The 172,006-nt window shown below is 72.6% G+C and carries 167 protein-coding genes and 3 pseudogenes (1 of these 170 cut by a window edge); 73 read left to right on the top strand and 97 right to left on the bottom strand.

What is annotated here, in order from left to right; all coding sequences use genetic code 11:
• Window positions 1-8: 8 nt before the first annotated feature.
• The 12 genes and pseudogenes from AC0HI0_RS47965 to AC0HI0_RS47910 form a co-directional block, all read right to left on the bottom strand.
• Window positions 9-1,604 (bottom strand): acyl-CoA carboxylase subunit beta, encoded by a 1,596-nt coding sequence (locus tag AC0HI0_RS47965; protein ID WP_480930121.1) that lies wholly within the window; start codon window positions 1,602-1,604, stop codon window positions 9-11.
• Window positions 1,601-2,743, bottom strand: a complete 1,143-nt coding sequence (locus AC0HI0_RS47960) for an acyl-CoA dehydrogenase family protein (RefSeq protein WP_480930120.1) — start codon at window positions 2,741-2,743, stop codon at window positions 1,601-1,603. Before AC0HI0_RS47960 ends, AC0HI0_RS47965 begins: the two co-directional genes overlap by 4 nt.
• Window positions 2,740-4,238, bottom strand: a pseudogene (locus tag AC0HI0_RS47955) (acyclic terpene utilization AtuA family protein). Before AC0HI0_RS47955 ends, AC0HI0_RS47960 begins: the two are co-directional and overlap by 4 nt.
• Window positions 4,239-4,294: 56 nt before the next feature.
• Window positions 4,295-5,044, bottom strand: a complete 750-nt coding sequence (locus tag AC0HI0_RS47950; protein WP_480930119.1) for a TIGR03084 family metal-binding protein — start codon at window positions 5,042-5,044, stop codon at window positions 4,295-4,297.
• Window positions 5,041-5,643: a TetR/AcrR family transcriptional regulator gene (locus tag AC0HI0_RS47945; protein ID WP_480930118.1), complete on the bottom strand. Its 603-nt coding sequence runs from the start codon at window positions 5,641-5,643 to the stop codon at window positions 5,041-5,043. The genes AC0HI0_RS47950 and AC0HI0_RS47945 overlap by 4 nt, the downstream gene beginning before the upstream one ends.
• A gap of 144 nt (window positions 5,644-5,787) precedes the next feature.
• A complete protein-coding gene (locus tag AC0HI0_RS47940) occupies window positions 5,788-6,114 on the bottom strand; it encodes a hypothetical protein (RefSeq protein ID WP_480930117.1) in 327 nt (108 codons plus the stop codon).
• A 120-nt stretch (window positions 6,115-6,234) separates the two neighbouring features.
• Window positions 6,235-6,636 carry a nuclear transport factor 2 family protein gene (locus AC0HI0_RS47935; RefSeq protein ID WP_480930116.1) on the bottom strand — a complete coding sequence of 134 codons (402 nt, stop codon included), beginning with the start codon at window positions 6,634-6,636 and terminating at the stop codon, window positions 6,235-6,237.
• Window positions 6,637-7,640: 1,004 nt separating this feature from the next.
• On the bottom strand, window positions 7,641-8,318 hold the full coding sequence (locus tag AC0HI0_RS47930; RefSeq protein ID WP_480930115.1) for a TetR/AcrR family transcriptional regulator: 678 nt from the start codon (window positions 8,316-8,318) through the stop codon (window positions 7,641-7,643).
• A complete protein-coding gene (locus tag AC0HI0_RS47925) occupies window positions 8,296-8,670 on the bottom strand; it encodes a thiol-disulfide oxidoreductase DCC family protein (protein ID WP_480930114.1) in 375 nt (124 codons plus the stop codon). The genes AC0HI0_RS47930 and AC0HI0_RS47925 overlap by 23 nt, the downstream gene beginning before the upstream one ends.
• On the bottom strand, window positions 8,667-9,065 hold the full coding sequence (locus AC0HI0_RS47920) for a hypothetical protein (RefSeq protein WP_480930113.1): 399 nt from the start codon (window positions 9,063-9,065) through the stop codon (window positions 8,667-8,669). Before AC0HI0_RS47920 ends, AC0HI0_RS47925 begins: the two co-directional genes overlap by 4 nt.
• A 102-nt stretch (window positions 9,066-9,167) precedes the next feature.
• A complete protein-coding gene (locus AC0HI0_RS47915) occupies window positions 9,168-9,818 on the bottom strand; it encodes an NAD-dependent epimerase/dehydratase family protein (protein ID WP_480930112.1) in 651 nt (216 codons plus the stop codon).
• A 46-nt stretch (window positions 9,819-9,864) separates the two neighbouring features.
• The gene (locus tag AC0HI0_RS47910) at window positions 9,865-11,772 is read right to left on the bottom strand and encodes an intein-containing Rv2578c family radical SAM protein (RefSeq protein ID WP_480930111.1); all 1,908 of its coding nucleotides are present in this window, start codon (window positions 11,770-11,772) and stop codon (window positions 9,865-9,867) included.
• A gap of 46 nt (window positions 11,773-11,818) precedes the next feature.
• Here AC0HI0_RS47910 and pnuC point away from each other — a divergent pair, with 46 nt between their 5' ends.
• A complete protein-coding gene (pnuC, locus tag AC0HI0_RS47905; protein WP_480930110.1) occupies window positions 11,819-12,457 on the top strand; it encodes a nicotinamide riboside transporter PnuC in 639 nt (212 codons plus the stop codon).
• Window positions 12,454-13,530 carry an AAA family ATPase gene (locus AC0HI0_RS47900; protein ID WP_480930109.1) on the top strand — a complete coding sequence of 359 codons (1,077 nt, stop codon included), beginning with the start codon at window positions 12,454-12,456 and terminating at the stop codon, window positions 13,528-13,530. Before pnuC ends, AC0HI0_RS47900 begins: the two co-directional genes overlap by 4 nt.
• Before the next feature lie 3 nt (window positions 13,531-13,533).
• Here the strand turns inward: AC0HI0_RS47900 and AC0HI0_RS47895 are convergent, their stop codons facing one another.
• Window positions 13,534-14,160, bottom strand: coding sequence for a nitroreductase family protein (locus AC0HI0_RS47895; RefSeq protein WP_480934553.1), 627 nt, complete (start codon window positions 14,158-14,160; stop codon window positions 13,534-13,536).
• Window positions 14,161-14,490: 330 nt separating this feature from the next.
• On the opposite strand from AC0HI0_RS47895, the gene AC0HI0_RS47890 reads away from it, so the two are divergent.
• Window positions 14,491-15,084, top strand: a complete 594-nt coding sequence (locus AC0HI0_RS47890) for a hypothetical protein (protein ID WP_480930108.1) — start codon at window positions 14,491-14,493, stop codon at window positions 15,082-15,084.
• Window positions 15,085-15,151: 67 nt separating this feature from the next.
• A complete protein-coding gene (locus tag AC0HI0_RS47885) occupies window positions 15,152-16,573 on the top strand; it encodes a YibE/F family protein (protein ID WP_480930107.1) in 1,422 nt (473 codons plus the stop codon).
• A gap of 27 nt (window positions 16,574-16,600) precedes the next feature.
• On the opposite strand, the gene AC0HI0_RS47880 is transcribed toward AC0HI0_RS47885, so the two are convergent.
• Window positions 16,601-16,963 carry a DUF1304 domain-containing protein gene (locus tag AC0HI0_RS47880; protein ID WP_480930106.1) on the bottom strand — a complete coding sequence of 121 codons (363 nt, stop codon included), beginning with the start codon at window positions 16,961-16,963 and terminating at the stop codon, window positions 16,601-16,603.
• A 113-nt stretch (window positions 16,964-17,076) separates the two neighbouring features.
• Between AC0HI0_RS47880 and AC0HI0_RS47875 the strand changes: the two genes are divergently transcribed.
• Both AC0HI0_RS47875 and AC0HI0_RS47870 read left to right on the top strand, forming a co-directional pair.
• Window positions 17,077-17,940 (top strand): spermidine synthase, encoded by an 864-nt coding sequence (locus tag AC0HI0_RS47875; protein ID WP_480930105.1) that lies wholly within the window; start codon window positions 17,077-17,079, stop codon window positions 17,938-17,940.
• 154 nt (window positions 17,941-18,094) lie between these two features.
• Window positions 18,095-18,616: a hypothetical protein gene (locus AC0HI0_RS47870; protein WP_480930104.1), complete on the top strand. Its 522-nt coding sequence runs from the start codon at window positions 18,095-18,097 to the stop codon at window positions 18,614-18,616.
• 8 nt (window positions 18,617-18,624) lie between these two features.
• Here the strand turns inward: AC0HI0_RS47870 and AC0HI0_RS47865 are convergent, their stop codons facing one another.
• The 3 genes from AC0HI0_RS47865 to AC0HI0_RS47855 are packed head-to-tail and all read right to left on the bottom strand — an operon-like array spanning window position 18,625 to window position 21,214.
• Window positions 18,625-19,251: a hypothetical protein gene (locus tag AC0HI0_RS47865; protein ID WP_480930103.1), complete on the bottom strand. Its 627-nt coding sequence runs from the start codon at window positions 19,249-19,251 to the stop codon at window positions 18,625-18,627.
• Window positions 19,248-20,510 (bottom strand): histidine--tRNA ligase, encoded by a 1,263-nt coding sequence (gene hisS, locus AC0HI0_RS47860; protein ID WP_480930102.1) that lies wholly within the window; start codon window positions 20,508-20,510, stop codon window positions 19,248-19,250. The genes AC0HI0_RS47865 and hisS overlap by 4 nt, the downstream gene beginning before the upstream one ends.
• A 5-nt stretch (window positions 20,511-20,515) precedes the next feature.
• Window positions 20,516-21,214 carry an MBL fold metallo-hydrolase gene (locus tag AC0HI0_RS47855; RefSeq protein ID WP_480930101.1) on the bottom strand — a complete coding sequence of 233 codons (699 nt, stop codon included), beginning with the start codon at window positions 21,212-21,214 and terminating at the stop codon, window positions 20,516-20,518.
• 144 nt (window positions 21,215-21,358) lie between these two features.
• Here AC0HI0_RS47855 and AC0HI0_RS47850 point away from each other — a divergent pair, with 144 nt between their 5' ends.
• Window positions 21,359-22,219 (top strand): peptidylprolyl isomerase, encoded by an 861-nt coding sequence (locus AC0HI0_RS47850; protein WP_480930100.1) that lies wholly within the window; start codon window positions 21,359-21,361, stop codon window positions 22,217-22,219.
• 262 nt (window positions 22,220-22,481) lie between these two features.
• Here the strand turns inward: AC0HI0_RS47850 and AC0HI0_RS47845 are convergent, their stop codons facing one another.
• The 9 genes from AC0HI0_RS47845 to ruvC form a co-directional block, all read right to left on the bottom strand.
• Window positions 22,482-23,258, bottom strand: a complete 777-nt coding sequence (locus AC0HI0_RS47845) for a class I SAM-dependent methyltransferase (RefSeq protein WP_480930099.1) — start codon at window positions 23,256-23,258, stop codon at window positions 22,482-22,484.
• 33 nt (window positions 23,259-23,291) lie between these two features.
• On the bottom strand, window positions 23,292-25,592 hold the full coding sequence (locus tag AC0HI0_RS47840) for a RelA/SpoT family protein (protein WP_480930098.1): 2,301 nt from the start codon (window positions 25,590-25,592) through the stop codon (window positions 23,292-23,294).
• A gap of 165 nt (window positions 25,593-25,757) precedes the next feature.
• On the bottom strand, window positions 25,758-26,276 hold the full coding sequence (locus tag AC0HI0_RS47835; RefSeq protein ID WP_480930097.1) for an adenine phosphoribosyltransferase: 519 nt from the start codon (window positions 26,274-26,276) through the stop codon (window positions 25,758-25,760).
• On the bottom strand, window positions 26,273-27,451 hold the full coding sequence (gene secF / locus AC0HI0_RS47830) for a protein translocase subunit SecF (RefSeq protein WP_480930096.1): 1,179 nt from the start codon (window positions 27,449-27,451) through the stop codon (window positions 26,273-26,275). The genes AC0HI0_RS47835 and secF overlap by 4 nt, the downstream gene beginning before the upstream one ends.
• Window positions 27,452-27,455: 4 nt before the next feature.
• Window positions 27,456-29,291: a protein translocase subunit SecD gene (gene secD, locus AC0HI0_RS47825; RefSeq protein WP_480930095.1), complete on the bottom strand. Its 1,836-nt coding sequence runs from the start codon at window positions 29,289-29,291 to the stop codon at window positions 27,456-27,458.
• Window positions 29,292-29,619: 328 nt separating this feature from the next.
• Window positions 29,620-29,997 carry a preprotein translocase subunit YajC gene (gene yajC / locus AC0HI0_RS47820; RefSeq protein WP_480934552.1) on the bottom strand — a complete coding sequence of 126 codons (378 nt, stop codon included), beginning with the start codon at window positions 29,995-29,997 and terminating at the stop codon, window positions 29,620-29,622.
• Between the two features lie 116 nt (window positions 29,998-30,113).
• The gene (gene ruvB / locus AC0HI0_RS47815) at window positions 30,114-31,190 is read right to left on the bottom strand and encodes a Holliday junction branch migration DNA helicase RuvB (RefSeq protein ID WP_480930094.1); all 1,077 of its coding nucleotides are present in this window, start codon (window positions 31,188-31,190) and stop codon (window positions 30,114-30,116) included.
• Window positions 31,187-31,777 (bottom strand): Holliday junction branch migration protein RuvA, encoded by a 591-nt coding sequence (gene ruvA / locus AC0HI0_RS47810; protein ID WP_480930093.1) that lies wholly within the window; start codon window positions 31,775-31,777, stop codon window positions 31,187-31,189. Before ruvA ends, ruvB begins: the two co-directional genes overlap by 4 nt.
• Complete coding sequence (ruvC, locus tag AC0HI0_RS47805) at window positions 31,774-32,379, bottom strand: crossover junction endodeoxyribonuclease RuvC (RefSeq protein WP_480930092.1); 606 nt, start codon at window positions 32,377-32,379, stop codon at window positions 31,774-31,776. Before ruvC ends, ruvA begins: the two co-directional genes overlap by 4 nt.
• A 182-nt stretch (window positions 32,380-32,561) precedes the next feature.
• Between ruvC and AC0HI0_RS47800 the strand changes: the two genes are divergently transcribed.
• The 3 genes from AC0HI0_RS47800 (at window position 32,562) to AC0HI0_RS47790 (ending at window position 35,305) form a co-directional block, all read left to right on the top strand.
• Window positions 32,562-34,085, top strand: coding sequence for a diguanylate cyclase domain-containing protein (locus AC0HI0_RS47800; RefSeq protein ID WP_480930091.1), 1,524 nt, complete (start codon window positions 32,562-32,564; stop codon window positions 34,083-34,085).
• On the top strand, window positions 34,082-34,528 hold the full coding sequence (locus AC0HI0_RS47795; protein ID WP_480930090.1) for a cupin domain-containing protein: 447 nt from the start codon (window positions 34,082-34,084) through the stop codon (window positions 34,526-34,528). The genes AC0HI0_RS47800 and AC0HI0_RS47795 overlap by 4 nt, the downstream gene beginning before the upstream one ends.
• Window positions 34,529-34,639: 111 nt before the next feature.
• Complete coding sequence (locus tag AC0HI0_RS47790; RefSeq protein ID WP_480930089.1) at window positions 34,640-35,305, top strand: transposase; 666 nt, start codon at window positions 34,640-34,642, stop codon at window positions 35,303-35,305.
• A 35-nt stretch (window positions 35,306-35,340) separates the two neighbouring features.
• Here the strand turns inward: AC0HI0_RS47790 and AC0HI0_RS47785 are convergent, their stop codons facing one another.
• From AC0HI0_RS47785 to AC0HI0_RS47770, 4 genes are all read right to left on the bottom strand, one after another.
• Entirely contained in the window at window positions 35,341-35,616 is a 276-nt protein-coding gene (locus tag AC0HI0_RS47785) for a hypothetical protein (RefSeq protein ID WP_480930088.1), read from the bottom strand.
• A gap of 78 nt (window positions 35,617-35,694) precedes the next feature.
• The gene (locus AC0HI0_RS47780) at window positions 35,695-35,922 is read right to left on the bottom strand and encodes a copper chaperone PCu(A)C (RefSeq protein ID WP_480930087.1); all 228 of its coding nucleotides are present in this window, start codon (window positions 35,920-35,922) and stop codon (window positions 35,695-35,697) included.
• A gap of 66 nt (window positions 35,923-35,988) precedes the next feature.
• Window positions 35,989-36,993 (bottom strand): glucose-6-phosphate dehydrogenase (coenzyme-F420), encoded by a 1,005-nt coding sequence (fgd, locus tag AC0HI0_RS47775; protein WP_480930086.1) that lies wholly within the window; start codon window positions 36,991-36,993, stop codon window positions 35,989-35,991.
• Window positions 36,994-37,123: 130 nt separating this feature from the next.
• Window positions 37,124-37,630 carry a DinB family protein gene (locus AC0HI0_RS47770; protein WP_480930085.1) on the bottom strand — a complete coding sequence of 169 codons (507 nt, stop codon included), beginning with the start codon at window positions 37,628-37,630 and terminating at the stop codon, window positions 37,124-37,126.
• A 115-nt stretch (window positions 37,631-37,745) separates the two neighbouring features.
• On the opposite strand from AC0HI0_RS47770, the gene AC0HI0_RS47765 reads away from it, so the two are divergent.
• The 5 genes from AC0HI0_RS47765 to AC0HI0_RS47745 all read left to right on the top strand — a co-directional run bounded on the left by AC0HI0_RS47765 (window position 37,746) and on the right by AC0HI0_RS47745 (window position 42,022).
• Window positions 37,746-38,798, top strand: coding sequence for an ATP-dependent DNA ligase (locus AC0HI0_RS47765; protein WP_480930084.1), 1,053 nt, complete (start codon window positions 37,746-37,748; stop codon window positions 38,796-38,798).
• The gene (gene ligD, locus AC0HI0_RS47760) at window positions 38,795-39,763 is read left to right on the top strand and encodes a non-homologous end-joining DNA ligase (RefSeq protein ID WP_480930083.1); all 969 of its coding nucleotides are present in this window, start codon (window positions 38,795-38,797) and stop codon (window positions 39,761-39,763) included. Before AC0HI0_RS47765 ends, ligD begins: the two co-directional genes overlap by 4 nt.
• 48 nt (window positions 39,764-39,811) lie before the next feature.
• Complete coding sequence (locus tag AC0HI0_RS47755; protein WP_480930082.1) at window positions 39,812-40,576, top strand: NAD(P)H-binding protein; 765 nt, start codon at window positions 39,812-39,814, stop codon at window positions 40,574-40,576.
• A gap of 82 nt (window positions 40,577-40,658) precedes the next feature.
• Window positions 40,659-41,630, top strand: a complete 972-nt coding sequence (locus AC0HI0_RS47750) for a helix-turn-helix transcriptional regulator (protein ID WP_480930081.1) — start codon at window positions 40,659-40,661, stop codon at window positions 41,628-41,630.
• A 2-nt stretch (window positions 41,631-41,632) separates the two neighbouring features.
• The gene (locus tag AC0HI0_RS47745) at window positions 41,633-42,022 is read left to right on the top strand and encodes a DUF5313 family protein (protein WP_480930080.1); all 390 of its coding nucleotides are present in this window, start codon (window positions 41,633-41,635) and stop codon (window positions 42,020-42,022) included.
• Between the two features lie 889 nt (window positions 42,023-42,911).
• On the opposite strand, the gene AC0HI0_RS47740 is transcribed toward AC0HI0_RS47745, so the two are convergent.
• From AC0HI0_RS47740 to AC0HI0_RS47725, 4 genes are all read right to left on the bottom strand, one after another.
• Window positions 42,912-43,157 carry a hypothetical protein gene (locus tag AC0HI0_RS47740; protein ID WP_480930079.1) on the bottom strand — a complete coding sequence of 82 codons (246 nt, stop codon included), beginning with the start codon at window positions 43,155-43,157 and terminating at the stop codon, window positions 42,912-42,914.
• A gap of 133 nt (window positions 43,158-43,290) precedes the next feature.
• Window positions 43,291-43,911 carry a uracil-DNA glycosylase gene (locus AC0HI0_RS47735; protein ID WP_480930078.1) on the bottom strand — a complete coding sequence of 207 codons (621 nt, stop codon included), beginning with the start codon at window positions 43,909-43,911 and terminating at the stop codon, window positions 43,291-43,293.
• A gap of 440 nt (window positions 43,912-44,351) precedes the next feature.
• Window positions 44,352-45,101, bottom strand: a complete 750-nt coding sequence (locus tag AC0HI0_RS47730) for a DUF427 domain-containing protein (protein WP_480930077.1) — start codon at window positions 45,099-45,101, stop codon at window positions 44,352-44,354.
• A gap of 66 nt (window positions 45,102-45,167) precedes the next feature.
• The gene (locus AC0HI0_RS47725) at window positions 45,168-45,518 is read right to left on the bottom strand and encodes a VOC family protein (protein ID WP_480930076.1); all 351 of its coding nucleotides are present in this window, start codon (window positions 45,516-45,518) and stop codon (window positions 45,168-45,170) included.
• 103 nt (window positions 45,519-45,621) lie between these two features.
• Between AC0HI0_RS47725 and AC0HI0_RS47720 the strand changes: the two genes are divergently transcribed.
• The gene (locus tag AC0HI0_RS47720) at window positions 45,622-46,458 is read left to right on the top strand and encodes a helix-turn-helix domain-containing protein (RefSeq protein ID WP_480930075.1); all 837 of its coding nucleotides are present in this window, start codon (window positions 45,622-45,624) and stop codon (window positions 46,456-46,458) included.
• A gap of 46 nt (window positions 46,459-46,504) precedes the next feature.
• On the opposite strand, the gene AC0HI0_RS47715 is transcribed toward AC0HI0_RS47720, so the two are convergent.
• On the bottom strand, window positions 46,505-47,620 hold the full coding sequence (locus AC0HI0_RS47715; RefSeq protein ID WP_480930074.1) for a DUF418 domain-containing protein: 1,116 nt from the start codon (window positions 47,618-47,620) through the stop codon (window positions 46,505-46,507).
• Between the two features lie 133 nt (window positions 47,621-47,753).
• Window positions 47,754-49,163 carry an MFS transporter gene (locus tag AC0HI0_RS47710; protein WP_480930073.1) on the bottom strand — a complete coding sequence of 470 codons (1,410 nt, stop codon included), beginning with the start codon at window positions 49,161-49,163 and terminating at the stop codon, window positions 47,754-47,756.
• Window positions 49,164-49,249: 86 nt separating this feature from the next.
• Here AC0HI0_RS47710 and AC0HI0_RS47705 point away from each other — a divergent pair, with 86 nt between their 5' ends.
• Window positions 49,250-49,585, top strand: coding sequence for an ArsR/SmtB family transcription factor (locus AC0HI0_RS47705; protein ID WP_480930072.1), 336 nt, complete (start codon window positions 49,250-49,252; stop codon window positions 49,583-49,585).
• 523 nt (window positions 49,586-50,108) lie between these two features.
• Here the strand turns inward: AC0HI0_RS47705 and AC0HI0_RS47700 are convergent.
• From AC0HI0_RS47700 to AC0HI0_RS47665, 8 genes are all read right to left on the bottom strand, one after another.
• On the bottom strand, window positions 50,109-51,185 hold the full coding sequence (locus AC0HI0_RS47700; RefSeq protein WP_480930071.1) for a DUF6923 family protein: 1,077 nt from the start codon (window positions 51,183-51,185) through the stop codon (window positions 50,109-50,111).
• Window positions 51,182-51,940 carry a bestrophin-like domain gene (locus AC0HI0_RS47695; RefSeq protein WP_480930070.1) on the bottom strand — a complete coding sequence of 253 codons (759 nt, stop codon included), beginning with the start codon at window positions 51,938-51,940 and terminating at the stop codon, window positions 51,182-51,184. Before AC0HI0_RS47695 ends, AC0HI0_RS47700 begins: the two co-directional genes overlap by 4 nt.
• A gap of 345 nt (window positions 51,941-52,285) precedes the next feature.
• Window positions 52,286-53,380, bottom strand: a complete 1,095-nt coding sequence (locus AC0HI0_RS47690) for a hypothetical protein (RefSeq protein WP_480930069.1) — start codon at window positions 53,378-53,380, stop codon at window positions 52,286-52,288.
• Window positions 53,377-53,697, bottom strand: a complete 321-nt coding sequence (locus AC0HI0_RS47685; protein ID WP_480930068.1) for a cupredoxin domain-containing protein — start codon at window positions 53,695-53,697, stop codon at window positions 53,377-53,379. Before AC0HI0_RS47685 ends, AC0HI0_RS47690 begins: the two co-directional genes overlap by 4 nt.
• Window positions 53,694-54,470 carry a hypothetical protein gene (locus AC0HI0_RS47680; RefSeq protein WP_480930067.1) on the bottom strand — a complete coding sequence of 259 codons (777 nt, stop codon included), beginning with the start codon at window positions 54,468-54,470 and terminating at the stop codon, window positions 53,694-53,696. The genes AC0HI0_RS47685 and AC0HI0_RS47680 overlap by 4 nt, the downstream gene beginning before the upstream one ends.
• Entirely contained in the window at window positions 54,467-55,489 is a 1,023-nt protein-coding gene (locus tag AC0HI0_RS47675) for a hypothetical protein (protein ID WP_480930066.1), read from the bottom strand. Before AC0HI0_RS47675 ends, AC0HI0_RS47680 begins: the two co-directional genes overlap by 4 nt.
• An 83-nt stretch (window positions 55,490-55,572) precedes the next feature.
• Window positions 55,573-56,208 carry a response regulator transcription factor gene (locus tag AC0HI0_RS47670; protein ID WP_480930065.1) on the bottom strand — a complete coding sequence of 212 codons (636 nt, stop codon included), beginning with the start codon at window positions 56,206-56,208 and terminating at the stop codon, window positions 55,573-55,575.
• The gene (locus tag AC0HI0_RS47665; RefSeq protein WP_480930064.1) at window positions 56,196-57,734 is read right to left on the bottom strand and encodes a sensor histidine kinase; all 1,539 of its coding nucleotides are present in this window, start codon (window positions 57,732-57,734) and stop codon (window positions 56,196-56,198) included. The genes AC0HI0_RS47670 and AC0HI0_RS47665 overlap by 13 nt, the downstream gene beginning before the upstream one ends.
• A gap of 177 nt (window positions 57,735-57,911) precedes the next feature.
• Between AC0HI0_RS47665 and AC0HI0_RS47660 the strand changes: the two genes are divergently transcribed.
• A complete protein-coding gene (locus AC0HI0_RS47660; RefSeq protein ID WP_480930063.1) occupies window positions 57,912-58,841 on the top strand; it encodes an AraC-like ligand-binding domain-containing protein in 930 nt (309 codons plus the stop codon).
• Between the two features lie 217 nt (window positions 58,842-59,058).
• On the opposite strand, the gene AC0HI0_RS47655 is transcribed toward AC0HI0_RS47660, so the two are convergent.
• Window positions 59,059-59,733, bottom strand: a complete 675-nt coding sequence (locus AC0HI0_RS47655; RefSeq protein WP_480930062.1) for a TetR/AcrR family transcriptional regulator — start codon at window positions 59,731-59,733, stop codon at window positions 59,059-59,061.
• A 138-nt stretch (window positions 59,734-59,871) separates the two neighbouring features.
• Here AC0HI0_RS47655 and AC0HI0_RS47650 point away from each other — a divergent pair, with 138 nt between their 5' ends.
• Window positions 59,872-60,426, top strand: coding sequence for a hypothetical protein (locus tag AC0HI0_RS47650; protein WP_480930061.1), 555 nt, complete (start codon window positions 59,872-59,874; stop codon window positions 60,424-60,426).
• Between the two features lie 45 nt (window positions 60,427-60,471).
• Here AC0HI0_RS47650 and AC0HI0_RS47645 read toward each other — a convergent pair whose 3' ends face one another.
• The 4 genes and pseudogenes from AC0HI0_RS47645 to AC0HI0_RS47630 all read right to left on the bottom strand — a co-directional run bounded on the left by AC0HI0_RS47645 (window position 60,472) and on the right by AC0HI0_RS47630 (window position 66,854).
• A complete protein-coding gene (locus AC0HI0_RS47645; RefSeq protein ID WP_480930060.1) occupies window positions 60,472-63,825 on the bottom strand; it encodes a fibronectin type III domain-containing protein in 3,354 nt (1,117 codons plus the stop codon).
• A 531-nt stretch (window positions 63,826-64,356) separates the two neighbouring features.
• The gene (locus AC0HI0_RS47640) at window positions 64,357-64,632 is read right to left on the bottom strand and encodes a proprotein convertase P-domain-containing protein (protein ID WP_480934551.1); all 276 of its coding nucleotides are present in this window, start codon (window positions 64,630-64,632) and stop codon (window positions 64,357-64,359) included.
• A gap of 90 nt (window positions 64,633-64,722) precedes the next feature.
• Window positions 64,723-65,526: pseudogene (locus AC0HI0_RS47635) on the bottom strand (S1 family peptidase); the annotation flags it as partial.
• 173 nt (window positions 65,527-65,699) lie between these two features.
• Entirely contained in the window at window positions 65,700-66,854 is a 1,155-nt protein-coding gene (locus tag AC0HI0_RS47630) for a hypothetical protein (RefSeq protein WP_480930059.1), read from the bottom strand.
• Between the two features lie 87 nt (window positions 66,855-66,941).
• Between AC0HI0_RS47630 and AC0HI0_RS47625 the strand changes: the two genes are divergently transcribed.
• The 7 genes from AC0HI0_RS47625 to AC0HI0_RS47595 all read left to right on the top strand — a co-directional run bounded on the left by AC0HI0_RS47625 (window position 66,942) and on the right by AC0HI0_RS47595 (window position 73,786).
• On the top strand, window positions 66,942-67,508 hold the full coding sequence (locus tag AC0HI0_RS47625; RefSeq protein WP_480930058.1) for a TetR/AcrR family transcriptional regulator: 567 nt from the start codon (window positions 66,942-66,944) through the stop codon (window positions 67,506-67,508).
• A gap of 203 nt (window positions 67,509-67,711) precedes the next feature.
• Window positions 67,712-68,968: a DUF1800 domain-containing protein gene (locus AC0HI0_RS47620; RefSeq protein ID WP_480930057.1), complete on the top strand. Its 1,257-nt coding sequence runs from the start codon at window positions 67,712-67,714 to the stop codon at window positions 68,966-68,968.
• On the top strand, window positions 68,968-70,215 hold the full coding sequence (locus AC0HI0_RS47615) for a DUF1501 domain-containing protein (protein WP_480930056.1): 1,248 nt from the start codon (window positions 68,968-68,970) through the stop codon (window positions 70,213-70,215). The genes AC0HI0_RS47620 and AC0HI0_RS47615 overlap by 1 nt, the downstream gene beginning before the upstream one ends.
• Before the next feature lie 88 nt (window positions 70,216-70,303).
• Entirely contained in the window at window positions 70,304-70,687 is a 384-nt protein-coding gene (locus tag AC0HI0_RS47610; protein WP_480930055.1) for a GntR family transcriptional regulator, read from the top strand.
• A 23-nt stretch (window positions 70,688-70,710) separates the two neighbouring features.
• Entirely contained in the window at window positions 70,711-71,535 is an 825-nt protein-coding gene (locus AC0HI0_RS47605) for an ATP-binding cassette domain-containing protein (RefSeq protein WP_480930054.1), read from the top strand.
• Complete coding sequence (locus AC0HI0_RS47600) at window positions 71,532-72,506, top strand: hypothetical protein (protein WP_480930053.1); 975 nt, start codon at window positions 71,532-71,534, stop codon at window positions 72,504-72,506. Before AC0HI0_RS47605 ends, AC0HI0_RS47600 begins: the two co-directional genes overlap by 4 nt.
• A gap of 137 nt (window positions 72,507-72,643) precedes the next feature.
• Window positions 72,644-73,786: a glycosyltransferase 87 family protein gene (locus tag AC0HI0_RS47595; RefSeq protein WP_480930052.1), complete on the top strand. Its 1,143-nt coding sequence runs from the start codon at window positions 72,644-72,646 to the stop codon at window positions 73,784-73,786.
• Window positions 73,787-73,804: 18 nt separating this feature from the next.
• Here the strand turns inward: AC0HI0_RS47595 and AC0HI0_RS47590 are convergent, their stop codons facing one another.
• Window positions 73,805-74,485 (bottom strand): TetR/AcrR family transcriptional regulator, encoded by a 681-nt coding sequence (locus tag AC0HI0_RS47590; protein WP_480930051.1) that lies wholly within the window; start codon window positions 74,483-74,485, stop codon window positions 73,805-73,807.
• A gap of 64 nt (window positions 74,486-74,549) precedes the next feature.
• Between AC0HI0_RS47590 and AC0HI0_RS47585 the strand changes: the two genes are divergently transcribed.
• The 3 genes from AC0HI0_RS47585 to AC0HI0_RS47575 are packed head-to-tail and all read left to right on the top strand — an operon-like array spanning window position 74,550 to window position 76,892.
• On the top strand, window positions 74,550-75,482 hold the full coding sequence (locus AC0HI0_RS47585; protein ID WP_480930050.1) for an ATP-binding cassette domain-containing protein: 933 nt from the start codon (window positions 74,550-74,552) through the stop codon (window positions 75,480-75,482).
• A complete protein-coding gene (locus AC0HI0_RS47580; RefSeq protein ID WP_480930049.1) occupies window positions 75,472-76,221 on the top strand; it encodes an ABC transporter permease in 750 nt (249 codons plus the stop codon). The genes AC0HI0_RS47585 and AC0HI0_RS47580 overlap by 11 nt, the downstream gene beginning before the upstream one ends.
• A gap of 56 nt (window positions 76,222-76,277) precedes the next feature.
• Window positions 76,278-76,892 carry a pentapeptide repeat-containing protein gene (locus AC0HI0_RS47575; protein ID WP_480930048.1) on the top strand — a complete coding sequence of 205 codons (615 nt, stop codon included), beginning with the start codon at window positions 76,278-76,280 and terminating at the stop codon, window positions 76,890-76,892.
• Window positions 76,893-76,931: 39 nt separating this feature from the next.
• On the opposite strand, the gene AC0HI0_RS47570 is transcribed toward AC0HI0_RS47575, so the two are convergent.
• Window positions 76,932-77,441: an EF-hand domain-containing protein gene (locus AC0HI0_RS47570; RefSeq protein ID WP_480930047.1), complete on the bottom strand. Its 510-nt coding sequence runs from the start codon at window positions 77,439-77,441 to the stop codon at window positions 76,932-76,934.
• Window positions 77,442-77,615: 174 nt separating this feature from the next.
• On the opposite strand from AC0HI0_RS47570, the gene AC0HI0_RS47565 reads away from it, so the two are divergent.
• A complete protein-coding gene (locus tag AC0HI0_RS47565; RefSeq protein WP_480930046.1) occupies window positions 77,616-79,286 on the top strand; it encodes an FAD-dependent oxidoreductase in 1,671 nt (556 codons plus the stop codon).
• Between the two features lie 199 nt (window positions 79,287-79,485).
• Here the strand turns inward: AC0HI0_RS47565 and AC0HI0_RS47560 are convergent, their stop codons facing one another.
• The 7 genes from AC0HI0_RS47560 to AC0HI0_RS47530 form a co-directional block, all read right to left on the bottom strand.
• Window positions 79,486-80,790, bottom strand: coding sequence for an ABC transporter permease (locus AC0HI0_RS47560; RefSeq protein ID WP_480930045.1), 1,305 nt, complete (start codon window positions 80,788-80,790; stop codon window positions 79,486-79,488).
• A complete protein-coding gene (locus AC0HI0_RS47555; RefSeq protein ID WP_480930044.1) occupies window positions 80,790-81,488 on the bottom strand; it encodes an ABC transporter ATP-binding protein in 699 nt (232 codons plus the stop codon). The genes AC0HI0_RS47560 and AC0HI0_RS47555 overlap by 1 nt, the downstream gene beginning before the upstream one ends.
• Window positions 81,485-82,366, bottom strand: coding sequence for an efflux RND transporter periplasmic adaptor subunit (locus tag AC0HI0_RS47550; protein ID WP_480930043.1), 882 nt, complete (start codon window positions 82,364-82,366; stop codon window positions 81,485-81,487). The genes AC0HI0_RS47555 and AC0HI0_RS47550 overlap by 4 nt, the downstream gene beginning before the upstream one ends.
• Window positions 82,367-83,972: 1,606 nt before the next feature.
• On the bottom strand, window positions 83,973-84,740 hold the full coding sequence (locus AC0HI0_RS47545) for a nucleotidyltransferase domain-containing protein (protein ID WP_480930042.1): 768 nt from the start codon (window positions 84,738-84,740) through the stop codon (window positions 83,973-83,975).
• The gene (locus AC0HI0_RS47540; protein WP_480930041.1) at window positions 84,737-85,387 is read right to left on the bottom strand and encodes a nucleotidyltransferase domain-containing protein; all 651 of its coding nucleotides are present in this window, start codon (window positions 85,385-85,387) and stop codon (window positions 84,737-84,739) included. Before AC0HI0_RS47540 ends, AC0HI0_RS47545 begins: the two co-directional genes overlap by 4 nt.
• Window positions 85,388-85,478: 91 nt before the next feature.
• The gene (locus tag AC0HI0_RS47535; RefSeq protein ID WP_480930040.1) at window positions 85,479-85,892 is read right to left on the bottom strand and encodes a VOC family protein; all 414 of its coding nucleotides are present in this window, start codon (window positions 85,890-85,892) and stop codon (window positions 85,479-85,481) included.
• A gap of 62 nt (window positions 85,893-85,954) precedes the next feature.
• Window positions 85,955-86,749 (bottom strand): hypothetical protein, encoded by a 795-nt coding sequence (locus AC0HI0_RS47530; protein ID WP_480930039.1) that lies wholly within the window; start codon window positions 86,747-86,749, stop codon window positions 85,955-85,957.
• Window positions 86,750-87,124: 375 nt separating this feature from the next.
• Between AC0HI0_RS47530 and AC0HI0_RS47525 the strand changes: the two genes are divergently transcribed.
• The 5 genes from AC0HI0_RS47525 (at window position 87,125) to AC0HI0_RS47505 (ending at window position 92,373) form a co-directional block, all read left to right on the top strand.
• Window positions 87,125-88,951, top strand: a complete 1,827-nt coding sequence (locus AC0HI0_RS47525) for a hypothetical protein (protein WP_480930038.1) — start codon at window positions 87,125-87,127, stop codon at window positions 88,949-88,951.
• The gene (locus AC0HI0_RS47520) at window positions 88,951-90,600 is read left to right on the top strand and encodes a hypothetical protein (RefSeq protein ID WP_480930037.1); all 1,650 of its coding nucleotides are present in this window, start codon (window positions 88,951-88,953) and stop codon (window positions 90,598-90,600) included. Before AC0HI0_RS47525 ends, AC0HI0_RS47520 begins: the two co-directional genes overlap by 1 nt.
• A 14-nt stretch (window positions 90,601-90,614) precedes the next feature.
• The gene (locus tag AC0HI0_RS47515; RefSeq protein ID WP_480930036.1) at window positions 90,615-90,806 is read left to right on the top strand and encodes a hypothetical protein; all 192 of its coding nucleotides are present in this window, start codon (window positions 90,615-90,617) and stop codon (window positions 90,804-90,806) included.
• 48 nt (window positions 90,807-90,854) lie between these two features.
• A complete protein-coding gene (locus AC0HI0_RS47510) occupies window positions 90,855-91,070 on the top strand; it encodes a hypothetical protein (protein WP_480930035.1) in 216 nt (71 codons plus the stop codon).
• Between the two features lie 61 nt (window positions 91,071-91,131).
• Window positions 91,132-92,373 carry a YeeE/YedE family protein gene (locus AC0HI0_RS47505; protein WP_480930034.1) on the top strand — a complete coding sequence of 414 codons (1,242 nt, stop codon included), beginning with the start codon at window positions 91,132-91,134 and terminating at the stop codon, window positions 92,371-92,373.
• A 4-nt stretch (window positions 92,374-92,377) separates the two neighbouring features.
• Here AC0HI0_RS47505 and AC0HI0_RS47500 read toward each other — a convergent pair whose 3' ends face one another.
• Window positions 92,378-93,169, bottom strand: coding sequence for an ATP-grasp domain-containing protein (locus AC0HI0_RS47500; protein WP_480930033.1), 792 nt, complete (start codon window positions 93,167-93,169; stop codon window positions 92,378-92,380).
• A 305-nt stretch (window positions 93,170-93,474) separates the two neighbouring features.
• Here AC0HI0_RS47500 and AC0HI0_RS47495 point away from each other — a divergent pair, with 305 nt between their 5' ends.
• Window positions 93,475-94,377 carry an NAD-dependent epimerase/dehydratase family protein gene (locus AC0HI0_RS47495; protein WP_480930032.1) on the top strand — a complete coding sequence of 301 codons (903 nt, stop codon included), beginning with the start codon at window positions 93,475-93,477 and terminating at the stop codon, window positions 94,375-94,377.
• Window positions 94,378-94,693: 316 nt separating this feature from the next.
• Here the strand turns inward: AC0HI0_RS47495 and AC0HI0_RS47490 are convergent, their stop codons facing one another.
• Complete coding sequence (locus AC0HI0_RS47490; protein ID WP_480930031.1) at window positions 94,694-95,128, bottom strand: cupin domain-containing protein; 435 nt, start codon at window positions 95,126-95,128, stop codon at window positions 94,694-94,696.
• A gap of 754 nt (window positions 95,129-95,882) precedes the next feature.
• Between AC0HI0_RS47490 and AC0HI0_RS47485 the strand changes: the two genes are divergently transcribed.
• The 4 genes from AC0HI0_RS47485 (at window position 95,883) to AC0HI0_RS47470 (ending at window position 100,424) form a co-directional block, all read left to right on the top strand.
• Complete coding sequence (locus tag AC0HI0_RS47485) at window positions 95,883-96,812, top strand: LysR family transcriptional regulator (RefSeq protein WP_480930030.1); 930 nt, start codon at window positions 95,883-95,885, stop codon at window positions 96,810-96,812.
• Between the two features lie 850 nt (window positions 96,813-97,662).
• Window positions 97,663-98,313: a response regulator transcription factor gene (locus AC0HI0_RS47480; RefSeq protein WP_480930029.1), complete on the top strand. Its 651-nt coding sequence runs from the start codon at window positions 97,663-97,665 to the stop codon at window positions 98,311-98,313.
• 21 nt (window positions 98,314-98,334) lie between these two features.
• Entirely contained in the window at window positions 98,335-99,210 is an 876-nt protein-coding gene (locus tag AC0HI0_RS47475) for a DMT family transporter (RefSeq protein WP_480930028.1), read from the top strand.
• Window positions 99,207-100,424, top strand: a complete 1,218-nt coding sequence (locus tag AC0HI0_RS47470; protein WP_480930027.1) for a cation:proton antiporter — start codon at window positions 99,207-99,209, stop codon at window positions 100,422-100,424. Before AC0HI0_RS47475 ends, AC0HI0_RS47470 begins: the two co-directional genes overlap by 4 nt.
• Here AC0HI0_RS47470 and AC0HI0_RS47465 read toward each other — a convergent pair.
• The 6 genes from AC0HI0_RS47465 to AC0HI0_RS47440 are packed head-to-tail and all read right to left on the bottom strand — an operon-like array spanning window position 100,402 to window position 105,292.
• On the bottom strand, window positions 100,402-100,863 hold the full coding sequence (locus AC0HI0_RS47465; protein ID WP_480930026.1) for an aminoacyl-tRNA deacylase: 462 nt from the start codon (window positions 100,861-100,863) through the stop codon (window positions 100,402-100,404). The genes AC0HI0_RS47470 and AC0HI0_RS47465 overlap by 23 nt on opposite strands.
• Window positions 100,860-101,330, bottom strand: coding sequence for a MaoC/PaaZ C-terminal domain-containing protein (locus AC0HI0_RS47460; protein ID WP_480930025.1), 471 nt, complete (start codon window positions 101,328-101,330; stop codon window positions 100,860-100,862). Before AC0HI0_RS47460 ends, AC0HI0_RS47465 begins: the two co-directional genes overlap by 4 nt.
• A 1-nt stretch (window position 101,331) precedes the next feature.
• Window positions 101,332-102,276 (bottom strand): amidohydrolase family protein, encoded by a 945-nt coding sequence (locus AC0HI0_RS47455; RefSeq protein WP_480930024.1) that lies wholly within the window; start codon window positions 102,274-102,276, stop codon window positions 101,332-101,334.
• A gap of 9 nt (window positions 102,277-102,285) precedes the next feature.
• Window positions 102,286-103,653, bottom strand: coding sequence for a TrpB-like pyridoxal phosphate-dependent enzyme (locus AC0HI0_RS47450; protein ID WP_480930023.1), 1,368 nt, complete (start codon window positions 103,651-103,653; stop codon window positions 102,286-102,288).
• A gap of 13 nt (window positions 103,654-103,666) precedes the next feature.
• The gene (locus AC0HI0_RS47445) at window positions 103,667-105,013 is read right to left on the bottom strand and encodes an NAD(P)/FAD-dependent oxidoreductase (RefSeq protein ID WP_480930022.1); all 1,347 of its coding nucleotides are present in this window, start codon (window positions 105,011-105,013) and stop codon (window positions 103,667-103,669) included.
• A 12-nt stretch (window positions 105,014-105,025) separates the two neighbouring features.
• Entirely contained in the window at window positions 105,026-105,292 is a 267-nt protein-coding gene (locus AC0HI0_RS47440; RefSeq protein ID WP_480930021.1) for a phosphopantetheine-binding protein, read from the bottom strand.
• Window positions 105,293-105,485: 193 nt separating this feature from the next.
• Between AC0HI0_RS47440 and AC0HI0_RS47435 the strand changes: the two genes are divergently transcribed.
• On the top strand, window positions 105,486-106,610 hold the full coding sequence (locus AC0HI0_RS47435; protein WP_480930020.1) for an acyl-CoA dehydrogenase family protein: 1,125 nt from the start codon (window positions 105,486-105,488) through the stop codon (window positions 106,608-106,610).
• Window positions 106,607-108,055 (top strand): amino acid adenylation domain-containing protein, encoded by a 1,449-nt coding sequence (locus tag AC0HI0_RS47430; protein WP_480930019.1) that lies wholly within the window; start codon window positions 106,607-106,609, stop codon window positions 108,053-108,055. Before AC0HI0_RS47435 ends, AC0HI0_RS47430 begins: the two co-directional genes overlap by 4 nt.
• Here the strand turns inward: AC0HI0_RS47430 and AC0HI0_RS47425 are convergent.
• Window positions 108,036-108,902 (bottom strand): NmrA/HSCARG family protein, encoded by an 867-nt coding sequence (locus AC0HI0_RS47425; RefSeq protein ID WP_480930018.1) that lies wholly within the window; start codon window positions 108,900-108,902, stop codon window positions 108,036-108,038. The genes AC0HI0_RS47430 and AC0HI0_RS47425 overlap by 20 nt on opposite strands.
• A 90-nt stretch (window positions 108,903-108,992) precedes the next feature.
• Here AC0HI0_RS47425 and AC0HI0_RS47420 point away from each other — a divergent pair, with 90 nt between their 5' ends.
• Window positions 108,993-109,538 carry a TetR/AcrR family transcriptional regulator gene (locus AC0HI0_RS47420; protein ID WP_480930017.1) on the top strand — a complete coding sequence of 182 codons (546 nt, stop codon included), beginning with the start codon at window positions 108,993-108,995 and terminating at the stop codon, window positions 109,536-109,538.
• 19 nt (window positions 109,539-109,557) lie between these two features.
• Here the strand turns inward: AC0HI0_RS47420 and AC0HI0_RS47415 are convergent.
• The 5 genes and pseudogenes from AC0HI0_RS47415 to AC0HI0_RS47395 all read right to left on the bottom strand — a co-directional run.
• Window positions 109,558-109,897 (bottom strand): annotated as a pseudogene (locus tag AC0HI0_RS47415) (transposase); the annotation flags it as partial.
• A 159-nt stretch (window positions 109,898-110,056) separates the two neighbouring features.
• Complete coding sequence (locus AC0HI0_RS47410; RefSeq protein ID WP_480930016.1) at window positions 110,057-112,543, bottom strand: polynucleotide kinase-phosphatase; 2,487 nt, start codon at window positions 112,541-112,543, stop codon at window positions 110,057-110,059.
• Window positions 112,543-113,895: a 3' terminal RNA ribose 2'-O-methyltransferase Hen1 gene (locus AC0HI0_RS47405; protein ID WP_480930015.1), complete on the bottom strand. Its 1,353-nt coding sequence runs from the start codon at window positions 113,893-113,895 to the stop codon at window positions 112,543-112,545. The genes AC0HI0_RS47410 and AC0HI0_RS47405 overlap by 1 nt, the downstream gene beginning before the upstream one ends.
• A 145-nt stretch (window positions 113,896-114,040) precedes the next feature.
• Window positions 114,041-114,520, bottom strand: coding sequence for a GAF domain-containing protein (locus AC0HI0_RS47400; RefSeq protein ID WP_480930014.1), 480 nt, complete (start codon window positions 114,518-114,520; stop codon window positions 114,041-114,043).
• Window positions 114,521-114,706: 186 nt separating this feature from the next.
• On the bottom strand, window positions 114,707-116,413 hold the full coding sequence (locus AC0HI0_RS47395) for an alpha-glucosidase (RefSeq protein ID WP_480930013.1): 1,707 nt from the start codon (window positions 116,411-116,413) through the stop codon (window positions 114,707-114,709).
• Between the two features lie 214 nt (window positions 116,414-116,627).
• On the opposite strand from AC0HI0_RS47395, the gene AC0HI0_RS47390 reads away from it, so the two are divergent.
• Window positions 116,628-117,197 carry a snapalysin family zinc-dependent metalloprotease gene (locus AC0HI0_RS47390; protein WP_480930012.1) on the top strand — a complete coding sequence of 190 codons (570 nt, stop codon included), beginning with the start codon at window positions 116,628-116,630 and terminating at the stop codon, window positions 117,195-117,197.
• A gap of 85 nt (window positions 117,198-117,282) precedes the next feature.
• Here the strand turns inward: AC0HI0_RS47390 and def are convergent, their stop codons facing one another.
• Together def and AC0HI0_RS47380 are read right to left on the bottom strand one after the other, a co-directional pair.
• Window positions 117,283-117,792 carry a peptide deformylase gene (gene def, locus AC0HI0_RS47385; protein WP_480930011.1) on the bottom strand — a complete coding sequence of 170 codons (510 nt, stop codon included), beginning with the start codon at window positions 117,790-117,792 and terminating at the stop codon, window positions 117,283-117,285.
• Entirely contained in the window at window positions 117,789-118,304 is a 516-nt protein-coding gene (locus tag AC0HI0_RS47380; RefSeq protein ID WP_480930010.1) for a helix-turn-helix domain-containing protein, read from the bottom strand. The genes def and AC0HI0_RS47380 overlap by 4 nt, the downstream gene beginning before the upstream one ends.
• Window positions 118,305-118,398: 94 nt before the next feature.
• On the opposite strand from AC0HI0_RS47380, the gene AC0HI0_RS47375 reads away from it, so the two are divergent.
• From AC0HI0_RS47375 to AC0HI0_RS47355, 5 genes are all read left to right on the top strand, one after another.
• A complete protein-coding gene (locus AC0HI0_RS47375) occupies window positions 118,399-119,697 on the top strand; it encodes a sensor histidine kinase (RefSeq protein ID WP_480930009.1) in 1,299 nt (432 codons plus the stop codon).
• Window positions 119,694-120,365: a response regulator gene (locus tag AC0HI0_RS47370; protein ID WP_480930008.1), complete on the top strand. Its 672-nt coding sequence runs from the start codon at window positions 119,694-119,696 to the stop codon at window positions 120,363-120,365. Before AC0HI0_RS47375 ends, AC0HI0_RS47370 begins: the two co-directional genes overlap by 4 nt.
• Before the next feature lie 105 nt (window positions 120,366-120,470).
• Entirely contained in the window at window positions 120,471-121,352 is an 882-nt protein-coding gene (locus AC0HI0_RS47365; RefSeq protein WP_480930007.1) for an ABC transporter ATP-binding protein, read from the top strand.
• Entirely contained in the window at window positions 121,353-122,456 is a 1,104-nt protein-coding gene (locus AC0HI0_RS47360) for an ABC transporter permease (protein WP_480930006.1), read from the top strand. It begins immediately after the preceding gene.
• Between the two features lie 76 nt (window positions 122,457-122,532).
• A complete protein-coding gene (locus AC0HI0_RS47355) occupies window positions 122,533-123,939 on the top strand; it encodes a M1 family metallopeptidase (protein ID WP_480930005.1) in 1,407 nt (468 codons plus the stop codon).
• Between the two features lie 60 nt (window positions 123,940-123,999).
• Here AC0HI0_RS47355 and AC0HI0_RS47350 read toward each other — a convergent pair whose 3' ends face one another.
• From AC0HI0_RS47350 to AC0HI0_RS47340, 3 genes are read right to left on the bottom strand one after another with little or no spacing between them, the layout of a single operon-like run.
• The gene (locus AC0HI0_RS47350) at window positions 124,000-124,932 is read right to left on the bottom strand and encodes a LysR family transcriptional regulator (RefSeq protein WP_480930004.1); all 933 of its coding nucleotides are present in this window, start codon (window positions 124,930-124,932) and stop codon (window positions 124,000-124,002) included.
• Window positions 124,933-124,947: 15 nt separating this feature from the next.
• Window positions 124,948-126,249 (bottom strand): purine-cytosine permease family protein, encoded by a 1,302-nt coding sequence (locus AC0HI0_RS47345; protein ID WP_480930003.1) that lies wholly within the window; start codon window positions 126,247-126,249, stop codon window positions 124,948-124,950.
• Window positions 126,250-126,252: 3 nt separating this feature from the next.
• Window positions 126,253-126,873, bottom strand: a complete 621-nt coding sequence (locus AC0HI0_RS47340) for a tRNA-dependent cyclodipeptide synthase (protein ID WP_480930002.1) — start codon at window positions 126,871-126,873, stop codon at window positions 126,253-126,255.
• 317 nt (window positions 126,874-127,190) lie between these two features.
• Between AC0HI0_RS47340 and AC0HI0_RS47335 the strand changes: the two genes are divergently transcribed.
• The 8 genes from AC0HI0_RS47335 to AC0HI0_RS47300 all read left to right on the top strand — a co-directional run bounded on the left by AC0HI0_RS47335 (window position 127,191) and on the right by AC0HI0_RS47300 (window position 133,635).
• The gene (locus AC0HI0_RS47335) at window positions 127,191-128,129 is read left to right on the top strand and encodes a LysR family transcriptional regulator (RefSeq protein WP_480930001.1); all 939 of its coding nucleotides are present in this window, start codon (window positions 127,191-127,193) and stop codon (window positions 128,127-128,129) included.
• A gap of 80 nt (window positions 128,130-128,209) precedes the next feature.
• The gene (locus AC0HI0_RS47330) at window positions 128,210-128,560 is read left to right on the top strand and encodes a rhodanese-like domain-containing protein (protein WP_480930000.1); all 351 of its coding nucleotides are present in this window, start codon (window positions 128,210-128,212) and stop codon (window positions 128,558-128,560) included.
• Between the two features lie 67 nt (window positions 128,561-128,627).
• Window positions 128,628-129,083, top strand: coding sequence for a thioredoxin family protein (locus AC0HI0_RS47325; protein WP_480929999.1), 456 nt, complete (start codon window positions 128,628-128,630; stop codon window positions 129,081-129,083).
• 77 nt (window positions 129,084-129,160) lie between these two features.
• Window positions 129,161-130,312 carry an MFS transporter gene (locus AC0HI0_RS47320; RefSeq protein WP_480929998.1) on the top strand — a complete coding sequence of 384 codons (1,152 nt, stop codon included), beginning with the start codon at window positions 129,161-129,163 and terminating at the stop codon, window positions 130,310-130,312.
• 25 nt (window positions 130,313-130,337) lie between these two features.
• Entirely contained in the window at window positions 130,338-130,841 is a 504-nt protein-coding gene (locus tag AC0HI0_RS47315; RefSeq protein WP_480929997.1) for a DUF2199 domain-containing protein, read from the top strand.
• Window positions 130,842-131,032: 191 nt separating this feature from the next.
• Window positions 131,033-131,830: an IclR family transcriptional regulator gene (locus AC0HI0_RS47310; RefSeq protein WP_480929996.1), complete on the top strand. Its 798-nt coding sequence runs from the start codon at window positions 131,033-131,035 to the stop codon at window positions 131,828-131,830.
• 1 nt (window position 131,831) lies between these two features.
• Entirely contained in the window at window positions 131,832-133,196 is a 1,365-nt protein-coding gene (locus AC0HI0_RS47305; protein ID WP_480929995.1) for a DEAD/DEAH box helicase family protein, read from the top strand.
• Window positions 133,197-133,293: 97 nt separating this feature from the next.
• Complete coding sequence (locus tag AC0HI0_RS47300; protein ID WP_480929994.1) at window positions 133,294-133,635, top strand: DoxX family protein; 342 nt, start codon at window positions 133,294-133,296, stop codon at window positions 133,633-133,635.
• Here the strand turns inward: AC0HI0_RS47300 and AC0HI0_RS47295 are convergent.
• Window positions 133,593-134,399 carry an alpha/beta fold hydrolase gene (locus AC0HI0_RS47295; protein WP_480929993.1) on the bottom strand — a complete coding sequence of 269 codons (807 nt, stop codon included), beginning with the start codon at window positions 134,397-134,399 and terminating at the stop codon, window positions 133,593-133,595. The two genes, AC0HI0_RS47300 and AC0HI0_RS47295, sit on opposite strands and share 43 nt — an antisense overlap.
• A 228-nt stretch (window positions 134,400-134,627) precedes the next feature.
• On the opposite strand from AC0HI0_RS47295, the gene AC0HI0_RS47290 reads away from it, so the two are divergent.
• Window positions 134,628-137,096: a collagenase gene (locus AC0HI0_RS47290; protein WP_480929992.1), complete on the top strand. Its 2,469-nt coding sequence runs from the start codon at window positions 134,628-134,630 to the stop codon at window positions 137,094-137,096.
• A 7-nt stretch (window positions 137,097-137,103) separates the two neighbouring features.
• On the opposite strand, the gene AC0HI0_RS47285 is transcribed toward AC0HI0_RS47290, so the two are convergent.
• Window positions 137,104-138,057 carry a LysR family transcriptional regulator gene (locus AC0HI0_RS47285; protein ID WP_480929991.1) on the bottom strand — a complete coding sequence of 318 codons (954 nt, stop codon included), beginning with the start codon at window positions 138,055-138,057 and terminating at the stop codon, window positions 137,104-137,106.
• Between the two features lie 128 nt (window positions 138,058-138,185).
• On the opposite strand from AC0HI0_RS47285, the gene AC0HI0_RS47280 reads away from it, so the two are divergent.
• Entirely contained in the window at window positions 138,186-139,592 is a 1,407-nt protein-coding gene (locus tag AC0HI0_RS47280) for an aminopeptidase P family protein (protein WP_480929990.1), read from the top strand.
• A gap of 124 nt (window positions 139,593-139,716) precedes the next feature.
• Here AC0HI0_RS47280 and AC0HI0_RS47275 read toward each other — a convergent pair whose 3' ends face one another.
• Entirely contained in the window at window positions 139,717-140,280 is a 564-nt protein-coding gene (locus tag AC0HI0_RS47275; RefSeq protein WP_480929989.1) for a snapalysin family zinc-dependent metalloprotease, read from the bottom strand.
• Between the two features lie 292 nt (window positions 140,281-140,572).
• On the opposite strand from AC0HI0_RS47275, the gene AC0HI0_RS47270 reads away from it, so the two are divergent.
• Both AC0HI0_RS47270 and AC0HI0_RS47265 read left to right on the top strand, forming a co-directional pair.
• Entirely contained in the window at window positions 140,573-141,463 is an 891-nt protein-coding gene (locus AC0HI0_RS47270) for a hypothetical protein (protein ID WP_480929988.1), read from the top strand.
• A gap of 19 nt (window positions 141,464-141,482) precedes the next feature.
• Window positions 141,483-141,839 carry a DUF6086 family protein gene (locus AC0HI0_RS47265; protein WP_480929987.1) on the top strand — a complete coding sequence of 119 codons (357 nt, stop codon included), beginning with the start codon at window positions 141,483-141,485 and terminating at the stop codon, window positions 141,837-141,839.
• Here the strand turns inward: AC0HI0_RS47265 and AC0HI0_RS47260 are convergent.
• From AC0HI0_RS47260 to leuA, 4 genes are all read right to left on the bottom strand, one after another.
• Complete coding sequence (locus AC0HI0_RS47260) at window positions 141,836-142,348, bottom strand: hypothetical protein (RefSeq protein ID WP_480929986.1); 513 nt, start codon at window positions 142,346-142,348, stop codon at window positions 141,836-141,838. The two genes, AC0HI0_RS47265 and AC0HI0_RS47260, sit on opposite strands and share 4 nt — an antisense overlap.
• 151 nt (window positions 142,349-142,499) lie before the next feature.
• Window positions 142,500-143,429 carry a hypothetical protein gene (locus AC0HI0_RS47255; protein WP_480929985.1) on the bottom strand — a complete coding sequence of 310 codons (930 nt, stop codon included), beginning with the start codon at window positions 143,427-143,429 and terminating at the stop codon, window positions 142,500-142,502.
• 192 nt (window positions 143,430-143,621) lie between these two features.
• Window positions 143,622-144,407 carry an ABC transporter ATP-binding protein gene (locus tag AC0HI0_RS47250; RefSeq protein WP_480929984.1) on the bottom strand — a complete coding sequence of 262 codons (786 nt, stop codon included), beginning with the start codon at window positions 144,405-144,407 and terminating at the stop codon, window positions 143,622-143,624.
• Window positions 144,404-146,146, bottom strand: coding sequence for a 2-isopropylmalate synthase (gene leuA / locus AC0HI0_RS47245; RefSeq protein WP_480929983.1), 1,743 nt, complete (start codon window positions 146,144-146,146; stop codon window positions 144,404-144,406). Before leuA ends, AC0HI0_RS47250 begins: the two co-directional genes overlap by 4 nt.
• Window positions 146,147-146,334: 188 nt before the next feature.
• On the opposite strand from leuA, the gene AC0HI0_RS47240 reads away from it, so the two are divergent.
• Window positions 146,335-147,018 (top strand): FadR/GntR family transcriptional regulator, encoded by a 684-nt coding sequence (locus tag AC0HI0_RS47240; RefSeq protein WP_480929982.1) that lies wholly within the window; start codon window positions 146,335-146,337, stop codon window positions 147,016-147,018.
• 49 nt (window positions 147,019-147,067) lie between these two features.
• The gene (locus tag AC0HI0_RS47235; protein WP_480929981.1) at window positions 147,068-148,615 is read left to right on the top strand and encodes a nucleotidyl transferase AbiEii/AbiGii toxin family protein; all 1,548 of its coding nucleotides are present in this window, start codon (window positions 147,068-147,070) and stop codon (window positions 148,613-148,615) included.
• A gap of 19 nt (window positions 148,616-148,634) precedes the next feature.
• Here the strand turns inward: AC0HI0_RS47235 and AC0HI0_RS47230 are convergent, their stop codons facing one another.
• Entirely contained in the window at window positions 148,635-149,792 is a 1,158-nt protein-coding gene (locus AC0HI0_RS47230) for an acyltransferase family protein (protein WP_480929980.1), read from the bottom strand.
• 154 nt (window positions 149,793-149,946) lie between these two features.
• Here AC0HI0_RS47230 and AC0HI0_RS47225 point away from each other — a divergent pair, with 154 nt between their 5' ends.
• Genes AC0HI0_RS47225 through AC0HI0_RS47215 form a run of 3 tightly spaced genes read left to right on the top strand, consistent with a single transcriptional unit; the run spans window position 149,947 to window position 152,626 of the window.
• Window positions 149,947-150,963, top strand: a complete 1,017-nt coding sequence (locus tag AC0HI0_RS47225; protein ID WP_480929979.1) for a glycosyltransferase family 2 protein — start codon at window positions 149,947-149,949, stop codon at window positions 150,961-150,963.
• Window positions 150,960-151,370, top strand: a complete 411-nt coding sequence (locus tag AC0HI0_RS47220) for a GtrA family protein (protein WP_480929978.1) — start codon at window positions 150,960-150,962, stop codon at window positions 151,368-151,370. Before AC0HI0_RS47225 ends, AC0HI0_RS47220 begins: the two co-directional genes overlap by 4 nt.
• The gene (locus AC0HI0_RS47215; protein WP_480929977.1) at window positions 151,370-152,626 is read left to right on the top strand and encodes a mannosyltransferase family protein; all 1,257 of its coding nucleotides are present in this window, start codon (window positions 151,370-151,372) and stop codon (window positions 152,624-152,626) included. Before AC0HI0_RS47220 ends, AC0HI0_RS47215 begins: the two co-directional genes overlap by 1 nt.
• 16 nt (window positions 152,627-152,642) lie before the next feature.
• On the opposite strand, the gene AC0HI0_RS47210 is transcribed toward AC0HI0_RS47215, so the two are convergent.
• Together AC0HI0_RS47210 and AC0HI0_RS47205 are read right to left on the bottom strand one after the other, a co-directional pair.
• The gene (locus AC0HI0_RS47210; protein ID WP_480929976.1) at window positions 152,643-152,987 is read right to left on the bottom strand and encodes a MerR family transcriptional regulator; all 345 of its coding nucleotides are present in this window, start codon (window positions 152,985-152,987) and stop codon (window positions 152,643-152,645) included.
• A gap of 16 nt (window positions 152,988-153,003) precedes the next feature.
• A complete protein-coding gene (locus AC0HI0_RS47205; RefSeq protein ID WP_480929975.1) occupies window positions 153,004-153,759 on the bottom strand; it encodes an SDR family NAD(P)-dependent oxidoreductase in 756 nt (251 codons plus the stop codon).
• A 77-nt stretch (window positions 153,760-153,836) separates the two neighbouring features.
• Here AC0HI0_RS47205 and AC0HI0_RS47200 point away from each other — a divergent pair, with 77 nt between their 5' ends.
• Window positions 153,837-154,268 carry a hypothetical protein gene (locus tag AC0HI0_RS47200; RefSeq protein ID WP_480929974.1) on the top strand — a complete coding sequence of 144 codons (432 nt, stop codon included), beginning with the start codon at window positions 153,837-153,839 and terminating at the stop codon, window positions 154,266-154,268.
• Between the two features lie 523 nt (window positions 154,269-154,791).
• Here AC0HI0_RS47200 and AC0HI0_RS47195 read toward each other — a convergent pair.
• The 7 genes from AC0HI0_RS47195 to AC0HI0_RS47165 form a co-directional block, all read right to left on the bottom strand.
• Window positions 154,792-155,382, bottom strand: a complete 591-nt coding sequence (locus AC0HI0_RS47195) for a hypothetical protein (RefSeq protein ID WP_480929973.1) — start codon at window positions 155,380-155,382, stop codon at window positions 154,792-154,794.
• A 30-nt stretch (window positions 155,383-155,412) separates the two neighbouring features.
• Entirely contained in the window at window positions 155,413-156,066 is a 654-nt protein-coding gene (locus AC0HI0_RS47190; protein ID WP_480929972.1) for a response regulator, read from the bottom strand.
• 21 nt (window positions 156,067-156,087) lie between these two features.
• A complete protein-coding gene (locus AC0HI0_RS47185; protein WP_480929971.1) occupies window positions 156,088-157,578 on the bottom strand; it encodes a sensor histidine kinase in 1,491 nt (496 codons plus the stop codon).
• 8 nt (window positions 157,579-157,586) lie between these two features.
• Entirely contained in the window at window positions 157,587-158,219 is a 633-nt protein-coding gene (locus AC0HI0_RS47180; protein WP_480929970.1) for a phosphatase PAP2 family protein, read from the bottom strand.
• A 137-nt stretch (window positions 158,220-158,356) separates the two neighbouring features.
• Window positions 158,357-159,046 (bottom strand): hypothetical protein, encoded by a 690-nt coding sequence (locus tag AC0HI0_RS47175; protein ID WP_480929969.1) that lies wholly within the window; start codon window positions 159,044-159,046, stop codon window positions 158,357-158,359.
• Between the two features lie 85 nt (window positions 159,047-159,131).
• Window positions 159,132-160,460, bottom strand: a complete 1,329-nt coding sequence (locus tag AC0HI0_RS47170) for an MFS transporter (RefSeq protein ID WP_480929968.1) — start codon at window positions 160,458-160,460, stop codon at window positions 159,132-159,134.
• Between the two features lie 133 nt (window positions 160,461-160,593).
• A complete protein-coding gene (locus AC0HI0_RS47165; protein WP_480929967.1) occupies window positions 160,594-163,518 on the bottom strand; it encodes a M36 family metallopeptidase in 2,925 nt (974 codons plus the stop codon).
• Window positions 163,519-163,756: 238 nt separating this feature from the next.
• Between AC0HI0_RS47165 and AC0HI0_RS47160 the strand changes: the two genes are divergently transcribed.
• Both AC0HI0_RS47160 and AC0HI0_RS47155 read left to right on the top strand, forming a co-directional pair.
• Window positions 163,757-164,650 (top strand): helix-turn-helix domain-containing protein, encoded by an 894-nt coding sequence (locus tag AC0HI0_RS47160; protein ID WP_480929966.1) that lies wholly within the window; start codon window positions 163,757-163,759, stop codon window positions 164,648-164,650.
• A gap of 177 nt (window positions 164,651-164,827) precedes the next feature.
• Window positions 164,828-166,732 (top strand): S8 family peptidase, encoded by a 1,905-nt coding sequence (locus tag AC0HI0_RS47155; RefSeq protein ID WP_480929965.1) that lies wholly within the window; start codon window positions 164,828-164,830, stop codon window positions 166,730-166,732.
• A gap of 59 nt (window positions 166,733-166,791) precedes the next feature.
• Here the strand turns inward: AC0HI0_RS47155 and AC0HI0_RS47150 are convergent, their stop codons facing one another.
• The gene (locus AC0HI0_RS47150; RefSeq protein ID WP_480929964.1) at window positions 166,792-167,325 is read right to left on the bottom strand and encodes a hypothetical protein; all 534 of its coding nucleotides are present in this window, start codon (window positions 167,323-167,325) and stop codon (window positions 166,792-166,794) included.
• A 217-nt stretch (window positions 167,326-167,542) separates the two neighbouring features.
• On the opposite strand from AC0HI0_RS47150, the gene AC0HI0_RS47145 reads away from it, so the two are divergent.
• The 4 genes from AC0HI0_RS47145 (at window position 167,543) to AC0HI0_RS47130 (ending at window position 170,288) form a co-directional block, all read left to right on the top strand.
• The gene (locus AC0HI0_RS47145; RefSeq protein WP_480929963.1) at window positions 167,543-167,866 is read left to right on the top strand and encodes a helix-turn-helix transcriptional regulator; all 324 of its coding nucleotides are present in this window, start codon (window positions 167,543-167,545) and stop codon (window positions 167,864-167,866) included.
• 1 nt (window position 167,867) lies between these two features.
• The gene (locus tag AC0HI0_RS47140) at window positions 167,868-168,857 is read left to right on the top strand and encodes a hypothetical protein (RefSeq protein WP_480929962.1); all 990 of its coding nucleotides are present in this window, start codon (window positions 167,868-167,870) and stop codon (window positions 168,855-168,857) included.
• Window positions 168,841-169,071 (top strand): hypothetical protein, encoded by a 231-nt coding sequence (locus AC0HI0_RS47135; protein ID WP_480929961.1) that lies wholly within the window; start codon window positions 168,841-168,843, stop codon window positions 169,069-169,071. The genes AC0HI0_RS47140 and AC0HI0_RS47135 overlap by 17 nt, the downstream gene beginning before the upstream one ends.
• 194 nt (window positions 169,072-169,265) lie before the next feature.
• Window positions 169,266-170,288, top strand: coding sequence for a hypothetical protein (locus AC0HI0_RS47130; RefSeq protein WP_480929960.1), 1,023 nt, complete (start codon window positions 169,266-169,268; stop codon window positions 170,286-170,288).
• On the opposite strand, the gene AC0HI0_RS47125 is transcribed toward AC0HI0_RS47130, so the two are convergent.
• Together AC0HI0_RS47125 and AC0HI0_RS47120 are read right to left on the bottom strand one after the other, a co-directional pair.
• Entirely contained in the window at window positions 170,289-170,717 is a 429-nt protein-coding gene (locus tag AC0HI0_RS47125) for a hypothetical protein (protein WP_480929959.1), read from the bottom strand.
• 101 nt (window positions 170,718-170,818) lie between these two features.
• Window positions 170,819-172,006, bottom strand: the 3' end of a protein-coding gene (locus AC0HI0_RS47120) for a S8 family serine peptidase (protein ID WP_480929958.1). Its footprint extends 2,271 nt past the window's final position; the window shows 1,188 of its 3,459 coding nt (coding positions 2,272-3,459); its start codon lies off the right edge, out of view — the gene reads right to left on this strand; it ends in the stop codon at window positions 170,819-170,821.

Here is a 172,006-nt window from a genome sequence, read left to right as displayed (position 1 = left end):
GGCTTTCCTCACATCCGGAAGACGCCGTAGCCCTCGGCGCCCTTGATCTGTCCACTGTGGATCGCCGACAGGCACAGGCCCAGCACGGTGCGGGTGTCGCGCGGGTCGATCACGCCGTCGTCGTAGAGCCGGCCGGACAGGAACGCGGCCAGGGACTGCTGCTCGATCTGCCCCTCGACCATCTTGCGCATGGCCGCGTCGTGCTCCTCGGCGTATTCCTGGCCCTTCGCGGCGGCGGCCTGCCGTGCCACGATCGAGAGCACACCGGCCAGCTGGGCCGGTCCCATCACGGCGGACTTGGCGTTGGGCCAGGTGAACAGGAAACGGGGGTCGTAGGCACGACCGCACATGCCGTAGTTGCCCGCGCCGTAGGACGCGCCCATGACCACGGTCAGGTGCGGCACCTTGCTGTTGGACACCGCGTTGATCATCATCGCGCCGTGCTTGATGATCCCGCCCTGCTCGTACCGCGCGCCGACCATGTAGCCCGTGGTGTTCTGGAGGAACAGCAGCGGGGTGTCCTTCGCGTTGGCGAGCTGGATGAACTGGGTGGCCTTCCGGGCCTCCTCGCTGAACAGCACGCCGCGCGCGTTGGCCAGCACGCCGACCGGGTAGCCGTGCAGGTCCGCCCAGCCGGTGACCAGGCTGGTCCCGTAGTCGGGTTTGAACTCGTCGAACCGCGAGCCGTCCACGATCCGGGCGAGGACTTCCCTCGGGTCGAACGGGATCCGCTGGTCGGTGGGCACCAGGCCGAGCAGCTCCTCCTCGTCGTGCAGCGGCTCCCGCACGGGTTTGGCTGCGGGTCCCAGCTTGCGCCAGCCCAGCCGGGCGACGATCCGCCGGGTGAGCCGGATCGCGTCGACCTCGTCGGTGGCCACGTAGTCCGCCAGGCCCGAGACCGAGCCGTGCATCCGCGCCCCGCCCAGGGATTCGTCGTCGGACTCCTCGCCGGTAGCCATCTTCACCAGCGGCGGGCCGCCCAGGAACACCTTGGAGCGCCCGTCGATCATCACCACGTGGTCCGACATGCCGGGCACGTACGCGCCGCCGGCCGTGGCGTTGCCGAACACCGTGCTGATCGTGGGGATCCCCGCGGCGGACAGCCGGGTCAGGTCGCGGAACGCCCGGCCGCCGGGGATGAAGATCTCGCTCTGGCTGGGCAGGTCCGCGCCGCCGGACTCGACCAGTCCGATCAGCGGCAGCCGGTTCTGCAGGGCGATGTCGTTGGCGCGGAAGGTCTTGCGCAGCGTCCACGGGTTGGACGCGCCGCCGCGCACGGTCGGGTCGTTGGCCACGATCACGCACTCGACACCTTCGACCACGCCGATCCCGGTGACCACGCTCGCGCCGACCGGGTAGTCGGTGCCCCACGCGGCCAGCGGCGACAGCTCCAGGAACGGGCTGTCCTGGTCCACCAGCAGCTCGATCCGCTCGCGGGCCAGCAGCTTGCCGCGCTCGTGGTGCCGCGCGGTGTACTTCGGCCCGCCGCCGGCCAGCGCCTTGGCCTGCTCGGCCTCCAGCTCCGCCAGCCTGCCCAGCAGCGCTTCCCGGTTCGCGCGGTACTCGGCGGTCCGGCTGTCCAGCGCGGTGCGCAACGTGGTCATGCGGTATACCCCAATCGCTTGGCGGCCAGCTCCACCATCACCTCGGTGGCCCCGCCGCCGATGCCCAGGACGCGGGCGTCGCGGTAGTGCCGCTCGACTTCGCTGTCGCACATGTAGCCCGCGCCGCCGTGCAGCTGGACGGCCGCGTCCACCACGAAGGAACACGCCTCCACGGCGAAGTTCTTGGCGAAGCACACCTGCGCCACGCACTCCTCGCCGGCCGCGATCCGCACCGCGACGTCCCGGGTGTAGACGCGGGCGAGGTCGACCCGTTGCGCCATCTCGACCAGCTTGTGCCGCACCACCTGGCGGCCCATCAGCGGCCGGCCGAACGTCTCGCGCCGCCGCGCGTGGGCGGTGGCCAGGTCGAGGCAGCGCTGCGCGGTGGCGTACGCCTGGACGGCCAGCGAGATCCGCTCGACCTGGAACTGGCGCATGATCAAGGCGAACCCGGAGTTCTCCTCGCCGACCAGGTTCGCCACCGGCACCTCGACGTCCACGAAGGACAGTTCGGCGGTGTCCGAGCAGTGCCAGCCCATCTTCGCCAACCTGCGGTCCACGCCGAACCCTGGCGTGCCCTTCTCCACCACCAGCAGGCTCACGCCCTGGTGGCCGGGGCCGCCCGTGCGCACCGCCGTGGTGACGAAGTCCGCGCGGTCGCCGGAGGTGATGAACGTCTTGCCGCCGTTGACGACGTAGTGGTCGCCCTCGCGACGGGCGGTGGTGCGCAACGCGGCCACGTCCGAACCGCCGCCGGGCTCGGTCACCGCCAGCGCGCCGATCAGCTCACCGGCCAGCGTCGGCCGGACGAACCGGTCGATCAGGCCCGCATCGCCCGCGTCCACGATGTGCGGCAACGCGATGCCGTGCGTGAGCAGCCCGGCGACCAGGCCGGACGACCCGCCCGCCTGGATCAGCTCCTCGGTCGCCACCACGGTGTCCAGCAGGTCGCCCGCGCCGCCGACGCGCTCCGGGAAACCGATGCCCAGCAAGCCGATCGCCGCCGCCGCCCGGTGCAGCTCGCGCGGCAGCCCGCCGGCCCGCTCCCAATCCGCGAGGTGCGGCACGACCTCCCGCTGCACGAACCCGCGCACCGAGGCGCGCAGGTCCCGGCGCTCCGGTGTCTCGAACACGTTCACAGCAGCTCCTCCGGGATGTCGACGTGCCGCGCGCGCAGCCACTCGCCCAACGCCTTGGCCTGCGGGTCGAACCGGGTGGACGAGGCCACCCCGTCGCCCAGCAGGCCGTGCAGCACGAAGTTCAGCGCCCGCAGGTTCGGCAGCTCGTAGCGGACCACCTCGCCCGCCTCGGGGAGCAGCTCCTTGAGCCGCGACGCGGTCAGCTCGCCGACCAGCCACGCGTACTGGGCGTCGGTGCGCACCCAGACACCCAGGTTCGCGTCGCCGCCCTTGTCGCCGGACCGCGCGCCCACGATCGTGCCCAGCGGGACCCTCATCCCACGACCACCTCCCCGCCAGGAAGAACAGCCTGGTGCACAACGGAATCCCGTGGCACGTACGCGGCCTTGAACACCCCGAAGGGCGCGCCGTCACCGGGTGGCGAGGTGACGTGGAACCCCGGGTAGGAGCCCAGCGCCAACTCGATCCCGGCCCGCGAGAACGCCTTGGCGCGCTGCGGATCCGTCGTCTTCACCGTGACGTGCAGCAGCGCGGACGCGGCCTCTTCGGTGTCCGCGTCGACGTGCTCGGTGCGGGCCAGCGTCCAGGTCAGGCCGTCCGGCCCCAGCGCGGATTCCAACTGGTCGCGCACCAGCGCCGCCTTCGCCTCGACGTCGAGTCCACAAAGGACGAACGTGGTGGAGTTGCGGAAGCCGCCCAGGTAGTTCAGGCACACCTTGAGCGCGTCCGGCGGCGCACTGCCCCGGACACCGGAGATCCGCACGCCGCGCTCGTGCGGGTCCAGCCGGATCGTGTCGAAGTGGCTGACCACGTCCGGGCCGGGGTAGGCGGGCGCACCGATCTCGTAGAGCAGCTGGGCGGTGACCGTGTCGACGGTGACCGCACCGCCCGTGCCGTCGTGCTTGGTGATCACCGACGAGCCGTCCGCGTGCACCTCGGCGATCGGGAAACCCGGCCGGGCCGCGTCGATCCCGGTGAAGAACGAGAAGTTGCCGCCGGTCGCCTGGGTGCCGCACTCCAGCACGTGCCCGGCGACGGTCGCACCGGCCAGCGCGTCCCAGTCCTCGCGCGACCAGCCGAAGTGCGCAGCGGCAGGCCCAACGACCAGCGACGCGTCGGTGACCCGCCCGGTGACCACGACGTCCGCGCCCGCCCCCAGGCACCGCGCGATGCCCCACGCACCGAGATAAGCGTTGGCGGTCAACGCATCCGGGAACCGCGACCGCACGTCGTCCCCCGTCACGTACGCGACCCGCGCGCCGAGCCCGAGCCGTTCGATCGCCGCCGCCAGCCCCGCCGGGTTGAGCCCGCCCGCGTTCGAGACGATCTTGACGCCCTTGTCCAGCGCCAGTCCCAAGCAGTCCTCGACCTGGCGCAGGAACGTCCGGGCGTAGCCGAGATCCGCGTCCTTCACCCGGTCGCGGCCGAGGATGAGCATGGTCAGCTCGGCCAGGTAGTCGCCGGTCAGGACGTCGAGGTCGCCGCCTTCGAGCATCTCCCGCACAGCCGAGAACCGGTCGCCGTAGAACCCGGACGAGTTCCCGATCCGGATCACGACGCCACCTTCCCCCGGCCGGCACCGGGCGGCCCGGCGAACGCCTGCGCGATCGGCAACCACGCCCGCGCGACCTCACCGACCGCCGTGACCGCGAGGTCGTCGCGGTGCCGGCGTTGCGTGGCGAGCAGGCAGAAGTCCAGCGCCGGCCCGGTGACCCGGTCCGGCGCGTCCTGCGGCCCCCACGTCCAGCTCTCGCCGCCGGGGCCGGTCAACTCGACCCGCACCGGGTCCTGCGGCGCGGGCAACCCGTTGACCAGGAACGCGTACCCGAACGCGCGCACCGCGATGTGCGCCACGTGCTTGAGCCGCGCGGTCGGCTCGCGGACCACGCCGAGCGCGTCGGCGACGTCCTGACCGTGCGCCCACGTCTCCATCAACCGCGCGGTGGCCATGGACGCCGGACTCATCGGCGGCCCGAACCACGGCACTCTCCCGCCGGCGGGCACCGCCGACAGCGCCTCCTGCAGCGCCGCCCGCGACGCGCGCCACTCGGCGAGCGTCACCGGTTCCGCCGCCCCCTGGTCCACCAGGTCCGGCGTCGCCGCCTTGAGCCGCGCGGAGAAGGCGTCCGGGTCGGTCGCGGCGAGCACCGCGATCCGGTCGGTCCACCGCAGGTGGCTGATCTGGTGCGCGATCGTCCAGCCGGCGGCCGGGGTCGGGGTGGACCAGTCGTCGAGCGGAGCGACCAGGTCGTCCAGCACGGCGCTCTCCGCGCGCAGGTCGTCCAGGATCTCGGTGATCACAGCGAAGCCTCCAACATCCGCGCCCAGTGCCGCACGATCCGCTTGCGCCGCTTCCCGTCGTCGGTGAGCTGGTTGGCCAGAGCCAGGCCGCGCACCAGGTCGAGGGTGATCTGCACGGCCTCGCGGACGCCCGGCTTCTTCTCGTCGGCGTCCAGCAGTTGCACCGCGAGCCGGTGGGTTTCCCGGCCCAGGCGGACTTCCAGCGGCACCACGACGGTCTTGAGGTCGGCGTCGGTGCGCGCGGCCACCCACAACTCCAGGGCGGCGGTGAACAGGTCGCTGGCGTAGAAGTCGGCGATCAACTCGACCACCGCCGTGATCCGGCCGGACGCCGACGCCGACGCGACGAGCGCGGCCCGTTCCTTAAGGTGCAACACGCTTTCCGCGCCCAAGTACTCGACCGCGGCCGCGACGAGTTCGCCGCGCGTGCGGAAGTGGTGCAGCTGCGCGCCGCGCGACACACCCGCGCGCTCGGCCACCACCGTGGTGGTCGTGCCGGACCACCCGAACTCCACCAGGCACTCGACCGTCGCCTCCATGAGCTTGCGCCGGGTGCCCGCACTGCGGTCGGCCTGCCGCTGCCTGGTCTCCGTGGCCATGCGGCCGAGTGTTCCGCCCGACTAACAAACAGTCAAGACTGATTGTTAGTCGGCACGCGAGCCCGTGCCGCTTCCGATCGCACCTGCCCCACGTACGCCGAGGGGCGGGCTCCCATCGGGAACCCGCCCTCGACCTGCCTCGACCTATCCCCAGTTGCTCGGGTCGCCGCCCCAATCACCCCAGTCTTCGGGGTTCGCGCCCCAGTCGCCCCAGTCGGCCGGGTCACTGCCCCAGTCGCCCCAGTAAGCCGGGGGGATCAAGTCGATCCGGCTGTCGACGCGCCCCTCGCCGCGTCCGGCGTCCAGCCCGTGGCCGGCAGTCGCAGCAGCAGCCGTGGCCGTGGCCGTGGCCGTGGCCGTGGCCTGATCGTCACCGGAGGCGATCGGGTCGGCTTGCGCCGCCCCGGCCGAGAACGCGCCCGCCGCCAAGGCCGCGGCCGCGACGAGCACCCCTCGTCGGATGAAGGACATGCGCACCCCTGTTCGTGTTCGTGGAGGAGTCCAAAAGATCTCCGCCGACGTTAGGGCCGGATGGCCGTCACGATCAGGTGGCAGGCGGCCACGATCAGGGATAACCCGCAGCCACGACGATCACCAGCCGCCCTGGACCATGGTCTGGAACAGCCACTCGCCGTCCTTCTTCACCAGCAGGTCGCCGTACCGCGCGACTTGCGAGTACTCCCCCACCGTGATGGTCGCGTCGGTGATCACGAACACCAGGTTCGCGTTGATGAAGACGGGCGTCCGCACGGACTCCATCTGCACGTCGCCGTCACCGAGCTGCGCGGCCATGTCACCGAGGAACCGCGCCCGGTCCCACGACTCGGCCGACCCGTCGGTCACCGCGTTGACCGGGAACAGCGCCATCCCGGCCATCGCCTCGACGTCCTTAGCCACCGCCAGCGCGTCCCACCGCGCGAACCACTCCAACACACTCGAAACGTCTTCGTCGGTCGCCACGAACCCAGCATCACTACCCGGCACAGCACTCATGCCGTACATTGTACCGTACGCCGTACGGAGTTGGCCAGCGCAACCCGTTTCCGCAGCTCAGCGGCACTGGAACCGAGTTTCGGCGACGCAGACGACACAGACGACACAGACGATCGTGCGGCTTGCGCCCCACCCGCCCGAGCCAAGCCGTGCCCGGCAACGCGCTTGCCGCGCCGCACCGCGTCACGCGGTCCGGCGCGGTGCGGCGGGTTGCGGTGCGGCGGGTTGCGGTGCGGTGCGACGGGCGAGGCAGGAACGGCAGGAAAGGCGGGCGCGATGCTGATGTCGCGTTGTGCTGACCGGTGAGGCGTGCCAGCGCGCCAGGCGCTGGCCCAGCTCGTTCCAGCGCTGCTCGCACCAGCGCGCCTGGAGGCCACCGAGCCTGATGCGGACGCGTCCGATGCCTACACATCTAGCGTCGACGCGCCCGACACCAGCACACCCTCCGCCGGGCTTGACGCGCGTCGGACCTTCCACGCGTGCCTCGTCTCCGGGACGCGCCGACGGACTGGCAAGCCCGGCCAAGCTGACAGCGGGCCGGACTGCCGGGCCGGGGCTACGCAGCGGCGACTTGTGCCGGAGCGCCTTCCCGGAGCGCGGTGCCGGCATGGCCGATCCGGTCCGGACAGGGCACGGTCCGGGCAGGGCCAGGCTGGGCCAGGCTGGGGTCCGGGCCGCTGGAGCGTTGTCGCAGAGGAGGCCACGGTGGCGGGGTGCGGCAGGGGCCACGGTGGCGGGCCTGGCGACGGGGTCCAGCGGAGGGCTGGCGACGGGGTCCGGTGGCGGTGAGGGCTGGAGGTGGCGGAGGACTGAGGTGGCGGGGTGGGCTTGGCGGTGGGTCTGGCGGTGGGTCTGGCGGGGCGTGGGTTGTTGGCGGGGGGCGCGGTTGGGAGGTGTGGGTAGGGGTTGGGGTTCGCGGGATTCCACATGTTTCACCCGAGTAACGGGAACAGTGTTTCCGTACGTTTCTGACGAGTAGTCGCCCGGTTGGGGGACGAGAACGGTCAGCGGGTTTTGGCCAACGTCCCCAGACCGATGTCTCGGAACAGTTGGGCCGCCTCCCTGGTGACCGAGCGCAGGCCCGGCACGCGGGAGAGTTGGAGCAGCTTACCGATCATCGGTGCGCTGCGCCGGACCAGCACGTCCGTGTTGCGCTGCCCTTCGGACTTGTCGTGGACCCAGAACAGCACCACGCCCATCTGGAACAGCCACAGGAGTTCCGGCAGGTCTTCGCGCAGCTGCGGGTCGACCTTGACCCCGTCCAACAGCCTCCGGTGGATCGCGATGCCGCCGTCGCGCGCGTTGCCCGACTCCGTCGAGAACGGGCTGAGAGGGCTGTCGGGGTCGGCCGCGTTCTTGAAGAACTGGCTCGCGAACCCGTGATAGGGGGACGACACCTCCAGCCACGCGACCAGCACGCCGGTCAGCTTGGTGGTGAAGTCGTCCCCCGACGCCAGGATCTCCGCGCACGCCGCGCGGTGCGCGGTGACCATCCGGTCGTAGAAGCCCTGGATCAGGTGCTCCTTGGACGGGAAGTAGTAGTAGGCGTTGCCCACCGACACCCCCGCGTCCGCCGCGATCGCCCGCATGGTCGTGCGGTCGTAGCCGTTCTCCAGGAAGAGCCTCATGGCGCTCTCCACGATCGCGGCCCTGGTCTGCTCACTCTTGGCAGGCTTGGTCACAGTCCTCGTCCTTGCTCATCGCACGCAGCCGGTCGGCCAGCTTGGTCGCCGCGCGCAGGAACCGCTGATGACCTTGCCCGGTCAGCCGGTTCGCCATCGGTCGCCACGCCCGCAGCGCCCACAAGCACACCAGCCACGCCCGGTCGCCCCGGTACACCTCCCCCCGATCGCCGACGACGGTGATCACGTTCAGGGTCTCCGCGTGGTCGAGTTCCGGGAACCGCTGCCGGGCCTGCTCGGACCCGGCCGGCACGAAGTCCAGTCGCACGAGCTTCGGCTGGGCGGCGAGCCACCCCGTCGCCCGGCGGCAGAACGGGCAGTCGGCGTCGAACAGGACGGTCAGGGCGTTCACGCGAGCTTGGTGTAGCCGTCGGGGCCGACCGGCGGCAGGTCCTGTGCCCGGTGCAGGCTGCGCCGGCGCATCCGGCTGAGCACGAAGACGTTGCCCAGGTGCAGCACGCCGAGCACCACGAGCACGGTGCCGACCTTGGCCGACAGGGTCTCGAAGACGTCCTTGACCTCGACGATGTAGTCGCTGCTGCGCAGGTAGGTGGCCACGAAGCCGAAGTTGACCAGGTAGAACCCGACCACCAGGAGGTGGTTGACGGTCCGCGCCAGCTCCTCGTTGCCCTGGAAGACGTCGACCAGGAAGATCTTGCCGTTGCGGCTGAGCGTGCGGCCCACCCAGATCGTCAGCGCGATGCTGAGCACCAGGTAGAGCACGTAGGTGATGACCAGGCCGTTCATCGTCCACCCCTTTTTTGAACGCGTTCAACTCGTTGGCGTGAGCGTACGCCGAGCTTTTGAACGTGTTCAGGAGTTGGCCCGGATGTGTCCCGGACCACAACCTCAGAGGGCGTTGATGTCGGGCACTTCCACCCGGCGGACGGGTGCGCCGGTCCGCGCCACGGCGAGCATCGCCCGGCCCAGCTGCTCGGTGGTCGTGGTCCACTTCGGCAGCACGCGGCGCAACAGCGGGTACGCGGGAGACAGGGCCGCGTACACCCACCGGTACCAGCCGACCTTCGGCCGCACGCCGTGCAGCGGCTGGATGTAGCCGGGCCGGAACGCGTAGCCGTGGAACGGCAGCGCGATCACGTCGTCCTCCACCCTCGCCTTCACCCGCGCCCACTCCCGCTTGGAATCACGGTCCGTGCCCGCGCCGGAGACGTAGACGAACGTCAGGTCCGGGCTCACCTCGGCCAGCACCCGCGCGGCGGCCAACGTGTAGTCGTAGGTGATCCGCCGGTAGTCGTCGGCGGACATGCCGACCGACGACACCCCCAGGCAGAAGAAGCACGCGTCGTAGCCGGTGAGCAGCTCGGCCACGGGCGTGAAGTCGGTGAAGTCGGCGTGCTCCAGCTCGCGCAGCTTCACGTCCCGCCGACCGGTGCCGCGCCGGCCCACCGCCAGCACCTCGGTCACGTCCGGCGCGAGCAGGCTCTCCCGCAGCACGCCCTGCCCCACCATGCCGGTCGCGCCGAACACGATCACCTTCACCCGGCGCAGCCTAGCCCCGACCCGGAGTCACGGCAGGGGCCGGCCGTCACAGCAGGGTCAGCTGCTCCTGGTCCACCCCGCGCGGGTGCGGTGCGGTCGAGGGCAGGCTGCCCTCGGGCCACACGCCGTCGTCGTCGCCGGGCACGCCCACCGCGTCCCGCCCGCCCTTCGCGTCCAGCCCGTGCCGGCGCAGCAACGGCCGGATGCGGGCGGCCAGCCACCGCCGGTACCGCGCGTCGACGTAGGACCCGCGCCCGTAGAGGGTGCGGTAGCCGTCGGCGAGGTCCGGCCGCTCCCGCACCAGCCACCGCGCGAACCACTCCCGCGCGCCCGGCCGCAGGTGCAGCGGCAGCACGGTCACGCCGGACGCGCCCGCCGCCGCGATCTCGCCGAGCAACGCGTCCAGCTCGTCCACGCCGTCGGTCAGGCCGGGCAGCACGGGCGCGACGAACACCCCGCACGGCAGACCGGCGTCGCGCACCTTGCGCACCAGCTCCAGCCGCGCCTGCGGGCTCGGCGTGCCCGGTTCGAGACCGGCTTGCAGGTCGCGGTCGAGCAGCGCGATCGACACGCCGATGCCGACCGGCACCCGCTTCGCGGCCTCCTCCAGCAGCGGGATGTCCCGCGACAGCACGGTTCCCTTGGTCAGGATGGAGAACGGCGTGCCGGAGTCGGCCAGCGCCCGGATGATCCCGGGCATCAGCCGGTACCGGCCCTCGGCCCGCTGGTACGGGTCGGTGTTGGTGCCCATGGCCACGTGCTCGCGCCGCCACCGGCGCGACCTCAGCTGCCCGGTGAGGACTTCCACGGCGTTGACCTTCACCACGACCTGGGTGTCGAAGTCGTGCCCGGCGTCGAGGTCGAGGTAGGTGTGGGTGTTGCGGGCGAAGCAGTTGTGGCTGACCAGGCCGTTGGCGACGAAATCGCCGGTGCCGGTGGTGATGTCGTACAGGGTCCGCGTCACGCCCAGCGCTTCGACGGCCACCACGGCGAGCCGGGCCTGGCGCGGGACCTCCACGCCCTCCACGGCGTTCCCGCGCGCCACCACCGGCCCGACCAGGTGCAGGAACCGCAGCCGTTCGGCCAGGCCGCCGGTGATCCGCACGCCGCGCACCTCCACGACGTGGCCGATCTTCAAGCGGGTCAAGGCGAGCACGGCCGAGTCGAACACCGCGCTGTCCGAACTGGACAGCACGAGGTCGCCGCCGGTGGCCGTGCCGCGCGAGTCGAACAGGCCCGCGAGGAAGCCCTTGGACCAGTCGTCGCCGGGCGTGGTCGGCCACTCGACGAACTCGCTCTCGCGCGGGATCCGGCCGGCCGCGTAGTCCCGCGCCCGCGCCAGCACGTCCGGGTCGCCGGGCAGGCCGCCGCGCACCAGGCCCCACAGGTAGCCGCAGCGGTACTCGTCGTTCACCGTCGGCGGCGCGACGAACCGGCCGGTGCCGACCAGCCGCGCGCCCTTGGCGAGGAACGGCCGCTCCTCGAAGTCGTCGCAGCGGCCCGGGGTGAGGTGCCGCCAGCCGTCCTCGGCGAGGAACCGGTGGTCGCCGCTGGCCACGATCCGCGTGCCGTCCTCCAGGGTGAGCCGGTAGGCGGGTTTGGCGGTGGTCCAGAGCGCCTGCACGCGGGTCCGGACGTAGCGGCCCCCGAACGTGCCGAAGACCTCTTGGCCCACCGACAGGTCGGCGATCGGCTTGGTGCGGCCGTCGGCCAGCAGGATCGGCGTGTCGCCGGCCAGGCAGTAGGTGCAGCCGTGCGTGCAGCCCCGGTACGGGTTGACCGTCCACCCGAACGGCAGCCGGTCGCCCGTGACCTTGTTGAGCACCGATTTGGCGCGCACCTCGTGGAACACGACGTCGGCGAAGTCCGGGGTTCGTACGCTGCGAACCAGTCCCGGCAACCCCGGCAGAGCCTGCTGCCGGTCCGCCCCGTCCTTCTGCCCGTCCCATCGCATAGCCTCATTCGAACACGCGTTCGAACAGCCGTCAAACGGAGTACCCGTGTCACTACTAGACGTCATCCTCTGGCCCTTCAACACCCCGGCGGTCACCGTCGGGGGCGTCGCCACCAGCTGGGGCGAGGTGGCGGGTTTCGTCACGGGCGCGCTGTGCGTGTGGCTGGTGGCCAGGCAGAACGCCTGGAACTGGGCGATCGGGATCCTCAACAACATCGCCTTCCTGGTGCTGTTCGCGGCCGGCGGGCTGTACGCGGACTCGGGACTCCAGATCGTCTACATCGCACTGGCCCTGTACGGGTGGTGGGCGTGGCTGCGCGGCGGTGTGGCGCGCACCCCGCTGCCGGTCAGCCGCACGACACCGGCCCAGTGGGGGTGGCTGACCGCCGCCGGGGTCGTCGGGACGGTGCTGATCGCGTGGGTGCTCATGACGTTCACCACCTCGACGGTGCCGTGGGCGGACGCGGTGACCACCGTGCTGTCCCTGCTCGCGACGTGGGGCCAGACGCGCAAGAAGGTCGAGTGCTGGTGGCTGTGGATCGCGGCGGACGTGATCTACGTTCCGTTGTACGCCTACAAGGACCTGTGGCTCACCGCCGTGCTCTACCTCGGTTTCATCGCGCTGTGCGTGCTGGGCCTGCGGAATTGGACCCGTGCGCTGCGCCGGGACCTGGTGGCGGCATGACGGAGTTCACACACTCGTTGGTGCTGGGCAAGTTCTACCCGCCGCACGCCGGGCACCACCACCTGATCCGGGCGGCGTGCGCGCGCAGTGCCCAGGTCACCGTGGCGGTGCTGGCGTCTTCGGTCGAGTCGATCCCCGTGGCGGCACGGGTGGCGTGGCTGCGCGCCGAGCACGCCGGCACACCGGGGCTGGTGGTGCTCGGCGACCTGGACGACCACCCGATGGACTTCCACAGCGACCCGGTGTGGGAGCTGCACATGGGTGTGGCGCGGGCGGTGCTGGCGCGCCGGGCGATCGCGGACGGCGATCCCGCGTCGGCTCCGGTCGACGCGGTGTTCTCCAGCGAGCACTACGGTGACGAAATGGCGAAACGCCTTGGTGCGCGGCACGTCCTGGTCGACCTGGACCGCACCGCGCACCCGGTGTCGGGCACCGCCGTGCGGGCCGACCCGGCGGCGTGCTGGCACCACCTCGCACCCGCGACCCGGACCGGGTTGTGCGCCCGGGTCGTGGTGGTCGGGGCCGAGAGCACCGGTACGACGACGCTGTCGCGGGAACTCGCGGCGCACCTCGGCACACCCTGGGTACCCGAGTACGGCCGGATCCACACCGAGCGGAAGCTGGCCGCCGCGAAGGCGTTCGACCCGGACGCCGACCTCGACCGTCTGGTGTGGACGGTCGGCGACTTCCAGGACGTCGCGGCGCGGCAGCGGGAGCTGATCGACGCGGCGGCCGTCGAAGCACCGGTCGTGGTGTGCGACAACGACCCCTGGGCGGCGACCGTGTGGGGCCACCGGTACCTGGGCGCGCCGCCGGACGTCGCGCCGGACCCGGTGCGGCCCGCGCTGTACCTGCTCACCGGCCACGACGGGGTGCCCTTCGAGCAGGACGGGTGGCGCGACGGCGAGCACCTGCGCCCGTGGATGACCGACCTGTTCCGGGCCGGTCTGGCCGCGCGGGGCGTGCCGTGGCTGGAGGTCACCGGTTCGCGCGCCGACCGGGTGCGCCTGGCCACCGCCGCCGTCGCGGAGGCGGTGGCCGGGCACTTCACGTTCGCCGAGCCGCTGAGGTGAGGCTCAGACCGTGACCACGACCTGGTCCAGCGTCTTGCGGACCAGGTTGGGCACCACGCAGTCGTCGGCCGGGTAGCCGACCGGGATGACCGCGAACGCCTTCTCGTTGCGCGGGCGGCCCAGCACCTCGCCGAGGAACTTCATCGGCGAGGGCGTGTGGGTCAGCGCGGCGAGACCGGCCAGGTGCAGCGCGGTGAGCAGCATCCCGACCGCGATGCCGACCGACTCGTCCACGTAGTAGTGCTTGCGGCTGCTGCCGTCGGGCTCCAGGTAGAACCGCTGCTGGAACACGACGAGGAGTTCCGGCGCGTCGGTGAGGTGGGGTTTCACGTCGTCGGTGCCCAGCGGGCGCAGCGCGTCCAGCCACTCCTCGCCGAGCCGGCCGTTGTAGGAGATGCGCTCCTCGTGCTCGGCGGCGGCCCGGATGGCCTTGCGCACCTCGGGGTCCACCACGCGGACGAACGTCCACGGCTGCTGGTGGGCGCCGCTGGGCGCGGTCGAGGCGACGGCGATCGCGTCCAGCACGACCTGGGTGGGCACGGGGTCCGGGGAGAACATGCGGACGGTGCGCCGCTCGTCCATCCGCGCGCGCAGCTCGGCGGCCGTGCGCAGCGACTGCTCGGTCGGCATCCGCGCGGGCCGGTAGGGCACCGGGTCGAAGTCCTGGCCGTGGTTGGGAGTCCAGTTCGTCACCCCAGGGACTGTGGCACCGCGACCCCACCCGGTTGAAGACCCCGACCCGAAATTCGCACCGAAGTGTCCGGATAACGGACGTCGGGCGGTGCGGCCGGGCGTGACCGACCTGTGACCGAACGCCCGCAACCACCCCCGCACCCCGGGCATCTTGTTATCCAGGAGTGGCCAACGGGCCCTCCCACAGGGGGAGATCGGCGAGCCTTGAGTCCATTGTGGACTCTATTCGGGCTGCGGCGATTTCGTTTTGCCACCGGGGAGAAATTCATGAAGTCGTTCAAGGCGGCAGCCACGGCGGGCGCGCTGGGGATCGCGCTGGCCGCGTGCACCACGAGCCCGCCTGCGGCCGAACAGCCGCCGGCGTCCACCGCGGCCTCTGCCGCGGCCGCCGCCACCGGCACGGCGACGCGGTCCCCCGGCGCGGAGCCCGCCGCCGTGCCGGTCGACGTGACCCGGCAGCCGGCGGACGGCACGCCCACGCTGGACCCGGGCGGTTTCGGGGCGATCCGGCTGGGCATGGCCGAGCAGCAGCTCATCGACACCGGCCTGGTCTACGCGGAGCGCGGACCGGCGAGCGACGGCGCCTGCACGCTCTACCGGCTCAAGTCCGGCGACGGCTGGGTCTGGTACGAGAAGGAGGGCCAGGGCGTCTCCTCGATCGGCCTGGAGCGCAACGTGCGCACTCCCGAAGGCATCACCCTCGGGGCGACCTCCGCCGAACTCCAGGCGGCGTACCCGAACTTCGTCGACGGCGTCAACTGGGACAACGTCGACCTCGGCGGCGGCAACCGGTACGGGTTCACCGGCAGCCCGGTGGCCACGATCATGGTGGTCCGCTGGGAGCAGGTCTGCCACACCTGAGTTCCGGGAGCGCGCCCTCCCGCCGGGGGCGCGCTCCGACGCGAGGTGGGCCCGGTGATCGGGCAGGATGTGCGCCGTGCACGCCAAGGACCAGACCACCGCCCACGGGCACGGCCACGGCCGGCACGCCGACCCCGCCTCCGCACCGGTCCGCAGACTCCTGCTGGTCCTGCTGCTCCCGCTGGTGCTGGCCACGGTGGTGGGCGCGCTGGTGATCTACCCGTTCGGCCACGACCAGCCCACCGGCGCGGCCACCGGGATCACCCAGGTGCCGGTGCGCGGCGACGTCACGGCCGTGGCGCGCGGCGGGTGCGGGCCGGACGCCGACCAGCCCGGCGCGTCCGGGTGCGTGCTGGTGACGGTGCGGATGTCCGACGGCGACGCGGCCGGGCGCGACGTGCGGATCCCGGTGCCCGACCAGGCCACCTCGCCGACGTTCGCGGTGGGCGACGCGGTGGTGCTGTCCTACGGCGGCGGCGATCCCGGGTCGAGCCAGTCCTACCAGCTCGTGGACTTCCAGCGCGGGGTGCCGCTGCTGCTGCTGGCCGTGCTGTTCGTCGCGGCCGTGCTGCTGCTGGGCCGCCGGCAGGGCCTGGCCGCCCTCGGCGCGCTGGCGCTGAGCTTCGTGGTGCTGGCGCTGTTCGTGCTGCCCTCGATCCTGGCCGGCGAGGACCCGCTCGCCGTGGCGGTGGTCGGGGCCGGGCTGATCATGTTCGTGGTGCTGTACCTGACCCACGGGGTCTCCGCGCGGACGTCCACGGCCGTGCTGGGCACGCTGGTCAGCCTCGCCCTGATCGGCGTGCTGGGCGCGGCGTTCTCCGCGTTCGGCAAGCTGACCGGGCTCGACGAGGACACCGCGAACCTGGTGTCGCTGCTCGGGCACGGCATCGACACCAGGGGGCTGCTGCTCGCGGGCGCGATCATCGGCGCGCTGGGCGTGCTGGACGACGTGACGGTGACCCAGACCAGCTCGGTGTGGGAACTGCGCCGGGCGAACCCGTCGCTGGGGTTCCGCGAGCTGTACGCGGCCGGGTCGCGGATCGGTCGCGACCACCTCTCGTCCGTGGTGAACACGCTGGTCATGGCGTACGCGGGCACCGCGCTGCCGCTGCTGCTGGCGTTCTCGCTGTCCGGCCGGAACCTGGGCGAGATCCTGACCGCGCAACAGGTCGCGCAGGAGGTCGTGCGGACCCTGGTCGGCAGCATCGGCCTGGTCGCGGCGGTGCCGATCACGACGGCGCTGGCGGCGTTCGTCGCGGTCCGCGAGACCCGGCCCGCGCCGGAACCCGAACCCGAGCCCGAGGTCGAGCCCGACGACGTCGAGGACGAGTACGACGACTGGGACGAACCGGGGTGGGACGAACCGGCGGAGCCGGCGTGGGACGAACCGGCGGAGCCGGCGTGGCGGACCCGGATGACCGGCGACCTGCGCACCGGGTACGACCCGGCCAAGGGCCCGTGGCGACGCCCCGGCGGGACTCCGCGCTGACCGGAAGGCTCCCGGTCGGCTCGCCGGTCAGCTCGCCAGGAAGACCGCGAGCAGGGCCAACGCGGCCGGCACCGACTGCACGAACAGGATCCGGCGGCTGACCGTGGCCGCGCCGTACAGGCCCGCCACGATCACGCAGATCAGGAAGAACACCGCGAACGCGTACCCGGTGTCGCCGCCCGCCACCAGGGCGAACACCAGACCGGCGGCCAGGAAGCCGTTGTACAGGCCCTGGTTGCCCGCCAGGGTCGCGGATTCGGCCGCGAACTCCTCGGTGGTGCCGAAGGCGGCCCGGCCGCGCGGGGTGTTCCACAGGAACATCTCCAGCACCAGGATGTACAGGTGGACGGCCGCGACCAGCGCGGTCAGCACGTTCGCGACGGTCTGCACGGCGGTACCGTACCGACCCGGCGCGGACCGCGCCCGGGCCCCACCGCCCGCGCGGTGCGCCGGTCGGCCGACCGGCGGCGGCGCACGCGGGCGCTACCGGGATAATCGACCGGGTGGGACGCACCCGGAGAGCCGACGAGACCATCACCAGGGAGGTCGACTCGGGTATCGCGGAACTCGTCCCCGACCCGGACGTCCCGCGCGCGTGGACGCTGCGCCTGAACGGCACCCCGCAGTCGCACGTGGACCTGGACGACCCCGGCCACCTGGAGTTCGAGTACCTGCGGCGGCTCGGCCACGTGGCCGACCTGATCGCACCCGACGACGCCCCCGTCCGCGCCCTGCACCTGGGCGGCGGGGGCCTGTCGCTGCCCCGCTACATCGCCGCCACCCGGCCGAACTCGACGCAGCAGGTCGTGGAGATCGACGCGGCGCTGATCGACCTGGTGCGCGGCCTGCTGCCGCTGGACAAGGGGTGGCGCGTCAAGATCCGCAACGGCGACGCGCGGGCGGTGCTGGCCAAGGCCCCGCCGGACACGTTCGACCTGGTGGTGACGGACGTGTTCGCGGGCGCGCGGACGCCGGCGCACCTGACGTCGGTCGAGTTCGTGGAGCTGGCCGCGCGGACGTTGCGCGGCGGCGGGGTCTACGCGGCCAACATCGGCGACGGCGGCGGGCTCGCGTTCGCCAAGGCCCAGGCGGCGACCGTGCGCGAGGTGTTCCGGCACGTGTGCGTGATGGCGGAGCCGGCGGTGTTCCGCGGCCGGCGGTTCGGCAACTTCGTGCTGCTGGGCTCGCACCTCGAACTGCCGATCGCCGACCTGGTCCGGCGCACCGCCGGGGACCCGTTCCCGGGCCGCGTGGAGCACGACGAGTCGCTGGTGCGCTTCATCGGCGGCACCCCGCCGACCACGGACGCCACCGCCACCCAGTCGCCGTCGCCGCCCAAGGGCACCTGGGGCCTGCCGAACGACTGACGGCATCCCGTCAACGCGTGCCGCGACCACCGCACATCACCCGGCTGTGCACGGCTCCCACCTGTGTGGGTGACCACGCCAGGGTGATGCCGGCGGACACCATGGACCCGGGACGCCACGGGGAGGGGCCTCAGGGCGGTGTCCTGGAGGGCTCATGCGCACCGCCACGCTCGTTCTGGCCGTCTTGGCCACGACCACGGCGGCACCGGCCGCAGCGACCTCGGGAGCGGTGCCGCGCGCGGCGTTCGGCTGCGACTTCACCGGGACCGCGAGGTTCGACCCGGGCCTGCGGCTCGCCCCGCAGCAGGCCGCGCTGTCGATCCGCGCCACCGGCACCCCGTGCGGCGAACCGGACGGGGTGATCGGCTCGGCCACGTTCTCCGGGCGGGTGTCCGGCCGGCTGACCTGCACCCGCCCGGACGGCACGCCCGCCGGCACCGGCACGGTCACCTGGCGGCTGCGCGACGGCCGCGCGGACGCCGGCACCGTCGCCTACGCGCTGTCCGGCGCGTTCACCGGCGGCGCGGCGCTCGACGGGACCGTGGTCGCCGGGCGCGGGGTCGGCCGGGCGTTCCACGTCGACCTCGGGGCGCGGATCCCGGAGTTCCGGATCGCCTGCGCCACCGCCGTCGGGCTCACCGAGGCGACCCTGGTCGGGCGGTTCGGCGTGACCTGAGCGGGCGGTCAGTCCAGGGTCGAGACGAAGCGGGACACCGCGTCGGGGTTGAGCTTCTGCGCCAGCCGGCCCGCCGGGGCCAGCGAACCCAGCTGGTAGAGCGGCCGGTCGGCGGCGGCCAGGCCGCGCGCCTCGGAGCGCAGCTGCGCCACCAGCAGGTCGGAGAACACCAGGCCCAGCGCGTCGCCGCGCCCGGCCAGCACGTCGGCCAGCTTGCGCAGCCCGAACACGCCCTGCTCCCGGCCGCCCGTGCCCGCGTAGATGGCCAGCGCCAGGTTGATCGCCTTGCCGCCGCCGCGCACGAACAACCCGACCGTGCGGCTGCCGCGCATGTCGGTCACCAGCAGGTCGACCTGGTCGGCGGTGTGCAGGTCGACCGAGCGGGTGCCGAAGGCGCGCACGGACAGCACGTGGCCTTCCAGCCACACCCTCCGCCGCGCCTCCGACCACGCCAGCAGCAGCAGCGGCACGGCGAACACGGCCGCCGTGACCAGGCCGGCGGTCTGCCCGGCGAGCAGTCCCAGCAACCCGCCGAACGCGCCGGCGACCAGCAGCGCGCCGATCGCCACCGTCCGGGCGCGCTTGCGCACCGCGGCCGGGTCCAGCAGGTCGAGTGGGATCCGCTCCTCGCTCACCGGCCCAACGCCTCCGTCACCGAGATCACCACGTCCACCAGCGGCACCTCGCGCTGGTCGCCCGAGGCCAACTCCTTGAGCTGCACGACGCCCGCCTCGATGTCCCGGTCGCCCAGCACCAGCGCGAACCGCGCGCCGGAGCGGTCGGCGCCCTTCATCGCGCCCTTGAGGCCCTTGCCGCCGTACGCCAGGTCGAAGCGCACACCCACCGCGCGCAGCGACGCGGACAACGCCACCAGCCGGGCCTTCGCGGCCTCGCCCAGCGGCACGCCGTAGACGTCGCACCGGGTCAGGTCGCCCGGCTGCACCCCCTCAACCTGGCACGCCAGCAGCGAGCGGTCCACGCCCAGGCCGAAACCGACCCCGGACAGCGGCGGGCCGCCCAGCTGCTCCATCAGGCCGTCGTAGCGCCCGCCGCCGCCGATGGCGGACTGCGCGCCCAGGCCGTCGTGCACGAACTCGAAGCACGTCTTGGTGTAGTAGTCCAGGCCGCGCACCATCCGCGGGTTCTCCACGAACTTCACGCCCAGGTCCACGAGGTGGCCCTTGACCGCCTCGTAGTGCTCGCGCGAGGCGTCGGACAGGTGGTCGCGCATCAGCGGCGCGTCCTGCACCAGTGCCCGCACCTCGGGCCGCTTGTCGTCCAGCACCCGCAGCGGGTTGATCTCCGCGCGGCGGCGCGTGTCGGCGTCCAGCGGCAGCGCCGCCAGGAACGCCTGGAGCAGCTCCCGGTAGGCGGGCCGGTCCGAGGAGTCGCCCAGCGAGGTCAGCTCCAGCCGGTAGCCGGCCAGGCCCATCCGCCGGAACGCCTCGTCCGCGATGGCGATCACCTCGGCGTCCAGCGCCGGGTCGTCCACCCCGATCGCCTCGACGCCGACCTGGTGGAACTGCCGGTAGCGGCCGGCCTGCGGCTGCTCGGCGCGGAAGAACTGCCCCGCGTAGACGAGCTTCACCGGTAGCTGGCCCTTGTCCAGGTTGTGCTCGATGACGGCCCGCATCACCCCCGCCGTGCCCTCGGGGCGCAGCGTGATCGACCGGTCGCCCCGGTCGGTGAAGGTGTACATCTCCTTGGTCACCACGTCGGTGGACTCGCCGACGCCGCGCGCGAACAGCGCGGTGTCCTCGAAGACGGGCAGCTCGATGTACCCGTAGCCGGCGCGGCGCGCCGAGTCGACCAGGGTGTCGCGGACCGCGACGAAACCGGCGGAGGTGGGCGGGAAGTAGTCGGGAACGCCCTTGGGGGCGGAGAACGCGGTCACGGTGATTACAGTCCTCGGTGCGGTGCGGCGGGCGCGTCGTCGCCCAGTTCCAGCAGGAACGGGTTGCTCGCGCGCTCACGGCCAATGGTCGTCGTGGGCCCGTGGCCGGGCAGTACCACCGTGTCGTCCTGGAGCGTCAGCACCTTCGTGCGCAGTGACGCGAGCATGGACCGGTGGTCGCCGCCCGGCAGGTCGGTGCGTCCGATGGAGCCGGCGAAGAGGGTGTCGCCGGACAGCACGAGCCGTCCGCCCTCCTCGGTGCCGGCGCGGAACATCACCGACCCGCCGGTATGGCCCGGTGTGTGGTCGACGGTCAGCCGCAGCCCCGCCAGGTCGAGTTCGGCGCCGTCGGCCAGCTCCCGCACCTCGCGCGGCTCGCGCATCTCCAGGTCGCCGCCGAAGAACGCGCGCGACTCGGCGCTGATGCCCTTGAGCGGGTCGGAGAGCAGCGCGCGGTCTGCGGGGTGGATCCACGCGGGCACGTCGTTGCCGTCGCAGACCGGCGCGACGGAGAAGGTGTGGTCGAAGTGCCCGTGCGTGAGCAGGACGGCGACCGGTGACAGGCGGTGTTCGCGCAGCGCCTTGGTCAGCGGCTCGGTCGCGTCCTGGCCGGGGTCGACCACCACGCACGGCCCGCCGGCCTCGGTCGCGATCAGGAAGCAGTTGGCCTGGAGGGCGCCGGTGGGGAACCCGATCACCAGCACGCGGACACCTCTCGACGGCAACGGAACGGCAACGGATGCCTGTGGACCTCCTCACCAGCCTATCCGCCTGACACCAGCTATATACGAGCCCCCTAGACTGCTGACCGATCGTCGCCGGTCGACGCGAGAACAGGGAGGTTGCAGGTGCCGACCAACGTGCAGCGCCGCGAGCAGGCCAAGCGGAAGCTGGAGCGCCAGCTCGTCCGTCGGGCGGAGCGCGCGAAGCGGCGCCGCGTCCTCACGGTGGGACTGACCGTCGTGGCCGTCGTCGCGGTCGCGGGCGGGGTGTACTGGGTGACCACCGCGGACTTCGGCGGCAGCACCGACACCGCCTCCAGCTCCACCTCCGCCGCCCCGATCCAGATCCCGACCGAGGTCAAGGCCCTGCCCAAGCGGCCGACCCCGCTCGCGGACCCGGTGAGCTGCGAGTACCCCGCGTCCAAGGAGCCCTCGGCCAAGGAGGGCACGAAGGCCCCCGAGGCGGCCGGCATCTCCTCCACCGGCACCGTGACCGCCACCGTCAAGGCGAACATCGGCGACCTGAAGCTGACCCTGGACCGCTCGCTGGCCCCGTGCACGGTGAACTCGTTCATCAGCCTGGCCAAGCAGGGCTACTACAACGGCGTCGGCTGCCACCGCATCGGCACCCAGGGCCTGCAGATGCTCCAGTGCGGCGACCCGTCGGGCAGCGGCAGCGGCGGCCCCGGCTACTCCTTCGACGACGAGACCTGGCCGGAGCTGACCTACGGGCGCGGCTACCTGGCGATGGCCAACGCGGGCAAGGACAAGGAGACCGGCAAGGGCTCCAACGGCAGCCAGTTCTTCATCGTCTACGGCGACGCGCAGCTCTCGCCGGACTACACGGTGTTCGGCAGCCTGGACGAGGACGGCCTCAAGCTGATCGACGACGTCGCCCGTGCCGGCCACGACGGCTCGTTCGACCCGTCGCCCGGTGGCGGCAAGCCGAACAAGGAAGTGAAGTTCGAGACGGTCACCGTCGCCTGAGGCGACAATCGGACGACCGTCGCCTGAGGCGACAATCGGACACCTGTCGCCTGAGGCGACAATCGGACGACCGTCGCCTGAGGCGACAATCGGACGCGGAGGGGCCCGGCACTCGGGAGAGGAGTGCCGGGCCCCTTCGTCTTCCCCGCCGGGATGTGTGAGGCACCCGGCAGCCGGATCGTGACACCCCCGACTAACGTTTCGCTGACGCCTCCCGCAGTCCTGCGGCGAGCGTCGCGGGCGAACTTCGTCGTGGACGGGCTCAGGTGCGGACGGCCACCAGCGCGTAGGTCTCGTGACGCGCGCGGACGGTGCCCCCGAGACCGTCGATCGCCACCCGGAGGGCGTCCAGCAGCGGGGCGAGGCGGGTGGGGCCCAGGCGCTGGTGGTCGCTGACCGTCGCCGCCACCCCGGCCCACTCGTCGCCGGTGAGCGTGCGCTCCCACGGGTAGCTGCGCAGTTCCACCGGCGAGAACAGCCCGCCGGCCGCGAAGGGGTCCGGGCCGGCGGCGTGCGTCCGGGGGCCGCCCGGCAGCCGCCACACGCGGGCGACCTCCGGCGCGTGCTCGCGGTAGACCGGTTCGAACGCGGCGCTGACGGCCTCGTCCAGCGCCGTCGAGGTCCAGAACCGGGCGATCGTCCCACCCGGGCGCAGCACCTCGGCGACCTTGGCGACCCCGCGCGCGGGGTCGATCCAGTGCCACGCCTCGCCGCAGGTCACGAGGTCGAAGGTGCGCCCGGCGGCGTCCCACGCCTCGAAGTCCGCGACCTCCACCGCCAGGCCGTGCCCGCGCGCCACCCCGGCCATCCGCGGGTCCGGCTCGACGCCGAGCACGGACAGGCCACGCCGGGCGAGGGCCGCGGCGGCCTTGCCGGTGCCGCACCCGACGTCGAGCACCGCCGCCGGGCGCAGGCCGGTCAGGTCGTCCACCAGCGCGTCCGGGTAGTCCGGTCGGTAGCGGTCGTACTGCTCCGCCACCGAGCCGAACGACCCCGCCCGTGCGCGGTCCAGGTACAGGTCTTCCACCGGGTTCGACACCCGGAGGACTTTAACGACGTCGGCGTTCGCCCGTCAGGACGCAGACGTCACCCGGTAGACGTCGTAAACACCTTCGACACTCCGAACCGCCTTCAGCACGTGACCGAGGTGCTTCGGGTCGCCCATCTCGAACGAGAACCGGCTGACCGCGACCCGGTCGCGGGACGTGGTGACCGACGCGGACAGGATGTTGACCTTCTCGTCGGCCAGCACCTTGGTCACGTCCGACAGCAGCCGGTGCCGGTCCAGCGCCTCGACCTGGATCGCCACCAGGAACACCGAGGACGCCGACGGGGCCCACTCGACGTCGAGCAGCCGCTCGGGCGTCTTGAGCAGCTCGTCGGCGTTCGTGCAGTCCGTGCGGTGCACCGAGACGCCGCCACCGCGGGTGACGAACCCGAGGATGTCGTCACCCGGCACGGGCGTGCAGCACCGGGCCAGCTTCACCCAGACGTCCGCTGCGTCCTTGACGATCACGCCCGCGTCGCCGGTGACCCGCCGCCGCGTCACCGTGGACGGCGTGGACCGCTCGGCCAGCTCCTCCTCGGCGTGGTCCACCCCGCCGAGCTGGGCGACCAGCCGCTGCACGACGTGCCGGGCGGAGGTGTGCCCCTCCCCCACCGCCGCGTACAGCGCGGAGACGTCCGGGTAGTGCAGCTCCTTGGACAGCGCGCCCATCGAGTCCGCCGACACCAGGCGTTGCAGCGGGAGACCGACCCGCCGCACCTCCTTGGCGATGGCGTCCTTGCCGACCTCGATGGCCTCTTCCTTGCGCTCCTTCGCGAACCACTGCTTGATCTTCGCCTTGGCCCTCGGCGAGGCCGCGAACGACAGCCAGTCGCGCGACGGCCCCGCGCCCTCCGCCTTGGAGGTGAAGATCTCGATGACCTCGCCGTTCTCCAGCTTGCGTTCCAGCGCGACCAGCCGGCCGTTCACCCGCGCGCCGATGCAGCGGTGCCCCACCTCGGTGTGCACGGCGTAGGCGAAGTCGACCGGCGTGGACCCGGTCGGCAGCGTCACCACGTCGCCCTTGGGCGTGAAGACGAAGATCTCCCGCGCGGCGAGGTCGAACCGCAGCGACTCCAGGAACTCGCCGGGGTCGGCGGCCTCGCGCTGCCAGTCGAGCAGCTGGCGCATCCACGCCATCTCGTCGACCTCGACGCCCTTGCCGCTGTGCGTGCCCCGGGTCTCCTTGTACCGCCAGTGCGCCGCGATGCCGTACTCGGCCGTGCGGTGCATGTCGTAGGTGCGGATCTGCACCTCCAGCGGCTTGCCGTCCGGGCCGATCACGGTGGTGTGCAGCGACTGGTAGACGCCGAACCGGGGCTGGGCGATGTAGTCCTTGAACCGGCCGGGCATCGGCTGCCACAGCGCGTGCACCACGCCCATCGCGGCGTAGCAGTCGCGGACCTCGTCCACCTGGATCCGCACGCCCACCAGGTCGTGGATGTCGTCGAAGTCGCGGCCCCGGACGATCATCTTCTGGTGGATCGAGTAGTAGTGCTTGGGGCGGCCCTCGACCTTGGCGGTGATCCGCGCGCCCTCCAGCTGGGCGTGCAGCTCGTTGATCACGCCGCTGAGGTAGGTGTCGCGCGAGGGCGCGCGGTTCGCGACCAGGCGCACGATCTCGTCGTACTTCTTCGGCTGGAGGATGGCGAACGCCAGGTCCTCCAGCTCCCACTTGACCGTCGCCATGCCCAGCCGGTGCGCGAGCGGCGCCAGCACCTCCAGCGTCTCGCGGGCCTTGCGGGCCTGCTTCTCCGGCGGCAGGAAGCGCATGGTGCGCATGTTGTGCAGCCGGTCGGCCAGCTTGATGACCAGCACCCGGGGGTCCTTGGCCATCGCGATGACCATCTTGCGGATGGTCTCCGCCTCGGCCGCCGCGCCCAGCTTGACCTTGTCCAGCTTGGTGACGCCGTCGACCAGCAGGGCGACCTCGTTGCCGAAGTCGACGCGCAGCTGGTCCAGCGAGTAGTCGGTGTCCTCCACGGTGTCGTGCAGGAGGGCGGCCACCAGGGTCGTGGTGTCCATGCCCAGCTCGGCCAGGATCGTCGCGACGGCGAGCGGGTGCGTGATGTAGGGGTCGCCCGACTTGCGCCGCTGGGGGCGGTGCTTCTCCTCGGCCACGTCGTAGGCGTGCTGGAGGAGGGCCAGGTCGGCCTTGGGGTGCAGGTCCCGGTGGACCGCGGCGAGGGGCTCCAGAACCTGCTTCACCGGGGCGGCACGTTGGGCGGTGATCCGGCGGGCGAGACGTGCGCGCACGCGCCTGGTGGCCGACGGGGGCCGTGCGGGCACGGGCGGCGTCGTCGCGGCGGGTTCGGTGTCCTGGCTCAACCACGCTCCTCGGGGCTAGGAACCGAGGATAGCTCCGTCACGCGGCCAGTCTCGTCCGCTGTCCGATGAGCGGCGAACTTCACACGACGAACAGCAGGTCGGCGTTCGGCCGGACAGGTCGTTCCCCCGATCGGTGTGGTGCCGGGACGGGCCCGGCACCACCGGTCAGACGGAGAGCAGGGCGTCGACCGAGCGGCCCGCGAGCCGGTCCCGGCCGCCCAGCGCCCGGATCTCCAGGACCACCGAGACCCCGGTGACCACGCCGCCGGCCCGCTCCACCAGGGAGCACGCCGCTGCGGCGGTGCCGCCGGTGGCCAGCACGTCGTCCACCACCACGACCTGCTGACCAGGCACGATGGCGTCGGCGGGCAGTTCCAGGGTGGCCGTGCCGTACTCCAGGTCGTAGGAGACCCGGTGCGCGACGGCGGGCAGCTTGCCCGGCTTGCGCAGCGGCACCACGCCGTAGCGCCAGCCGTAGCCCAGGGCCGCGCCGAGCAGGAAGCCCCGGGACTCGACGGCGGCCACGACCTGCGTGTCCGGGTGGATCTTGTCCTGCAGGGCGTCCACCACGGCGCGCAGCGCGTCGGGGTCGGCGAAGACGGGCGTGAGGTCCCGGAACACGACCCCCGGTCGGGGGAAGTCCGGGACCTCACGCATCAGCCCGAGGGCTCGGTCCAGCTTCAACGGTGCTTCTTGCCGGTCGGGCGGCGACGGGCGTCGGCGGCCTTGCCGGTGCGGTTGGGCACGCCGGCCGCCGCGGTCAGGGCCTTCTCCCGGCGCAGCTCGGCCTGCAACGTCTCGTCGTCCGCGGACTCCACGACGTCACCGCCGGTCACGACCTCGCCCGACGCCTTGCGGGCCAGGTTGTCGCGGCGCTGCCGCACCCGGGCGGCCTGCGCCTTGTAGCGCGGGTCGCGCATCTTGAGGTCCACGGCCACCGGGGTGGCGATGTAGATCGACGACAGCGCGCCGATCGCCATACCGGTGAGCTGCACCAGCGCGAGGTCCTTCAGGGTGCCGACGCCGAGCAGGCCGACGCCGATCGCCAGCAGGCCCAGCACGGGCAGCAGCGCGATCAGCGAGGTGTTGATGGACCGCATCAGGGTCTGGTTCACCGCGAGGTTGGACGCCTCGCCGTAGGTCCGCCTGGTCAGGCCGAGCAGTCCTCTGGTGTTCTCCTTGACCTTGTCGAACACCACGACTGTGTCGTAGAGCGAGAAGCCGAGGATGGTGAGCAGGCCGATCACCGTGGCGGGCGAGACCTCGAAGCCGACCAGCGAGTAGATGCCGGCCGTGATGACCACGTCGTGGATCACCGCGACGAGCGCGGCCACGGCCATCGACCACTCGAAGTACAGCGCCAGGAAGATCGCCACCGCGACGAAGAACACCGCGAGCGCGATCAGCGCCTTCGTGGTGATCTCACCGCCCCAGGAGGCGGAGACGGCGCTGTCGCTGATCGACTCCAGGCCGCCGGTGGGCTTGAGGTCCTTGTTCAGGCCGTCCTTGACGGTGGTGACCTTCGCCGCGTCCAGCGTCTCCGAGCGGATCTGGATGGTCGCGGACGCGCCGGTGCCCACCACCTGCACGGAGGTCGGCTCCTCGCCGAGCGCCTTGCTGAAGCTGTCCTTGACCGCTTCCTGGCTGATGGTGCCCGACGCCGAGTTCGCCGGCATCTGGATCCGGGTGCCACCGGTGAAGTCGATGCCCAGGTTGAAGCCCCGGAACACGATCGACCCGATGCAGACCAGCAGGATCAGGCCGAACAGCACGTACCAGCGCTTGCGCTTGCCGACGATGTCGAACGCGCCGTTACCGACGTACAGCCGGGTGAAGATGCTGCGCTTTGACTGCGACATCGGCTCAGACCTCCTTCACGGCGGCGCTCTTGCCGGCCGCGTTGGCGGCCCGGTCGTCGGCACCCGCCTGCACGGCCCCGCCGAGACCGGACAGCTTCGGGCTGGACAGGGACTTCGACTTGGAGACCAGCGCGACCAGCGGGTGCGTGACCAGGAAGACCACGACCAGGTCGAGCACGGTCGACATGCCGAGGGTGAACGCGAAGCCCTTCACCTGGCCGACCGCGATGACGTACAGAATCGCGGAGGCCAGGAAGCTGACCGCGTCCGCCGAAAGAATCGTACGACGGGACCGCACCCACGCGCGTGGTACGGCCGAGCGGAACGACCGGCCTTCGCGCACTTCGTCCTTCAGTCGTTCGAAGAACACGACGAACGAGTCGGCGGTGATGCCGATCGCGACGATGAAGCCGGCGATGCCCGCCAGGTCGAGGGTGAACCCGATCCAGCGGCCCAGCAGCACCAGCACCGCGTAGACCACCGCGCCGGAGAGCACCAGCGACAGGATGGTCAGCACGCCGAGCAGGCGGTAGTAGATGAGGCAGTAGACGAACACCAGCGCGAGGCCGATGCCGCCCGCGATCAGGCCGGCTTCCAGGGAGGCCAGGCCGAGCGTCGCGGACACCGTCTCCGCCTCGGACGCCTCGAACGACAGCGGCAGCGAGCCGTACTTGAGCACGTTCGCCAGGCCGTCGGCTTCCTTCTGGGAGAACTTGCCGGAGATCTGGGTGTTGCCGCCGATGATCGGCTCGTTGATGTTCGGCGCGGACACCACCTGGCTGTCGAGCACCACGGCGACCTGCTGGGACACGTTCGCCGAGGTGAACTTGCCCCACTTGTCACCGCCCTCGCTCTTGAAGGTCAGGTTGACGATGAAGCCGGCCCCCTGCGGGTCGGTGCCCGAGGTGGCGTTGCTGATGTCCTCACCGGTCAGCCGCGAGTACAGGCTGAAGTCGGTGTCCTTGACGCTGCCGTCCTTGGGCGGGTTGACCGGCGCGAGGACGTACTTGAACTCGCTCTTCTGGTCGCAGGTCAGCAGCGGCAGCGACGGGTCGTCGTTGCCCAGCAGCGGGTCCTTCGCGGGGCAGGTGAACGCGGTCAGCGCCTGCTGGACGGTCTGCGCGTCCAGCGTGGTCAGCGCCGGGTCCTGGCGGCACGTGCGCGACTCGTTGATCGCCTCTTCGGTCTTCTCCGAGTACTCGCCGTTGAACACCTTGCGGCAGTCGACCTCGGGCTTGGCCGGCGCGGACGTCGTCGTGGCGGGCGGCGTCGTGGTCGCGGGCGGCGCGGTCGTCGTCGGCTGGCCCTCCAGCGCCGGGGCCGGGCGGCCCTGGGCGGTGGTGGTCGGCGCGGACGCCGTCTCCGAACCGGCGGGCGGCGCGCTCCCGGTCGTCGTCGGCGCGACCGAGCCCGAGGGGGCCGGCGTACCGGACGTCGACGGCGGGGCGGCCTGCGCGTTGGGCAGCGGCGAGCCGACGACCTTGCGGAAGTTCAGCTTCGCGGTCTGCCCCAGGCGCTTGGCGCCTTCGCTGTCCGCACCGGGCACCGTGATGACCAGGTTGGTGCCGTCGCGCACGACCTCCGCACCGGAGACGCCGAGACCGTTGACCCGGGTCTCGATCAGCTCCCGGGCCTGGTTCAGTGCCTGGTCCGTCGGCGTCTGGCCGTCCGGAGCGCGTGCGGTCAACGTGACCCGCGTGCCACCCTGGAGGTCGATGCCGAGCTTGGGAGTCGCTTTGCCGTTCCCGGTGAAGAACACCAAGGAGTACAGCGCGACCACGATGAGGACAAACGCGCCCAAGTACTTCGCGGGGCGGATTTGCCCGGCCGGAGGTGCCACGGTCCGTCCGTCTCCTAGAACTCCGAAGATGATGTCGAACGCCGCCGCGACCGTGGTTGCGGATCAGGGCAGCGCTTGCCCGCCCGGCACTGCCCTGCCGGGTCGATTGCGCAGCGTACCCCGCACCGTGTGAGTTGTCTGTCACCGGATCTCCTCCGGCTGCGGACCTCCCCGGACAATCCCCCGACCGGCCATAAGGCGTTAACCGGACCAATCGCATCGGCCGTTCGGCGTTCACACTTGACCAGTGGATTCGCCGCCGGGAATCGGCACGACGGGGAAAGGATTGTGCCGCGCCGGCGGCACAACCCATTCGCTTTCCGCGCGGCTACTTCTTGCTGTCCTGCTGAACCGGCGCGGCGGTCTTGACCGGCTCGTCCACGACGACCGCGGAGGTGTCGGCGACGTCGTCCACGACCTCGTCGGCCTCGTCCTCGTCCGGGTCGGTGTCCACGACGACCTTCTCCCGGATCGCCTGGCGCAGCCAGGTCGTGACGACGCCCTCCGAGATCTCCAGTTCGATCTTGGTGTCGTCGAGGGACCCGTCGGACTCCACGACGGTCCCGTAGAGCCCGGACGTGGTCATGACCAGGTCCCCCGGCTCCAGGGAGTTCAACAGCGCCTGCTGCTCCGCGACCGCCCTCTTCTGCTTGCGCGCGCTGAGGAACAGCGGCACGGCGAGCAGCACGAGCAGCAGCGGGAACATCAAGGAAGACAGGTTGCCCATCATTCTCCGTTCAACCGGCGCGGCGGGACAGGTCTGCCCGGAACGTCCGGATTTCTGGGATGCCGCCGCCGATTGTGCCAGGTCAGCAATCCCGATCAGTCGCCGGCGTCGTCGAACAGCGTGCGGGTGGCCTCACCAGGAGCCTTCGCCGGGGGCTCCAGCCCCAGGTGCAGCCACGCCGTGGCGGTCGCGACCCGGCCACGCGGCGTACGTGCCAACATACCCGCGCGGACGAGGTAGGGCTCGCAGACCTCCTCGACCGTGGTCGGCTCCTCGCCGACCGCGACGGCCAGCGTGGACACCCCCACCGGCCCGCCGCCGAACGACCGGACCAGCGCGCCGAGCACGGCCCGGTCCAGCCGGTCCAGGCCGAGTTCGTCCACGTCGTAGACGGCCAGCGCGTCGCGCGCCACGTCCCGGGTCACCGCGCCGTCCGCGCGCACCTCGGCGAAGTCCCGCACCCGGCGCAGCAGCCGGTTGGCGATCCGGGGCGTGCCGCGCGAGCGGCCGGCGATCTCCCGGCCGCCGTCCTCGCGCAGGTCGACGCCCAGGATCTTGGCCGAGCGCCGGATGATCAGCTCCAGCTCGTCGGCGCTGTAGAACTCCATGTGCCCGGTGAAGCCGAACCGGTCGCGCAGCGGCCCGGTCAGCGCGCCGGACCTGGTCGTCGCCCCGACCAGGGTGAACGGCGCGATGTCCAGCGGGATGCTGGTCGCGCCGGGGCCCTTGCCGACCACCACGTCGACCCGGAAGTCCTCCATCGCCAGGTACAGCATCTCCTCGGCGGGCCGGGCCATCCGGTGGATCTCGTCGATGAACAGCACGTCGCCCTCGACCAGGTTGGACAGCATCGCGGCGAGGTCGCCGGCGCGTTCCAGGGCCGGGCCGGAGGTGATCCGCAGCGACGCGCCCAGCTCCGCCGCGATGATCATGGCGAGGCTGGTCTTGCCCAGGCCGGGCGGCCCGGACAGCAGCACGTGGTCCGGTGGCGCGCCACGCCGCATCGCCCCCTGGAGCACCAGCTCCAACTGCTCGCGCACCTTGGGCTGGCCGACGAACTCGTGCAGGTCACGGGGCCGCAGGGTGGACTCGACGTCGCGCTCGGCGGGGTCGCGCAGCGGGTCGAGCGCGCCCTCGGCCTCGAACCCGGGCTCGAACTCCTCGAAGTTCATCGCTTGCGCCCCAGCGCGGCCAGCGCCCGGCGCAGCACCTCGGACGTGCCCAGCGCGCCGTCCTCGGCGAGCACCGCGTCCACCGCCTGCTCGGCCTGCTTGGCCGGGAAGCCCAGGCCGAGCAGCGCCTCGGCGACGTGCGTGCGCACCAGGCCCGCGCCGGAGGCGGCGGCGGGCGCGGTCTGGAGCTGCCCGACCTTGTCGCGCAGCTCGATGATCAGCCGTTCCGCACCCTTGCGGCCGATGCCGGGCACCTGGGTGAGCACGGTGATGTTGCCCTCGGCCAGCGCGGCGCGCAGCTTGTCCGGCTCCAGCACCGCCAGGGTGGCCAGGGCCAGCCGGGGCCCGATCCCGGACACCGTCTGGAGCAGGCCGAACAGCTCGCGGGCCTCGGCGTCGGCGAACCCGAACAGGGTCAGCGAGTCCTCCCGGACCACCAGCGCGGTGGCGAGCTGGACCTCCTCGCCCCGGCGCAGCGTGGCCAGCGTGGTGGGCGTGGCCTGCACCGCGAAGCCGACGCCGCCGACCTCCACGACCACGTGGTCCAGTCCGATCGACAGCACCTGCCCGCGCAGCGACGAGATCACTTGGCCTTCCCTCCGGTCTTGGCGTCGGTCGGCCCGGCGGAGAGCCGGGCACCTGCCTGGGCAAGTCTCGCGCGGTGCGCGCGGGCCAGCTCGGCCGCCCTGGCCTGGGCCTCCTCCAGCCGGGCGCGCATGGGGGCGCGCCACAGGTGGCAGATGGCCAGCGCGAGGGCGTCGGCGGCGTCCGCCGGGCGCGGCGCCTGCTTGAGCCCCAGCAGTTTGGTGACCATGGTGGTGACCTGGGCCTTGTCCGCGCGGCCGGAGCCGGTCACCGCGGCCTTGACCTCGCTCGGCGTGTGGAAGACCACCGGCAGGCCGCGCCGCGCGGCGGACAGCGCCACGATGCCGCCCGCCTGCGCGGTGCCCATCGCGGTGCGCACGTTGTGCTGGCTGAACACCCGCTCCACGGCGACGGCCTGCGGCCGGTAGCGGTCCAGCCACTCCTCCACGGCGTCGGAGAGCTGGAGCAGCCGCACCGCGAGGTCCGCGTCCGCCGGGGTGCGCACGACGTCCACCGCGACCGGCCGCACGGTGCGGCCGGGGCCGCCGTCGACCACGCCGAACCCGCACCGGGTCAGGCCGGGGTCGACTCCGAACACGCGCACGCCGGCTCCCTCGCCACGACCGTCACGAACACCAGTTCGAACCGTACCGGGTGGGTGGCGGCGGACCCGGCCCGACACGCTTTCGGTGACCAACGGACACCCCCAGGTCGACACAGCGTCACCAAGTCACTACAGTGGCTCGGTCCACTGATCGACTCCAGTCGCGGCATAGGCGGGGTGCCATGACCCTGAGACGGTTCAGCCTCATCGCGGCTGCCGTCTGCGCGTTGCTGGTCGTGGTGGTGGCCCTGGTGGTGTCCGGCGTGCTGGACCGCCGGACCGCGATCGCGGTGGACAAGTTCACCCAGCTCGCCGGGGCTTCGGCGGCGATGGTCTGCTACTGGCGCGCGGGGCTGCGCAGGCAGGGCACGGCCCGGCGGTGGCGGCTGTGGATGGCCGCCTCGATGGCGAGCCTGGTGGTCGGGCTGTGCGCGTGGACGTGGGGCCGGGTGTTCCTCGGCGTCCCGCTGCCCTCGACCACGGTCGCCCCGCTCGGGTTCATCCTGGTGCCGGTGCTGGCCCTGTTCGCGGTGCTGGTGCTCGGCCACGGCGGCGCGGGGTCGCTGCCCAACCACCGCAGCCGGGTGGTGATCGTGCTGGACGGGCTGATCGTGGTCGGCTCGCTGTTCGTGCTCACCTGGGTGTCGCTGCTGGAGTCGATGGTGCGGGCGTGGGCCACCTCCGGTCCGGGCTTCGCGACCGTCGTGGCGCACCCCGCCGCGTACCTGGTGATGCTGGTCGTGCTGCTGGTCTCGTCGTGGTCGCACCGGGCCGTGCGGCAGTTGCCGATGCTGTTCGTGGCGCTGGCGGGGCTGGGCCAGTCGGCGTCCGGCTGGGTGTTCGCGTTCCTGGTCAGCAAGGGCGCGACGGACATCCCGGTGGCCGCCGACATCGGGTTCATGGTGTGCCCGGCGCTGTACTTCCTGTCGTCCATCGCGCCCGCCGGCTCCGGGCGCGAGCGCGCCCCGGCGGGCCGGCTGCGCGCGGGCGAGATGCTGCACATCCTGGTGCCCTACCTGCCGATGCTGATCACCGGCCTGTTCATCGTGGTGGGCACGGCGACCGGGGTGCGGCTCAACCCGTTCGAGATCTACGTGGGCCTGGGCGTGGTGCTGCTGGTGATCGCGCGGCAGCTGTTCACGCTGATCGACAACGTGCGGCTGCTGGAGCAGCTGCGGGACAGCCGGGAGCGGCTGCGGCACCAGGCTTACCACGACCCGTTGACCGGGGTGGCCAACCGCGTGCTGTTCCGGGAGCGCCTCGACGCGGCGTTGGAGAACCACGAGCCGCTGGTGGTGCTGTTCATCGACGTGGACGGGTTCAAGGACGTCAACGACAACTACGGCCACGCCGAGGGCGACGCGGTGCTGCGGATCGTCGCCGAACGCCTCCAGCACTGCGTGCGCGCGCAGGACACGGTGGCCCGGCTGGGCGGCGACGAGTTCGGCATCCTGGTGGACGACTACCCGTCGCCGCCGGAGGAGATCGGCCGCCGGGTGCTGGACGCGATGTCCTCGCCGCTGCGGACGTCGGGCGGGGTGCACCACATCAGGGCCAGCATCGGCATCTCGCACCGCGCGGCGCACGACCCGGCGCTCACCTCGGACGACCTGCTGGGCAGCGCGGACGCGGCGATGTACACGGCGAAACGGCTGGGCAAGGGGATGGTCGTGGTGCACGGATCGGTGGAGGCGGAGCTGTCGTGACCCCGGACGAAGCGGTCGACCTGCTCGGGCTGGTGGAGTTACCCGTCGAGGGCGGGCACTGGGCCCAGACCTGGCGCTCGCCCGAGGTGTCGGCGATCTACTACCTGTTACGCGCGCCGGAGTTCTCCGGGCTGCACCGGTTGGCGCATTTGGAGATCTACGCCTACCACGCGGGCGCGCCGCTGCGGATGCTGCTGCTGCACCCGGACGGCCGGGTCGAGGAGCCCGTGCTGGGCGTCGACCTCGCGGCGGGCCAGCGCCCGCAGGTGGTGGTGCGGGCGGGTGTGTGGCAGGCGAGCGCGCCGGACGGCGAGTGGTCGAAGGTGAGCACGATCGTGGTGCCGCCCTACACCGACGACGTGGTGGAGTTCGCGAAGGCCGACGACCTGGTGCCCCGCTACCCGTCGCACGAGCGGCAGATCCGCCGGTTCTCCCGCTTCTGATTGCCTGTTGCCGAACCGAGGCTCTGGGGAACCGCCTCCGCCAACGCAGGGAACTCCCGGCAGATCGGGTGTTGTCCAGGCATCCGTGCCATCAGGGGTTCCGTTGTCGTCGTGCACCACCGCTCCGAGGGCGCCGGTTCGGGGTCGTGCTGCCGCTTATCGGCCACCCACCGCCCGTACCAACGCACCAGCCGCCACCCGTCGGACACCACCGCCAAGCGGTGGGAACTGACCGACCGGCTGCTTCCGGCCCCTCCGTGGTCGGCCAGGCGCGGCGGCCGGCCGGAGGCCCACTGCCGCCGCCAGGTCGTGGACGCGGGCCTCCACGTGCTCGACAACGGCGTCAAGTGGCGGGCGCCGCCAGCCGACTTCCCGCCCCGGTCGACCGTCTACCGCCGCTTCGCCGTCGACACCCTCGGCCTCCTCCTCGCCGTTCCCATCACACCGGCCTCACGGCAGGACCGCGTCGCGGCCGTCCACCTGCCGCGCCCACACCACCAGCCCCGCCCCCGCCCGCGCCGGGCCGGGCCGCCTACACCGGAACCTTCACCACCACCGCCCGAGAGCAACACGGCGTCATCGTCGAGATCGTCCAACGCCACGACACCGCAACAGGACTCACCGTCCTCCCACGGCGGTGGGTGGTCGGGCCAACCCCGGCCTGGATCACCCGACACCGCCGCTGCGCCCGCGACCACGAACGCCACCCGATCCACCACACCCGCATCCATTCACCGGGCAGCGATCCGGTTGATGAGCCCGCACCTCACCCGATGAGTTCGGCAACAGGCTCCGAGCCACCGCCCCGGCGCTCACCGCTCCGGGGCAATGTCGGAGAGAGCGATGACGAAGGCATCGGGGTCCTCGTCCTCGTCGAAGTGGTGGCTCGCCACCGCCCAGGCGTTGACCAGGCGCACGCGCGGCGCGGCGGGGTCGGCCGGGTCCCAGGCGACCAGGACCACGTCTTGATGGGTGTCCAGGTTCTCGACCGCGTCGATCCAGGCGTCCGCGGCGGGGCCGCGCTCGTCGCCCCGGGTCGGCGTGGTCTTCCCGGCGCGGGGCGTGGCCGCGCCGGCGTCGCCGGGCACGAAGGTCCCGATGTCCAGCGGGGTCGCCGGGCACGAGGGCGAACCGCCCCTGGGCGGGGATGGCGAACTTGTCGATCTTCACCATCTTCCGGCTCTCGGCGTCGTGACGGCCCGGTAGATCGTGACCCGCCGGCAGTCGGGGCTCTTGATCCGGGTGACGGTGAGGTCGCCGGTCCCGGTGTCGGCCAGGGTGACGTACCCGGCGGCGGTCAGGGCGTTGGGCAGCCACCGGACCCAGGCGGTCGCGCGTCGGCTCGACGTCGGTGGAGAGGGCGTCTTCATCTCGACGTCCGTTCGCGGGGTCACCCCTCGACCCCGCCCGGCCGAGCGCCAGGCGAGGTCGAGCGGGACGCAGCGTGACCGACCGCCGGTTCAGCCGAGCTTGCGCAGCAGCGGGACGACGTCCTCGGAGAACTGGGCGAGGAACCGCTCCTGGTCGTGGCCGGGCCCGTGGAAGACCAGGTGGTTGAGACCGGCGTCGAGATAAGGCTTGATCTGCGCGACCGCGTCCTCCGGGTCGGAGGCGACGATCCAGCGCTTGGCGACCTGCTCGATCGGCAGCTCGTCGGCCAGCCGCTCCATCTCCTCCGCGCTGTCCACGGAGTGCTTCTGCTCCGGGGTGAGCGACAGCGGGGCCCAGAACCGGGTGTTGGCCAGCGCCGCCTCCGGGTCGCGGTCGTAGGAGAGCTTGACCTCGATCATCCGGTCGATCCCGGCCGGGTCGCGGTCGGCGGCCTCGGCCCCGGCGGCGACGGCGGGCAGCAGCTGGTCGGTGTACAGCTCCATGCCCTTGCCGGACGTGCAGATGAAGCCGTCGCCCGCGCGGCCCGCGTACTTCGCCACGGTCGGCCCGCCGGCCGCGACGTAGATCGGCACCGGGTGCTCGGGGCGGTCGTAGACCTTGGCGTTGACCAGCTTGTAGTACTCGCCGTCGAAGTTGACGTTGTCGCTGGTCCAGAGTTCCCGGATGAGCCGGACGGCTTCCCGCAGCCGGGCGAAGCGCTCCTTGAACTCGGGCCACTCGCGGCCGGACACGGCGATCTCGTTGAGCGCCTCGCCGGTGCCGACGCCGAGCATGATCCGGCCCGGGTGGAGCAGGGCCATGGTGGCGAACGCCTGCGCGATCACCGCCGGGTTGTAGCGGAAGGTCGGTGTGAGCACGCTGGTGCCGATCTGCACCCGGCTGGTCCGCTCCCCCACCGCGGCCATCCAGGTCAGCGCGAACGGCGCGTGCCCGCCCTCGTGCCGCCAGGGCAGGAAGTGGTCGGACACGGTCACGCTGTCCAGGCCGACTTCCTCGGCGCGCACCGCGTACTCCACGAGGTCCCGCGGCCCGAACTGCTCCGCGGACGCCTTGTAGCCGATCTTCAGCCCCATTGCCGCTCCTTCGTGGCTCATCCCGTTCGCACTCTACGAGACCACGCGGGTTCGCAGCGTGGGGGAAAGCTCACGATCATCCGGACGCGGAACCCGGAATACGGTGGTGAGCCTCCCCCGTCCGCGACGGTCAGCCCATCGTCTTCTGGCCGTCGAGGGTCTCCCGGATGATGTCGGCGTGGCCCGCGTGCTGGGCGGTCTCGCCGATCAGGTGCAGCAGCACGGTGCGGACCGTCCACTCGGCACCCGGCTCGTACCAGGGCGCGACCGGCAGCGGGTGCGCGGTGTCCAGGTCGAGGCCGGCCACGATCTCCCCGGTCCGGCGGGCGGTCTCCGCGTACTCGGCGAGCAGGCCCTCCAGGGTCTCGCCCTCGACCATCCGGAACCCGTTCTCCCAGTCCGCCTGCTCGCTCTCCATCAGCTCCGCGCCGCCCACGGCGAACCGCATCCACCCCTCCTCGACGGTCCGCACGTGCTTGATCAGGCCGCCGATCGACAGCGCGCTGGCGGTGGGGGTCGCCGACGCCTGCTCGTCGGTCATGCCCTGCGCGGTGAAGCGCAGGAAGTCGCGGCGCGTCGCCAGGGTGGCCAGCAGGTCGGCCTGCTCGGTGGTCAGCGGCGCGGTGGCGTGGGTCATGACTGGTGCCTTCTCTCTGAGGTCGTTGAGCTGAACTCTAGGACCCATTGCGGACAACTGCCGCCCTTGATTCGGCACCCGGGTGAAAAACCCGTTCCCGGCTTACGCTCCCCCGGTGGACCTGCCCGTGATGCCGCCCGTGCGCCCGATGCTGGCCAAGGCCGTGCGCGAGGTGCCGCGCGAGCCGGGGCTGGTCTACGAACCGAAGTGGGACGGCTTCCGGTGCGTGGTGTTCCGCGACGGCGACGAGCTGGAACTCGGCTCCCGCAACGACCGGCCGCTCACCCGGTACTTCCCCGAGGTCGCCGAGCTGCTCGCGGCGGGTCTGCCGCCGCGCTGCGTGGTGGACGGCGAGGTCGTCATCGTCACCCCGGACGGGCTGAGCTTCGACCTGCTGCAACTGCGCCTGCACCCGGCCGCGTCCCGGGTGCGCAAGCTGGCCGCCGAGACGCCCGCGTCGTTCGTCGCGTTCGACCTGCTCGCGCTGGGCGACCGGGACCTGACCGGGCTGCCGTTCGGGGAGCGCCGCGCGCTGCTGGCCGGGGCGTTGACCAGCACGCCCGGCCTGTACCTGACGCCCGCGACCGACGACCCGGACGTCGCGCACGACTGGTTCACCAGGTTCGAGGGCGCGGGGTTCGACGGCGTGGTCGCCAAGCGCACCGACCTGCCCTACGAGCAGGACCGCCGGGTGATGTGGAAGGTCAAGCACGAGCGGACGGCCGACTGCGTGGTCGCGGGCTACCGCGTGCACAAGGACGGCGAGGGCGTCGGTTCCCTGGTCCTGGGCCTGTACGACGACGACGGCGCGCTGCACCACGTGGGCGTGGCCAGCAGTTTCACCGCGGCCCGGCGGCGGGAGCTGGTGGCCGAGCTGGCCCCGTACCGGGAGGGCGCGCTGGAGGACCACCCGTGGGGGGAGTGGGCGCGGATGGACGCCGCCACGCCCGGCGCGCAGAGCCGGTGGGCCCCGGAGAAGACGCTGTCCTGGGAGCCGCTGCGGCCCGAGCTGGTCGCCGAGGTGCGCTACGAGCACGTGCAGGGCACGCGGTTCCGGCACACCGCCAGGCTGGTCCGGTTCCGCCCCGACCGCACGCCCCGGTCGTGCACCTACCGCCAGCTCGACGAGGTGCCGCCCGCCGAGCTGGCCGAGGTGTTCGGCCGGTGACCGAGGTCGAGGGCGTGCCGATCACCAGCCCGGACAAGGTGTTCTTCGCGCAGCGCGGGGAGACGAAGCTGGACCTGGCGCGGTACTACGCGGCCGTCGCGGAGCCCCTGATGCGCACCGTGCGCGACCGGCCGCTGCTCCTGGAGCGCTACCCGGAGGGCGCGGGCGGGAAGTCGTTCTTCCAGAAACGGGTGCCCAGGTCGAGGCCCGACTGGCTGCGCACGACCACGGTGGCCACCCCGAACGGCACCACCGCCGAGGCGCTGGTGGCCGCCGACATCCGGCACGTGCTGTGGGCGGTGAACCTCGGGTGCCTGGGCTTCCACGTGTGGCCGGTGCGCGCCGGCGCGCCGGACGTCGCCGACGAACTGCGCGTCGACCTCGACCCGTCGCCCGGCACCGGCTTCCCCGAGGTGCGGGACGCGGCCGTGCGAACGCGGGAGCTGCTGGCGGAGCTGGGGATCCGTTCGTACGTCAAGACCACCGGCTCGCGCGGCCTGCACGTCTACGTCGCGCTGCGCCCGCTGTGGGACGGCTACCAGGTGCGCGCGGCGGCCGTCGCGCTGGCCCGCGAGCTGGAGCGGCGGCACCCGGCGACGATGACCGCGCAGTGGTGGAAGGAGGAGCGCGGCGCACGGGTCTTCGTCGACTACAACCAGAACGCCCCGCACAAGACGGTGTTCGGCGCGTGGTGCGCCCGGCCCCGGGTCGGGGCGCAGGTGTCGACGCCGGTCACCTGGGACGAGCTGGCGGCGGTCGACCCCGAGGCGCTGACCATCGCGACGGTCCCCGGCCGGCCCGACCCGTGGCAGGACATGACCGGGCACCCGCAGTCCATCGAGCCGCTGCTGGAGATGTCCCGGCGGGACCTGGCGGGCGGGCTGATGGACGCCCCGTGGCCGCCGGTGTACCCGAAGATGCCGAACGAACCGCCGAGGGTGGCCCCGAGCCGGGCCAAGCGGTAGCACCGATTTCTCCAATCGCCCGGGTCGGGTGCGGGGGAGGCTGGCCGCATGTTCCTGATCACCGGCGCGACCGGAACCACCGGCGGACTGGTCCGCTCGCTCCTGCTGGAGCGCGGCGCGGACGTCCGCGGCATGACCCGCAACCCGACCCGCCCCGACGACGTGCACGGCGACTACGACGACCCCGCGTCGCTGGCCGAGGCGTTGACCGGGGTCGAGGCGGCCTACCTGGTGCCCGCCGCGCAGAACGCCGCGCACGACGCGGACTTCGTCGCGGCGGCGCGCGCGGCGGGCGTGCGCCGGATCGTGCGGCTGTCCGCGATCGGCACCGGGGAGGAGTGGGAGGGCGAGGTGATCGCCCCGTGGCACCTGGCCGGCGAGCGGGCCGTGCGGGAGAGCGGCCTGGAGTGGACGGTGCTGCGGCCCTCGTCGTTCGCCACCAACCTGACCCGCGAGCCGGTGCACAACCTGACCGGCGACGTGCCGCAGGCCGTGATCGACCCGCGCGACGTCGCGGAGGTGGCGGTCGCGGCGCTGACGTCCTCGGCGCACCACGGCCGGCTCTACACGCTCACCGGCCCGGCCGCGCTCAGCGTGCCCGAGCAGGTCGCGATCCTCGGCGAGGCCCGTGGCCGCGCGGTCGAGGTGGTCGACGTGGACCCGGCCGCCGTCGACCCGGGGTGGCGCAGCGGCGTGCTGTGGTCGCGGTCGGGCCGCAACGCCGTGGTGACCGACGACGTCGCCCGCGTGCTGGGCCGCCCGGCCACGCCCTTCGCCCAGTGGGCGCGCGAGGTCGGCGGGGCCGCGGCGTGACGGCCGCCGGGCCGCCCGCACCGTCGGGCGGCCCGGCGGAGTAGGACAGTTCCCGTCCTACTCGTGCGGCATCATCGACGGCATGAACGACACCCCGGGCCGGCTGCTGGCGCTGCTGTCCCTGCTCCAGACCCCGCGCGAGTGGCCGGGCAGCGAGCTGTCCCGGCGGCTGGAGGTCAGCCCCAGGACCATCCGGCGGGACATCGGGCGGCTGCGCGACCTCGGCTACCCGGTGCACGCCACCATGGGCGCGGAGGGCGGGTACCGGCTGGCCGCCGGTGCCGCCATGCCGCCGCTCCTGCTGGACGACGAGGAGGCCGTGGCGATCGCGGTCGGCCTGCGCACCGCCGCGCGCCAGGCCGTGACCGGCATCGAGGAGGCGTCCGTCCGGGCGCTGGCCAAGCTCGAACAGGTGCTGCCGACCCGCCTGCGCCACCGGGTCGGCGCACTCGGCGCGGCGACCGTCCCGGTCTCGCTCGGCGGCCACCCCGCCACCACCGTCGACCCGGCGCACCTCACCACCCTGGCCTCCGCGATCGCCAACCGGGAACGCCTGCGCTTCCACTACCGGTCGGTCTCCGACGTGGCGAGCCGCCGGCACGTCGAGCCGCGCCACCTGATGCCGGTCGGCCGCCGCTGGTACCTGCTGGCCTTCGACGTCGACCGGGACGACTGGCGGATCTTCCGGGTGGACCGGATGCGGCGGCTGCACCCCACCGCCGCCCGCGCGCCGCACCGCGACCTGCCCGCCGCCGACGTGGCGACCTACGTGCGCGAGCGGATGCTCAGCCTCGCGCCGACCTACCGCGCGGTGGTCACCGTCGCACTCCCGATCGACCAGGTGCGCGACCGGCTCGGCGACGACCCGGGTGACCTGACGGCGCTCGACGAGGCCCGGACGCACGTCCGCAGCCACACCGACACGCTGGAGTACCTGGCGTTCCAGCTCGTGCAACTGGGCTGCGAGTTCGAGGTGCACGGCCCACCGGAGCTGGTGGCGCACTTCGCGGAGCTGCGCGGGCGGATCGACCGCGCGGTGCGTGCCAAGCTGTAGCCATGACCCTGCGCGGCAAGAGGCCCAACCCGGCTCAGTGGGTGTGGTACGCCCTGGGCGGACGCCTGCCGCACCGGTGCGACGAGTGGGTGCTGCACGACGTGACCTGCCGGACGTGGGCGGTGCGGCACTTCGTGCGCGGGTTCGTGCAGATGTCGCCGATCCTCCTGCTGCTCCTGCTGCCCGGCCCGCTGCTGATCCGGGTGCTGTCGATCGTGCTCGGGCTGCTCGTCGGCTACTTCTACTCGATGTCGTACATGTGGCAGACGACCGAGGAACGCCTGGTCAAGCAGGGTTATCCGCGTGGCCTGGGCGAGGAGACCCGACGCCGTGCGCACGCCGACGAGGACGCCCGCGCCCGCGCCGCGTACGAACAGCTCTACCGCGACTGACGGCGTCGGCGTGGCGCGGGGAGATCGCGGCACGCACTCTTTCCGAGCTGTCGTGGCCCGGTTCGGGGGAAGCCCCGCGTTCGCAGGGAGGACGCCGGCACCAGCCGCAACCGGCACGCGGTCGCGGGAGCACCCCTGCATGCGCGGGGAGGACCCACCGCAAGTGCGTTGTTTGCGTTCTGCGCGTGGAACACCCCCGCGCACGTAGGGAGAACGTGCCCACGTGCGACCTCGGTTGGAAGCTGCCGGAGCACCCTCGCGTGCGCGGGGAAGGCTTGGTGATGGCCCAGTGGACGAGCGCGGGCGGAAGAACACCCCCGTGTGCACGGAGACGACACCCCACTGGCCCAGAACCTCCGCCTTCAGACGAGAACACTCCCGCGTGCGCGGGGAGAACAGCTGATCACGGCCGGTTACCCGTGCCAGCCGGGAACACCCCTGCGTGTGCAGGAAAGACTGCGAGCCGGGCCGGGCCTCCCCGACTGCGCGGAAACGCCCCGCGTGCGCGGGAGGAGCTGCGAACCGAGCCGCCAAGACCTGGACGCAACGGAACACCCCCGCGTGGGCGGGAGGACCGGCGCACAGCGATCTAACGCCAAGTACTCCGGGGAACAACCCCGCGTGCGCGGGAGGACCGCTGGGTGGTTGAGCCCGGCGGCACGTACACCGGAACACCCTGCGTGTGTGGGGAGGACGTTTCTTTACCCACGGGTTCACATCGCCGCATTCCCGTTCTCATTCGGTTCACGCAGCTACCGAAACCCCGGCAGGCGGCCCGATTCCTCCGCCCCACCACGAGCACCGAGCCATCACCCACCCGCCCGCGCAGCAACCGTAACCCCCGGGAGACGCACACCGACGAACACCCTCGTGCCACCGACGAACAGCCCTACCGCGACCCCGCACCCCCTCCCCCGCCGGTCGCGAGATGGTCGAGCAAGGCACGCCCGCCGGCGGTCAGCCGCGCAGGGCCCGAGCCGCACGCGATCAGGCCGGCGGCCACCAGGCGCGCGCCGACGAACTGGTCGCAGCAACCCACGCCGTCGACCAGGAGCGTGCCGGCGGTGTAAGCGCACCGGCCGGCGTCGACCGCGCGGAGAACAGACCGGTCACGGTGGGTAAGGGTGGTGGTCATGGCACGGGCTCCTTCCGGGTGTCCTACTACCCGTTCGACGAAGGAGCCCAGCCGGTTTCGACACCGCCCCACCATTTCCCCCGCTGAACCGGTTCCGCGCCCGATCGGGTGACGACCCGGCCGTCCGCCCGGATTACTTGATGGCGTCCGCCGCCTGCCGGAACGCGCCCACCAGCTGCGGCCAGCGGGTCGCCCGGTCGCGGTTGATGGACTGCGGCGACGGGTGCGGCGCGTTGAACACCTTCAGCCCGTACCCGCGCCCGGACAGGCTCCAGCCGGTGCCGGCGGGCGTGCCGAGGACCACGACCACCTTCAGCTCCTTGAGCAGCCCCAGCAGCTCGACCAGGTAGGGCACGGCCGCGCGCAGGTCGGCCGGGGTCGGCGCGTGACCGGTCAGGTACCACGGGACGACGTTCCAGTTCAGGCACGACTCGCGGGACAGCCCCGCCTCCTTGAGCGCGGTGAACCCGTTGACGGCGGTCTGGTCGTCGTTGTCCAGCGAGATCAGGCCGGAGCCCGTCCTGGACGCCGCCGAGGCCGGTCCGGGCGACTCCAGCAGGAGCAGGACCTTCGCCTTCACACCGCCGCTGGCCGGGTCGAACAGCGGCACGTCCACCTTCCGGTCGGCCGCGATCTTGCGGGCGAACTCGGTCAGCGGCTTCATGTGCGGAGCCTGGAGGAGCGTCATCTTGCGGGCGACGATCCGGGGGTCGCGGTGGCCTTTGGGCGACGCCGGGAACACGTTGGAGGGCACCAGGCGACTTTCCACCGCAACGACGACTGGCGACCATCCGCCGTCCGGGCGGAACACCGTCGCGCAGCGTTCCCGAACGCCCGTCCCGGCACCGGCCCGCCACTTCCGTCGTGGCCGGGCCGGCACCGCTTCACGTCGACTCACCGTCGGTCGTCACGACCTCGGTCCGACCCGTCACGCACGGCGCGAGCGGGCGGTGCGCCAGGCCACCGTCGCGACGACCTCGCCCGAGCCGCTGGGCACCAGGTCGCTCCGGCCGGGTGGACCCGCCGTCCCCCGAACACCAGGAACGCGGCGAGGAACACGGCACCCGCACCCGGCGAGCGCGGCCACCGTCAACAGCACCCACCGGAGCGCCACCGTGGCCCACCATCTCTCACGAGGTGTGCCGACAAGATCGCCGACCGGCCCGAACCGGGCACCGCATTAACTCGATCGGGCTAGCTGAACTGGGTCCGAGGTCGCTCCTCGCGCACGCCGTCCACGAAGATGTCGACCTTCTCGTTGTAGAACGACACCAACCCGGCCACTGCGCGGCTCTCCGGCAACGGCGTGCGGTAGCCCCACACGACGTTCTCGTGCACCTCGTCCCCCACCACGACCGACCAGTACTCCGCCGTGCCCTTGTACGGGCAGCCCGTCCGCAGTTCCGTGGGCCGCAGCAGGTCCATCCGCACGTCGGTCATCGGCAGGTAGTACCGCGCCGGCAGCCCGGTCTCGAACAGGATGACCGGCCGCCGCGACTCCGCGACCGGCACACCGCCGACCTCCACCCGCACGTGCCGGCTGCTCGGCAGCGCGTCGACCCGCTTGTACGGGTCGCGCGGGTGGACGTAGACGGGCTCGTCCTCCTCGAACCACTCGTCCATCGCGTCCCACTCCAGCCGCACCAGGCCGCGCAACGGCTCCAGCGGCGATTCCGGGTAGGTCAGCGCCGCGCCGGCGGCCACCACGTCACCGATCTTCACGTCGTGCACCTGGCCCGACCCCCGGCTGGGCGAGCGCTCCACCCCGCCCGTCGCCACGAGTGCCGCCCGCACGTCCTCGGCGGGGAAGTAGTACGTCGGGTAGTACGGCTTCTCCCACACCAGCGCGGGCCGCACCGTGTCCACCACCAGCGCGCCCGCCAGGTAGGCCCGCACCCGCTTGGCACCGTTCTCGACCCGCACCCGTCCGCGTTCCGCAGTCATGCCGACGACGGTACGCCGCTGCGGGCCCGTGTCGCGTCAAGTCCTCTGTGGACGGTGGACGCGGGTTCAGCCGGCCGTGCTGACGCAGAACAGGTGGCCCTCCGGGTCGGCGAGCACGAGCCACTCCCCCTCGCCGGGCTGGAAGTCCGGCTTGGTGGCCCCGAGCGCGATCAGCCGTTCGACGGCGTTCGCCAGGTTCTCGACGGTGAAGTCCAGGTGGGCGTGCTTGCGGTCGTCCGGCCACTCGGGACCCCGGTAGCCGGCCACCCGCTGGAAGCCGAGCTGGACCTGGCCGCCGTCGCCGAGCAGGACGAAGTCCGGGTCCTGGTGGGTGATCGGCCAGTCGGTGGCGGCGCGGTAGAACCCGGCGAGCCGGGCGGGGTCGGCGCTGTCGAGCATGACGGTGACCATGCGCATGACGTTGTCCTCTCTCGGTTTTTCCGAACGCACCCAGCCTGATCCGTCCGGGTGGTGCCGGTATTGGACTTTTTTGTCGTACCCCGCGCGTACCGTCCGTTCCGTGCGCACCACCGTGGAGCTGTTCGCCGACGCCGACTTCTCGGTCAGCGCCGTGACGTGCCGCGACGACCACGTCCGCTGGTCCGCGCCGGAGGAGGTCCGGGCGCACCGGGTCGTGCTGGTGCGCCGAGGGGCGTTCCGCCGGCGGTCGCCGGGCGGGGCCGCCGAACCGGGCGTGACGGCGGGGTACGTGACGGTGCCGGGCGAGGAGGAGCAGTTCGCGCACCCGGCCGGCGGGGACGTGTGCACGGCGGTGTGGATCTCCCCGGCCGCCTGGCGCTCGGTGGCGGGCGAAGAGGGGGCGCGGTCGGTCCTGTACGTGGACGCCGCCGTCGACCTGACCCATCGCCGGCTGCTCAACGCCGGCGCGGGGCGGGCCGGCGACGTGTCGTTCGCCGTCGCCGAGGAGCTGGTGGGGCTGGTCGCCTCCGCCGTCCGGGGCCCGCGCCCCGACCCGCCGCCCTCCCCCGCCGACCGGAGGCTCGTCGCGCACGCGCGGGCCGCCGTCGAAGCCGACCATCCCGCCGCGTCCGGCCTGGTGCCGTTGGCCGCGTCGCTCGGCGTCTCCCCGTACCGGCTCAGCCGCGCGTTCAGCCGTGCCACCGGGGTCCCGCTCACCCGCTTCCGCAACCGCTTGCGCGTCGGCCGCGCCCTGGACCGCCTGGAGCAGGGCGCGAGCGACCTCGCGGGCCTGGCCGCCGACCTCGGCTTCGCCGACCAGGCCCACCTCACCCGCACCGTCCGCCGGCACACCGGCCACACCCCCGCCGCGATCCGCCGCCTCCTGGCACCGCCCGCCGGCGGCCACGACCCCGCAGGCCGCCGGGCCGAGCCGTGACCGGCCCGGCGGACGTCCGCGGGATCGGCGCGGCGTCAGGACGCGCTCACACCGCGGCCGAACGGCGCTGCGGCGCGCGGTAGGCCCAGTTCCACAGGGTCTCGACCGGGCCGCGGCTGTGCCGGGCCATCCACCAGGACGCCCCGAGCATCAGCAGGCCCGACACCAGCACCCACATCACGACCGTGAACCACACCCCGAAGTGCCCGAACCGCCCGGCCAGGTCCAACCCCCACCGGTAGCACAGCACCGACGCGATCAGGTTCTGCCCGATGTAGCACGACAACGCCGACCGGCCCACCGCCGTGAGGCCGCGCCGCAGCACCCCCGGCTCGGCGCGCATCCGGTGCACCAGCGCGGTGATCCCGCCCAGCAGGCCGAACGCCACCAGCGGCGCGCACAGGTACCGGTCGACCGCGAACCACTCGCCCCCGAGCACCGTGGTGAGCACGTTCAGCGGCAGCCCGACGCCCAGGCCCCAGCCCATCAGGCGGCGCTGGATCCGTTGTCCTCGAACGGAATCCTCCAGCGCGCCGGCCCGCAGCAGCAGTGCGCCGGCCAGGAACAGCACGGTGCTCAGCGGAAGCACGAACACCGCCTCCGCCCGCAACGCCAGGGCCTGGTCCAGCCGCGACCACACGTGCGCCGGCCAACTGGACGTGTCGATCGACAGGCCGCCGACGACCGACGCGTTCCCGGTGGACAGCCCCAGCGTCACGAACCCGACGAACAGCACGTGCACCAGCCCCGCGCCGATCAGCCACCCCCACACCACCCGCGTCCCGCGCCCGACGACGAACGCCGCCACGACCGACACCAGCGCGTAGAACATCAGCACGTCGAACTCGAAGATCAGCACGAAGTGCAGCGCACCCTCGACCATCAGCAGCGCCGACCGCCACAGGTACCACCCGGGCCACCGCCGGCCGCGCTTGACGGCCGACCGGTGCTGCACCGCCAACCCGATCCCGAACAGGATGGACAGCAGTGCCAGGAACTTCCCGTTGCTGACCATCCGCAGCAGCGCCTCACCGAGCCCCGACGCGCCGTCGAGGAACCCCGCGGGCCCCGCCGGGTCGGTGAAGATCCAGATGTTGGTGCCGAGCGTCCCCAGGATCGCCACGCCGCGCAGGACGTCCAGAGCCGTGATCCGACCAGTCATGTGTTGCCTCCCCGACCGGGAAACCTAGGGCCGGGCGGGGGTCCGGCGAGTCGGCCGGTGGACGGGGCGGGCCTCCACCCTTCGGAGGACCCCGATCGGACGTGCCGGACGACGCCGGCCGGCACACCCGGTGTCACACCAGCGCGGGAGCCGGCTCCGCCACGCGCGCCTTGCGCGGCAGCGCGAACACCGCCGCGAGCCCGACCACCATGCCCGCGGCGGTCAGCAGCACGGCCACCGACCCGCCGTCCGCGATCGCCGCGCGGGCCCCGGCTCCCTCGGGCACCCCGGCGTTGGCGATGGCGATCAGCACCGCGAGCCCGACCGCGTTGCCCAGGTTCAGCGCGGTCGAGGCCAGGCCCGACGCGACACCCTGCTCGTGCGCGGCGATCCCGGTCGAGGCGGCGATCCACATGCCGGTCCACACGATGCCCTGCCCGACGCCCGACACGACCAGGCCCGGGACGGCGGCGAGGAAGGTGCGCTCGGCGTCGAACCCGAACGCCAGCGCGGCCGTGCCCGCGATGCCGATCGCGAACCCGGTGATCAGCGTGGCCCGGGTGCCCAGCCGGGTGGCCAGCCGCTCGCCGATCTGGGTGCCGGACGCGATCGCCAGCGACGGCACCAGGAACGCCAGCCCCGCCTCCAGCGCGGAGAACCGGTGGACGTTCTGCAGCAGCACGGTCAGGAAGTACGGCAGCGCGCCGAAGGTGCCCATGAAGATCGCGGTCACCGTCACGGCCACGACGAGGCTGCGGTTGCGCAGCAGCCGGGGTGGCATCAGCGGGTCCGCGCTGCGCTTCTCGATCACCGCGAACGCGGCCAGCAGCACCACCGCCAGCACCGCCGCGACCAGGACGGTCGGCGTGGTCCAGCCGACTTCGGGCCCCTGCACCAGGACGAACACCAGCAGCGTCGCCCCGCCGGTCACGGTCAGCGCGCCGGGCAGGTCGAACCGCCGCCGCACGCCGCCGCGCTCGTCGGCGGGGATGACCGCCAGCGCGGCCAGTGCGACCGCGCCGGCCAGCGGCACGTTCACGAAGAACACCGCGGGCCAGCCGAAGCTCTCGGTCAGCACGCCGCCGAGCAGCGCGCCGACGGTCAGCCCGCTGGCACCCGCGCCGCCCCACACGGCGAGCGCGCGGTTGCGCCGGGGGCCTTCCTCGAACAGGTTGTTCAGCAGTGCCAACGTGGACGGCAGCAGCAACGCGCCGCCCAGGCCCTGCACGGCCCGCGCGGCGATGATCACCGCCGGGCTCGTCGCCAGGCCGCCGGCCAGCGACGAGACCGCGTAGACGGTCAGCGCCAGCACGAACACCCGACGCCGGCCGAGCAGGTCGGCGGCCCGCCCGCCGAGCAGCAGGAAACCGCCCGCCAGCACCACGTAGGCGCTGACCACCCACTGCTGGGTCTGGCTGGTGAAGCCGAGTTCCGCGCCGATTTCGGGCAGCGCGACGAACACGATGTTGAGGTCGAGCGCGAAGATCAACTGAGCCAGGGCGAGCAGCGCGAGGCTGAGGCCCGGTTTCCGGTGGTCGGCCACGAGGACGTCCTTACGATTCGATAGTACGACTATCTACGTACGATCGGATCGTACGATAACTCTCGTACTGACGTACACTGGGTTGTGTGATCGGCCACCACCCCGACCGGGATCAGATCAAGCTGGAGAACGTGCTGACGGCGCTCGGCAACCCGATGCGCCTGGCCGTGGTCCGCGTGCTCGCGGGCGGCGGCGAGCACCCGTGCGGAACGGTGCTGAGCAAGGAGATCTCCAAGTCCACGCTCACCCACCACTGGCGGGTGCTGCGCGACGCGGGCGTGATCTGGCAGCGCCCGTCCGGCCGCGCCCACCTGCTGTCGCTGCGCCGCGAAGACCTGGACGACCGCTTCCCCGGCCTGCTCGACGCGGTCCTGCTCGGCGTGCGCGAGGACCCCGGGACGATCGACCAGTACGCACCCTGACCGGCCGGTCGCGGCCGGCGCCTGTCCTCAAAGCGGTGTGGGGTGGCGGGACCTGCCCGAACGGCACGGGTCGTGGAAGACGGTCTGCACCAGGTTCTGGCGGTGGTCCCGGGGCGGCACCCTGTCCGCGCTCGTGGCCGGGGTGCGGGTGGTCGCCGAGGCGGTCGACGGACTCGACCGCGTGGTGTCGGTCGAGTCGAGCACCGTGCGGGCGCACCGGCACGCCGCCGGCGCCCGCCGTACGACCGCGACCGCAGCCCACACAGGGGGCGGTCGGACCGTGCGGCGCCATCCGCGCGGAACTGCAGCGGCGGCGCATCCCGGCCACCATCCCCGAACGCCGCGACCAGCAGGCCCACCGGCCTTCGACCGTGACGCCCACAAGCCGCGCAACGTCGTGGAACGCTGCTTCAACCGGATCACACAGTTCCGCGCCGTCGCCACCCGCTACGACAAGACCGCCACTTCGTGCCAGGCCATGATCAACCTCGCCACCCCCCACCATCTGGCTATGAAGCCCGGCCTAGCGGCGGCGGGCGTGCTGGCGGGCCAGGGCTCCCGCGCCGAGGATCAGGATCACCGCCACCAGGCTCCAGCGGCGCTGGTCGCGGACCTCCCGGTTGATCGAGGTGACCTCTTCGGCGCGCGGCTCGGCCACCCGGATCCGCGACCTCGACGGGACCGGTGTGGTGGTCGGCTCGGTCGTCGTGGTGGTCGGCTCGTCCGGCGGCGGGGTGGTCGGCACGGGCAGGACGGGCGCACCGGGCAGCGGCGGCACCACCGGGACCTCCGGCACACCCGGCGGGCGCGGCGGGATCGGCGGCTCCGGGGTGGGTTGCGGCGGGGTCGGCTCGGGCGGTTCGACGACCGGTGGCACGGACAAGCAGCCTGCGGCGTCGATCGTGCGCACGGCGGGCCGCGTCACGATCTCCGACACCGCACCGGAACCGTCCAGCGCGACCCGGTACAGCGTGCTGCGGCCGTCCTCGCGGTTGTTCGTCGCGTACAGCGCGCCGTCGCGCCCGAACACGACCGCTCCGTACGCGTCGCCACCCGGTAATCGCCCCGCGCCGGGCACCTTGCGCACCTTGCCCGACAACGGGTCGAGCGTCACCACGTACGCGTGGCCGTGCGAGGACGCCGCCACGCCGTAGAGCAGGCCGTCCGCCGGGTTGAGGTCGAAGTCGTCCACGCCGAGCGCCTCCGGCGAGGGCCACAGCCAGGTGTCGTGCACGACTTGCAGGTACTGCCCGCTGTTCGGGTCCACGTCCACCGAGAACAGCTGCGCGCCGACCCGCACCACCAGCCGCTCGCCGACGACCGCGCCGGCGGTCGCGCGGCCGAGCAGGTGCGACGGGCGCGAGGGCACGTCCAGCCGGCGGCCCGCGCGGTCCAGCGCGACCACCCGGCCGTCGTCGTCCAGCCCGTAGACGCGGTCCTGCGGCGCGGAGTAGCCGATCGCGTTGAGCCGCACGTCCAGCGTGCCCAGCGACCGCGCGCCGCCGGCGGGCAGGTCGACCAGGTACACCGTCGACGGCCCGTGGTGGCCCGCCTCGACCTGGATGGTCGAGCAGACGGCCGACGCCAGCGCGTCGATCATCCGAACCGCTCGACGGCCAGTTTGAACGCGTCCGGGGCGAGTTCCGCGCCACCGCCGTAGGGGTTCTGGAGCTGGTAGGTCGCGTACAGCAACAAGGTGATGGTGGCCGCGAGGGTCGCGACGATGAGCACGTGCGTGCGCATCAGCGGGCCGCCGAACAGCAGCGGCAGGCCGATCGACAGCACCGAACCCATCACCAGCACGAACCACACCACGGCGCTGACCCCGCCACCGGCCGCGTCCAGCCGTTCCTGCCGGGCCTGGAACACGTCCCACAGCTGGGCGGCGGCCTCCTTCTTGCGGTCGATCAGCCACTCGTCGGCGGCGGGCGCGTCGGCCACCACCCGGCGGATCCGGTCGAGCTGGTTCCAGCCCTCGGACTCGAAGTCCTCGCCCGCCGCGAGGTGCGGCCACTCGTCGTTGATCACCGTGGTCGCGTAGGCGCGGGACAGCTGCCGCACCTCGTCGCCGGTCTCCGGGGACAGCGCGTCGGCCGCCCAGGTGGCCGCGACGAGCCCGTCCGCCTCCCGGTACGCCGACGCCCCGGCCGCGCCGACGGCGTCGAACAGCGAGATCAGGACGAACGCCACCAGGACCGCGTGCAGGCCGCCCACGATCGTGAACACCTGGCCCGCGGCCTCGTTGTTGGCCGAACGCCCTTCGTCGGGGCCGTACTTGCGGATGAGGTAGGCGATCAGCGCCGCCACCACGGCCGCGCCACCGACCCACAGCAGACCTGTGGTGTACACGTTCATCGCGGCCCTCTCATCCACCTGGAATGAATTCCACAGATCCGCGAATTCATCGCTTCCGAAAGGTAGTGATCGGGCCGTTCCGGCAACAAGGCCGTTCATCCGTGTGCCGGGAAAACCCAAGCGGTCAGGTGAAACGAGACCACCGGCGGCGGATGCGCGGGCGCGTTGGTCCGCGCGAGTGCGGGTTCGCGCCCCTCGTCGGACCAACCGGTTGCGCCGACCGTGTCCGCCCGGTGGCGACGCTCCGTCGTGCCAACGATGTCATCCCGGCGGCAGATCCCGCCCTACCACAGCAGGTCTGGAATGTGGACTCGGAAAACCACGGTATATTCCGAATTCCGCCGACTACCCGGCGAACAGCAGCGCGAGCCCGCCGGACGTGTAGCCGACCATCAGCACCAGCAGCGGGACCTGGCCGGTGAGGTGCCGGGCCTTGGGCAGCAGCCGCAAAGCCCGGTCGTGCGCGGCGACGACGGCCAGCAGGTGCCCGGTGAGCACCGCGCCGAGTTGGACCGACGCGACGACGACCGGCGCGGCCGGCGATTCGTCCGGCACGAAGCCATCGACACCCGCCGACAACGCGATGGCGCGCTGCCCCTCCACCACGAGCAGCGAGTAGTAGTGCGCCACCACGTACCCCGCGACGATCGGGATCAGCGAGTGCGCCAGTTCGCCGCCGGTCCGCCGGGCAGCCGCCAGGTAGGTCCCCGCGACCAGGCCGACCGCCAGCACGAGCCCGAGCCAGTCCGGCAGCACCGAGAGCCGGGCCCACGTCGGCGTCGCGCCGATGCTGTCGAACGCCGTGGACCCCAGGCACACCGCCACCACCGCGACCAGCCCCGGCCGGACGGGCGTCGCGACCAGCGCCCGGAACGGGTTGCCGCGCAACGGGGACAGCCGCCCCAGCAGGGTCGAGTACACCTCGAAACCGTCCGCCCGCTCGAACCACGTCGACCCGAACACGACCCCGCCCGCGACGTTCACCGCGGCGTAGGCGATCAGGAACCACGGCAGCGCGGGCGGTTCGACCAGTTCGACCCAGGTGAACGCGAGCAGCGTCGCCGCCGCCGGCCAGTGCCCCAGCCGCTGCGGGTAGGCGCGGCCCAGCGTGACGCGGGCGGCCAGGCGCACCGGGTTCACCGCCCGCCACACCGGCCCGAACAGCATCGACGCCACCGCGAGCCCCACCCAGAACAGCACGAACACCAGGTGCGGCCAGGCGTTCCCGGGCACGAACGGCAACGCCGCGAGGATCAGCACCCGCACCGGCCACCACTCGCGCGCCGCGCGGTCGGGCCGGGGCGTGAACCTCGGTGTCGTCCACAGCAGGCCCAGCGCGAGGAACGAGGCCAGCAGCGCCACCGCCGCGCCCTGGAGCACGAGGTCCAAGGGCAGCGGCAGGTCGTGCCGTTCGCCGACGCCGTGCGCCAGGAACGTCACCGCACCACCAGTTGCGCCAACAGCGTGTCCGGGTGGGCTTCGACGTCGAACGTGCCGGTCCGGTTCGCGACGAACTTCAGCACGGCGGGCTTGTCCCGCGCCGCCGGGGCGAGCACGTCGAACCCGTGCACGTGCACGTCGACCGGCTTGTCGCTGGTCACCGTCAGCTCGACCGACCGGCCCTCGGCCACCTCGACGCGCTGCGGCGACGCCTGGTCGACCGACAGGGCGAGCACCAGCGGGCCGCTCGGCGCGGCGGGCGCGGACGAGCACGCCGTCACCGCCAGCAGCACCGCGCACAGCAGAACTCGGATCACCGGGCCATGTCCTTCCTCATGAACGCGAGACCGCCGGCGGCCAGGCCGAGCCCGCCGCCGAGGGTGAGGGCCACCAGCAGCCGGTCGACGTCGGCCGGACCGGCGAACGGCAACCGGGAGAACCGGAAGCTGTCGAAGTCCGGGATCCCGGCGACGACGAGCATCGCGCCGACCACGGCCGCGACGAACGCGGTGGCGGGCGAGCGGCGGACCGCGGCCACCACCGCGACCACCGCGAGCGGCCACGCCACCAGGCCGACGCCACTGGCCCCGGCCATCAGGGGCACGAACGGCTCGCCGGTCACCGCGAGCGTCGACCCGACCGCGTGCAGGACGTGCGCGGCGGTCACCACAACCACTCCACCGGCCAGCAAAGCCTTGGCGTGCTTGAGGAAGTAGCCGCCGACCGCGAGCAGCGCGACGGCCGCCGACCACCACAGCGGGTTCGGTCCGGGCGTGACGTCCACCCGGCCGCGCACCACGGACGTGCCCAGCGGCACCTCCCACGTGGTCGCCTTGGTGCGTTCGTCGCGGTACCGCAGCACTTCTCCGGGCCGCACGGTCCGCTCGCCCACCGCGAGCGGTACCGGACCGTCGTTGCGGATCTCCAGCTGCGTGCCGTGGTTGACCATCCGGGCGGTCACGCCGGGCAGCGGCGGGTCGACCGCGATCACCGAGCTGAGGTCGTCCTGCGGGGTGAGGCCGCCCGCGTGGGCGTGCGCCGGGGTCGCCGCGACCAGCAGGAAAACCAGTGCCGCCAGCAGGATCCTCATCGCCGGGCGGGCACCAGCACGACCGCGAGCAGCAGCCCGTGCAGGGCCGCGACCAGTGGCGCGCCGGTCCACATCTCGGTGACCGACGGCATCCGGCCCGCGCCGATCCCCGCCGCGGCGAAGAAGAACACCCACGTGACCAGCGGTGCGGCGAACGCGAAGACCCGGTACTCGCGCAGCCGCTCCTCGGACGGGCGCAACCGCCACAGCAGGAGGTCGATCACGACGCCGGACAGCAGGAACGCGGCGGCCGTGCCGAGGTTCTCGTAGTTCGCGACCGCCGTGCTCAGCAGCATCACCACGACCTGGAGGACGGTCGCCGTGCCCACCGGCAGCCGGAACCGCCGCGCGGCCAGCAGCAGCGGGGTGATCAGGACCAGGTTGGTGATGGTGATCGAGGCCGCCAACCGGTCGGTCTCCGGCGGTCCGCCGTCCGCCTTGTCGAAGCTGAACGCGTACAGCACGCCGTCGGGCCCGTAGAGGGTGGCGTCGGCGTAGGAGACGAACAGCAGGACCAGCGCGGTGGTGAAGGACAGCGCGAGCGCGGCCGGCAGGAACCGGACGAGCGAGGGCGCGGTCACCTCCCGGTCCGCCCACAGCGTGCGCAGCGGCGTGGTCAAGATGACGATCATCGACGTGATCAGGCCGAGGTGCGTGGGGCTGTACAGGATGTCGATGCCCCGCTCGATCCCGATGAACGTGTGCCACAGGTAGTCGCCGGCCCCGCACACGGCGAACACCGGCAGCGCGAACACCGCCGGCCCGTACCCCTCGGGCACCGCCGCGAGCCCGCGCCGGCCGGCCTGGACGTTGCGCCACACCAACCACAGGATCCACGCGCCGGTCGCGGCGAACCCCGAGTAGAACACCGCGTGCCACGGCGTGAAGAACGTCTCCAGCTCGGGCACGTTGGAGTGCGCCCAGGCGTCGAGGAACAAGCCCAGCGAGAACCACGTGCCGAGCAGCACGGTCACCAGATCCGTGCGGTACGAAGCCCTGATCCGCCCCTGTCGCAGCATGGCACCGAGGTTCCCGCGCCGGCGCGCGGCGCGGGAACCGTGCCACCACCCGCCCGTGGTGCGGCTACCCGCACCTTCGGCGGTCAGCCGTTGAGGTAGCGCAGGACGGCCAGCACGCGGCGGTGGTCGTGCGGGCTCGCCGACAGGTCGAGCTTGGTGAAGATGGCGGTGCAGTGCTTCTCCACGGTCCGCTCGGCGATGAACAGCCGCGCCGCGATGGCCTGGTTCGTGCGGCCCTCGGCCATCAGCGCCAGCACCGCCCGCTCCCGCTCGGTGAGCCGGTCGTGGCCGCCGCGCCGGCCGAGCAGCCGGCCGACCACCGCCGGGTCGAACGCCGAGCCGCCCGAGCCGACCCGCCGGATCGCGGCGGCGAACTCGGCCAGGTCCGACACCCGGTCCTTGAGCAGGTAGCCGACGCCGTCCGCGCCCCCGTCCAGCAGTTCGGCCGCGTAGCTGACCCGGACGTGCTGGGACAGCACAAGAACACCGGTCCCGGGGTGCTCGCGGCGCAGCGCGAGGGCCGCGCGCAGCCCCTCGTCGGTGTGCGTCGGCGGCATCCTGATGTCGACGACGGCCACGTCGGGGTGGTGCCGCCGGACCGCGCCGAGCAGCCCGTCCGCGTCCTCCACGGCCGCCACGACGTCGAACCCGGCTTCCGCCAGCAGTCGCGCCAACCCCTCGCGTAAGAGGGTCGAGTCCTCCGCGATCACGACCCGCACGGCAGCACCACCCGCACGCTCGTGCCCGTTCCCGTGCCGCTGACCACCTTCATCGTCCCCCCGGTCGCCTCGACGCGGTCGGTCAGACCGCGCAGACCCGAGCCGGCGCGCACGTCCGCGCCGCCCCGGCCGTCATCGTCCACCCGGACCACCAGCCCGCCGCCGCCGGCGGTGGTGACGACCACCTTCGTGCGCGCCGCGCCGGCGTGCTTGGCCACGTTCGCCAGGGCTTCGGCGACCACGTAGTACGCGGTGGTCTCCACCTGTGGCGGCAACGGCTCCCCGATGTCCACCACGAGTTCGACGCCCGGTCCGGCCAGCGCGGCCAGCTCCCGCACCGCGCCGCCCAGGCCGCGTTCGGTCAGCACCGGCGGGTGGATGCCGTCGCACAGCGCGCGCACCTCGTCGATCGTCGCGAGCACCGCGGATTTCGCCTCCGCCACCAGGGTCCGCCCGCGATCGGCGGGCAGCGCCTCGGCGAGCCCCAGCGTCATCGCCGCCGACAGCAGCCGTTGCTGCACCCCGTCGTGCAGGTCGCGTTCCAGCCGGCGGCGCTCGGCTTCGCCCGCCCGCAGCAGGTTCCCGCGCGACTCGGCCAGCTGGCGCAGCCGCGCGCGCAGCTCGGCGGCCAGCCGCTCGTTCTCCAGGGCCAGCGCGACCGCCGCGCACGCCGCGTCCACGAGTTCCAGGTCCAGGCCGGGGTCGTGCAGCAGCACCGCGACCCGCGCCGACCCCCGGTCCACGCGGGTCTGCACGCAGGTCGCGTCCGCCTCGACCGGCACGCCGGACGCGTCCACGTACCGCTCCTGCGCCGGCGCCCAGTACCCGACCCGCAGGCCGGGGTCGTGCAGCGTCGCCGCGAGCGCGTCGCGCACCCCGGCGCGCGGCCGGTCGACGTTGAGGCGCACCACCAGGTCGGCGAGCCCGCCCCGGTCCACCCGCCGGCGCACCAGCCCGGCGAGGTAGGCGAACGGGATGCCGACCAGCGCGAGCATCAGCGCCACGATCGGCTCGGACAGCCCGGCCTCGGCCATCGGCTTCCACGCCGCGTAGGCGATCACGGCCACCACGGACGCGCCCAGCATCGAGGTCAGCGTCCGGCGCTGGGCCACGCTGCTGCACCGCCAGCGGTGCAGTTGCAGTCCCAGCATGACGAGCCCGACCAGCACGGTCAGCGGGGTCTCCGCGTCGAGCAGGCCGCGCGACCACGGGTCGTCCGCCCCGTCCGAGGCGACGGTGAGCACGACCGCCAGCAGGTACGCCGACGCCACCGCCGCCCGGCGCGGCGCGGTCTTGAGCCGCCCGGTCGGGAACGCCGTCACCAGGTGCCCGAGCACGGCGGGCCAGGAGGTCGCCAGCACGTGGTAGAGCAGGGTCGAGTCGTCCGCGAGCAGGTCCAGGGACCAGCCGACGCCCACCACGACCATCAGCACGCCGATCCGGTTGCGCGGCTGCGCCCGGCGGCTGATCACCCCGGCGACCACGTAGACCGCGCTCACCGCGAGGATCGCGGACGTGAGGAGCATGGGCCCAAGGTAGCCGGGCCGGCGGGACCGGCGGCGGGGCGAAGTTGCCGGCAGGTGACGCGTTGACAGTCGGGGCGTTAACAGTCGGAGGTTGACGGCCCGCGCAGGGGTTCGGTAACGATGGTCGGGCGGCGCGCGCCCGTGGGGAGGGGCGCGCCTGGCGGGGGTGACGACGCGTTGATCGAAGCCGAGTTCCACACCGAGGACCTGCCGGAGGCCGAGCGGTTCGCGTTCTGGCGGAGGATCGCCGAACACGCGCTGGGGCCGTCCGTGCTGCGCACCGACCACGCGGCCGACTTCCGCGCCGACGTGCACTGCCTGGACCTGGGCGCGGTCCGCCTGGCGCAGGTGAGCGTGCCGTCGTTGCGCACCGAGCGGACCGCGCGGCTGATCCGGCGCTACGACCCGGAGCGGTACTACCTGGTGCTCAACCTGGGCGGCGTGTTCGGGGTCGAGCAGAACGGCCGGGAGGCCGCGCTGGCACCGGGCGAGATGACCTTGTACGACTCGTCGCGCCCGTTCCGGGGCTGGGCGGCCGACCGGGCGGGGCCGGGCGGCAAACTGCTGGTGCAGATCCCGAAGGCGTTGCTGGCGCTGACCCCGGACCAGGTCGAACCGGCGCTGGCGACCCGGTTGTCCGGCCGCGACGGGCTGGGCGGCCTGCTGGCGGGGGCGATCCGGGAACTCGCGGCCGGCGGCGACGAGGAGCACGCGACCCGGATGGCGGGCATCTCGCTGGACCTGCTGGCCGCCCTGCTGGCCCGGCGCCTGGGCCCGCTGCACAACGACGCGCTGGTGACCAAGGTCCGGACGTTCATCGACGGGCACCTGGCCGACCCGGCGCTGTGCCCCACCGCCGTGGCCGCCGCCCACCACATCTCGACCCGGCACCTGCACCGCCTGTTCGCGGACCAGGACCTCGGCGTGGCCGCCTGGATCCGCAACCGGAGGCTGGAGCGCAGCCGCCACGACCTGACCGCCCGCAGCGAACCGGTGCACGTCGTGGCCGCCCGGTGGGGCTTCACCGACGCCGCCCACTTCAGCCGCCTGTTCCGCAGCACCTACGGCATGACCCCGACGGCCTACCGCCACGCCCGCACGACGTGACCGGCGGTGCGGAACACCGCAGCCTCCCCCACCGCCCCGCTCCCCCGCCGATGACCGGGACCGGCGCGATCGGCAGCAGCGCGGTCCGGTGCTCCGCCGGGTAGTGGCGAACGACCTGGAGTTCGTGCTCCTCGGCACCGATCCGTGATCGTCCGACCGCGGGTTCGCGTCGCCGGTCGGGCAAACGCCACGCTCGGCCGCCCCTCGCGCGTCGGCGTCACACGCCCAGCAGGGCCGCCAGGGAGTCGAGCTGGTGGGCGAAGTGGGCTTCGTAGTCGGTCAGGCTGCCCACGTACTGGCCGTGCAGTTCGAAGCTGATCACCCCGAACAGCGCGGAGAACGCCAGGAATCCGCGCGCCAGCAGGTCGTCGCCGATCGACAGCCCGAGGAACTCGCGCAGCACGGCGAAGTCGCCGCCCAGCGGTCCGGGCAGCGCGACCGGCGGGCGGTCCCGCTGGATGTCCGCCAGCAACGCCATCAGCAGCATCGACACCCTGGTCCCCGGTCCGCCGGTGCGCTCGACGGGCGCGTGGTAGCCGGGCACCGGGCTGCCGTAGATGAGCGCGTACTCCGACGGCCGGGCCACCGACCACGTGCGGGCCGCGACGCCGATCGCGCGCCACCGCCCGGCCAGGTCGTCGCGCGGGCACGCGGCCTCGGCCGCCTCGACCGCGTCGCCCAGCGAGTTGTAGGCGTCGATGATCAGCATGGTCAGCAGCTCGTCCCGGCTGGGCACGTACCGGTACACCGCCGACGACACGATCCCCAGCTCACGGGCGATGGCCCGCAGCGACAGCGCCGCGCTGCCCGCCTCGGCGAGCTGCTCGCGGGCGATCCGCTTGATGTCCTCGATCGCCTGCGCCCGCGCGCGCTGCCTGGGTGTGGCCGTCATGGCGTCGATGATGGCCGACCGAGAGAGCAGGTGCAACAAATGAGAGCACCGCTCTTGACACGACCTGCTCGCCTCACCCACCATTCCCACCGTCGAGAGCACCGCTCTCTAAAACGACTAGCGCTCACGGAGGCACCGATGACCAGGCTCAGGGCCGTCGCGTTCGGACTCGCCGGGGTCTTCTTCCTGCTCTACCCGACCCTGCGGCCGTACTCGGACGAGACGACCGTCGCGGGCCTCACGGCCATGGGGACGACCGCGTGGATCACCGCCCACCTCTTCGCCGTGGCCGGTTTCACCCTGGTCGCCATCGCCCTCCCGGTCCGCCGGGCGGCGCTGGTCACCGCCCTCGGCGCGGGGCTGACGCTGCCCTACTACGGCGCGGAGGTCTTCGGGCTGCACGCCATCGGCCTGCGGGCCGCCCAACACCCGGACCCGGCGCTGCTGGAGATGGTCGACGCGGTCCGCTACCAACCGGCCGCCATCACGATGTTCGGCCTCGGCCTGCTGCTGCTCGCCGCCGGCGCGATCCTGGCCGCCGTCGAGCTGAAGGCGCTCGCCGTCCCGTACGCGGTGGCGTTCGCGCTGTTCCTGCCGCAGTTCTTCACCCCGCCCCCGGTCCGCGTCGCGCACGGCGTGCTGATGCTGGTGGGCTGCGCCCTGGTCGGCTGGAAGCTGTGGCGCACCAGGTGAGCACGGGCGGCCCCGTCGTGATCGGATCACGACGGGGCCGTCCGGCTAGCGGCCTGCCTTCGAGGTCAGCTTCACCTCGATGGTGTTGCCGGGGCCGGCGGTCAGGGCGCTGACCAGGCCGTTGAGCGGACCGCACCCCTGGAGCGCGGGCAGGGTGTAGGTGCCGGTGAGCGTGCCGCCGGCGAGCGGGTCGAAGCCGGGCTTCGACTCCAGCGGGACCGACGCCGGCGTCGTGGTCCGGCAGTTCGGGCCGGTGCCGACCGGGATGCCCAGCACGGTCACCCTCGGCAGCCGCACGGTGAGCCGCGAGGTGGACTTGAGCACCCCGCCGGCGAGCGTGCCGGTGGTCTTGCCCGCCGCCGCGAACTGGATCTTCGCGACCACCGGGACGAACCCGAAGATCTTGAACCGGGCCTCGGTCGGGTCGAGCACCAGGTCCGCCTCGAACGACCCGTCCGCCAGGTTCAGCGCCGCGTCGATGCCGCCGGCCAGCGGCACGTTCCCGTTGGCCGCCTTGATCTTCGTGCCGCCGGCCAGGGTGTAGCCGTACCTGACGACCGGACCGGCCCCCGGCTTCGTCCGCACCTTCAGCGCCGCGCTCGCCGCCGACCGGTTGCCCGCCGCGTCGACGGCGACCACGGTGAACGCGTACTCGGTGCCCGCCGCGAGCCCGGTGACGTTGGTCGAGGTGCCGCTCACGGTCACGGTCTTGGTCGAGCCGTTGTAGACGTCGTACCCGGTCACGCCGCGGTTGTCGGTCGACGCGTCCCACGCCAGCGCCACGCTGTTCTCGGTCTGGCCGGACGAACGCAGGTTGCCGGGCACCGTGGGCGCCTGGATGTCGGTCTCGGGCTTGGTGCGCGCCTTGAGCGCCGCGCTCGGGTCGGACGCGTTCCCGGCGGAGTCCTTGGCCACCACCGTGAACGAGTACTCCGTGTCGGCCGCGAGGCCGTCGACGGTCGCCGAAGTCCCCGTGACCGACTTCGCCAACGTCGAACCCCGGTACACGTCATAGCCCGTCACGCCCACGTTGTCGGTGGACGCGTCCCACGCCAACGCCACGCCGGTCTCGCCGACGGCGGTGGAGCGCAGGTTCGCCGGAGCGGTCGGGGCCTGCGTGTCCGGCGCGGCCTCGGTGCGACCGGTGACGGCGGCGCTGGGCGCGGAACGGTTGCCCGCCGCGTCCTTCGCCACCACCGTGAACGAGTACTCGGTGCCGGCCGCGAGACCGTCGACGGTCGCCGAAGTCCCCGTGACCGACTTCGCCAACGTCGAACCCCGGTACACGTCATAGCCGGTCACGCCGACGTTGTCGGCGGAGGCCGTCCAGGACAGCGAAACGCTGGACTGGGTGGCCCCGCCCACGGTCACACCGGTCGGCGCGGTCGGCCCCTGCGTGTCGGGCGCGGTCCGCGTGCGGCCGGTGACGGCGGCGCTGGCTGCGGAACGGTTGCCCGCCGCGTCCTTTGCCACGACGGTGAACGAGTACTCGGTATCGGCCGCCAAGCCGTCCACAGTGGACGAAGTGCCCGCCACGGACTTGACCACGTTCGCACCCTGGAGCACGTCGTAACCGGTGACGCCCACATTGTCCGAGGACGCCGTCCACGACAGGCCGATGCTGTCCTGCGACGCCCCGGTGACGGTCACACCGGTCGGCGCGGAGGGGGCCTGCGTGTCCGGCGCGGCGAGCGTGCGGACGGTGAGGGCGTTGCTCGGATCGGACGTGTTGCCCGCAGCGTCCTTGGCGCGCACGGAGAACGTGTACTCGGTGTCGGCGGTCAGACCGTCGACGGTGGTGGACGTGCCGGTGACGGACTTGACCACCGTCGAGCCCCGGAGCACGTCGTAGCCCGTGACGCCCACGTTGTCCGAGGACGCGCCCCACTCCAGCGGGACGCTGGTCAGCGTCGCGCCGGACGAGGTGAGCGGGCCGGGAGCCGTCGGCTTCTGGGTGTCGGGGGCCTTCCTGGTGCGCGCGGTCACGGCGTCGCTCGCCGCCGAGCGGTTGCCGGCGGCATCCTTCGCCACGACGGTGAACGAGTACTCCGTGTCGGCCGCCAATCCATCCACAGTGGACGAATTTCCCTCCACGGACTTGACCACGTTCGCACCCTGGAGCACGTCGTAACCGGTGACGCCCACGTCGTCCGAGGACGCCGTCCACGACAGCGCGACGCTGGTCTGCGTGGTCTCACCGACCGTGAGCCCGGCGGGCTTCGCGGGCGGCCGGGTGTCCGCCCGGCCGGTGACGGTGAAGGTGTGCAGGACGTTGCGCTGCACCGGGTCGACCATCGTGCAGTCGGCGACGAACGTGCCCAGGCCGGTCGGCGTGCCGTCCGCCTTGAGCGGGGTCATGGTCAGCACCAGGTCGTGCACGGACAGCGTGGCCGTGCCGGGCTGGTCGAATGCCGGCGCAGGCGCGGAGCCGGACGCGGTGATCACCAGGTCGCCCGAGGCCGGGATCGGCTGGTTCGCCACGTTCGTCGGCACGGCCACCGCGAGGTGCCCCTGCGGCGAACGCACCAGCGAGGTGGCCATCGCGGTGCCCTGGATAGTCTCCGCGCCGACCAGCCGCAACCCCTGGGTGGCCGTGGGGCCCGCGTTGGCCACCGCCGTGATGTCGATCCTCGGCGTGAACCCGCCCTGCTCCACCGACCCCGGGAGCGGGGCGGTGGCGATGTCGACGGTGACGTTCTGGTTGCCGATCAACGGGAACGGGCAGTTGTAGACCTGTTTGAGCGGCGGGGTCGCGCCGGACCCGATGACCGCTTCCGGCGTCACCGGCGAGCCGGTGACCTGATAGGTCCGCAGCGCGGTGGGCTGACCGGGCGTCGGCGTGCAGTCGGAGGTGAAGGTGCCCAGACCGGTGGGCGTGCCGTCGGCCTTGAGCGGGGTCATCTCCAGCTCCAGGTCGGTCACCGCGAGGGTGGCCGTGCCGGGCTGGTCGAAGCGGAGTCCGGGCGCGCTGCCGGACGCGGTGAGCACCAGGTCCCCCGAGGCCGGGATCGGCTGGTCCGCCACGGTGGTGCCCACCCGCACGGTCAGGTCGCCCTGCGCGCCGGGCGCGTCGACCGTCGAGGTGGCCCGCGCGACGCCCCGGATGGTCTCCGCGCCGGCCAGCCGCAGCCCCCGGGTGGCGTTCGGACCGGCGTTGGCGACGGCGGTGATCTCGATGACCGGGGTGGACTGGCCGGTCGCGACCGAGGCCGGCTGGCCGTCCCGGGTCTTGATGTCCACCGCGACGTCCTGGTTGCCGATCAACGGGAAGGTGCAGTTGTAGGTCTGGTGCAGCTCGCCCTGGGCGGCGGTGCCGGTGCCCGTGCCGACGGCGAGGCCGGCGACGACCGCCGCCGCGGTCGCCACCACGCCGAACCGGGTCGGTTTCCTGTGTCTCACGGATGGTCCTCCTTGGCGCCGAGGCACGCCGTAAACGAGGGGCAGGGTGTGTCCAACGCGATACGGACGCGTTTCGAAACGTCAATGAACCACGCACCGAAACAACCCCGCAAGACTTCCCGCAACACCGGCGAGAAGTTGTCACCCCGGACCGATTTCCACCCGCCGGAATTGGCACGTCTGCGCTGGTCACAGTCATAAGATCAGCGGCTACGCACGACCTGCACACCGATAGGGCACGATCCTCCGCTCAGCCTGTTCGACAAAACCCGGTTAGCACTTGGCGCGCATTCCGGAAATTGTTTTTGGCATCCGCCTGACAAATTTCTCCGGTTGCCGGCGGGCCGGGCGGGAGGGCGCGCGGGTCTGAACGCCGAGGAGCGGCGGACCCTGCGACGCGAACGGCCACCGGCCGCTGGAGGTGGGCACAGCGGCGGGCGGCTCGACGCGGGACTTGCTGGTGACGCGTTGACGGGGCCCACCCTCGCAGCGGGCCCCGTCACGTGCCCGACGGGAAGATCCTCGGCGGGCTTAGAAGGTGAGCTTCCAGAGGTCGATGTAGCCGGTGTCCTGCGCGTACACGTCCTGCGCCTTGAGCCGCCACGTGCCGTTGGCGACCTCGGACGAGGCGTCCACCGTGTACGTCGTGCTGATGTTCGGCGTGCTGGTGCTGCTGGAGTTCTTCAGGCGGTAGGTCGAGCCGTCCGGCGCGACCAGGTCGAGCACGACGTCACCGCTGTAGGAGTGCTTGACGTCGACGGTGACCTTCAGCGTCGACGGGGCGTTGCCGGTGACACCGCTGACCACCACGTCGCTGTACACGGCCGCGCCGGCGTCCGGGATGTCGACGTTGTTCGCGTTCTCGAACGTCTTGCCGGGCGGGTTGGGGTTGCCGCCGAGGTTGTCCGCCGCCGTCTTGATGGCCGCCGCGAACGTGCTCACCTCGGTGTAGACGCCCGGGTTGTTGGCCCGCGCGCACCCGTTGCCGTGGCTGACGATGCCGACCTGGATCCACGCGCCCGCGCCGTCCCGGCGGAACATCGGGCCGCCGGAGTCGCCCTGGCAGGTGTCGATGCCGCCGCGGGCCAGGTCGCCCGCGCAGATCTCGGCGGCGGGCTTGAGGTTGCGGTAGTACGGGTCGGCGTTCTTGCAGGTGTTGTCGTCGATGAAGTCGACCTGGGCCTTCATCAGGTAGCGCGACTGCGCGCCGCCTTCACGGGTGGCGCCCCAGCCCGCGACGGTGAACACCCCGGAGTTGTAGGTGCTCGTGGTGGCGATGGGCAGCAGCGCCGCGCCGGCGATGGGACTGGCGAGCTTGATCAACGCCCAGTCGCCGCCGGTCGACGTCGGGTAGGTGGGCGACCGGTGGACGTACGTGGAGGTCCGCTTGACCGCCGACGTGTCCTGGAGGTCCGCCACGCCGTACGTCGCGGTGATGCTCGTGTTGTTGCCGGTGCTGTTGACGCAGTGGGCCGCGGTCAGCACCAGCTGCTCGGTGTACATCGCGCCACCGCAGCCCATGGACAGTCTGACCATCCACGGGAACTCGCCCTTGGCGGCCTGCGTGCCGCCGACGACCTGCGGGGTGACGCCGCCGGGATCCGGCGGTTGCGGAGCGGAGTGGGCTTGGCCGCCGAACGCGGCCAGGGTCGCGGCGATGCCCGCGGCCAGGGCAAGCGCCTTTCGCGCTGTGTAACGCACAGTCGTTCCTTCCCGCGCCCGGCCGGGTCGAGCGGTGCAGGGTGGCCGGACGTCGAGTCACAGGGATGGTGCGCCGGCCTCGCGCCGGCGGCTCATGATGCGCAGCCGCAAGCCTCGCTCACAATCCGACGAACGACGGGAGTTTTTCCGGCGTTCGCCAGTTTTCCCCGCTGTTACTGAATGGTTGAACCACTCACGGCCGGATCCTCCGCGCCCAGGAAGAAGATCCCCTTGTAGCCGGGGGTCTCGAACCCGGCGCTCGGGTTGCGCCGGAGCGAGGACGATTCGACCGACATCGTGCCGCTGCGGTCGTTGCTCACGAAGAACACCGCGCCGCCGCCCTCGTTCGCCCGGTTGTCCTCGACCACCGAGCCCGCGATGCGGACGGTGAACCGGTTGCCGTCGACGTAGACCGCGCCGCCGCTGCCGCCGCCGGGCGTGCCCGCGCGGGCCGGGTTCGCGCCCCGGCCGACCGCCGAGTTGCCGCTCAACACGCTGTTGAGGATCACCCACGACACGCCGATGCTGCTCAGCGCCCCGCCGTTGGCGCACATGCCGCCGCTGAACGTGCTGCCGGTGACGTACACGGGCCGGCCGCCGTGCTGGCTGAGCACGCGCATGGCCGCACCGCCGAGGTCGGGGCCCGTTTGGTCGCACCGGTTGCCCTGGAAGCGGGAGTCGACCACCTTGACCCGGCCGCCGCGCACGAACACCGCGCCACCGCCGCCGCCCTCGACGGTGTCGCCGGTCGCGTCGCCGTCGACCAGGGTGAGGTTCTGGATGCTCAGCCGGGGGTGGTCCTGGTCCTGGCAGTGCGACGTGGTGATGCCCAGCGCCGCGTCGCAGGTGTTCTGGTAGAGGATCCGGCGCTGCCCGCCGCCGCTGAGCGTGACCAGGCCGCCGCCGTCGATCACCACCTCGCGCGGGCCGTCGTTGCGGACCTTGGCGGTCGCGGCCATCGTGATGGTGACCGGTTCGGGGCCGCAGTCGAACGTGATCACGCCGCCCGCCGCGACCGCCGCCACCACGGCCTGGGAGGTGCAGCCGGCCGGCGTGCCGGTGCCGACGACGGTGGTGGGCGCGCCGACGTCCTCGGGCCCGGCCTCCTCCGGCACGACCGCCGTGCCGCCGGGGTTGCCGGCGGGCGTGGGCTTCGGGCGCGTGGTGGTCGTGGTCGTCGTCGTGGTGGTCGTGGTCGTGGCGGTGGTCGTCGTAGTGGTCGTGACGGTGGGGACGGTCGTGGACGGGGCCGCCGCCGGGGACGACGTGCCGCAGGCGGCGAGAACGACGGTCAGCACGGCCACCCAGGGCACCCAGCGACGGGACATGCGGGCACCCTAGGCATCCGGTCGGGCGTGACGCGACCATCGATTCCGCAACTTGACATGCAAAAGTGTGAGTGGTTGATTAGTCTCATGCCGACCACGGAACGCCGCCTGTCCACCGCCGACGAACGGCGCGAGACCGTGCTGCGGACCGCGCTCGGCACGTTCGGGGCCAAGGGCTACTACGGCACCACGACGGCCGAGGTCGCGAAGGCGGCGGGCATCTCCCAGGCGTACGTCTACCGGCTGTTCCCGGACAAGGAGGCGCTGTTCCTGGCCGTGGTGGAGCGGTGCTTCACCCGGATCCGGGAGAGCCTGGGCGACGGCGTCGCGCAGGCGGAGGGCAGCGCGCCCGAGACCGTGCTGCACGCCATGGGCGACGTGTACGCCCGGCTGATCGCCGAGGAGAACGCGCTGCTGCTGGTGCAGATGCACGCCCAGTGCGCGGCGATCTCCGAGCCGGCCGTGCGCGGGCTGCTGCAACGCGGGTACGCCAGGACGGTGGAGTACGTGCGCGGCGTGTCCGGCGCGAGCGAGGCGCAGGTCCAGGAGTTCTTCGCGCGGGGGATGCTGTGCCACCTGGTGGTGGCGGTCGACGCGGGCGACGTGGACGCCCCGTGGGCGCGCACCCTCTCCGCCGGCATCCGCCACTACTGACCGGCCCGCCGGTCCCCCGCCACCGGGGCGCTGCCCCGAACGGCCGATCACCCGATCGACCGTTGGGTCGAGCATAAGAGTGAGTGATCGACCAGTCCTGATTTCCCGGGCTCGGCGCGGCGGACGGCCGCCGTCCCTGAGCTTGCGCTGAAGGAAACCCGGAAGTGGTGGCGACGGCGGGTGCGGCCCAACATGCTGCGCCCATGTCGGAACTCGACGAGCGCGCCTCGGTGCGCCGCCTGCACGACCGGTTCGGGTTCGGCCCGCGCCCCGGCGACCTGGACCGGGGCTTCACCGAGACGCTGGACCGGCTGCTCACGCCCGCGCCCGCCGCCACGCCCGCGCTCGCGCTGGACCCGCCCGTCGTGGCCAAGGGCGACAAGCAGGCGAAGAAGGACGCCAACCAGCGCCGCGCGGCCGACGAGAAGGCGCTGACGTCGTGGTGGCTGGCGCGGATGATCGCGACCGACACCGCGGTGGAGCGGCTGACCTGGTTCTGGCACGGGCACTTCGCGACCAGCGAGCAGAAGGTGCGCAGCCCGTGGCACATGCTGGCGCAGAACGAGTCGTTCCGGCGGCTCGGCCTGGGCGGGTTCCCCGCGCTGGCGAAGGCGATGGCGGTCGACCCGGCGATGCTGCTGTGGCTGGACGGCAACGACAACCGGGCCGGGGCGCCCAACGAGAACCTGGCCCGCGAGTACCTGGAGCTGTTCACCCTCGGCATCGGCCACTACACCGAGCAGGACGTGCGCGAGGCCGCCCGCGTGCTGACCGGGTGGACCGTCCGGCGGGACGCGGCGCGGGCCGAACTCGTCGCGAAGCGCCACGACGACAAGCCGAAGACCGTCCTCGGCGTCACCGCCGACTTCACCGTCGAGTCCTTTGTGGACAACGTGGTGGCGAAGCCGGAGTCCGCGCGGTTCGTGGTGGGCCGGCTGTGGTTCCGGCTGGTGTCGGCCACGCCGCCGGCCGCCGACGTCCTGGACCGCCTGGTGGCCGCCCACGGCGGGGGCACCGGGTCGGTGCTGCGGGCGATCGCGGCCGAGCCGGCGTTCCGCGATCGGGCCGCGACCCTGGTCAAGCAGCCCGTCGAGTGGGCCGCGGGGTTGATGCGGGCGCTGGGCGTGCGCTGGGAGTCGTTGGACGACAAGGCGGTCAGGCAGCTCGGCAACGGGTTGCGCGGCATGGGCCAGGTGCCGTTGCGGCCGCCGAGCGTCGGCGGGTGGCCGGCCGGCGGCGCGTGGCTGACCACGGCGGCGGGCGTGGCCCGGCTGAAGGTCGCGCAGCTGATCGCGGCGAAGGCCGACCTGACGTCGGTGACCGGCGCGGACGCCGTGCGCGACCGGCTCGGCGTGGACGCGTGGTCCGACCGCACCCGCGACGCGCTGGGCCGCGTCGACAAACCCGAGCACCTGGCCGCCGTGGCCGCGTGCGCCCCCGAATACGTGGTGAGCAGGTAATGGAGAAGCTGACCCGACGCCGGTTCCTGACGTTCTCCGGGGTGGCCGCCGCCGGCGCGCTCGCCGTGGGCGCGACGCGCGTCGACTGGGACCACCTGATGACCGCGGCGGCCGAGGACCCGCTGGACCCGGACGCGGCCGTGCTCGTCGTCGTCACGCTCTACGGCGGCAACGACGGGCTGAACACGGTCGTCCCGGCCGCCGACCGCGCGTACCAGGACGCCCGGCCGGACCTCGCCTACCGGCCCGAGGACGTGCTGGACCTCGGCGACGGACTGGGCCTCAACCCCGGGCTCAAGGGCCTGAAGTCGTTGTGGGACGAGCGAGGTCTGGCTGTCGTGCGCGGTGTCGGCTACCCGACGCCGGACCACAGCCACTTCCGGTCGATGGCGATCTGGCAGACCGCGTCACCGCGCACCTCGGTGCCCACGGGGTGGCTGGGGCGGTGGCTGGACGCGAGCGGCGCGGACCCGTTGCGGGCGCTGTCGGTGGAACCCGTGCTGCCGCCCATGCTGGCGGGCGCGCGGACGGCGGCGGCGTCGTTCCCGGTGGGCGGGTTGGCGTTGCCGGACGGGCGGCTCGGCGCGGCCTTCGCCGCGCTGGGCACGCCGCAGGACGGCGAAGAAGCTTGGCAGGCAAGGGCTTCGCGATCCATCGCGGACCTGCACGGGGCCGTCCGGATCCTCGGCGGCGCGGCGCACGACCCGTCGGCCGAGGACGACCCGGACGACCGGCGCGACAAGGGGGCGTCGGCCGGCGGGAGTTCGCAGTTGGCCGCGCAGCTGGACGTCGTGGCGAACCTGGTCGAGGCGGAGGTGCCGACCCGGGTCTACTCGGTGTCGCTGGGCGGGTTCGACACGCACGCCGACGAGCGCGACACCCAGCAGCGGCTGCTGGGCGAGCTGGACGGCGCGCTGACGCCGTTCGTGCGGCGGATGAAGCGGACCGACCGGGGGCGGCGGGTCGTCGTGCTGGTGTACTCGGAGTTCGGCCGGCGGGTGCGCGCGAACGCGAGCGACGGCACCGACCACGGGACGGCGGGACCGGTGTTCCTGCTGGGCGACAAGGTGAACGGCGGGTTCTACGGGGAGCAGCCGAGCCTGACCGACCTGGACGACGGCGACCTGAAGCAGACCACCGACTTCCGCGACGTGTACGCCGCCGTGCTGGCCGACGTGCTCGGCACCGACCCCGGCCGCGTGCTCGACGACCACCGGGGCCGCGTCACCGGACTCCTCCGCGCCTGACCCGCGTGCCCGCCTGCGGGCGGTGTTTGACAGCGGGCGGCGGTGTGCGCAACAGTGGTTTCACTAATCAGTTAGTGAAGGGGTTGAGGTGATCGAGTTCCGGATCGAACGGCGGTCCGGGGTGGCCACGTACCTCCAGCTCGTCCACCAGGTCAAGCGGGCGTTGCGGCTGGGGCTGCTCGGCCCCGGCGACCGGCTGCCCACCGCGCGAGAGGTGGTCGAGCAGACCGCGATCAACCCCAACACCGTGTTGAAGGCGTACCGCGAACTGGAGCGCGAGGGCCTGGTCGAACCACGACCGGGTCTGGGCACGTTCGTGCGCCGGTCGCTGGTCACGCCGGGTGTGGCCGAGGACTCGCCGCTGCGCGGCGAGCTGCTGGAGTGGATGGACCGGGCGCGGGAGTACGGCATGGGCCGGGAGGACGTCGAGGCGTTGTTCCGCTCGGTGCTGGACCGGCGCTTTCCGACGTAGTTCGGCGATTGTCGATGGGGGACATGGTGAGCGTTGCCGTGCGGGCGCGCGGGCTGGGCCTGCGGTACCGGCGAGGACAGGCGTTGCGGGACTGCTCGTTCGACTTGGCGGCGGGCCGGGTGACCGCGCTGGTCGGCGCGAACGGCGCGGGCAAGTCGACGCTGCTCAAGCTGGCCGCCGGGCTGCTGCGGCCGACCTCGGGCGAGGTCGAGGTGGTCGGCGAGGTGGCGTTCGTCGCCCAGGAGAAGCCGCTGTACCGCTCGTTCACCGTCGGCGAGATGCTGCGGTTCGGGCGGGCCGCCAACCCCGGCTGGGACACCGCGCACGCGGACCGGCTGGTCGAGGAGGCGAAGCTGGTCCGCACGGACAAGGTCGGCAGCCTGTCCGGCGGGCTGCGGGCGCGGCTCGCGCTGATCCTCGCGCTGGCCCGCCGGCCGGAGGTGCTGCTGCTGGACGAGCCACTGTCCGAAATGGACCCGGTGGCCCGCCAGGAGTCCTTGCGCACCATCATGGTCGCGGTGGCCGAGACCTCGACGACCGTGGTGCTGTCGTCGCACGTGATGAGCGAACTCGAAGGCGTCTGCGATCACCTGCTGCTGCTCGACAAGGGCCGCCTGCGGCTCGCCGGGGACGTGGAGACCCTGCTGGCGGACCACCGGGTCGTGGTCGCGCCGCGTGACCACGACCTCGGCGCGCACCGGGTGATCGAGTCCCGCGCGGGCGAGCGGCAGGTCAACGCCCTGGTGCGGCTGGAGGGCGAGCTGGACCTGCCCGCCGAGCAGGTCGCGACGCCCAGCCTGGACGAGCTGGTCGTCGCCTACCTGCGCGACCGGAAGGCGGCGGCGTGATCTGGCTCGCCTGGCGCCAGCAGCGCCTCGCCCTGCTCGCCCTCGGCGGGTACGCGCTGGTCGTGATCGGGGTGATGGTCTACCAGCGGTTCTCCCTCCCGTGGGACCTCACCGAGGAGGAGCTGCGGATCTGCTCCCAGTCCCTCACGCCGCCCTGCGTGCTGTCCGAACCGGGCTGGAGCGCGGTCACGTCGGTCCACCAGAACGCGCAGAACATGCGGTTCGGCATGATCGGGTTCGCCGCGCTCGCGGGCGTGTTCCTGGGCGCGCCGGCGCTGGCCCGCGAGTGGGAGCAGCACACGCACCTGCTGGCGCTGAGCCAGTCGACCAGCCCGCGCCGGTGGTTCGCCGCGAAGGTCCTCGTGGTCGCGGTGCCGGCGGTGGTCGGCGCGGCGCTGATCGGCGGCACCTACCTGTGGTGGGTGTCCGGGCTGGACTACCTGCACGCGGCGCAGGACCGGTTCCAGGTGCGGCAGTTCGAGGTGCAGCCCCTGGCGATGGCGTCCTACGCGCTGTTCGCGGCGGCGCTCGGGCTCGTCGTGGGGCTCGCGGTCCGCCGCACGGTGCCCGCGATGGCGCTGACCCTCGCGGTCTGGGCGGGCGTGCTGTACTCGGTGCGCTGGTACGCCCGGCCGCACTACATGCCGCCGGTGCTGTCCACCACGCCGTTGACCAACGCCGGCAGCAGCGCGGCCGAGCGCGGGCGGTGGAGCATCGCCCAGGGGTTCTCCGACGGGGCGGGCCGCTTCATCGACTCGGACGCCGCGTACTCCATCAGCCAGGGGTGCCGCACGGCCGGTGACACGTACGGCCAGTGCATGGCGGAGCGCGGCCTGCGTACCCGGGCGTTCCTGGTCCACCCCGCCGACCGGTTCTGGTGGTTCCAGGGCATCGAGGCGACCTTGTTCACGGCGCTGTCGGCGGCGCTGGTGCTGGGCGCGCTGTGGTGGCTGCGCAAGCGCTTCCGCTGATCCCGCCGGTCGTGCTCCGCCGATCCTGACCGGTCGGCGGCGCGTCGCCTGATCCGCTCCGGCCCGGCCGGAGCGGATCGCGCGCGGCTTCCGCACGCCCATCTTCCACTAAGCAACTAGTGAAATAGGTAATGCCGATGCCGCAACGCACTCCGACCGTGCCGACCGCCACCCGCACGGCCCCGACGACCCGCTGGGCGGTGGCGGCGGGGCCGTGCGGGTGGCTCGCCCTGCACGTCGTGCAGGCGTGCCTCTGGCCGGGGCAACGCTGGTACATGTACGACCTGGACATCTACCGACAAGGCGGGCAGGCGCTGCTCGACGGGACTTCGCTCTACACCGCGGAGTTCAACGGCCAGCCGTTCACCAACACCCCGTTCGGCGCACTGCTGTTCGCCGGTTTCACCCTCGTCCCGCTGGAGGCCGCGCGGCCGGTGATGGCGGCGCTCACGCTGGCCGCGCTCGCCGTCGCGGTCGTGTGCGCGGCCCGGCTGACCGGGCGGGCGCTGCCGGTCGCGGCGGTCGCGGCGGCGGTGGCGCTGTGGTTGGAGCCGGTGCAGGCGAGCTTGGCCTACGGACAGGTCAACGTCGTGCTGATGGCGTTGGTGCTGCTGGATTTCGCCCGACCCGGGCGGCTGCGGGGCGTCGGCATCGGACTGGCGGCGGCGGTCAAGCTCACGCCCGGCCTGTTCGTGGTCTACCTGCTGGTGACCCGGCGGTTCCGGGCGGCGGCGGTCGCGGCGGGCACGACGGCGGCCACCGTCGGCATCGGTTTCGCGGTCGCGCCGCGGGAGTCGGCCGAGTACTGGGGCGGGGTGTTCCTCCAGTCGTCGCGGATCGGCGAGGACGTGTTCTACGTCGGGAACCAGTCGCTGCACGCGTTGTTCGGGCGGGCCGGCCAGGACGTGCTGTGGCTGCCGGCGGCGGCCCTGGTCGTGGTGGCCGGGCTGCGGATCGCGGCCCGGCTGCACCGCGACGGCGACGAGCTGGGCGGGGTGCTCACGTGCGCGCTGACCGCGCTGCTGGTGTCCCCCGTTTCCTGGCACCACCACTGGGTGTGGTGCGCGCCGCTGCTGGTGCGGCTGTGGCCGGGGATCGCGGCCGTCCTCGTCCCGCTGGCCGCGTGGCCGCTGCCCGGCTCGCCGCAGTTCCCCCTGCCCCAAGGGCTCCTGTGGATCGGCGGGCCGTTCCAGGACTTCTACGCGTGGCTGGGCGTGCTCGCGCTCGGGCTGGTGTGGTGGACGAAGAACCCGGTCCGCCCCGGTGCGGCGGCCGGTTAGCGCCGAGGTGCCACCGCCTCAGTCCTGTTGCCGCACCAGGCGTTCCACGCCGTCCATCAGCCGGGCCAGGCCGAACGTGAAGTCGTAGTCGGGTTCCGCGCCGCCCGGACCGAACGTGCCCGCGTCCACGACCCGGCGCAGCGCGGGGTAGCGCTCGGCGTCCACGGTCCGGTCCAGCGTCACCCCGTACGCCCGTTCGGCCTCGGTGGACACGTCGGCCGCGAACCGCGCCTGCCCCACCACGAACCCGGTGCACAGCAGCAGCACGGACATCCGGTCGCCGGCCGACAGCGGGGTCTCCTCCAGCACGCGCAGGCCGTGGTCCATCCACGCGAGCTGGTTGGGCGTGCTCGGCGGCGTGGACGCCTGGACCTGGATCGCCCACGGGTGCCGGCGCAGCACGGCGAGGTGCTCGCGGCACCACCGCTCCATGCCCGCGCGCCACCCGTCGAACGGCTCGGCGAGGCACGCGGGGGGCTCGGCGAGGGTGTCGACCACCAGCAGGAGCAGTTCGTCCTTGCCGCGCACGTGCCGGTAGAGGGACATGGTGGTGAAGCCGAGGCGTTCGGCGACGCGGGCCATGGACACGGCGGCCAGCCCGTCCGCGTCGGCCAGCTCGATCGCGGCCCGCACGATGCGTCGGACGCTCAGCCCCTGCCGGGGCTCTTTGTCCAGCCGCTCCCACACCGAGTCGTCCATGTCCTCGCATCCGTGCTCGTCGCAGGCTTGCAGTCTAAGCGTGTGTATGACATACACTTGGTTTATGACATACACAGTCGAGGCGGTGGGCCTGCGCCGGTCGTTCCGCGAGCGGGCCGTGCTCAAGGGGCTCGACCTGGCCGTCCGGCGCGGCGAGGTGTTCGCGCTGCTCGGCCCGAACGGCGCGGGCAAGACCACCGCCGTGCGGGTGCTGGCCACCCTGCTCAAGCCCGACGGCGGCACCGCGCGGGTGGCCGGGCACGACGTCGTCGCCCAGCCGCGACGGGTGCGCGCCGCGATCAGCCTGACCGGCCAGTACGCCGCCGTGGACGAGCTGCTGACCGGCCGGGAGAACCTGGCGATGATGGCCCGGCTGCGCCGGCTCGACCGCCGCGCCGCCCGGCTCCGGGCGGCCGAACTGCTGGAGCGGTTCGACCTCGCCGACGCGGCCGACCGGCGGACCGCGACCTACTCGGGCGGGATGCGCCGCCGGCTCGACCTGGCCGCGAGCCTGGTGGCGACACCCGAGGTGCTGTTCCTGGACGAGCCGACCACCGGCCTGGACCCGCGCAGCCGGCGCGAGGTCTGGGCGGCCGTCGCCGACCTGGCCCGATCCGGCGTGACGGTCCTGCTCACCACCCAGTACCTGGAGGAGGCGGACCGGCTGGCCGACCGGATCGCCGTGCTGCACGGCGGCGAGGTCGTCGCCGAGGGCAGCGCCGCCGAGCTGAAGGACCGGGCGGGCACCGGCGCGGTCGAGCTGTTCCTGCCCGACCGGCACGCCCTCGCGGGCGCGCGCGCCGCGCTCGACGGCGTGCCGGACGTCGACAAGCTCAGCCTGCGGGTGCCCGGCGACGGCAGCGCCCGGCACGTGCGCGAGGTGCTCGACCTGCTGGACCGGCGCGGGGTCGCCGTCGACCGGCTGGAGCTGCACCGGCCGACCCTGGACGAGGTGTTCCTGTCCCTGACCGGCCCGGAGGTGCGCGGTGCTGCGTGATTCGGCGACGTTCATCGGGCGGGGGCTGCGGCACAGCGCGCGCAGCGTGGACGCCCTGCTGGTCGCGGTGATCCTGCCGGTCGTGATCCTGCTGCTGTTCGTCTACGTCTTCGGCGGCGCGATCGCGGTCGGCACCCAGTACGTCGACTACGTGGTGCCCGGGATCATCCTGCTGTGCGCGGGCTACGGCGCGGCCGGCACGGCGGTGGGCGTGAACACGGACATGACCACGGGCGTGATCGACCGGTTCCGGTCGCTGCCGATCTCCGGGTCGGCCGTCCTGGTCGGACACGTGGTGGCCAGCGTGGCGCGCAACGCCGTGTCGACGTCGCTGGTGCTGGCGGTGGCGCTGCTGATCGGGTTCCGGCCGACCGGCGGGCCGCTCGCCTGGCTGGGCGTGACGGGCGTGCTGCTGCTGTTCATGGTGGGCGTGTCGTGGCTCGCGGCGTGCTTCGGGCTGCTCGCGCGCACCCCGGAGGCGGCCGGGGCGTTCTCCTTCGTGGTGATGTTCCTGCCCTACCTGAGCAGCGCGTTCGTGCCGACCGACACGATGCCGGCGGCGCTGCGCGGCATCGCCGGGCACCAGCCGGTGACGCCGGTCATCGAGACGTTGCGCGGCTTGATGATGAGCGGCCCGGTCGGCGGTTCCGGCGTGGCGGCGGTGCTGTGGTGCACGGCGTTCACGGTGGTGGGCGTCGTCGGCACGGCACTGCTGTTCCGCCGCCGCACCGCGCCCTGACGGCCGCGCGGTGTGCCGGGCGCTTCCGGGACGCGCGCCTGCGGGATAGTTCCGGGGTGGCCGAACGCAGACGGGACATCCCGACACCGCGGACCGACCGGACCGTGCGCGACCGGGACTGGACGGTCACCGAGATCGCCGGCGAGCGGTACGAGCGGACCGAGTTCATCGACGTCGACCTGGTGGACCTGGACAACCGGGGGTCGACGTTCACCGACTGCGTGTTCCGGGGCGTCGAGTTCAACACCTCGACGCACACCGGGGCCGCGTTCCTGAACTGCGCGTTCGTCCGCTGCGAGTTCTTCGACGCCACGTTCACCGACTGCAAGCTGGTCGGCAGCGCGTTCGACGGCGGCTCCTACGACCTGCTCAAGGTGGTCGGCGGCGACTGGTCGTTCACCGGGATGGCGGGGCTGGACCTGCGGCGGGCGTCGTTCGGCGGGGTGCGGATGCACGACGTGGACCTGACCGGCGCGCGCTGCCAGGGCGCGGTGTTCGGCGGGGTCGACCTGACCGACGCGTGGCTGCACGGCGCGGACTTCACCAAGGCCGACCTGCGCGGGTCGGACCTGTCCGGCATCGACCCGACCTCCGTCACGCTCGCCGGCGCGCGCATCGAACCGGAGCAGGCCATCACCATCGCCGTGGCCCTGGGCCTGCGCATCGGCTGACCGCCGCGACCGCCCGGACGCCGCCCGGTCGGTGCGGCGTCAGCGGCCGTACAGACCGGACGGCGCGTCGTCGGCGAAGAACCCCGACACCAGGCGGCTCACCGTCGCCACCGGCAGCAGCTTGCCGTCGGGCTTGAGCGCCTCCCGGATCACCGGCGCGTCACCGGGGTGCGCCCCCATCACCACGATGATCTCCGCGACGTGCTCGATGTCCACCACGCCGTCCACCGCCGCGCCGCACTCCCGCACCGCCACCGCGTCCGCCGCCCCGATCCGGCAGGCCAGGTCGGTGCTGTCCAGCGCGTCGAGGAACCGGGCCCGCGTCACCTGCCCGTCGTCACCGCAGTGCGCCAGCAGGAACAGCCACAGCATCTCGTAGGCCGCCCGGATCCGCTCCGCCCCGATCGACCCCGGCGGCACCCGGAACCGCCGCACCAACCGTTCCGCCAACCCGGCGAAATCCCGCTGCCGGACCACCCCGTCGCCGTTCGCGTCGAACATGTCGAAACGCCTGGCGTGTTTTTCGCGCAACCGCACCACATCGTTCATGACCGGTCCTTCCCCCTACAGGGACAGGGGCGTCCTGCGGCACCACAGATACATGGTCCCCACCACGGGTGGGGTACTCGTGACCTGTTGGGGTGAACCTCAGGACGTCCGCGAGCGGATCCGACGCCGGCCACTACCGTCGAAGCCCTTGGCTTCACCCCCATGGAGGCGTGAGTGGCGGAATCCCTGTTGCGCGTCATCGAACCGGTCGGTTCCGCGCGCGGCTACGCGATCAAGGACTTCCTGGCCCGCAACCAAGTCCCGTTCGACACCCACGCGGTCGGCTCGGCCGGGTCCGTCGTGGTCGAGTTGACCGGCGGGGACGTGCTGTTCGAGCCCAGCCTGATCGAACTGGCCACCGCGCTCGGCCTCACCGACGCGGCCGGCGACGACGACTGCGACCTGGTCGTGGTCGGCGGCGGACCGGCCGGGCTGGCCGCGGCGGTCTACTCGGCGTGCGAGGGCCTGCGGGTGGTGATCGTCGAGGACGACGCGCCCGGCGGCCAGGCCGGGTCCACCTCCCGGATCGAGAACTACCTGGGCTTCCCGGCCGGACTGTCCGGCGGCGACCTCGCGCAGCGGGCGCTGGCGCAGGCGCGCCGGTTCGGCGTGCGGTGGATGTCCGCGCGGCGGGCGGTCGCGCTGCGCCGCGACGGCGACCGGTGGGCCGTGGACAGCGACGACGGGTCGACCGCGCGCGGCACGGCCGTGCTGGTGGCGACCGGGATGCGCTGGCGGCCGCTGGACGTGCCCGGCGCGGAGGAACTGCGCGACATCGGCGTGTACTACGGGGCTTCCACGCCCGTCGCGGTGCAGACGGCGGGGTCGGCCGCGTTCGTGCTGGGCGCGGGCAACTCCGCCGGGCAGGCGGCGCTCTACCTGGCCGAGCACGGGGTGCGGGTGGCGCTGCTGGTGCGCGGGCCGACGTTGGACGGCAGCCCCATGTCCCGCTACCTGGTGCGGCGCATCGAGGAGTCGGACCTGGTGGACGTCCGGGTGCACACCGAGGTGGCGGCGGTGACCGGCACCGGGAAGATGAGCGGGATCGTGCTGCGGGACAGCAGGACCGGCGAGACCACCACCGAGGACGCGACCGCGTTGTACGTGCTGATCGGGATGACGCCGTGCACCGAGTGGCTCGCCGAGCAGTCCACAGTGGACACCCGTGGGTACCTGGTGACCGGGACCGACCTGCTGCGCATCGACGGGGCGTGGTCGGCCGACCGGGACCCGCTGCTCACCGAGACGTCCCTGCCGGGCGTGTTCGCGGCCGGCGACGTGCGGTCCGGGACGGTCAAGCGGATCGGCTCCGCGATCGGCCAGGGCGCCGTCGCCAGCCAAGCCGTCCTGGAGTACCTGCGGGACGCGGCCGTGCGGCGGATTCCCGAGCAGGGCGGGGTTTCCTCGTTCGACCTGCTCGACAGCGACCGCGACGGGCGGATCGGCGCGGCCGACCTGGCCGCGTTCGGCGAGCGGCTGGTGACCGCGTTCGACGAGCCGCCGGACACCGAGCGGGCCCGCCGGGTGCACGACGCGTGCGGCGAGTTCTGGACCGTGCTGTCCCGCTTCGGCGCGAACGGCGTCGACCGCGCGGCGTTCACCGGGGCTTTGGACGAACTCGCCGCGTTGAACGCGTTCGCGCCACTGGCCGACGCCGTGCTCGGCCTGTCCGACACCGACGCGGACGGATCGCTGACCCTGCACGAGTTCCAGCGCCTGCTGGGCGCGCTCGGCACCCCGGCCGACGCCGCGGCGGCCACCTTCGGCCTCCTCGACCACGACCGGACCGGCCAGCTGGACACCACCCGCCTCGCGGCCGGCGGCCTCCTCCTCGGCCAGGTCTGACCCCACACCCCCGTCCAGAACCGCGCGGCCGCCCCCGATCCACCGGGGACGGCCGCGCGACACCCAGGACGAGACGAGCGCAGAACCAGACGAACGCGGAACGAGACGCGCACCGAACCAGGCACACGCCGACTCAGACGCACACCGAACGCAGACCGCACACCGGCCCAGACAGCTGTCGACCCGGGAACGCGTCGGCTCAGGCGCGCATGACGGTCGCGATCGGGATGCGCGCCGCCCGGATCGCCGGCACCAGACCACCCAGCACACCGGCCACCAGACCCGCCAACACCCCGGCGACCCCGGCCTGCCAGGGGAAGTCGACGCCCTGCAACGACGGGTACCGCGAACCGAACATCCCGCCGGCCACCCGCAACCCGACCACGCCCACCCCGATCGCCGCCGCGGCCGTGAGCAGGCCGGTCAACAACGTCTCGGCCAGCACGATGCCCGCCAACAACAACCGGGGCGTCCCGACCGCGCGGCGCAGCGCGAACTCCTCGATCCGCTCCCCCACCGTGGCCAGGCCGACGTTGAGGATGCCCGCGATGCCGATCAGCAGCACCAGCGCCGCCATGCCCAGGAAGATCCACCGCATCACGGTGAGCTGGTCGGACATCCGCTCCAGCGTGTTCACCGTGTTGACGTTGATCTGCTCCGGCTTCATGCCGCCCGCCACCAGCCGCGCGCGCAGCGTGTGCTCCACGTCGGAAGCCGTCGGCGACAACATGATCTGCAGGCCGGGACCCATCCGCCCGTCGCTCATGTCCTTGGCCGCCAACCAGTTGCCGAGTTCGTCGGTGCGCACGTAGGCCGCCGGCCCGAACCCGCCGTCGTCCACCACCCCGAGGAAGCGCGGCGTCGCGTTCACCGCCGCACCGGTCACCCGCATCTCCGACGGCACCCGGAACCGCTCGAACGCCTCGGCCGCCTTCTTGTTCAGCACCAGGCGCGGCGCGAACGACGGCTCGCCGCCGAAGTCCAGCCACTGCCCCGAGATCTGCCGGAACGGCCGGAACACCCGCACGTCACCGGACAACCCGGTCAACTGCATCTCGATCGCCTGGCCGGACGGCGCGCCCTTGTTCGGGTCCGGGAGTTCGTGGCAGCCGTTCGCGTCGCACGCCATGCTCGGCCCGCCGCGCCCCGGCTGGTCGATCGGGCCGCCGCCCTCGTTGATCGGCCGGACCCCCGGCTCGCCGATGATGGCCTGCACGTTGGTCAGCGCGACCGCGTCGGACCGCCCGGTCACCGTGTCCAGCGCGATCTCCACGGCGTTGTTCTCCGCACCCACGTACATCTGGCGGGTGCCGTCCTTGCCCTGGTACAGCTCGACGTCCGCGAGCATCGCGCGGTTGGCGATCTCCGAACCGGCCTGCACCGCCACCACCGCCAGCACACCCATGAACAGGCTGACCATGGACAGGAACGTGCGCAGCTTGCGGGCCCGGATCCCCTGCCCGCCGATGATCAGCGACGACCGCAGCCGCCCGGACAGGCGCATCACACGACCACCCGCTCCGCGGTCGGGTGCAGCAGGCCCTCGGACAGCGTGAAAACCCGGCCCATCTTCGCGGCGTGGTCGCGGTCGTGGGTGACCAGCACCAGCCCGCAGCCCTGGTCGGTGGCCGAACGCAGCACCTCGACCACGAGGTTGCCGGTCTCGGTGTCCAGCGCGCCGGTCGGCTCGTCGGCCAGCAGGATCCGCGGCTCGCGCACCAGCGCCCGCGCGATCGCCACCCGCTGCTGCTCGCCACCGGACAACCGAGGCGGCTTGTGCTTGGCCAGGTGCGCGATACCGACCCGGTCCAGCGCCGCCAGCACCTTCGCCCGACGCTTGCGGCGCGGCAGCCAGCCCTGGCCGTTCACCAGCGCCATCGCCACGTTCTGCGCGGCCGTCAAGTGCTTGAGCAGGAAGAACCGCTGGAACACGAACCCGAACTCCGCGCTGCGCAGCGCGGCGGCCTTGCGCTCCGGCACGCGGGTGATGTCCCGCTCCCCCAACAGGTACTCGCCGGAGTCCGGCCGGTCGAACAGCCCGAGCACGCTGAGCAGCGTGCTCTTGCCGGAACCGGACCGCCCCAGGATAGCCACGCTGTCTCCACTGTGGACGGTCAGGTCCACGCCGTCCAGGATGGTCCGGGGTTCCTCCTGGCCCTTCAACGTCTTGCGGACCCCGGTGAGCCGGATCAGCGGCGTCACCTGGAACCGACCTCGGGCCGCCCGGCGTCCTGCGGGCCGCGCGGCAGGTCGGGACCGGGCACGGCCAGCGTCTCCTCGCCGGTCAGCCCGTCCTTGATCTCCACCACCTTGCCGTCGGTGAGCCCGAGCACGACGTCCTTGGTCTGCCGCGAGCCGTCCGGCCCGAGCACGTCGACCTTCCCCTTGCCCTGCCCACCCGCGACCGCCTCGACCGGCACGACCAGCGCGTTCCGCGCACTGGCCGTGACGACCTCCAGGGTCGCCGACGCGCCGTTGATCAGCTTCACGTCGTCGGGTGCCGTGCACACCAGCCGCAGCCCCGTCGGGTCGGAGGACCCCCGGGGCTGGTCGGGTTGCTGCGGCACTCCCCGGCCGGGCGTCTGCTTGTCGTCCTTCGCCGGTTCGTCCTGCTGCGGCGGCGGCGCGGCCGGCACCGTGCCCGCGGGCAGTGCGGCGATCGTGCCGAGCAGCGTGCAGTCGAACGGCCCCGGGCCGTTCTTGATCTGGGCGCGGACCGTGCCGGTCACCGCGTCGGAGATCTGGTAAGCCTGCTCGCCGCCGATGTCGGCGACGATCCCGTAGCCCGCGTACTTGGCGGACGCGACCGGCATCCCGACCGTGACGGTGGAGCGGTCGTCCACCAGCCGGCCACCGAACGTCGAGCCCGCCGGCACCTCGACGTGGTTGGGCGTGCCGTCCACCCAGACCGTCGCCACCCGGGTCGGCTTGGTGGGGGTGCTCTTGGCCTCGGCCACCTCCAGGTAGCGAACCTGCCCACCGACCGGCGCGACCAGCCCGAACACCGGGTTCATGGCCACCTTGCCGGTGAGGCTGACCTTGTTGCTGAGGTCCTGGCGCGAAGGTTTCGCGGTGGTCATGGTGGTACCCCGAGGAGCCATTTCGGGGTTGACCGCCTCCCCACCGCCGGAAGAACACCCTTGAGCGGCCAAAACCACCAGGGCCGTGCCGAGAACACGCCCCAACCCAACAGCAGACACCGGTTTCCCCCTGCCCAAGCCAACACGCCGGTTCGGCCAACCTACCGACATGACGCCCCGCACCCTCACCGGGTTGCATTCACCACCCGACATCCCCAACCCGATCCCCCCGTGCACCCCCAATCACCACCCATCAATCGCCACCATCAGCCGAACACGCCAAGCGTCACTGCATGTAGTGAACAACCCTCAGACCAGGCACTATCCGGCCACACTGTTCGTTGCCGGAGAAAAACACGGCGCGGCGGCCCGGCGGCCACCCGTCCCAAGACACACACGCTCCCAGCCCCACCACAGACCCAGCCCAACCCAGTTACGAACACAGACCACAGAACGCGATACGGAAACCAACCCCACCAAAACCAGCCCCAGGAGCCGACCCCAAACCACCCCACAGACCAGACCACCCCACAGACCGGACGCCCTCGCGTCGGGCAGGCTCGCGTCGGGCAGGCTCGCGTCGGACGGGCTCGCGTCGGACGGGCTCGCGTCGGGCAGGCTCGCGTCGGACGGGCTCGCGTCGGACGGGCTCGCGTCGGACGGGCTCGGAAGCCACTCAGCCCTGCCCTGCCCGCAGCCTGGTCCCCAGCCCACAGCCGCCCCCGCCCCAAGCCCCGTCCCCAGGCCGCCCCAGCCAAAGTTGCCCCAGCCAGAGTCAGCCCGCAGCCCCGCCGCGTGCCTCGCCCGCATGCCGGGCAATACAAACGCGGCCACGGTCACGCGGCTCGGGAGGGGCATGCGGGTCCGGGCACGGCTGAGCACGCGGGACTGAGCATGCGGTCATGCTCAGCCGAGGAGTAGGCAACGCGGGTCGCCCCCGACCGGGCCTCACGAGCCAGCGGTGGACCCGGCGGCAGCAGTGGCCCCGGCGGCTGTGTCAAAGCGGGCGGCGATGGCCGGGTCGCGGCGGGCATGTGCCGGTGGCCAAGCGGCCAGGGCGAGAGCTGATCGGCGGTCAGGGCGGGAGCTGATCGCCTGCGAGTGCCGGTTGTCGAGTGGTCGTGGCCGGTTGTCGAGTGGTCGTGGTGGGTGCGGATCGCCTGCGGGTGCCGATGGCCTCGTGGTCAGGCGAATCAGCCAGGTGACTAGGACTGTCGGACCCAGCCCAACGATCGCCGACCCCAGGCGGGAAGCGCCGATCCCCTGAGGCAGGGAGCACCGAACCCAGGCAGGCGGGCGCAGGCTGGCACACACCGAGGCGACGCGAGCGGGTTGGTCGGGCCGGCCTGCCTGGGCCGGGTCGGACCCGCTGGCCTGGATCGGGCGTGGCCGACCCTGGATCTGACCGGATCGGGTCAGATCAGGACCGAGGCGGGGGCGAGCCGAGGGCCGAGGTCGGGGGCCTCGGCCTGGTGCCCGGGTCGGATCGGGCCGGGCCGGGCCGGGCCGGGCCGGGACCGGATCAGACCCAGGCCAGGACCGGGTCAGGTCCAGGCCGGGGCCGAGCCGGACGACGGCAGGGGTCAGATCAGAGGGCGGGGTCGGATCAGGTGGGTGGGGTGTTGCGGAGGTCCAACAGGAGGGCGTTCAGGGACTGATGGGCCGTGGGGGTCGCCGGGAGGTGGCTGGCGGCTCGGGCTTCCTCCAGGAGCGCGTGCCACTTCACGACGTCGGCTTCGAGATCGGCACGGCTCGGGGCGGCAACGGTGGTGGGGACGTGGGAGTGTTCGGCTTCCGCCTTGGCGGCCACCAGGTCGGGCAGGTACGCGGGGGCCTCGTGAGTCGCCAGCAGCGCGGGGAGGTTGGCCTCCACCTCACCCGTCTTCATCAGGTGAACACCGGTCAACAACACGCGGAACGTGTACAGCAGCGGCTTCAGCTCCCCCGTGCCCTCGAACAGCCGCCACTGGTTGCGGGCGAAACCCTCGTAGTGGTGGGCGTGGCGCGTGGTAACGCACGAACCCGCCAACGAACGCAGGCGCTGATGGGCCTCGGTCGTGTGGACCACCAACGGGGACGTCACCTGCTCCAGCACGTCGCCGTTGGGCCGCAGCAGCAGCCTGAAGAACTTCAGCACGTCGTGCGTCACCAGGTCCAGCTCCACGCCGTCCCTGGTCCACATCCGCGTCAACGTCTCCGGTCCGGGCTCCAGGCCCACGACCTCGGCCACCGGCAGCACGTGCGCGCCCCGCAGGTCCACGTCCGAATCACGTGACGGGAACCCGTACAGGTGCGCCCCGGACACCGCCGCGAACACCAACGGCTTGGGCTGGGCCGCGACCACCTCCGCCAAGTCCGGCACCTCGTAGCTCACGTCCCCAACCCCCTCTCCCGCACCGACACCAACCACTCCTCGACCGCCCGCTGGTCCGGCTCGGCCGGCAGCGGCCCGTCGGCCTCCGTGATCGACTCGCGCAGGCTCTCCACCCACGCCCGCACCTCGCCCCACCCGACCTCGCCGCGACGAACCGCCAGCAGCCGCTCCCGGTGCGGGGCCATGTCGAGCGACAACGTCCCGGTGCGCACCAGGTCGCGGCACACCAGCAGCAGCCGCACCACGTGCATGACCGCCTTCCACTTCACCTCACCGGTCGCGGCACGCCGGGACTCGATGCGCGACAGGTGCGCCACAGCGGCCCGCAGGTAGCTCTCCGCGGCACGTCGGGAGAGGAACGCGGGCAGCAGGCCGCACAGCTCCGCCCCGATCTCCGTGCGCACCTCGACCCGGGGCGACACGAGCACTTCCAGCACGGTCGGGTTCGCTTTCAACGCCAACGCGCAGAACCGCTCGACCTCCCAGTTCAGCTCCTCGGGACGGGGCCCTTCACGGCTCGCGGGCGGCTTGTCGAAGCGCCAGAACTCCGGGGTGGGCACGACGAACACACCCCGTCTGTCCACATCGGACGACGGGGTGGCCAGGCCGTACACCTGTGAACCGACGACCACCGACAACACCAGCACGTCGGTCAGTCTGGTGGACGCACCCGGCGGAGCAGTAGCGATTTTCCGCCGGGCCGCGCCACGCGCCGCGGCCCGGCGCGGCGCTCACCGGCTACCCGCGGTCGCCCTGGATGTTGACCATCCACGAGATGCCGAACCGGTCGACGCACGCGCCGAACTCGTCTCCCCACATCTGCTTCTCCAGCGGCACGGTGATCTGACCGCCGTCGGCCAGTTGCGCCCAGTAGCCGCGCAGCTCGTCGCCGTCGTCGCCGCTGAGGCTGACGGTGATGTTGTCGCCCGGGTTGTGCGGCATCCCCGGCGGCGTGTCGGCGCCCATCAGCGTGTAGCCGCTGGGCGTCTCCAGCTGCCCGTGCATGATCTTGTCGCCCTCGGGCGCGTCGGGCGGGCCGAACTCGCCGAAGGTGCTCAGGTTCAGCGTGCCGCCGAAGACGCCTTTGTAGAACTCCATCGCCTCGCGCGCGTTGCCCGCGAAGCTGATGTACGGGTTGAGTCGTGAGGCCACCGGGTCCTCCTTGGGGTCGAGGCCCCCATCCTCGCAAGACATCCTGCCCACCGCGACCGCACTCACGGGTGGTCCGCCAGGTCCGCGGACACCTCCGCCGCGGACCGCCCGGTCGACCGCGCGAAGCGGGCGATGGCCAGGCGGGCCAGGCGGGTCGCCTCGGCGGCCAGCGCGCGCCGGGTGGCTTCGCCGGTGTCGCCGTCCAGCACGGACGCGGCGAGGCGGGCCAGTTCCTCGGCCCGGCGCGCGATGCGCACGTCGCCGTCCTCGCCGGTGAGCGGGAACCGGTGGGACGGCGGGAGGTCCGCCCGTTCGCCCAGGGCTCTGCGGTAGACGGCGCGTTCGAGGACGTCGAGCGACCGGCCGGGTCGGGCGGGCCACAGTTCGACCTCGGCGACGGGATCGAGCAGCAGGGCCAGGCGGGCCCGGACGGCGGTGCCCAGCGTCGTGTCGGCCTGTCCGATGTACACGGCCTCGCCGTCGGGGCCGTAGAGCGCGTAGCACCCGGCTTCGGCGTCGCCCCACCGCTTGCCGTCCTCGTCGCGCGCGGACAGGCCACGGTCGAGCAGGGAGCGGGTGGGGCGGGGGCTCAGGACGGCGTGCTGCCACTTGCGCCGCCACCGGGCGACCTCGTCGTCGTGCCGGCGGGTGTCGCCGCCGTCGCGGTGGCGCAGCAGGGCGCGGACGAACGCCTGGACGAAGTCCGCTTTGGGCATCCGCTTCCCGTTGAGCACCTCGCTGACGGTCGCGGGCGGCAGGGCGTGCTCGGCGGCCAGCTCCCGGATCCGGTTGTAGCTGGGTTTGCCGCATTCGACGTGCAGCGTTCGCAGGCTCTCCGCGAACTCGTGGACGGACACTCCGCTTCCTTTCCCGGGGTCGATCGGTACACCGGCACAACTGGTCCGGCGGCCGAAAAGATTCGAATGTCCCGGACGGGTTCGCCGACGGTCGGGTCCGGATCGTTCGGATCCATTCGGGAACGTTCGACGGGGCGAACGTCCGATGACCCTGTGTGAGCGACAGATACCTTCTCCGAGCTGCGGAGTTAACTTCCCGTTGCGGTTTTCGCCGCAATAGCGCAGCAACGCCGTGCTCCGTTCAGGGGAATCTGCCCACCGCCTATCGGCGTCTCACCCACTGGTCGCGGTTTGACACCCCACAGGGCCGTCGCCACCATTCCGACCATTCGCCGCGCCCATTTACCAATCTATTCCAGGCAACGAGGGGTGTGCATGTTGTCCAACTCGCCGCGAAGGCGAAAAATCCTGATCAGCGCCGTGGCCGCGGTGCTCGCCGTCGGCGCGGTCACCTACACCGGGGGGTCCACGAGCGCCTACGCGGACGTCCAGACCACCACCGACTCGAAGACCGCGTCGGACGGCAAGCAGTACTGGGTGAAGAACCACCTCGTCCCCGGCGCCGCCGCCGCGTCGGACCAGCGCAAGAAGTGGCTGCTGGTGTGGGCGGGCGACGAGAACATCGCCGACACCCTGGTCAAGGACGTCAAGAACCTGCCCGGCTCGCTGGGCGGCGGGCTCGGCAAGATCGTGAACGCCTTGCCGGGTCCCGATTTCCTGGCGGTCATCGACGCCACCGAGGGTTCGCCGAGCTACGGCAAGGTGGTCAACACGGCCACCGTCGGGCCGCTGGTGGAGAACGAGCCGCACCACATGCAGTACGTGTGGCACAAGGGTGACACGGTCTACGCGGGTGCCCTGTTCGCCGCCGCGACCTACGCATTCGACGTGAGCGCGTTGCCCGAGTTGAAGTTGAAGGGCATCAGCCTGCCGACGAACACGCTCGGCGGTTCGGTGCCGGACGCGTACTGGACCTTGAAGGACGGCACCGCGTACGGCACGTACATGGGCGGCCCGGTGGCGCCCGGTCCGTTCGTGTACGCGAACGGGCAGTCCGTGGTGAGCAACGGTTTCGCGGGCAGTCCGGGCGCGCTGGTCCGGTTCGACCGCACCGGCAAGGTGCTGTCGCAGACGTCGGCGGCGACGCCGCAGGGCGACAACGCCAAGCTGTGCGCGAACCTGCCGCAGCTGTCCGCGCCGACGTGCGCCAACCCGCACGGCATCCAGGCCCGCGAGGATCTCGACACGTTGGTCACCAGCGACTACGCCGAGCCGCGCAACATCATCCTGGACCCGGTGAAGCAGCCGTCGCCGTACCTGCGCCGGCCGACCGTGCGGACGTGGGACATCACCGACCGGGACAACCCGAAGCTGCGGGCGGTGTCCTACCTCCAGGACGGTCCGCGCGCGGACCCGGCGGACCCGCTGCACGCGGAGAGCCGGGCGGTCATGGAGACCACGGTGACCAACCTGCCGGGCCACAAGGGCGCGTTCGCGCAGACCATGCAGGGCGGCGCGGTGCACTACACGCCGGACATCACGGCGGCCGAGCCGCACTGGTACGAGGTGTTCGACGACGGCTCGGCGAACAAGTCGATCTACGCCGGCAACGACAGCAACGGCGGTGGCTCGAACGGCGGGTGGATCCAGACCAGCCCGGACGACAAGTACCTGTACCGCGCGATTTCGGGGCGCGGCAAGGGCGCGCTGGGTCCGAACGACCCGGGCACGACCGGTGGCGTGTACGTGCTGGACATCCAGAAGCTGCTCGCGGCGGGTACGGACGTCAAGTGCCGCATCGACACCCTGGCCGAGGCGCAGAACGGCGGCGCGGAGGCGGACTGCCCGACGGTGGCGGGCGCGGCCCCGATCAACCCCGGCCAGCCGGCGGCGGGCCCGCACTGGGGCGCGTACGACAACTTCGTGCTCGGCTCGGACGGCCGGTACGAGGAAACCACGTCCCCGCAACGGATCGCGGTGTCGAACTACTTCGTCGCCCGGTCCGGTCTCGACGGCGACCACAAGGTGAACGTGCTCAAGCTGGGCAAGGACGGCAAGCTCACCCTGGACAGCGCGTTCAAGGACGAGTTCAGCGGTCAGGTCGGGGTGAACTTCAACCGCAAGGACTGGCCGCACGGCCCGTTCGGCAACGCGAAGCCGCACTCCGAGCTGTTCGTCGTCGCCGACGCCGACGTGAAGTGATGGACCACCCCCACGGCGGTCTCGACGCGGTCGGGGCCTCTCCCTGGGCGGCGGCCCTGCGGCTGGTCCTGTTGCTGGCCACGGCGTACGTCGCCGGGGTCGGTGTGGTCCGGCCGCAGGTATCGGTGCTGCCCAAGCACGCGGTGCGGTCGACGGCGGCCGCAGCGGCGGTGTCGGGCGTGCTCGCGGTGGTGTCGGTGGCGGCGTTGGGCGTCGACGTCGTCGGCGCGACGGCGCACGTCGTGCTGGTCGCGGCGGTGCCGGCCCTGCTGGGCAGGCCGGGGCTCGCCCGGGGCGCGGCGGCGCTCCTGGTGCTGCTGCTGGTGATCGAGACCGCCGCCGGGGGTTCCGGTGTCGACTTCGTGGTCGACACCGTGTACGTGGCCGGGGCGGCCACGTGGTTCGGGCTGGCGGTCGTCGGCGTGCGGGACCGGCGCTGGACGCTGACCTTGGGCGTCGCGCTCGCGATGGCGGGCGCGGTCCGGCTGGTCACGTCCGGCGTGGCGTTCGACCGGCGGGTGCACGAGACCGCGCTCGGCCTCGTGCTGGTCGCCGCCGTCGTGCTGCCGCTGGTGGTCACCGCGCTGGGCGACCGCCGGGCCGGGATCGCCGGCGTGGTGCTGGCGTTCGCGGCGTGGAGCAGCCTCGCGGCGATCCCGCCCCCGACCGGGCTGCCGGTGCCCGGTGTGCCGGTGCTGGTCGAGATCACCCTCGCCGGGCAGCGGGTTCCGGTGCTGGTGACGCCGAACCGGCCGGGCCGCAACCTGGTGCACCTCCCGGCCGGTGCGGGGCCGGTCCGGGTCGGCGCGGACCCGGCGCTGCCCCGGGCCGGTGCGGAGGGCACCTGGGCCGAGGTCGACCTGCCCGCAGGGCGCGGCGAGATCGTGCTCGCGTCGGGCGACGACACGGCACGGGTCGAGGTCGACACCGGTGACCGGCCCGGACCGCTGGTCGACGCCGAGTGCGTGAGCGCCGCACTCGGCGGCCTGGTCGCGGGCCGGCGGGACGTGCTCGCGTCCTGCCCCGCCGATCAACTGTCCACAGAGGACGAAGACGCGCTGCGCAAGCTCGTCGGGTACCTGAAGCAGCGCGGCGCCGAGGGCGTCGTGCTGGCCGTGGACCAGACACCGCGCAGCGTCTCGGCCGCCCGGACCGTGCACGAGGAAGCGGCCCGGAACGGTCTGCGCATCGACACCGAACCCAAGGCGGACAACGCTTTGCTGACCGTCTCGGGATGGGAGGCGGCACACGCCGCGCTCACCTCGGCGGGCGCGCAACAGGCCGAACGCCCGGTCTACGCGCACGGCCTGTACCTCGCGCCGTGGCTGCTGACCACCCCGCTGGTCACCGCCGTGACGACGGTGTCCGTGCCGCTGCGGTTCGACCCGCGCGAACCGCTGCCGGTCGGCTACGCGGTGGCCGTGGGCAACGGTTTCGGCGGCGCGAACCCCACCCCCGCCGGGTTCCGGGCGTGGCTGGGCGACCGCAGCACCCCGGACGCCGTCCGGGTCTTCGCCGCCGCACAGGTGACGGCGATGCCGATGGGACCGGGCGAGGCGCACGCGCCCGGAATGCCGATGAGCGAGGAACTGGCCGGCCAGTGGGTGCCGAAGGCGACCGTGGTCCCGGTCAGCGAACCGCTCGACTGAACCGAGGAGATGACGTGAAACGACTGTCCGCACTGGTTTTCACGGTGGTGGCGCTGAGCCTGACCGCGACCGGCGTGGCGAGCGCCGACGCGCTGCCGATCTGGGCGCTGCCCGGCATCGACGTGGGCAGCCTGCTCGGGCCGACCACGGGCGTGCCCGGCGGGCTCGCGCCGGTGTTCGACCTGCTCAAGCTGATCGGCGGCTAGCCGCACCCGCAACCACCGCCGAACCACCACCACGGAAAGGGAAGCACCATGCAGAAGATCACCCGCGCGCTGGTCGCGGCCACGATGGCCGGACTCGTGCTCACCGGGGCGGCGAGCCCCGCGCTGGCGAACCCGGCCGTCGTCGACGAGCCGGACACCAGCGGCCTGAACAACATCTGGACGTTCACCCCGGTGCTCGGCATCCCCGTGCTGGGCGTCGTGCAGTCCGTGGTGAAGGCCCCCAACGGGATCATCCCGAACTGAACCGGGTGGCCGGGTCGCCACTTCGCCGGCGGCCCGGCTCCCCCCTGCCCAAGGAGCAGCCGTGAACAGGTTCCTCTCCTCCCCCACCTCGTGCGCCGCGCCGACACCGCGACCCGAGGAGCCGGTGCGGGTCGTGCCGCTGGCCGTCGCCGGCGTGCTCGCGGTCGGCTTGACCTGGTACGTGTGGTCGGCGCACGGCGGGAAGTCCGGCGCGCTGCTGGCGCTGGGCCTCGGGCTGGGCGCGGCGCTGTTCCACTCCCGCTTCGGTTTCACCTCCGCCTGGCGGCAGCTCGTCGCGGTCGGCAACGGGCAGGGCGTGCTGGCGCACAGCCTCCTGCTGGGCACCGCCGCGACGCTGGTCGCGCTGATCGTGTCCACGAACTCGGGGCTGTTCGGCTCGGTGCCCAAGGCGACCGCCGGTCCGCTCGGCCTGGCGCTGCTGGTCGGCGCGGTGCTGTTCGCGGTCGGGATGCAGCTGGGCGGCGCGTGCGCGTCCGGCACGCTGTTCGCGGTCGGCTCCGGGCAGTCCACGATTTTGTTGACGCTGGGCGGTTTCATCGCCGGGTCGGTGCTCTACACGTGGGCGTTCCCGTTGTTCGACGGGTGGCCCGCGGTGCCCGGCGTGCTGCTGGCCGACCACGTCGGCTGGTTCGGCTCATGGCTGGTGACGATCGCCGCGCTGGCCGGGATCGTGGCGCTGACCCGGGTCGTGCAGGCCCGCCGCAACCCGCCACCGGCCGACGTGGTGCCGACCGCGCAAGGCGTCGCACGGGTGTGGCGCGGCACGTGGCCGCTGCTGGTCGGCGCGGTCGTGCTCGGGGTGCTGGCGGGCGGGGTCTTCCTGGTGTCCGGCGGCACTTGGGGCGTCACGTTCGCGTTCGCCCTGTGGGGCGCGAAGTTGTTGCAGCTGGTCGGCTTCCACCCGGAGACCTGGGAGTTCTGGCAGGCCCAGGCCAACGCGAAGGCGCTCGGCGCGCCGATCTGGGCGGACCGGACCAGCCTGACCAACATCGGCATCATGATCGGCGCGGCGGTCGCGGCGTCGGCGGCGGGCGCGTGGAAGATCCACAGCGAGATCCCGTGGCGCACAGCCCTGGCCGCCGTGCTCGGCGGGGTGCTGATGGGGGTCGGCGCGCGGCTCGCGGGCGGCTGCAACATCGGCGCGTACCTGGGCGGGATCTCGGTCGGCAGCCTGCACGGCTGGCTGTGGGGCGTGTTCGCGCTCGGCGGCACGTGGCTGGGCCTCAAGGCGCGCCCGCTGTTCGGGCTGGCGAACCCGCAGCCGAGCGACAGCGTGTGCTGACCGGCTACGCCAGGCACGCCCGCACGGCGACCCGGTAGATGTCGGCGGCCAGCGCCCGGTGCCGTTCGCCGGCCCGGCTGAAGTGCTCCAGGATCACCCCGCTGTTGACCTCCAGCACCTTCGGCCGGCCGGCGACCACGGCCACGTCGACGCTCGCGAACCGCAGACCCAGCGCCCGCATGGCCGCCGGCGCCAACGGCGTCAGCGCGGCGACCGCCGCCGGGTCGACGTCCAACTCCGGGCGGGCACCGAAGTGCAGGTTGTGCCGCCACTCCCCCGGCGCGGTCGCCTTGCGGTACACCAGCAGCATCTCCCCGTCGAGCACGACCACCCGGAACTCGTCCTCGATCTCCAGGTACGGCGACACCGCGATCGCGCGGTACCTGCCCTCCAGGTAGGCCAGCGCCGCGCGGGCCTCGGTCTCGTCCACCACCCGCAGCACGTCCACGCCGCTGCTCTCCCGGTGCGGCTTGAGCACGGCGGGCAGCCCGACCAGCTCACGGGTCAGCGCGACCGGGTCGGGCAGGTCCCGGAACCGCAGCAGGTGGTGCGGCACGGACGGCACGCCGGCGTCGTCGAGCAGCGCGCAGGTCGCCACCTTGTCCGTCGCGATCTGCGCCGCCGCCGCGTCGTTGAGCGGGAACACCTGGCCGATCACCATAACCCGCCGGTCGGCGGTGACCAGCTCGGCCAGCCAGTGGTCGCAGTGCCAGCGCACCTCGGCCCCGGCGGCCGCGCCGGCCTGCTCGATCTGGGCGACGAAGTGCCGCCGCCCCATGTCCTGAAAACGCGCCACGCCGCACAGCCAAGCACGGCCCCGTCGACCGCGCCGGGAGGCCCCCGGGTTCCGTCGTGCCGGGGGTTGGCGGGGCGTGGGGCTTGGGCTGCGCCATTTCCGGCTGGGCGGTGGCAGAGGTAGGCGGCACCACGCGCCGCAGCGGCGGATCGAGCGGTTGCCGGGCGGACTCGTGCGCGAACCGGGCCGCACCCGGAGCGCCCGCGCGCGTGTCGCCTTGGCGTCCATGGGGTCTGGTGGAGGGGAACCAGGCGCAGTGGACCGGGTGGGTTACAAAGTGCCGTGAACGGGGCATGATCACCGCCATGCGAATCCTCGTGGTGGGTGCGAGCGGCCTGGTCGGGCAACACGTGGTGGGCGAACTCCGCCGGTGTGGGCACGAGGCCACGACCGTCGCCCGCACCCGCCGTGAGGGCGTCGACCACGTGCTGGACATGACCACGGCCGGCGTCGAGGAGTTGCGCCCGTTGCTCGCCGGGCATGACGGGGTGGTGTTCGCGGCGGGCGTGGACGACCGGCAGACCCCGCGCCGACCCGCGTACCCGACGTTCCACCGGGGAAACGTGGCCCCGGTGGAGAAGCTGTTCACCGCCGCGCGCGAAGAAGGGCTGAGCCGGGGCGTGGTGCTCGGCTCGTACTACACGCACTTCCACCGCGAGCACCCCGAGTGGCGGCTCCCGGAGCTGCACCCGTACCTGCGCAGCAGGGTGGAGCAGGCGCGGACCGCGCGCGCCGCCGCCGGGTTCCCGGTGGCCGTGCTGGAACTGCCGTTCGTGTTCGGCCGCGCCGGTGACCGCCTGCCCAACTGGGCCGGCCCGCTGGGCCGGTGGGCGAGGTCGGGGTGGCCGATGTTCGCGCCGCCCGGTGGCAGCGCCGCGACCTCCGCCGCCCGCGTGGCCGAGGCGGCGGTGACGGCGCTGGTCGACGCGTCCGGTGCGGACATCCCGGTGGCCGACGAGAACATGACGTGGCACGGGATGTTCTCGCGGATCGCCGCCACCGCCGGCCGACCACGCCGGGTCCGCCGCCTGCACCCGGCGGTGCTGCGGGGCGCGCTGCGGGCGACGAGCGCCGTGCACCGGTTGTCCGGCAAGGAGTCCGGTTTGGACATCGCGCACGTGGACCGGTTGCTGCTGAGCGAATTGTTCGTCGGTGTCGGGCGGCCCGGTATACTCGACCCCGCGATCCGGGAGACATTCAGCCGCTGACCGGCCAACGCCGACTCTCGCACGTTCCAACCACACCTCAACCCGCGCCCTCTCAACCCGCGCCCCTTCGACCTCCGCCCTCTCGACCTCCATCCTCTATCCGCCGCACCCACCCCACACGCCCGACATCCGGGCCCGCACACCCGCATCCGCCCCACACGCCGAGATCCGCACCCCGCCCCACATCGGCACACACTCCCCAATCAGGGGACGCACACGTCGCACAATGGTGTATTCGGACCAAAAAACGTACGGAAACACTGTTCCCGATACTCGGTGAAGCATGAGGTCACCCCGACCACCCAGCCACTCTGGCTCAACCCGTGAAATGCACGTCGTACCGCTCCTGCCACGGCAACAGGCTCTCGAACACGTCAGTGCCCGCCGCGATCCGCCCCAAGTGCCGGAAGTACCCGAACCGCTCCGCCCCCGGCGTCATCACGACCAGCACGTCGGCGGCACTCCCGCTCGCAGCCCCGAACGCGTGCGGCGTGTGCGGCGGAACCACCAGCAACCCACCCGCGGCCACCGACGTCCGCCGCTGGTCGACCACGAACTCCAGCACGCCGCCCAGGACGTAGAACGCCTCCGTCGCCAGCGCGTGGAAGTGCTCCCTCGCCCCGACCGCGCCGACGTCCAGCGTCAGCCGGTTGACGCTCACCGCACCGCCGGTGTCCGGCCCGTCGGCAAGCAACTCGAACCTGCTCCCGCCGGCCAACCGGACCACCTCGGCACCCTCGTTGTGGAACACCGTGCTCCCCTTTCTACGACGTGACCCGAACCAGCGCGCGGCCTTGAGCTGAGCCGCGCGCCTGAGCCGAACCGCGCGCCGAGCGCGCGCGATCCGGCACATCTGTGGACCCGAACCCATCCGTGGACCAAGCGCGGTCCGCGAACCTGACCCAGTCGTGCTCGGACGTGCTCCGATCCGCCGTCGTCCGCCTCCGATCCCGGCCCGTCGGCGAACCCGGCCATCCGTGAAAACGCCCGGTCCGCGAACCTCCGCCATTCGCGAATTTCGGCCATCCGCAAACCTCCGCCATCCGTGAACCGGGCCGGGTCCGTGTGCCCCGTTCGTGCGCCTCGTTCGTGTGCCCTGTTGGCGGGCCTCGTTGGCGAGCCCCGTTGGCAGGCCCCGGCCTACCTGTGGTCCCGGCTCGGTCCGTGCCATCGGATCGGTCCGTAACTCGACCGATCCGTGACTCGGCTGGCCGCTGGGCTCGACCGATCTGGGGTTCGACCGATCCGTGGACTTGATCGATCTGCGGACTTAACTGATCCGGAGGCTCGGCCGAGCGGTGGGCAGGCTTGGCGACGCGCGGGCGTGGCGACGGGCGGGGCGGAGTTGGCAGGCGGGGTGGGCGGGGCAATGGGCGAGGGGGTGATGGGTGGGCGAGGCGGACGGGGTGGTGGGCGGACGGGGTGGTGGGCTCGATCGGTCGGTGGGTCTGACTGGTTCTTGATCTCGGCTGATCCGTGAGTTGAGTCAAGCGCGGGAACATCGGGTGAACCAGGGGCAGTTGCAGATAGCAGCTATCACCGGATGTGATGAATCGGGGGACCCGGTGGAACTGCGGCAGCTGCGGTACTTCGTGACGGTCGCCGAGGAGCGGGGGTTCGCGAAGGCGGCCGATCGGCTCGGGATCGTGCAGAGCGCGGTGAGTCAGCAAGTCCAACGGCTGGAGCGCGGGTTGGGGGTGTCGCTGTTCACCCGGACCACGCGCATCACGCGGCTCACGCCCGCCGGCGAGCGGCTGCTGCCCGAGGCGCGCGCCGTCCTGGCGGCGGCCGACCGGACTCGGCGGGTGGCGGCCGACATCGTCGCCGGGACGACCGGGGTGCTGCGGCTGGGCACGCTCAACGACCCGCGTGTCTACGACCTGTTGGCCACGCTTTCCGCACCGGGGGTCGACGTCCGGGTCACCCAGGTCGCGCCGGGCGAGCGCTTGGCGGCCGTCCGCTCCGGACAGTTGGACGCGGCGATCGTCCGCGCTGCCACCCCGACCAGGGATCTGGTCACGCTCCCGCTGTGGACGGATCCGCTGTACGTCGCGTTGCCCGCCGACTACCCGCCGGCGACCGGAGATCAACACCGAGTGCCCGCCGACGAACTGCCCGTGGTGGAGCCGGCGTGTTTGACCGGGTTGCCGTTGCGGCTGGCTCCGGCGGATCGCAATCCGCCGTTTCACCGGTTGATCACCACGGCGCTGCCCGCCGACCAGGTGCTCGGGCCGCCATTCACGTCGCTGCAACGGACCTTGACCGAACTGGGGCGCTCGACACCTTCGTGGACGGTGTTCTACCGGGTCTCGGCACTCCCCGACGCACCGAACGTCGTCTACCGGCGGTTGTCCCATCCGACGCTCACGACGTCGTTGGTCGTATTTCGTCGTTCATGGAACAACAACCCGCTGCTGCACGCGTTCGGTGGATGAAACCGGCGGCACTCCGAAGTCGCGAGGAGGCCGGCCGGCGGCCGAACCAGGCGTGAATCGGTCGCACTTTTCCAGGATATTGTGGTGATTCATGTCCGGCCCGCGCACTGCTGTCGCGGTGCGTCGCCGGCATCACTCCGACGGCCGATCAACGACCACAATCGGGCTATTCCACTCGACCTCGACGTAACCGCAAAATTGCGGATCACGCACACCAGTCCCGGTCACGCGGACGGTGGTAGGCACGGGACCGTCGGGAGCACCGGAAAACATGGGACCTTCGCCCCTTCGGCACAGCGCGCTCGGCGTACGGTGGAGCGGGGCGGTGACGGCCGCCCCGGCGACGGCCCAGGTCGGGCGTTCGTCGGGACGGCGGCGGCCGGTTCCGCCGGCCGGTTCGCCGGAGTGCCCGGAAACACTTTGCGTCGCGGTCCGGCGGCCTATTCACGTCGACCGTTCGGCTCAATCTCACCGGGCAGGTTGTGTTGATCGTGCGAAACGTGAACTATTGATCGGGCATGGGGGATTCGGTCCATGGTGGACAATCACTGGGGCACTGGGGGAGGCATGGTCGACGGAAGTAAGCCCGCCGCATTACCCGTCGCACGTCGGACGCGTCCGACGACGCCGGGACGTGGGTCGCCACGGCCGTGGACGGCGCGGGAGAACGATTATCGCTGAACGGCAACCGAACATCGAACCATCGTGCACCGGACAACCGCGCGGCACCGGGGGCTGAGCGCGGCCGGCGGCCGAAGCCGTTCGGACGGCGGTCGAACGCATTCTCCCGCCGCTCGCCCGATCCGCCGACGGCCGCGCCGCACGCACACCAGGCTTGGGGGCCGGTTCTGTGAAGAACGCACTCATCGGCAAACTCACGCGGATCATCCTGGCGGAGCGGAGAACGCTTTTCCGGATCGGGATGCGCAAAATCCTGGACGAGGCTTCCGGCATCGAGGTCACGCACCAGGTGGACACGTTCGAAAGCCTCGCCCGGCACACCCGGGAACTGCCCGACGTCGTGGTGATCGGATGTCTGGCCGACGTACCCCGCGCGCCGCTGGCGGCGCGCAAGTTCCTCGACCGCCGGCCGTCGGCGAGCGTCCTCGTGGTGGACGACAACGCCGTCCTGCCGGACACGCCTCGGGTGGGCGTGCTGCCGCTGACGTCCGGGCCGGACGAATTCCTCAGCGCCATCCGGATGCTGGCGGCGGGTTACGCGTTCTACGCCGGGCCCGCGCCGCGCGCCGCCGAGCGGGGCGACCCGCCGCTGGAGCGGATCACCCGCCGGGAGACCGACGTGCTGCGCCTGCTGGTCGGCGGTCGGACGAACTCGGAGATGGCGCGGCACCTGTCGCTGACCGAGAGCACCGTCAAGTTCCACGTGCAGAACCTGCTGCGCAAACTCCGGCTGCCCAACCGCGCGAGCGCGGTCGCCTACGCCTACGAAACCGGGCTGATCAACGTGGGTGAACTGTCCGAAACCGCACGGAGGCCGTGAACCTTGCTCAACCTGACCAACGTGCAACGTGGTGCGTTAGGCGCCGCGACCGCCATGTTCTTGGTGGGGACGCTGACCGGCGTGTCCCCCGCGCTGCACAACTACCCCGTGTACGGCGGGCAGGCCGTGCGCTACCTGTTCGGTGCGCTGCTGCTGCTCGCCGTGGCGCAGGCGTCCGGTAAGGGCTTGATCCGGCTGACGCGGCGCGAGGTCGGCTACCTCTCGGCGCTCGCGCTGACCGGGCTGACCGCGTTCAACGTGCTGATCGTGGAGAGCACGCGGTTCGCCGACCCGGCGACGGTGGGCACGGTGGTGGCCGCCGTGCCGATCGTGCTGGCGCTGCTCGGCCCGGCCATGGAACGCCGCAAGCCCGCGCCCCGGGTGCTGCTGGCCTCCGTGGTGGTGGTCGTCGGGGTTGCGGTGACCAGCGGGTTCGGCGGCGGGTCGCCGCTCGGGCTGCTGCTCGCGTTCGGCGCGCTGGCCTGCGAGGCCGGGTTCTCGCTGCTGGCGCTGCCGGTGCTGGGCCGGCTCGGCGCGATCCGGGTGTCGGCGTACTCGGCGGCGCTGGCCGTGCCGCAACTGGTCGTGGTGGGGCTGGTCGTGGACGGGCCGGAGCTGGTGCGCGTGCCGACCGCGACCGAGGCGCTCGCGCTGGGCTACCTGGCCGTGGTGATCACGGTGTTCGCGTTCCTCTGCTGGTACACGTCGCTGCCCCGGCTCGGTGCGGACAAGGCGGGGCTGTTCTCCGGTTTCCTGCCGGTCGGCGCGGTGGTGTCCACGGTGGTGCTGGGCACCGGCCAGCCCCGGTTGGCCGACCTGGTGGGCGCGTGCCTGGTGCTGGTGGGGTTGGCGATCGGGCTGCGGCCCGCGCGCAGCCGGGAACCGGTGCCGGTGTGACCTCGCACCAGGTGGTCGGCCTGCTGGTGGCGCTGGCCGTGATCGTCGCGCTGGCGAAGGTGATGGGCTGGCTGGCGACGCGGCTCGCGCAGCCCGCGGTGGTGGGCGAGATCCTGGCCGGGGTGCTGGTCGGGCCGACGCTGTTCGGCGGGGTGGTCGCGGACCTGGTGTTCCCGGCCGACATCCGGCCGATGCTCAGCTCGCTGGCCAACATCGGGCTGGTGCTGTTCATGTTCCTGGTGGGCCTGGAGTTCAACCGGGACCTGCTGCGCGACCGGCTCGGGGCGATCACCGTGCTGTCGCTGGGTTCCATGCTGACGCCGTTCGTGCTGGGCGTGCTGCTGGCCACGGTGCTGCGGCCCGACGACGACCGCGTGGCGTTCGTGCTCTACCTGGGCACGGCGATGGCGGTGACCGCGTTCCCGGTGCTGGCGCGGATGATCGGCGACTGGCGGATGAGCGGGTCGAAGGTCGGGGTGCTCGCGCTGGGCAGCGCCGCGCTGGGCGACCTGCTGGCGTGGTCGTTGCTGGCGGTGGCGATCGCGACGCTCGGCGCGGGCACGTCCGACCAGTGGCGGCTGCTGCTGGTGCTGCCGCTGGTCCTGGTGAGCTTCCTGGTGGTCCGGCCGCTGCTGGCGCGGATCGCGGACTCTCGGCGGGACATGTTCGCGGTGGTGCTGATCGGGTTGCTGGGGTGGAGCGCGCTGACCGAGTGGATGGGGCTGCACTTCATCTTCGGCGCGTTCCTGTTCGGCTTGGTCATGCCGCACGGGACGGATCTGCGGGCGGGCGTGACGTTGCGCATCGAGCAGGTCGGCAAGGTGCTGCTGCTGCCGGTCTACTTCGTGGTGGCCGGGCTCAACGTCGACCTGTCGCGCACCACGTGGTCCGGGTTCGCCGACTTCGGGCTGATCCTGCTGGTCGCGGTCGGCGGCAAGTTCGTCGGCGCGGTGGCGGCGGCCCGGCTGTGCCGGCTGGACTGGCGGGAGTCGGCGACGCTGGGCACGCTGCTCAACACCCGAGGTCTGACCGAGCTGGTGATCCTGAGCATCGGCCTGCAACTGGGCCTGCTGGACCGGGACCTGTACTCGCAGCTGGTGCTGATGGCGGTGCTCACCACGATGATGACCGGGCCGCTGGTGAAGCTGCTGCACCGGGACCGGCGGGCGGTGCCCGCCCCGGTGCCGGAGGTCAGCTCGCCACGTCCGCGATGACCGGCTTGACCAGTTCGACCAGGCTGGCCGAGTCGACCTCGATGGTCTCGTCGTCGCGGCCGCTGCCGCAGTACACCTTGCCCATGTCCGGCACCGAGGTGTGGAACACGACGGTGCGCTCGGCGACCTCGGTCAGCGGGCTGATGCCGCCGGGCGCCATGCCCAGTTCGGCCAGGTCGGCCTCGCCGGCGCGGCGCAGCTTGGACCGCGAGACGCCCGCCGCCTTGGCGATCTTGCCGTAGCCGGCGGGCATCAGCATCGGCAGGGACACCAGGACGAACCGGTCCTCGGTGCGGAAGGCCAGCGTCTTGAGCAGCCGCTCGGCGGGCAGGCTCAATTCGCGCTCGATGTCCTCGTACGTCCGGATGGGCGCGTGCGTGAAAGACGAAAAAGACACGCCCGCGGCTTCCAGTATTTGCGCGGGAGTAGGTCCGCTCATGCGCCGAGCATATCGGGGTGGACGTCGTCCCGACCGGCGGGGTCGTATTCGCGTTTCCGCATCAATCCGTGGAACACGAACCGCATCACCGGCCGCCCGGATTCGTCGGCCAACTCGCCGCGCTGGCGCACGATCCCGCAGTCCGCGCGGGACAGCGACGGGGTCGCGCCCAGCACGGTGGCCCGGCCGACCAGCAGGTCACCGGGCCGGACCGGGCGCAGCCAGCGCAGCTCGTCGACGCCCGGCGACACCTCGGCGGCCGATCCGCTGATCACCGAATCGACGTAGAGCCGCATGAACACGGCGGCCACGTGCCACCCGCTGGCGATCATCGGTTCGGCCGCCCGGCCCAGGTGCACCGGTTGCGGGTCGTACTGCCGGGCGAATGACCGGATCTCCGTCGCGGAAATCCGGTGGGCACCCAATTCGTGCACGTCGCCGACCTGGAAATCCTCGAAATAGCGCACGCTACCTCCTCGCGGCGGCGCGCAGCCGGGGGAACAGCGCCGCGCCCGCACCGCCGATCTCCGGCCGGTGCGCGGCCACCTCGCGGCGGGTCTGCCCGACCACGGCGTCGCCCATGAACGGGAAGTCGGTGCCGAACAGCACGTGCCCCGGCGCGGCCACCGCGTCCACGCACGCCAGCGCGGCGCGCGCGGAGGACTGCGCGGTCTCGTAGTAGAGCCGGTTCAGCTCCTCGCCCACCGAGCCGTCCTGGCCGGGCAGCACCCAGGTGCGGGCCAGTTCCAGCCGGCCCACCAGGAACGGGATGGTGCCGCCGCCGTGCGCGAGGACGAACCGGATCCGGGGGAAGCGCCGCAGCGCGCCCCGGAACAGCAGGTTGGCCACCGCGCGGGTGGTGTCCATGACGAAGTCGACCAGCGGCGGCGGCACGGCGGCGGCGAAGTCCGGCGCGCCCGTGCAGGAGCACCGGTAGCCGGGGTTCGGGTGCACGAACACGACCGCGTCGCGCCGGTCGAGTTCGGCGAGCAGCGGGTCCAGGCCGGGATCGCCGAGGATCGCGCCGTCGGCCAGGGAGGCGGGCAGCACGACCCCGTCCGCGCCGAGCACGTCGTAGGCGTGCCCGATCTCGGCCAGCGCCGCGTCGAGGTCGGGCAGCGGCAGGGTGGCCAGCAGGCCGAGCCGCTCCGGGTGCTCGCGCACCAGTTCGGCGGTCCACTCGTTGGTCTGGCGCACCAGGTGCGCGGCGTCCGGGAGCACCAGCGCGGCGTCGGGCACGAGCACCGACAGCACGACGGCGGCCAGGTCGTGCGCGGCCATCACCCGGAACGTGTCGGCGGGGTCCCAGCGGGGCACCGGCACGCCCGGCGCCATGTGGGTCACGCCGCGGGCGGCCAGCGCGTCGGCCAGCCGCCCGTGGTACGCGTGGTGGTGCACGTCGATCCAGTCCACTGCGGACACCTAGACCGCCTGGGCCGGGATCGCCGGCAGGTCCGCCAGGGCCGCGTCGATCTGCTCCTGCGGCAGGTCGTAGTCCTCCAACCGGCCCGCCAGGAACGAGTCGAACGCGCCCATGTCGAAGTGGCCGTGGCCGGAGAACCCGAACAGGATCGTGCGGGCCTGCCCGGCTTCCTTGGCGGCCAGCGCCTCGGCGACCGCGCCGCGCAGCGCGTGCGAGGACTCGGGGGCCATCACGAAGCCCTCGGAGCGGGCGAACCGGACCGCCTCGGTGAAGACCTCGTTCTGGTTGTAGGCGCGGGCTTCCACGTAGCCCTGGTCGTGCAGCAGGCACAGGGTTGGCGCGTCGCCGTGGAAGCGCAGGCCGCCCGCGTGGATGGGCGGCGGGATGAAGCCGTGGCCCATGGTCTTCATGTGCAGCAGCGGCCCCAGGCCCGCGGTGTCCGGGTAGTCGTAGGCGTAGCGGCCCCTGGTCAAGGTCGGGCACGCGGCGGGTTCGGCGGCGATGAACCGGGTCCCGGTGCGCGTCCCGTCGAGCGTGTCGGCCAGGAACGGGAAGGTCAGGCCGGAGTAGTTCGAGCCGCCGCCGACGCAGCCGACCACGACGTCCGGGTAGTCGCCCGCGATCTCCAGCTGGCGCTTGGCCTCCAGGCCGATCACGGTCTGGTGCAGCACCACGTGGTTCATCGCCGAGCCGAGCGCGAACTTGGTGTCGTCGTGGGCCAGCGCGTCCTCCACGGCCTCGCTGATCGCGATGCCGAGGCTGCCCGGCGAGTCCGGGTGGTCGGCGAGGATCTTGCGGCCGGCCTGGGTGCGCGTGCTGGGCGAGGCGAACACCTCGCCGCCCCAGGTCTCCATCAGCGAGCGCCGGTGCGGTTTCTGCTCGAACGACGCCTTCACCATGTACACGGTGACCTCGACGCCGAACAGGCTGCCCGCGAAGGACAGCGCCGAGCCCCACTGGCCCGCGCCGGTCTCCGTGGTGACCCGCTTGACGCCTTGCCGGGCGTTGTAGAACACCTGCGGGATGGCGGTGTTGGGCTTGTGCGACCCGGCGGGCGAGACCGCCTCGTACTTGAAGTAGATCTTGGCGGGGGTGTCCAGCGCCTTCTCCAGCCGGTCCGCCCGGTACAGCGGGGAGGGCCGCCAGATCTTGAGGACGTCGCGGACCTCCTCGGGGATGTCGATCCAGCGCTGCGGGCTGAACTCCTGCGCGATGACCTCGTCGGGCAGCAGCGGCTGGAGGTCGGCCGCGGTGATCGGCTCGCGGGTCACCGGGTGCAGCGGCGGCAGCAGCGGCTTGGGCAGGTCGGGCAGGATGTTGTACCACTGGGTGGGCAGCTCGTCCTCGGACAGCAAGTACTTCTTCACGTCACTCGTCTCCTCAGAACATCGGTGCCGCGCTCGGCGCGCGCAGCGTGCCCAGGTGCGGGTGCCACAGGTGGTCCGGGTTCTCCTCGACCTCGCGGGTGATGTCGCGCATCCGGGTCAGCGCGGCCGGTTCGCCGTCGCCGTCCCACACGTCGCCCTGGAGCATCCGCAGCACGTCCAGCCGGTAGCGCGGGTCCGCGACGAAGGCGGTGAACAGGATGTTGAGGCGGTAGTAGATCGAGATGAACTCGTACCAGTTGCTCACCGCGCGGCGCAGCTTGGTCTCGTAGCGGTCGAAGGAGGACTTGCCGAAGTCCCCGCGCTCGGCGGCTTCGAGGATGTCGTAGGAGGCGATGCGCGCGCTGTTCATGGCGACGCTGACACCGCTGGAGAAGATCGGGTCCACGAACCGGGCCGCGTCGCCGACCATCAGCCAGCCGTCGCCGCAGACCTGCCGCATGGCGTAGCTGTAGTCGCCCTCGGGCTTGAACGGGCGGACCCGCTCGGCCTTGCGCAGCGCCTCGGCCAGTTCCGGCCGGCTCTCCATGGCCTCCTCGAAGAACGCGCCCCACTGCTGCTTGGCGGCGGTGAAGTGCTTCTTCTGGGTCACCACGCCGACGCTGGTGATGGTGTCGGTGATGGGGATCTGCCAGACCCACGTGTCGGTGATCGGCAGGAAGTGGATGAAGATGAAGTCGGCCTGCTTCTTGTCCACCGCGAGCGCGGAGCGGTCCAGCCCGTCGAACCAGGTGTGGATGGCGTACTGGTTGAACACCGGGTCGGGCACCTTGAGCTTGAGCTGGCGGCCGAGCAGGGTGCTGCGCCCGCTGGCGTCGACCACCAGCCGCACCCGCACGCCGATCTCGCGCCGGCCCAGGGTGAACACGATCTTCTTGACGTCCTCCTCCAGCTCGACCCGCTGGACGCGCACGCCCTCGTAGACCTTCGCGCCCAGGGACTCGCTGTGCTGCAGCAGCAGCAGGTCGAACTGGCCGCGGTCGACGTGGTATGTGTAGTCCTGGTCGACGTTGCGCTGGTCGCGCTCGCGGAACTCGACCTCGGCGGCCTTGAACCCGTGCGAGAGCTTGAACCCCAGGTTCGAGATGTCGTTGCTGGTGGCGGAGGTCCAGGCCGCGCCGTACTTGCGCGGGAACCCGCCTTCGTCCACTTTGGCCAGTGCGCCGATGTCGGCCAGCACCGGGGTGGTCGCCGGGATCAGCGACTCCCCCACGTGCGGCCGGGGGAACAGCTCGCCCTCCAGCAGCACGACGGACATGCCCGCCTTGGCCAGGTAGGAGGCGATGGTGGAACCGGCGGGGCCGCCGCCGATGATGCCGATGTCGAAGTCAACGTCTGACACAGTGCCCCCAGCTCAGACTTTCCGGACGTCGTGGTCGAGTTCGAGCACCAGCCGCGTGATGCTGTCCAGATCTCGGAAGTTGCGGCCGACCATGCGTTCGGCGGGCACGTCGACCCCGAGCCGCTCGCCGATGAACACGACCAGGGCGGTCGTGGACAGGCTGTTGAGGATGCCCCATTCCAGCAGCGGGGTGTCCGGGAGGATCTCCACCCCGGCGGAGTCCAGCACCTTCTCCCGGATGAACTCCGTCAGCGTGCCCAGGACCTCAGCGTGTTCCATGCACATCTCCGTATCCGTGCCGCACCACCGGATGTGGTTCGGATGCTATGAGGCGTGGAAAACCACTGTCTTCCATCGGAATGGCGGGCGGGAGCCGGCCGTTCGGCGGAGGGCGGACCTGTCCGTGCGGCCAGGTTCGGGCCGGTATTCCAGGGGAGGACAACCCGGCGCGGGCTGCTTACTGTTCGGTCGCGTGGACTTCGGATGGCACCCGGCCGCGCAGGCCGACTTCGACCGCGTCCGCGCGGAGACCGCCGGCTGGCCGGACGAGCGGTCGGCGGGCCTGACCAGGAAGCGGTGGCGGCGGTGCGGTGACGCCGGGCTGCTCGGCTACAGCGTGCCCGCCGACCTCGGCGGCTCCGGGCGCGGGTTCCTCGACACCGCCCGCGCCATGGAGGCGTTCGGGCTGGGCTGCCCGGACATGGGGTTGGTGTTCGCGGCGCTGGCCCACCTGTTCGCGTGCGCCATGCCGATCGCCGAGCACGGCGGCGAGCGGGTGCGCGAACGCGTGCTGCCGCTGCTGGCCTCGGGCGAGTGGGTGGGGGCCAACGCGATCACCGAGCACGACGCCGGTTCGGACGTCACGGCGCTGGTCGCGACCGCCCGCGCGGACGGCGACCACTACGTGCTCGACGGCGTGAAGTCGTTCGTCAGCAACGCCCCCGAGGCCGACGTGTTCGTGGTGTACGCGTCGACCGACCCGGAGTTCGGCCACCTGGGGGTGACCGGGTTCGTGGTGGAGCGGGACACCCCCGGCCTGTCGGTGGAGCCGTTCGGCAAGCAGGTGCTCGACACCTGCCCGGTCGGCGAGGTCCGGTTCGAGGGGTGCCGGGTCCCCGCCCACCACGTGCTGGGCGTGCCGGGGCAGGGCGCGGCGATCTTCCAGTCGTCCATGCGGTGGGAGCGGACCTGCCTGTTCGCCGCCTACCTGGGGCAGGCCGGGCGGCTGCTGGAGCGGTGCGTGGCGCACGCCCGCGAGCGCCACCAGTTCGGGCGGGCGATCGGCCGGAACCAGGCCGTGTCGCACGCGATCGCGCGCCTGCACGGCCGGTTGGAGGCGGCGCGGCTGCTGCTGTGGCGGGCGTGCTGGCGGCTGGACCGGGGCGAGCGGGCCGCGCTGGACGTGGCCGGCGCGAAGCTCGCGGTCAGCGAGGTCGCGGTGGACGTCGCGGCGTTCGCGGTGCGGGTGCTGGGCGGCGCCGGGGTGCGGGCCGGGTCCGGGGTCGGGCACGAGCTGCTCGACGCCCTGGCCGCCACCACGTTCTCCGGCACCTCGGAGATGCAGCTGGAGCAGGTGGCCAAGGAGCTGGGGCTGTGAGACTGCTGCACGACCTGGTCCGCGCGCACGCGACGAGCACCGGCAACGCCGTCTCGGCGGCCGACGGCGCGCTGAGCTATCGGGAACTCGACGCCGAGGCCGACCGGCTCGGCCACCTGCTGTCCACAATGGACGTGGTGGCGGGTGACCGGGTGGCGTTGTGGCTGCCCAAGTCCACCGTCGCGGTGGTCGCGATGCAGGCGGTGTTGCGGCTGGGCGCGGCGTACGTGCCGGTCGACCCGCTGAGCCCGGTCGACCGGGCGGTGCAGGTGATCAAGGACTGCGCGCCCCGGGTCGTGATCACCACGCCGGAGGGCGCGGAGTCGTTGGGCGGCGAGTTCACCACCCTGTGCGTGACGCTCGGCGGCGGGCCGGTGGACCCGCTGCCCCGGGTGCCGACGTCGCCGGACGACCTGGCGTACATCCTCTACACCTCGGGCTCCACCGGGGTGCCCAAGGGCGTGCGGATCTCGCACCGCAACGCGATGGCGTTCGTGGAGTGGGCGGCGGCCGAGCTGACGGCCGGGCCGGCGGACCGGTTCGCCAACCACGCGCCGCTGCACTTCGACCTGTCGGTGCTGGACCTGTACGTCGCGTTCCTGGCGGGCGCGCCGGTCCACCTGGTGCCGCAGGAGACCGCGTACGCACCCCGCCTGCTGGTGGAACTGCTCTGCGCACAGCGCATCACCGTCTGGTACTCGGTGCCGTCGGTGCTGATCCTGATGGCCAGGGACGGCGGGCTGCTCGCCGCCGACCTGCCCGACCTGCGCGCGGTGCTGTTCGCCGGCGAGCCCTACCCGGTCGACCACCTGCGCGCGCTGCGCACCCGCTTCCCGGCGGTCCGGCTGCTCAACCTGTACGGGCCGACCGAGACGAACGTGTGCACGTTCTACGAGGTGGCCGACGTCCCGGACGACTGGACGCACCCGGCCCCGATCGGCCGGGCCTGCTCGGGCGACCGGGCGTGGGTCGTCCGGGACGACGGAACCCCGGCGGCACCGGGGGAAGAGGGCGAACTGGTGGTCGACGGGCCGACCGTGATGCTGGGCTACCACGGCGCGCCGCCGCACGACGGCCCGTACCGCACCGGGGACCGGGTGGTGCTGCGCGACGGCGACCTCCACTACCTGGGCCGCCGGGACAACATGGTGAAGATCCGCGGGAACCGGGTGGAACTCGGCGACGTGGAGGCGGCGCTCCAGTCCCACCCGCTGGTCAGCGAGGTGGCGGTGGCCGTGGTCGGGAGCGGGGTGGACGCCCGGCTCACCGCGTACGTGGTGCCCTTGGCGGGCCGCGCGTTCGGCCTGCTGGACGCCAAGCGCCGGTGCGCGGAGTTGTTGCCCCGCCACATGATCGTGGACCGGCTGGAGGTGGTCGCGGCCCTGCCGCGCACCGCCAACGGCAAGGTCGACCGGCGCGCGCTGACTAGCCCCGGTACGCCTTGAGCAGGGCGGTGCCCTCGTTGGCCAGCCACGTGGGCAGGTCCCACAGGCCGGGGTGCAGCGCCCGCAGCGCCGGGATGTCGGCCTGCCACCCGGCGAACGACCCGGCCGCGGCGAGGTCGTCCGGGTCCACCCGCAGGCCGGCCAGGGCCTGCGCGGGCAGCGGGTCGGTGTCGATCTCCTCGCCGAGCGCGGCGCCCAGCGCGGCGACGAGGTCGCCCCTCGTGACCTCGTCGCCGGCGATCTCCAGCGCCCGCCCCGCGTAGCGCTCCGGGTCGCCGAACGCGAGCCCGGCGAACGCCCCGATGTCGTGCACCGCGATGAGCTGCACGGTGGCCTTCGGCGGGATCATCCGGACCAGCGCGTGCTCGCCGCGCACGCCGAACCCCGGCGCGGCGTGGTTCTCCATGAACATCACCGGCCGCAGCACGGTCGTGGTCAGGTCGAGGCCGCGCAGGTGCTGCTCGATCCGCCACTTGGTGTTCCAGTGCGAGATCCCGGTGGCCCGTTCCGCTCCCCCGACCGAGGTGTAGACCAGGTGCGCCACCCCGGCCGCCACGGCGGCGTCGGCGACGTTGACCCCCATCTCGACCTCCGGGACGTCCGGGGTGGTCGCGGCGGGCTGCACGCTGAACACCCCGTGCGCGCCCGCGACGGCCCGGTCCAGCGAGTCCCGGTCCCGCATGTCCCCCACGACCAGTTCCGCGCCGGCCGCCGCGAGGTCCCGCGCCTTCGGCACGGCCGGGTCCCGCACGAGCGCCCGGACGTGCCACCCGTCGGCCAGCAGCCGGCGGGCCGTCGCGCCCCCTTGTTGCCCGACCGCTCCCGTGACGAGCACTGCTTGCGCCATCGTCGTGTCCCCTCGGCTAGGCTCCCGGATGCGGAGCACTGCTCCGAAAGATACGGAGCACTGCTCCGCTTTGTCAACGGAGGTGTTCCCGTGCCCGACCGGCCCCGCGCCGACGCCCGCCGCAACCACGACCAGATCGTCGCCGTGGCCGCCGAGGCGTTCGCCGAACACGGCACCGAAGCGTCGCTGCGGGACATCGCCCGCCGCGCCGGGATCGGGATCGGCACCCTCTACCGGCACTTCCCGACCCGCGAAGCCCTGCTGGAAGCCCTGCTGCGGCAGCGGTTCGACCTGCTGCGCGCCAAGGCCGAGGCACTGGCCGACACGCCGCCCGCCGACGCGCTCGACCAGTGGCTGGCCGAGTTCGTGGCCCGCTCCACCACCTACCGGGGCCTGCCGGAGTCGGTGCTGGCCGCCCTGCGCGACGAGGAGTCCGACCTGCACGCGGCGTGCGCGGCGATGCGGGCCGCCGCGACCGGGCTGATCGAGCGGGCGCAGGAGGCGGGCGCGGTCGCGCCGGACGTGACGGCGGAGGAGGTGCTCATCCTGGCCTCCGGCGTGGCGTGGGGCAGCGAGCGCACCACCATCCCGGCCACCCGGCTGCTCGGCCTCACCGTGCACGGCCTGCGGCCCTGACCCGGGCTCACCGGGCAAGGGCCACGCCGGCGCGGGCGGCCGGATGGCCGGAGGTCTTGAAGCCGGTGGCGTCGCCGATCTCCGGCAGGATGCGGGCGGCGGTCCTGATGCCGATGCCGGGGATCGGGGTCAGGACCCCGGCGAGAGGGTGCGCATCGCGTATCCGCTCGACCTCGGTGGCGACCTGTTTGCGTTGCAGCAGAACGGTCTTCAGGCTGTCGGCCAGGCGGGGCGGCACGGTGTCGGCCGCCGTGGTGCCGGGGGTGGACGCCGGTGGGCAGGCCGCGGATGCGGTTGGCGATCCGGGTGGCCTCACCGGCCAGATCGTCGTTGAACCCGACCGACACGTCGGCCCGGGCGTCGAGCCGACGTGGGCCGACCGACCGCAGCCCGAGATCTCCGGCGTCTCCTCGCCCGAGGTGTCCTGCCAGGCACCGGCCGACGAACCCCGCGCGCCTGCCGGTGCGGCACGCGGACCCGCCGGCCGGCCAGCGAAGGCGGCCGGTGGGTCGACGGCACTACAGGCGCGGGTCCACCGGCTCGGATTCCAGCGCCAGGACGGCGAACACGCACTCGTGCACGCGCCACAGCGGCTCGCCGCGCGCGGCCCGTTCCAGCGCTTCCAGGCCCAGGGCGTACTCGCGGACCGCCAGCGACCGCTTCGCGCCCAGGGCGCGCTTGCGCAGGCGGGCCAGGTTGTCCGGCTCGGTGTAGTCCGGGCCGTAGATGATCCGCAGGTACTCCCGGCCGCGGACCTTGATGCCGGGCTGCACCAGGCCGCGCCCACCCTTGGTCAGGTTGGCCAGCGGCTTGACCACCATGCCCTCGCCACCGGCCGCGGTGAGTTCCTCCCACCACCGCACGGCTTCGGCCACCTGCGCCTCGTCGGTCGTGTCGACCACCCGGTGGCGGGTGCGCGTGAAGATCTCGCCGGGCAGGTCGCCCAGCGTTTCCAGGTGCCACAGGTGGTCGCGGTCGTGGAAGGTCGCGCCGCGCGCCGCCAGGAGCTGGAACGGGGCCAGGCGGACCCCCTCCAGCCCCTTCGTGGGCCAGATGTACCGCTCGTACGCCGCCCGGTAGCCGGCCGCGTTCGCCAGGCGGGAACCGGTGCGCGCCACCAGGTCCGCCACGTCCACGCCACGGGCCGCCGTCGCCGCCAGCACGTCCGAGGCGGCCGAGAGCGCGCCGACCGCCGCCGCGCCCACCGAGGCGTACTGGTCCTTGATCAGACCGGCCGCCTTGGCGTTCCACGGCAGCAGCTCGGCGTCCAGGAGCAGCCAGTCGGTGTCGAACCGGCCCCACAGGTCCGCCTCGGTCACCGCCGCGCGCACCCCGGCCAGGAACTCGTCGGCCAGGTCGCCGTCGAAGAACGGGCGGCCGGTGCGGGTGTGGATCACGCCGGAGTCCTTGCGCACCAGGACGACCGCGCGGGAGCCCATGTGCTTCTCCTGGCAGATCACCTCGCGCACGCCGGCGTCGCGGTACTCGGCGAACGCCTCCTCCGGGTGCTCCAGGACGTCCGGGCGCCGCGACGTCGCGGTGGGCGCCATGGTCGGCGGCAGGTACAGCAGGTCGTTCGGGTCGACCGCGAAGCGGCTCATCACCTCCAACGCCGACGCGGCCTGCTCCGGGCGCACGGTGACCCGACCGCGGTGGGTCGTCTCGACCGTGCGGCGGCCCGTCACGTCCGACAGCGCCAGGACGTCGGGCGCGCGCTCGGGTCCCGGCGCGACCAGCGGCCGGACCGGCTCGTACCAGACCTGGTGCGCGGGCACGGAGACCACCTCGCGCTCCGGGTAGCGCAGCGCGGTCAGCCGCCCGCCGAACACCACACCGGTGTCCAGGCACATGGTGTTGTTGACCCACTCGACCTCCGGGGTCGGCGTGTGCCCGTAGAGCACGGTCGCGCGGCCCCGGTACTCGTCCGCCCACGGGTAGCGGACCGGCAGGCCGTACTCGTCGGTCTCGCCGGTCGTGTCGCCGTAGAGCGCGAAGCCGCGCACCCGGCCCGACGCGCGGCCGTGGTAGCGCTCCGGCAGCCCGGCGTGCGCCAGCACCAGCGCGCCGCCGTCGAGGACGTAGTGCGACACCAGGCCGTCGCAGAACCGCTCGACGGTCGCGCGGAACTCCTCGGACTCCCGCGCCAGCTGGGCCAACGACTCCGCGAGGCCGTGCTTGACCTGGACGTTGCGGCCGCGCAGGGCGCGCACCAGCTTCTGCTCGTGGTTGCCGCACACGACGTGCGCGTGCCCCGCGTCGACCATGCCCATCACCAGGCGCAGCACGCCGGGCGTGTCCGGGCCCCGGTCCACCAGGTCGCCGACGAACGCCGCGCGCCGGCCGGCGGGCGGCACCGCGTCGACCGGCCGGCCCGCCTCGTCGCGCACCAGGTCGTAGCCCAGCTCGGCCAGCAGGTCCTCCAGCTCGGCGCGGCAGCCGTGCACGTCGCCGATCACGTCGAACGGTCCGGTCTGCTCGCGCAGGTCGTTGAGCAGCCGCTCCGGCACGATCACCGCACCGTCCACATCGGACTGGGTGCGCAGCACGTGCACCTTGCGGAAGCCCTCCTTGCCGAGGGACTTCACCGACTTGCGCAGCGCCTCGCGGTGCCGGCGCACGACGTGCGCGCCGAAGTCGCGGTCGGGGCGCTCGGCGTTGCGCGCCAGGCACACCGCTTCCGGCGTGTCCAGCACGATCGCGACCGGCAGCACGTCGTGCGCGCGGGCCAGCTCGACCAGGTGCGCGCGGTCGGCGCGCTGCACGTTCGTCGCGTCGATCACGGTGGTGCGCCCGGCGTCGAGCCGCTTGCCCGCCACGTAGTGCAGCACGTCGAACGCCGCGCCGGACGCCGACTGGTCGTTCTCGTCGTCGGAGACCAGGCCGCGGAAGTAGTCGCTGGACAGCACCTGGGTCGGCTTGAAGTGCTTGCGCGCGAAGGTGGACTTGCCCGAGCCGGAGGCGCCGACCAGCACGACCAGGCACAGGTCGGGGATCTTGAGTTCCATCAGTCCTGCTCCCCCAGGGTGAAGACCGCGAGCTGGGTCGGCGCGCCGAGGTCGGCGTCCTCGGGGCCCACGGGCAGGTAGCGCACGGTGTAGCCGCGCCGAGCGGCGATCCCGTCGCCCCACGCGCGGAACTGCGCGCGGGTCCACTCGAAGCGGTGGTCCGAGTGCCGCAACTGCCCGGCGGGCAAGGTCTCGAACAGCGCGTTGTACTCGACGTTGGGCGTGGTGACCAGGACCGTGCGTGGCCGGGCCACGACGAACACCGAGTTCTCCAGCGCGGGCAGCCGGGACGGGTCGAGGTGCTCCACGACCTCCATCAGCACGGCCGCGTCGTACCCGGCCAGCTCCGGGTCGGCGTAGGTGAGCGACGACTGGCGCAGCGTCAGCCGTTCCCGCTGCCGGTCGCCCATCCGCTCCAGGCCGAGCTTGCGCGCGGCGACCCGCAACGCCTGCGCCGAGACGTCCACGCCGTGGATCTCGGTGAACGACGGGTCGGCGAGCAGCGCGCGCAGCAGCGCCCCGCCGCCGCAGCCGAGGTCGAGCACGCGCCGCGCGCCCGCTTCCTTCAGCTGCGCCACCAGGGTTTCCCGGCGTTGCACGGCGAGCGAGACGCGCGGTTCGGTGAGCGCGTTGTCCAGCTCCTCGGGCTCGACCCCTTCGACGTCGGCCAGCCGGGACAGCGCGGACTGCACCAGCGGACGGCGGCGCATCAGGTATCGGGTGGTGATCAACTCGCGCTCGGGGTGCGTGCCGAGCCAGCCCTCGCCCGCCCGCAGCAGCTTGTCCACCTCGTCCTCGGACACGTAGTAGTGCTTGCTGCCGTCGAGCACGGGCAGCAGCACGTAGAGGTGCTTGAGGGCGTCGGACAGCGTCAGCGTGCCGGTGAGGGTGACGTCGGCGTAGCGCGAGTCCTCCTCGTCGTCCAGCGGGATCGGGGTGATGGTCGCGGTCCAGCCCAGCGGCGTGAACAGCTTGTCCACCAGGCGGTGCGGCAGGACGGGCAGGCGCACGGAGAGCGGGATCGGGGTGGCGGCCAGCTCGGCGCGGCTCTGGCTGCGGCCGTTCATCGCGGTGCGGAAGACCGTGCCCAGCGCGACGGTGAACAGCGAGCCGGCCACGTACGGCCGGTCGTTGACGTACTGCGTGAGGGTGCTGCCGGGACCTCGCACCAGCCCGACGGGGTCGACCTCCAGCAGGAGCGCGACGGTGCACTCCCGCTCGTCCGCGCGGGGGTAGAACACGTGCGCGGGACCGGCGGAGGTGGAGAACGACTGCGCCCGGTCGGGATGCTTGTGCAGCAGGTGGCCGAGGTCGGTCGCCGGGCGGTGGGTGGTGGTCAGCGTCAACAGCACCCGTCCAGTGTGGACGAGGAGGTGCCGCGAAAGCTCGTGATTAAGCACTCCCGCGCGCCCCGGCGAAGGGCACCCGCCGGCGGTGGTGCGCCGGACCGTGCGCGGCGGGTGACGGCGTGCTCGCGCCCGGCGCTCGGGCGAGGGGTCAGAACTTCGGACCGCGTGCCGGGATGCCCTCCGGGAAGCGCTCCATCGCGTGCGCGGCGGAGACCGCCAGCGCCTCCAGCGCGGCGATCTCGCGCGCGGTCGCGTGCCGGTGGGTCGCCCAGTACGCGCCGATCGCGCCGATCGGGTCGGGGCTCAGGATCGGCACGACCACCAGGCTGCGCACGAACGTGGGCCGGTAGGCGGCCTGCGGGATGCGGTCGTCCACCCGGATGTCGCCGATCGCCACGGTCCGCCGGTTGATCATCGCCCAGCCGCTGATGCACGTCGACGCCGCGAACCGCTGCCCCTTCCACAGGGGGCTCATCGAGTCCTCGTCGGCGTAGTAGCACTGGTCGCCGTCCAGCAGCACGAACGTCGCGCCGTCCGCGTTCGCCGAACGGCGGGCGGAGGTGCGCACGATCCGGTGCACGTCCTCCAGGGTGGGGGCATGTTCGAGCAGTAACGCGGCATCGTCCATGTGGCCTACGGTAGCCCCACGACCACGCCGGATCCACTACCCCGAAACGGTGACGGCCACCCGCGCGGGATCACCGGCCGACCGCCCGCCCGACCGGTGCCCACGGCGCACCGACGCCGATCACGGCCACTGTCACGCCCGGCGCGCGCGGTCCGGCGGTCGACGCGGGCGGAGGGTTCGGCCGGACTACCCGGCACTGTCCACAGTGAACACGTGGGCCGCCCACGGGGTGAGGTGGACCGTGCCGTCCAGCCGTGCCGGCTCGACGTTGGACAGCACCGGATCCGTTGCGGGCCAGTCGATCGGGACCGTCTGGTCGGCGTCGCCGAGGTTCGCCACGACCAGCAGCCGGACGCCGTCCAGCGACCGCTCGTAGGCGTACACCGCGGGGTGGCCGGGCAGCAGCATCCGGAAATCGCCCAGCGCCACCACGGGAAGCTCGTGCCGCAGCGCGATCAGCCGCCGGTAGTGGTGGAACACCGACGCCGGATCGTCGTACTGCGCCTCGGCGTTGAGCCAGGTGTGGTTGGGGTTCACCGGCAGCCACGGCTCCCCCGCGCCGAACCCGGCGTTCGGGCCGCCGTCCCACTGCACGGGGGTGCGGGCGTTGTCCCGGCCCATCGCGCGGATCCCGCGCATCACCTCCGCCGGGTCCGCGCCCGCCGCGACGGCTTCCCGGTAGTGGTTGAGCGATTCCACGTCGCGCAGGTCGGCCGGGCCGGCGAACGGCGCGTTCGTCATGCCCAGCTCCTCGCCCTGGTAGACGTACGGGGTGCCGCGGTGCAGGTGCAGCACGGTGCCCAGCGCCGTCGCCGACTCGCGCCACCAGCGGCCGTCGTCGCCGAACCGGGACACCACCCGGGGCTGGTCGTGGTTGTTCCAGTACAGGCTGTTCCAGCCCACCTCGCCCAGCGCGGCCTGCCAGCGGCCCAGGCACGCCTTGAGGGCGCGCAGGTCCAGCGGCCGGGGGTCGAACTTGCCGCCCGGCCCGTGGTCCAGCGAGACGTGCTCGAACTGGAACACCATGTCCACCTCGCGGCGCGCCGGGTCGGTGAACCGCCGGGCCTGGTCGGTGGTCACGCCGGGCATCTCGCCGACGGTCAGCGACCGGCCGGGCCGGCCCTCGAACACCTCGCGGTGCATCTCGCGCAGGAACTCGTGGACGCGCGGGCGCGTGCCGTAGTGCGGGAAGCCGTCGCCGAGGCCGCCGGTCCCGGTCGGCGCGCCGTCGGGCAGGTCGGGGTCCTTGGCGATCAGGTTGATCACGTCCATCCGGAAGCCGTCCACGCCCCGGTCCAGCCACCAGCGCATCATCGCGTGGACGGCCTGCCGGACTTCCGGGTTCTCCCAGTTCAGGTCGGGCTGCTTGCGGTCGAACAGGTGCAGGTAGTACTCGCCGGACGGCTCGTCCAGGGTCCAGGTCGGACCGGAGAAGAACGACTCCCAGTTCGTCGGCTCCGCGCCCGGCCCGCCCGCCGCGAACCCCTCGCGCGGGGGCCGCCACCAGTACCAATCGCGCTTGGGGCTGTCCGGGGACGACCGCGACTCGGCGAACCACGGGTGCTCGTCGGAGGTGTGGTTCACCACCAGGTCCATGACCAGCTTCATGCCGCGCTCGTGCACCGCGGCCAACAGCCGGTCGAAGTCCTCCATCGTGCCGAACACCGGGTCGATCGCCTGGTAGTCGGAGATGTCGTAGCCGTTGTCGGCCTGCGGCGAGGCGTAGACCGGCGACAGCCACAGCACGTCGACGCCGAGCCGGCGGAGGTGGTCGAGCCGGGACGCCACCCCGGCCAGGTCGCCGATCCCGTCACCGTCCGCGTCCGCGAAGCTGCGCGGGTAGACCTGGTACACGACGGCCGAGGTCCACCACGGCACCGGTTCGAAGGTCATGGACGTCCTCTGTGGATGGTCGTTTGACAGTACTGGGCCACCGACAGCCCAACACGTTACGACAACCGGAGCAGGACCACCTCCGGTACCGCGCCGGGCACCGGTAAACCCTACGTACGGGTCTGTTCATAATCCGCTACGCCTGGTTACTTGGGCGAGGGGAGCCACCCCCTGTCAACGGCTCCCTGCTGTTCCCTGCTCAAAGGAGATCACCATGCTCGTGCGAAAGGTCGCGCGTGCCGCCGTACTGGCGTTGGGCGCGCTGCTGCCGCTGGTGGCGGTCACCGCCCCCAGCGCCACGGCGGCGGAGTCCCAGGCGCTGGTGCGCACCCTGTACTACGACACCAGCCAGGCCCAGGAGTTCGTGGCCGACTGGGACAAGGCAGCGGAGAACTGGAACAAGTCCGTCGCCAACGTCAAGCTGGCCAAGAAGGGCCCCGGCACGCCGACCAACATCCGCATCTACGCGGACAACGGCTGGCCCCGGGCGATGCCGACCTCGCTCGGCAACGGCACGGTGTACATGGGCCGCCAGGCCGTCCAGCAGGGCCACTACCGGCCCCGCATCACCACCCACGAGATCGGGCACATCCTCGGTCTGCCCGACCGCCGGACCGGCCTGTGCACGGACCTGATGTCGGGTTCGAGCGCGCCGGCGACCTGCAAGAACGACCTGCCCAACGCCGCCGAGAAGGCCGAGGTCGACCGCAACTTCCGCGGTTCCCTGGCCAAGGCGGACCTCCGGGCGGCGAGCTACACCGGCACGGAGTGCTACGTGTACTGAGCCCGGCGGAGCCCCCGGGTTCCGGCACGACCCCCGGGGCGGCGGTTCCGCCGCCCCGGGGCGCTCCAGTCCACTGTGGACGCCCTCACCGGACGTCCGGGTGGTACCAGGCGGAGTTCGCGACGTCCCGGTCGGCCCGCCGGCGGGTCTTGCCGCCCAGGCGCTGCACGTAGACCGTGCCGTCGAGGTGGTCCACCTCGTGCTGGAAGCACCGCGCCAGGTAGCCGGACGCGGTCACCACGCGCTCGACGCCGTTCTCGTCCAGGCCGGAGCACCGGACGTTCAAGGCGCGCGGCGTCCGGTAGGCCAGGCCCGGCGCGGACAGGCAGCCCTCCTCGCCGTCCTGAAGGCCGCCCGCCAGCCGTTCGAGCACCGGGTTGACCAGGCAGCCCCGGGCGTCCGGCCCGCAGTCGTAGACGAACACCCGCAGGTCGACGCCGACCTGGTTGGCCGCGAGGCCCGCGCCGGGCGCGTCGGCCATGGTCTCGAACAGGTCCGCGACCAGCCGCCGCAGCTCGTCGTCGAACCGCCGCACGGGCCGGGTCGGCGCGTGCAGCACCGGCCGGCCGAACGGGACGATCGGCCGGACCGTCACGGCTCCAGCTCCCCGGGCGCGGCCAGCGGGTACATCCGGGTGGTCAGCGCCACCGGCGCGGACCCGGCGGGCCGGGCCGACGGGTCCTGCTCGCGGTCGAAGTAGGGCGCGACCAGGTCGAGGATGGCCGCGCCGAGCGCGTCCACCTCGTCCGGCGTCAAGTGCACGGTGTACCCGGCCGCCGACTGCCGCCGCCACCGCTGCGGGTAGCGGTGGCGCAGTTCGCGCCACCGGGCGTAGCGCAGGTCGTCGCGCTCGTCCAGCGCGTCGGCGGGCAGCTGCGCCAGCCGCCACGGCTTCTCCCGGCCGGTGTGCCCGGCCACCTCCTCCACCAGCCCGAACAGCGCGAGCCGGCGCAGGTGGAACGACGTCGCCCCGCTGTTCGTGCCGAGTTCGGCGGCGGCCCGGGTCGCGGTCAGCGGCCCGGCCGCCAGCAGGTCCAGCAGAGCCAGCCGCAACGGGTGGCTGCGGGCGCGCGCCCGGTCCAGCGCGACGTCCTCGTCGGTGCCCATGACCGCAAACTACCCTTTGCAAAGTCGGCTGTGCAAACTCCGCTCTGCGCACCCGGCCAGCCTCCGACCTCGGCCGCAAGCTACGTTCTGGGGCATGACTCCCCGTCCCGACGACCCGCCGCACCCGGCCGGGGACCTCGACTGGAGCCAGTGGCGACGACCGCGCCCCACCCCCGCCCGGGAGCGCCACGACTGGTGGCTCGCGCTCGCCGTGGCCGCCGGCTCGGCGGTGATGACCGTGCTGATCAGCAGCATGGGCGCGAACATCTGGGGCGGCGGCCCGACGCTGGTCGAGCAGTTCGCCTGGGGTGTGGCGGTCAGCGCGCCGCTCGCGCTGCGCCGGCGGTACCCGCTGGTCGTGCCGGTGGTGGTCGGCGTGGTGTTCATCGCGGGCCAGGTCCGGCACATCGGCGACAACCTGGTCCCGTCGATCGCGCTGTTCATCGCCCTCTACAGCGCGGGCGCGTGGGCGCGGGACCGGACCGCCGCGCGGCGGGTGCGGGTCGCCGTCGTCGCGGCGATGTTCGCGTGGCTGGGGTTCGGGCTGGTGCGGTTCACGATCGAGCCCGCGCCGCCGTTCGAGGGCGCGGCCGGGCCGCTCGACCCGGTGCTGGCGTCGATCCTGTACGGGATCGCGTTCAACCTGATCTACTTCCTGGCCGCCTACTTCTTCGGCGACGTGGCGTGGTTGTCCGCGCGCCGGCGGGCGGAGCTGGCGCACTGGGGCGAGCAGCTTCGGCTGTCGCAGGAGCAGAACACCCGGGGCGCGCTCGTCGCCGAACGCGTGCGCATCGCCCGTGACCTGCACGACGTGGTGGCGCACCACGTGTCGGTGATGGGCGTGCAGGCGGGCGCGGCCCGGCGGGTGCTCGACCGCGACCCGGAGCTGGCGCGGTCGGCGTTGCAGACCGTCGAGGAGACCGCCCGCACGGCGATCGGCGAGCTGCGCGGGCTGCTGGGCGTGCTGCGGGCCGAGCCGGACGAGGAGCCCGACCAGGCGGGCGGCGAGACGTCCTCGCCGGGGCTGGAGCAGCTGCCCGAGCTGGCCGCGATGGCCCGTTCCACGGGGCTCGACGTCGACCACGGCGTGTTCGGCGACCCGCGCCCGGTGCCGGAGGCGGTGGCGCTGTCGGCGTACCGGATCGTGCAGGAGTCGTTGACCAACGTGGTGAAGCACGCGAGCGCGCGCCGCGCGGACGTGCGGGTGCGGTTCCTGGAGACGTCGCTGGAGGTCGAGGTGGCCGACGACGGCCACGGCCGGTCCGGCGCCCCGGGACGGGGCGGGTTCGGGCTGGTCGGGATGCGGGAGCGGGTCGCCGTGCACGGCGGTCAGCTGGAGGCCGGGCCCCGGCGGGGCGGCGGCTACCGGGTGCGCGCGTGGTTCCCGGCGTGAGCGGCGCGCTGCGCGTGGTGCTCGCCGACGACCAGGACCTGGTCCGGGCGGGCTTCCGGGTGATCCTGGGCACCGAGGACGGCATCGAGGTGGTCGGCGAGGCGCGCGACGGCCTGGAGGCGGTGGCCGTGGTCGAGCGGCTGCGGCCGGACGTCGTGCTGATGGACGTGCAGATGCCCGGGGTGGACGGCCTGGAGGCGACCCGCCGCATCCTCGGCCCGGCCGGAGCCGAGCACCCGATCAAGGTGGTCATCCTGACCACGTTCGACCGGGAGGACTACCTGTTCGAGGCGCTGCGGGCGGGCGCGAGCGGGTTCCTGCTGAAGAACTCGTCGCCGGAGGACCTGGTCGAGTCGGTGCGGATCGTCGCGCGCGGCGACGCCCTGCTCTCGCCCGAGGTGACCCGCCGGGTGATCGCCCGCTTCTCCGCGCCGGGCCCGCCGACGCCCGCCGCGCGGCCGTCCGAGCTGACCGGGCGCGAGTTCGAGGTGCTGGTGCACCTGGCGCGCGGGGCGAGCAACGCGGAGATCGCCGCGGCGCTGTTCCTGGGTGAGACGACGGTGAAGACGCACGTGTCGCGGATCTTGGCGAAACTGGGCCTGCGCGACCGCACGCACGCCGTCGTGTTCGCCTACGAGCACGGCATCGTCGCGCCCGGCCACGGCTGATCGCGGCGGCCCGCGCGCGGGGGCCGAGGTCATCCTCGCGGAGGACCCCGGAGGTCGATCGCGCGCCGGACGTGCCGGTTCGCGGTGGTGCATAGCGTTGCGGGCATGTTGACAGTGACGTCGATCGGGCGCAGTTTCGGCGATCACCGGGTCCTCGACGGCGTGTCCTTCGAGGTGCGGCCCGGTCGGATGACCGGGTTCCTGGGGGCGAACGGGTCCGGCAAGACCACCACCATGCGGATCGTGCTGGGCGTGCTGGCCGCGCAGAGCGGCAGCGTCACCTGGGACGGCGAGCCGGTCACCGGGGCGGTCCGGCAGCGGTTCGGGTACATGCCCGAGGAGCGCGGGCTCTACCCGAAGATGGGGGTCGCCGAGCAGATCACCTGGCTGGCCCGGCTGCACGGCCTGGACAAGGACACCGCGCGGCGCAACACCGCGCTGCTGCTGGAGAAGCTGGAACTCGACCACCGCGCCGAGGACAAGCTCGAAGAGCTGTCCCTGGGCAACCAGCAGCGCGCGCAGATCGCCGCCGCGCTGGTGCACGACCCGGTGCTGCTGATCCTCGACGAGCCGTTCTCCGGCCTGGACCCGATCGCGGTCGAGACCGTGCTGGGCGTGCTGCGCGAACGCGCGTCCGCCGGGGTGCCGGTGCTGTTCTCCAGCCACCAGCTGTCCGTGGTGGAACGGCTGTGCGACGACGTCGTCATCATCTCCGGCGGCCGGATCGCCGCGAGCGGCGCCCGGGACGAACTCCGCGCCCGACACGGCACGCCGCGCTTCGAACTGGTCGTGGCGGCCGACGCGGGGTGGGTGCGGGACGTCCCGGGCGTGCGGGTCGTGGACGTGGACGGGCCGCGCGCGGTGTTCGAGCCGCTGGCGCCGGACGCGGACCAGGTCGTGCTGGACACCGCGCTGCGGCGCGGCCCGGTGCGCGGGTTCGCCCCCGTCGTGCCGACGTTGGACGAGATCTTCATGGAGGCGATCTAGATGACCACCGGGACGCAGAGCTTCGCCACCGCCACCCGGCTGGTCGCCGAGCGCGAGATGAGGACGTTCCTGCGCACCAAGGGTTTCTGGATCGGCCTCGCGGTGATCGTGGTCGGGCTGTTCGCGATGTCGGTGCTGCCCACCGTGGTCGGCGGCGGTCAGACCAAGGTCGCCGCGGTCGGGTCCGAGGCGGCGGAGGTGCTGGCGGGCAGCGGGTTGGAGGTCCGGCAGGCCGCCGACGTGGACGCCGCGCGGGCGCTGATCCGCGGCGAGGAGGTCGAGGCGGCCGTGGTGCCCGACGACAGCGGGACCTCGACGACCGGCGTGCGGGTGATCGCGCTCAACGACCCGCCGGTCGACGTGCTGGCGTCGCTGCGCACCGCTCCCCCGGTCGACCTGCTGGACCCCTCCGAGGTCGGCCAGGGCCTGCGGCAGCTGGTGATCATGGTGTTCGCGCTGGTGTTCCTGCTGTTCGGGATGGGCGGCGCGGCGATCGCGCAGAGCACGGTGACCGAGAAGCAGACCCGGATCGTGGAGATCCTGGTGTCCACCATCCCGGTGCGGGCCCTGCTGGCGGGCAAGATCGCGGGGCACGCGCTGCTCACCCTCGGCCAGGTGGTGGTGATCGCGGCCGTCACGCCCGTCGCGCTCGGCCTGGGCGGGCACTCGGAACTGCTGGCGCTGGTCGCGCCCGCGCTGGGCTGGTTCGTGCCGTTCCTGCTGCTGGGTTTCGTGCTGCTGGCCTCGATGTGGGCGGTGGCGGGCTCGCTGGTCAGCCGGCAGGAGGACCTGGGTTCCAGCATGAGCCTGGTGATGATGCTGGTGTTCGGGCCGTACTTCGGCGTGCTGTTCTTCTCCGACAACGCGACCGTGATGACGGTGCTGTCGTTCGTGCCGTTCTCGGCGGCGATCGCGATGCCGGTGCGGCTGTTCGCGGGCCAGGCCCAGCCGTGGGAGGCGGTGGCCGCCCTCGGCCTGCTGGCCGCGGCCGTGGTGGTGATCGTGCTGCTGGCGAGCCGGCTGTACTCCGGGTCGCTGATGCACACCGGGGGCAAGCTCGCGCTGGCCAAGGCGTGGGCGGGCCGGGATAACGCCCGGACATAGGGAACTGGCAGTGGTCCGGGGCCGGGCGGTCGATCGAGACTGGCCCGGCCCTGACCCTGCGCGAGAGGTTTCCCCCATGGCTGTGCCCATCCGGCGAACGGTCACGTCCGCCACCCTGCTGCTGTGCGGTCTGTCCTTGTGCGGCTTCTCCCAGGGCGCTCCCGCGGCGCTCGCGGACGACACCGTCGGCTCCGACGGGTACGTGCACGTCGCGCCGAACGGCACCGTGCTCGGCGTCGACCCGTACTACCCCACCGACGGCAACGGCGGCTACGACGTCGCCGACTACGCCGTCTCGCTGTCCTACGACCCGGCCTCGCGCTTCCTGAGCGCCCGGACGGTCGTGACCGCGACGACCACCCAGCGGCTGAGCCGGTTCGACCTGGACCTGCGGGGGCTGTCGGTGACGTCGGTGAAGGTCGACGGCGTGCCCGCGAAGTTCAGCCGGGCCAAGGAGCACGAACTCGTCGTCACGCCGGCCGCCGTGCTGGCGGCCGGCACCTCGTTCAAGGTCGAGATCGTCTACTGCGGCCGGCCGGTCGCCGAGTCGACCCCGCGCGGCGTGACCGGGTGGCGGACGACCCGGACCGGCGGCGCGCTGGCGGCCGGCGCGCCGCACTCGGCGTCGACCTGGTTCCCGGTCAACGACACCACGGCCGACAAGGCGACGTTCCACCTCGACGCGGCGGTCCCGTACGGCTGGACGGTGGTGTCCAACGGCGCGCGCGACAAGGTCCACAAGGGACGGTGGGCCGAGGAGACGCCGATCGCGCCGTCCGCCACGATGATCGCCGTCGACCGGTTCACCGTGCGCGAGTCGGCGCTGCCCGGCGGCACGCCGGTGCTGGACGCGTTCGCGCCGGGCGCGAACACCGCGCTCGCCCCGTCCCTGCCCGCCGTGGTGGAGTTCCTGGGCGGCAAGCTCGGACCGTACCCGTTCTCGACGGCCGGTGGCGTGTTCGTCGCCGACCGGTTGGGCTACACCCACCCGGCCCAGGGCCGCCCGGTCTACGGCGCGGGCGCCGACCAGGCGTCGCTGGTGCACGCGGTGGCCGCGCAGTGGTGGGGGAACAAGTTGGCCGTCAAGATGTGGCGCGACCAGCCGATGGTCGAGTCGTTCGCCTGGTACCTGGTGTGGCTGTGGGAGGAGTCCCGGGGCGGCCTGCCGGTCGAGCAGCGCTACCAGGAGGGGCTGCGCCGCGCGGACACCCCGTTCTGGGCCCGCCCGCTGGCCGATCCCGGACGGGGCGCGGAGTTCGGGGTCACCGACAAGGGCGTGCTGATGGTGCACGCGCTGCGCAAGAAGATCGGTGACGACAAGTTCTTCACCGTGCTGCGGGAGTTCCCGGAGATCAACGACCAGTGGAACCAGGGCTGGCACGACTGGGAGCTCTACACCGCCGCCGTCGCGGACATGGACCTGACGGCGTTCTACGAGGCGTGGGTGCACGGCACCACCGCCCCGCCCGCCGAGCACCGCTGACCACTCGCAGGGTGGGAGGTGTCCGCCGGTCGGAGGGCCCGGCCGGTGGACACCCTTTCGTCAAGCCAGGTAACGGGAGTAGACCGGCGAGGTGCGGCACTCCTGCCGGTAGGCGGCCTCCGCGTCCGCGACCAGCAGCCGGGAGCACCCGGCGGGCACCCGGTCCCGGTGCCACAGCAGCAGGAACCGGCGGGACAGCACGTCGTCGGCGAGCAGCCGCACCGCCACGTTCTGGTGCCCTTCGCACGCCGCCTGCGACAACCCGACCGCCCCGTTGCGCACCGCCGCGAGGGTCATCCCGTAGGACTCCGACGTGTAGCGCACGCGCGGCGCGAACCCGAACTCCCGGCACGTGCGGTGGAAGTACTCGTGGAACCGGGTCGAGTCCGGCGCGGGCAGCGCCCAGTCCTCGTCCGCGAGCTGCCAGAGTTCGACCACCTTGTGCCGGGCCAACCGGTGGTCCTCGGGCAGCAGCACGAGCGTCGGGTCGTGCGCGACGACGGCCGTGCCGACGCACGCCGGCGCGACCGTCTCGAACCCCGGGTAGTCCTTGACCACACCCACTTCCAGCCGGCCCTGCTCCACCAGGTCCACGACCAGCTCGCGGCACTCGCTGTCGAACAGCGACGCGCCCGCGCCGCCGGGCAGCCGGTTGCCGACGATGGCGGGCAGGTGGCCCAGGATCGGCGAGCACACCCCGCCGACCCTGGGCACGGCGGGCGAGGTGGTGCGGGTCTCGATGTCCCGCACCAGTCCCTCCATCAGCGGCAGCACCGCGCCGATCCGGTCCAGCAGCAGCTCGCCGGTCGGGGTGGGCGTGGCCGCGGTGTTCGGGCCGCGGTCGAACAGCCGCTGGCCCAGGGTGTTCTCCAGGCGTTTGAGCTTGCCGCTGACCGCGGGCTGGCTGATGCCGAGCAGCACCGCCGCCTCGGACAGGCTCCCGGTCACGCCGATGGCCTGCACGAGCCGCAGGTGGTGGACGTCCAGTTCCATGTCGTCACATCCCGTCTAACGGTGCGTGTCGACGCGGGATCCGGGCGGCGGCCTCATGACCCCGGCGGTCCTTCCGAGCAGAGCGTATAGCGCGAACGAGACCACGACGGAGTTGATCGTCGGGATGCCGAACGGCACCAGGATCCCGACGCCCGCGCCGACCACCCAGCACACCAGGGACGCGGGCACCCAGTCCGGCGGGTCGGCCGGGAGTTCCCCGACGGCCCGGGACCGGGCCAGCGCGTCCCGCCAGGTGCGCACCACGAAGTACTCCGCGATCACGATCCCGGCCACGGGCGGCGTGATCACGCCGATCCAGGTCAGGAACGCGGTGAAGTGGTCCAGGATGCCCAGCGCGGACAGCGCGGTGCCGAGCACGCCCAGCGCGATGGTGGCCGACGAGCGCGGCAGCCGCCGCCCGGCCAGCACGTGCACCGTGTTGACCAGTCCGAGCGAGGCCGAGTACAGGTTCCAGTCGTTGATCTTCATGATCGCGGTGACCAGGATCAGCGTGCCCAGGACGCCGGAGGACGAGGTGATCGCGGCGACCACGTCGGCGCTGCGCGCGGCGTGCGCGAGCAGCACGCCGGTCAGCCCGATCAGGTACTCGCCGAGCGTCACGCTGATCAGGGTCTGCTTGACCACGTCGCCGACCCGGCGGTTGAACCGGGTCATGTCCGGGGTCATCACCGCGCCCATGATGAACGCGCCCGCGACCAGCGTGGTGCCCTGCGCGACGGTCAGCGCGGGGCCGGGCGGCGGCGCGGCGACCAGGTCGGCCAGGTCGTGGCGGCTCAGCTCCCGGCTGATCGCCCAGCCCGCCAGCAGCAGGAACGCGGGCACGGTCAGGTAGGCGGTCCACGCCATGGTGTGGAAGCCCGCGACCACGATCCCGGTCACCGCGATGCCGCCGACCACCGCCCACACCCAGACCGGCGGCCCGCCCATCAGGGCGTGCAGGCCGTGCGCGAACACGTCGTTCTGCACGCCGAACCAGCCCGCGAGGCTGAGCGTCACCAGCAGGCCCACCAGGGCGGACCCGCGTGCGCCGAACCCGGACCAGCGGGCCAGCACGGACGTGGAGAGCCCCTCGCGCATGCCGGCCACGCCCATCAGGACGGTGACCACCTCCAGCATCACCGCGCCGAGCGTGATCGCGAGCACCGCGTCCGCGAACGTCATGCCGAAGCCGAGCACCGCGCCGAGCAGGAACTGGTGGAACGAGGACACCTGGCCGAACCGCTGCACGGCAACGGAAATCCACGAGCAGCGGGCCGAGTCGGGCAGCCGGCGCAGGGAGTAGTCGTCGTGGGCCACGGTTCACTCCGCCCCGTCGTCGGCCCGCAGGACCACGAAACCCTGCTCGGGTCCGGGCCGCCAGGCCAGTTCCCGGGCGTAGAGCAGTTCGAGGAACCCGACCCGCTGGTGGTAGGCGAACACCGAGCTGTCGACGCCGGCCACCGCCGGGGTGTCGACGAACATCGGCAGTTCGGCGAGGAAGTAGCGGACCGCTTGGCGCAGCTGGGTCTCGGTGGGCGCGGCCCCGTCGGGCAGCCGGCGGTCCAGCACCCAGCGGGTGGCCTCCAGGCACTGGCCGGCGAACTCGCGGTCGGTCGAGAACAGGCCGTGCGCGTGGGCCAGCAACCCCTGGTAGCGCGGGTTCCCGGCGAGCGCCGCGCCGTCGAGCACGTGCTCGGCCGGGCACCACACGTCCAGGTCGCGCAGCGCCCGGCAGATCTTGTTCACCACGTACTGGCCCTGGCGGCGCGCCTTGAGCCGGGCGCGGGCCGGGTCGTAGCCGAGCGCTTCGAGCGTGTGCGCGGCGGCCCGGTCGGGCACGAAGAAGTGGAACCGCTCGAATTCGCGCATCGCCCAGCGGGCCAGCGCGGTGATGCGGTCCACCGTGAAATAGCTGTTGAACGGACTCACTCCGACGCACACGTGCCGACCGCTGCGCAGGGGCGCGGCACAGTGCTCGGTGAGCGGAGTTGGCAGCAACACCGTCGGCTCCGGGAATTCATTTTCGCAGGGATGGCGCAGGGATGGCGCAGGGGGAATTTTCATTCTTCATCCACTATGAGCAGGAATATCCGGCGCAGGTACTGCCGAACCGTCATGCCGGCGCCTTATACGGACACGTCCGGAGCCGTGAACGGATCAGCCGCACGGTCTAGGCCGTTGCGGGGAACGGACCACCGGGCTGCCGATGTCCGACCTAAGACGATGACAGGGCGAAACCGCGCGAGTCTCATGGGTGAATGGAGCTACAGGTCCGACACCTGCGCGTGCTGCGCGCCATCGCCCGCGCCGGCAGCCTCAACCGGGCCGCCGCCGAGCTGCGGCTGGCCCAACCCGCGCTGAGCCACCAGCTGCGCCGGATCGAGCAGCTGGTGGGCGACCGGTTGTTCGACCGCGACCCGAAGGGCGTGCGGCCGACCCGGATCGGCGAGCTGATGCTGGCCCGCGCGGAGGCGATCATCCCCGCCTTCGACGAGCTGGACCGCGACTTCCGGCGGCGCGACCGCGGCGCGGGCGACGTGCGGGTCGGCTGGAACGACAGCGCGCTGGCCTCCGACGTGTTCCGGTGCGTGCGCGAGCTGGTGCCCGGCGAACTCACCACCCGCGCCGACCTGTCGCACAACCGGCTGGTGGCGCAGGTCGCGAACGGGTGCGTGGATCTCGCGCTGGTGCTGATCTGCGGACCGCGAACGCTTGCCGTGCCCGGTCTGGTGCGCGCCGAACGGGTGGTGACCGAGCCCGCGTTCGTCGCGCTGCCCGCGTGGCACCGGCTGGCCGGCGCCGCCGAGGTGGAGCTGGCCGACCTGGCCGAGGAGAGCTGGATCGTGTCCAGTTGCGGCGACGGCTGCCGGATCGTGTTCCGCGAGATGTGCCTGGCGCACGGCTTCGCGCCCAGGATCGCGCACGACGTGGACACCATGCGCGACCGGCTGGTGATCGGCGGGCACGGGGTGAGCCTCACCCAGCCGACCACGCCGGAGAGCCCCGGTCTCGCGGTGCGCCCGCTGGCGGGCCGGCCGATGACCGTGCAGCACATCCTGCTGTGGCGCACCGACCACCCGTCCGCCGACCGGTTCGCCGACGTGCACTCGGCCGCCGTGCGGGCCTACCGGAAACTCGTCGACGAGCAGCCCGGATATCGCCGGTGGCTGGACGCCCGGGATAACCGCACGGCATAGCCGGCCGGCAGTGGGCGCGGCGCCCGGTCCGCCGACACACTCGGTGGCACGCCCCGCGGCTCGGCCGGAAAGGATTTGCCATGTTGCCGTTGATCACCCGTGACGAACTCCGCAATGGCCTCGAAGCGGGCACGTTGGTGGCGGTCGACACGATGCCGGCGGCGTACTACGAGAAAGAGCACCTGCCGGGTGCGGTGAACATTCCCGGATTCCCCTACGAGGAAGCGGCCGGGTCGACCGACCGGCACGCGCCGGCCGTCCTGCCGGACCGGACCGCAGAGATCGTCGTCTACTGCGCCAACGCCCCCTGCCGCAACAGCGAGTTCGTCGGCGCCCGGCTGATCGAGCTGGGCTACCCGAACGTGCGCAAGTACCGCGAGGGCATCGAGGACTGGGTGGCGGCCGGTCTCCCCACGGTCGCCGCGCCCTGAACGCCGCCGCGCACATCGCCGCACGTCCGCACGTCCCCGCACATCCCTGCACAAGAGGAGATCCACCATGCCCAAGTTCGGAACCTGGCTGCGCGCCGGCGTCACGGCGCTCGCGGTGGTCGCGGCCGGCGCCTTCGCCGCGCCGGCCCACGCCGCCCCGGCCGGCGACGCCGCGATCAGCGCGGCGAACGTGATCACGGTGACCTCGGCCAACCACGCCGAGGTGCTGGAGATGTCCAAGACCAAGCTGGTGGTGCTGGACTTCGGCGCGACCTGGTGCGGCCCGTGCCGGCAGATGAAGCCGGTGATCGAGCGGCTGGCGGGCGAGTACGGCGGCCGGTTCGTGCTCGGCGAGGTCGACACGGACGTCAGCCGCGACCTGTCGTCGCGCTACCGGATCCAGTACCTGCCCACGCTCGTGCCGATGCGCAACTCGGCCGAGCTGTCGAACTCCCGCAACGTCGGCTACCGCGGCGAAGCCGCGTTGCGGGCGTGGATCGACGCCCAGCTCGCCAAGGGCTGATCCACCACGACGCCCCGGCGCGGCCCACTGCGCCGGGGCGTCCGGGCCCGTCCCCCTGCGACCGGAAGGACCGGGCCGTGCGGCCGGAACTCCCCCTGCGAGCGCTGTGCGCGCTGGCCGTGATCGTGCTGCTGGGCTGCCTGACCGAGGTGCTGCCGGCCGGGCTGCTGCTCGGGATGTCCGCCGACTTCGGCGTCTCGCCGGCCGCCGCCGGGCAGCTGGTCACCGGCTACGCGTTGACCACGGCGCTGACCGCGATCCCGTTGACCGCGCTGACCTCCCGGCTGCCACGCCGGTCCGTGCTGCTCGCGCTGGTGCTCGGGTTCGCGGTGACCAACCTCGTCATCGCCGCTTCTCCTTGGTACGCGGTGGTGTTCGTGGCGCGGATCGGGTCCGGCGCGATCACCGGCGTGATGTGGTCGCTGGTCGCGGTGTACGCCATGGCCATCGCGCCGCCGGCCCGGGCCGGCCGGGCGCTGGCCGTGGCGATGGCCGGGACCCCGCTGGGTTTCGCGGTCGGCGTGCCCGCCGGGACGCTGCTCGGCGAGCTGGTCGGGTGGCGGTGGGCGTTCGCGGTGATGGGCCTGGTCGCCGTGCCGCTGTTCGCGTGGGTCGCGGCCGTGGTGCCGCCGATCCCGGCGACCGCGCCGACCGGCGACCGGCGGGGCGTGCCGGGGATGTGGCCGGTGTTCGTGGTGGTGGCGGGCTTCTCGTTGGGGCACAACCTGCTCTACACCTACCTCGGTCCGGTGCTGGCCGGGTTCGGGCGGGCCGGGCTGCTCGGCGCGGCGCTGCTGGTGTTCGGCGGTGCGGCGGTGGGCGGCATCCTCGCCGTCGGGGCGGCGCTGGACCGGTTCCCGCGTGCGGTGCTCGCCTGGTGCCCGGCGCTGACGGCGGTCGGGATCGCGCTGCTGGCGTGCTCGGACGGCGCGCCGCCGGTGGTGCTGGCGGCGGTCGCGTTGTGGGGCTTGGCCTTCGGCGGCGCGCCCACGGCGTTCCAGGCCGTCACGGCGGTGGTCGCGGGCCGCACGGCCGACCGCGCGCAGTCGCTCACGATCGCCGCGTGGAACGGCGCGGTGGCCGGTGGCGCGGCGCTGGGCGGCGTCGTGCTCGACCACGCCGCGCCCGCCCTGCCGTGGACGGCCGCCGCGCTGATGCTGGTGCCGCTCGCCGGCTCCGCCCTGGTCCCGTTGGCGCGCAGGGGAACCACCGCCGCGGCCGGGGCGTGAACCGGCCCGTCCTATGCTCTGGCTCATGACCGGGACCGGCTACCTCTGCTCGTGCTGCGGGAACAGGCACGACGATCTTCCCTTCGCGTACGGCGTTCCCGCGCCCGCCTACTGGAGCGCGGACCTGGCGAGCGATCCGAAATCCCTGCTCTCCGACGAGCAGTGCGTGATCGAGGGCGAGCACTTCTTCCTCCGGGGCCGGCTGCTGCTGCCGGTGGTGGACGCCGACGAGGATTTCGAGTGGGGCGTGTGGGTGTCGCTGAGCCGGGAGAACTTCGCGCGTGCCGCGCGGGTGTGGGACGACCCGGCGCGGGTCGACGAACCGCCGTACTTCGGGTGGCTGAGCACCGTGCTGCCGCTCTACGACCCCTCGACGCTCAACCTCAAGACCAACCTGCACAGCCAGGCGGTCGGCACCCGGCCCACGGTCGAACTGGAGCCCACCGACCACCCGCTGGCCGTCGAACAGCGCACCGGCATCACGCTCGACCGCGTGCGGACCATCGCCGAACTGCTCCGACACCCCTGAGTCTCCGCAAAAATGTGGCCCCGGCCGCTTCCGGCAGTCGGAAGCGGCGGCCCGACCGAGCGGCGCCCGCTTTCCTGACCACCCGATACGGTGTTGTTCACGCACGGACTTCCGTTTAACGGAAGCGAGTGCTTTACCCCCGCACGGCCCCGCGAGGATCCTCCTACCCGCCACAGGGGAGCGGAGGGCGGATGGCACAGGGGAATGGGCGTTCGGCGACGTCGCGTGCGCTGGACCTGCTGGGGGCGTTCGACATCAGGCACCCCACGCTGACGTTGACCGAGCTGGCGGCGCGCTGCGCGATGCCGCTGGCCACGGCCCACCGGCTGGTCGCGGAGCTGGAGGCGTGGGGAGCGCTGGAGCGCAACGCGGACAACCGGTACCAGATCGGCACCCGGCTGTGGGAGGTCGGGCTGCTGTCGCCGGTGCCGCGCCGGCTGCGGGAGATCGCGCTGCCGTTCATGCAGGACCTGTACGAGAAGAGCAAGGAGAACATCCACTTCGCGGTGCGCGACGGCCACGACACGCTCTACGTCGCCAAGCTCACCGGGCACCGGGCGGTGCCGATAATCTCGCGCGAGGGCAACCGGCTGCCGATGCACTCGACCGGCGTCGGCAAGGCGCTGCTCGCCTTCTCCAGCGAGGAGTTCATCGCCACCTACTGCGCGCGCCCGCTGGTCCGCTGCACCCGGCACACCATCGTCGAACCCGGCCGGCTGCGCCGGGAACTGGCCGCCACCCGCGACCGGGGCTACGCGCTGACCAGCGAGGAGATGACGCTCGGCTCGTGCTCGGTCGCGGTGCCGGTGTTCGACGCGCGGGACCGGATCGCGGCCAGCCTCGGCCTGGTGGTGCACAGCGTGCGGGAGAACCTGACCAGGTTCGTGCCCGACCTCAAGGCCGAGGCGGCGAAGATCGCGAAGATGATGGTCGAACACCGCTGCGACCCGTACCCCGGGTTCGTGCACGACCTGCCGCGGGGAGGCTGAGGTGCTCTGGTACCAGTGGGTGCTGCCGGTCGCGAGCGGCGCGGTGGCGGCCGGGGTCCTCGCCGTGCTGCGCTCCGCGACGGGCCGGCGCAAGGTGCCCAACGCGTTGTCCCACAAGGTTTCCCGCCGGCACTACCTGGCCGCGGTGCTGGCCATGTCGCAGCACGCCGACGTGCACCGGCTGGACGCGTTCGTGCCGCACCTGCGCCCGGCGGGCGACAACGCCCTGCTGCGCGACATCCAGGCCGCGTGGCAGCGCGTCAACGCCGACCACGGCGTGCGGCTGGTGACGCGGCAGAGCCGGGAGTGCCTGACGGCGGCGGCCGAACTGCTCAGCCGGGGCATCGACATCCGGGTGGCGTCCGCGCTGAACACCGACGAGCTGTCCTACCACGTGTTCACCGGCCTCGCTGACCACACCGTGCTCAACCACCGCGACGGCACCCGCGACCGCCCCAACCGGCTGGACGGGATGTCGCCGGCGAAGGTGTTCCAGACCCACTTCGAGCAGGTGTGGGACCAGTCCCTGCCGCTGGAGTCGGTGCTGGCCGACGAGGTGCTGCGCGGCGCGCGCCGGCGCGGCGACCGCGACGAACTCGCCCGCGAACTGCGGGACCTGCGCTCGAAGTACGCGCTCGACGCGGTCGCGGTGAACGCGGTGGTCCGGCACCTGGCGTTCCGCGACGCCGCGCCCGTGGTGTTCGTGACCGGGCTTCCCGGCGCCGGGAAGTCGTTGGTGCGCAAGCGGTTGACCGCGAAGCTGACCGAACTCCGGTTCCAGGTCGACGAGCTGACCGACTACGTCTACGCGTTCCACGACTTCGTGCACAACGTGCTGCTGCTCGACGAGGAGCGCGGCCACGGCTTCACCGCCGACGCGGGCGGCGCGTTCCGGGTGGCCAGCGAGGAGGCCCTGCGGCCGGCGCTGGACGCGCTGGCGCAACGGGTGTGGCGCAACATCTCCACGTCGTCCATCACGCTGGTCGAGTTCGCCCGCTCGGACGTGGTCAAGGCGCTCGACGTGTTCGGCGAGTCGGTGCTGTCCTCCAGCCACCTGATCCACGTCCGGGCGTCCACCGAGGTCCGCACGGCCCGGCTCGGCGCGCGGGCCCAGCCGCCGCGCATCCACGTCGCCGAGCCGGACATCACCATCACCGTGTCCGACGACCACCGGCTGCCCAGCGTGGTGGCCAACTCGCTCTACCTGGCCGACGACTACGGCAAGCTGCGCGCGCACGACAGCGTCGCCGGGCGGGTGCACGCGATCGACAACGAGGTGGACGACCCGACGTACGCGAAGGTGGACGGCGAACTCGACGGGTTCATCGAGGACATCGTCCGCCCCTACCGCGCACTGGCCGCCTGACCAGCACGAACGGCGAAGTTCGGGACAGCCGGTCACATTCGCGGGAGTCGTTGCGTCAAGGCTGTGGCAGAGCCGGACAACCGCAGGAGCGATTCCCATGGGCACCACTTACCTCGTCGTCACCGTCCTCGGCGCGTCGATGGCGGCCTTCTCGGCGGTGTCGATCTTCGTCCACGCGAAGTGGGTGGTCGAGCCGCTGGCCGCCTACCGCGTGCCGCGCGCCTGGTGGACGTGGCTGGGCGTGGCGAAGGCGGCCGGCGCGGCGGGACTGGTGGCCGGGCTGTTCGTGCCGGTGGTCGGCACGCTCGCCGCGATCGGCCTGATCGCCTACTTCACCGGGGCCGTGGTCACCGTGCTGCGAGCCCGGTGGTTCGGCCACGTGGCGTTCCCGCTGGTCTACCTGGCCCCGGTGGTGGCGTCGCTGCTGCTCGCCGGGTGACCGGGCCGGTCCAGGAAGTCGGCCAGGACCGGCAGCAGCAGGTCGGCGCGGCGGGTGGCGGCCATGTGCGTGGTGCCGGGCAGCACGGCCAGGCGCGCGCCGGGGATGAGGCGCTGCATCAAACCGGCGTGCTCGACGGTGGTGAAGTCGTGGTCGCCCTGCACCACGAGCACCGGCGCGGTGATGGCGGCCAGTTCCTCATCGGACCAGCCCCGGAGGGCGGACGCCACCCCGGAGAGCTTGGCGAAGAACCCGTCGAAGCGCTCCGGGTGCGGGGACAGCCGCAGGTAGGCGTCGCGGAACTCGGCGAAGTCCCGCGCGGAGGGCAGCCGGGTCGAGGTGGCGTGCCGGGACGGGTCCGCCAGGTCTTCGTGCATCCCGTCCGGGCGCACGCTCGCCGAGATCGGCACGACCGAGCGCACCCGGTCCTGGTGGCGCACGGCCAGTTCCAGCGCGACCTCGCCACCGAGGCTGTGCCCGAGGACGTGCGCGCGGTCGACGCCCAGGTGGTCGAGCAGGCCGACGACGTCGGACGCGAGCGCGGCGAGCGTGATCGTGCGGTCGGTGTCGGCGGTCCGGCCGTGGCCCTGGAGTTCCACCGCGATCACCCGGTGCGTGCGCGACAGGGTCGGGATGAGGGTGGCGAAGTTGATGTCGATGGTCAGCATCCCGCCGTGCACCAGCACCAACGGCGTGCCCTCGCCGTGCAGTTCGTAGTACATGTGCACGCCGTTGACGTCCGCGTAGCCGCTGTCCTGCGCCATGGTCGTTCCTTCCGCCGGTCCGTTGCCCTCACGGGAGCGTCGAACGTCGAACGCCCCGATCGACACCCACCGATGTGACGCCAGTCACCACCCTGTCATAGCGCGGGGCTATCGACGGTTGGCATGACCACGGGTCAACGGCCTGTGTGACGCTGCGCCCAGAGCGGTTCCCTGCCCCTCAGCCGGCGCAGATCCCGTGCGCGGCTCACCCGCGAAGGACGAAAACCCATGGCGTTCGCACGCTTCCGACGATGTGCCTCCCTGTCCCTGCTGGCCGCCCTCACCGCGGTGACCGCGGTGCTCCCGGCCCAAGCCGGTCCCGCCGACCGCGACCCCGGCGCCCGGACCCCCGACCCGCGACACCCGATCGCGCAGCGGCACCTTCCGGTCGACCAACGCGCGCCGCTGTCGGCCTCCAAGCTCGAACTGCGCCGCGACTACGGCGCGCCCGAGCAGCCCGCGCGCCCGTCGGCCCGCGCGGCGGCGTGCAACACCGCCGACTTCACCGGCCGGACCGGGTCGGCGCTGGTCGCCCAGATCCGGTCCGCCACCACCGACTGCGTCAACACGCTGTTCAACCTGACCGGATCGGACGCCTACAACGCGTTCCGCGAGGCGCAGATGACCAGCGTCGCATACGGCTTGCGGGACAACGGTTCCGCGTACCCGGGCGACAACTCGACCGGCACCGCGCAGCTCACCCTGTACCTGCGCGCGGGCTACTACGTCCAGTGGTACAACGAATCCGTGGTGGGCCCGTACGGTCCGGCGCTCAAGACGGCGATCCAGTCCGGTTTGGACAGCTTCTTCGCCAACCCCAGGGCGTTCGACGTCAACGACGCCAACGGCGAGACCCTGTCCGAGGCGGTCACGCTGATCGACAGCGCCCAGCAGAACGCGCGCTACCTGCACGTGGTGAAGCGGCTCCTCAACGGTTACAACACTTCCTACGACACGTCGTGGTGGATGCTCAACGCGGTCAACAACGTCTACACCGTGCTGTTCCGGGGCCACCAGGTGCCCGAGTTCGTGACGGCCGTGCAGCGCGACCCGAGCGTGGTGGACACCCTCCAGAGCTTCGCGACCAACCACCTGGACCTGCTCTCCGGCGACCGGAGCTACCTCACCTCCAACGCCGGGCGCGAACTGGGGCGGTTCCTCCAGCACACCGCGATGCAGGCCAAGGTCCGGCCGCAGGCCAAGGCACTGCTCGGCCGGTCGTCGATCACCGGGCCGACCGCGCCGCTGTGGGTCGGTGTCGCGGAGATGACCGACTCGTACGACAAGGCGAACTGCGCCTACTACGACACGTGCGACCTGCCGGACCGGCTCAAGGCGGCCGTGCTGCCGATCAACCACACGTGCAGCTCCACGTTGCGGATCCGTGCGCAGCAGATGACCGCCGACGAGCTGTCCAAGACGTGCGCGAGCCTGCTGGCCCAGGACGCCTACTTCCACCGCGTGGTCGCCGATCCGGGCCCGGTCGCCGGTGACGGCAACACCAGCCTGGAGGTCATCGCCTACAACTCCAGCACCGACTACCAGACCTACGCCGGCGCGATGTGGGGCATCGACACCAACAACGGCGGCATGTACTTGGAGGGCGACCCGTCGGCGGCGGGCAACCAGGCGCGGTTCATCGCCTACGAGGCGGAGTGGCTGCGGCCCTCGTTCGAGATCTGGAACCTCAACCACGAGTACACGCACTACCTCGACGGCCGGTTCGACATGCACGGCGACTTCGCCGCGGGCATGACCACCCCGACGATCTGGTGGGTCGAGGGCTTCGGCGAGTACATCTCCTACCACTACCGCAACGTCTCCTACGACGCCGCGATCACCGAGGCGGGCCGCCGGACCTACGCGCTGAGCACGTTGTTCGACACGACCTACGCGCACGACACGACCCGCATCTACCGCTGGGGCTACCTCGCGGTGCGGTACCTGGTCCAGTCGCACCCGGCGGACGTGGCGCGCGTGCTGGGCTTCTACCGGACCGGTGACTGGACCGCCGCGCGCACCTACCTCAAGTCGACCATCGGCACCCGCTACGACAGTGACTGGTACAGCTGGCTCTCCGCGTGCGCGGCCGGTTCGTGCGGCGGCGGCACGCCCACCAACAGCCCGCCGGTCGCCGACTTCACGGCCACCGCGAACGGCCGGGTGGTCGCGTTCGCCGACCGCTCCACCGACCCGGACGGCACGATCGCCGCGCGGCGCTGGGACTTCGGCGACGGCACGACGGCCACGACCGCCGCGCCCAGCCACACCTACACCGCCGACGGCACCTACACCGTGCGCCTGACCGTGACCGACAACGGCGGCGCGACGGCCACCGCGACCAGGTCGGTGACGATCGGCGGCACGACCGCCTGCTCCGGGTCCGACACGCGGGAACTGGGCCGCAACTGCGGGCGCGCCGACCGTTCCGCGACGAACTCCGGCTACGACTACCTGTACCTGCCGCTGCCGGCGGGCACGAAGTCGTTGCGGATCACCGCGTCCGGCGGCACCGGCAACTGCGACCTGCTCTACAGCGGCAGCACGTGGGCGACCTCGGCCACCGCGACGCACCGCTCCACCGGGGCGGGCAACACCGAGTCGATCACCGTCGCCAACCCGGCCGCCGGGTACGCCTACGTCAGCCTCAAGGGCGAAACGGCGTGCTCGGGGGTCACCGTCGGCACCCTCTACTAGCCGGCCCTCAGCCGATCGGCGGGTGCACCTCGCGGTGCTCCACCCACCACGACCGGAACGACGGACTGGCCAGGGCGTGCTCGGTGTACGCCCTGGCCACCTCGGCGTACATCCGGTTGGCCTGGTCCCAGTCGACCCGCTGCCGCCGCCAGGCGAGCACCAGCCGCAGCCGCAGCGGCTCGCCCGCCAGCGGGCGCACCACCAGGCCCGGCCCGCCCGACGACGTCGGCTCGACCAGCTGCACGGCCTTGCCCGCCGCGATGAGCTGCCGGCCGCCGCCGCTGGGCACCTCGAACCGGATCTGCGGGCTGAACCCGGCCTTGCGGCAGGCGGCGCGCAACGCGGCCAGCGAGCCGTCCTCCGCGCCCGGCGGGCTGATCCACGCCTCGTCGGCCAGGTCGGCCAGCTCGACCTCGGCCGAACAGGCCAGCGGGTGCCCGGCCGACAGCGCGACGAACACCGGCACCCACGGCAGCAGGATCCGCTGCGCGAGGTCGCGGTCGAGGGCGATGTCCTGGTCCTCGGAGATGCCGATCACCGCGGCGTCCAGGTGGCCGTGCGCGAGGGATTGCGCGAGCGCGGTCGCGGACGGGTCGACGTGCAATGAGATGTCGGCGTCCGGCAACCCGTTGTCGAGGCGTTCGTAGAGCGTCGCCACGCATTCCATGTGCACCGTGCCGAAGCGGATCGGACCGTCCCCGCCGCCGGTCAGGTCGGCCCCGAACGAATCCAGCTCGACCAGCAGCAGCCGGGCCCGGCGCAGCATCCGGTCGCCCAGCTCGGTCGGTGTCACGCCGGTCCGGCTGCGGTCGAACAACTGGCCTCCGACCAGGCGTTCCACCCGCTGGAGCAGGGTGGTCAGGGACGGCTGGGAGATGCCGAGCCGGGCCGCCGCCCGGGACACGCTGCCCGCGTCGGCGATGGCGCAGACCGCCCGCAGGTGCCGGATCTCCAGGTCCATAGGACGAGCCTATAGCCGGACGGGATTACCCGGAAGACCTCTGCGGTGGCACGCTCGGCACCGGCGGAGTGGTTTTCCGGAATGGACCGGGGAATTCCCCGCGAATCGATGCAGGACAAGGGGGAGAGTTGAACAACCGCACCCGCCGGGACATGGCGAAGCTGGTCGACGCGGACGGGTTCCGCACCTGGGTCCGGGACGGCTGGGCCGACCCGGACGCCCGCACCGACCTGGTGCCCGGGGCCGCCGAGGCCGCCGCCGCGCACCGGGAGCGGCTGTCCGCCGCGTTCCCCGGACAACGCCTCGCCCTGGCCGCCGGCCGGCCCTCGGTGCGCTCCAACGACACCTTCCACGGCTTCCGCGCGGACACCGATTTCGTGTGGCTGACCGGCTTCCTCGGCGAGGGCGCGGTGCTGGTGCTCCAGCCCGCGGCGGCCGGCCACGACGCCGTGCTCTACCTGCCGACGCCCGCCGAGACGCACGAGGTCGATTTCTTCGGCGACGCCGACCGCAGCCCGTTCTGGGTCGGCGCGGTGCCCGGCCCAGAACGGTGGGAGGCGGCGCTGGGCGTGGTGTGCCGACCGCTGGAGGACCTGCCGCGCGGGCTGCGCGGCCGGCACCCGGCGACCCTGTCCGGCGGCGGAGACCCGTTGCTGGACGCGCTGGTCGGCGGGCCGAGCGCGGAACTGCGGCGGGTGCTCGCCGAACTGCGCCGGGTGAAGGACGACTGGGAGGTCGACCAGCTGCGCCGCGCCGTCGCCGCGACCGTCGAGGGTTTCGCCGACGTGGCGCGGGAACTCGGGACCGCCGTGCGCGGCGGCGGGGAGCGCTGGCTGCAGGGCACGTTCGACCGGCGGGCGCGCACCGCGGGCAACGGTCCGGGCTACGCCTCGATCGTCGCCGCCGGGCCGAACTCCCCGGTGCTGCACTGGACCCGGTGCGACGGCGCGGTGCGCGAGGACGACCTGCTGCTGCTCGACGCGGGCGTCGAGGCGACCACGCTGTACACGGCGGACGTGACGCGCACGTTCCCGGTGTCCGGCGAGTTCGGTGCGGCGCAACGGCAGGTGTACGACCTGGTGCACGACGCGCACGTGGCCGCGCTCGCGCAAGTGCGGCCGGGCAACGACTACCGGGCGTTCCACGACACCGCGATGCGCGTGCTGGCGGAGGGGCTGCACGACTGGGGCCTGCTGCCGGTGTCGGTCGACAAGGCGCTGGACCGCGACGGCCAGCACCACCGCCGCTACATCGTCTGCGGGACCGGCCACTTCCTCGGCCTGGACGTGCACGACTGCGCGCGGTCCCGGCCGGAGTCCTACCAGGAAGGCGTGCTGGAGCGGGGAATGGCGCTGACGGTCGAGCCGGGCCTGTACTTCCACCCCGGCGACCTGACGGTGCCGCCGGAGCTGCGCGGCATCGGCGTGCGGATCGAGGACGACCTGGTGGTCACCGCCACCGGGGCCGAGGTGCTGTCCGCGGGCCTGCCCATCACGGCGGACGGCATCGGCGCCTGGGTGTCGGGACAGGGCTGACACCCCGGGCGCGGCCTTAAATGATGTGCGGGTGGACGGCCGCGATACCGTCCACCCGCACACCGGCGAGGGTGCGCACCCTTCAGCCCGCCCGACCCACCCTGCGGGGACCGGGCAAGTCACCTCACGCGGCGGTGAGCGCCTCCGCCGGTGCCGGCCACGAGTCCACGGCCCACTCGACCGGCCCGCTCCGCTCGGCCCGGAAGCCGCCCGCGAAGCTCTGGTTCACCCAGTTCGCCTCACCGGCGCTGGGGTTGGGGTTGCGGCACGCCGTGCCCGCGCTGCCGCCCGACATCAGGATGTTGCAGTCGCCGTTGTAGTTGTCGCGCAACCCGAGCGAGTGGCCCATCTCGTGGACGACCACGCGCAGCGGCGAGTAGCCCTGGTTGATCTGCGTGCGGTCCAGGATGATCCAGCCCGACCCGTGGCCGATGGAGGCGCGCGAACCGCCGCTGCTGGTCACCGAGATCTGGATGTTGCCGCCGCTGGAGACCTGCGACATCCGGATGTTGGGCACCTTGCTGTTCCAGATCTGGATCGCCTGCGGCACGTAGGAGGCGTACTCGCCACCGCCGCTGACCGTGATCGACCGGGCCTGGATCTGCGCCGGGGCGGCGACCGCGGGCGCGGCCAGCACCAGCGCCGAGAGAGCGACCCCGGTGGCCGCCGCGAGAATTCTGCGAAGCAATTGTCAACTCCGTTCTGACAGGGGGAGAAGTCGACCCGCAGGGATAATTCCCGATCAGCGCAGGGGAATTGCGATTCGCCGATCGGAAAGCAGGACAGCCTCACCGTACTGGCCGACCGGTCGGCCACAAGGGGAACGCGTATCGCCCTGTGGACTCCCCGTACGGCCGGTCGGACGGCGATCCGGGAGGTGCAGGTGGGATACGATTTCCAGGCGACGCCGGGCCCAATCCTGGAAAAACCCTGTAATTCCGGGTGCGGCCCGGGGCCACGGGCGCAGTCGGAGGTGTGGCATGGGAAGCAACGCCGGTACGACGTTCAGCGGCGCGCTGCGCTCCGCCATTCGCGGCAGCGGGTTGACGTTGCAGGGCGTGCAGGCGCGGCTGGCCCGGCGCGGCACGCCCGTCTCGGTGGCGGCGCTGAGTAGCTGGCAATCCGGCACGAACCGACCGGAACGCCCCGGCTCGCTACGCGCGGTCACCGAATTGGAAGTACTGCTCGGCTTGGCCTCCGGCGCGCTGCTCACCCTGCTCGGCCCGCGCCGGCCGCGCGGCCGGCACACCGCCGGGCACCCCCGGTCCGACGTGCTGCCGCAATCGGACGCGGTCGCCGAACTGGTCGACCAGATCAGCCCGGACAAATTCGACGGAATCCGCCTGCTCTACGTCGAGGAACACGTCCGGGTCAATCCGGACCGGACCTTGCGCGAAGTCCGCACCCGATCCGTCGCGGAAGCCGTGCGGGACGGCGTGAGCCGCTGTTTCTCGGTGAACTTCGCGGACTCGGCGGACGACCTCGACCTGGTCCGCACCGAAGCGGTCGACCGCTGCCGGCTGGGTCGGGTGCGCCGCGACCACGCCCGCCGGGTGGTCGGCGCGGAACTGCTGCTGGAACGCTCCTACCGGTCCGGCGAGGTGTTCTCGCTGGAATACCGCTCGATCATGGGCCAGCCGGTGTTCGACCGCGAGTACTTCCGGGCGTTCACCACCCCGGTGTCGCTCTACGTGCTCCAGGTGAGCTTCGACCAGGCCATGCTGCCCATCCGCTGCCACCGGTTCGAGGCGCCGACCTGGTCGCAGCCCAGGGCCGACCGGGAGATCGACCTGGTCGACCGGCGCAGCGCGCTGGTCGCGGCGCAGGACGTGAAATCGGGTATGTACGGTGTGCGCTGGGAGTGGACCTGAGAGTGCCGGGGGTCGTCGGGTGAGCTTCTACTTCGGGCTGGGCGACGGGATCGCCTGGTCCCCGGCGCTGCGCGTCGGCGGCCTGTTCGAGACGATCGCGGTGCGCCTGGCGCGGGACCACGGCCTCGACCACGGGTTCCGGTACGACGCGAGCGACACGGTCGAGATCGACCTGTCGGCGTTCACCGCGTTCGTGCGCGCGCTGCTGGACAGCTCGGTGACGGCGCACCCGGAGTACCGGGTGCTGGCGTCCGGGTTCCTGGCGGTCTGCTGCGCCCTGCTGCGCGAGGCAGGAGTGGCGTTCGAGCCGGAAACCCCGCAGCAGCGGGAGATCCAGGACCTGACCGACCGCATCGGCAGCCTCGCCTACGGCTAGCGGTCCTGGTAGTTCAGCCAACCGCACACGTAGTAGTCCTGGCCGTCGCGTTCGACGTTCCACGAGTAGACGACCTCGCCGGACTCGTACCCCGTGTCGACGTCGAGCCGGGTCAGCCGGGCCTGCACGGTCACGTGCTCGACCTCCGGCGGGATCTCGTACGGCAGCAGCTCCCACCGGCCGACGAAGTAGCCGTGGAGCGCGAAGCCCAGCAGGGTGTGCCGCAGCCGGGGGCAGCTCGCGCTGCTCAACGCGAGCATGTCGTGGTTGGCCAGGCCGTTCATGTAGACCTGGAACACCCGGTCGATCGCGGCGGGCACCAGCGGCTCGCGCGTCGGGTACGTCGGGGTGTGCGTCCGGGGCTCGGCGGTGCTCGGCGCGGTGTACGTCGTCGCGGCGGCCGGTCGGTCCTGCCACGCCGGCACGGGATTGCCCCTGACCGTCGTGCAGCCGGTCAGGGCGGCGAGCAGAGACAGGACGGCGGCGACCGTCCCGACGCGCGGTGCCATGGACGCCGTCCCCTCCCCTGTGCGGTGGCACCATGCTGCACCGCGCGGACGCCGTGCCACGCCCGCCGGCACGAACCTGCCAGGGCGACGCCGAGGCGCCCGGCGTCGGACCCACCGACACCGGGCGCTTCGGGATCCACAGTGGACAGTGCTAGAGCGTGCAGTGCTTCTGCGTGTCGACCCGCACCCGCTGCCCGGTGAACTCCTCCAGCACGGAGATGTTCTCCGGCGCGTAGTTCGCCGCGGTGATCTTGTCGGCGTTCGGGCCGCCCAGCTTGCCGGTGTAGGGCGCGGACTTCTCCAGCCAGTACGCCGTGCGCAGGAACTGGGTCAGGACCAGGTCGCGCAGCTTGGGCTCGTTCTTGATCTTCGCCCAGTAGCTCGGGTACCGGTCCTTGGCCACCCGCAGGTACAGCAGGAGGTACCGCAGGTTGGTGGCCGCGATGTCCCGGGCGTTGCTCGCCCCGACGCCCTTGATGAACTCCTGCAGCACGGTCACCGCCGGCAGGCCGGTCAGGCCCGCGTTCAGCTCGGCCAGCACGCCCTGGAGGTGGTAGTCGCCCTGCGTCCGGTCGCGCAGGTAGATGCCGTCCATCGAGTCCGAGTACTTGTCCTTGATCAGCGGGATGATCTCCTTGCGGGCGAACCCGTCGTGCAGCGGCACGACGGTCGCCTGCCGGGAGGCGTTGATCCACGCGGCGGTGTGCACGTTCCACCGGGTCCGCGCCGGGTCGAGGTCCCACATGTGGGTCTCCTCGTGGATCGCCACCATCATCGACTCGGCGAAGCCGTCGAAGCTGGACTTGTTCACGAACTGGTTCCAGTACTGGTCCTTGGCCTGCGCGATGGCCAGCGCCTCCCCGCTGGGCCAGCGCCGCTTGTACACGGCCTGGAGGGTCTGCATCCAGTTCGAGGAGTTGAACGACGCCTTCAGGTCGCTCACGTTCGCCGTCGGCTGCGACGGTTCGTCGTAGCAATACGGTGCGGCGGCGGCCGTGGGGACGGCGGCGGCCGCGGTGCCCGGACCCAGGGTCAGGGCGAGCAGCGCGATCACCACGCGCAGACTGCGTTTACGACTCACAGGGAACCTCGTTTCGGAGCGGGGCGCGCGCGGGTCATGGCAGGGCCGCGCACGGTGCGTGCTCGTCGTCTGGGCGGACCGTACCGACGCGCCGCCCCGCTCCCCCACTCCCAGATCCCCATAACACCGGCCCGGCCGTCCGGGGGTGCCGGGCAACGCCCGAACGGCAGACCCCGAACGGCCGGAGCGCGGTCAGCGCCGGGCCGCGCGCACGCCCCACCGCCCGTCGACCCTGGTCAGCCGGATCGGGTGGTCGAAGCACTTGCTCACCTGGTCGCTGGTCAGGATCGCGTCGGCGGGCCCGGCGGCCAGCACGCGGCCCTCGCGCAGCAGCACGGCGTGCGTGGTGCCGGTGGGCAGTTCCTCCATGTGGTGGGTGACCAGCACCGACGCCAGCCCCGGGTAGCTGTCGCGGAGCAGGTCGAGCCGTTCCAGCAGCCGTTCCCGGCCGCCGACGTCCAGGCCGGTGGCCGGCTCGTCGAGCAGCAGCAGGCGCGGGCTGGGCATGAGGGCGCGCGCGATCAGCGCCCGGCCGCGTTCGCCCTGCGACAGCACGGTCCACGGCGCGTCCCGGCGGTCGTCCAGTCCCAGCAACCCGATCAGCCGGTCGGCGGCGGCGACCTGGCCCGCGTCGGGCCGCCACCGGGGCACCCACTCCGCGGTGTTGGTCAGGCCGGTCAGCACGACCTCGCGCACGGTCAGCGGCGAGCGCGGTCCGTGCCGGGGGTCGACGTGGCCCACGTGCGACCGCAGCTCGCGCAGGTCCACCCGGCCGAGCCGGTGGCCCAGCACGTCGACGGTGCCCCGGGTGGGGTGCCGGATCGCGCCGAGCAGGCCCAGCAACGTGCTCTTGCCCGCCCCGTTGGGGCCGAGCAGCGCCCAGTGCTCGCCCGCCCGCACGGTCAGCGACACCTCGGACAGGATCAGGTTGCCGTCCCGGACCACGTCCACGTCCCGGACGTCGAGCACGGCGGTCATGCGCGTGCCCGGTTCACCGCGGCGAGCACCGCGTGCACGGACGCGGTCAGGATCGAGGTGTCCCAACCCGATCCCCACCGCGCGACGCCGTCCACCCGGCACTCGGCGTACGCGACGGCCGGGCTCCCCGGCCCCACGTCGGTCGCGTGCTCGGAGTAGGACAGGATGTCGACCACGATTCCGGCTGCCCGCAAGGCATCCGTGAACGCCGAGAGCGGGCCGTTGCCGACGCCCTCGTACGCACCTTCGCGTCCGTCGACCTTGAGCACGCACGAGAACCGGTGCTCGCCGTCGACCACCTGGGCGGACCACGATGCCAAGGTCACCGCGCCGTCCAGCGCGGGAGCGAGGTAGGTCGCGCCGAACAGCTCCCGCAGTTCTTCGTGCGCCAGCTCCCGGCCGGTCTCGTCGGTGATCTCCTGGACCACCCGGGAGAAGTCCGGCCGCAGCGCCTTCGGCAGGTCCAGTCCGTGGTGCTGCCGCAGCAGGTGGGCGATGCCGCCCTTGCCGGACTGCGAGTTGATCCGGATCACCTCCTCGTAGGTGCGGCCGAGGTCGCCGGGGTCGATCGGCAGGTACGGCACGTCCCAGGGCGCTTCGCCCGCCGGCACGCCGAGTTCGGCGGCCTGTTTCGCGTGGTGCGCCATGCCTTTCGCGATCGCGTCCTGGTGGGTGCCGGAGAACGCGGTGTGCACCAGCCCGCCGGCGTAGGGGTGCCGCACGTGCACCGGCAGGCGGTTGCAGTGCTCCACCACCTCGCGCACGGCGTCGATGTCCGAGAAGTCGATCATCGGGTTCACGCCCTGCGTGTACAGGTTGAGCGCCAACGTGACCAGGTCGACGTTGCCGGTGCGCTCGCCGTTGCCGAACAGGCAGCCCTCGACCCGTTGCGCGCCCGCCAGCAGCGCGAGTTCGGCGCACGCCACGCCCGTGCCCCGGTCGTTGTGGGGGTGCACCGACAGGATCACCGACTCGCGGCGGGTCAGGTGGCGGTCCATGTACTCGATCTGGTCGGCGTACACGTTGGGCGTGGCGATCTCCACGGTCACCGGCAGGTTGTGGATCACCGGCCGGTCGGGGGCCGCGTCCCACAACTCCGTCAGGCTGTCGCAGACCTCCAGCACGTAGTCCGGCTCGGTGAGGTTGAAGACCTCGGGCGAGAACTGGAACCGCACGCCCGGCCGGTCGCCGACCCGGCGGGCCAGGTGACCGGCCGCGTCCAGGATCATCCCGTGCAGCGCGGTGCGCGAGCGGCCGAGCACGACGTCCCGCCAGGTCGGCGCGGTGGCCGTGTACAGGTGCACGACCACGTCGGGCAGTCCTTCGACCGAGTCCACCGTGCGGTCGACCAGGTCGCGGCGGGCCGGGGTGAACACGACCACCGTGACGTCGTCGGGCACCGCGCCCTCGGTGGCCAGGTGGCGGACGAAGTCGAAGTCGGTCCGGCTGGCCGACGGGTAGCCGACCTCGATCTCCTTGAAGCCCATGGCCACCAGCAGGTCGAAGAACCGGCGCTTGCGGGCGGTGTCCATCGGCTCGGCCAGCGCCTGGTTGCCGTCCCGCAGGTCGACCGGCACCCAGAGCGGGGCACGCTCGATCCGGCGGGTCGGCCAGGTGCGGTCCACCAGGGGCACCTCGACCCGGTCGTGGGCGGGCCGGTAGCGGTGGTGCGGCATCGCGCTCGGGCGCTGCCGGTTCCACCGGGGCGCCTCGGGCGCGGGGACGTCGGGAATGGTCATGGTCGGGGGTCGCTCCCACTCGGGTCGGACGGACGACCGGCACGGCCCGGCACCCGCTGGGGGGCGGCCGGTCCTGGTCAGGCCCCGCAGCGGCGACCGAGGAGGAGGAGTTCCCGGAACGACACGGGGTTAAGATAGCCACGAACCAACTCCTCAGACAACCTGAGGAGTGACGAGAGGTGGGTCACATGCCCCCGGGACTCCTGCGGCCCTCGCCCCTGGTCGAGCAGGCCGTCGACCACCTGCGCGGCCGGATCGCGGCCGGCGAGTGGCCGGTGGGCGGCAAGCTCCCGGCGGAGACCGCGCTGGCCACGTCCCTGGGCGTGGGCCGGTCGACGGTCCGCGAGGCGCTGCGGGCGCTGGCCGGCGCCGGCCTCGTGCAGGCCCGCCAGGGCGCGGGCGTCTTCGTGCTGGCCACCACCCCGGACGAGGACTGGCCCACCACGCTGCGCCGCGCGGCCGTCACCGACGTCTACGAGGTGCGGGTGGCCGTCGAGGTGGAAGCCGCCGCACTGGCCGCGCGGCGGCGGACCGACGCCGACCTGACGGCGTTGCGCGCGGCGCTGGCCGCCCGGCGCGCGGCCGCGGGCGACGCGGAGTTCGTGGCCGCCGACATCGACCTGCACGCGGCCGTCGTGGCGGCGGCCCACAACCCCGTGCTGGACGCCGTGTTCGCCGACTTCCGCCCGGTCCTCCAGCGCGCCCTGGTCGACCTGGTCGAACTGCTGGCGCTGCGGGTCACCGACCCGAACACCGGCGACCCCGCCCACGCGGCCCTGGTCGACGCGATCGCGGCCGGCGACCCCGGGGCCGCGCGCCGGGTGCTGCGCGACGAACTCGACCGGACGCTGGAGCGGCTGCGCGCCCGTTGAGCGGAAAATCCCGGCGGGGCGGGGCCCGGTCGGTGCCAGGATGCGTCCCATGATCTCCGGCGACTTCGAAATCCACCTCACCGGCTCCGAGTGGGAGGTGGGCGGACTCGCCGCGTTCGCCCGGTCGCACGGCGTGAAGTTCAGCCACATCGTCCTCGCCCGGGGTGCGACCCCCGTCCAGCCGATGCTGACCGTGCCCGGCAGCGGCACCCTCGCCGAACTGCGCGGACTGGCCGAGCGGTGGAAGTCCGCCGTCGTCGGCGCCGGGCTGCACGTGCTGCGGGTGAAGGTCGAAGCGGCACCCTGGAACGACGGCGTGCCCCGGTCCGATGAGGACGCTCCGCCGGACCGCTACTTCGAACACCACGTGAAGGTGCTGCTGCCCACCGAGGACCGGGAGGCCAGGTACGCACTGTCCACTCTGGTCGAGCCGCACGACGCCCGCGTGTCGCGCAACGCCCGGCGCGAGCACGACGACTCCCGCGAGGAGCGCTTCGTCACCCAGCGCTGCCCCGGAGTCGGCCGGGCAACCGCGAGCGCACGACTGAAAGCGCTGGTCACCACGCTGGAGAGCAGTCCGTTCGAGGTGCTGGAGGTCGAAGAGGAGTACGTCGTGGACGACGACGCGCTGCACGTCGACCGGGGCTGGTTCACCTCCGACGACCAGACGTGGTGGCACCACCTCGACGAACGGGCGCGCACCGCGCCGGCCGGCACGCCGGACTACCCGTCGACCTACCTGCCGCTGCGGGTCGAGCCGGGGCGCGACATCCGGCAGCGCGCCGCGTTCGAACCGGCCGTCAAGCAGTTCTCGCGGGCCTTCCGGGCGGGTGAACCGGTGTTCGGGGACCCGGCGGAGGGGCTGCGGTGGCGGGCCGCCCGACGAGCCGCGATGGCGCACGTGCTGGCGCTGGTGGCGGCCTCGCCCTCGGCCGGGAACCTGGTGCTGCGCGGCAGCGTGCTGCTCAAGGCGTGGTACGGCGACGCGGCGCGAGAACCCGGCGACCTGGACTTCGTGGTCGTGCCGACGTCGTTCGCGCACGACGGGCCGCAGGCTCGGGACCTGCTCGCCGGGCTCGTCGCGGGGGTCGCCGGCGACCCCGGCCCCGGGCTGCGGGCGGACCTGGCGGTGTCCGAGCACATCTGGACCTACGAGCGGGTCCCCGGCCGCAGGCTGGTGTTCCCGTTCGACGTCGAAGGTCTGCCGCAGGGCACCGTGCAGGTGGACCTGGTGTTCGGCGAACCGCTGCCCGAACCGCCGGTCACCGCCGTGATCCCGCCGCTGGGAACGTCCGTCCTGGCCGCCTCGCCGGGCCTGTCGCTCGCGTGGAAGCTCCAGTGGCTGGCCACCGACATGCACCCGCAGGGCAAGGACCTCTACGACGCGGTGCTGCTCGCCGAGCACACCACCGTCTCGCTGGACCTGGTCCGCGAGCTGATCCGGCCCGAACTCGCGGCGGAGGCGGACGGCTTCACCGCCGCGTCCGTGCTGGAGTTCGAAGTGGACTGGGACAACTTCCGCTCCGACCGGCCCGACGTCGAGGGCGACCTGCCCGGGTGGCTGCGCAGGCTCGCCGACGCGCTCGCCCGGCCCTGACCGACCGGGCGCCGGGCGCTCAGGCCGTGGCGGTGGACGGTGCCGGCGCGGGCTCGACCGCGGGCTCCGCCGGCGGCTCGGCCTTGCGCCGGCCGCGCGTGATGATCTTGCGGCCCAACGCGATCGCGGGCTTCTCGAACCACCGGAAGACCAGGTCGGCCATCAGCAGCGAGACGACGACCACCACGATCGCGGTCGTCGTGCCGTTGACCGCGAAGCGCGGGATGGTCAGCACGACGATGAAGTGCGCGACGCCCTGGATCAGGTACAGCGAGTACGACCGGTCGCCCACGAACCGCATCGGCGCCGTCGACAGCAGCCACCGCACCGGGCCGCGCGACACCAGCACCACGAGCAGCAGCGCCACCGACACCGCGTAACCGAGCAGCAACCACAGGTTGTTGCGGGTGCTCGCCCACAGGTCGGTCATGTTGACGTGCAGCAGCAGGAACGCGCCCACGACCGGCACCGCCGCCAGCGGGTGCGTCAACGGCGCGACCAGCGCGAACGACCGCTTGTTGTGCATCAGGATGGCCAGCAGCGCGCCGAGCAGCAGGATCGCGTAGTGGACGGTCGACTCGTAGAGCAGGGTCAGCGAGTAGTCCATGATCCAGCCGCCGGTGAACGGGATCAGCAGCACCATCGCGGCCAGCGCGGCCACCGCCACGGCGATCCGGCGCTTCACCGCCGCCACCCCGACCACGACCATCAGCGCCGGCCAGAAGAGGTAGAACTTCTCCTCGATGCCCAGCGTCCACGAACCGCTGAAGAAGTTGTTCGGCCCGGTCGGGTTGGCCTCGGGCAGGAACTCGTTGAAGAACGTCAGGTAGTACGGCAGCGCGGTCGGGAACTCGCGACTGTAGAACTCCCCGCGCAACGCGCAGAACAGCACGATGAACCCGAGGATCACCAGGTAAGGCGGCAGGATGCGGAACACCCGCCGGATGTAGAACGACTTCAGCGAGATCCGCCCCGCCGACGACTGCTCGCGCAGCAGCAACGTCGTGATCAGGAAGCCGGAGAGCACGAAGAAGATGTAGACGCCGACCCAGCCGGACACCCACGTCCACTTCGGTCCGGCGAAGTGGGACACCACCACGATCACGGCCGCGACCGCGCGCAGCCCGTCGAGCGCGGGGAACCGGCGCATGGCCATGTACTCGGCATGTGTCAGCACGCGGAACTGCCTCTCCCCTACGCCTTTGACGAGCCGGCACACGGTACCCGACCACCGGATGTCCGTTTCGACTGCGTATAGTGCCGCCGGAATCCCCATGCCGGATCCGGCCGGGCCTCCCCATGTCGCGAACACGTTAAAGGACGGTTGGCCTGTGAGCTCCGAGGCGCACCCCGACGGGACGAAGCGGACCATCACCTACGTCTTCCCGATCTACAACGAGGCCGGGAACATCGACCTGCTGCACAAGACCGTGTCCGACATCACGGCCGAGATCGCCGACCGCTACCACGTGAACTTCATCTACGTGGACGACGGCAGCAAGGACGACTCGCTGGCCCACCTGCGGGCGCTGGCCGACGCCGACGACCGGGTCACGGTGATCGAGCTGGCCCGCAACTTCGGCCACCAGATGGCGGTCACCGCGGGCTTGGACCTGGCCGACGCGGACGCCGTGGTGATCATGGACAGCGACATGCAGGACCCGCCCCGGGTCAGCCTGGAGCTGATCGAGAAGTGGGAGCAGGGCTACGAGGTCGTCTACGCCCAGCGCCGCTCCCGCCAGGACAGCGCGTTCAAGAAGCTGACCGCGAGTGCGTTCTACTGGTTCCTGCGCAAGGTCGCCTCGATCGACATCCCGCGCAACACCGGCGACTTCCGGCTGATCGACCGCAAGGTCGTGGACGAGCTGCGCAAGTACCGCGAGCGCGACCGCTTCCTGCGCGGCCTGGTGAGCTACATCGGCTTCCGGCAGACCGGCGTGCTGTTCGACCGCGACGAGCGGCACGCGGGCGTGACCGGCTACCCGCTGAGCAAGATGATGCGCTTCGCCGCGGACGGCATCCTCGGCTTCTCGGTGGCCCCGCTGCGGCTGATCAGCCGGCTGGGCTACTTCATCTCGTTCCTGAGCTTCCTGGGCATCGTCTACGTCGGCGCGGTGCGGCTGTTCGCGCCGGAGACCGCCGTGCCCGGCTGGGCGTTCATCACCATCGGCATGTTCTTCCTGGGCGGCATCCAGATCACCATGCTGGGCGTGCTGGGCAGCTACATCGGCCGCACGTACGCGCAGGCGCAGGGCCGGCCGCTGTACGCGGTCGCGTCCGTGCACACCGGCGCGAAGCAGGTGACCGCACCGCCGGCGGCCCCGGCCGCGAAGAGCCTGCTGTCGTGAAGCCGGAACTCGCCACCAAGATCAGGTTCGGCCTGGTCGGCATCGCCAACACGATGGTCGACCTGGTCGCGTACACCCTGCTGTCGCTCGCGGGCGTGCCGATGTTCGTGGCGAACCTGGTCTCCACGTCCGCGGGCATGGTGTGCAGCTTCACCCTGAACCGCTCGTTCACCTTCCGCGCCCGAGGCGGCGACCTGCGCACCCAGATCGTGCTGTTCGCGCTGGTCACGGCCGTCGGGCTGTGGGTGGTGCAGCCGATCGTGATCAGCCTGACCGGCGGCTTGTTCGCCGGCACGCCCGAGCTGGTCGCGGTGGTGGGGCCGAAGCTGATCGCGCTGGCCTTCACCCTCGTGTGGAACTACGTCCTGTACAGCAAGCTCGTCTTCAGACCGAAGGAAGCCGTCTGATGACGGATGTGATGACGCCGGCCGTCCAAGCGCCGGACAACCGCCCCACCCGCCCCGACTCCCGGTGGCGCGCGCTCGCCGCGTCGGACTGGGCGCGCACGTTCGCCCTGGTGTTCGCCTGGCACGCGGTGCTCACCGCGGTCGCCGTGCTGTTCCAGGGCTCGCTGCCGATCGGCGAGGGCTACCCGGTCAAGGTGCTCGGCCCGGACGCCACCCTGCTGTCCCACACCTACCGCTGGGACGCGGAGAACTTCCACAACATCACCCTGGGCGGCTACGGCAACGAGGCCACGCCGTGGGTGCACGCGTTCTACCCGTTCTTCCCGTTCTGCCTGTGGATCGTGCAGACGATCACGTTCGGCAAGCTCGGCTTCCTGGCCACCGGGCTCGTGGTCAACGGGCTCGCGTCCTGGTTCGCGGCGACCGCGCTGCTCAAGATCGCGCGGCACTTCCTGACCGGCGAACGGGCCGCGTGGCTGACCGTGGCGGCGTTCCTCACCGCGCCCACGGCGTTCTTCATGCACGCCTTCTACAGCGAAGCGGTGTTCTGCGCGCTGGGGTTCTGGGCGTTCCTGTTCGCGTTGCGCCGCCAGTGGGTGTGGATGGGCCTGCTGCTCATCCCGCTCACCGCGACCCGGATCACCGCCGTGCTGTTCGTCGGCCTGTGCTTCCTGGAGTTCTGGCGCAGCAAGGAGTGGAAGCCGCGCGGCCTGCTGTCGTGGAACCTGCTGTGGTTCCCGGCGGCCGGGCTCGGGGTGGTCGCGTACGCGGTGGTGCTCAAGGTCGTGAACGGTGACGCGCTGGCGATGTTCCACGCCTACGACACCGTCACGACGTGGGGCTACCACCAGACCAACCCGAACATCCTCGGCACGATGTACCACGAGGTCGTCGCCTCGTGGGACGCGTTGGCGAGCGGGCGGCCGGACAACTGGCAGGTGCTCAGCCACCTGCTGCCGACGGTCGGGCTGCTCGTGCTGCTGGCGTGCTCGGTGTACACGTTCGTGGCGCTGCGCAAGGACGGCATCCCGTTGGCCGCCTTCGGCCTGGCGTCGTTCGTGATGTTCACGCTGAACAGCAACGTGGTCTCGGTGCACCGGTACCTGTTGCCGTGCCTGGTGATCTACGTGGCGATGGTGCTCGCGGCACAGCGCCGACCCGCGCTGCGACCGGTGCTGTACGGCTGGATGTACCTGACGACGCTCGTGCAGTCGGCCGTGTTCCTGCTGTTCGTGTCCGGGAACTGGGCCGGCTGACCGGCGGCGGCCGCGACTACCGGCCGGCGAGCTTCGCGGACAGGTGGTCGCGGACCCGGGCCAGGTCCGCGATCCGCTGGTCCAGCACCGCCAGCCGGCGGCGGCCGACGGCGACCAGGGCGGGGGACGGGCGGGCGGCCGCCAGGTCCCCGTCGAGGCAGGACCGGAAGTGCCGGACGTCGTCCAGGGTGAGGCCGGCGTCGAGCAGGTAGCGGATGTTCGCGACGCGGGCCACCGCGGCCCGGTCGTAGACGCGGTAGCCGTTCGCGGCGCGTTCGGCGGTCAGCAGGCCGTTCTCCTCGTAGAACCGCAGCGCCCTGGTGCTGACACCCGTGGCCTTCGCCAACTCCCCGATCCGCACGCCGGCGAGGCTACCCTCACCCGACGAGCGCCCCGCCGTCCACGGGCAGCACGACGCCGGTGGTGAACCCGGCCTCGGGACGGGCGAGCTGGACGATCCAGAACGCGACCTCCTCCGGCCGGCCCACCCGGCGCAACGGGACGTGCGCCGCCAGCCGCGTGCGCAGCGCGTCGGCTTCGTCCGGGTCGAGGCCCTGGTGGGCGGCGATGGGCGTGGCGATCGGGCCGGGCGCGACCGCGACCACGCGCACGCCCTGCGGGGCGTACTGCACGGCCCAGCTGCGCGTCAGGGAGTCCAGGGCGGCCTTGGCGGCGGCGTACAGGGCGCCGCCCGGCATCGGCCAGCCGCGTTGCCCGATGGCGGTGCTGACGTTGACCACGACGCCGCGCGTCGCGACGAGGTGCGGGAGGGCGGCTCCGGTCAGGTGGACGGGGGCCAGCAGGTTCGTGGCGAGCATCTCCCGGACCGCGTCGTCCTGGACGTCGCCCAGCGGGGCCTGTCGGACGATCCCGGCGTTGTTCACCAGGACGTCCAGCCGCCCGAACGCCTCGACCGCCTCGGCGACGACGTGGTCGGCCGCGCCGGGGGCGGCGATGTCGGCGACGAGCGCGCGGACGCCGGGAAAGCCGGCGGCGGTCTCGGCCAGCCGCTCGGCGGTCCGGCCGACGACCAGCACCCGCGCGCCCTGCCCGGCGAACGCGCGGGCGGTGGCCCGCCCGATCCCCGTGCCCGCGCCGGTCACCACTACCGCCTTGCCTGGGAACTGACTCATGACGCCCGACCGTAGACATTGCCGCCCGCGTCAAGGTCAAGCCCGGTGACGGTCGAGCCGCGATTTAAGGTGGTGGCGTGGAGCTGACCATGAGGTCCCGGCTGGGTGGCCCCGAGCGGTCCCCGGTCGAATCGGTGAGCCTGCGCCGGGCTTTGGTGCCCGCCCTCGCGCAGGTCATGGTGGACGGGCTCGACGTGCTCGACGTGCAACTCGTGCTGGGCGGCTCGATCACGTCCGGCGACGGGCACGGCGGTGTGCACGACCTGCGGTACTCGGCCGCGCGCAAGCGGATCACGGTCACCGTCGTCGTCCCGGCCGCCGAGATCGCGGCGAGTTCGGCCGTCGAGGCGGCCGGTCCGCACTTCGCGGCACTGGCCCGGCGGGTGGCCGACCGGTGCGCGCCGGGCCGGGCGGAGGAGTTGGCGGCGGCGTTCGCCGGCGCGGTGCGCGACGCCGCCTCGGTCGTCGCCGCGATCGACGCCGTCGAACCCCGGACGAGCAATGCGTAAGTGGGTCGGTGGTCGTAGGCGGCCAGGGATCGGGTGACGGGTCGGCCGGTGGCGCGGTTGTGCCGGACGGCGGCCCAGGTTCAACCGGCCTGTCAGCCGACTCGGTCGACCGGCGGACGGACTTGGGCAGTGGTTCGCCGGGATACGGGGTCCGGTTGCGGCAGGCCGTGCCGATCGGCGAGCGTCGGTGTCGGCGGCCGACCAGCGCACGACCTGCTCGACCAGGGGGGCAACGCCGCGCGGAGGCGGCGGTGGTGGTCGGACCGGCCGGGCGGGCACCGGAACGCGCCGGGCATCCGGACCGGCAGGAACCCCGACCACCGGGCCTCGGAGGCGACCCCGGGCAGTGCCCGGGCCACCGCGAGGGTGACCAGCCCGGCATCGGTCGACCGCGGTGGCCCGCCGGCGAGGCGGTCGCCGATCTCGACGTGGAGTGCGGCCAGAAGGGTGTTCAGGCCGGTCGTCACGAGTCGAACACCCCTCGTCCGTCCCCGGCCACCGCCTCGACTGGCGCATTACTCGTCTAGAAGTCCAGGAACCCCGGGACGACCAACGTCGCGTGGCCGCGTTCGTCCAGCGCGCCGTAGAAGTAGATCGCGCCGTAGCCGAACGGGTACTCGCCGAACAGGAACCCGTCCGCCGGGTGGTCGCCGTGCGGCAGGCCGTCGTCGTCGACCTGGAACAGGAAGCGGTACCCGTCCGCTTCGACGGCCGCCGCGTAGGAAGGCTCGTCCTGGATCAGCCGGGGTTCGTCGGCGATCCGCACGAACGGCGTCCGCACGCCGTCGTCCGCGATCGCGACCAGCGCCGCGCTGCCCAGTCCGGGGTGGACACCCCTCGGGTCCGCGCCGCGCGGCGACGGCGGGTGCGGCACGGCCTTCGCGCCGATCCCGGGGTACTCCACGTCGTCGTCGGCGATGGTGAACCCGCGCCGCAGCAACACCGACACCTCGCGCCCGCCCGACCACGGCGCGGCGTCCGCGCCGATCGTGAGCAGGTAGTCGTACCGGTCGAGCAGATCGCCTTGCCGCGCAAGGCATTCCGGTGCCCGGCCGCCGGCCCGCGAGCCGACCGCGCTGTCGTGGGCCGCCACGTCGAAAGCAACCGAAGCCACGCCACGAGCCTAACCCGACGCCCGCGCGGCTCAGCCGGCCGGCGGGATCAGGCCGGCCTCGTAGGCGACGATCGCGGCCTGGACGCGGTTGCGCGCGTCGAGCCGCCGCAGGACGTTGCCGACGTAGACCTTCACCGTCCCCTCCACCACGTGCAGGCGGGCGGCGATCTCGGCGTTCGACAGGCCCGCGCCGATCAGCCCGAGCACCTCGCGCTCCCGCTCGGTCAGGCCGCCGACCCGGTCGCCGGCCCGCAGCCGGGGGCCGCGCCCGGACAGGTGGTCCACCACCCGTTTCGCGACCAGCGGCGACAGGTAGGCGGCACCGGACGCGACCGCGCGCACGCCCGCGACGATCTCGTGCGGGTCGCCGGTCTTGAGCACGAAACCGCCGATGCCCTCGCCGAGCGCGCGCGAGATGTAGCCGTCGTCGGCGAACGTGGTCAGCACCAGCGACGCGGTGCCGGTGTCCAGCCGGCGGATCTCCGCCGCCGCGTCCAGGCCGTCGAGCACGGGCATCCGGATGTCCAGCACGGCCACGTCCGGCCGGTGCGCCAGCACCAGGTCGACCGCCGCGCGCCCGTCACCGGCCTCGCCGACGACCTCCACGTCCCGCGCGGTCGCCAGCACGGCCCGCACCCCGACCCGGACGACCGCCTCGTCGTCGGCCAGCACCACCCTGATCACGTCCGGCATCATCGCCCCCGGTCACGGGTCGCGCGCGAGCAGGGCCTTGTCGGCCAGCCGCCCGTCGCGGAAGCACAGCCGGTAGAGGTCCAGCCGCCGGTTGTCGAACGGGTTGCGGTGCGTGCTGTAGTAGCGGCAGGTGGTGCCGGCGGGCGGCGGGGGCGTCCGGCCGGGGTCGTCCACCCGGGTCCGGTCCGGCAGCACGGCCACCACCTCGGCCTCCGGCTGCCCGACCCGCAGCCGCCGGTAGTCGTCGGGGGCGAGCACGGAGGTGGCGGTGTCGAAGACCAGGTAGCCGAGCGGGACGAGCACGATCCCGGCGGCGATGGCGCAGGTCAGCAGCACGGTCCGGCGGGCGCTGCGGCGGACCTGGAGTTCCGCGCGCCGGCGGTGGCCGCCGGTGGCCGGCGCGTCGTGCAGGACGGGGGTGGCGGGCAGGCTCGCCCGCACCTCGAACCCGCCGTCGGCGAGGTCGCGCGCGGTGAACGTGCCGCCGACCAGCGCGACCCGCTCGGCCAGGCCGAGCAGGCCCTGGCCGCCGCCGGGTGCCGCCGCCCGCCGGGCCGGGCCGCTGACCACGCCGACCTCGACCCGGCCGCCCCGGGCGACCTCGACGGTCACCGGCGCGCCGGGCGCGTGCTTGATCGCGTTGGTGAGCGCCTCGGTGACCACGCGGTGCACCGTGTGCGCGATCACCGGGTCGACCGTCCCGAGCCCGTCACCGGTCGACTCGACGACGAGGCCGGCGAGCCGGGCGCGGTCCACGATCTCGGCCACGGACTCGACCCGCTCCGGTTCCCCGGTGCGCAGCAGGCCCACGACGTCGGCCAGCCGCTCGGCGGCGGAGGTGACCGCCGCGCGGGCCGCGCGCGCCGACGCCCGGTGCCCGGCGTCCAGGTCCGGCGCCAGCTCCAGCGCGCCGACCCGCAGCGCCGCCTGCGCCAGCTCGTGGCCGACGAGGTCGTGCATCTCGGCGGCGAGCCGGGCCCGTTCCCGGGCGCGGGCCTGGTCGGCGTCGCGTTCCAGCTGCTCGGCCCGTTCCCAGCCGGCCTCGACCATGGCCAGGTACTGCCGGCGGTAGCGCCCCACCGTCCACGGCACGGCCGCCAGCGCCGCGAGCCCGGACAGCGCCGCCACGGCCGTGTCCACGGCACCCATCACGGCGACCGCCACCACCACCGCGCCCACGCCCAGCGCCACCAGCGCCACGACGCCGCGCTCGCCGGCCGTGGCGTACCGACCGGCGAGGAACGCCACCGCGACCAGCCCTGTCGACAACGCGCCCGCGGCGACCGTGCTGTCCGCCGACACCGTGGTGAAGAACGAGACCTGCCACACCACCCCCGCCCCGACCACCGCGCCCACCGGCCACCGCCGCACCGCCGCCACGAGCGCGGCGAGGACCAGCAGGTACGCCACCGCTTCCCAGGGCGCGAGCCGGCCGGGCAGGGACGTGATCGCCGCCCACACCACCGGTACCGCCGCGAACAGCCGCACGAGCACGCCACGCACGACAGGCATCATCTCCCACCGAGCAGCACGCTGCCCGTGGCGTGCGTGCGCAGCCGGGCGACGAGCGGCGCGACCGCGCGTGCGGCCACCGGCAACACCAGTGCCACAACGATTCCGCACAGCAGCCCGGCGACCACGTCGTGCGGGTAGTGCGCTCCGACGAACACCCGCGAGAACGCCGCCGCCAACGCCAACCCCGCCGCGAGCACCCCCAGCCGCCGGCCGCTCCACGCGATCCCGACGGCCGCCGCGCCCGCGATGGCCGCGTGGTTGCTGGGGAACGACCAGTCCCCCGCCCCCGGGCACGCCACCACCGTCACCACCTCGCCCAGCGCGCGGCACGGGCGTTCCTCCTGCCACACCCCTTTCGCCGTCTCGCTGATCGCGTAGGCCAGCACGGTCACGGCAGGTGCCAGCACCGCCCGTGCCATCGCCGTCGCCGAGCCCCGCCGCGCGCGCCACCACAGCAGCAGGAACCCGAGGGCGAACAGCACCAGCACCGCCTCGGTGAAGAACGCGCCGAACGCCCGCACGGGCTCCGGGGCGGTCGCACCGAGCCGGGCGATGTCCAGGTACCACTCGGCGCTCACGTCCGGCACGCCGTCCACCGAAATCCCCGTCGCGGTCGGAAGTTGTTCCATGCGAACGAAGTTAGGGAGATCGTGCCGCGCCCACCGCTACCGAAGGTGAAGTGTTCGCACTGCCTTTCGGCAGGCTGCCGGCGCTGCCTCCGATGCGCCGTCCCGGTTTCCCCGGGCGACGGTGGAAGGCGGCTCGGTCAGGCTTTCAGCAGCCGTTCGACGGCGCGCGGCAGCAGGCCGTGCAGGTCGTTCAACGCCGCCTCGGTCCCGCCCGTGCTGTAGGTCGTCACGCACGAGACGAGGTTGCCGTGCGCCATGAACGCGACGCAGATCGAGTACAGGCCGCCGTCCTGCATGATCACCAGGCAACGCCCGAGGAACGCCTCGACGCCCTCCGGCCGGTCGACCGCCGTGTTCTCCGCCACGCGGATCTGGAGGTCGTCCTCCGTCCACGTGGTGCACTCGCGGGTCGCGGCGGTGACCTGGTCGAGCACCTCCTTGCCGGTCGACTCGGAGAAGCCGACGACGAAGTTGCGCACGGTGAAGGTTTCGTTCTCCCACTTGCGGTACAGGCCGGGCCGGTAGCCGTGCTCCGCGTCCACCTCGACGTCGCACAGCCTCGGCATCCCCGACACGGCGTACTTCTGGTCGGTCGGCTGCGCGACGCCCCGGTCGGCCATGGCGTCACGCGGGAACGCGGCGCGCTCGACCAGGCCGGGCAGCCGGTCGGTCAGCGACGGCGCGCTGGACGTGGTGGCCGGTGCGGTCGTCGGCCCGCTCGTCGGCCCGGCGGACGAAGGCGCGGGCTCGGCCGCCGTGGTCGAGCCGCACGCCACCAGCGCACCCGCCAGGACGCAGAGCGCGGCCAATCCCCCCAGAGTCTTCACACGCGCACTATCGCCTGTCGCAATAGGACGTTTCAAGCCAGTATCCAAGATCACAGCCGGGTCTCGCGCCCGGTCGCCGCCGCGTTCAGGAACGCCGGAAGTCCTCCGAGTCGACCCGGTGGGGCGCGGCGATGTCCCGGAGGTCGCGTTGACGGGTTTCCCCCGCCCACAGGAACGCGACCACCGTGCAGACGATCGTCGCGCACAGGAACAACGCGGCCGGGACCGTGGACGGGGATCGGTGCAGCAGCGCCACACCCACGATCGGCGCGAGCGACCCGACCACCGTCGCCGACTGGTAGCCCAGCGACGCCCCGGTGTAGCGGACCTCGCTGGGGAACAGCTCGGCGAAGAACGCCGACTGCGCACCGGTGATCAGGCCGTGCAGGGTCAACCCGACCACGATCACCGCCGTCACGGCGGCGAACCCGCCGCCGTCCACCAGGGGCAGCCCGACCAACGCCCACACCGCGATCAGCACGGCGACGGCGATCGTGCACCGGCGGCGGCCGAACCGGTCGGCGAGCAGCCCGCCGGTCGGGATCGCCACCACCTGGAAGACCGACGCGATCGTGATGGCGGACAGCGCGGTGTTCTTCGGCAGGTGCACGATCTGCGAGAGGTAGGAGATCAGGAAGATGCTGAACGTGTAGTAGGTCGCCTTCTCCCCCACGTTCGCCAGCGCCGCGATGACCACCGGCTTGCGGTAGTGGCGCAGCACGGTCTTGATCGGCGCACGGCTCAGGGCGGGCTCGCGCGCGGCCAGGAACAGCGGCGATTCCTCCACCGCGTGCCGCAGCCAGATCCCGATCACCACCAGCACGGCCGAGAGCAGGAACGGGATCCGCCAACCCCAGTCCAGGAACTCCTCGTCGGTCACGCCCAGCCCGAGCACCGCCAGGACGCCGGTCGCGATCATGTTGCCCAGCGGGCCACCGGTCTGCGGCCAACTGCTCCAGAACCCGCGCCGCGCCGCCGACCCGTGCTCCGCCACCAGGAGCACCGCGCCGCCCCATTCGCCGCCCAGCGCCAGCCCCTGCACCAGGCGCAGCGCGGTCAGCAGGATCGGCGCGGCGACACCGATCGAGGCGTACGACGGGACCAACCCGATCGCGACCGTCGCCGAACCCATCACGATCAAGCTCAAGGACAACGTCCGGCGACGCCCGAACCGGTCGCCGAGGTGCCCGAACAGCACGCCGCCCAACGGCCGCGCCAGAAATCCCACCGCGTAACTGGCGAGAGCGAGCAGCACACCGGTCAACGGATCGCTGCCGGGGAAGAACACTCTGTCGAACACCAGCGCCGCGGCCGTGCCGTACAGGAAGAAGTCGTAGAACTCGATCGTCGTGCCGGCCACGCTCGCCGCCACGATCCGCGCGAAACCGCGCCGGGACGGGGTTTCGGTCGACATCACGCCTCCGGGGCTCGACGGCCGGGCGGAACCCGACAGCCCGGACGCTACCGAACGTAGAGTGGTCGACTACGGACCGTCAAGAACGCCGCCCGTGCGCGCCAGGGGCACGGGCGGCGTTCACGCGTGCGGGTCAGTTCCGGAACGCCTGGAACTCCGCGATCCGGACGGCCTGCGCCGCCGCCGGGTTGCCGGTGGCGCAGTCACTGGTGGAACGCGGGTCGTCGTGCTGCGAACCCGCGTACTCCGGCGTGCCGGTGCACTGGTTGGCGAGCACCCGGACCATCAGGTGGGTGGCCTTGGTCGGCGGGATGCGGAACGACCGGAGGTTCAGGTCCGACGCCGTCGGCCGGGGCACGTCGGCCGGGAACGCGTCCGCCGGGCTGGTGAACACCCGCCGGTAGCCGGCCGCGCTGCCGCAGTCCGCTCCCGCCGCGCTGTTGCACGCCAGCACCTCGAACCGGCGCACGGCGGTGAACCGGCTCTGCGCACCGGGATCCGGGTCGGGCTCGATCGCCGGCCGCAGCAGGGCGCTCACCTGCACGCGCCCCACCCGCTGCGGTTCGGTGCCGGCCAGGTCGATCCGGACGCTGCGGCCCGCGACCGGCGCACCGAGCGCCGCCCAGCCGGTCGCCTCGGTGTCGTCGATGAGCTTGTCCAGGTTCACGCCGTCGCCGGCGGCCGTCGCGCCGAGCGCCTTGGACGCGAGGTTGCGCGCGGTCGGCGGCCGGATCGTGGCGCGTTCGCCGGGGTCGACCTCGCGGCGCAGGCGGGTGCTGCCGTAGCCGTCGCCGGCGACCACGAAGCTGTAGGCACCGGGCACGACCTGGACGGTGTCGGGCAGCGGCGTGGCCGGGTCGGTGTCGGCGACCGGGGTCGAGCGGGCCTCGTACTCGCCGACGTAGAGCCGGACCGGGTTCCCGGCCTCGCCCGGGGCCAGCCGCAGGGTCGCGTTGCGGGCGTGCGGCGAGGCGAAGCCCGGCGTCGGGTCCTGGTCGTTCGGGCCGTTGCTGGCCGCGCCCAGGCCGAGGCCGCGTCGGGCGAACGCGTTCCACAGCAGCGGGACGTCCGCGCCGCCGAACCGGATCTCGTTGGCGGCGATCGTGGCGTCGCGCATGTCGACGTAGCTCACCGCGCCGGAAGCGTTGAGCAGCAACGAGTCGAAGACCTGCTGGATCCAGCGCCGGTTGCCGGGGCACTGCTCCACCGGCCGCTTGCCGTCGGCGCACGCCCGTTGCTGCGCGGGCGTTCCGCTGCCGTAGCGCTCGATCATCGCCTTGCGCACGTCGAAGCTGGTGGCGCTCCAGATCTCGCCGTCCGCGTGCACCTGCGCGCCGACCAAGTCGTAGGCGATGTTGCTGTAGTTGAGCGGGCTGCGACTCATGTCGTAGTTGCGGATGCCCGACTTCGCGTCGCCGGTCACGTACCCGCCGACGACGTACCGGGTGTCGCCGCGCGGGACGAACCCGTACTCGTACAGGTACTCCACCGCGAACAGGTCCGAGTGCGACTCGTTCATCGCGCCCGCCTGCGCGCCCGACCAGCCGCTGTCGGGCCCGGCGATGAGCCGGCCGCTGATCGCGTGGCCGTACTCGTGCCCGATGACCGACATGTCGTAGTCGCCGTCCACGCACGGGCCGTAGAACGAGCCGGGCAGCGGCTGCCACAGGTACATGTTGGTGGTCGGCGCGACGCCGTCGGGCGGGGTGATCTGGTTGGCGTTGTTGCGCGACGGGAAGCCCGGCGGCGCGCCGCCCACCCGTCCGCCGGCCTGCGCGTTGCCGCGCTCCGCGTCGCCGCCCAGGCCGCCGTGGGTGCCGTTGTCCGCCTGCATGTTCCAGGTCTCCTCGGTGAACCCGAGGTGGTAGGACCAGTCGTGCATCCGGTTGTGCATGGCGAACAGGTTGGTCAGCGCGGCGTCGATGTCGTTCTGCTGCGGGGTGTCGAACACTGCCGGGTCGCACCGCTGCTCGTGCCACTGGTTGGTCCACGGGTAGGTGTACTCGCGGGTCGGGCTGGCGGTCGCGGTGCGCGTGCCCACCGTGCCGCTCGCGAGGTCGTCCCACTTCTCCGTGGCACGGCCGGAGTTGCCCGCCGAGGTCTTGGACGAGCCGGTCGCGTCGGCGTCCCACGCGGCGCCCCGGTCGGCCGTGCCGACCGCCCGCTCACAACCCCGCACCCGGACCAGGCACCACGTGACGCGGGTGTCGCGGGAGGAGTAGTCCGCCGGCGGGTTGGCCGGGAAGACCTCCCACTCCGGGTTGTCCGAGTCGTGGTCGACCAGGTCTTCGCGGACCAGCAGCGCTCCGGTCCGGGCGTCGACGTAGCTGGTGTACCCGGTGGGGTGCGCCTCGTCGCGGCCGATCAGCACGACCTGGTAGGCCGCGCGCGCCGGGCCGTCCGGCATCGGCACCGCGCCCGGCCGCACCCGCGAGGTGGCGGCGTCCGCCAGGCCGGCGTCGGCGGTCGCGGCGGCGAGCGCCTGGTCCGGGGTGAGGGTCGCGGGCTCGGGGTCCGCGCGGGAGGGGCTCAGCGTGGAGCTGAGGTAGCGCACGACGCCGTCCCGGATGCCGAAGGTCACCAGCCCGTCCAGCAGCGCCGGCGCGGCGCCGAACCGCTGGCGCAGCATGACGTAGGAGCCCTGCCCCATCGGGCGGCTGACCACGACGTCCATCGCGTCCACGGCCTGCGCGGCCAGCCCGAACAGCTCGCGGTTCTCGCCCAGGTAGGCGCGGGCGACGGCCACCGGGTCCTGCGCCGCGCCACGGGGCCGGACCTCCGGGCGGGGCACCAGCGTGGCGGGCGCGCCGTAGCGGTTCCACCGGACGGTCGTGCCGCGGTCGTCCGCCAGCGCCACCTGCCGGTCGGTCGGCCGGGTCGCCCCGGGACGGTTGTCGACGTCGCCGCCGTCGCGGGGGTCGCCTTGGACGGAGGTCGCCGCGACGTCGCCGGGCGAGGTGGCGGGGGTGGCCGACGCCGTGCCCACCGCCGGCGGGCCGAGCACCAGCACGCCGGTCGCGGCGAGCGCGGTGACCCTCCGGAGAGCCTGTCTCCGCATCTGTGAACGCCTCTCTCCAAGCCCTCGGGAGGTCCCGGCGAGCGAGTCGGACGAACCGTGACGATCCGAGCTTTCCGGTTGGGCGCAGGCGAAAGATAGGCCCGTTCGCACGGCTCGACCACGGCCGTCCCGCCGAGCGGCGACGCGCTCACCCGGCCCTGCGGGCGGTCACCGCGACGGCCGCCGGGGGTGCGCGGGACGCTGGAATCCGCGGCCGGGGCGGACTACTGTCCGGTGGGTGCCAGAGTCGGCCGGTACCCGCCTGAGCCCGTTCGCCGAGAGGCTGCGGCGGGCCATCAGGCAGCGCGGCGCGACCCTGGAGCGGCTGGCCGAGCACCTGCGCGGGCAGGGCACGCCGGTCAGCCTCGCCACCCTGAGCTACTGGCAGTCCGGGCGCAGCCAGCCCGAGCGGGCGGTGTCGCTGGCGGCGCTGCGCAACGTGGAGCGGTACCTGGGGCTGCGCGGCGGCGAACTGGCCGGGCTGCTCGACGCGCCCCGGCCGCGCGGCCGGCTCGCGCACCGCACCCGGACCGCCGAGCCGATGTCGAAGATGTGGCCGGACGCCCGGTCGCGGCACCGCGCGCTGGACGGCCTGGGCCCGCGCGACGAGACCCGGCTGACCCGGCTGAGCATCGTGTCCCGGGTGGAGATCGGCCCGGACCGCACCGAGCGCCACCAGTGGACCCGGCACATCCTGCGGGCCGAGGAGGACGGCGTCAGCAGCATCGTGCTGCTGTTCTGGGCCGACGGCCGGCCGCCGCCGATCCTGGTGCCCACCCGCAACCTCGCCGTGGTCGCGGTCAACCGGGACGAGGATTCCGGCCTGGCGGCCGCCGAACTGCAATTCCCGCGGCCGTTGGCGCGGCACGAGACGATCATCGTGGAGTACGAGATCGAACAGGTCGGCACACTCCCCGCGACCAATCACGAGCGGCGCGCGCGGATGCCCACCCGGGAACTGCTGATCGAGGTGCGGTTCGACCCGGCGGCGCTGCCGGCGCGCTGCGAGCAGTTCTCCGAGATCGGCGACAAGCACCTGGTGAAGCCGCTGACCTGGGACGACTCGTACACCGTGCACGCGCTCGGGCTCGACCTCGACCCCGGCGTGTTCGGCATTCGCTGGGAGTGGTGATTTAACTTTTAGCCGGGAACCGTTTTAAGCATTAACCGGGATGGCCGGGGCGACCCTTTGCAGATCGGGGTGCAGCCGGCAGTATTCCGGCGCGCACCAATTTCAGCTGCCGAGCCGGGCGGACCGGCCGGTTCGGTCGTGCGCGCTCATCCCTGCACAGTGAGGAACCCGGCAAGAATGAAGAACACGCTTTTGCGGGCGGCGGTGATGGCGATCGCCGCAGCGGTCGTCACGACCACCGCTGCGGTCCCGGCGTCCGCAGACGTGACGATCCAGGGCGCGGACGGGCCCGGCGCGATCAAGGGTCGTTACATCGTCAAGCTCAAGAGCAGCACCAGGTCGGCGACCTCGGTCACCGGCAGGCACGGCGGGCGGGTCCGGCACAACCTGGAGATCATCAACGGCTACTCGGCCGAGATGACACCCGCGCAGGCCGAGGCCGTGGCGGGCGACCCGGACGTGGCCTCGGTCGAGCAGGCGCACCGCGTGGTCGCCCTGGACACCCAGAACAACCCGCCGAACTGGGGCGACGACCGGATCGACCAGCGCGACTTGCCGTTGAACAGCACGTTCAGCTACCCGGCCAACCCCGGCCAGGGCGCGCACGTGTACGTGCTGGACACCGGCATCAACGCCAACCACGTCGACTTCACCGGTCGGATCGCGGCCGGCGCGGACATCGTGGACAACGACTCCACCCCGCAGGACTGCCACGGCCACGGCACGCACGTCGCGGGGTCGGCGGCCGGCACGTCCTACGGGATCGCGAAGAAGGCCACGATCCACGCCGTCCGGGTGCTCGACTGCGGCGGCTCCGGCTCGAACGACGACATCATCGCGGGCATCAACTGGGTCAAGACCAACGCCGTGAAGCCCGCCGTGGTGAACTACAGCATCGGCTGCTCGCAGCGGTGCTCGGACGCCACCGTCGACAACGCGGTCAAGTCGCTGATCGCGAGCGGCGTGCAGTTCGTGCAGGCAGCCGGGAACTCGACCGACGACGCCTGCTTCTACAGCCCGCAGGCCGTGCCCGAAGCGGTCACCGTGGGCAACGCGAACCGCAACGACGCCCGGTCCTCGTCCAGCAACCACGGCACCTGCCTGGACCTGTTCGCGCCGGGCGAGAACATCGTGTCGGCGTCGCACACCGGCACCACCGGCTCGGCGACCATGACCGGCACGTCGATGGCGTCCCCGCACGTGGCGGGCGCGGCGGCGGTGTACCTGGGGCAGAACCCGTCGGCGACCCCGGCGGCGGTGCGCGACGCGCTGGTCGCCAACGCCACGCCGAACAAGCTCACCGGCATCGGCAGCTCGCCGAACCGCCTGCTGTACACCGCGTTCATGAACGGCACGACCCCGCCGCCCACCGGCTGCGAGGGGCGCAACGACACGGACTTCGCGGTCAACGACAACGCGACCGCGGAGAGCCCGATCACCCTGGACGCGCGGTGCGGCACGGCGTCGGCGAGCGCGACCGTCGACGTGAACATCCCGCACACCTACATCGGTGACCTGGTCGTGTCGCTGATCGCGCCGGACGGTGCCGCGTACGTGCTGCACGACAAGGCCGGCGGCGACGCCGACAACCTGGTCAGGACGTTCCCGGTCAACCTCGCCGGCAAGGCCGCGGCGGGCACGTGGAAGCTGCGCGTGCAGGACGTCGAGGTCAACGACACCGGCCGGATCGACACGTGGACGCTGAAGTCCGGCGCCGTCCTCGGCGGCGGCGGCACGACCTGCGCGACGCTGTCCAACGGCACCGACGCGGCGATCGCCGACAACAGCACGGTGGAGAGCCCGATCTCCAGCTCCTGCACCGGGAACGCGTCGGCCACCAGCTCGGTCGCGGTGTCGATCCTGCACACCTACCGGGGCGACCTGGTGATCGACCTGATCGCGCCGGACGGCAGCGCCTACCGGATCAAGAACGCCGACGCCGACGACAGCGCCGACAACGTGACCGGCTCGACCACCGTCGACCTGTCGTCGGAACCCCGTGCGGGCACCTGGAAGCTGCGGGTGCAGGACACGGCGGCGAAGGACACCGGCACGGTCGACAGCTGGTCGCTGACCCTCTGACCATCGTGCCCCTGCCACGAACGGCCCCGGCCTCCCCGGGGCCGTTCGTGTTGCCGGGACTACAGGTTCGGCAGCGCGACCGCCGCGCCGACCGCCGCACCGAGCAGCAGGCTCACGCCCATGACCGGCCCGGCGAGCCGGCTGGTGGTCGTGGTGGCCTCCCGCAGGCGCGGCACGGCCCAGCCGAGCGCGGCGAGCTGGACCACGCCCACCGCGGCCACGCCGAAATCGCGCAGGAGCAGCGCCAGCGGCAGGAAGTGCAGCGCCACGACGACCGCGACCCACCACGCCATCCACCGCGACCGCCCGCGCCGGGCCAGCAGCAGGCAGCCGGCCCCGGCCAGCACCACCTCGGCGGCGACCAGCACGCCGAACCACGCGTACTTGCCCTGCAACGCGGTCGGCTGGTCCCAGTTCAGCGCCGTCAGCACGCCGAACGCGCCGGCGAACGCGACCCCGAGCCCCGACCCGACGCCCAGGAGGACCCGCCACGAGCGCGGCGGGTCCTCCTGGGACCAGCCGAACCACACGAAGGCCATCAGCCCGAACCACGCCGTGGTGAAGCACTGGTCGCGCAGGAACTCGGTCAACATCGGCACTCGTTTCGGGACGACTTCCGGCACGAAAGGCTCATACCGACCGGATCACAGTAGCCAAGACCGGACCGCGCACATGCGGGTTCCTCACTTTTCCGGGCCGGTCTCCGGTGCGGACGGGGAAGACGAGAGCGGTGTCCCGCCGCCCGTGTGCTCGTCCACGCCACCCGATCAGACGACCCTATATCGAGTACGAGCCATATAGACTTGAGGTATGGCCGATCCCCGCATGACCGTGCAGACGCTCCTGGTGTTGCAGGTGCTGCTGTCCGCGGGCGACGACGAGGTGTACGGGCTGGACGTGATCAAGGCGTCCGAACTCCCACCGGGGACTGTTTACCCGACGCTGCAACGACTTCTGGACGCGGGCTGGGTGTTGGACCGCTGGGAGCCCCTCGACCCGGCCGAGCGGGGCAGGCCCCCTCGCCGCTACTACCGCCTCACCCCCGACGGCGTGGCGAAGGCGCAGGCGGCGTTGAGCAAGGCCGACCGGCGGCGGGCCGGCATCGTCCGGCTGCTGCGGACCGAGGAGGGCTGAGATGGGACGCGACGCGATGTCCTCCCCGCGCCCGCGTGTCACCGGTGCGGTCGGGGTCTTCGGCGTGGTCGCCGGAGCCGGGGCGCTCGCCGTGGACGACTCGTTGCCGATGGTCGTGGTGGCGAGTGCGGTGTTCCTCGTCGCCTGCTGCGCCTTCGTCTCGCTGGCGCGTTGGTGGCTGGCGCAGCGCTCGGCTGCGGGCGAACGGGAGCCGGGGACGTTCCGATGGTGGACCAGCGTCCCGTTGCGCACCCGGTGCACGCGCCGCAAGGTGTTCGCTGCGGTGTGCGGGGTGTTGTGGGTGAGCACGTTCCCCGGCACCTTCGGCGGTGCGGCAGCCGGTTGCCTGACCGGGGTCCTGGTCGGCTGCCTGCTTCCTCGGGGCGCGCGGCCGTGGAGCGCTGCCGGTGGAGCTGTCACGGCTGGTGCGTTGGCGGAATTCGGCCTCTGGCAGCGCGCTCTGGAACTCGTGGTCGGTGGCAGCGCGGTGATCGCGATGGGGGTGTTCGCCGTCTACACGCTGGCCGGGGTGGTGTTCGGCGCGGCGATGGTGGTCCGGTGGGCGAGCCAGGTGCTCGGGTTGTGCGACATCAGCGAGCAGCGGCGGGCATCCGTGTTGGGGCGACTGGGTGTCCTGCTGCCGCGCGAGGAGGCGGCACTGTGGCTGTGCAGCAACACCGCCTACCTGTACGACCTGGGCGACAGCCGCGAGCGGCGTCGTTTCCTGCGCAGCCTGACGCTGCACATGCCGGTGCAGGTGTGGACGTCCTGGGCGATCCGCCTGCGGCGGTCGCAGCGACGACGGTTGCTGGTGGTGGTCGGGGACGTGGCGGAGCCGGTCGAGGTGGAGCAGGCGATCCTGGCCATGCCCCGCAGCCGCTACCGCGCCTACCGCCGCGGCGATCCGGTCACCGTGAGGGTGAGCACGGGGCGCCTGGTGACCGTCCGGTACAGCAGGCAGGAGGGAGTGACCAGTGCGCGCCCGGCCTGACGACCCGCCCCAGTGGCGACTGGCGTTCGCGGTGCTCGACCTGACCCGGGAACGCGCCTGGGGACCGTTCCTGCGCCTGCTGATCCTCGCCGCCCTCGTGCTGGCCGGGCTGGTCGTGCTCGTGGCCACCGGGCCGGTCATGACGGCGCTGACGGCCGCGCTGGGCGCGGGAACCCTCGGCGCACACCGCCTCAACCGGCGGCGCCGGCGGTGATGTCGCGGGGTGCCGGCCTCGCCGGCTCCCGTGGCGACGCCCGGGGTCCGGCATGCCTACGACGACTCCGTGCTGCCGGGTGAACTCGCGACCGACCCGTCACGCCGGGTTCCGGTCAGCACGCGGTCAGCCGGCGGTCAGGCAGCGGCCAGACGGTGTGGTCGTCGGACTTCTTCCCCCTTCCGAGGAGCACCATGACCGTCAAACGCACGACCGCCGCGGCCATCGCGGCGCTCGCGATCGCCGTGCTCACCACCCCGGCGGCCACCGCCGCGACGTGCACGACGAGTTACCTGCCGCTGCCCTCGGGCGTGCCCGGCGGCTCCGTCACGGCGGCGGACAGCGCCGGCGGCTACGCGGGCTACGGCTACAGCGTCAAGGGCTGGTCCTACAGCGCGCGTGCGCTGCGCTGGCAGCACGGCCAGGTCACCGACCTCGGCCAACTCGCCGGCGCGGGCAGCGACGTGGTGGTGACCGGGGTGAACCGCCAGGGCACCGTGGTCGGCTGGGCGGCGGGCCCCAAGGGCTTCCGCTCGGTCGGCGGCCGGCTGGAGGCGCTGCCCCTGCCGGCGGGCGCGACCGGCGCGCAGGCCGAGGGCGTCAACGACGCGGGCGACGTCGTCGGCAGCGTGTCGAGCGTCCCGCCGGACACCGCGCCGTGGGCCGTCTACGCGCCCGTCCTGTGGCCCGCCAACGGTTCCGCGCCGGTCGTGCTGACCGGTCTGCCGGCTTCCGGGCAGGCCAAGGCGAAGGCGGTCGACCAGGACGGCACGGTCCTGGTGGAGTACTACCCGAGGCGCGACGACGCGTTCGCCGCCACCGCCCTGTACCTGTGGAAGGCGGGCACGGCCCGCAAGCTCGCCAACCCGTCGGACACGACCACCGTGCGGGGCAACGGGCTGGCCAACGGCCGTGTGGTCGGCGAGACGTACCCGGCGTCGGGCACGAACGGCAAGGGCGTGCTGTGGGACCGCGACGGCACCCCGTCCCGGCCGGCGGGCAGCGCCTACCTGTCCTCGGTCAACCGCTCCGGCCAGTCGGTCGGCTGGTCCACCGCCGCGCCCGCCGGTTACGCCGTCTGGCAGCTCGGCACCACGACGGCGCGGCTGACCGCGCAGCCGAGCGTCGAGGTGTCCGCCGACGACGGCACGATCGGCGGTCGCAGCGTGGTCGGCTCGGCGTCGTACTCCAGCCCGACCCTGTGGCGGTGCGGCTGATCAGTTGCCGACGCCGTCGTGGCCGGGCTTGAGGTAGGTGTAGGCGTCGCCGCACAGGATGACCGCCTCCCGCCAGGCGGGGTTGTACCGGTAGGTGGCGGACCGCTCGCGCAACCCGTCCCTGGGCACGCCGCGCTTGCGCAGGCACGCGCCCTGCTTGCGGGCGTTCACCTTGGCCCTGGGGTCCAGGCGGGTGGTGTAGCTGGTCGGGGCGTGCTTGCGGCACGCGCCACGCGCGGCGTTGAGCCGTTCGGCGTCCGTGCCGGGCGGGTACGCGCCGATCCTGACCGTGCCGTCCGCGCGCACCACGGCGTCCGCCAACTGGACACCGTTGGCGCGCATGCAGTGCGTGTACGCGGCGGCACGCGCCTTGTTGCCGGGTATGAGGCACGCCGACAGCGTCGCGAGCAGCAGCAGTACCGTCCCCACCCGGCGAAGGGTTCTCACCTCGCCAGTCTGGCAGAGTCCGGCCGGTGTGTCGCCGGCAACCACGCTGGTGGGGGCCGTTCGACGGCCCCCACCGGCGGGCCTCACGCCCGGAGCCGGTAGGCCCTCAGGACCGTCTGGTCGACGGTGTTGCCGTCCGTGTCCGAGGCGACCACCCGCAGCGACACGAAGTCGCCGGCCCGGCCGCCGCGCGGGACGACGGACCGGACCGGCACCCAGGTCGTCCCGTCGTCGAACGACGCGAACGCCTTGACCTCCCGCACGGTCGCCCGGCCCGCCCCGGCCTGCCGCGACACGGTGAACCCGATCGGCAGCGGCGTACCGGCCCGAGCGCTGTTGCGGGCGTCGAGCTGGAGCTTGTAGTCGACCTGCAGCAGCGGCGGCCGATCGGTCGCGCCGTCGCTGGTGAAGCCCCAGACCGTCTGGACGGCGGTCGACAGCTCCACCTGCGGCGCGCCTCGGGACGCGTTGAGCGCTAGTTCGTAGCGGCCGGGCCCGGCGGGCACCTCCCACCGGCCCTGCCACGGATCCCAGGCCACGCCGAGGGAAGCGCCGTCGCGCTTGAGTTCCATGGTGCCGAACCCGCTGCGGACCCACGCTTCCACGGCGCGCGACGTCGCGAACGGCGACACCTTGGCCTCGATGGTGTCGCCGTTGCGGGACACACCGCCGCCGGTCGCCCACGACACCACCGCGGGCGTGTCGAGCCGAGGGGCGCCGACCGCCGCGCCCCACGTGCGCTGGTACCGCCGGCCGCGCTGGAACACCGAGGGTTCGACATCCGACCAGATCCCGACCAGCGGGTCACGCGCGTCCGCGCCGAACATTCGGCCGACGAAACCCTCCTGGTACCAACCGATCCCGTCGCCCGCGCTGTAGTACTCGGTGCGTGCCGCGGGCGCGACGAGCGCTTCGTCCATGACGGTGGCCAGGTTCCGCGCCGCGACACCGGAGCGCATCGGGTAGAGGCGTTGGCGCACCAGGCCGTCCGCGCCCGACGAGCGGTACTCCGCCTTGACCTCGGCCAGCTCTCCGGGCCGCACCCGGTAGGTCCGCCCGGCCGGCAGCGCGCCCTGCTCCGGGTAGAACAGGTTGTAGCCGACCGGCGAGGTGTCGACGGCGGCGATCGTGACCTGGCGGCCGATCCGGCGGACCAGGTCCGTCGCGGTGTGGTCGGCGGCGGACAGCACGGGCAGGGCGGTCGGCGGATCACCGGGCAGCGGCAACGGGCCGAGCAGCAGCACGGCCGCCGCACCGGCGTCCTTCAACCG

This window comes from Saccharothrix sp. NBAS 001, from assembly GCF_056640475.1.
Note: the sequence above shows the minus strand (reverse complement) of the source record. Positions and strands in the feature narration are given on the sequence as shown.

Coding starts and splice junctions, on each gene's coding strand:
- AC0HI0_RS47150 (WP_480929964.1), bottom strand. CDS start 167,325: ATGTTGACCGAGTTCCTGCGCGACCAGTGCTTCACCACGGCGTGGTTC.
- AC0HI0_RS47650 (WP_480930061.1), top strand. CDS start 59,872: ATGACCAGGCTCAGGGCCGTCGCGTTCGGACTCGCCGGGGTCTTCTTC.
- AC0HI0_RS47665 (WP_480930064.1), bottom strand. CDS start 57,734: ATGCTCCTCACGTCCGCGATCCTCGCGGTGAGCGCGGTCTACGTGGTC.
- AC0HI0_RS47800 (WP_480930091.1), top strand. CDS start 32,562: ATGACCCTGAGACGGTTCAGCCTCATCGCGGCTGCCGTCTGCGCGTTG.
- AC0HI0_RS47770 (WP_480930085.1), bottom strand. CDS start 37,630: ATGACCCACGCCACCGCGCCGCTGACCACCGAGCAGGCCGACCTGCTG.
- AC0HI0_RS47205 (WP_480929975.1), bottom strand. CDS start 153,759: ATGAGTCAGTTCCCAGGCAAGGCGGTAGTGGTGACCGGCGCGGGCACG.
- AC0HI0_RS47740 (WP_480930079.1), bottom strand. CDS start 43,157: ATGACCACCACCCTTACCCACCGTGACCGGTCTGTTCTCCGCGCGGTC.
- AC0HI0_RS47395 (WP_480930013.1), bottom strand. CDS start 116,413: ATGACCTTCGAACCGGTGCCGTGGTGGACCTCGGCCGTCGTGTACCAG.
- AC0HI0_RS47330 (WP_480930000.1), top strand. CDS start 128,210: ATGTTGCCGTTGATCACCCGTGACGAACTCCGCAATGGCCTCGAAGCG.
- AC0HI0_RS47155 (WP_480929965.1), top strand. CDS start 164,828: ATGAAGAACACGCTTTTGCGGGCGGCGGTGATGGCGATCGCCGCAGCG.
- AC0HI0_RS47325 (WP_480929999.1), top strand. CDS start 128,628: ATGCCCAAGTTCGGAACCTGGCTGCGCGCCGGCGTCACGGCGCTCGCG.
- AC0HI0_RS47895 (WP_480934553.1), bottom strand. CDS start 14,160: ATGCCGACCGAGCAGTCGCTGCGCACGGCCGCCGAGCTGCGCGCGCGG.
- AC0HI0_RS47560 (WP_480930045.1), bottom strand. CDS start 80,790: ATGCGCCTGTCCGGGCGGCTGCGGTCGTCGCTGATCATCGGCGGGCAG.
- AC0HI0_RS47380 (WP_480930010.1), bottom strand. CDS start 118,304: ATGGGCACCGACGAGGACGTCGCGCTGGACCGGGCGCGCGCCCGCAGC.
- AC0HI0_RS47595 (WP_480930052.1), top strand. CDS start 72,644: ATGCCGCAACGCACTCCGACCGTGCCGACCGCCACCCGCACGGCCCCG.
- AC0HI0_RS47750 (WP_480930081.1), top strand. CDS start 40,659: ATGAACGACACCCCGGGCCGGCTGCTGGCGCTGCTGTCCCTGCTCCAG.
- AC0HI0_RS47350 (WP_480930004.1), bottom strand. CDS start 124,932: ATGGAACTGGACGTCCACCACCTGCGGCTCGTGCAGGCCATCGGCGTG.
- secF (WP_480930096.1), bottom strand. CDS start 27,451: ATGTCGCAGTCAAAGCGCAGCATCTTCACCCGGCTGTACGTCGGTAAC.
- AC0HI0_RS47885 (WP_480930107.1), top strand. CDS start 15,152: ATGTGCGCCGTGCACGCCAAGGACCAGACCACCGCCCACGGGCACGGC.
- AC0HI0_RS47130 (WP_480929960.1), top strand. CDS start 169,266: ATGACCGTCAAACGCACGACCGCCGCGGCCATCGCGGCGCTCGCGATC.
- AC0HI0_RS47965 (WP_480930121.1), bottom strand. CDS start 1,604: ATGACCACGTTGCGCACCGCGCTGGACAGCCGGACCGCCGAGTACCGC.
- AC0HI0_RS47715 (WP_480930074.1), bottom strand. CDS start 47,620: ATGACTGGTCGGATCACGGCTCTGGACGTCCTGCGCGGCGTGGCGATC.
- AC0HI0_RS47360 (WP_480930006.1), top strand. CDS start 121,353: ATGACCACCGGGACGCAGAGCTTCGCCACCGCCACCCGGCTGGTCGCC.
- AC0HI0_RS47605 (WP_480930054.1), top strand. CDS start 70,711: ATGGTGAGCGTTGCCGTGCGGGCGCGCGGGCTGGGCCTGCGGTACCGG.
- AC0HI0_RS47630 (WP_480930059.1), bottom strand. CDS start 66,854: ATGTCCCGTCGCTGGGTGCCCTGGGTGGCCGTGCTGACCGTCGTTCTC.
- AC0HI0_RS47495 (WP_480930032.1), top strand. CDS start 93,475: ATGCGAATCCTCGTGGTGGGTGCGAGCGGCCTGGTCGGGCAACACGTG.
- AC0HI0_RS47250 (WP_480929984.1), bottom strand. CDS start 144,407: ATGACCGCCGTGCTCGACGTCCGGGACGTGGACGTGGTCCGGGACGGC.
- AC0HI0_RS47410 (WP_480930016.1), bottom strand. CDS start 112,543: ATGGAACTCAAGATCCCCGACCTGTGCCTGGTCGTGCTGGTCGGCGCC.
- AC0HI0_RS47215 (WP_480929977.1), top strand. CDS start 151,370: ATGACGGATGTGATGACGCCGGCCGTCCAAGCGCCGGACAACCGCCCC.
- AC0HI0_RS47585 (WP_480930050.1), top strand. CDS start 74,550: ATGACATACACAGTCGAGGCGGTGGGCCTGCGCCGGTCGTTCCGCGAG.
- AC0HI0_RS47680 (WP_480930067.1), bottom strand. CDS start 54,470: ATGAGGATCCTGCTGGCGGCACTGGTTTTCCTGCTGGTCGCGGCGACC.
- AC0HI0_RS47655 (WP_480930062.1), bottom strand. CDS start 59,733: ATGACGGCCACACCCAGGCAGCGCGCGCGGGCGCAGGCGATCGAGGAC.
- AC0HI0_RS47920 (WP_480930113.1), bottom strand. CDS start 9,065: ATGAACGGCCTGGTCATCACCTACGTGCTCTACCTGGTGCTCAGCATC.
- AC0HI0_RS47465 (WP_480930026.1), bottom strand. CDS start 100,863: ATGAGCGGACCTACTCCCGCGCAAATACTGGAAGCCGCGGGCGTGTCT.
- AC0HI0_RS47945 (WP_480930118.1), bottom strand. CDS start 5,643: ATGGCCACGGAGACCAGGCAGCGGCAGGCCGACCGCAGTGCGGGCACC.
- leuA (WP_480929983.1), bottom strand. CDS start 146,146: ATGACCATTCCCGACGTCCCCGCGCCCGAGGCGCCCCGGTGGAACCGG.
- AC0HI0_RS47180 (WP_480929970.1), bottom strand. CDS start 158,219: ATGGAACAACTTCCGACCGCGACGGGGATTTCGGTGGACGGCGTGCCG.
- AC0HI0_RS47400 (WP_480930014.1), bottom strand. CDS start 114,520: ATGGACGATGCCGCGTTACTGCTCGAACATGCCCCCACCCTGGAGGAC.
- AC0HI0_RS47240 (WP_480929982.1), top strand. CDS start 146,335: ATGCCCCCGGGACTCCTGCGGCCCTCGCCCCTGGTCGAGCAGGCCGTC.
- AC0HI0_RS47355 (WP_480930005.1), top strand. CDS start 122,533: ATGGCTGTGCCCATCCGGCGAACGGTCACGTCCGCCACCCTGCTGCTG.
- yajC (WP_480934552.1), bottom strand. CDS start 29,997: ATGTTCCCGCTGCTGCTCGTGCTGCTCGCCGTGCCGCTGTTCCTCAGC.
- AC0HI0_RS47260 (WP_480929986.1), bottom strand. CDS start 142,348: ATGGCACCGCGCGTCGGGACGGTCGCCGCCGTCCTGTCTCTGCTCGCC.
- AC0HI0_RS47910 (WP_480930111.1), bottom strand. CDS start 11,772: ATGCGATGGGACGGGCAGAAGGACGGGGCGGACCGGCAGCAGGCTCTG.
- AC0HI0_RS47550 (WP_480930043.1), bottom strand. CDS start 82,366: ATGACCACCGCGAAACCTTCGCGCCAGGACCTCAGCAACAAGGTCAGC.
- AC0HI0_RS47745 (WP_480930080.1), top strand. CDS start 41,633: ATGACCCTGCGCGGCAAGAGGCCCAACCCGGCTCAGTGGGTGTGGTAC.
- AC0HI0_RS47590 (WP_480930051.1), bottom strand. CDS start 74,485: ATGGACGACTCGGTGTGGGAGCGGCTGGACAAAGAGCCCCGGCAGGGG.
- AC0HI0_RS47525 (WP_480930038.1), top strand. CDS start 87,125: ATGTTGTCCAACTCGCCGCGAAGGCGAAAAATCCTGATCAGCGCCGTG.
- AC0HI0_RS47940 (WP_480930117.1), bottom strand. CDS start 6,114: ATGTCCTTCATCCGACGAGGGGTGCTCGTCGCGGCCGCGGCCTTGGCG.
- AC0HI0_RS47170 (WP_480929968.1), bottom strand. CDS start 160,460: ATGTCGACCGAAACCCCGTCCCGGCGCGGTTTCGCGCGGATCGTGGCG.
- AC0HI0_RS47935 (WP_480930116.1), bottom strand. CDS start 6,636: ATGAGTGCTGTGCCGGGTAGTGATGCTGGGTTCGTGGCGACCGACGAA.
- AC0HI0_RS47310 (WP_480929996.1), top strand. CDS start 131,033: ATGGCACAGGGGAATGGGCGTTCGGCGACGTCGCGTGCGCTGGACCTG.
- AC0HI0_RS47145 (WP_480929963.1), top strand. CDS start 167,543: ATGGCCGATCCCCGCATGACCGTGCAGACGCTCCTGGTGTTGCAGGTG.
- AC0HI0_RS47890 (WP_480930108.1), top strand. CDS start 14,491: ATGAAGTCGTTCAAGGCGGCAGCCACGGCGGGCGCGCTGGGGATCGCG.
- AC0HI0_RS47725 (WP_480930076.1), bottom strand. CDS start 45,518: ATGCGCATGGTCACCGTCATGCTCGACAGCGCCGACCCCGCCCGGCTC.
- AC0HI0_RS47335 (WP_480930001.1), top strand. CDS start 127,191: ATGGAGCTACAGGTCCGACACCTGCGCGTGCTGCGCGCCATCGCCCGC.
- AC0HI0_RS47290 (WP_480929992.1), top strand. CDS start 134,628: ATGGCGTTCGCACGCTTCCGACGATGTGCCTCCCTGTCCCTGCTGGCC.
- AC0HI0_RS47295 (WP_480929993.1), bottom strand. CDS start 134,399: ATGGCGCAGGACAGCGGCTACGCGGACGTCAACGGCGTGCACATGTAC.
- AC0HI0_RS47315 (WP_480929997.1), top strand. CDS start 130,338: ATGACCGGGACCGGCTACCTCTGCTCGTGCTGCGGGAACAGGCACGAC.
- AC0HI0_RS47700 (WP_480930071.1), bottom strand. CDS start 51,185: ATGATCGACGCGCTGGCGTCGGCCGTCTGCTCGACCATCCAGGTCGAG.
- AC0HI0_RS47390 (WP_480930012.1), top strand. CDS start 116,628: ATGCTCGTGCGAAAGGTCGCGCGTGCCGCCGTACTGGCGTTGGGCGCG.
- AC0HI0_RS47235 (WP_480929981.1), top strand. CDS start 147,068: ATGATCTCCGGCGACTTCGAAATCCACCTCACCGGCTCCGAGTGGGAG.
- AC0HI0_RS47270 (WP_480929988.1), top strand. CDS start 140,573: ATGGGAAGCAACGCCGGTACGACGTTCAGCGGCGCGCTGCGCTCCGCC.
- AC0HI0_RS47425 (WP_480930018.1), bottom strand. CDS start 108,902: ATGGCGCAAGCAGTGCTCGTCACGGGAGCGGTCGGGCAACAAGGGGGC.
- AC0HI0_RS47365 (WP_480930007.1), top strand. CDS start 120,471: ATGTTGACAGTGACGTCGATCGGGCGCAGTTTCGGCGATCACCGGGTC.
- AC0HI0_RS47620 (WP_480930057.1), top strand. CDS start 67,712: ATGTCGGAACTCGACGAGCGCGCCTCGGTGCGCCGCCTGCACGACCGG.
- AC0HI0_RS47615 (WP_480930056.1), top strand. CDS start 68,968: ATGGAGAAGCTGACCCGACGCCGGTTCCTGACGTTCTCCGGGGTGGCC.
- AC0HI0_RS47285 (WP_480929991.1), bottom strand. CDS start 138,057: ATGGACCTGGAGATCCGGCACCTGCGGGCGGTCTGCGCCATCGCCGAC.
- AC0HI0_RS47675 (WP_480930066.1), bottom strand. CDS start 55,489: ATGCTGCGACAGGGGCGGATCAGGGCTTCGTACCGCACGGATCTGGTG.
- ruvB (WP_480930094.1), bottom strand. CDS start 31,190: ATGAACTTCGAGGAGTTCGAGCCCGGGTTCGAGGCCGAGGGCGCGCTC.
- AC0HI0_RS47375 (WP_480930009.1), top strand. CDS start 118,399: ATGACTCCCCGTCCCGACGACCCGCCGCACCCGGCCGGGGACCTCGAC.
- AC0HI0_RS47870 (WP_480930104.1), top strand. CDS start 18,095: ATGCGCACCGCCACGCTCGTTCTGGCCGTCTTGGCCACGACCACGGCG.
- AC0HI0_RS47570 (WP_480930047.1), bottom strand. CDS start 77,441: ATGAACGATGTGGTGCGGTTGCGCGAAAAACACGCCAGGCGTTTCGAC.
- AC0HI0_RS47300 (WP_480929994.1), top strand. CDS start 133,294: ATGGGCACCACTTACCTCGTCGTCACCGTCCTCGGCGCGTCGATGGCG.
- AC0HI0_RS47165 (WP_480929967.1), bottom strand. CDS start 163,518: ATGCGGAGACAGGCTCTCCGGAGGGTCACCGCGCTCGCCGCGACCGGC.
- AC0HI0_RS47695 (WP_480930070.1), bottom strand. CDS start 51,940: ATGAACGTGTACACCACAGGTCTGCTGTGGGTCGGTGGCGCGGCCGTG.
- AC0HI0_RS47440 (WP_480930021.1), bottom strand. CDS start 105,292: ATGGAACACGCTGAGGTCCTGGGCACGCTGACGGAGTTCATCCGGGAG.
- AC0HI0_RS47730 (WP_480930077.1), bottom strand. CDS start 45,101: ATGACTGCGGAACGCGGACGGGTGCGGGTCGAGAACGGTGCCAAGCGG.
- fgd (WP_480930086.1), bottom strand. CDS start 36,993: ATGGGGCTGAAGATCGGCTACAAGGCGTCCGCGGAGCAGTTCGGGCCG.
- AC0HI0_RS47510 (WP_480930035.1), top strand. CDS start 90,855: ATGCAGAAGATCACCCGCGCGCTGGTCGCGGCCACGATGGCCGGACTC.
- AC0HI0_RS47755 (WP_480930082.1), top strand. CDS start 39,812: ATGTTCCTGATCACCGGCGCGACCGGAACCACCGGCGGACTGGTCCGC.
- AC0HI0_RS47140 (WP_480929962.1), top strand. CDS start 167,868: ATGGGACGCGACGCGATGTCCTCCCCGCGCCCGCGTGTCACCGGTGCG.
- AC0HI0_RS47520 (WP_480930037.1), top strand. CDS start 88,951: ATGGACCACCCCCACGGCGGTCTCGACGCGGTCGGGGCCTCTCCCTGG.
- AC0HI0_RS47625 (WP_480930058.1), top strand. CDS start 66,942: ATGCCGACCACGGAACGCCGCCTGTCCACCGCCGACGAACGGCGCGAG.
- AC0HI0_RS47900 (WP_480930109.1), top strand. CDS start 12,454: ATGACGGAGTTCACACACTCGTTGGTGCTGGGCAAGTTCTACCCGCCG.